The 230686-nt window shown below is 52.6% G+C and carries 206 protein-coding genes, 1 tRNA gene, 1 other RNA gene and 1 riboswitch (2 of these 209 cut by a window edge); of the genes, 111 read left to right on the plus strand and 97 right to left on the minus strand.

Annotated elements, in window-relative coordinates; genetic code table 11:
* The 4 genes in view from rfaL to rfaD are tightly spaced (at most 14 nt apart) and all read right to left on the minus strand, a layout consistent with a single transcriptional unit that may run on beyond the window.
* A protein-coding gene (gene rfaL / locus OGV52_RS09540) for an O-antigen ligase RfaL (RefSeq protein ID WP_287108474.1) crosses the window boundary here: on the minus strand, positions 1-172 show its beginning. It extends 1037 nt beyond the left edge of the window; only the first 172 of its 1209 coding nucleotides appear in the window; the start codon lies at positions 170-172; its stop codon lies off the left edge, out of view.
* Positions 173-186: 14 nt separating this feature from the next.
* Positions 187-1164, minus strand: coding sequence for a lipopolysaccharide heptosyltransferase RfaC (rfaC, locus tag OGV52_RS09545; RefSeq protein ID WP_287108421.1), 978 nt, complete (start codon positions 1162-1164; stop codon positions 187-189).
* A 3-nt stretch (positions 1165-1167) separates the two neighbouring features.
* Positions 1168-2214 (minus strand): ADP-heptose--LPS heptosyltransferase RfaF, encoded by a 1047-nt coding sequence (gene rfaF, locus OGV52_RS09550; RefSeq protein WP_046275755.1) that lies wholly within the window; start codon positions 2212-2214, stop codon positions 1168-1170.
* A 2-nt stretch (positions 2215-2216) separates the two neighbouring features.
* Complete coding sequence (gene rfaD / locus OGV52_RS09555) at positions 2217-3149, minus strand: ADP-glyceromanno-heptose 6-epimerase (protein ID WP_003827312.1); 933 nt, start codon at positions 3147-3149, stop codon at positions 2217-2219.
* Positions 3150-3427: 278 nt separating this feature from the next.
* Between rfaD and yibB the strand changes: the two genes are divergently transcribed.
* The 3 genes from yibB to tdh all read left to right on the plus strand — a co-directional run bounded on the left by yibB (position 3428) and on the right by tdh (position 6796).
* Positions 3428-4285, plus strand: a complete 858-nt coding sequence (yibB, locus tag OGV52_RS09560; RefSeq protein WP_287108422.1) for a protein YibB — start codon at positions 3428-3430, stop codon at positions 4283-4285.
* Positions 4286-4564: 279 nt separating this feature from the next.
* Entirely contained in the window at positions 4565-5761 is a 1197-nt protein-coding gene (gene kbl, locus OGV52_RS09565; protein ID WP_287108424.1) for a glycine C-acetyltransferase, read from the plus strand.
* Between the two features lie 9 nt (positions 5762-5770).
* Positions 5771-6796 (plus strand): L-threonine 3-dehydrogenase, encoded by a 1026-nt coding sequence (gene tdh / locus OGV52_RS09570; protein ID WP_016154972.1) that lies wholly within the window; start codon positions 5771-5773, stop codon positions 6794-6796.
* A gap of 67 nt (positions 6797-6863) precedes the next feature.
* Here tdh and rfaY read toward each other — a convergent pair whose 3' ends face one another.
* On the minus strand, positions 6864-7550 hold the full coding sequence (gene rfaY / locus OGV52_RS09575; RefSeq protein ID WP_016157747.1) for a lipopolysaccharide core heptose(II) kinase RfaY: 687 nt from the start codon (positions 7548-7550) through the stop codon (positions 6864-6866).
* A gap of 244 nt (positions 7551-7794) precedes the next feature.
* On the opposite strand from rfaY, the gene OGV52_RS09580 reads away from it, so the two are divergent.
* Positions 7795-8829 (plus strand): glycosyltransferase, encoded by a 1035-nt coding sequence (locus tag OGV52_RS09580; RefSeq protein ID WP_101700435.1) that lies wholly within the window; start codon positions 7795-7797, stop codon positions 8827-8829.
* Here the strand turns inward: OGV52_RS09580 and OGV52_RS09585 are convergent.
* Genes OGV52_RS09585 through gpmM form a run of 3 tightly spaced genes read right to left on the minus strand, consistent with a single transcriptional unit; the run spans position 8816 to position 12628 of the window.
* Complete coding sequence (locus OGV52_RS09585; RefSeq protein ID WP_016154969.1) at positions 8816-9787, minus strand: divergent polysaccharide deacetylase family protein; 972 nt, start codon at positions 9785-9787, stop codon at positions 8816-8818. The genes OGV52_RS09580 and OGV52_RS09585 overlap by 14 nt on opposite strands.
* 3 nt (positions 9788-9790) lie before the next feature.
* The gene (envC, locus tag OGV52_RS09590; protein WP_230330234.1) at positions 9791-11050 is read right to left on the minus strand and encodes a murein hydrolase activator EnvC; all 1260 of its coding nucleotides are present in this window, start codon (positions 11048-11050) and stop codon (positions 9791-9793) included.
* A gap of 33 nt (positions 11051-11083) precedes the next feature.
* Positions 11084-12628, minus strand: a complete 1545-nt coding sequence (gene gpmM, locus OGV52_RS09595; protein ID WP_047501311.1) for a 2,3-bisphosphoglycerate-independent phosphoglycerate mutase — start codon at positions 12626-12628, stop codon at positions 11084-11086.
* Between the two features lie 247 nt (positions 12629-12875).
* Between gpmM and OGV52_RS09600 the strand changes: the two genes are divergently transcribed.
* From OGV52_RS09600 to cysE, 5 genes are all read left to right on the plus strand, one after another.
* Positions 12876-13307 carry a rhodanese-like domain-containing protein gene (locus OGV52_RS09600; protein WP_005120473.1) on the plus strand — a complete coding sequence of 144 codons (432 nt, stop codon included), beginning with the start codon at positions 12876-12878 and terminating at the stop codon, positions 13305-13307.
* Positions 13308-13358: 51 nt separating this feature from the next.
* Complete coding sequence (grxC, locus tag OGV52_RS09605) at positions 13359-13610, plus strand: glutaredoxin 3 (protein WP_003024152.1); 252 nt, start codon at positions 13359-13361, stop codon at positions 13608-13610.
* Positions 13611-13656: 46 nt separating this feature from the next.
* Positions 13657-14124 (plus strand): protein-export chaperone SecB, encoded by a 468-nt coding sequence (secB, locus tag OGV52_RS09610; RefSeq protein ID WP_003024155.1) that lies wholly within the window; start codon positions 13657-13659, stop codon positions 14122-14124.
* On the plus strand, positions 14124-15143 hold the full coding sequence (gpsA, locus tag OGV52_RS09615; protein ID WP_016154966.1) for an NAD(P)H-dependent glycerol-3-phosphate dehydrogenase: 1020 nt from the start codon (positions 14124-14126) through the stop codon (positions 15141-15143). Before secB ends, gpsA begins: the two co-directional genes overlap by 1 nt.
* Positions 15144-15220: 77 nt before the next feature.
* On the plus strand, positions 15221-16042 hold the full coding sequence (gene cysE / locus OGV52_RS09620; protein ID WP_016154965.1) for a serine O-acetyltransferase: 822 nt from the start codon (positions 15221-15223) through the stop codon (positions 16040-16042).
* A 159-nt stretch (positions 16043-16201) separates the two neighbouring features.
* Here the strand turns inward: cysE and trmL are convergent, their stop codons facing one another.
* From trmL to OGV52_RS09650, 6 genes are all read right to left on the minus strand, one after another.
* Positions 16202-16675 carry a tRNA (uridine(34)/cytosine(34)/5-carboxymethylaminomethyluridine(34)-2'-O)-methyltransferase TrmL gene (trmL, locus tag OGV52_RS09625; protein ID WP_049042808.1) on the minus strand — a complete coding sequence of 158 codons (474 nt, stop codon included), beginning with the start codon at positions 16673-16675 and terminating at the stop codon, positions 16202-16204.
* 46 nt (positions 16676-16721) lie between these two features.
* The gene (locus OGV52_RS09630; protein WP_287108425.1) at positions 16722-18062 is read right to left on the minus strand and encodes an MFS transporter; all 1341 of its coding nucleotides are present in this window, start codon (positions 18060-18062) and stop codon (positions 16722-16724) included.
* A 195-nt stretch (positions 18063-18257) separates the two neighbouring features.
* Positions 18258-19448 carry an FMN-dependent L-lactate dehydrogenase LldD gene (gene lldD / locus OGV52_RS09635; protein WP_016154962.1) on the minus strand — a complete coding sequence of 397 codons (1191 nt, stop codon included), beginning with the start codon at positions 19446-19448 and terminating at the stop codon, positions 18258-18260.
* Positions 19445-20221 carry a transcriptional regulator LldR gene (gene lldR / locus OGV52_RS09640; RefSeq protein WP_003024170.1) on the minus strand — a complete coding sequence of 259 codons (777 nt, stop codon included), beginning with the start codon at positions 20219-20221 and terminating at the stop codon, positions 19445-19447. Before lldR ends, lldD begins: the two co-directional genes overlap by 4 nt.
* Positions 20218-21873 (minus strand): L-lactate permease, encoded by a 1656-nt coding sequence (gene lldP / locus OGV52_RS09645; protein WP_287108426.1) that lies wholly within the window; start codon positions 21871-21873, stop codon positions 20218-20220. Before lldP ends, lldR begins: the two co-directional genes overlap by 4 nt.
* 262 nt (positions 21874-22135) lie before the next feature.
* A complete protein-coding gene (locus OGV52_RS09650; protein ID WP_016154959.1) occupies positions 22136-22498 on the minus strand; it encodes a YibL family ribosome-associated protein in 363 nt (120 codons plus the stop codon).
* A gap of 292 nt (positions 22499-22790) precedes the next feature.
* Between OGV52_RS09650 and OGV52_RS09655 the strand changes: the two genes are divergently transcribed.
* Positions 22791-22997 carry a hypothetical protein gene (locus OGV52_RS09655; protein ID WP_016154958.1) on the plus strand — a complete coding sequence of 69 codons (207 nt, stop codon included), beginning with the start codon at positions 22791-22793 and terminating at the stop codon, positions 22995-22997.
* A 12-nt stretch (positions 22998-23009) separates the two neighbouring features.
* Here the strand turns inward: OGV52_RS09655 and mtlR are convergent, their stop codons facing one another.
* From mtlR to mtlA, 3 genes are all read right to left on the minus strand, one after another.
* Positions 23010-23600 (minus strand): mannitol operon repressor MtlR, encoded by a 591-nt coding sequence (gene mtlR / locus OGV52_RS09660; protein WP_005120486.1) that lies wholly within the window; start codon positions 23598-23600, stop codon positions 23010-23012.
* A complete protein-coding gene (gene mtlD, locus OGV52_RS09665) occupies positions 23597-24745 on the minus strand; it encodes a mannitol-1-phosphate 5-dehydrogenase (protein ID WP_016154957.1) in 1149 nt (382 codons plus the stop codon). Before mtlD ends, mtlR begins: the two co-directional genes overlap by 4 nt.
* A gap of 220 nt (positions 24746-24965) precedes the next feature.
* Positions 24966-26882: a PTS mannitol transporter subunit IICBA gene (gene mtlA / locus OGV52_RS09670; RefSeq protein ID WP_047501314.1), complete on the minus strand. Its 1917-nt coding sequence runs from the start codon at positions 26880-26882 to the stop codon at positions 24966-24968.
* 533 nt (positions 26883-27415) lie between these two features.
* On the opposite strand from mtlA, the gene OGV52_RS09675 reads away from it, so the two are divergent.
* The 9 genes from OGV52_RS09675 (at position 27416) to OGV52_RS09715 (ending at position 37548) form a co-directional block, all read left to right on the plus strand.
* Positions 27416-27778 carry a DUF3302 domain-containing protein gene (locus tag OGV52_RS09675; RefSeq protein WP_016154955.1) on the plus strand — a complete coding sequence of 121 codons (363 nt, stop codon included), beginning with the start codon at positions 27416-27418 and terminating at the stop codon, positions 27776-27778.
* 2 nt (positions 27779-27780) lie between these two features.
* Complete coding sequence (locus OGV52_RS09680) at positions 27781-28917, plus strand: HlyD family secretion protein (RefSeq protein ID WP_016157740.1); 1137 nt, start codon at positions 27781-27783, stop codon at positions 28915-28917.
* Between the two features lie 70 nt (positions 28918-28987).
* On the plus strand, positions 28988-29596 hold the full coding sequence (locus tag OGV52_RS09685) for a glutathione S-transferase (protein WP_200046814.1): 609 nt from the start codon (positions 28988-28990) through the stop codon (positions 29594-29596).
* A gap of 98 nt (positions 29597-29694) precedes the next feature.
* Positions 29695-31086: an L-seryl-tRNA(Sec) selenium transferase gene (gene selA, locus OGV52_RS09690; protein ID WP_016154951.1), complete on the plus strand. Its 1392-nt coding sequence runs from the start codon at positions 29695-29697 to the stop codon at positions 31084-31086.
* Entirely contained in the window at positions 31083-32927 is a 1845-nt protein-coding gene (gene selB, locus OGV52_RS09695) for a selenocysteine-specific translation elongation factor (protein ID WP_049282798.1), read from the plus strand. The genes selA and selB overlap by 4 nt, the downstream gene beginning before the upstream one ends.
* A 188-nt stretch (positions 32928-33115) precedes the next feature.
* Positions 33116-34267, plus strand: a complete 1152-nt coding sequence (yiaY, locus tag OGV52_RS09700; RefSeq protein ID WP_046275792.1) for an L-threonine dehydrogenase — start codon at positions 33116-33118, stop codon at positions 34265-34267.
* A gap of 92 nt (positions 34268-34359) precedes the next feature.
* Positions 34360-35898, plus strand: coding sequence for an aldehyde dehydrogenase AldB (aldB, locus tag OGV52_RS09705; protein ID WP_019078065.1), 1539 nt, complete (start codon positions 34360-34362; stop codon positions 35896-35898).
* Between the two features lie 184 nt (positions 35899-36082).
* The gene (locus OGV52_RS09710; RefSeq protein ID WP_016154947.1) at positions 36083-36406 is read left to right on the plus strand and encodes a DUF3302 domain-containing protein; all 324 of its coding nucleotides are present in this window, start codon (positions 36083-36085) and stop codon (positions 36404-36406) included.
* Between the two features lie 5 nt (positions 36407-36411).
* Entirely contained in the window at positions 36412-37548 is a 1137-nt protein-coding gene (locus OGV52_RS09715) for an HlyD family secretion protein (RefSeq protein ID WP_153689907.1), read from the plus strand.
* A 47-nt stretch (positions 37549-37595) separates the two neighbouring features.
* On the opposite strand, the gene OGV52_RS09720 is transcribed toward OGV52_RS09715, so the two are convergent.
* Positions 37596-38549 (minus strand): LysR family transcriptional regulator, encoded by a 954-nt coding sequence (locus OGV52_RS09720; protein WP_216403936.1) that lies wholly within the window; start codon positions 38547-38549, stop codon positions 37596-37598.
* Positions 38550-38670: 121 nt separating this feature from the next.
* Between OGV52_RS09720 and OGV52_RS09725 the strand changes: the two genes are divergently transcribed.
* Both OGV52_RS09725 and OGV52_RS09730 read left to right on the plus strand, forming a co-directional pair.
* Positions 38671-39411, plus strand: a complete 741-nt coding sequence (locus OGV52_RS09725; protein WP_259688698.1) for a MipA/OmpV family protein — start codon at positions 38671-38673, stop codon at positions 39409-39411.
* Positions 39412-39647: 236 nt separating this feature from the next.
* A complete protein-coding gene (locus OGV52_RS09730) occupies positions 39648-40121 on the plus strand; it encodes a 4Fe-4S dicluster domain-containing protein (RefSeq protein WP_153689910.1) in 474 nt (157 codons plus the stop codon).
* 36 nt (positions 40122-40157) lie between these two features.
* Here OGV52_RS09730 and avtA read toward each other — a convergent pair whose 3' ends face one another.
* Together avtA and malS are read right to left on the minus strand one after the other, a co-directional pair.
* The gene (gene avtA / locus OGV52_RS09735) at positions 40158-41408 is read right to left on the minus strand and encodes a valine--pyruvate transaminase (RefSeq protein WP_353622597.1); all 1251 of its coding nucleotides are present in this window, start codon (positions 41406-41408) and stop codon (positions 40158-40160) included.
* A gap of 176 nt (positions 41409-41584) precedes the next feature.
* Positions 41585-43615 (minus strand): alpha-amylase, encoded by a 2031-nt coding sequence (gene malS, locus OGV52_RS09740; RefSeq protein ID WP_287108433.1) that lies wholly within the window; start codon positions 43613-43615, stop codon positions 41585-41587.
* A 316-nt stretch (positions 43616-43931) separates the two neighbouring features.
* Here malS and OGV52_RS09745 point away from each other — a divergent pair, with 316 nt between their 5' ends.
* Entirely contained in the window at positions 43932-44756 is an 825-nt protein-coding gene (locus tag OGV52_RS09745; RefSeq protein ID WP_016154930.1) for a protein bax, read from the plus strand.
* Positions 44757-44798: 42 nt separating this feature from the next.
* On the opposite strand, the gene xylR is transcribed toward OGV52_RS09745, so the two are convergent.
* Positions 44799-45977, minus strand: a complete 1179-nt coding sequence (gene xylR / locus OGV52_RS09750; protein ID WP_047501327.1) for a D-xylose utilization transcriptional activator XylR — start codon at positions 45975-45977, stop codon at positions 44799-44801.
* Positions 45978-46338: 361 nt separating this feature from the next.
* Between xylR and xylA the strand changes: the two genes are divergently transcribed.
* The 4 genes from xylA to yiaA all read left to right on the plus strand — a co-directional run bounded on the left by xylA (position 46339) and on the right by yiaA (position 50160).
* Positions 46339-47661 carry a xylose isomerase gene (gene xylA, locus OGV52_RS09755; RefSeq protein ID WP_047501329.1) on the plus strand — a complete coding sequence of 441 codons (1323 nt, stop codon included), beginning with the start codon at positions 46339-46341 and terminating at the stop codon, positions 47659-47661.
* Positions 47662-47732: 71 nt separating this feature from the next.
* Positions 47733-49187 (plus strand): xylulokinase, encoded by a 1455-nt coding sequence (gene xylB / locus OGV52_RS09760; protein WP_016154924.1) that lies wholly within the window; start codon positions 47733-47735, stop codon positions 49185-49187.
* A gap of 166 nt (positions 49188-49353) precedes the next feature.
* Positions 49354-49722, plus strand: coding sequence for an inner membrane protein YiaB (gene yiaB / locus OGV52_RS09765; RefSeq protein WP_016154923.1), 369 nt, complete (start codon positions 49354-49356; stop codon positions 49720-49722).
* Positions 49723-50160, plus strand: coding sequence for an inner membrane protein YiaA (gene yiaA / locus OGV52_RS09770; RefSeq protein WP_016154922.1), 438 nt, complete (start codon positions 49723-49725; stop codon positions 50158-50160).
* 40 nt (positions 50161-50200) lie between these two features.
* Here yiaA and OGV52_RS09775 read toward each other — a convergent pair whose 3' ends face one another.
* Positions 50201-51196, minus strand: a complete 996-nt coding sequence (locus OGV52_RS09775) for an acyltransferase (RefSeq protein ID WP_235116995.1) — start codon at positions 51194-51196, stop codon at positions 50201-50203.
* 173 nt (positions 51197-51369) lie between these two features.
* Between OGV52_RS09775 and OGV52_RS09780 the strand changes: the two genes are divergently transcribed.
* The 3 genes from OGV52_RS09780 (at position 51370) to glyS (ending at position 54764) form a co-directional block, all read left to right on the plus strand.
* Entirely contained in the window at positions 51370-51678 is a 309-nt protein-coding gene (locus OGV52_RS09780; RefSeq protein ID WP_047501335.1) for a YsaB family lipoprotein, read from the plus strand.
* A gap of 95 nt (positions 51679-51773) precedes the next feature.
* Entirely contained in the window at positions 51774-52685 is a 912-nt protein-coding gene (gene glyQ, locus OGV52_RS09785; RefSeq protein ID WP_001168551.1) for a glycine--tRNA ligase subunit alpha, read from the plus strand.
* 9 nt (positions 52686-52694) lie between these two features.
* Positions 52695-54764 carry a glycine--tRNA ligase subunit beta gene (glyS, locus tag OGV52_RS09790; RefSeq protein ID WP_016157728.1) on the plus strand — a complete coding sequence of 690 codons (2070 nt, stop codon included), beginning with the start codon at positions 52695-52697 and terminating at the stop codon, positions 54762-54764.
* 63 nt (positions 54765-54827) lie between these two features.
* Here the strand turns inward: glyS and cueP are convergent, their stop codons facing one another.
* The 3 genes from cueP to OGV52_RS09805 all read right to left on the minus strand — a co-directional run bounded on the left by cueP (position 54828) and on the right by OGV52_RS09805 (position 56337).
* Positions 54828-55367, minus strand: a complete 540-nt coding sequence (cueP, locus tag OGV52_RS09795) for a copper-binding periplasmic metallochaperone CueP (RefSeq protein WP_049282790.1) — start codon at positions 55365-55367, stop codon at positions 54828-54830.
* 187 nt (positions 55368-55554) lie between these two features.
* Entirely contained in the window at positions 55555-55767 is a 213-nt protein-coding gene (gene cspE, locus OGV52_RS09800) for a transcription antiterminator/RNA stability regulator CspE (protein WP_000014594.1), read from the minus strand.
* A gap of 279 nt (positions 55768-56046) precedes the next feature.
* Complete coding sequence (locus tag OGV52_RS09805) at positions 56047-56337, minus strand: HTH-type transcriptional regulator (RefSeq protein WP_016157726.1); 291 nt, start codon at positions 56335-56337, stop codon at positions 56047-56049.
* Positions 56338-56717: 380 nt separating this feature from the next.
* On the opposite strand from OGV52_RS09805, the gene OGV52_RS09810 reads away from it, so the two are divergent.
* Positions 56718-57428 (plus strand): DUF3053 domain-containing protein, encoded by a 711-nt coding sequence (locus tag OGV52_RS09810; RefSeq protein WP_016154915.1) that lies wholly within the window; start codon positions 56718-56720, stop codon positions 57426-57428.
* A gap of 58 nt (positions 57429-57486) precedes the next feature.
* Here the strand turns inward: OGV52_RS09810 and ghrB are convergent, their stop codons facing one another.
* The 6 genes from ghrB to OGV52_RS09840 form a co-directional block, all read right to left on the minus strand.
* A complete protein-coding gene (ghrB, locus tag OGV52_RS09815; protein WP_016154914.1) occupies positions 57487-58461 on the minus strand; it encodes a glyoxylate/hydroxypyruvate reductase GhrB in 975 nt (324 codons plus the stop codon).
* A gap of 22 nt (positions 58462-58483) precedes the next feature.
* Positions 58484-59764, minus strand: coding sequence for an MFS transporter (locus OGV52_RS09820; RefSeq protein ID WP_003827389.1), 1281 nt, complete (start codon positions 59762-59764; stop codon positions 58484-58486).
* Between the two features lie 70 nt (positions 59765-59834).
* Positions 59835-60773, minus strand: a complete 939-nt coding sequence (locus OGV52_RS09825) for a sugar kinase (RefSeq protein ID WP_141875769.1) — start codon at positions 60771-60773, stop codon at positions 59835-59837.
* 3 nt (positions 60774-60776) lie between these two features.
* Positions 60777-61526: a sugar phosphate isomerase/epimerase family protein gene (locus OGV52_RS09830; protein ID WP_287108438.1), complete on the minus strand. Its 750-nt coding sequence runs from the start codon at positions 61524-61526 to the stop codon at positions 60777-60779.
* Positions 61527-61625: 99 nt separating this feature from the next.
* Complete coding sequence (locus OGV52_RS09835; protein ID WP_005133828.1) at positions 61626-62642, minus strand: LacI family DNA-binding transcriptional regulator; 1017 nt, start codon at positions 62640-62642, stop codon at positions 61626-61628.
* A 101-nt stretch (positions 62643-62743) separates the two neighbouring features.
* Complete coding sequence (locus tag OGV52_RS09840; protein WP_016157720.1) at positions 62744-63406, minus strand: OmpA family lipoprotein; 663 nt, start codon at positions 63404-63406, stop codon at positions 62744-62746.
* 159 nt (positions 63407-63565) lie between these two features.
* Here OGV52_RS09840 and OGV52_RS09845 point away from each other — a divergent pair, with 159 nt between their 5' ends.
* Positions 63566-65899 (plus strand): molybdopterin guanine dinucleotide-containing S/N-oxide reductase, encoded by a 2334-nt coding sequence (locus OGV52_RS09845; protein ID WP_287108439.1) that lies wholly within the window; start codon positions 63566-63568, stop codon positions 65897-65899.
* On the opposite strand, the gene OGV52_RS09850 is transcribed toward OGV52_RS09845, so the two are convergent.
* Together OGV52_RS09850 and tag are read right to left on the minus strand one after the other, a co-directional pair.
* Positions 65868-66308: an N-acetyltransferase gene (locus tag OGV52_RS09850; protein ID WP_016157718.1), complete on the minus strand. Its 441-nt coding sequence runs from the start codon at positions 66306-66308 to the stop codon at positions 65868-65870. The two genes, OGV52_RS09845 and OGV52_RS09850, sit on opposite strands and share 32 nt — an antisense overlap.
* The gene (gene tag / locus OGV52_RS09855; RefSeq protein ID WP_103766982.1) at positions 66298-66867 is read right to left on the minus strand and encodes a DNA-3-methyladenine glycosylase I; all 570 of its coding nucleotides are present in this window, start codon (positions 66865-66867) and stop codon (positions 66298-66300) included. Before tag ends, OGV52_RS09850 begins: the two co-directional genes overlap by 11 nt.
* A 159-nt stretch (positions 66868-67026) precedes the next feature.
* On the opposite strand from tag, the gene OGV52_RS09860 reads away from it, so the two are divergent.
* The 12 genes from OGV52_RS09860 to OGV52_RS09915 all read left to right on the plus strand — a co-directional run bounded on the left by OGV52_RS09860 (position 67027) and on the right by OGV52_RS09915 (position 79066).
* Complete coding sequence (locus OGV52_RS09860; RefSeq protein ID WP_016157717.1) at positions 67027-67728, plus strand: autotransporter outer membrane beta-barrel domain-containing protein; 702 nt, start codon at positions 67027-67029, stop codon at positions 67726-67728.
* A 251-nt stretch (positions 67729-67979) separates the two neighbouring features.
* Complete coding sequence (locus OGV52_RS09865; RefSeq protein ID WP_016154906.1) at positions 67980-69182, plus strand: L-lactate MFS transporter; 1203 nt, start codon at positions 67980-67982, stop codon at positions 69180-69182.
* A gap of 210 nt (positions 69183-69392) precedes the next feature.
* A complete protein-coding gene (gene eptB, locus OGV52_RS09870; RefSeq protein ID WP_016157716.1) occupies positions 69393-71087 on the plus strand; it encodes a kdo(2)-lipid A phosphoethanolamine 7''-transferase in 1695 nt (564 codons plus the stop codon).
* Between the two features lie 91 nt (positions 71088-71178).
* Positions 71179-71255 (plus strand) — tRNA-Pro (locus OGV52_RS09875).
* A 33-nt stretch (positions 71256-71288) separates the two neighbouring features.
* A non-coding RNA gene (locus OGV52_RS09880) (RtT sRNA) lies at positions 71289-71421 on the plus strand.
* A gap of 419 nt (positions 71422-71840) precedes the next feature.
* Positions 71841-72077: a hypothetical protein gene (locus tag OGV52_RS09885; protein ID WP_137398959.1), complete on the plus strand. Its 237-nt coding sequence runs from the start codon at positions 71841-71843 to the stop codon at positions 72075-72077.
* Positions 71992-73599, plus strand: a complete 1608-nt coding sequence (gene dppA, locus OGV52_RS09890) for a dipeptide ABC transporter periplasmic-binding protein DppA (protein ID WP_016154904.1) — start codon at positions 71992-71994, stop codon at positions 73597-73599. The genes OGV52_RS09885 and dppA overlap by 86 nt, the downstream gene beginning before the upstream one ends.
* Before the next feature lie 161 nt (positions 73600-73760).
* The gene (gene dppB / locus OGV52_RS09895) at positions 73761-74780 is read left to right on the plus strand and encodes a dipeptide ABC transporter permease DppB (protein WP_016154903.1); all 1020 of its coding nucleotides are present in this window, start codon (positions 73761-73763) and stop codon (positions 74778-74780) included.
* A gap of 9 nt (positions 74781-74789) precedes the next feature.
* Positions 74790-75692, plus strand: coding sequence for a dipeptide ABC transporter permease DppC (gene dppC, locus OGV52_RS09900; protein WP_016154902.1), 903 nt, complete (start codon positions 74790-74792; stop codon positions 75690-75692).
* Positions 75693-75702: 10 nt separating this feature from the next.
* Entirely contained in the window at positions 75703-76686 is a 984-nt protein-coding gene (gene dppD, locus OGV52_RS09905; RefSeq protein ID WP_016154901.1) for a dipeptide ABC transporter ATP-binding protein, read from the plus strand.
* Positions 76683-77687 (plus strand): dipeptide ABC transporter ATP-binding subunit DppF, encoded by a 1005-nt coding sequence (gene dppF / locus OGV52_RS09910; protein WP_003827418.1) that lies wholly within the window; start codon positions 76683-76685, stop codon positions 77685-77687. The genes dppD and dppF overlap by 4 nt, the downstream gene beginning before the upstream one ends.
* A gap of 176 nt (positions 77688-77863) precedes the next feature.
* The gene (locus OGV52_RS09915) at positions 77864-79066 is read left to right on the plus strand and encodes a sigma-54 interaction domain-containing protein (protein WP_016154900.1); all 1203 of its coding nucleotides are present in this window, start codon (positions 77864-77866) and stop codon (positions 79064-79066) included.
* A 33-nt stretch (positions 79067-79099) separates the two neighbouring features.
* Here OGV52_RS09915 and OGV52_RS09920 read toward each other — a convergent pair whose 3' ends face one another.
* A complete protein-coding gene (locus OGV52_RS09920) occupies positions 79100-80398 on the minus strand; it encodes an SLC5/6 family protein (protein ID WP_053388696.1) in 1299 nt (432 codons plus the stop codon).
* 117 nt (positions 80399-80515) lie between these two features.
* On the minus strand, positions 80516-81712 hold the full coding sequence (gene megL, locus OGV52_RS09925; protein ID WP_003023295.1) for a methionine gamma-lyase: 1197 nt from the start codon (positions 81710-81712) through the stop codon (positions 80516-80518).
* 425 nt (positions 81713-82137) lie between these two features.
* On the opposite strand from megL, the gene OGV52_RS09930 reads away from it, so the two are divergent.
* From OGV52_RS09930 to OGV52_RS09945, 4 genes are all read left to right on the plus strand, one after another.
* Complete coding sequence (locus tag OGV52_RS09930; protein WP_016154898.1) at positions 82138-82245, plus strand: type I toxin-antitoxin system toxin Ldr family protein; 108 nt, start codon at positions 82138-82140, stop codon at positions 82243-82245.
* A gap of 226 nt (positions 82246-82471) precedes the next feature.
* A complete protein-coding gene (gene hmsP / locus OGV52_RS09935; protein WP_287108440.1) occupies positions 82472-84478 on the plus strand; it encodes a biofilm formation regulator HmsP in 2007 nt (668 codons plus the stop codon).
* 157 nt (positions 84479-84635) lie between these two features.
* Entirely contained in the window at positions 84636-85922 is a 1287-nt protein-coding gene (dctA, locus tag OGV52_RS09940) for a C4-dicarboxylate transporter DctC (protein ID WP_003023301.1), read from the plus strand.
* Between the two features lie 222 nt (positions 85923-86144).
* On the plus strand, positions 86145-87638 hold the full coding sequence (locus tag OGV52_RS09945; protein WP_047358202.1) for a M16 family metallopeptidase: 1494 nt from the start codon (positions 86145-86147) through the stop codon (positions 87636-87638).
* A 64-nt stretch (positions 87639-87702) separates the two neighbouring features.
* Here OGV52_RS09945 and kdgK read toward each other — a convergent pair whose 3' ends face one another.
* Positions 87703-88632 carry a 2-dehydro-3-deoxygluconokinase gene (gene kdgK, locus OGV52_RS09950; protein ID WP_047358201.1) on the minus strand — a complete coding sequence of 310 codons (930 nt, stop codon included), beginning with the start codon at positions 88630-88632 and terminating at the stop codon, positions 87703-87705.
* Between the two features lie 230 nt (positions 88633-88862).
* Between kdgK and pdeH the strand changes: the two genes are divergently transcribed.
* Together pdeH and OGV52_RS09960 are read left to right on the plus strand one after the other, a co-directional pair.
* Entirely contained in the window at positions 88863-89630 is a 768-nt protein-coding gene (pdeH, locus tag OGV52_RS09955) for a cyclic-guanylate-specific phosphodiesterase (protein ID WP_047415877.1), read from the plus strand.
* A gap of 77 nt (positions 89631-89707) precedes the next feature.
* Entirely contained in the window at positions 89708-91768 is a 2061-nt protein-coding gene (locus tag OGV52_RS09960) for an AsmA family protein (protein WP_019078089.1), read from the plus strand.
* Positions 91769-91861: 93 nt separating this feature from the next.
* Here the strand turns inward: OGV52_RS09960 and OGV52_RS09965 are convergent, their stop codons facing one another.
* From OGV52_RS09965 to OGV52_RS09975, 3 genes are all read right to left on the minus strand, one after another.
* Entirely contained in the window at positions 91862-93184 is a 1323-nt protein-coding gene (locus OGV52_RS09965) for an MFS transporter (protein WP_003023312.1), read from the minus strand.
* Positions 93185-93478: 294 nt separating this feature from the next.
* Complete coding sequence (gene yhjD / locus OGV52_RS09970) at positions 93479-94507, minus strand: inner membrane protein YhjD (RefSeq protein ID WP_287108442.1); 1029 nt, start codon at positions 94505-94507, stop codon at positions 93479-93481.
* Positions 94508-94554: 47 nt separating this feature from the next.
* Positions 94555-95454, minus strand: coding sequence for a LysR family transcriptional regulator (locus tag OGV52_RS09975; protein WP_287108444.1), 900 nt, complete (start codon positions 95452-95454; stop codon positions 94555-94557).
* 119 nt (positions 95455-95573) lie between these two features.
* Between OGV52_RS09975 and OGV52_RS09980 the strand changes: the two genes are divergently transcribed.
* The gene (locus OGV52_RS09980; RefSeq protein ID WP_016157705.1) at positions 95574-96332 is read left to right on the plus strand and encodes an SDR family NAD(P)-dependent oxidoreductase; all 759 of its coding nucleotides are present in this window, start codon (positions 95574-95576) and stop codon (positions 96330-96332) included.
* Positions 96333-96879: 547 nt separating this feature from the next.
* Positions 96880-97482, plus strand: a complete 603-nt coding sequence (locus tag OGV52_RS09985; protein WP_047501367.1) for a helix-turn-helix transcriptional regulator — start codon at positions 96880-96882, stop codon at positions 97480-97482.
* A gap of 18 nt (positions 97483-97500) precedes the next feature.
* Here the strand turns inward: OGV52_RS09985 and OGV52_RS09990 are convergent, their stop codons facing one another.
* Positions 97501-97851: a glycoside hydrolase family protein gene (locus tag OGV52_RS09990; protein ID WP_181547138.1), complete on the minus strand. Its 351-nt coding sequence runs from the start codon at positions 97849-97851 to the stop codon at positions 97501-97503.
* Between the two features lie 71 nt (positions 97852-97922).
* Positions 97923-98477: a GNAT family N-acetyltransferase gene (locus OGV52_RS09995; protein ID WP_103766977.1), complete on the minus strand. Its 555-nt coding sequence runs from the start codon at positions 98475-98477 to the stop codon at positions 97923-97925.
* Positions 98478-98644: 167 nt separating this feature from the next.
* Here OGV52_RS09995 and OGV52_RS10000 point away from each other — a divergent pair, with 167 nt between their 5' ends.
* Positions 98645-100234 (plus strand): STY4199 family HEPN domain-containing protein, encoded by a 1590-nt coding sequence (locus tag OGV52_RS10000; protein ID WP_279263697.1) that lies wholly within the window; start codon positions 98645-98647, stop codon positions 100232-100234.
* 27 nt (positions 100235-100261) lie between these two features.
* On the opposite strand, the gene OGV52_RS10005 is transcribed toward OGV52_RS10000, so the two are convergent.
* Positions 100262-101911 (minus strand): alpha,alpha-trehalase, encoded by a 1650-nt coding sequence (locus OGV52_RS10005; RefSeq protein WP_029139724.1) that lies wholly within the window; start codon positions 101909-101911, stop codon positions 100262-100264.
* Between the two features lie 425 nt (positions 101912-102336).
* On the opposite strand from OGV52_RS10005, the gene OGV52_RS10010 reads away from it, so the two are divergent.
* Both OGV52_RS10010 and dinQ read left to right on the plus strand, forming a co-directional pair.
* Positions 102337-103731 carry a cytochrome-c peroxidase gene (locus OGV52_RS10010; RefSeq protein WP_016157700.1) on the plus strand — a complete coding sequence of 465 codons (1395 nt, stop codon included), beginning with the start codon at positions 102337-102339 and terminating at the stop codon, positions 103729-103731.
* Positions 103732-104112: 381 nt separating this feature from the next.
* Positions 104113-104196: a damage-inducible type I toxin DinQ gene (gene dinQ, locus OGV52_RS10015; RefSeq protein WP_003837776.1), complete on the plus strand. Its 84-nt coding sequence runs from the start codon at positions 104113-104115 to the stop codon at positions 104194-104196.
* A 66-nt stretch (positions 104197-104262) separates the two neighbouring features.
* On the opposite strand, the gene gorA is transcribed toward dinQ, so the two are convergent.
* Both gorA and OGV52_RS10025 read right to left on the minus strand, forming a co-directional pair.
* The gene (gene gorA, locus OGV52_RS10020) at positions 104263-105615 is read right to left on the minus strand and encodes a glutathione-disulfide reductase (RefSeq protein ID WP_046274489.1); all 1353 of its coding nucleotides are present in this window, start codon (positions 105613-105615) and stop codon (positions 104263-104265) included.
* 104 nt (positions 105616-105719) lie between these two features.
* A complete protein-coding gene (locus OGV52_RS10025) occupies positions 105720-106562 on the minus strand; it encodes a 23S rRNA (adenine(2030)-N(6))-methyltransferase RlmJ (RefSeq protein WP_287108446.1) in 843 nt (280 codons plus the stop codon).
* A 214-nt stretch (positions 106563-106776) separates the two neighbouring features.
* Here OGV52_RS10025 and prlC point away from each other — a divergent pair, with 214 nt between their 5' ends.
* Together prlC and rsmJ are read left to right on the plus strand one after the other, a co-directional pair.
* Positions 106777-108819 carry an oligopeptidase A gene (prlC, locus tag OGV52_RS10030; protein ID WP_287108447.1) on the plus strand — a complete coding sequence of 681 codons (2043 nt, stop codon included), beginning with the start codon at positions 106777-106779 and terminating at the stop codon, positions 108817-108819.
* Positions 108820-108827: 8 nt separating this feature from the next.
* The gene (rsmJ, locus tag OGV52_RS10035; protein ID WP_200080292.1) at positions 108828-109580 is read left to right on the plus strand and encodes a 16S rRNA (guanine(1516)-N(2))-methyltransferase RsmJ; all 753 of its coding nucleotides are present in this window, start codon (positions 108828-108830) and stop codon (positions 109578-109580) included.
* Positions 109581-109678: 98 nt separating this feature from the next.
* Here the strand turns inward: rsmJ and OGV52_RS10040 are convergent, their stop codons facing one another.
* The 7 genes from OGV52_RS10040 to OGV52_RS10070 form a co-directional block, all read right to left on the minus strand.
* Positions 109679-109966, minus strand: a complete 288-nt coding sequence (locus tag OGV52_RS10040) for an HPr family phosphocarrier protein (protein WP_029139725.1) — start codon at positions 109964-109966, stop codon at positions 109679-109681.
* 2 nt (positions 109967-109968) lie between these two features.
* Positions 109969-111141 (minus strand): mannitol dehydrogenase family protein, encoded by a 1173-nt coding sequence (locus OGV52_RS10045; RefSeq protein ID WP_019078100.1) that lies wholly within the window; start codon positions 111139-111141, stop codon positions 109969-109971.
* Positions 111142-111158: 17 nt separating this feature from the next.
* Entirely contained in the window at positions 111159-111857 is a 699-nt protein-coding gene (locus OGV52_RS10050; RefSeq protein ID WP_049283126.1) for a DeoR/GlpR family DNA-binding transcription regulator, read from the minus strand.
* Positions 111858-111896: 39 nt separating this feature from the next.
* Positions 111897-112325 (minus strand): PTS mannitol transporter subunit IIA, encoded by a 429-nt coding sequence (locus OGV52_RS10055; RefSeq protein ID WP_047501384.1) that lies wholly within the window; start codon positions 112323-112325, stop codon positions 111897-111899.
* Positions 112322-113770, minus strand: coding sequence for a PTS transporter subunit EIIC (locus OGV52_RS10060; RefSeq protein WP_016157692.1), 1449 nt, complete (start codon positions 113768-113770; stop codon positions 112322-112324). The genes OGV52_RS10055 and OGV52_RS10060 overlap by 4 nt, the downstream gene beginning before the upstream one ends.
* Before the next feature lie 30 nt (positions 113771-113800).
* Positions 113801-114610 (minus strand): sorbitol-6-phosphate dehydrogenase subunit, encoded by an 810-nt coding sequence (locus tag OGV52_RS10065; RefSeq protein ID WP_016157691.1) that lies wholly within the window; start codon positions 114608-114610, stop codon positions 113801-113803.
* Between the two features lie 451 nt (positions 114611-115061).
* Positions 115062-116261, minus strand: coding sequence for an NAD(P)/FAD-dependent oxidoreductase (locus OGV52_RS10070; protein WP_287108448.1), 1200 nt, complete (start codon positions 116259-116261; stop codon positions 115062-115064).
* 232 nt (positions 116262-116493) lie between these two features.
* Between OGV52_RS10070 and OGV52_RS10075 the strand changes: the two genes are divergently transcribed.
* A complete protein-coding gene (locus OGV52_RS10075) occupies positions 116494-116997 on the plus strand; it encodes an RrF2 family transcriptional regulator (RefSeq protein ID WP_016154877.1) in 504 nt (167 codons plus the stop codon).
* A 200-nt stretch (positions 116998-117197) separates the two neighbouring features.
* Here OGV52_RS10075 and dtpB read toward each other — a convergent pair whose 3' ends face one another.
* Both dtpB and uspA read right to left on the minus strand, forming a co-directional pair.
* Positions 117198-118670: a dipeptide/tripeptide permease DtpB gene (dtpB, locus tag OGV52_RS10080; RefSeq protein ID WP_016157689.1), complete on the minus strand. Its 1473-nt coding sequence runs from the start codon at positions 118668-118670 to the stop codon at positions 117198-117200.
* Positions 118671-118950: 280 nt separating this feature from the next.
* On the minus strand, positions 118951-119388 hold the full coding sequence (gene uspA / locus OGV52_RS10085) for a universal stress protein UspA (protein WP_003023368.1): 438 nt from the start codon (positions 119386-119388) through the stop codon (positions 118951-118953).
* A 393-nt stretch (positions 119389-119781) separates the two neighbouring features.
* Between uspA and uspB the strand changes: the two genes are divergently transcribed.
* On the plus strand, positions 119782-120117 hold the full coding sequence (gene uspB / locus OGV52_RS10090) for a universal stress protein UspB (protein WP_003023371.1): 336 nt from the start codon (positions 119782-119784) through the stop codon (positions 120115-120117).
* A 64-nt stretch (positions 120118-120181) separates the two neighbouring features.
* Here the strand turns inward: uspB and pitA are convergent, their stop codons facing one another.
* Positions 120182-121681, minus strand: a complete 1500-nt coding sequence (gene pitA / locus OGV52_RS10095) for an inorganic phosphate transporter PitA (RefSeq protein WP_016154875.1) — start codon at positions 121679-121681, stop codon at positions 120182-120184.
* A gap of 229 nt (positions 121682-121910) precedes the next feature.
* Between pitA and OGV52_RS10100 the strand changes: the two genes are divergently transcribed.
* A complete protein-coding gene (locus OGV52_RS10100) occupies positions 121911-123104 on the plus strand; it encodes a BaiN/RdsA family NAD(P)/FAD-dependent oxidoreductase (RefSeq protein WP_287108449.1) in 1194 nt (397 codons plus the stop codon).
* 38 nt (positions 123105-123142) lie between these two features.
* Here OGV52_RS10100 and OGV52_RS10105 read toward each other — a convergent pair whose 3' ends face one another.
* On the minus strand, positions 123143-124156 hold the full coding sequence (locus tag OGV52_RS10105) for a magnesium transporter (RefSeq protein ID WP_016154873.1): 1014 nt from the start codon (positions 124154-124156) through the stop codon (positions 123143-123145).
* Positions 124157-124211: 55 nt separating this feature from the next.
* Positions 124212-124395: riboswitch (M-box (ykoK) riboswitch) on the minus strand.
* Positions 124396-124806: 411 nt separating this feature from the next.
* Between OGV52_RS10105 and OGV52_RS10110 the strand changes: the two genes are divergently transcribed.
* Genes OGV52_RS10110 through OGV52_RS10120 form a run of 3 tightly spaced genes read left to right on the plus strand, consistent with a single transcriptional unit; the run spans position 124807 to position 129742 of the window.
* On the plus strand, positions 124807-125874 hold the full coding sequence (locus OGV52_RS10110) for an HlyD family secretion protein (protein WP_200108449.1): 1068 nt from the start codon (positions 124807-124809) through the stop codon (positions 125872-125874).
* Complete coding sequence (gene rbbA, locus OGV52_RS10115; RefSeq protein WP_287108450.1) at positions 125871-128618, plus strand: ribosome-associated ATPase/putative transporter RbbA; 2748 nt, start codon at positions 125871-125873, stop codon at positions 128616-128618. Before OGV52_RS10110 ends, rbbA begins: the two co-directional genes overlap by 4 nt.
* A complete protein-coding gene (locus tag OGV52_RS10120; protein WP_153689930.1) occupies positions 128618-129742 on the plus strand; it encodes an ABC transporter permease in 1125 nt (374 codons plus the stop codon). Before rbbA ends, OGV52_RS10120 begins: the two co-directional genes overlap by 1 nt.
* A gap of 79 nt (positions 129743-129821) precedes the next feature.
* On the opposite strand, the gene nikR is transcribed toward OGV52_RS10120, so the two are convergent.
* Together nikR and OGV52_RS10135 are read right to left on the minus strand one after the other, a co-directional pair.
* The gene (gene nikR / locus OGV52_RS10125) at positions 129822-130223 is read right to left on the minus strand and encodes a nickel-responsive transcriptional regulator NikR (RefSeq protein WP_200046833.1); all 402 of its coding nucleotides are present in this window, start codon (positions 130221-130223) and stop codon (positions 129822-129824) included.
* A gap of 91 nt (positions 130224-130314) precedes the next feature.
* The gene (locus OGV52_RS10135; RefSeq protein ID WP_047501400.1) at positions 130315-131175 is read right to left on the minus strand and encodes a LysR family transcriptional regulator; all 861 of its coding nucleotides are present in this window, start codon (positions 131173-131175) and stop codon (positions 130315-130317) included.
* 99 nt (positions 131176-131274) lie between these two features.
* Between OGV52_RS10135 and OGV52_RS10140 the strand changes: the two genes are divergently transcribed.
* Positions 131275-131781, plus strand: a complete 507-nt coding sequence (locus OGV52_RS10140; protein WP_019078109.1) for a phenolic acid decarboxylase — start codon at positions 131275-131277, stop codon at positions 131779-131781.
* On the opposite strand, the gene acpT is transcribed toward OGV52_RS10140, so the two are convergent.
* Together acpT and OGV52_RS10150 are read right to left on the minus strand one after the other, a co-directional pair.
* Positions 131773-132363: a 4'-phosphopantetheinyl transferase AcpT gene (gene acpT / locus OGV52_RS10145; protein WP_181220949.1), complete on the minus strand. Its 591-nt coding sequence runs from the start codon at positions 132361-132363 to the stop codon at positions 131773-131775. The genes OGV52_RS10140 and acpT overlap by 9 nt on opposite strands.
* 62 nt (positions 132364-132425) lie before the next feature.
* Entirely contained in the window at positions 132426-133475 is a 1050-nt protein-coding gene (locus OGV52_RS10150; RefSeq protein WP_259688782.1) for an AI-2E family transporter, read from the minus strand.
* A gap of 133 nt (positions 133476-133608) precedes the next feature.
* Here OGV52_RS10150 and OGV52_RS10155 point away from each other — a divergent pair, with 133 nt between their 5' ends.
* Positions 133609-134826: an MFS transporter gene (locus tag OGV52_RS10155; RefSeq protein WP_049283121.1), complete on the plus strand. Its 1218-nt coding sequence runs from the start codon at positions 133609-133611 to the stop codon at positions 134824-134826.
* Between the two features lie 3 nt (positions 134827-134829).
* Here the strand turns inward: OGV52_RS10155 and OGV52_RS10160 are convergent, their stop codons facing one another.
* Positions 134830-135387: a DcrB family lipoprotein gene (locus OGV52_RS10160; RefSeq protein WP_016154847.1), complete on the minus strand. Its 558-nt coding sequence runs from the start codon at positions 135385-135387 to the stop codon at positions 134830-134832.
* Between the two features lie 72 nt (positions 135388-135459).
* Complete coding sequence (locus OGV52_RS10165) at positions 135460-136125, minus strand: 7-cyano-7-deazaguanine/7-aminomethyl-7-deazaguanine transporter (RefSeq protein ID WP_019078120.1); 666 nt, start codon at positions 136123-136125, stop codon at positions 135460-135462.
* A 168-nt stretch (positions 136126-136293) separates the two neighbouring features.
* Between OGV52_RS10165 and tusA the strand changes: the two genes are divergently transcribed.
* A complete protein-coding gene (tusA, locus tag OGV52_RS10170) occupies positions 136294-136539 on the plus strand; it encodes a sulfurtransferase TusA (protein WP_003827551.1) in 246 nt (81 codons plus the stop codon).
* Positions 136540-136585: 46 nt separating this feature from the next.
* Here the strand turns inward: tusA and zntA are convergent, their stop codons facing one another.
* Together zntA and OGV52_RS10180 are read right to left on the minus strand one after the other, a co-directional pair.
* On the minus strand, positions 136586-138784 hold the full coding sequence (gene zntA, locus OGV52_RS10175; protein WP_287108451.1) for a Zn(II)/Cd(II)/Pb(II) translocating P-type ATPase ZntA: 2199 nt from the start codon (positions 138782-138784) through the stop codon (positions 136586-136588).
* A gap of 74 nt (positions 138785-138858) precedes the next feature.
* Positions 138859-139485, minus strand: coding sequence for a lysoplasmalogenase (locus OGV52_RS10180; protein ID WP_016154844.1), 627 nt, complete (start codon positions 139483-139485; stop codon positions 138859-138861).
* Between the two features lie 141 nt (positions 139486-139626).
* Between OGV52_RS10180 and OGV52_RS10185 the strand changes: the two genes are divergently transcribed.
* Complete coding sequence (locus OGV52_RS10185; RefSeq protein WP_016154843.1) at positions 139627-140001, plus strand: DUF2500 domain-containing protein; 375 nt, start codon at positions 139627-139629, stop codon at positions 139999-140001.
* A gap of 84 nt (positions 140002-140085) precedes the next feature.
* Here the strand turns inward: OGV52_RS10185 and OGV52_RS10190 are convergent, their stop codons facing one another.
* On the minus strand, positions 140086-140361 hold the full coding sequence (locus OGV52_RS10190; protein WP_016154842.1) for a DUF1145 family protein: 276 nt from the start codon (positions 140359-140361) through the stop codon (positions 140086-140088).
* Positions 140351-140947 (minus strand): 16S rRNA (guanine(966)-N(2))-methyltransferase, encoded by a 597-nt coding sequence (gene rsmD, locus OGV52_RS10195; RefSeq protein ID WP_016157666.1) that lies wholly within the window; start codon positions 140945-140947, stop codon positions 140351-140353. The genes OGV52_RS10190 and rsmD overlap by 11 nt, the downstream gene beginning before the upstream one ends.
* Positions 140948-141223: 276 nt before the next feature.
* Here rsmD and ftsY point away from each other — a divergent pair, with 276 nt between their 5' ends.
* From ftsY to rpoH, 4 genes are all read left to right on the plus strand, one after another.
* The gene (gene ftsY, locus OGV52_RS10200) at positions 141224-142750 is read left to right on the plus strand and encodes a signal recognition particle-docking protein FtsY (protein WP_200052011.1); all 1527 of its coding nucleotides are present in this window, start codon (positions 141224-141226) and stop codon (positions 142748-142750) included.
* Between the two features lie 2 nt (positions 142751-142752).
* Positions 142753-143421, plus strand: coding sequence for a cell division ATP-binding protein FtsE (gene ftsE / locus OGV52_RS10205; protein ID WP_003023420.1), 669 nt, complete (start codon positions 142753-142755; stop codon positions 143419-143421).
* Positions 143414-144472 (plus strand): permease-like cell division protein FtsX, encoded by a 1059-nt coding sequence (ftsX, locus tag OGV52_RS10210; protein ID WP_016154839.1) that lies wholly within the window; start codon positions 143414-143416, stop codon positions 144470-144472. The genes ftsE and ftsX overlap by 8 nt, the downstream gene beginning before the upstream one ends.
* 255 nt (positions 144473-144727) lie before the next feature.
* Positions 144728-145582, plus strand: coding sequence for an RNA polymerase sigma factor RpoH (rpoH, locus tag OGV52_RS10215; protein WP_005121585.1), 855 nt, complete (start codon positions 144728-144730; stop codon positions 145580-145582).
* 235 nt (positions 145583-145817) lie between these two features.
* Here the strand turns inward: rpoH and dapA are convergent, their stop codons facing one another.
* The 6 genes from dapA to OGV52_RS10245 are packed head-to-tail and all read right to left on the minus strand — an operon-like array spanning position 145818 to position 150132.
* Positions 145818-146708, minus strand: coding sequence for a 4-hydroxy-tetrahydrodipicolinate synthase (gene dapA, locus OGV52_RS10220; RefSeq protein WP_103928714.1), 891 nt, complete (start codon positions 146706-146708; stop codon positions 145818-145820).
* Complete coding sequence (locus tag OGV52_RS10225; RefSeq protein WP_141875787.1) at positions 146708-147628, minus strand: phosphoglycerate dehydrogenase; 921 nt, start codon at positions 147626-147628, stop codon at positions 146708-146710. Before OGV52_RS10225 ends, dapA begins: the two co-directional genes overlap by 1 nt.
* A 1-nt stretch (position 147629) precedes the next feature.
* Positions 147630-148484 carry a PTS system mannose/fructose/sorbose family transporter subunit IID gene (locus OGV52_RS10230; protein ID WP_141875788.1) on the minus strand — a complete coding sequence of 285 codons (855 nt, stop codon included), beginning with the start codon at positions 148482-148484 and terminating at the stop codon, positions 147630-147632.
* A complete protein-coding gene (locus OGV52_RS10235) occupies positions 148477-149223 on the minus strand; it encodes a PTS mannose/fructose/sorbose/N-acetylgalactosamine transporter subunit IIC (RefSeq protein WP_047501416.1) in 747 nt (248 codons plus the stop codon). Before OGV52_RS10235 ends, OGV52_RS10230 begins: the two co-directional genes overlap by 8 nt.
* A 15-nt stretch (positions 149224-149238) precedes the next feature.
* A complete protein-coding gene (locus OGV52_RS10240; RefSeq protein ID WP_049283116.1) occupies positions 149239-149724 on the minus strand; it encodes a PTS sugar transporter subunit IIB in 486 nt (161 codons plus the stop codon).
* A 6-nt stretch (positions 149725-149730) separates the two neighbouring features.
* Positions 149731-150132: a PTS sugar transporter subunit IIA gene (locus tag OGV52_RS10245; RefSeq protein WP_047501419.1), complete on the minus strand. Its 402-nt coding sequence runs from the start codon at positions 150130-150132 to the stop codon at positions 149731-149733.
* A gap of 529 nt (positions 150133-150661) precedes the next feature.
* Between OGV52_RS10245 and livJ the strand changes: the two genes are divergently transcribed.
* Positions 150662-151765, plus strand: coding sequence for a branched chain amino acid ABC transporter substrate-binding protein LivJ (gene livJ / locus OGV52_RS10250; RefSeq protein WP_101700395.1), 1104 nt, complete (start codon positions 150662-150664; stop codon positions 151763-151765).
* 157 nt (positions 151766-151922) lie between these two features.
* On the opposite strand, the gene panM is transcribed toward livJ, so the two are convergent.
* The gene (gene panM, locus OGV52_RS10255) at positions 151923-152306 is read right to left on the minus strand and encodes an aspartate 1-decarboxylase autocleavage activator PanM (RefSeq protein WP_287108476.1); all 384 of its coding nucleotides are present in this window, start codon (positions 152304-152306) and stop codon (positions 151923-151925) included.
* 424 nt (positions 152307-152730) lie between these two features.
* On the opposite strand from panM, the gene livK reads away from it, so the two are divergent.
* From livK to ugpQ, 11 genes are all read left to right on the plus strand, one after another.
* Entirely contained in the window at positions 152731-153840 is a 1110-nt protein-coding gene (gene livK, locus OGV52_RS10260; RefSeq protein ID WP_016154836.1) for a high-affinity branched-chain amino acid ABC transporter substrate-binding protein LivK, read from the plus strand.
* Between the two features lie 61 nt (positions 153841-153901).
* Complete coding sequence (gene livH / locus OGV52_RS10265) at positions 153902-154828, plus strand: high-affinity branched-chain amino acid ABC transporter permease LivH (protein WP_003023435.1); 927 nt, start codon at positions 153902-153904, stop codon at positions 154826-154828.
* Positions 154825-156102, plus strand: a complete 1278-nt coding sequence (gene livM / locus OGV52_RS10270) for a branched chain amino acid ABC transporter permease LivM (protein ID WP_016157662.1) — start codon at positions 154825-154827, stop codon at positions 156100-156102. Before livH ends, livM begins: the two co-directional genes overlap by 4 nt.
* A complete protein-coding gene (livG, locus tag OGV52_RS10275; protein ID WP_003023438.1) occupies positions 156099-156866 on the plus strand; it encodes a high-affinity branched-chain amino acid ABC transporter ATP-binding protein LivG in 768 nt (255 codons plus the stop codon). The genes livM and livG overlap by 4 nt, the downstream gene beginning before the upstream one ends.
* A 17-nt stretch (positions 156867-156883) precedes the next feature.
* Positions 156884-157597 carry a high-affinity branched-chain amino acid ABC transporter ATP-binding protein LivF gene (gene livF, locus OGV52_RS10280; RefSeq protein WP_085951092.1) on the plus strand — a complete coding sequence of 238 codons (714 nt, stop codon included), beginning with the start codon at positions 156884-156886 and terminating at the stop codon, positions 157595-157597.
* A 101-nt stretch (positions 157598-157698) separates the two neighbouring features.
* Positions 157699-157980, plus strand: coding sequence for a hypothetical protein (locus OGV52_RS10285; protein WP_200046839.1), 282 nt, complete (start codon positions 157699-157701; stop codon positions 157978-157980).
* 248 nt (positions 157981-158228) lie between these two features.
* On the plus strand, positions 158229-159545 hold the full coding sequence (gene ugpB, locus OGV52_RS10290) for a sn-glycerol-3-phosphate ABC transporter substrate-binding protein UgpB (protein WP_016154831.1): 1317 nt from the start codon (positions 158229-158231) through the stop codon (positions 159543-159545).
* Positions 159546-159657: 112 nt separating this feature from the next.
* A complete protein-coding gene (gene ugpA / locus OGV52_RS10295) occupies positions 159658-160545 on the plus strand; it encodes a sn-glycerol-3-phosphate ABC transporter permease UgpA (RefSeq protein WP_016154830.1) in 888 nt (295 codons plus the stop codon).
* The gene (ugpE, locus tag OGV52_RS10300; protein ID WP_003023450.1) at positions 160542-161387 is read left to right on the plus strand and encodes a sn-glycerol-3-phosphate ABC transporter permease UgpE; all 846 of its coding nucleotides are present in this window, start codon (positions 160542-160544) and stop codon (positions 161385-161387) included. Before ugpA ends, ugpE begins: the two co-directional genes overlap by 4 nt.
* Positions 161388-161389: 2 nt before the next feature.
* Positions 161390-162460, plus strand: a complete 1071-nt coding sequence (locus OGV52_RS10305) for a sn-glycerol-3-phosphate import ATP-binding protein UgpC (protein WP_016154829.1) — start codon at positions 161390-161392, stop codon at positions 162458-162460.
* Entirely contained in the window at positions 162457-163200 is a 744-nt protein-coding gene (ugpQ, locus tag OGV52_RS10310; RefSeq protein WP_200052013.1) for a glycerophosphodiester phosphodiesterase, read from the plus strand. Before OGV52_RS10305 ends, ugpQ begins: the two co-directional genes overlap by 4 nt.
* Here ugpQ and OGV52_RS10315 read toward each other — a convergent pair.
* A complete protein-coding gene (locus tag OGV52_RS10315) occupies positions 163197-163637 on the minus strand; it encodes a DUF2756 family protein (protein ID WP_200052014.1) in 441 nt (146 codons plus the stop codon). The two genes, ugpQ and OGV52_RS10315, sit on opposite strands and share 4 nt — an antisense overlap.
* A gap of 118 nt (positions 163638-163755) precedes the next feature.
* Between OGV52_RS10315 and ggt the strand changes: the two genes are divergently transcribed.
* The gene (ggt, locus tag OGV52_RS10320; protein WP_200052015.1) at positions 163756-165501 is read left to right on the plus strand and encodes a gamma-glutamyltransferase; all 1746 of its coding nucleotides are present in this window, start codon (positions 163756-163758) and stop codon (positions 165499-165501) included.
* A gap of 44 nt (positions 165502-165545) precedes the next feature.
* Here the strand turns inward: ggt and OGV52_RS10325 are convergent, their stop codons facing one another.
* From OGV52_RS10325 to yhhY, 6 genes are all read right to left on the minus strand, one after another.
* On the minus strand, positions 165546-166580 hold the full coding sequence (locus OGV52_RS10325) for a phosphotriesterase family protein (protein WP_200052016.1): 1035 nt from the start codon (positions 166578-166580) through the stop codon (positions 165546-165548).
* Positions 166577-167548 (minus strand): DMT family transporter, encoded by a 972-nt coding sequence (locus OGV52_RS10330; RefSeq protein ID WP_049283110.1) that lies wholly within the window; start codon positions 167546-167548, stop codon positions 166577-166579. Before OGV52_RS10330 ends, OGV52_RS10325 begins: the two co-directional genes overlap by 4 nt.
* 54 nt (positions 167549-167602) lie before the next feature.
* On the minus strand, positions 167603-168364 hold the full coding sequence (locus OGV52_RS10335) for a glutamine amidotransferase (RefSeq protein WP_216403575.1): 762 nt from the start codon (positions 168362-168364) through the stop codon (positions 167603-167605).
* Between the two features lie 15 nt (positions 168365-168379).
* Complete coding sequence (locus OGV52_RS10340) at positions 168380-169594, minus strand: PfkB family carbohydrate kinase (protein ID WP_049283108.1); 1215 nt, start codon at positions 169592-169594, stop codon at positions 168380-168382.
* A 324-nt stretch (positions 169595-169918) separates the two neighbouring features.
* Complete coding sequence (locus OGV52_RS10345) at positions 169919-170803, minus strand: hypothetical protein (RefSeq protein ID WP_287108457.1); 885 nt, start codon at positions 170801-170803, stop codon at positions 169919-169921.
* Between the two features lie 46 nt (positions 170804-170849).
* Positions 170850-171338: an N-acetyltransferase gene (gene yhhY, locus OGV52_RS10350; protein ID WP_019078130.1), complete on the minus strand. Its 489-nt coding sequence runs from the start codon at positions 171336-171338 to the stop codon at positions 170850-170852.
* Positions 171339-171794: 456 nt separating this feature from the next.
* Between yhhY and OGV52_RS10355 the strand changes: the two genes are divergently transcribed.
* The 5 genes from OGV52_RS10355 (at position 171795) to gntU (ending at position 176882) form a co-directional block, all read left to right on the plus strand.
* Positions 171795-172832 carry an oxidoreductase gene (locus OGV52_RS10355; RefSeq protein WP_046274517.1) on the plus strand — a complete coding sequence of 346 codons (1038 nt, stop codon included), beginning with the start codon at positions 171795-171797 and terminating at the stop codon, positions 172830-172832.
* Between the two features lie 123 nt (positions 172833-172955).
* A complete protein-coding gene (gene yhhW / locus OGV52_RS10360; RefSeq protein WP_016154822.1) occupies positions 172956-173651 on the plus strand; it encodes a quercetin 2,3-dioxygenase in 696 nt (231 codons plus the stop codon).
* A 223-nt stretch (positions 173652-173874) separates the two neighbouring features.
* Entirely contained in the window at positions 173875-174870 is a 996-nt protein-coding gene (gene gntR / locus OGV52_RS10365; protein WP_016154821.1) for a gluconate operon transcriptional repressor GntR, read from the plus strand.
* 141 nt (positions 174871-175011) lie between these two features.
* Positions 175012-175542: a gluconokinase gene (gntK, locus tag OGV52_RS10370; protein ID WP_003023475.1), complete on the plus strand. Its 531-nt coding sequence runs from the start codon at positions 175012-175014 to the stop codon at positions 175540-175542.
* Positions 175542-176882, plus strand: coding sequence for a gluconate transporter (gene gntU, locus OGV52_RS10375; RefSeq protein WP_103766948.1), 1341 nt, complete (start codon positions 175542-175544; stop codon positions 176880-176882). Before gntK ends, gntU begins: the two co-directional genes overlap by 1 nt.
* A gap of 242 nt (positions 176883-177124) precedes the next feature.
* Here the strand turns inward: gntU and yhgN are convergent, their stop codons facing one another.
* Positions 177125-177718 (minus strand): NAAT family transporter YhgN, encoded by a 594-nt coding sequence (gene yhgN / locus OGV52_RS10380; RefSeq protein WP_200052019.1) that lies wholly within the window; start codon positions 177716-177718, stop codon positions 177125-177127.
* Positions 177719-177909: 191 nt separating this feature from the next.
* On the opposite strand from yhgN, the gene asd reads away from it, so the two are divergent.
* The 6 genes from asd to glgP all read left to right on the plus strand — a co-directional run bounded on the left by asd (position 177910) and on the right by glgP (position 188749).
* Positions 177910-179016 (plus strand): aspartate-semialdehyde dehydrogenase, encoded by a 1107-nt coding sequence (asd, locus tag OGV52_RS10385; protein WP_016154818.1) that lies wholly within the window; start codon positions 177910-177912, stop codon positions 179014-179016.
* A gap of 364 nt (positions 179017-179380) precedes the next feature.
* Positions 179381-181564 (plus strand): 1,4-alpha-glucan branching enzyme, encoded by a 2184-nt coding sequence (gene glgB, locus OGV52_RS10390; protein ID WP_279265443.1) that lies wholly within the window; start codon positions 179381-179383, stop codon positions 181562-181564.
* Positions 181564-183540 carry a glycogen debranching protein GlgX gene (glgX, locus tag OGV52_RS10395; RefSeq protein WP_200052021.1) on the plus strand — a complete coding sequence of 659 codons (1977 nt, stop codon included), beginning with the start codon at positions 181564-181566 and terminating at the stop codon, positions 183538-183540. The genes glgB and glgX overlap by 1 nt, the downstream gene beginning before the upstream one ends.
* 13 nt (positions 183541-183553) lie before the next feature.
* On the plus strand, positions 183554-184849 hold the full coding sequence (gene glgC / locus OGV52_RS10400; protein WP_016154815.1) for a glucose-1-phosphate adenylyltransferase: 1296 nt from the start codon (positions 183554-183556) through the stop codon (positions 184847-184849).
* Positions 184849-186282 carry a glycogen synthase GlgA gene (glgA, locus tag OGV52_RS10405; RefSeq protein ID WP_016154814.1) on the plus strand — a complete coding sequence of 478 codons (1434 nt, stop codon included), beginning with the start codon at positions 184849-184851 and terminating at the stop codon, positions 186280-186282. Before glgC ends, glgA begins: the two co-directional genes overlap by 1 nt.
* 19 nt (positions 186283-186301) lie before the next feature.
* Positions 186302-188749 carry a glycogen phosphorylase gene (gene glgP / locus OGV52_RS10410; RefSeq protein ID WP_016154813.1) on the plus strand — a complete coding sequence of 816 codons (2448 nt, stop codon included), beginning with the start codon at positions 186302-186304 and terminating at the stop codon, positions 188747-188749.
* 104 nt (positions 188750-188853) lie between these two features.
* On the opposite strand, the gene glpD is transcribed toward glgP, so the two are convergent.
* A complete protein-coding gene (gene glpD, locus OGV52_RS10415; RefSeq protein ID WP_103766947.1) occupies positions 188854-190362 on the minus strand; it encodes a glycerol-3-phosphate dehydrogenase in 1509 nt (502 codons plus the stop codon).
* A 198-nt stretch (positions 190363-190560) separates the two neighbouring features.
* On the opposite strand from glpD, the gene glpE reads away from it, so the two are divergent.
* From glpE to OGV52_RS10430, 3 genes are all read left to right on the plus strand, one after another.
* The gene (glpE, locus tag OGV52_RS10420; protein WP_016157651.1) at positions 190561-190887 is read left to right on the plus strand and encodes a thiosulfate sulfurtransferase GlpE; all 327 of its coding nucleotides are present in this window, start codon (positions 190561-190563) and stop codon (positions 190885-190887) included.
* A 170-nt stretch (positions 190888-191057) separates the two neighbouring features.
* Complete coding sequence (gene glpG, locus OGV52_RS10425) at positions 191058-191888, plus strand: rhomboid family intramembrane serine protease GlpG (protein ID WP_049283103.1); 831 nt, start codon at positions 191058-191060, stop codon at positions 191886-191888.
* 15 nt (positions 191889-191903) lie between these two features.
* Positions 191904-192662: a DeoR/GlpR family transcriptional regulator gene (locus OGV52_RS10430; protein ID WP_003023499.1), complete on the plus strand. Its 759-nt coding sequence runs from the start codon at positions 191904-191906 to the stop codon at positions 192660-192662.
* 41 nt (positions 192663-192703) lie between these two features.
* Here the strand turns inward: OGV52_RS10430 and malT are convergent, their stop codons facing one another.
* Complete coding sequence (gene malT / locus OGV52_RS10435; protein ID WP_200014161.1) at positions 192704-195409, minus strand: HTH-type transcriptional regulator MalT; 2706 nt, start codon at positions 195407-195409, stop codon at positions 192704-192706.
* 629 nt (positions 195410-196038) lie between these two features.
* Here malT and malP point away from each other — a divergent pair.
* Both malP and malQ read left to right on the plus strand, forming a co-directional pair.
* Positions 196039-198432: a maltodextrin phosphorylase gene (gene malP, locus OGV52_RS10440; RefSeq protein WP_287108461.1), complete on the plus strand. Its 2394-nt coding sequence runs from the start codon at positions 196039-196041 to the stop codon at positions 198430-198432.
* A 9-nt stretch (positions 198433-198441) separates the two neighbouring features.
* Positions 198442-200529: a 4-alpha-glucanotransferase gene (malQ, locus tag OGV52_RS10445; RefSeq protein WP_047358171.1), complete on the plus strand. Its 2088-nt coding sequence runs from the start codon at positions 198442-198444 to the stop codon at positions 200527-200529.
* A gap of 80 nt (positions 200530-200609) precedes the next feature.
* Here the strand turns inward: malQ and gntT are convergent, their stop codons facing one another.
* The 3 genes from gntT to gntX form a co-directional block, all read right to left on the minus strand.
* The gene (gene gntT, locus OGV52_RS10450) at positions 200610-201926 is read right to left on the minus strand and encodes a gluconate transporter (RefSeq protein WP_003023507.1); all 1317 of its coding nucleotides are present in this window, start codon (positions 201924-201926) and stop codon (positions 200610-200612) included.
* Between the two features lie 379 nt (positions 201927-202305).
* On the minus strand, positions 202306-202881 hold the full coding sequence (gene nfuA, locus OGV52_RS10455; protein ID WP_003023509.1) for a Fe-S biogenesis protein NfuA: 576 nt from the start codon (positions 202879-202881) through the stop codon (positions 202306-202308).
* A 58-nt stretch (positions 202882-202939) separates the two neighbouring features.
* Positions 202940-203623, minus strand: a complete 684-nt coding sequence (gntX, locus tag OGV52_RS10460; RefSeq protein ID WP_016157647.1) for a DNA utilization protein GntX — start codon at positions 203621-203623, stop codon at positions 202940-202942.
* Positions 203624-203660: 37 nt separating this feature from the next.
* Between gntX and bioH the strand changes: the two genes are divergently transcribed.
* Entirely contained in the window at positions 203661-204431 is a 771-nt protein-coding gene (gene bioH, locus OGV52_RS10465) for a pimeloyl-ACP methyl ester esterase BioH (protein WP_016154806.1), read from the plus strand.
* Between the two features lie 44 nt (positions 204432-204475).
* Here bioH and OGV52_RS10470 read toward each other — a convergent pair whose 3' ends face one another.
* The 6 genes from OGV52_RS10470 to greB all read right to left on the minus strand — a co-directional run bounded on the left by OGV52_RS10470 (position 204476) and on the right by greB (position 211825).
* A complete protein-coding gene (locus OGV52_RS10470; RefSeq protein WP_287108464.1) occupies positions 204476-205438 on the minus strand; it encodes an Rpn family recombination-promoting nuclease/putative transposase in 963 nt (320 codons plus the stop codon).
* Positions 205439-205674: 236 nt separating this feature from the next.
* Positions 205675-205911 carry a [Fe-S]-dependent transcriptional repressor FeoC gene (gene feoC / locus OGV52_RS10475; protein WP_003023516.1) on the minus strand — a complete coding sequence of 79 codons (237 nt, stop codon included), beginning with the start codon at positions 205909-205911 and terminating at the stop codon, positions 205675-205677.
* 11 nt (positions 205912-205922) lie between these two features.
* The gene (gene feoB / locus OGV52_RS10480) at positions 205923-208241 is read right to left on the minus strand and encodes a Fe(2+) transporter permease subunit FeoB (RefSeq protein ID WP_016157644.1); all 2319 of its coding nucleotides are present in this window, start codon (positions 208239-208241) and stop codon (positions 205923-205925) included.
* Between the two features lie 18 nt (positions 208242-208259).
* The gene (gene feoA, locus OGV52_RS10485; protein WP_003023519.1) at positions 208260-208487 is read right to left on the minus strand and encodes a ferrous iron transporter A; all 228 of its coding nucleotides are present in this window, start codon (positions 208485-208487) and stop codon (positions 208260-208262) included.
* 432 nt (positions 208488-208919) lie between these two features.
* Positions 208920-211253 carry a Tex family protein gene (locus OGV52_RS10490; RefSeq protein ID WP_103766943.1) on the minus strand — a complete coding sequence of 778 codons (2334 nt, stop codon included), beginning with the start codon at positions 211251-211253 and terminating at the stop codon, positions 208920-208922.
* A gap of 98 nt (positions 211254-211351) precedes the next feature.
* Positions 211352-211825, minus strand: coding sequence for a transcription elongation factor GreB (gene greB, locus OGV52_RS10495; RefSeq protein ID WP_016154802.1), 474 nt, complete (start codon positions 211823-211825; stop codon positions 211352-211354).
* 225 nt (positions 211826-212050) lie between these two features.
* On the opposite strand from greB, the gene ompR reads away from it, so the two are divergent.
* A complete protein-coding gene (gene ompR / locus OGV52_RS10500; RefSeq protein ID WP_001157751.1) occupies positions 212051-212770 on the plus strand; it encodes an osmolarity response regulator transcription factor OmpR in 720 nt (239 codons plus the stop codon).
* Complete coding sequence (gene envZ / locus OGV52_RS10505) at positions 212767-214119, plus strand: two-component system sensor histidine kinase EnvZ (protein WP_006687412.1); 1353 nt, start codon at positions 212767-212769, stop codon at positions 214117-214119. Before ompR ends, envZ begins: the two co-directional genes overlap by 4 nt.
* Positions 214120-214193: 74 nt before the next feature.
* Here the strand turns inward: envZ and pckA are convergent, their stop codons facing one another.
* Positions 214194-215816: a phosphoenolpyruvate carboxykinase (ATP) gene (pckA, locus tag OGV52_RS10510; RefSeq protein WP_016154801.1), complete on the minus strand. Its 1623-nt coding sequence runs from the start codon at positions 215814-215816 to the stop codon at positions 214194-214196.
* Between the two features lie 378 nt (positions 215817-216194).
* Between pckA and OGV52_RS10515 the strand changes: the two genes are divergently transcribed.
* The gene (locus OGV52_RS10515; RefSeq protein WP_141875801.1) at positions 216195-217913 is read left to right on the plus strand and encodes a DUF4153 domain-containing protein; all 1719 of its coding nucleotides are present in this window, start codon (positions 216195-216197) and stop codon (positions 217911-217913) included.
* Between the two features lie 82 nt (positions 217914-217995).
* On the opposite strand, the gene hslO is transcribed toward OGV52_RS10515, so the two are convergent.
* From hslO to igaA, 4 genes are all read right to left on the minus strand, one after another.
* Positions 217996-218874: an Hsp33 family molecular chaperone HslO gene (hslO, locus tag OGV52_RS10520; protein WP_287108465.1), complete on the minus strand. Its 879-nt coding sequence runs from the start codon at positions 218872-218874 to the stop codon at positions 217996-217998.
* A 24-nt stretch (positions 218875-218898) separates the two neighbouring features.
* The gene (gene hslR / locus OGV52_RS10525) at positions 218899-219300 is read right to left on the minus strand and encodes a ribosome-associated heat shock protein Hsp15 (protein WP_016157639.1); all 402 of its coding nucleotides are present in this window, start codon (positions 219298-219300) and stop codon (positions 218899-218901) included.
* 10 nt (positions 219301-219310) lie between these two features.
* On the minus strand, positions 219311-219979 hold the full coding sequence (gene yrfG / locus OGV52_RS10530) for a GMP/IMP nucleotidase (RefSeq protein ID WP_016157638.1): 669 nt from the start codon (positions 219977-219979) through the stop codon (positions 219311-219313).
* A gap of 62 nt (positions 219980-220041) precedes the next feature.
* Positions 220042-222177, minus strand: a complete 2136-nt coding sequence (gene igaA, locus OGV52_RS10535) for an intracellular growth attenuator protein IgaA (RefSeq protein WP_019078148.1) — start codon at positions 222175-222177, stop codon at positions 220042-220044.
* 322 nt (positions 222178-222499) lie between these two features.
* Between igaA and nudE the strand changes: the two genes are divergently transcribed.
* Positions 222500-223060, plus strand: coding sequence for an ADP compounds hydrolase NudE (nudE, locus tag OGV52_RS10540; RefSeq protein ID WP_016157636.1), 561 nt, complete (start codon positions 222500-222502; stop codon positions 223058-223060).
* A gap of 58 nt (positions 223061-223118) precedes the next feature.
* Here nudE and mrcA read toward each other — a convergent pair whose 3' ends face one another.
* Positions 223119-225671, minus strand: a complete 2553-nt coding sequence (gene mrcA / locus OGV52_RS10545) for a peptidoglycan glycosyltransferase/peptidoglycan DD-transpeptidase MrcA (protein ID WP_287108466.1) — start codon at positions 225669-225671, stop codon at positions 223119-223121.
* 120 nt (positions 225672-225791) lie between these two features.
* Here mrcA and OGV52_RS10550 point away from each other — a divergent pair, with 120 nt between their 5' ends.
* The 7 genes from OGV52_RS10550 to aroB form a co-directional block, all read left to right on the plus strand.
* Entirely contained in the window at positions 225792-226571 is a 780-nt protein-coding gene (locus OGV52_RS10550; RefSeq protein WP_103766939.1) for a type IV pilus biogenesis protein PilM, read from the plus strand.
* Positions 226571-227110 carry a PilN domain-containing protein gene (locus OGV52_RS10555; RefSeq protein ID WP_200046860.1) on the plus strand — a complete coding sequence of 180 codons (540 nt, stop codon included), beginning with the start codon at positions 226571-226573 and terminating at the stop codon, positions 227108-227110. Before OGV52_RS10550 ends, OGV52_RS10555 begins: the two co-directional genes overlap by 1 nt.
* Positions 227094-227549: a HofO family protein gene (locus OGV52_RS10560; RefSeq protein ID WP_259688802.1), complete on the plus strand. Its 456-nt coding sequence runs from the start codon at positions 227094-227096 to the stop codon at positions 227547-227549. Before OGV52_RS10555 ends, OGV52_RS10560 begins: the two co-directional genes overlap by 17 nt.
* Positions 227539-227952 carry a HofP DNA utilization family protein gene (locus OGV52_RS10565; RefSeq protein WP_016154790.1) on the plus strand — a complete coding sequence of 138 codons (414 nt, stop codon included), beginning with the start codon at positions 227539-227541 and terminating at the stop codon, positions 227950-227952. Before OGV52_RS10560 ends, OGV52_RS10565 begins: the two co-directional genes overlap by 11 nt.
* Entirely contained in the window at positions 227855-229102 is a 1248-nt protein-coding gene (gene hofQ, locus OGV52_RS10570; protein ID WP_287108468.1) for a DNA uptake porin HofQ, read from the plus strand. Before OGV52_RS10565 ends, hofQ begins: the two co-directional genes overlap by 98 nt.
* A gap of 404 nt (positions 229103-229506) precedes the next feature.
* Positions 229507-230028, plus strand: coding sequence for a shikimate kinase AroK (gene aroK, locus OGV52_RS10575; protein WP_003023552.1), 522 nt, complete (start codon positions 229507-229509; stop codon positions 230026-230028).
* Between the two features lie 57 nt (positions 230029-230085).
* On the plus strand, positions 230086-230686 hold the 5' portion of the coding sequence (gene aroB, locus OGV52_RS10580; RefSeq protein ID WP_287108469.1) for a 3-dehydroquinate synthase. 488 nt of this gene lie beyond the right edge of the window; 601 of the gene's 1089 nt are visible here — the first part of the coding sequence; its start codon is at positions 230086-230088; its stop codon lies beyond the right edge, outside the window.

Genomic DNA, 230686 nt, shown 5'->3' on the forward strand with positions numbered 1-230686 from the left:
GATTCTTACATAAATAAACTATCGTTGTGATAGTCATCAGGATGACAATCAAATGTTTATAACGAGTAATACCACCTAAGAAATAGGTGGCGACAAACAGAAATATAAGTCCTCTATTCCAGTTTATCTTCCAGTTTTTTTTCTCATCTAAAAAAAACTTTGTTAAAGCCATCATTTCTCCGACACTTACAGACAATTATTAAAAAAATTGCAATTAATTGATTCTAATACGGTCGAAGAACGCAAGTCTGAAAGGTTTTCACTTTCTGAGCGACATGCCACTTGATTCTTCCCATACCCACCAATCAATCCTGGGTCCGTTGGACCGTACAACGTAATATTTGGGCGATCCAGCGCAGCGGTTAAATGACTCAGGCCTGTATCAACCGACACCACAAATTTTGCCCCCGCCAGTACGCGAGCGACCTCTCCCAAAGTCATCCGTGGAAGAACATCAACATAAGAAAAACCATTTGCCAGCCTACGGGCTCGTGCTTCTTCGTGAGGAGCACCCCATGGCAGTTTAATACGTATGCCAGCGTTATTTAACAGGCCAATTAGCTCCCGCCAGTTGGCTTCTGGCCAGTGCTTATCATCACGCGTTGTGGCATGCAGAAATACGGCATACTGGTCCGCATCAGCATTACTTTCTTTCAGAAAATGCTGAGCGATAGCGTAATCACCCTGCGACTGGGGCCTGGAATATCCCAGACTTTTGGCGAACAATTCACGCGTACGTTCTACCGCGTGCTGCTGTTTGGCAATGTGATGTTTGCGATTATAAAACAGGCTCGCCAATGGTTCGCGCGCCGTGCTCCAGTCCATACCATGCTTGATGCCACGTGCCAGACGCGTAACCAACGCCGCGCTTTTTACCAGACCCTGCGCATCAATTATCGCGTCATACTGATGTAAACGCACCGCATCGCGAAAGGCTTTACGCTCGGCTTTAATCGGCGCTGAAAACCAGGCTTTACGCCAGCGGCGGATCGCCACTGGAATAATCCGGTCAACGGCTGCATGCCAGGATGGGATCTGCGCGAAGCCTTCTTCCACTACCCAATCAAATTGAATATCCGGCATGACCTGCTGCGCATCGGTTAATGCCGGTAACGTATGCAGTACATCGCCCATAGACGATGTTTTAACGATCAGTACCCGCATCCGTCAGGCTTCCTCTTGTAACAACAGGTCGTTAAGTTCTTCCAGCACGCGCTGGGGTGTGATGTCAATCAGGCTCTGATGATAGCCTTCTGCTGCATCTCCCTTGCGTACTTTGTGATAGCCCGTAATCAAGCGAATTACGCGCGCCTTGTGTGAAAGCGGCGGAGTAAAATCCGGGCTGCTGGGGCCATACAACGCTACCAGAGGTCGATTCAACGCTGCGGCAACGTGCATTAATCCAGAGTCGTTGGTGACCACCGCTTTGCAGGCGGCGAGCAGAATGACGGCCTGCTCCAGCTGTGTTTCGCCTGCCAGATTACGGCACCAGGGCTGCTGATCAACGCTCAGCGTCGCCAGGATCTCATTTCCGGCTTCATGGTCTTTTGCAGAGCCAAAAAGCACAATCTGATGGCCTTCATCGATCAGCTGCTTCGCCAGATCTGCGTAGTGGTAATGTGGCCAGCGTTTCGCTGGACCAAATTCCGCTCCAGGGCAAAAGCCGATGATGGGGCGTTCGGCAGAAAGGGAAAACTGGCGACAGGTCAGGGACTTTTCACCTTCGCTTACCTGCAACTGCGGCCATAGCAGAGGCTGCGGCAAATCTTTAGCTGACAGCATTACGCCTTTATCATAGGCCAGGGCTACATAGCGTTCGACCATCAGCGGCCAGGCATCTTTATCCAGCACGCGCGCATCGTTTAGCAGGCCGTAGCGCATTTCACCACGCCAACCGGTACGATGGGGAATGCCAGCAAAGAACGGTACCAGCGCGGATTTAAACGAGTTAGGCAGCACATAGGCGCGGTCATAGCGTTTTTCACGCAGGCTATGACCGAGTTTACGCCGCTCACCGATCTCCAGCGCGCCGTGTCCAAGCGGCATGGCGATAGCTTCGTTAACTTCAGGCATGCGCGATAATAACGGACGGCACCATGCAGGTGCCATCACGTCGATTATCGCCTGGGGATAGCGCGCCTTAAGCGTGCGATAGAGACTTTGCGACATCATCATGTCGCCCACCCAGGACGGGCCTACCACCAAAATTTTCATACTTACGCGTCGCGGTTCAGCCAGGCCATATATTCCGTTACACCTTCAGCAACGGTTTTAAAAGGCTTGTCATAGCCCGCAGCGCGCAGATTAGTCAGATCGGCTTGGGTAAACGCCTGGTAGCGACCTTTCAGTTTTTCCGGGAATGGGATGTACTCAATGCTGCCTTTTTTGTGGTACGCAAGCGTTGCATCGGCAACGGCCTGGAAAGATTCCGCACGACCGGTACCAAGGTTAAAGATGCCGGAAACCCCGTTTTCCAGGAACCACAGGTTCACCGCAGCCACATCGCCTACGTAAACGAAATCACGCTTGAAGTTTTCACTGCCTTCGAACAGTTTTGGTGTTTCGCCATTGTTGAGCTGGGTGTTGAGGTGGAAAGCGACGCTTGCCATGCTGCCTTTATGGCCTTCACGCGGTCCGTAGACGTTGAAATAGCGGAAGCCAACAATCTGAGAATTGGCTTCTGGCAGGATCTGACGAACGTACTCGTCGAACAGGAATTTTGAGTAGCCGTAAACGTTCAGCGGTTTCTCATATTCACGGGATTCGATGAAATCAGAAGTGCGACCGCCGTAGGTGGCGGCAGAGGACGCATACAGGAACGGAATTTCACGCTCCAGGCAATAGTGCAGCAGCTCTTTGGAGTATTGATAGTTGTTGTCCATCATATACTTGCCGTCCCACTCGGTAGTGGAGGAGCATGCGCCTTCGTGGAAAATCGCTTCGATATCGCCGAAATCTTCTCCGGCCATAATCTGGATCAGGAAGTCTTCCTTGTCCATGTAGTCAGCAATATTCAGATCCACCAGGTTAACAAACTTGGTGCCATCTTTCAGGTTGTCCACCACCAGGATGTCGGTGATGCCTTTATCATTCAATGACTTGACGATGTTGCTGCCGATAAAGCCCGCGCCGCCGGTAACGATGATCATAAATGTAACCTTCGAATTTTGGAGTCAGAGACAATCTCAGACACTAATGTCTGTAATCATACCATCACATCGACATCCCTTCAGCCTCTTAAGTAAGATGGTGGGTCGGTAGAAGGCCTATAAACACCAGTATAAGAATGCTTATTTAATGGTTATTAAGTCTATTAAATTAATCTTAAATGTACTTAGTTTTTTTATATCCATCTATGTATATTATATGTACAAAAACAAAAACTATGTGATATAATATTTTTTTTATTAATGGTTTGAAAATGGTTATGAAATCGTCTACCACTATTGTGACAGCATATTTTGATATCGGTAGGGGGGAGTGGACTGTTAATAAAGGCTTCCGTGAAAAACTTTCCCGATCTTCTGATGTCTATTTTGACTACTTCAAACGGTTAGCCGCTTTAGAAAATGATATGGTTATTTTTACCTCGTCTGAGTTTGAAGACAGAGTTGCGGAAATACGCAAAGGTAAGCCCACAAAAATTATAACCATAGATTTAGGTAAAAAATTTAAGCATATTAATAATAAAATAAGACAAATCCAGCAGGATGATACCTTTAAGAATAAATTAGAGACTCGACAGCTAGGTAACCCTGAGTACTGGTCTCCAGAATATGTGTTGATCAATAATTTAAAAGCATATTTTGTAGTGAAGGCCATAAATGCAGGGTTAGTTAATACTCCGATGGTTGCTTGGGTAGACTTCGGATATTGCCGTAAACCGCAGGTTACTCGCGGATTAAAAGTATGGGACTTCCCTTTTGACCGTAATAAAATGCATCTCTTCACGATTAAAAAGGGTCTGGTTATATCATCCAGAAAACAGGTTTTTGATTTTATGATCGGAAATCATACCTATATTATCGGCGGCGCTATTGTTGGTTCACCAGAGAAATGGAAAGAGTTTTACTCATTAGTCACTGAGTGTCAAAAAGAGACTCTCAGAAATAATATTGTTGATGATGATCAGGGTATTTTTGTCATGTGTTATTACAAGCGCCCTGATCTATTAATGCTTAATTACCTTGGTCGTAGCAAATGGTTCGATCTGTTCCGTGTTTATCGGCGAACCGCTTTAGGTGCAAAACTCCAGGCATTGCGAATTTTTCTCACTCGAAAGTAGTGGCTTGAATGAGATTGAAGGGTTACCTAACCAGATAGAATGCTGCAAAGGCATTCTTCTGCTATTGCTGTTGTTTTTTTATGATTTTTTATAAAATCCATCCAATTCAATTGGTTGCGATTCAGTGCGTCCAATGAATCCATACGACGGCATCACTGATTAGCCATGTGGGTATACGTGATTTATGCTTCATTTTGAAGAAGTGATGATGCGTCATCTCGTATCAGCGTATAGCTTTGGGTAATATGTGCTGAAATTTGCCCAGTCTGGAGAATTGAAATGCGTGGGGATTTTTACAAACAGTTAACGAACGATCTCGAAACCGCACGTGCGGAAGGATTGTTTAAAGAAGAGCGCATTATTACGTCTGCCCAGCAGGCGGATATCACCGTGGCGGACGGAAGCCACGTTATTAACTTTTGTGCGAACAACTATCTGGGGCTGGCTAACCACCCGGAACTGATTGCAGCTGCAAAAGCAGGTATGGATTCTCACGGATTTGGTATGGCTTCGGTCCGCTTTATTTGCGGTACCCAGGACAGCCATAAGCAACTGGAGCAAAAACTGGCGGCATTCCTCGGTATGGAAGATGCCATCCTTTACTCTTCCTGCTTTGACGCCAACGGCGGCCTGTTTGAAACGCTGCTGGGCGCAGAAGATGCGATTATCTCAGATGCGCTCAACCACGCTTCTATCATTGACGGTGTTCGCTTGTGTAAAGCAAAGCGTTTCCGTTACGCCAACAACGACATGGTCGAACTGGAAGCTCGTTTGAAAGAAGCGCGTGAAGCGGGAGCCCGTCATATCCTGATCGCCACCGATGGCGTGTTCTCTATGGATGGTGTGATAGCTAACCTGAAAGGCGTTTGTGACCTGGCGGATAAATACGACGCGCTGGTCATGGTTGATGATTCCCATGCTGTCGGCTTTGTCGGCGAAAATGGTCGTGGCTCACATGAATACTGTGACGTGATGGGGCGTGTGGACATCATCACTGGTACGCTGGGTAAAGCGCTCGGCGGCGCATCTGGCGGTTATACCGCAGCGCGCAAAGAGGTTGTTGAGTGGCTGCGTCAGCGTTCCCGTCCGTATCTGTTCTCCAACTCATTGGCTCCTGCAATTGTTTCTGCCTCCATTAAAGTGCTGGAGATGGTCGAAGCAGGCAGCGAGCTGCGCGATCGCCTGTGGGCGAACGCACGTCAGTTCCGCGAGCAAATGTCTGCCGCAGGCTTTACGTTAGCGGGAGCGGATCACGCAATTATCCCGGTCATGTTGGGGGATGCGGTAGTGGCGCAAGAGTTCGCCCGCAAGCTGCAAAAAGAGGGGATTTACGTTACTGGATTCTTCTATCCGGTGGTTCCAAAAGGTCAGGCGCGTATTCGTACCCAGATGTCTGCGGCGCATACCCCTGAGCAGATTACGCGTGCTGTTGAGGCGTTCACACGCATTGGTAAACAACTGGGCGTTATTGCCTGAGGATGTGAAATGAAAGCGTTATCCAAACTGAAAGCGGAAGAGGGCATTTGGATGACCGACGTTCCTGAACCGGAAGTCGGCCATAACGATTTGCTGATTAAAATCCGTAAAACAGCCATCTGCGGGACTGACGTTCACATTTATAACTGGGATGAATGGTCGCAAAAAACCATCCCGGTACCGATGGTCGTTGGACATGAATATGTCGGCGAAGTTGTTGGCATCGGCCAAGAAGTTAAAGGCTTTAAAATCGGCGATCGCGTTTCAGGCGAAGGTCATATCACCTGCGGGCATTGCCGTAACTGCCGCGGTGGACGTACTCACCTGTGCCGCAATACGACCGGTGTTGGCGTAAACCGTCCTGGCTGCTTTGCAGAGTACCTGGTGATCCCGGCATTTAACGCGTTTAAAATTCCGGACAACATCTCTGACGACCTGGCGTCTATCTTCGATCCGTTCGGTAATGCGGTGCATACGGCGCTGTCGTTCGATCTGGTTGGGGAAGATGTGCTGGTTTCCGGCGCGGGTCCAATCGGTATTATGGCGGCAGCGGTTGCCAGGCACGTTGGCGCACGCCACGTGGTGATTACCGATGTTAATGAGTATCGCCTTGAACTGGCGCGTAAAATGGGCATCACTCGCGCGGTCAACGTGTCGAAAGAGAGTCTGACCGACGTGATGGCTGAACTGGGCATGACCGAAGGGTTTGATGTCGGTCTGGAGATGTCCGGCGCGCCGCCAGCGTTTCGCGCCATGCTGGACACCATGAACCACGGTGGCCGTATTGCTATGCTGGGTATTCCACCATCAGACATGTCCATCGACTGGACTAAAGTTATCTTTAAAGGATTGTTTATTAAAGGTATCTACGGTCGTGAGATGTTTGAGACCTGGTACAAGATGGCCGCATTGATTCAGTCTGGTCTGGATTTGTCGCCGATCATCACCCATCGATTCTCCATTGATGAATTCCAGCAGGGCTTTGACGCGATGCGTTCGGGCCAGTCAGGGAAAGTGATCCTGAGCTGGGATTGAATGCTCGACTTGTATTAAATGCTACCAACGGCCAGATTCTTTATTCTGGCCGTATAAAGAATAAATACTATTTGCCACGAAGCTTTCTGGATAAAGATCTTATCGCTTCTTTGAGCCAGATGAGCTTATAGATTAATCCTTTTCCTTTGATGTTAATATGATATTTTCGCTGCAAAGCTAAAATATCATTAGCCTGGCAAATCTTCATATTTCCCTTACAGGATAAGTCAATTATTCTTAATTCACCGCCTGGCGTACGAATGAAATTTCCAGGATGGATATCATTAGATGCCAACCCGGCTTTGTGAAGGCGCAGAACGCACTGCTTCACTTCATCGGCATTCTTATGGTTAATTTCTTTTAAAGGAGTGCCTTCAACATATTCATGAATAATATAAACATCATGACACTGACGAAGGCGTACTTTTTCAGCGGCATAGTAGAGATCCGCTGTACAGGCGCGCATTTCCGGGGAGAGTGTGTCCAGCTTCTTGATGAGCCTGGAATAAAAGGGGCCGGAGATAAAATTCTGCATTTTTTTCTCAAATCGAGGATCAACTTCACGGTCGTTTTTGATGATAAATTTTTGTGAGTTGTACTCGACCAGTTCTACACTGCGCATGGCGTTACCACTGCTCAACGGTTTGCCACTGATTTCTTTGTTTATATACTTATTCATCAGTGACTTAAGGTCTGTTTTGGTCTCTTTGCAATAGACCGTATAACCTTTTTCATGTGTCTTACTGATGGCCATCACTTTCCTCAATATCAGTGTACATCGCGCGTTAATTTACAGGGGTATAGTATACAGGTTGTGTCCCTCAATATGTAGACGATCTGAGCTATCACAGGCCGCTGAACTCAGGCGCCGCATGGCATTTTCCCATACTGGTTGCTTTCGCTGCGCCGCTTCTGAAAATTAAATGTTCTAACCTTAATAATTCCTTAATGAAACTGTAGTAAAAGTCATCAGTGTACTGACAAACTTGGGTTATCTGATGAGAAACCGCACAAATATGTTGAGTGTTATTATTCCGTTGTATAACGCGGGTGATAGTTTTCGGGGTTGCATGGAATCTTTGATCGCACAGACATGGGCTGCGATAGAGATCATTATTGTGGATGACGGTTCAACGGATAACTCTGTTGATATTGCAAGACATTATGCTGATAACTATTCCCATGTCCGGTTGTTACATCAGGCTAACGCCGGGGCATCTGTCGCGCGTAATCGTGGTCTGGCAGTGGCCAAAGGGGATTATGTTGCATTTGTCGATGCCGATGACCTGGTTTATCCCAATATGTATGAAACCCTGATGACCATGGCGCTTCAGGATGACCTCGATCTGGCACAGTGCAATTCTGATTGGTGCATTTTCGAAACGGGGGACACCTGGCAATCAATACCGACGGACCGTCTGCGGTCTACGGGTGTATTGACCGGCCCCGACTGGTTACGTATGGCATTGGCTTCACGCCGTTGGACGCATGTGGTCTGGATGGGGGTTTATCGCAGAGATGTTATCGAGAAAAACAAGATAGCGTTTATTCCAGGGTTGCATCATCAGGATATTGTATGGACGACGGAGTTTATGTTTAACGCCAAACGTGTGCGATATACCGAGCAATCATTGTATAAATACTTCTTACACGATCAATCAGTTAGCCGTCTTAAAAGACAAGGCTTAAAAAATCTCAATTACCAACGCCACTATATTAAAATTACACGGTTATTGGATAAGTTGAATCGTGAATATGCGGGTCGAATTACTATTTATCCGGAATTTCATCAGCAAATAACCTATGAAGCATTACGCGTTTGCCACGCAGTACGCAAAGAGCCGGATGTCCATATTCGTCAACGCATGATTGCAGAGATTTTTGTCTCTGGTATGTATAAACGCATGATTACTAACGTACGCAGCGCCAAAGTTTTGTACCAGGCGCTGCTATGGTCATTCCGTCTCTGGAAATGGCGCGATAAAACATCCTCGCCTTCTCGTATTGCCCGTAAAACGCTTAATTTACGTTAGCGTTCATAGCGCTGGGTGAGGATGTATTCCCCCAGCCCTGCCATTGCAGGCGCATATACTGCACCAGCGTGCTTTGGGTGATGCTTTCACCGAGCACGCTGAAGAAGCGGCTGGCGTAAACCGGCTCTAACGGCTGCTTCGGTTTGCATAATCTCACCCCGCGGAAAGGATTACGTGGCGCATCAGGTTTACCATTCTTCGGCGGTGTAAGGTTTGGTCTGGAGGTATCTACCTGTGGTTCATTGAGCAGGCTGCTTGGGCGAACCAGCGTAATGTCCGCAGGCAGGTTATAAAGCATTTGCTGCAGGACGCGAACCGTCGAAGGGTGAGGATGCCCAATGGCAATTGCTGAACCGTTGCGGCGCGCAAGCTCAACGGCACGATTAAACTGACGGCGAATATCGGCTTCGTTTTGCGTGTCATCCAGGAATACTTTGCGTTTGATAACCTTCACGCCGGTTCCTGATGCTGCGCGCATTGCCTGACTGTTGCCGATGGTCATACTGTCCAGGAAGTAGAGATCGTAGCGTTCCAGCGCCTGCATCACCTTCTGCATGCCGAACAGGCTGGAGGTCATCGCGCTGCCCATATGGTTGTTCAGCCCGACCGCATTCGGTACTTTGCTTACCGCGTCGCGAATAATCCGCTCAATCTCTTCGCTGCTCATTTCCGGGCGCAAAGTATCTTTCTCTAACGGCTGTTTGCTCAGCGGCGCCATCGGCAGATGGATTAACACTTCATGCCCGCTGTTATGCGCTTTAATCGCCATTTCACGCGCGTGTGGGGCATTAGGCAGAACGGCAACGGAGAGGGTGGAAGGCATCGCCAGAACCTGATTTTCGGTGTGTGGACGATAGCCGAAATCATCAATAACGATGGCAAGTTTGCCAGCAAAAACAGGTGTTGCGAAGGCCAGCACGCTGGCGAGAGAGAATAATAGACGACGAAATTGAGGCAAAACTTATCTTCCCAACCACGGCTGTGGATTGACCGCCTGACCCTGGCGACGAATTTCGAAATAGAGTGCCGGCCTGCCCTGTCCGCCGCTGCTACCCACAAGTGCAATAGGCTGCCCGGCGCGAACCTGCGTACCGACGCTGACCAGCGCGCTCTGGTTATAACCGTACAGGCTCATATCGCCTTTACCGTGCTCAACGACGACCACCAGACCGTAGCCCTGCAACCAGTCCGCCAGAATGACGCGACCATCGGCAATGGCTTTAACTTCGGTGCCTTCGGATGCGCCAATAACCATCCCCTTCCAACGTAGCTCACCTTGCAACTGTTCGCCATAACGATGTAGCGTTGGACCACGAACGGGCCAGAATGCCTGGCCGCGTGGGGAACCTAAACCGCCGGTACGGGACATCAGTGATTTTTCGCTTTCGGTTGGCTTGTAGGTTGAGCCTTTCCGTGACGCATCCTTCTGTTTGTCACGTACGGCCTGCGCCTCGCGAGCTTCACGTTCCGCGCGTGCTTTGGCTGCGGCTTCGGCGCGAGCAATGCTGTTGCGCAGGCGTGATTCGTTGGCGCGCATTTCGCCCAGTTGCTGCTGACCCTGCTGAATCGATGACTCCAGACCCGAGAGCGTCTTCTTGCGTTCATTACGCGCCTGCTCCAGCTTAGCCTGCTGAGCGCGCTGTTCGTACAGCAACGTCTGCTGTTCGCTCTGCTTATCTTCCAGCTCGGCTTTTTGCGAGTCGACTTCTTCGCGGGTTTGTTTCAACTGCGCGATGGTTTCCTGCCGCGCCTGGTTCAGATAGCCGAAATAGGCCTGCAGGCGTTGCCCGCGCTGGCTCTCTTCCCCGCTCAGAATGAGCTGAATACCGGTGTGTTCGCCCTGGCGAAACGCTGCGTCAAGTTGGGCTGCCAGGCTACGCTCTTGCGCAGCTCGCTGTTTTTCCAGCTTCGCGAGGGCGGCATTCATCTCTGTAATTTGCGCATTCAGCTGCGCCAGCGAGTTTTGCGTTTCGCGTAGTTGCCTGGCGGCAACGGCGATGGCCTGTTCCTGAGCTTTAAGTTGAGCGAGGAGAGTGGAGCGTTGTTGTTGTTGTTGGCGTACCGCGCGTTCTTTTGCCGCGATATCAGCCTGAATAGATTTGAGCTGATCGCGCTCGTCCGCGTGGGCGGAAAAGGCGCACAGCAATACGCCAGCGCTAAGCGCGCTGGCGTAGAACAAGGGCCTGACTGAAAGCTTTTGCAGTTTCACGGCCCAAGTGATGGTATTAATCGCCTTTCCCCTCATGGGGAGGGATTATTCCACGATGAACAGCGGCTTACCAGTCATCTCTTGCGGGATTTCCATACCCATCAGCGTCAGCATCGTCGGGGCGATATCAGAAAGTTTGCCGCCTTCAACTGCTTTGACGTTTTTACCACCGACATAAATCAGCGGAACGGGCAGGTTGGTGTGTGCTGTATGCGCCTGACCGGTGGACGGATCGCGCATTTGCTCTGCGTTACCGTGGTCCGCGGTGATCAGCAGTTGGCCGCCAACGGATTCAACCGCTTTAGTCACCTGCTCAACGCAGTGATCCAGCGCTTCAACCGCTTTAACCGCAGCTTCCATCACCCCGGTGTGACCAACCATGTCGCCGTTCGGGTAGTTACAAATGATGGTGTCGTATTTTCCGCTCTGAATCGCAGCAACCAGCTTCTCGGTCAGCTCAGCAGAGCTCATTTCCGGCTGCAGATCGTAGGTCGCGACTTTCGGCGAATTGATCAGGATGCGATCTTCGCCTTTGAACGGCTCTTCTACGCCGCCGTTAAAGAAGAAAGTCACGTGGGCATATTTTTCAGTTTCGGAAATACGCAGCTGCGTTTTGTCATTCTTCGCCATCCACTCGCCAAGGGTGTTGGCCAGAGACGCTGGTGGGTAAGCAACAGCAGTTTTGATATCGGCTGCGTATTCGGTCAGCATCACAAAGTTGAGGTTAACGACTTTCTTACGGGTGAAGCCGTCGAAGTCAGCGTTAACAAACGCACGGGTGATTTCACGCGCACGGTCAGCACGGAAGTTCATGAAAATCAGCGTATCGCCGTCTTCCATGGCGGCTTCAGCCTGGCCTTCAGCACGGATCACGGTCGCTTTCACGAATTCGTCGTTTTCGTCGCGGGCATAAGCAGCCTGCAGGCCTTCAACAGCCGTAGCGAACTGGAACTCGCCTTTTGCCAGCGTCATCAGGTCATAAGCCTGTTCAACGCGATCCCAACGGTTGTCGCGGTCCATGGCGTAGTAACGACCGATGATGGACGCTACGCGGCCTTTGCCCAGCGCGGCAAATTTCTCTTCGAATTTCTGCAGCGAATGTTCAGCGCTGCGCGGCGGGGTATCACGGCCATCAAGGAAAGCGTGCAGATAGATTTTCTCAGCACCGCGTTCAGCTGCCATTTCTACCATCGCCATGATGTGATCTTCGTGGCTGTGAACGCCGCCAGCAGAGAGCAGGCCCATGATGTGAACCGCTTTGCCGCTATTTTTTGCCTGGTCGACCGCATCGGTCAGCACTGGGTTAGCGAAGAAAGTCCGTTCTTTAATTTCAACATCCAGACGGGTCAGGTCCTGATACACGATGCGGCCCGCGCCCAGGTTGACGTGACCCACTTCGGAGTTGCCCATCTGGCGATCGGGCAGGCCGACTTCCAGGCCAGAGGCATCAATCAGGGTATGCGGACGTTTTGCCCACAGAGCATCCATTACCGGGGTTTTGGCATTAAAGATGGCGTTATCCTGGCTGTCTTCACGATAGCCATAGCCATCCAGAATCACCAGTACCATAGGTTTTTTAGAAACCGACATTGCGACAACCTCACACTCAATAGACAAAAATAATTGCGTAATTTTACTACAGCTGAATCGATAAAATAGCCCCAGAAGATCAAATAATCGACCAGAGCGTGTCGCAGAGGGCGCGGATTTACGTTTTTTTTTCCGTAGCGCCCCGCAAAAATGCAATCCAATGCACGCTCTGGCTGTATTTGCGCCAACGCGCAGGTATACTCCTTTCCTGGTTTTTTAATCACTAAGTCGGGAGTTGTTACCCCCCATGCAAGAAATTATGCAATTTGTTAGTCGCCACCCTGTATTGAGTATCGCCTGGATTGCGTTACTGGCGGCTGTATTATTTACCACGTTTAAGAGCCTGACTTCGAAAGTGAAGGTAATTACGCGCGGAGAAGCCACTCGTCTTATCAACAAAGAAGATGCGGTGATTGTGGATTTACGTCAGCGCGACGACTTCCGCAAAGGCCATATCGCGGGCTCCACTAACCTGCTGCCGAGCGAAATCAAAGCCAACAATTTTGGCGAGCTGGAAAAACACAAAAACAAACCTGTTATTGTGGTTGATGGCTCTGGTATGCAGTGCCAGGATTCAGCAACTGCGCTGATTAAAGCCGGTTTTGAGCAGGTATCTGTACTGAAAGACGGCGTAGCGGGCTGGAGTGGCGAGAATCTGCCACTGGTTCGCGGCAAGTAATTTACCCGTCTTCTTTCATGCCGCAGGGTAAAAGAACACTGGAGATAAGTCATGGCCAATATTGAGATCTATACCAAAGCGACCTGCCCGTTTTGCCATCGCGCAAAGGCGCTGTTGAACAGCAAGGGTGTGAGTTTCCAGGAACTTCCGATTGACGGCGATGCCGTGAAGCGTGAAGAGATGATCAAGCGCAGTGGCCGTACAACGGTTCCGCAGATTTTTATTGATGCACAGCACATTGGTGGTTGTGACGACTTGTATGCGTTGGATGCACGTGGTGGACTGGATCCACTGCTGCGTTAAGGCGTACCGAAGTATTTAAAGGACAACACTAAAGGGTTTTCTCAACATGTCAGAACAAAATAACACTGAAATGGCTTTCCAGATCCAACGTATTTATACCAAGGATGTGTCTTTCGAAGCGCCAAATGCACCACATGTTTTCCAGAAAGATTGGCAGCCAGAGGTTAAACTGGATCTTGATACCGCATCTACCCAACTGGCAGATGATGTGTATGAAGTAGTGCTGCGTGTCACCGTAACGGCTTCTCTGGGTGAAGAAACTGCGTTCCTGTGTGAAGTTCAGCAGGGCGGTATTTTCTCCATCAGTGGTATTGAAGGGACTCAGATGGCGCATTGCCTTGGTGCATACTGCCCGAACATTCTGTTCCCGTATGCCCGCGAATGCATCACCAGCCTGGTTTCACGCGGTACATTCCCGCAACTGAACCTTGCGCCGGTCAACTTTGATGCGCTGTTCATGAACTATTTACAGCAGCAGGCTGGCGAAGGTACTGAAGAACATCAGGATGCCTGATGAACCAAAGTAATGCTTCAATGACTGTGATTGGTGCCGGCTCGTACGGCACCGCTCTTGCCATCACCCTGGCAAGAAATGGCCATCAGGTTGTCCTGTGGGGCCATGATCCGAAACATATCGCGACCCTCGAGCACGATCGCTGCAACGTCGCGTTCCTCCCTGATGTGCCTTTTCCCGAAACGCTGCGCCTGGAAAGTGATTTAGCCACTGCGCTGGCCGCCAGTCGTAATATTCTGGTGGTGGTGCCGAGCCACGTCTTTGGCGAAGTGCTGCGCAACATCAAACCGCTGATGCGTCCTGACGCTCGTCTGGTCTGGGCGACAAAGGGTCTGGAAGCGGAAACAGGACGCCTGCTGCAGGACGTCGCGCGTGAAGCGCTGGGGAATTCTATTCCACTGGCGGTTATCTCCGGTCCGACGTTCGCCAAAGAGCTGGCGGCGGGCATGCCGACGGCGATTTCTCTGGCCTCGACGGACGACACCTTTGCTGACGATCTCCAGCAGTTGCTGCACTGTGGCAAGAGCTTCCGCGTTTACAGCAATCCGGATTTCATTGGCGTGCAGCTTGGCGGCGCGGTGAAAAACGTCATTGCGATTGGCGCGGGGATGTCTGACGGCATCGGTTTCGGCGCGAATGCGCGAACCGCATTGATCACCCGTGGACTGACCGAAATGTCTCGCCTTGGCGCGGCGTTGGGTGCCGATCCTGCCACCTTTATGGGGATGGCGGGTTTAGGCGATCTGGTGCTGACCTGTACCGACAACCAGTCGCGTAACCGTCGTTTTGGCATGATGCTCGGCCAGGGGATGGACGTGCAGGGGGCGCAGGACAAGATTGGTCAGGTGGTTGAAGGCTACCGCAATACGAAAGAAGTTCGTGAATTGGCGCACCGTTTTGGTGTTGAGATGCCAATAACCGAGGAAATTTATCAAGTATTGTATTGCGGAAAAAACGCGCGCGAGGCAGCATTGACGTTATTAGGCCGTGCACGCAGGGACGAGCTGAGTCGCCACTAGCTGTAAGGAACCGTTGAATATAACGACCCGACCCGCGAAGAACGGGTCGGTCGTTTTGCTACCTTCTGGAGTACGCAATGCCGTGTGAAGAACTGGATATCGTCTGGAAAAACATTAAAGCGGAAGCCCGGGCACTGGCGGAATGTGAGCCAATGCTGGCCAGTTTTTATCACGCAACGCTGCTCAAGCATGAAAACCTCGGTAGTGCGCTGAGCTATATGCTGGCGAATAAACTCGCTTCCCCGATCATGCCCGCCATTGCCATTCGCGAAGTCGTGGAAGAGGCCTACGCGGCCGATCCTGAAATGATTGCCTCAGCGGCCTGTGATATTCAGGCGGTACGCACGCGTGATCCGGCTGTCGATAAATATTCCACCCCACTTCTGTATCTGAAGGGCTTTCATGCGCTTCAGGCCTACCGTATCGGTCACTGGCTGTGGCATCAGGGACGTCAGGCGCTGGCGATCTTCCTGCAAAATCAGGTGTCCGTTAGCTTCCAGGTAGACATTCACCCGGCGGCAAAAATTGGCCGTGGGATTATGCTCGATCACGCCACAGGTATTGTGGTCGGTGAAACTGCCGTGATTGAAAACGACGTCTCTATTTTGCAATCCGTCACGCTGGGCGGGACCGGTAAAGCCGGCGGTGACCGCCATCCGAAAATTCGTGAAGGCGTGATGATTGGCGCGGGAGCAAAAATTCTCGGTAACATTGAAGTCGGGCGCGGCGCGAAGATTGGCGCAGGTTCCGTCGTTTTACAGCCGGTACCCCCGCATACCACTGCAGCAGGCGTTCCGGCTCGCATCGTCGGTAAGCCTGACAGCGATAAGCCGTCCATGGATATGGATCAGCATTTCAACGGGATACATCATACTTTTGAGTATGGAGATGGTATCTGATTTCGAGCTATCTTACTTGGCAGATTGAACCTGGGCTGCGTGTACGCTCCGGTGACTGCGCGCAGTCCGTGTTCAATCTGTCTGCGCCGATAACGCTCGAAATGAATTCCATCAAATTAATGTAGGTCGGATCAGGCGCTAGCCGCCATCCAACAATCATCAGCTACGCAGTACCGCGCCCGGATACCCTAGCTGGCGCCAGGCCTCATACACCACCACTGACACCGCATTTGACAGGTTCATGCTGCGACTGTCTGGCATCATCGGAATACGAATTTTTTGTTCGGCCGGCAGCGCGTCAAGGATGCTGGCTGGCAGACCGCGTGTTTCCGGACCAAACATCAGATAATCCCCGTCCTGATAGCATACCGCGCTATGCGCTGGCGTACCTTTGGTGGTCAGAGCAAACAGGCGCTGCGGATGTTCTGCGGCGACGAAGGCGGCGTAATCAGAGTGGCGCAGCACGGCGGTAAATTCATGGTAATCCAGCCCCGCGCGACGCAGGCGCTTGTCGTCCCAGGTAAAGCCCATTGGCTCTATAATATGCAGACGAAAGCCGGTGTTGGCGCAAAGACGGATAATATTGCCGGTATTTGGCGGGATTTCTGGTTCGAATAAAACGATGTTAAGCATACTGCCCCCTTGATAACGTGGGGCAGAATAGCAGAAAGAGCGGGTACTATGCGACGGTCAGCGTCTGCGGTTTATAGCGTTGCAGCTTGTAAATTGTCGCGGCAGCAGCGACCAGGGCCGGAAGGCTGAGGAACATTAAGATACTGTCTGCCTGCCATTGCAGGGAAAGCAGTTGGGCGCTCATCATCGTACCGGCTACGCCGCCGAAGCGGCCCACGCCCTGCATCCAGGCAATGCCCGTCGCACGGCAGTGGGTTGGATAAAACGTGGCGGCCAGCGTCTGCAGCCCGGACTGCGCGCCGTTCATGGTAATCCCCATCAGGAAGATCAGTGCGCCGAACAAGATGATGTGGTTATGTTCAAACCCGAGAGCGAGGGCAAACAGCATCGTCAGAATAAAGCCAAGTGACACCACTTTATGGGCTTCCCAGCGGTCCATTAACCAACCGGCCAGCAGGATCCCCGCCGTACCGCCAAAGGTAAACAGCGATGTCAGCCAGGCGGATTCGGCCAGCGGATAGCCCATTCCCAGCATCAGCGTTGGCATCCAGCTCAGCAGCACGTAATAGATAACCAGCCCCATAAAGTAGGTCATCCAGAGCATCAGCGTACCCGGCAGCCAGGGCATACTAAATAACTGTGCCACGCTGCTTTTTTTGACCGTGATACGGTCTTCATCCAGATAAAACTGGGTAACCTGTTCCAGACTTCCCGACATAAAGCGTTGAGCAATGCGTTTAATCTGTGCAACCCCTTTACCGCGGTGAACCAGATACTTAACCGACTCTGGCAGGAACAGCACCAACAGTGCGGTGAGGACCAGCGGGGCGATCGCACCAGCAAGCAGAACACTGTGCCAGCCGTAGTTGGGGATCAGCCAGGAGGAGATCACGCCGCCGCCCGCCGCCCCTAACGGAAAGCCACAGTACATGGTGTTAATCGCCATTGAACGACAGCGTTTCGGGGCGAATTCTGACACCAGGGTGATGGCATTGGGCATTGCCGCGCCAAGCCCAAGACCGGTGAGAAAGCGCCAAAACGTGAGCATATTCAGCGTCTGGGCATAGGCGGTTCCCAGACTGGCGAGGCCAAAGAACAGACAGGAAAAGACCAGGACGCGCTTACGACCCATACGATCAGAAATCGGTCCGGCCAGCAGGGCACCAAATGAGAGGCCCAATAGCGCGGCGCTTAACACCGGTCCAAGATCTTGTTTCTTGATGCTCCAGTCGGCTGAAAGCGTGGGGGCAATATAGCCCATCGCCGCCGTATCGAAGCCGTCAATGGCTAAAACCAGAAAACCCAGGACAATAATGACCCAGTGGAAACGCGAAAAAGCACTGTCATCTATCGCCTGCTGGATATTCACTTTTCCGGAATAAGCCATGTCACCCTCGCCCGTTATGATGGTTGTTATATGTATAAAATGCTGTTGTATTAGCTTGTCTATACATTTGGCAGGTGGATAAAAAGTTGTCAAATATATTGGTTGTAAATGTTAACCAGTCGTTATTTTTGGATAAAAAATGGTCGGGCTGAAAACAGACCGACCATTCAGAAAATGGGGTTTACGGGGATGTTGTTACGCTGCGCTACCCTGGACCAGAGGTGCCAGCGCGGCAGGCAGGCTCTTACCCAGTTCCTGTACCAGCGAATCACGGCTGATTTCGCTAATCGACTTCGCACCGGTCAGGGTCATCGCCACCTTCATCTCTTTCTCGATCAGGTTCAGCAGATTAGCCACACCGGCCTGGCCGTGGGTCGCCAGCGCGTACAGATAAGCACGCCCCAGCAGCACGCTATCCGCGCCCAGCGCTATCATGCGTACAACGTCCAGACCATTGCGGATCCCGCTATCAGCCAGAATGGTGATATCGCCTTTCACCGCATCGGCAATGGCGGGCAGCGCACGAGCTGAAGACAGCACGCCATCTAACTGACGGCCACCGTGGTTAGAGACAACGATGCCATCTGCGCCAAAGCGTACGGCGTCGCGGGCATCTTCAGGATCGAGGATCCCTTTGATCACCATCGGACCATCCCAGAATTCGCGGATCCACTCGAGGTCTTTCCAGGAAATCGACGGATCGAAGTTATTCGCCAGCCAGCCGATGTAATCTTCAAGGCCAGTGGGTTTGCCCAGATAAGTCGAAATATTGCCTAAATCATGCGGGCGACCGTTCAGACCAACGTCCCATGCCCACTGTGGATGAGTGACTGCTTGCCAGTAGCGACGCAGTGCCGCATTTGGGCCGCTCATACCGGAATGGGCATCACGGTAGCGTGCGCCAGGCGTTGGCATATCGACGGTAAAGACCAGCGTGGAGCAACCCGCCGCTTTGGCGCGCTCCAGTGCGTTACGCATAAAACCGCGATCGCGCAGAACATACAGCTGGAACCACATTGGACGCTTGATGGTCGGGGCGACTTCTTCAATCGGACATACGGACACTGTGGAAAGCGTAAACGGAATGCCTTTGGCATCAGCGGCGGCGGCGGCCTGAACCTCGCCCCGGCGTGCGTACATGCCGCACAAGCCGACAGGCGCGAGGGCTACCGGCATGGAGAGTGTTTCGTTGAACAGCTTGGTTTCCAGGCTCAGGTCGGACATATTCTTCAGTACGCGCTGGCGCAGCGCCACCTCTGACAGGTCTGCCACGTTACGGCGCAAGGTGTGCTCGGCATACGCCCCGCCGTCAATATAGTGGAACAAGAAGGGGGGCAGGATGCGCTGGGCTGCGGCGCGATAGTCGCTGGCTGCTGAAATAATCATGTGTTGTTCTCCCTGCTATTCTCACCAGGATCACCGGGCAGGCGAGTAATACGCGCCTGCCGGGCCTGATCTTCATCAAATCGTTTAATTGTGGTGTGGACAAAACTGAGGTGCGCCATCATGGCCTTACGCGCCCCGTCGGCATCCCCGGCAACAATGGCGTCCAGCACGGCCTGATGCTGCGCCGTCAGTTGAGAAAATACGGGCGGTACCAGGTACATACGTTGGCGGCTCTGTTTTACCGAAGACTGCAGGACGTCGAAGAAACCGCGCATGGTCTGCAACAGCACCACGTTGTGTGAGGCTTCCGCAATGGCGAGATGAAAACGAACGTCAGCCTGCGAGGCGAGATCCGGATCTTCGCTTTGCGTGGCCTCGAAACAGAGCCTGATTTTCTCTTTATCCGCGGCGGTGGCCCGCATGGCAGCGTGCCAGGCGGTACTGGCTTCGATGGCGTGGCGGGCCTCCAGAATATCGAAACTGTAATCAGGATCGTCCGCCAGCAGGGTTTTCAGCGGCTGAACGATGTTTTGTTCAGACCAGGCCTCATGCTGCCAGCGGATAAACGTCCCGCCGCCACGACGGCTAATCAGTACGCCTTCACTGACCAGCTTTGCTAACGCCTCGCGCAGCGAGTTACGCGATACGCCGAGCTGTACGGCCAGTTGGCGCTCAGCGGGCAACTTCATGCCCGCCTCCAGCTGTTGTTCTTCAATCAGCGCCCGCACACGAGATGCGACTTCGTCTGACAGGCGTCTGGGCATCACTATCATGGAATCATCCAGGTTAAGACATAGGCCTGCAGCGTGGTAATCACACCCACCATGCAGGTGAAAATCAGGCTGTGTTTCACGGTAAAGCGGAACAGGTCAGACTCTTTCCCCACTAATCCCACTGCCGCACAGGCGATAGCGATAGATTGCGGCGAGATCATCTTGCCGGTCACGCCGCCAGTGGTATTTGCCGCCACCATCAGAACATCCGAAACGCCGATTTGCTGAGCAGCCGTAGCCTGCAGGGCGGCAAACAGTGCGTTTGATGAGGTGTCGGACCCGGTCAAAAATACCCCCAGCCAGCCGAGGAACGGTGAGAAGAAGGTAAACGCGCTGCCGGTGTGTGCCAGGGCCAACGCCAGGGTTGATGAAAGCCCGGAGTAGTTTGAGATAAACGCGAATGCCAGCACCATTCCGATGGAGTAAATAGGTAATGCCAGATCTTTCAGCGTGCTGCCAAAAGTCTGCAGCGCTGCGGACGGCTTCATCTTCAACCAGACGATAGACAGCAGGGCGGCAAACAAAATCGCGGTACCGGTTGCGGAGAACCAGTCAAATTTATATACCGCCGCGTAGGCTGTGGCTTCGTGTACGACCGGCGGCATACGGGCAACCAGCTTATCGAGGTACGGAACCGGAATATTGACCACCCAGTGGTACATCGCGCCGCCTGGCGCAAACAGCGCTTTAAACGGCGGTACGCTCCACAGCGTGACGGTGGCGGTCAGGAACAGGAACGGAGACCAGGCGCGGACCACCTGTCCAGCGGTATAGTGGGTGCGAGCCAGCGTCTGATCGACCTGTGAAGCGCCCATATCGCCAAAGCGGAAGATGCGTACCGGCTGCCAGCGTTTCAGGAACAGCGTCAGGCAGACCAGCGAAACCAGAGACGAGATAATGTCCGGCAGTTCCGGCCCGATAAAGTTAGAGCTGAGGTACTGCGCGATAGCAAACGAGCCGCCAGCGACCATCACCGCAGGCCAGGTCTCTTTTACGCCACGCCAGCCATCCATAATCGCCATAATCCAGAACAACACGATAATGGTCAGGAACGGTAACTGACGGCCCACCATCTGACCAATCTCGAAGCTATCCAGCCCGGTAACCTGACCGGCAACCAGAATCGGAATACCCATTGCGCCAAAAGCGACCGGAGCGGTGTTTACGATCAGACACAAACCTGCCGCGTACAGAGGATTAAAGCCCAGACCAACCAGCAGTGCGGCGGTAATCGCTACCGGAGCGCCAAATCCTGCCGCCCCTTCGAGGAATGCGCCAAAGGAGAAACCGACAATCAGCATTTGCAGACGTTGGTCCGGGGTAATCGAGAGTATTGAGGAGCGGATGATGTCGAACTGCCCGGTTTTCACCGAGATTTTATAGACGAATACCGCGGCGATAATGATCCAGGCAATTGGCCACAAACCATAGAAGAAGCCGTATACCACGGAAGCCAGAGCGTGATCGACCGGCATTTTGTAAAACAGCAGGGCGACCGTCAGAGCGATCACCACCGTCCATGACGCCGCAATATAGCCTTTCAGCTTGAGCTTAATCAGGGCGAAGAAAAAGAACAGGATAGGGAGCGATGCGATCAGACTGGAAAGCCAGATGTTACCGGCCGGGTCGTAGTTCTGTTGCCAGAGATTCATTGCAGGTCTCCTGGGGGCCGCCGACATAATGGAATGAGTCTGTGCTCATCTCCTGGTCACATTATGTGTAAAAGTGGCCCTGCCAATATTGTTGTGTAGGGGTAATGACAATGAATGGTTAATCAAATGTTATTTATTGGCAACGGTATTGTACGCACATTTTAATGAAATGTGAGGTGCTGGTAGGATCTGGCTGAAATTGGTAGGGCCAATTGCTAGGGGAAGGGAAGGACCGGGCAAGCGAATGTTGCCCGGTGGGAGATCAGAACTCGCTCTTCGCGAAGCCCGTCATCTCTTTCAGGCCCATTTCACGGCCAAGCTCGGTCATCGGGTGAACGACGATCAGGCCGCGCACGCTCTTCTTCAGCTTGCCCATGTCGGCCTGTTCTTTTTTGGTGATAGCACGACGGAAAGGAAGTTTCGCCAGCTTTTGCGCTTCTTTGCTCAGCTTCTGGCCGTGGACGTCACGCAGACGCGCGATCTCGGTTTCCAGCGTTTCTTTCTCTTGCTCCAGCTCGGCATATTTGTCGGCGGCTTCAACCAGGGACAGGTCTGCCTGCTGGTGGCGGATAGCGTCCAGACGATCGCTTAGGCGTTTAATTTCGTTTTTTTCGACTTCTTTCATAGGATAGCTTCTGATAAAAATAGGATGAATATCCTATAGTATGCGCGCAGAGCGGGATTATTCACAACTAATCGAAGATAAATAATCAAATGTTGCAAGTATTATTCAGCTAATGAAAATACTACTATTTTGATTAATAAGGAATTTTAAGTGATAAGGTCGGCCGTGGTGCTTTTTATTGACGGGTTCATAGTGAAGCACGTTTTCCTCAATATAATCGCCCAACCGATCCTAAACTTAAATGAGCAACCGCGCAGGCTGAGCGCGGTTAATACATGGAGGAGGGAAGATTATGGCGAAAATAGGTGAGAACGTTTCGGCCCTTATTGATAAGACGGTCGATTTTATGGCTTCAAGCCAGGCTTTTCGCGAATATCTGAATAAAACACCACCGCGCAACGTTGTCCCTACTGAAATACCGCAGGAGAATGCGCAGCTGTATCTGCAACGTCTGGCGTATTATCGGCAGCTGTATCGACCGCAGCAGGAAGAGAAGTAAGCCTGCAGGGTCTTATTTTTGAAAGGCTTTTTTTAAGCTGATTTTAGAAATCAGCTCGGTCAGGGAAAGTACCATCGTGGAGCGTACCATCTGCTGGTAGCGCTGAATCTGCATTGCGTGCAAACCTGAGTCTGAGGTATCAAACTGCGGTGGCGGCGGGAGTGCCGTCACGCAGTGGAGTTCGCCAAACGGGCCAAGAATTTCGTCGTCGGTGAACGCGTATTCATTACCGTCATGGTTTAACTCTTCCCGCAGCGCCATCAGAAGCTCCGCATCTTCATACTCCGGCCGGCTGAGTACGCCCAGACCGTAAATTAGCTTCAGACGAACGGAAAGATCGCCCAGCGGACCGTCGCCGTCGAGCAGGGGTTCTACGGCATATTTTACCGCATAGTCGTCTTTGCGAAATACCTGAAGCACAAGGATATTCACCGCTTCGGTGAGCAGTTCTACGGCGGTGATGAGGAAGCTGCGTACGGTTTTGCCAGCATTCAGACGCTCAAGCACACGATTTTCAAAGGCCTGCGTTTGTTCCATTATTGCCTGCATATCTGACAATCTGTCATTTGGGCGCAGGCTGACCTGCGCCACATTCTCTATCATTTGGTTGCGTTATATGCGTTAACCGCCTCCGCCACCACATCACTGTTGGCATCCAGACCGGAAACCTGTGCCAGCGCGGCCTGTGGACCTTTTTCGTCAATCAGCGCGGCCAGTTCCTGGGCCTGCGGATCTTCTTCACTGCGATAGTGCATCGCTGCAGCAATACCGGTGACCAGATTCGCGTGCGGCAGGCCATACTCCAGCGTGCCCAGCAGCGGTTTAATCAGACGATCGCCCGCGCTCAGTTTACGCAGCGGCTGACGACCCACGCGCTCAACGTCATCTTTCAGATACGGGTTTTCAAAGCGACCGAGGATTTTCTGAATGTATGCCGCATGTTTTGCTGCATCAAAGCCATAGCGTTTGATCAGTACCGCGCCGCTCTCTTCCATCGCACCTTTTACCACTGCACGGATTTTCTCGTCGAGAATCGCGTCACGGATGGTCTGATGACCGGTCAATTTTCCGAGGTACGCGGTTATAGCATGCCCGGTGTTCAGCGTGAAGAGTTTACGTTCGACAAATGCCATCAGGTTATCAGTTAATTCCATTCCCGGGATGTCAGGCAGTTCGCCTTTGAACTGTGTTTTGTCGACAATCCACTCACTGAAGGTTTCGACGGTGACTTCCAGCGGATCGTTGGTCGCAGAAGCCGAAGGGGGAACAATGCGGTCCACGGCGGAATCGACGAAGCCAACATGTTCTTCAACCCAGGATTTGTCTTCATCTGCCAGCGCGTTCATAACGTGGCCTTTCAACTGGGTGGTTCCGCGCACCATGTTTTCACAGGCGATAATATTCAGCGGAGTGGCGATGCCCTGCGCCTTGCGTTTAACCAGCCCTTTGGCGATGGCCGGAGCGATACGCTCAAGCACGACCGGACCGACGGCGGTAGTGACTAAATCTACGTGGGCAATCAGGTCGACAACATCATCGCCGATGCTGCTCACGGCGTTGACGCCGGAAACGGTATCAACCTGCTCGTTTTCACCCACCACATGAACCTGATAGCTATGACGGGCATTCAGGGCATCGAGCACGACCTGGTTTACATCCGCGAACGTCAGTTGTATCCCCGCGTCCGCCAGCAGTTTGCCGATAAAGCCACGACCGATATTACCTGCGCCAAAATGTAATGCTTTCATAGTATTAACCTTCATTAATGTTTTTACCCAAGAGGGCTGGGGTGAGGCGTTTCCCTCAACCTAACCCTCTCCACAAGGGAGAGGATATCGCCTTCATATTTCGAACTGCAGATGCGTTGGCTCTCCTCGCTCACCCCAGTCACGTACTTATGTACGCTCCTGGGGATTCGCTGCGTTGCCGCCTTTCTGCAGCTCGAACTATTTTGGAGATACTTAATGGTTAAGCTTTTTTACCTGCCAGCAGTTCCAGAACTTCATCCACGCTGGTGGTATGGGCCAGACGTTCGATCACGGATTCGTCATCCAGAGCGTTGGTCAGGCTGGTGATCACCTGGATATGTTCATTGTTACGTGCGGCGATACCAATGACCAGGCGGGCAATGTCGTCTTCTTCTTCACCGAAGCGCACGCCTTCCGGGTACTGGCAGAACACCACGCCGGTTTTCAGCACGCGGTCTTTGGCTTCAACCGTACCGTGCGGCACTGCGATGGACTCACCGAGGTAAGTCGGGGTCAGTTTTTCGCGGTCCAGCATCGCCTCGACGTATTCTGGCTCAACGTAGCCGCCTTTCACCAGTTGCTCACCGGCAAAGCGAATCGCTTCTTCTTTGTTAGTGGCTTTACGGCCGAGGAAGATATTCTCCGCACCCAGTTTGAACAGGTGGGTATCACCCTCTTCGAAGCTGTCTTTCAGGTGATCGCGGACTTTCTCTTCGTTCACGTTGTGGCGCTGTGCAGCAACCAGACGTTCGGTCAGGCTGGAGTACAGGGCGCTGTCGAGGAAGTTGGTCAGCGAAATGTGCTGCGCCTGAGGCACCTGGCGCATCGCACGTTCGGTCAGGTCACGGTGGGTAATGACCAGATCGACATCCGGCGGCAGATTGTTAATCGCGCTGTTGGTGACGGAAATCTGAGACAGACCGGCATCCTGCACTTTCTTGCGCAGTACGCCCGCACCCATGGCGCTGGAGCCCATACCCGCATCGCAGGCAACGATGATTTTACGCACATGGCTCAGGTCGTTAGTCACGTCGCCAGCCGCCAGCGGAGATGCACCTTTGGATTCCGCTTTCATGTCGTGCATACGACGAGTTGCGGCATCAATGTCATCATCTTCTTTCACTTTGCTGGTTTTCAGCAGAATGGCTGAGACGACAAAGGAGACAGCCATTGCGGCACAGATAGCAGCGATGTTCGCGAAGTAAGCCCCCTTCGGCGTCATTGCCAGCACGGCCAGGATAGAACCCGGAGAAGCCGGAGAAACCAGGCCGCCGTTCAGGATAGTCAGGGTAAATACGCCAGTCATACCGCCGAGGATAACGGCCAGGATCAGACGCGGGTTCATCAGCACGTACGGGAAGTAAATTTCGTGGATACCACCCAGGAAGTGGATGATAGCCGCGCCGCCTGCGGACTGCTTAGCACTGCCGCGACCGAAGAACATGTATGCCAGCAGAACGCCCATACCCGGACCCGGGTTAGCTTCAATCAGGAAGAAGATGGATTTGCCCATCTCATGGGACTGCTGAATACCCAGCGGTGAGAAAATACCGTGGTTGATGGCGTTGTTGAGGAACAGGATTTTCGCCGGTTCAACGAAGATAGACGCCAGCGGCAGCATGTCATGGACAACCATGAAGTTAACGCCTGCCGCCAGGATTTTGGACAGTGCTTCAACCAATGGGCCAATACCAAGGAATGCCAGAATGGCGAGGATCATCCCGATGATGCCTGCGGAGAAGTTATTCACCAGCATCTCAAAACCGGACTTGATCTTACCGTCTACCCAGTTGTCGAAATGTTTGATAGCCCAGCCGCCCAGCGGACCTGCGATCATCGCGCCGAGGAACATTGGCATATCGGCACCGACGATAACGCCCATGGTGGTGATAGCACCCACCACGCCGCCACGCTCGCCGCCAACCAGCTTGCCACCGGTATAACCGATCAGCAGCGGCAGCAGATAGGTGATCATTGGGCCGACAAGCTTCGCCAGCGTTTCGTTCGGCAACCACCCTGTCGGAATGAATAATGCGGTGATAATACCCCACGCGATAAACGCGCCGATATTTGGCATCACCATGTTACTGAGGAATCGACCAAAGCTTTGCACTTTGATCTTAATATCGGATGACATAAAAACACCCCTTCTTATGTTTGCTGTCGCGCAGGCTTAAAGCCCGAGGTTTGTTAATGTAGCGGCAGGAGGTAGCCGGACCCTGTAGATACTGCGAAATCTGGCACTGAATCGTTCAACTGTCCAGTCGACGGCTTTTTGTGTGACGTTTGTCACGTAAATATAGGGTGTGTGGCGTTAGTTAATGTGATTTTCATCACAAAATATCGGTACAAAAAAACATCACAGGTCAAGAGTTGGCTAAAAATGGGCGTTAAGTGTGAAGTTGTTCACGTTTTTGCTTTGGCTGTTTGTTGGGTATTTGTGATCTACTTCGCAATAAATATTTGTCTGGATTTCTCCTGGTGTGATCTGGAGCGGATTCTGTTTCATCACCTATTTCTTGCAACTACCCCGCAAGCCATCAACCTGCAAATTTATACCCTGGTGGTATGGCGGAAATGACTAACTGCAATTATGTTCAAATTACCAGCCATGACTCCTTTCGGCTGCCTGCAATTGAAAGCTCTGATTAGCGTGAATACGAGGCGGGTATGTTTCTAAACTATTTCGCGTTAGGTGTGCTGATCTTCGTTTTTCTGGTTCTGTTTTACGGAATCATCGCCATCCATGATATTCCCTATAACATGGCTAAGAAGCGCAACCATCCCCATGCCGATGCCATCCATACGGCGGGTTGGGTGAGCTTATTTACGCTGCATGTTATTTGGCCCTTCCTGTGGATCTGGGCCACGCTCTATCAGCCAGAACGAGGCTGGGGAATGCAGTCCCACATCACGCCGTCCGGGAAGGAACCTGACCCTGAAATTGCCGCGCTGGCCGCGCGCATCACCCAGTTGGAAAATAGACTGGATGGGGAGAAAAAAAACGATAACTCCACCTTTCCGGAGATTTGATCATGGACTTGTTGATTGTCCTGACCTATGTGGCATTCGCCTGGGCCATTTTTAAAATATTCCGTATTCCGGTAAATCAATGGACGCTTGCTACCGCCGCGTTAGGTGGGGTGTTTATTGTGGCGGGACTCATTTTATTAATGAACTATAACCACCCGTATACCTTTACGGCGCAAAAGGCGGTTATTTCAATTCCTGTTACCCCACAGGTCACCGGAATTGTTAGTGAAGTGACAGATAAAAATAATCAGCTGATTAAAAAAGGCGAGGTGTTATTTAAACTCGATCCCGTTCGTTATCAGGCGCGGGTCGACAGGCTGCAGGCCGACCTGGTGACCGCTACGCACAACATCGACAATATGAAAGCGCAGCTGTCTGAAGCCGTAGCCAATACCACCCGCGTTTCCGCTGAACGAGATCGCCTGTATAAAGATTATCAACGCTATTTGAAGGGTAGTCAGGCGAAGGTTAATCCATTCTCTGAAAGCGACATCGACAATGCCCGGCAAAACTACCTGGCGCAGGATGCGCTGGTCAAAGGCTCCGTTGCCGAACAGACGCAGATTCAGAGCCAGTTAGACAGTATGGTCAATGGAGAGCAATCTCAGGTTGCGTCTCTGCGCGCCCAGCTCGCTGAAGCCAAATACAATCTTGAGCAGACTATCGTACGTGCGCCCAGCAACGGTTATGTAACGCAGGTGCTTATCCGGCCCGGGACCTATGCCGCCGCGCTGCCTCTGCGCCCGGTGATGGTATTTATTCCGGAACAAAAACGGCAAATCGTGGCGCAATTCCGCCAGAATTCCTTGCTGCGTCTTAAACCGGGTGATGAAGCGGAAGTGGTCTTCAACGCGCTGCCAGGCCAGGTATTCTCCGGCAAGCTCACCAGCATTCTGCCGGTTGTTCCGGGCGGTTCTTATCAGGCGCAGGGAGCATTACAGTCCTTAACGGTGGTGCCGGGTACCGATGGCGTGCTGGCCACGATTGAGCTGGCTCCCAATGCCGATGTGGATGCGCTGCCGGACGGTATCTATGCCCAGGTGGCGGTCTATTCCGACCATTTCGCTCACGTTTCAGTGATGCGTAAAGTGCTGCTGCGCATGACCAGTTGGATGCATTACCTTTATTTGGATCATTGAGACCGTCATCACCTGCCATTTGCACTGACCTGAGCCATACTGATATTTTTGTTGGCAAAAAGGACCCGGCATGAAACTCATTGGCAGCTATACCAGCCCTTTTGTGCGTAAAATTTCTATTCTGTTACTGGAAAAGGGCATCACTTTCGAATTTGTGAATGAACTCCCCTATAACGCAGATAGCGGCGTGGCACGCTATAACCCGTTAGGAAAAGTGCCCGCATTGGTTACCGATGAGGGCGAGTACTGGTTTGACTCTCCGATCATCGCGGAATACATAGAACTGCTGGATATTGCGCCAGCGATGCTGCCGCGTGAACCAATGGCGGCGCTGAAGGTACGCCAGTTGGAAGCGCTGGCCGATGGCATTATGGATGCCGGTTTAGTCTCGGTACGCGAACAGGCTCGCCCCGTCGCACAGCAGTCAGAAACCGAACTGTTACGCCAGCGAGAAAAGATTACCCGTAGTCTGGATATGCTGGAAGGTTATCTGGCGGAGGGGACGCTGAAAACGGATACGGTTAACCTGGCAACCATTGCGATTGCCTGTGCCGTCGGTTATCTCAATTTCCGTCGGGTTGCGCCCGGCTGGTGTGTTGATCGCCCGCGTCTGGTCAAACTGGTGGAAACGCTCTTTCAACGCGAAAGTTTTGCCCGTACGGAACCGCCAAAGGCTTGATACACATTATACTCGCCTGAGCAAAGTCACGGTACAATCCTTCCTATATCGATATCCCTCTCCACGGTGGAGAGGGCCACCAACAGCCAGGCCCTTTCATGACAACCGACATGCGTTCACTCTACAGCCAGCTTCCTGCTATCGATCGTTTATTGCGCGATAGCGCCTTCCCAGCTTTACGTGAGTCTCACGGTCATACCCGGGTGGTTGACCTGCTGCGTCACATGCTCGACGAAGCCAGAGAAGCTATTCGCGACACGCACGCGCTCCCGGCATGGTGTGAGGACTGGGCGCAAGAGGCCTGCGCCCGGCTGGAACGAGAATCGCAAAGTGCGCTGCGTCCGGTGATTAACCTGACCGGAACGGTGCTGCATACCAATCTTGGGCGCGCATCGCAGGCCGAAGAAGCGATCGAGGCGGTGGTGCAGGCGATGCGCACGCCGGTGACGCTGGAATACAGCCTGGATGATGCCGGGCGTGGACATCGGGATCGGGCCCTGGCGGATTTACTCTGCCGTCTGACGGGGGCGGAAGACGCCTGTATCGTCAATAACAATGCGGCAGCGGTTTTGCTGATGCTGGCGGCCACGGCTAACGGCAAAGAGGTGGTCGTTTCACGCGGAGAACTGGTAGAAATTGGCGGCGCGTTTCGTATTCCGGACGTGATGTGTCAGGCCGGATGTATTCTGCGCGAAGTGGGTACCACTAACCGGACCCACACGAAAGATTATCGTCAGGCGGTAAATGAAAACACCGGTCTGCTGATGAAAGTGCATACCAGTAATTACAGCATCGAAGGCTTTACGAAGTCGGTGGATGAGGCAGAGCTGGCCACTATTGGCAAGGAGCTGGATGTTCCGGTAGTGGCGGATCTCGGCAGCGGCTCGCTGGTCGATCTCAGCCAGTATGGATTACCGCAGGAGCCGATGCCGCAACAGCTGATTGCCGCTGGCGTCAGCCTGGTGAGCTTCTCTGGCGATAAATTACTGGGAGGGCCGCAGGCAGGGATTATTGTCGGTAAAAAAGAGATGATCGCGCGCTTACAGAGCCATCCGCTGAAACGTGCATTACGGGCTGATAAAATGACGCTGGCTGCGCTGGAAGCGACGCTGCGGCTCTACCTGCACCCGGAAGCGCTGGCAGCGAAGTTGCCGACGTTACGCCAGCTCACCCGCTCGCAGGAGGCTGTCCACGCGCAGGCACAACAATTACAGGCACGGCTTGCTGATCATTACGGCGACGAATTCGCCCTGAACGTTATGCCTTGTTTATCGCAGATAGGCAGCGGTTCGCTACCTGTTGATAGGCTGCCCAGCGCGGCATTAACCTTTACGCCACATGACGGGCGCGGTAGCCGCCTCGAAGCACTGGCCGCCCGTTGGCGTGCGCTGCCTGTGCCGATCATTGGGCGAATTTATGATGGTCGCTTATGGCTGGATCTGCGCTGCCTTGAGGACGAGACCCGGTTTATGGAGATGATGCTGAAATGATTATTGCAACCGCCGGACACGTTGACCACGGAAAAACAACGTTATTACAGGCGATTACCGGCGTGAATGCCGACCGTTTGCCGGAAGAAAAAAAGCGCGGCATGACCATCGATCTCGGTTATGCCTACTGGCCGCAGCCGGACGGAAGGATTCTGGGATTTATCGATGTTCCCGGACACGAAAAGTTTTTGTCCAACATGCTGGCGGGTGTCGGCGGGATCGACCATGCGCTGCTGGTGGTGGCGTGTGATGACGGCGTGATGGCGCAAACGCGTGAGCATTTGCAAATTCTGCAACTGACGGGCAACCCGCAGATCACCGTGGCGCTCACGAAAGCCGATCGCGTGGATGACGATCGCATCAACGCGGTACGTACTGAGGTGCATACTGCGCTTGAAAACTATGGATTCGCCGATGCGGTTCTGTTCGTGACGGCGGCCAGTGAAGGTCGTGGAATCGAAGAACTGCGCGATCATTTACAGCAATTAACGTCGCGCGAGCATGCCCGCGATTGCAGCTTTCGCCTGGCGATTGACCGTGCCTTTACGGTCAAAGGCGCGGGTCTGGTGGTGACCGGGACGGCGCTTAGCGGAGAGGTGACTATTGGTGACACGCTGTGGCTCACGGGCGTCAACAAACCGATGCGCGTACGTAGCTTGCATGCGCAAAATCAGGCCACCGATCGCGCGCAGGCGGGGCAACGTATTGCGCTGAATATTGCTGGTGATGCACAAAAAGAAGAGCTTAACCGCGGCGACTGGCTGCTCTCCGATGCACCGCCAGAGGCGTTTACCCGCGTGATCGTCTCTTTAGAGCATGCCGCGCCGCTGATGCAGTGGCAACCGCTGCATATTCACCACGCGGCCAGCCACGTCACCGGGAGAATCTCGCTGCTTGAAGGGACGCTGGCGGAACTGGTGTTTGATACACCGCTCTGGCTCGCCGATAACGACCGTCTGGTGCTACGCGATATTTCGGCCCGCACGACACTGGCTGGCGCGCGTGTGGTAACGCTCAATCCGCCGCGTCGCGGGAAGCGTAAGCCGGAATATTTGCAGTGGCTGGCAGCGCTGGAGAAGGTACAGAGTGACGGCGAAGCTCTGGCGCTACATCTGACGCGCGGGGCGGTGAATATTCCTGACTTCGCCTGGGCGCGTCAGCTCAACGGCAACGGTATGCGTCCGTTGATTGAGCTGCATGGCTTTATTCAGGCGGGATACAGTCTGTTGAATGCTGCCGTTGCAGCGCGCTGGCAGCGGAAAGTCCTTGATACGCTGGCAACGTACCACGAGCAGCACCGTGATGAACCAGGACCTGGGCGAGAACGCCTGCGCCGTATGGCTTTGCCGATGGAAGACGAAGCGTTGGTCCTGCTGCTGATTGAAAAGATGCGTGAGAGCGGCGCCATCCATAGCCATCATGGCTGGCTGCATTTGCCGGATCATAAGGCCGGTTTCAACGAAGAGCAGCAGGCTATCTGGCAAAAAGCAGAACCGCTTTTTGGCGATGAGCCGTGGTGGGTGCGCGATTTGGCAAAACAGACGGGCACAGATGAGCAGATGATGCGTGTGGCGTTACGACAAGCAGCGCAGCAAGGCATCATCACCGCGATCGTCAAAGATCGCTATTACCGTAACGATCGGATTGTGGCCTTTGCCAATATGATCCGCGAACTGGATCAGGAGAAAGGATCGACCTGTGCTGCCGATTTCCGCGACAGGCTTAACGTTGGACGCAAATTGGCTATCCAGATTCTGGAATATTTTGACCGCATTGGTTTTACGCGTCGCCGGGGAAATGATCATTTATTACGCGATGCTTTGTTGTTTCCCGAAAAGTAATGAAACAATTAATTCAGGAATTAAATGAATTAATACAAAATAAATATTGATTGAAATAAGCACATTAGATTATGAACCTAATGTGCTTTTTAATTGTGGGTGTTATTAAAATAACAACCACGATCATATTTTGTTGGATATTTCACTCGTATGCTTCCTGACTCTTTAGAGTAATTAAGGATCGTACAATGGCTGCTTCAACATTTTTTATTCCTTCCGTGAATGTAATTGGCGCTGATTCATTAAAAGACGCAATGAATACAATGGCGGAATATGGTTTTCGTCGTACGCTGATTGTCACGGATGCCATGCTGACAAAATTAGGTATGGCTGGCGAGATTCAAAAAGCATTACAGGAACGTGATATTTTCAGTGTAATTTTCGACGGTACGCATCCTAATCCCACGACCAGTAACGTCGCTGCTGGCCTGCACATACTGAAAGAAAATGAATGTGATAGCGTTATTTCCCTCGGCGGCGGTTCTCCGCACGATTGTGCGAAGGGCATTGCGCTGGTGGCGGCTAACGGCGGCGATATTCGCGATTACGAAGGTGTGGACCGTTCTGCAAAACCACAGCTGCCGATGATCGCCATTAACACCACCGCGGGCACGGCATCTGAAATGACCCGTTTCTGCATCATTACCGATGAAGTACGCCACATTAAAATGGCGATTGTGGATAAGCACGTTACGCCGCTGCTGTCCGTTAATGACTCCTCGCTGATGGTCGGCATGCCGAAGTCCCTGACAGCGGCAACCGGTATGGATGCGCTGACCCACGCCATTGAAGCCTACGTGTCTATTGCTGCAACGCCGATTACCGATGCGTGCGCGTTGAAAGCGGTCACCATGATTGCGGAAAACCTGCCGGTCGCCGTTGCAGATGGCAGCAATGCTCAGGCGCGCGAAGCCATGGCTTACGCGCAGTTCCTCGCGGGCATGGCCTTTAACAACGCTTCTCTTGGTTATGTGCACGCAATGGCGCACCAGTTGGGCGGCTTCTACGATCTGCCGCACGGTGTATGTAACGCAGTGCTGCTGCCGCATGTGCAGGTCTTCAATAGCAAAGTGGCTGCCGCTCGCCTGCGTGATTGCGCTGCGGCAATGGGCGTGGACGTTGCTGGCTTGAGTGCAGAGCAAGGGGCGGAAGCCTGCATCGCGGCGATCCGCGAACTGGCGCAGAAAGTGAATATCCCGGCCGGTCTGCGTGAGTTGAACGTAAAGGAAGAGGATATTGCCGTACTGGCGACCAATGCCCTGAAAGATGCCTGCGGTTTCACTAACCCGATTCAGGCGACTCATGAAGAAATCATGGCGATTTATCGCGCTGCCATGTAATTCGTGATACCTGTCGTAAAGCAGTAAATGGCTGGCGAATAATTCGCCAGCCCCGTCTACCCTTGTAGTACCCCTACAGCAAGGAGACGGTCATGACCAATAACCCCCCTTCAACGCGTATTTATCCCGGCGAGTATGGTTACCCTCTGAAGTTAAAAGCCCGATACGATAACTTTATCGGCGGTGACTGGGTTGCCCCGGTGGACGGCGAGTATTACCAAAACCTGACGCCGGTAACCGGGCAATTATTGTGCGAAGTGGCCTCTTCCGGCAAAAAGGATATCGATCTGGCACTGGATGCCGCGCACAAAGTAAAAGACAAGTGGGCACAGACATCCGTGCAGGACAGGGCGGCGATACTGTTCAAAATCGCCGATCGTATGGAGCAAAACCTGGAACTGCTGGCGACGGCAGAAACCTGGGATAACGGTAAACCCATCCGCGAAACCAGCGCGGCAGATGTTCCGCTGGCGATTGACCATTTCCGCTATTTCGCTTCCTGTATTCGTGCGCAGGAAGGGGGTATAAGCGAGGTTGATAGCGAGACCGTGGCTTATCACTTCCATGAACCTCTTGGCGTGGTAGGGCAAATTATCCCGTGGAACTTCCCGCTGCTGATGGCCAGCTGGAAGATGGCGCCCGCGCTGGCGGCGGGTAACTGCGTCGTGCTTAAACCCGCGCGCCTCACGCCGCTGTCCGTGCTGTTGCTGATGGAAGTCATCGGCGATCTGCTCCCGCCAGGCGTGGTAAACGTGGTAAACGGTGCGGGTGGGGAAATCGGTGAGTATCTGGCGACGTCTAAACGCATTGCGAAAGTGGCGTTTACCGGCTCAACGGAAGTTGGGCAGCAGATCATGCAATACGCTACGCAGAACATTATTCCCGTCACGCTGGAGCTGGGTGGGAAATCGCCCAATATCTTCTTCGCTGATGTGATGGATGAAGAAGATGCGTTTTTTGACAAAGCGCTGGAAGGTTTCGCGCTGTTTGCCTTCAATCAGGGTGAAGTGTGTACCTGTCCGAGCCGTGCGTTAGTACAGGAATCTATTTACGAACGTTTTATGGAAAGAGCTATTCGCCGGGTGGAGAGTATTCGCAGCGGCAACCCGTTAGACAGCGTGACGCAAATGGGTGCGCAGGTCTCGCATGGTCAACTGGAAACCATTTTGAATTACATCGATATTGGTAAGAAAGAAGGGGCCGACGTTCTCACCGGTGGGCGGCGCAAGCAACTGGATGGTGACTTAAAAGAAGGTTATTACCTCGAACCAACCATTCTGTTTGGCAAGAACAACATGCGGGTTTTCCAGGAAGAGATCTTCGGGCCCGTGCTGGCCGTCACGACCTTTAAAACCATGGAAGAGGCGCTGGAAATCGCCAATGACACCCAATATGGGCTTGGCGCTGGTGTCTGGAGCCGTAATGGAAATCTGGCGTACAAGATGGGCCGTGGGATTCAGGCGGGGCGTGTTTGGACCAACTGTTACCATGCTTACCCGGCCCATGCGGCATTCGGTGGCTATAAGCAGTCAGGCATCGGGCGCGAGACGCATAAGATGATGCTCGAGCATTATCAGCAAACCAAATGTCTGCTGGTGAGCTACTCAGATAAACCGCTGGGACTATTTTAATTTCTCATCACTTATTGCCCGGTTTTGCGCCGGGCATATCTTTATTCTGCAGTTATATATAAACCCATATATCGTTATATAAATAAGACGATTGCATCCAATCTGGTCATTCCACTACTATTATCAACTCTATTGTGTAAATCAAATTGCAGCCGAATTTTCAATTTAAATCCCTGAGGCAAATATGTTCCTTAATTATTTTGCATTAGGAGTGCTTATTTTTGTATTCCTGGTCATTTTTTACGGGATTATTATTCTGCATGATATTCCCTATCTCATTGCAAAGAAACGTAACCATCCTCATGCTGACGCAATACATGTCGCGGGCTGGGTGAGTTTGTTTACCTTACATGTCATGTGGCCCTTTTTATGGATCTGGGCAACGCTTTATCGCCCGGAACGCGGGTGGGGCATGCAAAGCGCGGATTCTTCCCTGATCCAGTTGCAGGCCAGGGTTGCCGATCTGGAAAAGAAACTGGGTGAGGCGAAGACCTCTCCGGCGGAGTAATATCGATGGATTTATTGATCGTTCTGACCTATGTGGCGTGCGCATGGTCAATATTTAAGATTTTTAAAATTCCTGCCAATAAATGGACAGTACCCACTGCAGCATTGGGCGGTATATTCATTGTTTGCGGGCTTATATTACTGATGAATTATAACCATCCGTATACATTTAAGGCGCAAAAGGCGGTAATTTCTATTCCCGTAGTACCGCAGGTCACGGGGGTCGTGACGGAAGTGACGGATAAGAAGAATACGCTGATCAAAAAAGGTGAGGTGCTGTTTAAACTTAATCCGGGACGTTATCAGGCACGAGTGGATCGCCTGAAAGCTGATATTGTCACCGCACAACATAAAGAGCAGGTGCTGGTGGCGCAGTTAGACGAAATGCAAGCCAACACGCAGCGGGTAAAGGCTACCCGTGACAAGCTAGCTAAAGATTACCAGCGCTATGCGCAGGGGAGTCAGGCGAAGGTCAATCCTTTTTCTGAACGCGATATCGATGCGGCGCGGCAAAATTATCTGGCGCAGGAAGCAGCGGTGAAATCCTCCGTTGCGGAACAACAGCAAATCCAGAGTCAGTTAGACAGCCTGGTGCAGGGTGAGAATTCGCAAATTGCCAGCCTGAAAGCGCAGTTAGCCGAAGCGGAGTTCAACCTGGACCAGACAGTGGTTCGTGCGCCCAGCGATGGTTACGTTACGCAGGTGCTGATGCGACCGGGAACCTATGCCGCCGCGCTGCCTATGCGTCCGGTGATGGTGTTTATTCCGGATCAAAAACGGCAAATTATCGCCCAGTTCCGGCAAAACTCGTTGCTGCGATTGGAGCCAGGCGATGAAGCTGAAGTGGTGTTTAACGCCCTGCCGGGTAAGGTTTTCAGCGGCAAACTGGCTGCCATCAGTCCGGCCGTACCGGGGGGAACATACCAGTCGAATGGGGCGCTGCAATCCTTAAATTCTACGCCCGGATCGGAAGGGGTGATCGCCACGATTGAGCTGAATGATAATGTGGATGTGAACGCTCTGCCTGATGGGATTTATGCGCAGGTCGCGGTTTATTCTGATCACTTCACCCATGTGTCAGTGATGCGTAAGGTTCTGCTGCGTATGACCAGTTGGGTGCATTATCTGTATCTCGATCACTAGGCGCAGGCTATTTTGCTTACCATTTTGAACCTGGTCCCTAATTTCGCTTACTCAGGCTGCTGTTCCAGCGCCTGAGTAAGTTGCTGGCGGAGCTCTGCCAACATCTCATCAAGAATAAACTGTACCCGCCATGGCTGATATTCACGTTTGCGGAAAATCACCACCAAATCCAGCCACCATTCATGTTGTTCTGAGAAACATGGAACCAGCGACCCGGATTCAATATCTTTTTGGATACTCGCATTTGGCGCAAAAACAATGCCCAGATGGTTACGTGCCAGCGCCAGTGCAGACTGTGTATTGTCGCAGACATAATTTCCGGTCACCCGATAATCGTGCATCTCCTTGCCTCCGGCAGAAGTGAAACGCCAGATATTAGCCTCATCTATCATCATGGAATCAATCAGGATACAGGAATGTTTTTCCAGTTCATCAGGGCTACTAATAGGATGTGCTTTGATATACTCAGGGCTGGCAAAAGCCGTCACCGCATATTTAGTAATGAAACTGGCAACCAGAGATTCATCTTTAGGATGTGCATAGGTGATTAAAATATCACAATCTTCAGGAAAGTCGACACCTTCAAAAAATGCCTTTCGTTCCAGGTTACATGTTTTAAGTGAGAGACTAATTCCACCGATATCCTGAATTTTTGCGATCACATGTTGCGATAAATAAGCAATTATGCCCGTCGGTGCATATACGGTTACCCGGCCACGTTTTTCGTGCTTATAATCAGCAATGAAATTATTGAGCTGATCGTTTCTGTCCAACATGTCATTGATGTAAGGAAGCAGCGCTGTACCAAACGGTGTGAGGGTGAGCTGTCGAGTGGTGCGATCAAATACCTTTAGTCCAACTTTGGATTCAAAATCAGCAAGATACTTACTAACGTTGGCTTGTGCGATGCCGAGAACCGTAGCGGCATGACTGATGTTTTCACTGGCAGCAATTACCGAAATAATCTTCAGTTCCCGGTGTTTGAGTTGTAATTTGTTCATCGCCAAACCCAATATATATATGTTTGTATATATTACTATATAAATATGAATCTTGCACCGATGAAATTGTAAGCATTATTATGCACGCGTTTTGTATCTTATTTTAAAATGGAATGTGGGCATGTTAATTAAACGCAATATTGTGGCGCTATTCGCCTTTTCATTTATGGCGAGCGCAACTGCCGCAGAATTTTCTATTGGCGGCGGCGCTGTATATAACGAATCTCCTTATCGTGGATATAATGATAACGTTCACGCAGTACCGCTTGTCAGTTATGAAAGTGAATCATTTTATTTTAGGCAAACAACGTTAGGTTATATTCTTTCAAAAAATGAAAGTAATGAATTTAGCATTACTGCCTCGTACATGCCGCTTGAGTTTGATCCGGGTGATAACGACGATCAAGCGATGAAGCAACTGAACAAGCGTGACGCAACCGCGATGGCGGGTGCTGCATGGTATCACCATGAGAAATGGGGCAGCGTGAAAGTCTCCGCAGCAGCGGATGTGCTGGACAACAGCAACGGTTGGGTTGGGGAAATGTCTCTGTTTCGCCAAATGCCGATGGGCAAGCTGACGCTGACGCCGGCGATTGGCGTGCTCTACTATGACGAAAACTTCAACGAATATTACTACGGCATCTCTGGCAATGAATCCCGCCGTAGTGGGTTATCAAGCTACTCCCCTGGCGATAGCTGGACACCGTATGTTGGCCTGTACGCTAAATACGCATTGACCAGCAATCTGACGCTGCTGGCCAGCGCCAACTATAGTGCGCTGCCAGATGATATTAAAAATAGCCCGATGGTTGACCGTGATGACAGCTTTACCTTTATGTCCGGTCTGACCTGGCGTTTCTGATTCTCACCCGTTTGTCCTCAGGGAGGAGGGCAATCTTTTCAATGTGATAGACCGGATAAGACCCGAAGCATCGTCATCCGGCCATTTCCAATGAGCTGGGTTTTACTGTTCGCGATTAGGCGGATCGCCATAGTTGTTCAGGCACCTGACAATATTTAACCGTTTCCCCTGTCCGATCAAGGCGTCAGGGGCAACCTCTCTGGCACTCTGTGGTTTTCACGCAGACGGAGGGTGCAATGAACGAGTTTATTATGGCGGATGCGGCAAAATGTATTGGGTGTCGTACCTGTGAAGTTGCCTGCGTCGTCGCGCACCAGCAAAACCAGGACTGCGCGTCGGTCTCTTCCACTGCGTTTACCCCGCGCATCCGCGTGATCAAAGACGACGCCTTTACGACGGCAGTCGCCTGCCATCAATGCGAGGACGCTCCCTGTGCAAATGTCTGCCCGACGCACGCAATTCGTCGTGAACATGGGCATATCTTCGTTGAACAGACGCGTTGTATTGGCTGTAAAAGTTGTATGCTGGCCTGCCCGTTTGGGGCAATGAATATCGTCGCCCGCTCGTCACGGGTGCAGGCGATAAAGTGCGATTTATGCTGGCACCGTGATGCGGGACCCGCGTGTGTCGAAGCCTGTCCGACCAGCGCGTTGCAGTGTATAGATGCCGTCAGTATTCAGCGCCAGCGCCTGGGTTCACTACCACAGTAATGTGAGTCCCGACCTGTGGTTAGGTCGGGACTTGCGTTAGCCTTCCTGCCAGGCGCGTTCGATCTCTTCAGCCAGAATCTTCACTCCAGCTTCTATTTTCTCTGGTTCTGGCACGTAGTTCATCCGCATACACTGATGCGTATGCGGCCAGGGTTTATCCAGACCAGGGAAGAAGTAGTCACCAGGAACCATCAGCACGCCGCGCGCTTTCAGACGCTGATACAACAGTTCGGTGCTGATAGGCAAATCTTTGAACCATAACCACAGGAAAATCGCGCCCTCCGGTTTATGAATAATGCACCGATCTTCAGATAAATAGCGGCGAATGATCGCAATCGTCTCCTGAACGCGCTGATAATAAAACGGCTTGATCACCGTCTCGGACAGGCGCAGAAGGTCGTTGCGTTTAATCATTTCGCACATGATTGCCGGACCCATTCCGCCAGGCGCGAGACTGATAATGCCGTTCATGTTGGTGATGGCGGTGATGATTTTTTCATTCGCGATAATGATGCCGCAGCGGGAGCCTGGCAGACCCAGCTTGGAAAGGCTCATGCACAGCACAATGTTGGGGTTCCACAGCGGACGCGCTTCGCTAAAGATGATGCCGGGGAACGGTACGCCATAGGCGTTATCAATCACCAGCGGGATCCCATGCTGGTTGGCCAGCCGGTCCAGCTTCATCAGCTCTTCATCGGTGATCACGTTGCCTGTCGGGTTTGTCGGACGTGACACGCAGATCATGCCCGTCTCTTCACCGATGTGCAGGTGTTCAAAATCAACGTGATACTTAAACTGACCTTCTGGTAACAGTTCGATGTTTGGACGCGCGGAGACAAAAAGATCCTCTTCCAGCCCGGAATCGGCATAGCCAATGTATTCCGGAGCTAACGGGAACAACACTTTTTGCGTTGTTCCATCGGCGCGGCGTCCGGCGAACAGATTGAATAAGTAGAAAAATGCGCTCTGACTGCCATTTGTCAGTGCAATATTTTGTGGCTCGATATCCCAACCCTGCTTCTCACGTAGCAGTTTCGCCAGCTCAGTCAGCAGCTCGGTTTTACCTTGTGGACCATCGTAATTGCAAAGCGCATCAGTGGCTTTGCCGTTTTCCAGCATATCTGCCAGCAGAGACTGAAAGTAATTTTGCATCTCTGGAATTTGCGCCGGATTGCCGCCACCGAGCATGATGGCGCCTGGGGTGCGTAAACCGTCGTTAAGGTCCTCCATCAGGCGTGTGATGCCTGAATGGCGGGTAAATTTGTCGCCAAAAAGTGAGAATGTCATAGCAGGTGGTCTGTCGAACTGAGTAGTAAAGTGGCTAACCATAGCGCTACCCATGGCAGGGTGCAAATCAGGGGTATCAGGCCGGATTGAGATTTTGTGCTACTGATTTTTATTTGGCTGGTTTTTAATGTTGAGTAAGGCTTCCCGCTGCGTGCACAGCGAGAAGCCTGCCGAGATCAGGGCTGACCGGCCCACACCACCATCACCTTATCGTCGCCATGCTCACGAATAAATCCGTATCCCTGCTTCAGCGGCAGCGTGATTTGTTTACCGGCGCCAATGGCGGGATGTCTGGCCCTGAACTGACTGATTCGCTGCCAGTGTGCGACGCTGGCGGCAGATTTCCCGGTCACATCCTGCCAGTTCATCTCTGAGCGCGTACCCTGTAATGGGTCTGAGCCGGTTGGGCCAAAGGGGCGGGCCGACTCGTCGCCATAAAAGAGTTGAACCGCGCCAGGTGCCAGCAGCAATAGCTCGGCGGCGTTGTCTCCACCTTCGCGGAACAGACGTGTATCGTGCGAGGAGAGATAGCTCAGGACGTTGAAGTCCTGCAATTTATCCGCCATCTGCTGCCAGGTGGGGTCCATATTTGCCAGACAATCGACGGCCTTTGCCGCCTGCTCCTGGTAGTCGAAATTGATCATCGCATCGAAGCCGTGACGGTAATAGTCGCTTTGCATCACACCGTGACCCCAGGCCTCGCCAGTCATCCAGAAGGGGTTATCATCCAGCGCTTTTTCCGGATTGGCTTTCTTCCATTCGACCAGCGCCGCGCTGGCTTGTGTTTTTAGCTGCTGCCAGGCGGGAAGCTCGACGTGTTTAGCGGTGTCGACCCGAAAGCCGTCAATCCCATAATCACGCACCCACTGACTGAGCCAGTGCGTCAGATAATCCCGGGGCGTGTAACCGGCGATGGCTTTGGCGTGCGTATCCGGCTTGTGCTGATAAAAGTTTGGCAGCCCGGAAGGCGTGGTGGATTCGGTTTTCAGATCGGGCAGGAAGGCCAGCGACATCGTCAGGTCGTCAAAGCCAGGATTGTCGTAATCGCCAATATCGGTGCGGATCCAGTTTTTCCCCCACCATTTTTCCCAGCCAGCTTTATCGCTAAAGTTGATGTAATCATTGAAACTGTGCCAGCTTTGCCCGGCGGCTGGCTGCCAGTCCGTCCAGCGTTCCCCGAGCGTTTTTTTCAGTTCATCGCCCGATAGGTACAGTGCCCCAAACTGATACTCCTGCATATCCGCCAGCGTGGCGTAGCCGGTATGGTTCATCACCACATCAAACAAGACACGGATGCCGCGCTGGTGTGCGCCATCAACCAGCGCGCGCAGGTCCGCTTCGTTTCCCATATTGGCGTCAAGCGTGGTCCAGTCCTGGGTGTAGTAGCCGTGGTAAGCGTAGTGGGGGAAGTCCCCTTTGGCGCCACCTCCGACCCAGCCGTGGATTTGCTCAAACGGCGCGCTGATCCACAGGGCGTTGACGCCTAACTGTTGCAGGTAGTCGAGTTTGCTGGCGAGCCCGCGCAAATCGCCACCGTGGAACGTGCCAATTTCCTGCATGCCGTCGTTGCGACGCCCATAGCTGTGATCGTTACTCGGATCGCCATTCACAAAGCGGTCCGTCAGGACGAAATACACCGTGGCGTTATGCCAGTCGAAAGCGGCGGGGGCATCGGTTTCTGCCCGTTCCAGTAGCAACAGCCCGTTACTTGTTGCGGCGGGTTGTAGGGTAATCGACCCGTTTTTTACCGTTGCCGTTTGCTGGCTGTAGAAATCACGCACCACGGCACCTTCCGGGAAGGTCTGGCTCACGTCCAGCGTTAATGGTGAACCGTCCCATTTCGGGCATTGGCGAATCTGGGTGGTGACGGTGTCCTTAGCACTTTTTACCAACAGCATCAGCGTTGGCGTACCGGAGCGGGTATCGATTTCCAGCGTGTAATCGCCGTCTTTGAATAAACGCCACTGTGGCGGCGTGCCTTCACAAGGTTTTAGCGACAGCATCTGGTTGAGTTTTATCGCATCAGCAGGCTGCCAGCACTGTTGGTCAAAATTTAGGGTTAAAGGACGGGTACCCTTCGTCAACGCTGCATGGCTGACGAATTTTCCCGTACCTTCCGCTTCGAAGGTGGGAAGTCCTTGAGACGTCCATGATGAGGCGATGGCAATGCCGGGCATTAGCGCCAGCGCAACGGCGGCAAGTTTCATAGTGCTGTCCTTGATGCTGCGATTTTCGCCAGTTTGCCAGTGAAATCAGGCCGGAAACTCCTCCTTTGAGTTGATTCCGCCAGGAGGAGAAGGGAGGGTGAGCGATCGCGCGCAAAAAATGAACTGATTTTGCGATAACCTCCACATTTTCTTCGAATTAATGGCACCCAGAACCGTTAATACGTGACATAGTTTCAGAATTGGACTATTCCTGTGGGTGCTCTTGACGGCTATTTTTGATATGATTTGAGATTCATCTCTCATTTTTGTGAAAAATATAAGGTGTTGGAATGTATAAATCCGACCAGGAGACCTAATGATATTGACTCCCATTCGACGATATGGGGCAATGATTCTTATGTTACTCACCGTTGCATTTTCGGGTGAGGTGCTGGCAAAGACACACACGGCGACAACGAGTCACAAGCCCCAGATAACCAAGGCAAGTAATAAACAGGTTAGCAGTAAACAAGAGTATTCTCGCAATAGTGCAAAGAGTAGTTCACTTCCTGATTTGCGAAAATACCCTTCCGGAACACCAAGGAAAAAAGCGTTTCTCCGGACGGTTATGCCTTATATTACCAGTCAAAATGCTGCCATTACGGCGGACCGTAACTGGCTGATTTCAAAACAGTACCAGAACCGCTGGTCACCGACTGAGCGTACGCGTATGAAAGACATCGCGAAGCGCTACAAGGTGAACTGGTCTGGTAACACGCGTAAAATTCCGTGGAATACGCTGCTTGAACGTGTAGACATTATCCCGACCAGTATGGTGGCAACCATGGCTGCGGCAGAAAGCGGCTGGGGTACGTCGAAGCTGGCGCGTAGCAACAACAACCTGTTTGGCATGAAATGTGGCAAGGGTCGTTGTAACAATGCACCGGGTAAGGTGAAAGGCTACTCACAGTTTGAATCAGTGAAAGAGTCGGTGAATGCTTACGTCATTAATTTGAATACGCATCCGGCCTACTCTTCCTTCCGTAAGTCACGTGCGCAGTTGCGTAAAGCCGATCAGGAAGTCACCGCCACCGCGATGATCCATAAGCTGAAGGGTTATTCCACTAAGGGACAGAGTTATAACAACTATCTGTTCGCAATGTATCAGGACAACCAGCGTTTAATCGCCGCGCATATGTAATTTCGAGTGCCGGATGGCGACTTCGCCCTCCGGCTATCATCCTTATAGCAACACTTCACTGTTCACATCGCGATACTCTTTTGGCGTCGTGTCGTACTCTTTCTTAAATACCGAATAGAAATACTGCAGAGATGGGTAGCCGCACATCTGTGAAATTTCGTTGATTGAAAGCGTGGTAGAAATCAACAGGCTGCGCGCCTTTTCCAGCTTTTCGGCATGAATCACGGCGTGAATGGTCTCTCCGACCTCTTCTTTAAAGCGCTTCTCCAGATTCGAACGTGAAATCCCTACTGAGTCCAACACTTGTTCAACCTTAATGCCTTTACAGGCATGATTACGAATAAAGTGCATCGCCTGAATTACCGCTGGATCGGTCAAGGAGCGGTAATCGGTTGAACGACGTTCTACAACACGCACCGGTGGAACCAGAATGCGTTGCAGCGGCAGTTCTTCATTCGCCAGCATACGATGCAGGAGTTTTGCGGCCTGATATCCCATCTGTCTGGCTCCCTGAGCCACGGATGACAGCGCTACCCGTGACAGGTAACGGGTCAATTCTTCGTTGTCTATCCCTATCACGCACAGTTTTTCCGGTACGGGAATATGCAGGTGTTCACAGACTTGCAGGACGTGTCGTGCCCGCGCGTCGGTGACCGCGATAATGCCGGTTTGCGGCGGCAGAGTTTGCAGCCAGTCCGCCAGCCTATTTTGCGCGTGCTGCCAGTTCTCCGGTGCGGTTTCCAGCCCCTGATAGACGACGCCGCGGTACTTCTCTTTGGCAACCAACTGGCAAAACGCATATTCACGTTCTGCGGCCCAGCGTTTACCGCTTGAGGAAGGCAGGCCGTAAAACGCAAAGCGGTTAATCCCTTTCTCTTTCAGATGCAGGAAAGCGCTTTCTACCAGCGCGTGGTTGTCGGTGGCAATGTAATGTACTGATGGATAATCTTGCTGCAGATGGTAGGAACCCCCAACGCCGATGATCGGAACATCGACATCGACAAGTAATTGCGCAATATCATCATCGTCATAATCAGCAATAACGCCATCGCCCAACCAGTCTTTAATATTATCGATACGGGCGCGGAAATCTTCCTCAATGAATATATCCCACTCGGATTGCGATGCCTGTAAATATTCACCCACTCCTTCTACCACCTGGCGGTCATAGGCTTTATTGGCATTAAATAACAGAGTGATGCGGTGACGTTTATCAAACATAAGAACCTGTCCTGGAAAGGTTAACGTGGGCCTGTCGATACTAGCAAAACCGCAGGTACGACTGCTTGATGAAGCGTGACAAATTTCCTGATTGCCTGAGGCTACGCAAAATTTACATACTGCTAGCGGGATGACAATTGTCATTTTTTATCTGCGCATTACGGTTTTTTGTTTAATGGCTAACCTTCGATCGTGATCGCCTTTTTATTTCTTTTTTCAGCGCGTTTTTTTGGGAGCCAGCGCACGTTTGGGTATTCTCTTAATTGCGGTGTGAAATAACGTAATTGAGCAATAAATCAGGAAATTCCAGTATAGCCATATCGCAGTTTACTTGCCGTATTACCTGATTATGGAGCTTATTATGCCGGCTTATTTTGACCAACTCGATCGTGTACGTTTTGAAGGAACTCAGTCCACCAACCCGCTCGCATTTCGTCATTACAACCCAGACGAAATCGTGTTGGGCAAGCGCATGGAAGATCATCTGCGTTTTGCTGCCTGCTACTGGCATACCTTCTGCTGGAACGGTGCGGATATGTTCGGTATGGGTGCCTTCGATCGTCCGTGGCAGCAGCCCGGTGAAGCGCTGGAATTAGCGAAGCGCAAGGCGGACGTGGCGTTCGAGTTTTTCCACAAACTGAACGTGCCCTACTACTGCTTCCATGACGTGGATGTCTCGCCGGAAGGCGCGTCGCTGAAAGAGTACAAAAACAATTTTGCGCAGATGGTTGATGTACTGGCGGCAAAACAGGAGCAGAGCGGCGTGAAGCTGCTGTGGGGAACGGCAAACTGCTTCACCAACCCACGTTACGGCGCGGGCGCGGCCACGAACCCGGATCCAGAAGTGTTCAGCTGGGCCGCCACGCAGGTGGTTACGGCTATGGATGCCACGCATAAATTAGGCGGTGAAAACTACGTTCTGTGGGGCGGTCGTGAAGGCTATGAAACGCTGCTGAATACCGATCTGCGGCAGGAACGTGAGCAAATTGGTCGCTTCATGCAACTGGTCGTGGAACACAAACACAAAACCGGTTTCCAGGGCACTTTGCTTATCGAGCCGAAGCCGCAGGAACCGACCAAGCACCAGTACGATTACGATGCGGCGACCGTATACGGATTCCTCAAGCAGTTCGGTCTGGAAAAAGAGATCAAACTGAATATCGAAGCCAACCACGCCACGCTGGCGGGTCACTCGTTCCATCACGAAATCGCCACCGCTATCGCACTGGGTCTGTTTGGCTCTGTCGATGCCAACCGTGGGGACGCGCAACTGGGCTGGGATACTGACCAGTTCCCGAACAGCGTAGAAGAGAATGCGTTGGTGATGTACGAAATCCTGAAAGCCGGCGGCTTCACCACCGGTGGCCTGAACTTCGATGCCAAGGTTCGTCGTCAGAGTACCGATAAATACGATCTGTTCTATGGTCATATTGGTGCGATGGATACCATGGCGCTGTCGCTGAAAATTGCGGCGCGTATGATTGAAGACGGTGGTCTGGATCAGCGCGTGGCTAAACGTTATGCCGGTTGGAATGGTGAGCTGGGCCAGCAAATTCTGAAAGGGCAGATGACGCTGACGGAAATTGCGCAGTACGCTGAACAACACAACCTGGCGCCAGTGCACCAGAGCGGTCATCAGGAATTGCTGGAAAATCTGGTGAACCATTATTTGTTCGACAAATAACGGGTCTCTGAGCATGTCCGTAAGCCCGGTCAGCTCGCGCGACCGGGCCTTTCTTTAAGGAACGATGCCCTATGTATATCGGGATAGATCTTGGCACATCAGGCGTAAAGGCCATTCTGCTCAACGAGCAGGGCGATGTGGTCGCTTCGCAAACGGAGAAACTCACCGTCTCGCGTCCGCACCCGTTATGGTCAGAACAAGACCCTGAGCAGTGGTGGCTGGCAACGGATCGCGCTGTGAAAGCCCTGGGTCGGCAGCATTCACTTCGCGAGGTGAAAGCGTTGGGGATTGCCGGACAGATGCACGGCGCGACGCTACTGGATGAACAACAGAAGGTATTGCGCCCGGCTATCCTGTGGAACGATGGTCGCTGCGCCGAAGAGTGCGTCATGCTGGAGAGCCTGGTTCCGCAGTCTCGTGCCATCACCGGCAACCTGATGATGCCTGGCTTTACCGCGCCAAAGCTGCTGTGGGTACAGCGCCACGAACCGGAGATTTTTAGCCGGGTTGATAAAGTCCTGCTGCCGAAAGACTACCTGCGCCTGCGTATGACCGGCGATTTCGCCAGCGATATGTCTGATGCGGCTGGTACCCTGTGGCTGGATGTTGCGAAGCGTGACTGGAGTGATGTCATGCTGGAAGCCTGTAAGCTGACTCGTGCGCATATGCCTGCGCTCTATGAAGGCAGTGAGATTACCGGAACATTGTTGCCAGCAGTCGCCAGGGCCTGGGGAATGCAGGAGGTTGCGGTGGTCGCCGGAGGTGGGGATAACGCAGCGGGGGCGGTTGGCGTGGGCATGATGAATGCCGGTCAGGCGATGCTATCGCTGGGTACTTCCGGGGTCTATTTTGCGGTCAGCGACGGCTTTCTCAGCAAACCGGAAAGCGCGGTCCATAGCTTTTGCCATGCATTGCCTGAACGATGGCACCTGATGTCCGTGATGTTAAGTGCGGCATCCTGCCTGGACTGGGCGGCAAAATTAACCGGACTGGCGAGCGTTCCTGCGTTGATTGCCGCAGCGCAACAGGCGGATGAACACGCTGAGCCGGTCTGGTTTTTACCCTATCTGTCCGGTGAACGTACGCCGCACAACAACCCGCAGGCGAAGGGCGTATTTTTCGGTCTGACGCATCAGCATGGTCCGGCGGAGCTGGCACAGGCGGTGCTGGAAGGCGTTGGTTTTGCATTGGCTGAGGGTATGGACGTGGTACACGCCTGCGGCGTGCAGCCCTCCAGCATTACGCTGATTGGCGGCGGGGCGCGCAGCGAATACTGGCGTCAGATGCTGTCTGACATCAGCGGATTGCAGTTGGATTACCGTACCGGCGGCGATGTCGGCCCTGCTCTCGGTGCGGCGCGTCTGGCGCAAATTGCCATTAATCCGCAGCAGCCATTATCAGACCTTCTACCTCAGCTTACGCTGGAGCAGGCGCATTATCCTGATGTCGAGCGCCATGCCCTTTACCAACAGCGTCGGGAAACCTTCCGCCAAATCTATCAGCAATTACACCCGCTGATGTCCTGACCCTAAATCCCCTCTGGTAAACAGAGGGGATTTATCAAATATATATTTCAATCTAATTAATAATTAGCGCGCATGAATTTATTCTGAAAGTCCGGCGTAGTGACCTTTTCTGTGTTGTCTTTAGCGGGTTATTCATATTGTATCCATGATGGATAAGGAGGTCCCAATGAAGACGACAAGGCTGTTGCCATGGATATTATTCTTCTCTGGTGCATTTATTTACGTTATTGGCTTATGGCGGGCATGCCCGTTATTGAGTAGCAAAGGCTATTTTTTTGCCGTGCTGATGACGGGAATGTTTGTGACGTACGTTTATCAGCGTGCAGATAATCTCAATCAGAACGATGAACACTTCGCCTCTGTATGTCAGATGGTGGCGCTCATCACGGTAGGGGTGCTGTTGGTGGGCGTATTGAATGTCCCATTATCCCCCCTCGAAAAGGGGCTGTTCCCGGTGGCATTCATCGTATGTTTACTGGGGCAAGTTTTACTCATGCGTTCAGCAGAATATTTATCTAAAGGACAGGACCTCTAAATGGAAAACAGGACATCAACTTATTCACCGGCATTTAGTATTGTGTCATGGGTCGCGCTTCTCGGCGGCATTGTGGTTTATCTGCTGGGGTTGTGGAATGCCGATATGCAGTTGAACGAAAAGGGGTATTACTTTGCTGTTTTGGTGCTTGGTTTGTTTTCTGCTGCGTCGTATCAAAAGACGGTACGGGATAAATATGAGGGGATCCCGACAACGCCGATTTACTACATAACCTGTCTTGCCGCGTTTATTATTGCGGTTGCGTTGTTGGTTATCGGTTTGTGGAATGCCACGCTGCTGCTAAACGAGAAAGGGTTTTACGGCCTGGCCTTCTTTTTAAGCCTGTTTGGTACCGTTGCGGTGCAGAAAAATATCCGTGATAGTGGCTTTGAGCATCCAAAAGAAACGCTGGCAGTCGCAGACGATTTTACGGAGTGATCGTATGCCCTCGATGGTTACCGATCGAGGGCTTTTATTGTTAGCTCACCAGTCTGCGCGTATCGATGCGCTGCAACATTACAGACAACAGTAAACTTCCCGCCAGCGTGGCGCTAAAAATCCATAGCATATCCAGCGGCGGCCAGTTTTTGAGTTCTACACCGTTGGTGCGTAGCGCGTGAATGATCAGCGCATGAAAGCCATAAATGCCCAGGGAGTGGCGGGAAATAAGGCCCAGTACCGGCAGAGTGCGCGTACTGAGCGTATTTTTGACCAGCGTCAGGAGGGAGGCGGCACAAATAAACACCGCCGGGCCGCAATAGAGATACCAGGTATCGGCAAAATTGCCTCGCCAACGCAGTTCATGCAACGTGCCTCGAGAAATAATAAACACTGCGGTGATAAACAACGCCGCACAGAGCCAGGTAAGTGCGCGCTTGTGCGTATCCATCATACCAATCGCTCGGCCTAGCATACCGTACACGATGTAGTAGAACGTGTCGCCACTGATGTACAGGTTGATGGGAAGCCACTCAAAACCGCCAATTTTTTGTGAGACGGTATTGGGATTGGCAATCACCCCAATCACCACCATAAGCGCCAGCAGCATCTTGCCGCTGATATTTTTTACCTGTATCAGCGGGGAAACCAGGTAGATTACGGCGATCGCGAAGAAAAACCACAGGTGATAGAACACCGGCTTTTGCAGCAGGTTTTTCAGCGACAGCTCAGCGTTGATCGAGGTAAACAGCAGGATGTAGGCCAGCGCCACGCTGCTGTAAAACAGGATGCAGAGCGCAATGCGCATGAAATGGCGCGGTTTGGCGCTGCGCTCGCCAAAAAACAGATAGCCCGAAATCATAAAGAACAACGGGACGCTGACGCGAGAAGCTGAATTGAGCACATTGGCCAGATCCCAATTCAATGGGCTGACGCTTTGCGCATTGGTGATGTACCAGGTCGTGGTGTGGATCATCACAACCATGAGACAGGCTATCCCGCGCAGGTTATCAATCCAGAATATTTTGGGCTGCATCAGTTCCTCTGTATCCATTAAAAAAAGTCTGACCGAAATTTTGCGAGCGTAGCTCACTGGAAAAATCCGAGTTCTTACGCTAAAGCTTGAGATGGTCTGATGAGATTCTCAAAATAGCATCCGTTTCCAGACACTTAATAATAAGACTGACCAGCAAACCAGGCGGTAATAAAATGATGATGAAGTATTTCTTTTCCGCGATCGTTACCCTTTTACTGGTTGCGTGCGCCGACACCCAGTCGCCTGCACCCGCGCAGAAGGCGCAAAAGATCAAAGTCAGTGCAACACGTTCGCTGGATATGGAGTCACTGTGTAAAAATGAGGCGGCACAAATCTACAACACTGGTGTGCAGAAAATTGATATCTCCGGTCTGGAACAATTTCAGGGCAGCTATGAGATGCGTGGTTCTACCTTCCGTAAAGAGAGTTTTGTCTGCTCTTTTGATGCAGACGGGCAGTTTTTACACCTTTCCATGCGCTAAGTTCCCCCTTTTTCCCGTTTCGTACTGTATATCTTGCAGCCAGCGGGTATACTGACCGCTTCCTTTAAATCCACACGTATCCAGCACGAAATAATATGCAAAAGTTTGATACCAGGACCTTCCAGGGCTTGATCCTGACCTTACAGGATTACTGGGCTCGCCAGGGCTGCACCATCGTTCAACCATTGGACATGGAAGTCGGCGCGGGGACATCTCACCCAATGACCTGCCTGCGGGCGCTGGGGCCGGAACCGATGGCGACTGCTTATGTGCAGCCTTCTCGTCGTCCGACCGACGGCCGCTATGGCGAAAACCCGAACCGCTTACAGCACTACTATCAGTTCCAGGTAGTGATTAAGCCGTCTCCGGACAACATTCAGGAGCTGTACCTGGGTTCTCTGAAAGAGCTGGGTATGGACCCGACCATTCACGATATCCGTTTCGTAGAAGATAACTGGGAAAACCCAACGCTGGGTGCCTGGGGTCTGGGTTGGGAAGTGTGGCTGAACGGTATGGAAGTCACGCAGTTCACCTACTTCCAGCAGGTTGGTGGTCTGGAATGTAAACCAGTGACCGGGGAAATTACCTACGGTCTGGAACGTCTGGCCATGTACATTCAGGGCGTAGACAGCGTTTACGACCTGGTCTGGAGCGACGGCCCGCTGGGTAAAACCACTTACGGCGACGTGTTCCATCAGAACGAAGTGGAGCAATCCACCTACAACTTCGAATACGCCGACGTGGACTTCCTGTTCACCTGCTTCGAGCAGTACGAGAAAGAAGCGCAGCAGTTGCTGGCGCTGGAAAATCCGCTGCCGCTGCCTGCGTATGAACGTATTCTGAAAGCCGCCCATAGCTTCAACCTGCTGGATGCGCGTAAAGCCATCTCAGTCACCGAGCGTCAGCGCTATATCCTGCGTATTCGCACCCTGACCAAAGCAGTGGCAGAAGCTTACTACGCTTCCCGTGAAGCCCTTGGCTTCCCGATGTGCAACAAAGACAAATAAGAGGCGGCCATGTCTGAGAAAACTTTTCTGGTGGAAATCGGCACTGAAGAGCTGCCACCAAAAGCACTGCGCAGCCTGGCTGAGTCCTTTGCTGCGAACTTTACCGCGGAGCTGGATAATGCTGGCATCGCGCACGGCAACGTGGAGTGGTTCGCCGCGCCGCGTCGTCTGGCGTTGAAAGTCGCTGCCCTGGCTGAAGCACAACCCGACCGTGAAGTAGAAAAACGCGGCCCGGCTATCGCCCAGGCGTTTGACGCCGAAGGTAAACCGAGCAAAGCGGCCGAAGGTTGGGCGCGTGGCTGTGGCATCACGGTTGATCAGGCTGAGCGTCTGACCACCGACAAAGGCGAGTGGCTGCTGTATCGCGCGCATGTGAAAGGCGAAAGCGCTGAAGCGTTGCTGCCGAACATGATCGCCACCTCACTGGCGAAGCTGCCGATCCCGAAACTGATGCGCTGGGGCGCGTCTGACGTTCACTTCGTGCGTCCGGTTCACACCGTGACGTTGCTGCTGGGCGATAAAGTTATTCCGGCAACTATTCTGGGTATTCAGTCCGATCGTGTGATCCGCGGGCATCGCTTTATGGGCGAGCCGGAGTTCACCATCGATAATGCCGATCAGTACCCAGAAATTCTGCGTGAGCGCGGCAAAGTGATTGCGGATTACGCTGAGCGTAAAGCCAAAATCAAAGCCGATGCCGAAGACGCGGCGCGTAAAATTGGCGGCAACGCCGATCTGAGTGAAAGCCTGCTGGAAGAAGTCACCTCGCTGGTGGAATGGCCGGTCGTGCTGACCGCGAAGTTCGAAGAGAAATTCCTCGCTGTTCCGTCCGAAGCGCTGGTACACACCATGAAAGGTGACCAGAAGTACTTCCCGGTATACGCGAACGACGGCAAACTGCTGCCGAATTTTATCTTCGTTGCCAACATCGAATCCAAAGACCCGCAGCAAATCATCTCCGGTAACGAGAAGGTGGTTCGTCCGCGTCTGGCGGATGCCGAATTCTTCTTCAATACTGACCGTAAAAAACGTCTGGAAGACCATCTGCCGCGTCTGCAAACCGTGCTGTTCCAACAGCAACTGGGTACGCTGCGCGACAAGACTGACCGTATCCAGGCGCTGGCGGGCTGGATTGCTGGTCAGATTGGCGCTGACGTTAACCACGCAACGCGTGCTGGCCTGCTGTCCAAGTGTGACCTGATGACCAACATGGTCTTCGAGTTCACCGATACTCAGGGCGTGATGGGCATGCACTACGCGCGTCACGATGGTGAAGCGGAAGATGTCGCTGTGGCGCTGAACGAGCAGTATCAGCCGCGTTTTGCCGGTGATGACCTGCCGTCTAACCCGGTTGCCTGTGCCGTGGCGATTGCCGATAAGATGGACACCCTGGCGGGTATCTTCGGTATCGGTCAGCATCCAAAAGGCGACAAAGACCCGTTTGCGCTGCGTCGTGCCGCGCTGGGCGTACTGCGTATCATCGTTGAGAAGAACCTGAATCTGGATCTACAAACGTTGACCGAAGAAGCGGTTCGTCTGTATGGCGACAAGCTGACTAACGCCAACGTGGTGGATGATGTGATCGACTTTATGCTTGGTCGCTTCCGCGCCTGGTATCAGGATGAAGGTTACACCGTCGATACCATTCAGGCAGTACTGGCGCGTCGTCCGACTCGTCCGGCTGATTTCGACGCACGTATGAAGGCGGTTTCGCACTTCCGTACGCTGGAGGCCGCGTCCGCGCTGGCTGCAGCGAACAAGCGTGTATCGAACATCCTGGCGAAGTCTGAAGAGACGCTGAATGACCGCGTAAATTCGGCAACGCTGAAAGAGCCGGAAGAAATTGCGCTGGCGCTGCAGGTTGTGGTGCTGCGCGATAAGCTGGAGCCTGTCTTTGCAGCTGGTCGTTACCAGGAAGCGCTGGTTGAGTTGGCGGAACTGCGTGAACCGGTTGATGCGTTCTTCGAGAAAGTGATGGTCAACGTGGAAGATAAAGATCTGCGTATTAACCGTCTGTCTATGCTCGCAAAACTGCGCGAACTGTTCCTGCGCGTAGCGGATATTTCTCTGCTGCAGTAACGCTCCTGAGCTGACTTAGAAAAGCCGGATAAGCATTGTGCCATCCGGCTTTTTTGTATGTAGTTAGCGCAGCTGTAATTTTGTCAGACAGGTCTGGCTGTCTTCCATCGTCTTGATGGGATACTCCGCCGTTTTACCGTTGTAACTTACCGCGATTGTGCCTGCCATATTGCGCGGTAGCCATACCCCGACGAAGCCATTTCGACCACTCTTCATCACTTTTTGTACCACCACCTTACCCTTGTTATCCGTCACTTTGACATTGAATGCCTTCTCCGGCATTTCGCCCTGGCAGCCAGAAAGGCTGTGGTTGAAGCAAGGATGTGTTTGCCATTCATAAGGGGCAAATGACAGATAGAACTTGTCACCGAGCGGTAGGGTATAAATCTGATCGCCCGAAGAGAGCTTCAGTTCGGTACTGGTGATTGATGCTGAGTACGGCAGCGGGCGGTTCTGTGGCGACTGGTCAATGGTCTCGACGATTTGCTCGACGGATTTACCGCTGAGCCCGTGTTCCGCCAGAAAAGCAGCTTCCGGAGTTGCTGCGAACGCGCTACCGGTTGTGAGCAAACCTAAAACCAGCAGCAGTGAGGATTTCGACATAGCTTCAATTCCTTGTGAATATTGTGGAATACAGACTGGCTCACTATAAAGCTTGCCCTTAGGGAAAGGTCAAAGGGAGGACGGGTAAAGTAATGCAAAGAAGCGTTTGGGCGGGGAGTCTTGCGAAGTACAGATAAAAAAAATCCCCGCCGTTTGGCAGGGATTCAGAATTTTGAGCTTTTTAAGCTTACAGGCTGGTTACGTTGCCAGCTGCCGGGCCTTTAGCGCCGCTTTCGATGGTGAAGGAAACTTTCTGACCTTCGTCCAGAGATTTGTAGCCATCGTTCTGGATAGCAGAGAAGTGTACGAACACGTCTTTAGAGCCATCGTCAGGAGTGATGAAGCCGAAACCTTTGTCAGCGTTGAACCATTTTACGATACCAGTCATTTTACCGGACATAGTGTATTACCTTTTAAAAAATAAGTGTGCCTTTCGGCGATATGGCGTGCTTTACAGATTTTTTAACAGTAAAGGAAATGCTCACTACGAAGGGTATCAACGATAACTCTTGAAGGGACTTGCCTTACTAACTGCTGTAATGGTCTGTACGTCAAACCGTTGAGGGCATTAACTCATTTTACGCATGTGGATGCAACTACTATTTTCTTTTTTGTGGATAACCCCCTTAAGGGAACGGCCCTTTTACAGGACCGTTCATAAGTAAAATTAAAAAATAGTTCAATCCATCAGTTGCTTACTTAATCTTGGGTCTGCCTGAATCAGGCGCATTAACTTCAATTCGGTATTGGAAGGCTTTACGCGTTTAGACTCCCATTCATGAACCGTCGCGACCGTCACGCCCATCACCCGGGCAAAATCATCTGTTTTTAAACCTGTCCCTCGTCGTAGCTGTTCAAATTCGGTGAAAGGGTTGGTTTTTTGCGTCAGAGTAACCGTCTGCGATACATCTTTAAAAACAATCTGCTCCAGACTGCTCAGCAGTTCAAACATAGGATCTTTGTATTCCATTGAGAACTCCTACAAATCACACAGCGGGATCGTGAATTTCATCGAAGCTCATTAAGAGTAGTCGGAAAAAATGAAGCCGGATTTTAGGTTTGTGTGATGGATTCGTTTCAGCGGATCGGGGTCGACAATCTTTTGCAGGCTAACGAACTGATAAAGGTCGTGATCTGCGAACGATCGATCCCGATTGTAAAGATGACTAAAATATGACGTCGTGTGGTAAATGGCGCATTGTTTAGCAAAACGATGGGTGGCGGGAGCGGTTATTTTCCCCCACAAGATTACGCGGAAAGGGTATCTTGCGGGGCTGACCTGGACTATCCTTGTCAACGTCAGGCACGCGGGTGTCGTTGTGCGCATTTTTGGGTGAAAGGAGTATTAAAATGGCGACAGGTAAGTCCTGCTCTCGCTGGTTTGCGCCTGTTTTGGCGCTCTTAATGGTAGTTGGCCTGAGTGGGTGTTTTGATAAAGAAGGCGATCAACGCAAAGCGTTTATCGATTTTCTGCAGAATACTGCAATGCGTAGCGGAGAGCGTTTACCAACGCTGACCGCCGATCAGAAAAAACAGTTTGGCCCGTTTGTGTCCGATTACGCGATTCTGTATGGCTATTCGCAGCAGGTTAATCAGGCAATGGACTCCGGTCTGCGCCCGGTGGTTGATAGCGTAAATGCGATTCGTGTTCCTCAGGATTATGTGACTCAGCGTGAACCGCTGCGTCAGGCAAATGGTGCGTTGGGCGTATTAGGGCAACAGTTGCAGAATGCGAAACTGCAGGCAGATGCTGCGCATGGCGCGCTGAAGCAGGGCGAGGATCTGAAGCCGGTCTTTGACCAGGTCTACAATAAAGTCGTCACTGTACCTTCAGAGGCGCTACAGCCGCTGATCCCTGCCGCGCAAATCTTCACGCAGCAGTTAGTGCAGGTCGGTGATTTTGTGGCACAGCAGGATACGCAGGTGAGCTTTGTCGCTAACGGTATCCAGTTCCCAACTTCACAGCAGGCAAGTCAGTACAACACGCTGATTGGCCCGTTGGCCTCTCAGCATCAGGCATTTAATCAGGCCTGGACTGCTGCGGTGAATGCCGCTCAGTAATGAAGGCGCTGTAATACATAAAAGGCCGGGTAAGCGTAAGCGCTACCCGGCCTTTTGTTTATGGCGCGACCTGCGGGTTCACGCAATTCTTCTCAACGCGTCCTTGCAGCGCATCGATTAAGTTATCCACCGCACAGGCCGCCATGTTATAGCGCGTTTCATGCGTCGCTGAACCTATGTGCGGTACGGCTACCACGTTTGGCAACGCTAATAACGGTGAGTCTGCCGGTAATGGCTCCTGCTCAAACACATCCAGGCCTGCGGCATGAATTTCCCCGCTTTGCAGGGCGGCAATCAGCGCTTTTTCATCGACCACCGGCCCACGCCCGGCGTTAATGAAAATGGCGGAGGACTTCATTTTGGCAAACTGTTCTGTACTAAACAGATGATGCGTTTCTGCGGTTAACGGCAGGATCAGGCAGACAAAATCGGACTCCTGCAACAGCGTATCGAGGTCGCAGTAACGCGCGTTGAAGCGTTCTTCCGCCTCCTGGTGATGACGGCGCGCGTTATAAAGAATCGGCATGCTAAAACCAAAATGCGCGCGTTGCGCCAGCGCCAGACCAATACGGCCCATGCCGACAATCCCCAGCGTTTTGTGGTGTACATCCGTACCAAACCAGTCCGGCCCGATACTTTTGGTCCACTCGCCAATTTTCACCCGTTCAGCAACTTCTACCACGCGGCGAGCGGTGCTTAACACCAGCGCCATTACCGTATCGGCGACAGTTTCCGTCAGCACGGTTGGCGTGTGCATCAACAGCACCTTACGCGCGTTGAGGGCATCGACGTCGAAGTTGTCATAGCCTACGGAAATCGTGGATGTCGCACGAAGCCTGGGCATCCTCTCCAGCAGGGCGGTATTGACGGCTTCACTGGAACCCAGCAGACCTTCCGCGTTGGCAAAAGCCTCGGCGTGCTGTGCGACCGTTTCCGGGCGCAGGTTAGGCACATGAGTCACAGTAAAATGCTCTTCCAGGCGATGCAGTAAATCGTCAGGTAACGCTTTATAGAGAATAATGGACGGCTTCATGCGAATCTCCGTAAGTTAAAATTTAAGCGTGGCGTGCGCCAATAGGTAATTGCTGATTATTAGCAGGCTTAACAATTAAAGTTAGCCATACTGAGACAAAAAGCGCTACCCCCATAAAAATGTACGAGGCGGATGGGCTGCCGGTTGCGCCATTGAGGTAGCCGACAAACCATGAACCAAAGAATGAGCCTAGCGCGCCCATGCTGTTAATCAGCGCCATTGCACCCCCGGCGACGTTGCGCGGCAGCATTTCCGGGATGATGGCGAAGAAGGGGCCATATGGGGCGTACATTGCCGCACCCGCAATAACTAACAGCGTGTAAGAAATCCAGAAGTGGTCTGCACCCACGGCCCAGGAGCCGATAAAAGCGAAAGCGGCTATCAATAACAGCGGCCAGACAAACAGTTTACGGTTTTGCAGCTTATCGGAGGCCCAGGAGACAAGGATCATCGCCGCCGTCGCCGCCAGATAAGGTACGGATGACAGCCAGCCAACCTCTACCATGCCCAGATTTGCGCCGCCGTTGCGGATAATCGACGGTAGCCACAGGACAAAACCATAGACGCCAATACTCCAGGCGAAATACTGCATGCACAGCAGGATGACGTTACGTGAGCGGAAGGCCTCGCTATAGTTACGCACGGCTTTGATGCCTTGCTGCTCTTTTTCCAGTTGCGCCTGAAGGGCGGCTTTTTCAGATTCTGACAGCCAGCCGACCTGAGACGGTTTGTCTTTTACCAATACCCACCAGCAGAACGCCCAGATGATGGCCGGGAAGCCCTCGATGATAAACATTTCCCGCCAGCCCAGCGCCTGGATCAGATAACCGGAAACCACAGACATCCACAGGACGGTAACCGGGTTACCGAGGATCAGGAAAGTGTTAGCGCGCGAGCGCTCGGATTTCGTAAACCAGTTGCTGATATAAATCAGCATTGCGGGCATCACCGCGGCTTCAACGACGCCAAGAATAAAGCGGATGGCGGCAAGCATTGGAATATTGCTGACCATACCGGTTAACGACGCGCATGCGCCCCAGAGGATCAGACAGACAAAAATCAGTTTTCGTACGCTGCGCCGTTCTGCGTAAATCGCGCCAGGGATCTGAAAGAAGAAATAGCCGAGGAAAAACAGAGCGCCCAGCAGGGAAGAGATCCCTTTGGTAATGCCGAGGTCCTCGTTGATACCGGCGGCGGAGGCGAAGCTGAAGTTCGCACGGTCAAGGTACGCCAGGCTATACGTGATAAACACGATTGGCATAATGTACCACCAGCGTTTTGCTGCATTAGTTGAGCTATTCATAGACTGCCCTCTGGTTATGCTGATACGCCGCCTCTGTATGTAGGGTACAGAGACAGAGTTGGCCGGGAGTTTATTCCCCTAATTGTTCACGTGTGGGTAATCCTTCGCTGTCGCCCTGAACCTGAATGGCCAGTGCGCCGATTTTATTGCCGCGGGTCACCGCCTGATGCAGCGAACGGCCTTCCAGCAGGGCGCTGATAACGCCCACGGCAAAGCCATCGCCTGCGCCGACCGTATCGACCACGTTGTCGACTTTTACCGGTGCAACGCAACCTTGTTCACCGCTGGCTGTTTTGTACCAGGCGCCATCAGCCCCGGTTTTGATTATCACGGCCTTCACTCCGTGACGCAGATAAAAGTCGGCGATGGCTTCAGGCGTCTGTTGGCCGGTTAAAATCATCCCCTCTTTTAATCCAGGTAAAACCCAGTCAGCCTGGAATGCCAGCCGGTTCAGTTTTTCCACCATCTCGGCTTCGCTTTTCCACAGCACCGGACGCAAATTTGGGTCGAACGAGATGGTCTTCCCCTGGGCTTTCAGTGTGCGGGCGGTGTGCGCCAGTAGTTCATAGGCGCTGGCAGAAAGCGCTGCCGCCACGCCGCTCAGGTGCAAGTGGCGCGCGCTGGCGAAATAGTCCTCGTGATAATCCTCAACGCTGAGGTGGCTGGCGGCGGACCCTTTGCGGAAATACTCCACAATGGGATCGGTTCCATTTTCGACCTTAGATTTAAGCTGAAAGCCGGTAGCGTAACGCCCGTCCTGGGTAACTCCCTGCGCATCAATCCCTTCTTTTTCCAGCGACTTAACGATAAAACGACCAAAACTGTCATTGCCTACGCGGCTCACCCAGCCGACCTTCAGGCCCAGACGAGCAAGACCGGTCGCCACGTTGAGTTCAGCGCCTGCAACGCGCTTGATAAACTGTTCTACATCCGTCAGTTCGCCGGTTTGCGTGGCGACAAACATCGCCATCGCTTCACCAATAGTGACCGCATCCAGTGAATTTTTCATGTGTTACTCCTCGCGTAACTGCTCGACGTAGTGGCGGGTAACCGCCGTCAAATCCTGCCCTTCCAGGGGGAACTCAATACCGCGCGGAACATCGTTGGGCAGCGTTTTTAACAGCGCCAGCCAGCGTGAATCTGCTTCATCAGGCGGTACGGCACGGTAGCTATCGCGATGCGTAACTGCGGCTTTGACATGGATATATCCGACGGTTGGCGCCAGGTTCTGCGCGGCCTGTTCCGGGGAGTCGCCAACCCACAGCCAGTTGCCCATATCGAAAGTCAGAGATATCGGCAGGTTTTGCGTCTGACAGGCTTCATTAAAGCGTTGCATCGGCTGCAGGCGTCCGCAGGCGGTCTGATCGTTTTCCACAACCAGCTCCATGCCGCTGTTGTCCAGCCATTCACGTAAATCGTCGAACTGTTCGGTATGGGAAAAATGACCGAGAGAGACTTTTAACCACAGCGCCTGTAGGGCCTGCGCTTCTTCGAGGAGCTGCGGAAGTCGGGGATTCAGGTTCCCATCCTCAAGGAATAACGGTTCAGGCGCTGAATAACAGGCCAGCAGGCCGAAGAGTTCGATTGCAGAGGCCATTGTGGACAGCGTTTTCAGCTCGGCGTCGGTTAATAACTCGCGGCGGATTTCGACGCCGTCAGCACCGGCTTCGGCAATGATGGGCAACATTGCCGTTTGCCCGCCTGCTGCCCGCACCTGGTCGTAGCCGTAGGCGGCGGTAACCACCATAATTTTTCTTTTCATGGAAACTCCAGACTAGCATTCTTGTTATAACGCTAGATGGAACCGGTTCCAAAGAAAAGCTCATGATGTCGAATTTATGATCACCATCACGAAGGAAATTTAACGGGCGGTTGAGCCGCGCACGATCAGCTCGCCGGAGAATACCTGTTCCTGAATGGCAGCAGAGCCGCCATCAATTCGGCGTACAACCTGCTCAACGGCGGTGTAGCCAATCTGCCATGTGGGTTGTTTCAACGTGGTGATACCGACGCCCGCCAGCTCCGCCCATTCCAGTTCGTCAAAACCGAGCAGGCCGATATCGCTGCCCCAGTTAAGGCCAATGCGCTTCAGGGCGCGGGCAACCTGCAGCGTGAGAGCGCCGTTGGCAGAGATAACGGCTTTGCGCATCCCCCGATGCTGCTGGTGAAACTGGCGCAGCGTGTCATCCAGTTGCGTATTGTCCGTTAGCGGGACTTCGGCATTTTGCGCGATAACGCCGGGGTACTGTGCGAGCGTGGCGCGAAAAGCGCTCAGGCGTTCGCGGCGGGTATTCACCATGCCCAGCGGTTCGCTGAGGAACAGGATGGCTTCAAAACCTTGCTCGACCAGATGTTCAGTGGCAACCGTTGCCGCCTGGGTGTTATCCAGCCCGACCATATCACAGGCAAAATCGGGAATTTTACGGTCAATCAGAACCATCGGCAGCGCAGACTGTTGCAGGCGGTTCAGCCCCTCTTCGCGCATTCCAACGGCGTTGACCACAATCCCTTCGACCTGGTAGCTGCGCAGCAGGTCGAGATAATGCAGCTCCTGATCCACTTCGTTGTTGGTGTTACACACCAGCGGGGTAAAGCCCTTATCGCGACAGGCGGCTTCAATCCCGCTTAACACGTTGACGGAGTAGGGATTAGTAATATCGGCGATGATCAGACCAATCAGACGGGTACGACCGTGTTTCAGGCCTCTTGCCATCAGGCTGGGACGGTAGTCGAGATCGGCAATGGCTTGTTCAATGCGGGCCAGTAGCGCGTCGGAAAGCAGGTGCTTTTCACCGTTGAGGTAGCGTGAAATGCTGGTCTTGCCGGTTTTTGCGGCTTTCGCCACATCGCTGATGGTTGCCCGTGTTGATTTGCTCATCGCTGATTTCCCTAAATTTGGTGACAACACCTTAACGCGAAAATCAACGATGGCAAGTGCTTCATGCCGGATAAGACGCTGCCATTATCCGGCACAAAACGTTACTGGAGCGGGCTTAAGGTGATCTCTACGCGGCGGTTTTGCGCTTTACCTTCCGCCGTGCTGTTGCTGGCGATCGGATTTGCCGGGCCCATACCCTGAGTGCGGATACGGTTAGCGGCGACGCCTTGAGTGATTAAGGCGCTGGCCACGGAGTCCGCGCGCTGCTGCGACAGGCGCATATTCAGATCCTGACTGCCGGTGCTGTCGGTGAAGCCGAGCACGTTGACGGCGGTTTTATTGTACTCTTTCAGTACCATTGCCACGCCGGTCAGGGTGTTGGCACCCGCAGGTTTCAGGTTGCTGCTGTTGCTGTCGAAGGTGACGTTATTTGGCATATTCAGGATAATGTTATCGCCACTGCGCGTCACGCTGACGCCCGTCCCTTGCATTTTGTCGCGCAGTTTTGCTTCCTGCACGTCCATGTAATAGCCGACACCGCCGCCAACGGCCGCGCCAGCCGCCGCACCAATCAGCGCGCCTTTGCCGCGATCTTTCTTCGAAGAAGAGAGTGCGCCAATACCCGCGCCGACCAGAGAGCCAATACCCGCGCCAATGCCGGATTTACCCGCTTCGCGTTCGCCGGTGTAAGGGTTTGTTGTGCAGCCAGAAACCGCCAGGGCGCCGCTCACGATGGCAGCAATAACAAAAACACGTTTCTTCATCTTAATTCCTTAATGACTTTTTCTTCTTTGCCACAGCGACCGTGGCGGTTGATTATGACGTGTGAACATGAAGAAAATTCCAGGGAACACTCTGAAATTTGTAAGTAACATTGAACGGCATAATAAATAAGCCGTCACATCGCATTCAGGAGCGCCATCTTGGCTAATTCACCCGCACATTACTCGGTGCTAACCGCCGCCCACTGGGGACCTATTCTCGTCGAAACCGATGGCGAGACGGTTTTCTCCTCTCGCGGCGCGCTGCCCACCGCCCATCCCAACTCTTTGCAAACCGTGGTGCGCGACCAGGTACACAGTAAAACGCGGGTACGTTTTCCCATGGTGCGTAAAGGCTTTCTCGCCTCGCCGGAGGATCCGCAGGGGGTGCGCGGGCAAGATGAATTTGTTCGTGTCAGTTGGGACGACGCGCTGAATCTTATCCATACGCAGCATAAACGCATCCGTGACAGCTACGGGCCGGCCTCGATTTTTGCCGGTTCCTACGGCTGGCGTTCCAACGGCGTGTTACACAAAGCCGCAACCCTGTTACAGCGTTATATGGCGCTGGCGGGTGGTTATACCGGGCATCTGGGGGATTACTCGACGGGCGCTGCGCAGGCCATCATGCCGTACGTGGTGGGCGGTAACGAAGTTTACCAGCAGCAGACCAGTTGGCCGGTGGTGCTGGAGAATAGCGAAGTGGTGGTGTTATGGAGCGCCAATCCGCTGAATACCCTGAAAATTGCCTGGAACGCCTCCGACGAGCAGGGCCTCGCTTACTTTGAAGCACTGCGTGGCAGCGGGAAGCGGTTGATCTGTATCGATCCGATGCGATCGGAAAGCGTCGATTTCTTTGGCGAGAAGATGGAATGGATCGCTCCGCATATGGGGACCGACGTGGCGCTGATGCTGGGTATCGCGCATACGCTGGTGGAAAACGGCTGGCACGACGCGGACTTTCTTGCCCGTTGTACGACCGGATATGACCGTTTTGCCGACTATCTGCTGGGCAAATCTGACGATGTTGCAAAAACGGCAGAATGGGCTGCGGGAATTTGTGGTGTTCCGGCGGCGAAAATACGTGAACTTGCGGCGATATTTCACCAAAACACCACCATGCTGATGGCGGGGTGGGGTATGCAACGCCAGCAGTATGGCGAGCAGAAACACTGGATGATTGTCACGCTGGCTGCCATGCTCGGGCAAATCGGGACGCCTGGCGGCGGCTTTGGGCTGTCGTACCATTTTGCCAACGGCGGCAACCCAACGCGCCGTGCTGCGGTGCTGGCTTCAATGCAGGGCAGCGTTAAAAACGGCACCGACGCGGTAGATAAAATCCCGGTGGCGCGAATTGTTGAAGCGCTGGAGAACCCCGGTGGTTTTTATCAGCACAACGGTATGGACCGCCATTTCCCGGACATCCGTATGCTGTGGTGGGCAGGCGGCGCCAACTTCACCCATCATCAGGACACCAACCGCCTGATCCGCGCCTGGCAAAAACCGGAGCTGGTGGTTATCTCGGAGTGTTTCTGGACAGCCGCAGCGAAGCATGCCGATATCGTGCTACCGGCGACGACGTCTTTTGAGCGTAATGATTTGACCATGACCGGCGATTACAGCAACCAGCATCTGGTGCCGATGAAGCAGGTTGTATCGCCGCAGGATGAAGCGCGAAATGATTTTGATGTCTTTGCCGAGCTGAGTGAACGCTGGGAGAAGGGCGGGTATGAGCGATTTACCGAAGGCAAAAGCGAGCTGGAATGGCTGGAGACTTTTTACAACATTGCCGGGCAGCGTGGGGCTAGCCAGCAGGTGACGTTGCCGCCATTCACCGAGTTTTGGCAGCGGAATGCGCTGATCGAAATGCCAGAAAACGCCGACAGCGCGGAGTTTATCCGTTTCGCGGATTTTCGCCGCAACCCACAGGCGCATCCGCTGAAAACGGACAGCGGTAAAATTGAAATCTACTCCGCGAGGATTGCCGGTTACGGTTACGCGGACTGTGCGGGGCATCCGATGTGGCTGGAGCCGGATGAGTGGTTCGGTAACGCCGAGCCGGGCCAGTTACAGCTGCTTTCCGCCCATCCGGCGCACCGTTTGCACAGTCAGCTAAATTACAGCGCGTTGCGCGAACAATATGCGGTAGCGGATCGTGAGCCCGTCACGATTCATCCGCAGGATGCCAAAGCGCGCGGTATTGCGGATGGCGACACGGTCAGGGTGTGGAACCAGCGTGGGCACGTTCTGGCGGGAGCGGTCGTGACGACGGGAATTAAACCCGGTGTCATCTGTATTCATGAGGGCGCCTGGCCTGATTTGGATCTCGCCGCCAACGGTATTTGTAAAAATGGCGCCGTCAACGTGCTGACCAAAGATCTCCCCAGCTCGAAGCTGGGGAATGGCTGCGCGGGCAACACTGCGCTGGCGTGGCTCGAAAAATACAGCGGACCAACGTTGACGCTTACGGCGTTTGATCCGCCTGCCAACCCATAATCCACGTGGGATGGTGAGTCTCTTCCTGCCATGCGCCATCTTCAATGCGAAAACCCAGCGCATGGTAGAAGTTCACCGCTGATTGATTCTTCTGGTAGACCTCGAGGCTGAGTAACGAAAAGCGCTGCTGCACATGCTGCACCAGCGCTTTGCCGATCCCGCTTCTGATGGCGGCAGGCGCGACGAACAGCGCGCCGAGAAAACGGTCGTCAATGACGCTGGCAAAGCCTTTGAGCACCCCTTCTTCTTCCCATACCCAGGTTTGTGCGGCTGGCAGGTAAACATCCCGCACGATGGATTCACTTTCGCGCCAGTAGCGTTCTTCGATAAACGGATGGGCATGGATCGTGCTTTCCATCCACAGCGCCAGAATCGACGGTAGATCGTCAGCCTTTGATTCACGAATCATGTTGTTCTCCCGGGTAACAGATACAGCTGGTGACATGGTCGTTGACCAGGCCGCATGCCTGCATAAAGGAGTAACAGATGGTGGTGCCGACAAACTTAAATCCGCGTTTTTTTAACGCTTTAGACAGTGCATCTGACGCCGGTGTAGAGGTGGGGATATCACTCAGGTTGGCGGCGCGGGTCAGTTGCGGTTGGTTATCAACAAATGACCAGACGAACTCGCTAAACGATTCTCCGTTTTGCGCCATGGTCAGAAAGGCGCGAGCGTTGCCGATAATGGCCTGAATTTTTCCTCGATGGCGAATAATGCCGGCATCCAGTACCAGTCTTTCCACATCTTCTTCGGTCATGGCCGCCACTTTTTCCGGGTCAAAATAGTGGAAGGCGTGGCGATAATTTTCTCGTTTCTTTAGCACGGTGATCCATGATAAACCGGCCTGTTGGCCTTCCAGACAGATCATTTCGAACAGCTTGTTGCCATCTGTTTCGGGGACGCCCCATTCCTTGTCGTGGTAGGCAATGTAAAGTGGGTCCTGGCTGACCCATCCGCAACGCTGCATATTCTTCCTCGCTGTTTTTACTGGCGTAAAAATTTCATTCGGCCCGCCTTGACGCGCCAGCTAAAAAGACAATATTTAATACAGGGCCTGATGGGCCCGATATCCTTCACACAATGACAATAATATCGCCGAATTCGGCTCTTTTCTGGAGTCGCGTTGATGATTATAAGAAACAGTAGTGGTCGCCAAAGGTTAACTCTGGCGAGCGTCGTAGTTTGTGCGCTGTTCATCAATACAGCATATGGCTGGCAACAAGAATATATCGTTGATGCGATGTCAGGGCATACGGCTGAACGTTATACATGGGACAGCGATCACCAACCACGTTATAACGACATTCTGGAAGAACGTATTCGCTCCACTCAAAACGTGGCGGGTCCCGTGGTGAATCTGGCGGATGAAACGCCTATGGATGCGACCAGCGGCATGAGTATGGGCTGGAACTTTCCGCTTTCAAGGCAGGTGATGACCGGTCCGGTGGCCGCGCTGCATTATGACGGTTCGACCACGTCTACTTACAACGAATTTGGCGATAGCGTGACGTCGGTAACGCAGAACGATCCGCTGTGGCATGCCAGCGTCAGCACGTTAGGCTGGCGAGTCAATTCTCAGTTCGGTGATGTGCGACCGTGGGCGCAAATCAGCTATAACCAGCAGTTTGGCGAGAATATCTGGAAAGCGCAGTCGGGCCTCAGTCGCATGACGGCGGCGGGTCAAGACGGTAACTGGCTGGATGTTACCGTTGGCGCAGATATGCTGTTGAACCGGCACATGGCGGCTTACGCGGCGCTTTCGCAGGCGGAAAATAGCGCCAATAACAGCGACTATATGTACACCATGGGAGTGAGTGCCAAATTTTAACGCAAAAAATCATCAGCTAAACATCTCCGTTACATATTGAGAGCAGCAATCACACGCCCCTCAGCGATAGCGTGTACTAACTCTTACGATAAAATTCAGTAACCCGACTTTTTGTCTCGTCATTCATTCCGCATTCCAGGCATTTCATTCCGTCCTGGCGGCATTTCATGCCGTTTTCTCCTGGCCATAAAAGCGCTTCGGTATGGTTGTTGGCAGAGAATTTCCCATTTTGCTTATGCAGGAAGACTGCCATGAAAACTTCTGACTATCAGCGTACTCGCTGGCTAACACTGATCGGCACGATTATTACCCAATTTGCTTTAGGTTCTGTTTATACCTGGAGCCTGTTTAATGGCGCGCTCTCTTCTAAGCTCGATGCGCCGGTCAGTCAGGTGGCATTTTCTTTTGGCCTGCTGAGCCTCGGGCTGGCGATTTCCTCTTCCGTTGCCGGCAAGCTGCAGGAACGTTTTGGCGTGAAACGCGTCACCATGGCCTCCGGTATTTTACTCGGCGTCGGTTTCTTCTTAACCGCCCATTCCAACAGCCTGATTATGCTGTGGCTGAGCGCTGGTGTGCTGGTTGGTCTGGCGGATGGCGCAGGTTACCTGTTAACGCTTTCCAACTGCGTAAAATGGTTCCCTGAGCGTAAAGGGCTGATTTCCGCCTTTGCCATCGGTTCTTATGGCCTTGGCAGCCTCGGTTTTAAATTTATCGACAGCCAACTGCTGAGCACCGTGGGCCTGGAAAAAACCTTCATGATTTGGGGCGCGATCGTACTGGTGATGATCGTCTTTGGCTCCACGCTGATGAAAGATGCGCCGAATCAGGAAGTGAAAGCGAAGAATGGCGTGGTTGAGAACGACTACACCCTGGCGCAGTCCATGCGCAAACCGCAGTACTGGATGCTGGCAGTCATGTTCCTGACGGCGTGTATGAGCGGTCTGTACGTCATTGGCGTGGCGAAAGATATCGCACAAAGCCTGGCGCATATGGATGTGGCGACGGCGGCGAATGCGGTTACCGTCATTTCTATCGCGAACCTGTCGGGTCGTCTGGTGCTGGGGATTCTGTCCGATAAAATCTCCCGTATTCGCGTGATCACCATTGGTCAGGTCGTTTCGCTGGTCGGTATGGCTGCACTGTTGTTCGCGCCGCTGAATGACGTAACCTTCTTTATGGCAATTGCCTGTGTCGCATTTAACTTTGGCGGCACCATCACCGTATTCCCGTCACTGGTCAGCGAGTTCTTCGGTCTGAATAACCTGGCTAAAAACTACGGTGTTATTTACCTGGGCTTCGGTATCGGTAGCATTTGCGGTTCCATTATCGCCTCGCTGTTTGGCGGGTTCTATGTGACCTTCTGCGTTATCTTTGCGCTGTTAATCATTTCGCTGGCGCTTTCTACCACTATTCGTCAGCCACAACGTAGCGTCTATACCGAGGCGCACGCCTAAATCTATTAGTAGTATGATTAATACCTGGCGCATATATTTACAAAAATTTATGCGCCATTTTCATTCTCTATAAGCACTTTTGCTCCCTCCTGTGGTCTACTTACCCGCGCCCGTAGACATTTCACTTCTGCTGTTGTCGCATTTTTCCTCTGTCAGGTCTGATTGATCGCTGCTCAGGGTTTTTTATCCCGATTTCCAGGGTTTGTTTGCATGAGATACATTAAGTCGATGACGCAGCAGAAACTCAGTTTCTTGCTGGCAATCTATATCGGTTTGTTTATGAACTGTGCTGTATTTTTCCGTCGCTTTAGCGGATATGCGCACGATTTTACCGTCTGGAAAGGACTCTCCGCGGTTGTTGAATTGGCCGGCACTGTGCTGGTGACCTTCTTTTTACTACGCCTTCTCTCTTTGTTTGGCCGCCGCGCCTGGCGTGTCCTGGCAACCTGTTTGGTGCTGTGTTCTGCCGGCGCCAGTTATTATATGACCTTCCTGAACGTGGTAATTGGTTACGGTATTATCGCCTCCGTAATGACCACTGATATTGATTTATCGAAAGAAGTCGTCGGCTGGCATTTCATCGTGTGGCTGGTTTCGGTCAGTATTATTCCCTTGGTGCTGATTTGGAGTAACCGCTGCCGCTACACGTTGATGAGACAAATTCGTACGCCGGGCATGAGGTGGCGTAGCGTAGCGGTAGTTTTACTGGCCGGCCTGATGGTATGGGCGCCGATTCGCCTGCTGAGCATGCAACAGAGAAGCGTAGAGCGAGAAACAGGTATCGATTTACCCAGCTATGGCGGGGTTGTGGCGAACTCTTACTTGCCGTCAAACTGGCTCTCTGCGCTGGGTTTGTACGCCTGGGCACAGGTGGATGAATCCTCAGACAACAAATCGCTGATGAACCCGGCGAAGAAATTTACCTATGTTGAGCCCAAGAACCTCGACGACACCTATGTGGTCTTTATTATCGGCGAAACCACCCGCTGGGACCATATGGGGATTTTTGGCTATGAGCGAAATACCACGCCAAGGCTCGCCCAGGAGAAAAACCTGGCCGCGTTCCGTGGATATTCCTGTGACACGGCGACCAAACTTTCGCTGCGCTGTATGTTTGTGCGTGAAGGTGGGGCGGAAGAAAACCCGCAGCGTACCCTGAAAGAACAAAACGTCTTTTCCGTGCTCGGTCAGTTAGGGTTCAAGACAGACCTCTACGCGATGCAAAGCGAGATGTGGTTCTACAGCAATACCATGGCGGAGAACATCGCTTACCGAGAGCAGATTGGCGCAGAGCCGCGTAACCGTGGCAAGAACGTTGACGATATGCTGTTGATTACCGAAATGCAGCAGTCTCTGCAACCGACGGATGATGATGGCAAACGTCTGATTATTCTGCATACCAAAGGTTCGCATTTTAACTACACGCAGCGCTACACCCGCGAATATGCGCAGTGGAAGCCGGAGTGTGTCAATGTGGATAGCGGTTGCTCGAAAGCCGAGATGATTAACTCTTTTGATAACTCGGTAACCTATGTTGATCACTTTATTACCAAAGTGTTTGATCAACTGCGGGATAAGAAAGCGATAGTGTTCTACGCCGCCGATCACGGTGAGTCGATTAACGAGCGTGAGCATCTGCACGGTACGCCGCGTAAAATGGCTCCGCCAGAGCAGTTCCGCGTTCCAATGCTGGTGTGGATGTCAGACAAATATCTGGAAGACCCAGACCATGCGAAGGCGTTTGCACACCTGAAGCAAGAAGCGGATATGAAGGTGCCGCGTCGTCATGTGGAACTGTACGACACTATTTTGGGTTGCCTCGGTTATACCTCGCCAAATGGCGGTATTAACGAGAATAACAACTGGTGCCGTATCCCGGACGCGAAGAAGGTTACGGCTCAGTAATTGGGCTGCTGACTTTCTCGCCGATCAAATGGCATTTTGATACTAAGGGATTGACGGGGGCGCGGCTGAGCAGTAAGATGCGCCCCGCATTCGGTGATTGGCGCAGCCTGGTAGCGCACTTCGTTCGGGACGAAGGGGTCGGAGGTTCGAATCCTCTATCACCGACCAAATTCAAAACCCTGCTCAACGAGCAGGGTTTTTTGCATTTGAAACCCACGAGGATGAGAACCTCCGGGGGAAGAGGTTCGACTCGAGCGCAGCGAGAGAACGTTGCGTTAGCAACGGCCCGTAGGGCGAGCCACGTCAGTGGCGAGTAATCCTCTATCACCGACCAAAATTGACCTTCCTTTTATCTGCAAAAATTGTGCACCACTTCCCACTGACTGTTAACGATTCTGTGACATATTCCATTGCCTTTTTTTATATTTGCTTGAAACTTTTTTTGCGCTACTTATGGCTGAACCTGGCATTTTCCGCTGTGCGCTTTAGCGTTCATGGCATTAATCGCTCAGATATGCAGCATTAATTTAGAAAGTTTTAATAATTTGCATAAATGTTAATCACCAAATGTTGCGAAATATTAAGATGTTTATTCTGGCATAGTGCGCGTAGCACAAATTTCCCTGCTGAAAATGTCCTTCTGCACTTTTTTTAATCTTTGTTTGCGAATTCTCACCGTTGGTGTAAATCACGGTTACCTGTATTGACGTTTTCACATTCTGTTGACAGATTGTAGGGCATGAGGGGCATTTCATGGAGAATCCGCACTGCAACTCAGTCGCTTATGTGAACGGAATCCCTATCCTCTTAACGCCGACCCGGCCGGGTAAAAAACAAAAAAGGCCAGGCGGTGCAAACCCACTGCAAAGGGTAAAACAACAAACATCACATTTGGAGCAGAAGAATGAGTATTTCCTTGAAGAAGTCAGGGATGCTGAAGCTTGGTCTGAGCCTGGTGGCTATGACCTGCGCCGCAAGCGTACAGGCTAAAACTCTGGTTTATTGTTCAGAAGGATCTCCTGAAGGCTTTAACCCACAGCTTTTCACCTCTGGCACGACCTATGATGCCAGCTCCGTACCGATCTATAACCGCCTGGTCGAGTTCAAAACCGGTACAACTGAAGTGATCCCGGGCCTTGCTGAGAAGTGGGAAATCAGCGAAGACGGTAAAACCTATACCTTCCACCTGCGCCAGGGCGTGAAGTGGCAGGACAACAAAGATTTCAAACCGACGCGCGATTTAAACGCCGATGACGTGGTGTTCTCTTTCGATCGTCAGAAAAATGCCCAGAACCCGTACCACAAAGTCTCTGGCGGTAGCTATGAATACTTCGAAGGGATGGGCCTGCCAGATCTGATCTCCGAAGTGAAAAAAGTGGACGATAAAACCGTTCAGTTCGTGCTGACTCGCCCGGAAGCGCCTTTCCTGGCTGATCTGGCGATGGACTTCGCTTCTATTCTTTCCAAAGAATATGCAGACAACATGCTGAAAGCCGGTTCCCCGGAGAAAGTGGATCTGAACCCAATTGGGACCGGTCCGTTCCAGCTGCAGCAGTACCAGAAAGACTCCCGTATTCTGTATAAAGCATTCGAAGGTTACTGGGGCACCAAGCCACAGATTGACCGTCTGGTCTTCTCCATTACGCCTGACGCTTCCGTGCGTTACGCCAAACTGCAGAAGAACGAGTGCCAGGTGATGCCGTACCCGAACCCGGCAGATATCGCGCGCATGAAGCAGGATAAAAACATTAACCTGATGGAGCAGGCCGGTCTGAACGTTGGCTACCTTTCTTTCAATACCGAGAAGAAACCGTTTGATGACGTGAAAGTCCGTCAGGCGCTGACCTACGCGGTGAACAAAGAAGCCATCATTAAAGCGGTATATCAGGGCGCTGGCGTTGCCGCGAAAAACCTGATCCCACCGACCATGTGGGGCTATAACGACGACGTTAAAGACTACACCTACGATCCTGAAAAGGCTAAAGCGCTGCTGAAGGAAGCGGGTCAGGATAAAGGCTTCACCGTTGAGCTGTGGGCCATGCCGGTACAGCGTCCTTACAACCCGAACGCCCGCCGTATGGCGGAAATGGTTCAGGCTGACTGGGCGAAAATTGGCGTTCAGGCCAAGATTGTGACCTACGAGTGGGGTGAATATCTGAAACGCGCCAAAGCGGGTGAGCATCAGGCGGTGATGATGGGTTGGACCGGTGACAATGGGGATCCGGACAACTTCTTCGCCACCCTGTTCAGCTGTGCGGCAGCGAAAGACGGTTCCAACTACTCTCGCTGGTGCTACAAGCCGTTTGAAGATCTGATCCAGCCGGCGCGTGCGACCGACGATCACAACAAACGTATTGAACTGTACAAGCAAGCTCAGGTTGTTATGCACGATCAGGCCCCGGCTCTGATTGTTGCTCACTCCACCGTGTATGAACCAGTGCGTAAAGAAGTGAAAGGCTATGTGGTTGATCCATTAGGCAAACATCACTTCGAAAACGTCTCTGTCGAATAATTAAAAGCAAGCCAGGCAGTGCTACGGACCGTTAAGTCGGGTCACCGTAGCGCCACCTGACAGTAATGCTTTATCTCCCTCTCGCTGGAGGGGGAGATAAGATTTGTGAGCAATACAGATTCACGGTTCCAGGCCGTGCGTCATTAGAGAGAATCCGGGTTATGTTGCAGTTCATTCTCCGACGTTTGGGACTCGTCATCCCCACGTTTATCGGTATCACTCTTCTCACCTTTGCTTTCGTTCATATGATCCCCGGCGATCCGGTAATGATCATGGCGGGTGAGCGTGGAATTTCCCCTGAGCGTCATGCTCAACTGTTGGCTGAACTCGGTCTGGATAAACCGATGTGGCAGCAGTACCTCCATTATATCTGGGGGGTTATGCATGGTGATTTAGGTATCTCGCTGAAAAGCCGATTACCGGTGTGGGAAGAGTTCGTTCCTCGCTTTAAAGCAACGCTGGAACTTGGCGTCTGCGCGATGATTTTCGCCGTTGCGGTGGGTATTCCGGTGGGAGTACTTGCTGCCGTTAAGCGCGGCTCCATTTTCGATCACACTGCCGTTGGCCTGGCGCTGACCGGTTACTCCATGCCGATTTTCTGGTGGGGCATGATGCTGATCATGCTGGTTTCCGTGCAGTGGAACCTGACGCCGGTTTCCGGTCGGGTGAGCGACATGGTGTTCCTTGATGATTCCAATCCCCTGACCGGTTTTATGCTGATTGACACCGCCATTTGGGGTGAAGAGGGCAACTTTATCGATGCGCTGGCGCATATGATCCTGCCGGCAATGGTGCTTGGCACCATTCCTCTGGCGGTAATTGTGCGTATGACTCGTTCATCAATGCTGGAAGTACTGGGTGAAGATTACATTCGTACCGCACGCGCCAAAGGCCTGACCCGTATGCGCGTCATCATCATTCACGCTCTGCGTAACGCGATGCTGCCCGTTGTGACCGTTATCGGCCTGCAGGTCGGTACGTTATTGGCTGGGGCGATCCTGACCGAGACTATTTTCTCGTGGCCGGGACTGGGACGCTGGTTGATCGATGCGCTACAACGCCGTGATTATCCAGTGGTACAGGGCGGGGTACTGCTGGTCGCGACGATGATTATCCTCGTCAACCTGCTGGTAGACCTGCTGTACGGCGTGGTGAACCCGCGTATTCGGCATAGGAAGTAAGGGGCCATCATGTCACAGGTTACTGAAAATAAAGTTATTGCTGCACCGGTGCCCATGACCCCGCTGCAGGAGTTCTGGCACTATTTTAAACGCAACAAAGGTGCGGTTGTTGGGCTGGTGTACGTTGTCGTGATGATCCTGATTGCGGTCTTTGCCAACGTCCTCGCGCCGTACAACCCGGCAGAGCAGTTCCGCGATACGCTGCTGGCTCCTCCTGCGTGGCAGGAAGGCGGTACCATGGCGCATCTGTTTGGTACTGATGATGTGGGCCGCGATGTGTTGTCCCGCCTGATGTACGGTGCGCGTTTGTCTCTGTTGGTCGGCTGTCTGGTGGTGGTGCTCTCCCTGCTGATGGGCGTGATTCTCGGGCTGATTGCCGGTTACTTTGGCGGGATTGTCGATAACGTCATCATGCGTGTGGTCGATATCATGCTGGCACTGCCGAGCCTGTTACTGGCGCTGGTGCTGGTGGCGGTATTTGGGCCCTCGATTGGCAACGCCGCGCTGGCGCTGACGTTCGTGGCATTGCCGCACTATGTGCGTTTGACGCGCGCCGCCGTCCTGGTGGAGGTTAACCGCGACTACGTTACCGCATCCCGCGTGGCCGGAGCCGGTGCGATGCGCCAGATGTTCGTCAATATTCTTCCTAACTGCCTTGCGCCGCTGATTGTTCAGGCGTCGCTTGGTTTCTCTAACGCCATTCTCGATATGGCTGCCCTCGGCTTCCTGGGGATGGGCGCACAGCCGCCTACGCCGGAATGGGGCACCATGCTCTCTGACGTGTTGCAATTTGCCCAAAGCGCCTGGTGGGTCGTGACCTTCCCGGGGCTGGCAATCCTGCTGACGGTGCTGGCATTTAACCTGATGGGTGACGGTCTGCGTGACGCGCTCGATCCCAAACTGAAGCAGTAAGAGGTTCGAGATGGCGTTATTAAATGTAGATAAATTATCGGTGCACTTCGGCGATGTGGGGTCCGAATTCCGTGCCGTAGACCGCATTAGTTACAGCGTGAACCAGGGTGAAGTGGTTGGCATTGTAGGGGAATCCGGTTCTGGTAAGTCCGTCAGCTCGCTGGCGATCATGGGACTGATTGACTACCCAGGTCGCGTTATGGCCGAAAATCTGGAGTTTAATGGTCGTGACCTGAAGCGCATCTCTGAGAAAGAGCGTCGCCAGTTAGTGGGCGCGGAAGTGGCGATGATCTTCCAGGACCCGATGACCAGCCTTAACCCGTGCTACACCGTCGGCTACCAGATTATGGAAGCCATTAAGGTGCACCAGGGCGGCAACAAAAAAACGCGTATTCAGCGGGCGATTGACCTGCTGACGCTGGTGGGGATCCCCGATCCGGCCTCGCGTCTGGATGTCTATCCGCACCAGTTGTCTGGTGGGATGAGCCAGCGCGTGATGATCGCGATGGCGATTGCCTGTCGTCCAAAGCTGTTGATTGCCGACGAACCGACAACGGCGCTGGATGTGACCATTCAGGCGCAGATCATCGAGCTACTGCTGGAATTGCAGCAAAAAGAGAACATGGCGCTGGTCTTAATCACGCACGACCTGGCGCTGGTGGCTGAAGCGGCGCACAAGATCATTGTGATGTACGCCGGGCAGGTAGTGGAAGCCGGGGCCGCACAGGATATTTTCCGCGCGCCGCGTCATCCGTATACCCAGGCGTTGCTGCGCGCGTTGCCGGAGTTCGCACAGGATAAAGCGCGTCTGGCTTCGTTGCCGGGCGTGGTGCCAGGTAAATATGACCGCCCGACCGGTTGTTTACTGAACCCGCGCTGCCCCTATGCGACCGACAAATGCCGCGCTGAAGAACCTGAACTGAACCTGCTGGAAGGCGGGCGTCAGTCGAAATGCCACTACCCACTTGATGATGCCGGGAGGCCTGGGCTATGAGTACGCAAAAGGCCGCTTTGCCACAGCCACTGTTGCAGGCAATTGACCTGAAAAAACACTACCCGGTGAAGAAGGGGATGTTCGCCCCGGAACGCCTGGTGAAAGCGCTGGACGGCGTCTCCTTTACCCTGGAACGCGGCAAAACGCTGGCGGTGGTAGGCGAGTCGGGCTGTGGGAAATCCACCCTTGGTCGCCTGCTGACGATGATTGAAGTCCCGACCGGCGGCGAGCTGTATTACCAGGGGCAGGATCTGCTTAAGCACGACCCGCAGGCGCAGAAGCTGCGCCGGCAGAAAATCCAGATTGTGTTCCAGAACCCGTACGGTTCCCTGAACCCGCGCAAGAAAGTAGGGCAGATTCTGGAAGAGCCGCTGCTGATCAACTCCACGCTAAGCAAAGAGGAGCGTCGTGAAAAAGCGCTGGCGATGATGGCGAAAGTGGGGCTGAAAACCGAGCACTACGACCGCTATCCGCACATGTTCTCCGGCGGTCAGCGTCAGCGTATTGCCATCGCTCGCGGGCTGATGCTTGATCCAGACGTGGTGATTGCCGACGAACCTGTCTCGGCGCTGGACGTTTCTGTTCGTGCGCAGGTGCTGAACCTGATGATGGATTTGCAGCAGGAACTGGGGCTGTCATACGTCTTTATCTCGCACGACCTGTCGGTGGTAGAGCACATTGCCGATGAGGTGATGGTGATGTATTTAGGCCGTTGCGTGGAAAAAGGAACGAAGGATCAGATCTTCAATAATCCGCGTCATCCGTATACGCAGGCGCTGCTATCCGCGACGCCACGCCTGAACCCGGACGATCGCCGCGAGCGTATCAAGCTGACCGGTGAGCTGCCAAGCCCGCTGAATCCACCGCCGGGCTGTGCGTTCAATGCCCGCTGCCGTCGGCGTTTTGGTCCGTGTACCCAGCTTCAGCCGCAGCTGAAGGATTACGGTGGACAACTCGTGGCCTGTTTCGCTGTTGACCAGGATGAAAATCCACAGCAATAAACGTGGGTTATGACCTGATAACCGGAGCCTTGTGCTCCGGTTTTTTTATATTTTGTTTTTACGTCCACAATGTGAGTCCTCTGGCAGAACATTATTCCACAGCGTCTAAAATGTAGTCAGATTTCCTCTCGTCACAGAAATATCTATTTCGCAGTTGCTAACTGTCAGGAGCAAATGTGGTCACGATACGCTGGGATATTAAAACAATTGATCGTCTGTCGATGGTTGAGGATGTCCTGAAGGAATTTTCCTGCTGCGATATCAATATCATCTCCATGAAAGTCACGCCTGGACGGATCCTGATTAAATCCTGGTGCCGCCAGTTACAGGATATTTCCTGCGTGCAATCCTGTTTAGGCCGGCGCGCCGATATTATTAACGTCGCTTACCTGTGTGAAGAGATAAGCGAACTGTCAACGCCTGAGCCGGAACGCCCGCGCTATTTCTCTGACATTATTTGTAGCAGCCAGAGCATGCACTCGCTTATCGAAAAGGCGATAAAAATTGCCGACAGCAAATATACCGTTTTGATCCGCGGCGATACGGGTACTGGCAAAGAACTGCTGGCCCGGGCTATCCATAATTCCGGGCAGCGACGTTTTTATCCGTTTATTCCGGTCAACTGCTCTGCGCTACCTGAGTCGTTGATGGAGAGTGAATTCTTTGGCTATGAGAAAGGAGCTTTTAGCGGTGCAGATTGTAAAGGCAAAAAAGGGCTGTTTGAAATGGCCGATAAAGGCACCCTTTTTCTCGATGAATTTGGTGAAATGTCGCTGAGCTTACAGGCTAAATTACTGCGCGTACTTCAGGATGGCGGGATCCGTCGCGTTGGCGGGGCGCAAATTATTCCGGTCAATGTGCGCATTATTGTGGCAACCAACGCCAATCTGGAAGAGATGGTGGAACAACGTCTGCTGCGTGCCGATCTCTATTACCGCATCAATGTACTTTCACTGACCATTCCGCCCCTGCGGGAGCGCCCGCAGGATATCAGCCTATTGATTCGCCACTTTGTGCAGAAATATGCGAAGGAATTCCAGCGACGGATCATTCTGGATAAAGCCTGCTTTGATGCCCTGCATCATCACACCTGGCCGGGAAACGTTCGTGAACTGGAAAATACCATCATTCGCCTGATGCTGATGGCGGAATCTGATGTCATTACGCGGGAAGAATTAGGGATGGTGAATTTGCCTGCTGTTGAGCTGACGCCGACAGAGCGTCCTTTTAAAGAACAGGTTTTGTGTGCTGAACGCCAGCTTATTGAACAGATGGTGGAAGAGAATGTGTCGTCGCGGCATATCGCTAAAGCGCTGGGGGTGTCACATACCACGGTACTGAATAAAATTCGCAGCTATCAACTGGAGAGCGTGAGTTAAGCGCCGTCAGTGACTGACGGCGCTGTAAACGGATTAGTCAATCAGCTTCAATAATGGCGACAGGCACAGCAGGATCCCGTACAACAGGATTAGCCAGGTTTTCAGCCCGCGTAGTTTTTCCAGCTGCGTTACTTTATAGATCAGGAAAAACGGAATAATACACGACACAATCCCGTAAAGTGGGCTACCCAACTGGAAGAACACCAGTACCGATACACGAAATGACACCCAGATCACCAGGGTGATAACAATAAAGGTGCAAATACCCAGCGTAAGCACCAGGGGATTAATTTTCTCCACATCAATAATACGGCTCAGAACATTAAGGATAATACCCTTAATCGCCTCGTGGAACCCCAGATAAATACCAAAGAATGCGGTTAATACGGCGAAGATATTTAGCACCGTTGAGGTGATATGAATAATTTGCCCAGGAATGACTTGCGCTGCCAGCGCCAGTGCGGAAATATTTTGTTCGAAGGCTGAAACGGCCTCTTCATGACTAATAGAAAAGGTAAAAGAGAATGAGAAAAACAGAATGACCGCAATCAGCGTAATGTAACTGATGCGATGCGTGCGTATTGCCATGCGGGTGGCCAGAACCCGGTCCGCTACCCGCTTGCGGTAGGCGATGTTCATTGGGTTCAACACCTGAATAAACACCGCCGAGAAGAAGCAGAACGGGATGGTCAGCAGCACGTCGCGAAAGAAGACCGATGCTTCAGGGAATGCGCTGATATTAGAGAAGTTCCAGTGCGGAACCATCGCAAAACCAAACACGATGATGATCCCCACTTTAACTACCACCATCGGGCCGGAGATTTTAAACAGCAGCTTTTCTCCCCCGGAAGCAATGGCCACCAGCACGGCAAAAATGGCCACTTTATAGATTATCGATTGTGAAAGATCGGCATCGGTTAAGCCGAAGGTTTTGATATATGAGGCACTGTCAAAAACCACGGATAAGGAATAGATAAATATGCCGTGAATAATCATCAAAAAATAGATGACGCCAAGAAATACACCCCAGTTTTTTCCCAGGTAATGACTGATAATATCGGTATAGTCATTACAAGTTTCACTTTCTGATAATGTTTTTAAATAAATATCCTGCACAATATAGGTTGCTGGATAGGCAATAATAAAGGCGACGATAAATACCCAAATGCCTGTTAAGCCTATTTGTACTGGCATCAGTACCGTTCCGGCACCAATTGCCATACCGATACACAGTAATACCCAGCCAAAGTCGTATTTCGTAAACGGTATTTTCTTTGAGAATGGTACGGTGGTTGCTGTATTGTTGCTTAGTTGTAATGTGTCGTCCTGCATAGAACCCCCTGCCCAAAATACGCGCTCTCCCCGAAACAGGATTGCGCGTATTACCAGACTGTTGTGCCTTGATTCTCAACAACCTGAACCGATCGGCGTCGGTTCAGGTCATAATGGTCAGAATGTTGCCTTTCTGATGGCGTGTTCAAGGTCGTTAATAATATCTTCTGGATCTTCAAGACCCACAGAAAGACGGATAAGCCCGTCGGTAATACCTGCTTTAAGCCGTTCCTCTGGCGCAACGGGCGAATGTGTCATAGACGCTGGGTGCTGAATGAGGGTTTCGGTATCACCGAGACTGACCGCGAGGAGGCACAATTCTACAGAATTGATCATCCGTCTGCCAGCCTCGAGGCCGCCGGCTATTTCGAAGCTGATAATTCCTCCTGGCAGGCTCATCTGTCGCTGGCCCAGCTCATACTGCGGGTGTGAAGACAAGCCAGGATAATAAACGCGGGTAATGGATGGATGCCCCTCGAGGAAGCGGGCGATTTTCAATGCGTTTTCACAGTGGCGTTCCATACGAATCCCCAGTGTTTTAACGCCGCGTAGCGTCAACCACGCGTTGAAAGGACTCATGCAGCCGCCGGTGATATCTTTCAGACCAACAAACCGCGCCTGGTCAATAAACTCCTGCTTACCAACAATGATGCCGCCAATCACGTCTCCGTGACCGTTGATATATTTAGTGACGCTGTGCACCACAATATCCGCGCCTAACTGTAAAGGTTGCTGGCAGTACGGTGACATAAAGGTGTTATCCACCACCAGCAATGCGCCTTGTTGATGGGCGATACCGGCTACCGTTTCAATGTCGACCAGCGACAGCGTCGGGTTAGCGGGCGTTTCGATATACACTACTTTGGTTTCCGGGCGCATGGCGGCGCGGATTTCTTCAGGCTTTGCCGCATCGACGAAGCTGACGTTAATCCCAAACTTCGGCATGCTGTGCGACAAAAACGCGTGGGTGCAGCCGTAAATCGCGCTGGCGGAAACGATATGGTCGCCCTGCTGGCACAACGTCAGCAGCGTGGTGGTGATGGCAGAAATACCGGATGCGGTTGCCAGCCCGGCTTCACCTCTTTCCAGTACCGCCAGCTTTTTCTCCAGCGCATCGGTGGTGGGGTTACCCAAACGGGTGTAAATGTACCCGGACTCCTCGAGCGCAAAGCGGGCGGCACCTTGTTCGGCGCTGTCAAAAACAAACGTTGAAGTCTGGAAAATAGGCGTACTGAGCGCGCCAGTAGAAGGGTCGGGTTGTTGCCCCGCGTGAACGATCTGGGTGTTGAATCCGTAAGTACGACAGTCAGACATGATATCTCCTTTGATTCGGAACAGAACAGCTCACAGTCAAATAGCAATCGCTGTGCCAGAAAATGAATGTATATATATCAATGAGATATGTCTTTTTCTGTATTGATGAGCGGCAGGAATGTTGCCAACTGGCAAGAATCTTTCCAGCGTAATGGTGAGAAAACAGGTGAAATGCGAGGCGCTACGCAGAGCCGCGTATTGCGCAGTGATATGGCAAGTGGGCTACCGTAGAATCAGCGGCAAGCCGGTAATTCCCGGTGAGGCGCAATGTTGCGGGGGCTTGATCCCCGGCGGCATCGGTTGCTGGAAAGAGAAAACCCCCGCACGTTGTTCGGTATAAACCTGGCAACAAAACGGGGGCTAACTTGACTCCAGACAAGTTAAGAATAGCCGCGAACAGTTGCCATTGCAACACAGGCGGCTATATGACGCTCGCACAGTTAGGCGTGGCCTTCTGGCACGATTTAGCGGCTCCGATCATCGCTGGCATTATTGCCAGCCTGATTGTGAGCTGGCTGCGTAACAGGAAGTAATGCACCTTGCGGGCGTCTGTCTGCCGTGATGGCAACATGCGCCCGAACCAGGCCGCAGGGGGAAACCTTGCGGCCTTTTTCGGCTTAAATGCGGATAAATCTCGTCGCCAGGTGCCTATCCTGTCGGGATAATGCATGCTGGGAAGTTTTCAGATACCGCCTCTCTTAATACCGCTACGATCGGGTATACTCTGACGGCAGTTTCGTCTATCCGTGGAGAGTCAGTTTGCGTGTCAGTCGCTCGTTAACAATTAAGCAGATGGCAATGGTTGCGGCCGTTGTCATGGTGTTTGTGTTTATTTTTTGCACCGTTTTGTTGTTCCATCTGGTCCAGCAGAATCGCTACAACACGGCTACGCAACTGGAAAGTATCGCTCGCTCCGTCCGTGAGCCTCTGTCGGGCACGATCCTGAAAGGGGATATTCCCGAAGCAGAAGCTATTTTAAGAAGTATTCGACCTGCAGGCGTGGTCAGTCGCGCCGATGTGGTGCTTCCCAATCAGTTTCAGGCGCTGCGGATGAGCTTTATTCCTGAACGCCCGGTTCCGGTTACGGTGACTCGCCTGTTTGAACTTCCGGTACAAATTTCGCTGCCGGTCTATTCTCTTGAGCGTTCAGCGAATCCGCAACCGCTGGCGTATCTGGTGCTGCAGGCGGATTCGTACCGTATGTACAAGTTCGTGATGAGTACGCTCTCCACGTTAGTGACTATTTACTTACTTCTCTCGTTAATACTCACGGTAGCCATCTCATGGTGTATTAACAGATTGATTTTGCATCCATTACGTAAAATAGCGCGTGAGCTGAACGACATTCCCCAGCAGGATCTGATTGGCTATCAGCTGGCATTGCCGCGTCTGCATCAGGACGACGAGATTGGCCTGCTGGTGCGTAGCTATAACCTCAATCAGCAACTGATTCAGCGCCGCAGTGAAGAGCAAAGCGACCATTCAATGCGATTCCCGGTTTCTGAGCTGCCCAACAAGTCGTTTCTGATGGCGCTGCTGGAGCAGGCTGTGAATCGCCAGCAGACAACGGCGTTGATGATTGTCACCTGCGAAACCCTGCGTGATACCGCGGGTGTGTTATCCGAGACCCAGCGGGAAATCCTGCTGCTTACGCTGGTTGAAAAGCTGAAGTCAGTATTGGCCCCCAGAATGGTGCTTACTCAGGTGAGCGGCTATGACTTTGCCATCATCGCACATGGTGTGAAAGAACCCTGGCACGCTATTACGCTAGGTCAGCAAGTACTCACTATCGTTAACGAGCGATTACCGATTCAGGGCATTCAACTCCGTCCAACCTGTAACATTGGGGTGGCGATGTTTAATGGCGATTTGACCGCAGAACAGCTTTACCACCGCGCACTCTCAGCCGTGTTAACGTCGCGTCACAAGGGTAAAAACCGGATTCAGTTCTTTGACCCGTTGCAGATGGAAGAGGCGCAACAGCGTTTGACGGAAGAGAACGATATTCTTACCGCGCTGGATAACCATCAGTTTGCGCTCTGGATGCAGCCGCAGGTGGAGATGTCCAGCGGTAAGGTATTGAGCGCAGAAGCATTATTGCGAATGCAGCAGCCAGACGGAAGCTGGGAGTTGCCAGAAGGGTTAATCGACAGGATTGAGTCCTGTGGCCTGATGGTGACGGTCGGTTACTGGGTGCTGGAGGAGACATGCCGCCAGCTGTCAGCCTGGCAGGAACGCGGCCTGATGCTGCCGCTCTCGGTGAACCTGTCTGCGCTACAGCTGATGCATCCGAGTATGGTGTCGGATCTGCTGGAGTTGCTAAACCGCTATCGCATCAAGCCTGGGACGTTGATTCTGGAAGTGACCGAAAGCCGGCACATTGATGATCCTAATGCCGCTGTGGCTATTTTACGCCCGCTGCGCAACGCGGGCGTGCGTATCGCGCTGGACGATTTTGGTATGGGCTATGCGGGCCTGCGGCAGCTGCAGCACATGAAGTCGCTCCCGGTGGATGTACTCAAAATTGATAAGATGTTTGTTGATGGCGTCCCTGAAGATTGCAGCATGATCTCCGCCATCATTCAGTTGGCGCATAGCCTCAATTTGCAGATGATCGCTGAGGGCGTCGAAACCGAAGCGCAACGCGAATGGTTATCACAAGCGGGGGTAGAAGTGGCACAAGGGTTCCTGTTTGCCCGGCCGGTTCCGGCGAATATCTTCGAAGAACGTTATCTGACGCCGAAAAACGCTGATTACAAAAGTTAAAAAAGGTCTCGCTTGTGCGAGCCAGCTCAAAATTTTTAACATTTCTGTATCAATTATGATCCAGGCGCATTTCTGTCATGTTGTGTGGGTGTTACTTTAAGGCCGCAGGTTAAACAAAACCTTACAAGGCCTGTGGTTTTTACTTTAAGGACACCCTATGAAAACCTCTATATTCAAAAGCCTTTACTTTCAGGTCCTGACAGCAATTGCCATAGGTATTCTCCTTGGCCATTACTACCCTGAATTAGGCGCCCAAATGAAGCCACTTGGTGATGCTTTCGTGAAGCTCATCAAAATGGTCATCGCACCTGTCATCTTCTGTACTGTCGTGACCGGCATTGCAGGCATGGAAAGTATGAAAGCCGTAGGCCGCACCGGTGCGGTTGCACTGCTTTATTTTGAAATTGTCAGTACGATTGCGCTGATCATCGGCCTTATCATCGTCAACGTGGTGCAACCCGGTGCCGGTATGAACGTCGATCCGGCGACGCTGGATGCCAAAGCGGTTGCGATTTACGCCGAACAGGCAAAAGACCAGGGGATCGTAGGCTTCCTGATGGATATTATCCCGGGTAGCGTCATTGGCGCGTTCGCCAGTGGCAACATCCTGCAGGTATTGCTGTTTGCGGTTATGTTTGGTTTTGCGCTGCATCGTTTAGGTAGCAAAGGCCAGATGATTTTCAACGTGATTGAAAGCTTTTCGCAGGTTATTTTTGGCATCATCAACATGATCATGCGCCTGGCGCCGATCGGTGCTTTCGGTGCCATGGCCTTTACCATCGGTAAATATGGCGTCGGGACGCTGGTGCAGTTGGGTCAGTTGATCATCTGTTTCTACATCACCTGTATTCTGTTTGTGGTTGTGGTGTTGGGCTCGATTGCGCGCGCAACCGGCTTCAGCATTTTCAAATTCATCCGCTATATCCGTGAAGAACTGCTGATCGTTCTGGGCACCTCTTCTTCCGAGTCCGCGCTGCCGCGTATGCTCGATAAGATGGAAAAACTGGGCTGTCGCAAGTCGGTTGTCGGGTTGGTTATACCCACGGGCTACTCGTTTAACCTTGATGGGACATCAATCTATCTGACGATGGCGGCGGTGTTTATCGCTCAGGCCACCAACAGCCATATGGATATCTTCCATCAGATAACCCTGCTGGTGGTGCTCCTGCTCTCTTCAAAAGGTGCTGCGGGTGTGACCGGGAGTGGCTTCATTGTTCTGGCCGCGACTATCTCCGCTGTGGGCCATTTACCGGTTGCTGGTCTGGCGCTGATTCTCGGTATTGACCGCTTTATGTCTGAAGCCCGTGCGCTGACTAACCTGGTCGGTAACGGTGTGGCAACTGTTGTAGTAGCGAAATGGGTGAAAGAACTGGACCATAAAAAGCTGGATGATGTGCTGAATAATCGTGCGCCGGATGGCAAAACGCACGAAATATCCTCTTAATCTCTCCACTTATGCCCGTAGTCCCTTCCAGGACTGCGGGCGTTTGCGCATAATTAACCCCTGTGCCTGAAACCGCCGATTCGGCGGCGTCGGGATTTTTTCACTTCCTCCGTGACATTTTTATGTTCTTGCGGTCTAACACGAAGTGTTTTTAACGTCATATTCAGAGAGTCCTCTCGCGGACTGTCTTTTTATTTCCAGGATAGTTGATCAGGGGTTCACATGCAGGGCACAAAAATTCGACTTTTAGCGGGCGGCTTGCTGATGATGGCCACTGCCGGCTATGTGCAGGCAGATGCGCTCCAGCCTGACCCGGCGTGGCAACAGGGCACGCTGGCAAATGGTTTACAGTGGCAAGTCTTAGCCACTCCCCAGCGCCCCAGCGACCGTATTGAGGTTCGCCTGCTGGTCAATACCGGTTCACTCACCGAAAGTACACAACAGAGTGGTTTCAGCCATGCGATCCCGCGTATCGCGCTGACGCAAAGCGGTGGCCTCGATGCTACGCAAGCCCGTTCTCTGTGGCAGCAGGGGTTCGATCCCAGTCGTCCCATGCCGCCCGTTATCGTTTCCTATGATTCCACGCTGTATAACCTCAGTCTGCCTAACAGCCGCAACGATCTGCTGAAAGAGTCACTTTCTTATCTGGCGAATATTTCCGGTAATCTGAGCATCACCCCTGAATCGGTCAATCATGCGCTGAGTAGCGAAGATATGGTTGCAACCTGGCCGTCAGATACCAAAGAGGGATGGTGGCGCTATCGTCTGAAGGGATCGACGCTGCTGGGTCACGATCCTGCCGATCCGCTGAAAACGCCTGTTGATGCGACGAAAATCCAGTCCTTCTACCAGAAATGGTATACCCCGGATGCGATGACGCTGATTATCGTCGGTAACGTAGATGCGCGCAGCGTGGCCGATCAAATCAATAAAACCTTTGGCGAATTAAAAGGTAAACGTGAAACGCCTGCGCCGGTACCCACGCTCTCTCCGCTGCGTGCAGAGGCCGTAAGCATAATGACCGATGCGGTACGTCAGGATCGCCTGTCTATTATGTGGGATACGCCGTGGCAGCCGATCCGTGAATCTGCCGCGCTGTTACGTTACTGGCGCGCTGATTTAGCCCGTGAAGCGTTGTTCTGGCACATTCAGCAGGAGCTCACCAAAAACAATGCCAAAGACATTGGCCTTGGCTTTGACTGTCGGGTGCTGTTCCTGCGCGCGCAATGTGCCATTAACGTTGAATCACCGAACGGTAAGCTGAACGCGAACCTCAGCACGGTTGCGCGTGAGCTGGCCAAAGTGCGCGATAAGGGGCTGCCGGAAGAAGAGTTTAATGCGCTGGTGGCGCAAAAGAATCTGGAACTGCAGAAGCTGTTTGCCACCTATGGTCGCACCGATACCGATATTTTGATCAGCCAGCGTTTGCGCTCGCTGCAAAACCAGGTCGTGGATATTGCGCCTGAACAGTATCAGCGTTTACGTCAGAGCTTCCTGAACAACCTGAGTGTTGAGATGCTGAATCAGGACCTGCGTCAGCAACTGTCGCAAGATATGGCGTTAATTCTGTTGCAGCCGAAGGGTGAGCCTGAATTCAATATGAAGGATCTGCAGGCGACGTGGGATAGCATTATGGCGCCGGTTACCGCCGCGGCAACGTCGGTAGAAACGGATGAATCACATTCTGAAGTGACGGACATCCCGCCGGTGCAATAAGGGAATCGTGACCTGCAGGCCGGACGCGACGTTAACGTCTAATCCGGCCTGCCAGAACGCCAGATTACTGCGGCATGGCGTCGCGAGGAATAATCGCCCCGCGATGCTGAATAACGGTGCTTGCCGTCAGGTGGCCGCGTTTTGCGGCATCAGCGGCATCGCCACCGGTCAGACGTACCGCCAGATACCCGGCGCTGAAGGAGTCTCCCGCAGCGGTTGTATCGATAACCTTCTCTTTCGATAGTTTTACGGCCGGGACGTCGATGAGTTCTTCGCCTGCGATGGAAACCAGGCAAGAGTCTGCACCGCGTTTCACAACCACTTCCTGTACGCCAGCCGCGTGAGTACGGGCAATCACCTCGGCAACCGGTTTTTCACCCCACAGCGCGTCTTCATCATCCAGCGTCAGAAACGCGATATCGGTGCATTCCAGCATTTGCTGATACACCTGCTGGGTCTCTTCTTTACTGCTCCACAGACGTGGGCGGTAGTTATTGTCAAAAATGACCTTTCCACCGTTGGCGCGGCATTCTTGCAGCAGCGACAGCAGCTTGTCACGACTTGCCGGGCTTAAAATAGCCAGGCTGATTCCGCTCAGATACAGATAGTCAAATGTCGCCAGTTCTTCGCAAATAGCGGCGGACTGTTCGCTCTCAAGCCAGAATTTTGCGGCGGCTTCATTACGCCAGTAATAGAAGGTGCGCTCGCCGGTGCTATCGGTTTCAATGTAATAGAGGCCCGGCAGACGGTTTTCCATGCGTTGGGTTAATGAGGTATCCACATTTTCGCTCTGCCAGGATTCCAGCATTTGTTGGCTAAAACTGTCGGTACCCAGCGCAGTCACATAGTGTACGGAAAGTGCCGCAGCATCGACCTGACGGGCGATATAAACGGATGTATTCAACGTGTCGCCACCGAATCCGCGCTGAACGTCAGCGCCTTTCTGTGACAGCTCAATCATGCATTCGCCAATCACGGCAATCTTTCTGGACATAGTCGTAACCTGCTCTGAAAAAAATTAGCGTTAGTGTGCGCTGTGGGTGTTAAGTGGTCAACTATATTAAAACATCGTTCCATTATTTTTTTGAGCCAGCACGTATTCTGCGTCGTTTTTTGCCGCTTAGTTTCTATTTTGCGTAGGGCTGAACGTAAAGTTCTTCGCCTGAGCGCCGATAACCTTTGACGAGTCCGGTCAGTCACACTCTTATTTACAGGACATCTCAGATGATAAAGCAGGTTACCCAGCAGCTAATTACGCTCGATGCGAGTATTGAAAACTTGCAGGAGAGACGCTATTGGCTGCAGTGCGAGCGTGCTTACACCTACCAGCCGATTTATCAGACCAACGGGCGGCTGATGGCCGTTGAGCTGCTGACCGTCGTGAGCCATCCTGAAAACCCCTCCCAACGTATCGCGCCAGACCGCTATTTCGCCGAAGTGGCCGTACGACATCGTGTAGATGTGGTGAAAGAGCAGCTTGTACAGCTTGAACAAAAAGGGGCGTTTTTCAAAGCCAACGATCTGCTGGCATCCGTGAATGTCGACGGGCCAACGCTGATTGCAATGCGCCAGGATCCCGAAATCCTGAAAATCATCGAATGTTTGCCGTGGCTGCGCTTTGAACTGGTGGAACATATCCGCTTGCCGAAGGGGTCGTCGTTCGCCTCAATGTGCGAGTTTGGCCCGCTCTGGCTGGATGATTTTGGTACCGGAATGGCAAACTTCTCGGCTCTGAGCGAAGTGAGTTACGACTATATCAAAGTGGCGCGGGATCTGTTTGTCATGCTGCGCCAGACGCCGGAGGGCCGCAATCTCTTTACGCTGCTGTTACAGCTGATGAACCGCTATTGCCGCGGTGTGATTGTCGAAGGCGTTGAAACGCTGGAAGAGTGGCGTGATGTACAAAACTCACCGGCTTTCGCTGCGCAAGGCTATTTTCTCTCTCGTCCAGTGCCTCTGGATACCCTTGAAGACGTAATTCTGTCGCTTTGATAAGGATGTAGAGCGCCTCCTTTTCCTCTGCTGGACTATCTTTAGGACAGGCAAGGAAGAAAGTAAGGAGGTTAAACATGACGAGAACAGGCAAAATAACCACTTCAGTAATAGGGGTTTTCTTGTTGTTGATCGTCGTACTCATCATCGTGATTGCGACATTTGACTGGAACCGGCTCAAACCGACCATCAACCAGAAAGTCTCTACAGAACTCAACCGTCCCTTCGCCATACGGGGTGACCTGGGCGTGGTTTGGGAACGCCAAAAACAGGAAACCGGCTGGCGTAGCTGGGTTCCGTGGCCGCATGTTCATGCTGAGGATATCATCCTCGGCAACCCGCCGGACATTCCTGACGTCACCATGGTGCATCTCCCGCGCGTTGAAGCCACGCTCGCCCCACTGGCATTGCTGACAAAAACCGTCTGGCTCCCGTGGATCAAGCTGGTCAAACCCGATGCGCGGCTTATCCGCCTGTCGGAGAAAAACAATAACTGGACCTTTAACCTGGCAGGGGATGAAAACCGCGATCCCAATGCGCCGCCATCAGCCTGGTCCTTCCGGCTGGATAACATTCTGTTCGACCAAGGGCGCATCGCCATTAACGATAAGGTGACGAAGTCAGAGATTGAGATCCTGGTCGATCCGCTGGGTAAGCCGTTGCCCTTTAGCGAAGTGACTGGCGCAAAAAGTAAAGAGAGCAACGCCCACATTGAGGACTACGTGTTTGGTCTGAAAGCGCAAGGCCGATATAACGGCGAACCGCTAAGCGGTAGCGGGAAAATAGGCGGAATGCTGGCGCTGCGCGGTGAAGGAACTCCTTTCCCGATTCAGGCTGATTTCCGTTCGGGTAATACGCGTGTGGCGTTTATGGGTACGATAAACGATCCGATGAATATGGGCGGGGCGGATCTGCGGCTTAAATTCTCGGGAGATTCGCTAGGGGATTTGTACGATTTGACCGGCGTGCTGCTCCCGGATACGCCGCCGTTTGAAACCGACGGACATCTGGTCGCGAAAATTGACCCGGAAAAATCCTCTGTTTTTGATTACCGCGATTTTAATGGCCGAATTGGCGACAGTGATATTCACGGAACGCTGGCCTATACCACCGGCAAGCCGCGCCCAATGCTGAAAGGGGATGTTGAGTCACGCCAACTGAGGTTGGCTGATTTGGGGCCGCTGATCGGTGTGGATTCAGGCAAAGGGGCGGAGCGGGCCAAACAATCTGAACAGCGCAAAGGTGAGAAGAGCGTCCAGCCCGCGGACAAGGTCTTGCCGTATGACCGTTTTGAAACCGACAAATGGAACGTGATGGACGCTGACGTACGTTTCAAAGGACGGCGTATTGAGCACGGCAGCAGTCTGCCGATCAGCGATCTCTCCACCCATATCATCCTGAAAAATGCCGACCTGCGCCTGCAGCCGCTGAAATTTGGCCTCGCGGGAGGCAGCATTGTCTCCAGCATCCATCTGGAAGGAGATAAAAAGCCGATGCGGGGGCAGGCGGACATCCAGGCTCGCCGCCTGAAGCTAAAAGCGCTGATGCCGGATGTGGAGCTGATGCAGAAAACGCTCGGTGAAATGAACGGTGACGCCAGGTTTAGCGGGAGCGGAAACTCGGTAGCGGCACTGCTTGGTAACAGCAATGGCAACCTGAAGCTGCTGATGAACGACGGTTTGATCAGCCGGAATCTGATGGAAATTGTTGGCTTGAATCTGGGCAACTATCTTGTTGGACAGATATTTGGTGATGACGAGGTACGGGTAAACTGCGCGGCGGCGAATCTGGATATTGTTAACGGCGTAGCCCGCCCGCAGATTTTTGCCTTCGACACGGAAAACGCGGTCATTAATGTCACTGGTACGGCGAGTTTTGCGTCGGAGCAACTGGATTTAACCATCGATCCGGAGAGCAAAGGCATTCGTATTATTACCCTGCGTTCGCCGCTGTATGTTCGCGGCACCTTTAAGAATCCGCAGGCCGGCGTGAAGGCCGGGCCGCTGATTGCGCGCGGTGCGGTTGCTGCCGCGCTGGCAACGTTGGTGACGCCCGCGGCGGCCTTGCTGGCGCTGATTTCACCTTCTGAAGGGGACGCTAATCAATGCCGGACCATTTTGTCGCAAATGAAGAAGTGATTTTTGCCGTTGTCGGATGGCGCTAACGCTTCACTTCTGCGGCCTACATTTCATGCTCAACGTAGGCCGCAGACGGTGGTTACAGCCAAAAAATCACAATGACTGATGGCGGGTTTCGTGGGTTAACAGCAGCGCAATCAGCGTTAACGCCGCCATTGATGCCAGATACGTACCGACCGCCGCCAGGCCGTAATTCGCCTGCAGCCATGCGGCAATGTAAGGGGCAACGGAAGCACCAAGAATCGACGAAACGTTGTACGAGAACGACGCCCCCGTGTAGCGCACTTCGGTCGGGAACAGCTCCGGCAGTAGCGCGCCCATCGGACCAAATGTCAAACCCATCAGGCTCAAACCAAGCAACAGGAAGGCGAACACCAGCACCGGATTGCCAGAGCCGAGCAGCGGTTTAAAGGCAAACAGCGCAAACAGAATAATAAGCGTGGTGATGATGAGCATGCTCTTGCGACGACCAAACGCATCGGCCAGCAGGCCCGCCACCGGCACCATGACGCCAAAGCCAATAACCGCCATCATCAGCATCCACAACACTTCATTACGCGGCAGGCCAAGCCCTACAGGCGCCGCGGCGGTGCTGAACGTCATGGAATAGACGGTCATGATATAGAACAGCGTATAGGTCGCCAGCATGATGAACGTGCCGAGGATCGTCACGCGGACATGTTTTGTCAGCAGGGTACCCAGCGGGATTTTCACCTGTTTTTTCGCCGCAGCCACTTTGGCAAAGACCGGGGATTCATGCAGCGAAACGCGAACGTACAGACCGATAATCACCAGCACCGCAGAGAAGATGAACGGTACGCGCCAGCCCCAGCTCATAAACTGCTCGTCGGTCAGCAGCCAGGAGAGCAGCAGGAAAGTGCCGTTGGCGAAGAAGAAGCCGATAGGTGCGCCCAACTGCGGGAATGATCCGTACAGCGCGCGTTTACGCGGCGGTGCGTTTTCCGTCGCCAGTAACGCCGCGCCGCCCCATTCACCGCCCAGTCCTAAACCCTGACCAAAACGCGCCAGCGCCAGCAGCAGCGGGGCGAAAATACCGATAGTTTCATAGCCCGGCAGCAGGCCAATGACAACCGTCGAGATCCCCATAGTGAGCAGTGAGGCAACCAGCGTGACTTTACGCCCTACGCGATCGCCAAAATGCCCGAACACAGCAGAACCGATAGGCCGTGCCACAAAGGCGATAGCAAAGGTGGCAAGGGACTGCAGCGTTGCCGCGGTCGGATCCCCCTGCGGGAAGAAGATATGGGGGAACACGATCACCGCGGCGGTGGCGTAGATATAGAAGTCGAAGAACTCAATGGCAGTGCCAATGAGTGAGGCGACGACGACTTTATTGCGCGAGTTGACCGGGGTGTGTTCCTGTTCGTTGTCGAGCGTTGTGGCTGTTGCTTGCATAATATTTTCTTATTTTTGGTCGAACGAAAGGTCATATTACGCACAGCAAAAGAGACATTTCAATCTGTAACAAACCTTGCGATCGGTCAAAAATAGAGCAAAAAGGGGATAATTTTTAGGCTGGAGATTTCACTTCCATGAAATGCTTCACATAATTTAAAACTTGGATGATAAAACTGGTTTTTGGTTAAACAAAAGTTACGGGCTGGATTTTAATTCTGATAATGCGCAGGATTTCGACGTAAGCATTGGGTTGGCCGGATAAGCGCAGCGTTATCCGGCAGTTAACAAAGATTAGCGGTGGGTTTTCCCCGGCATACGCGGGTCGTCTTTGTATTCTGCTGTGGCAATCCAGGCAGCGCAAAACAGAGTCAGACGGGCGAAGAAGTAGAAGAACGCCATCAGGCCAAGTACGGAACCAAACGCCGCGCCTGACGGCGATTGCACCAGTGATGGCAGCGTGTACGTCATGATCATTTTGATGACTTCAAACCCCAGTGCCGCGATAAACGTGCCGCGAATGAGCGCTTTTTTGCGCGGTCGGTGACGCGGTAGCCGCCAGAAAATCCAGAAGAACAGCAAGTAGTTGGCGAAAATAGAGATGGTCAGGCCGATCAGCCGCCAGGCGGGCTTCAGCCATTCGATGCCGTCGAGATACAGCGCAGAAATAATCATCTGCTGGGCGGAACCGGCGATGGAGGTAATGGACAGCGTAACAATCAGCGCAATCAGTAAGCCAATCAATGAGACAAAATCACGCAGATATTTGACCCAAATTTTTTCCTGATCCTGTGGGGTCCGCTCCCAGACATCCCGCGACTGGGCACGAATAGCTTCGCGCAGGTTTCCCATCCAGTTAATTCCGGAATAGAGCGCGATGGCAAGACCCACCAGACCGACGGTGGTGCGTTGCTGAACGGCGGTATTGATGGTGTTTTTCAGCGTGGAGGCGAGCGTCGGATCGCTGACGTTGAGCAGGATTTTGCTGAAGATATCCTGTAACAGCGTAGGGTGCGAAGCGAGAATAAAACCCGCGGCGGCAAACGACACCATCAGGATAGGGATCATCGACAGAAACGAGAAGTAGGTAATGGCGGCGCCAAACTGATTTCCCATACGATCGTTAAATCTCTCCGCGGCGCGAATCAGATGGGCAATCATGGGCTGGCGTTGAATTTTATCGGCGAAGGTCAGGGCGGTTTTCAGCGCCTGGTTGGTCTTACCGTTGGTTTCTGCATTTTTATGCTCCAGGGTCTCAATTTTTGGGATTGGTGCGTGCTCAAGTTCCTGAATGGGGCGTTTAATCTCTTTTTCCTGCGTCATCAGGGCAGTAATCCTTGTTCTGTTCATTCTCAGGACAGTATAGCTTGTCAGTCCACATAGTCTTTCATCACGCCGGTCAGCCATTCCATAAACAGATGTACGCGGCGGGAGAGGTTACGGCGATGCGGATAGAGCAATGAAACCGGTAATGGTTCGGCGCGATATTGCGGCAATACTTCAATCAGCGTACCGGCGCGCAGGGCATCACGCACGCCCACGCGCGGTACCTGAATAATGCCCAGACCGGCAAGACATGCCGCATGATACGTTTCGGTACTGTTCACCGTCAGCATGCCGCCGGTTTTAACCCATTTAGCACCGTTGTCTGTCGCCACTTCAAAGCCTTGCGCACGCGTTCCCAAATTGACTGAGTAGTGCACCACCGCATGCGAGGCTAAATCCTCCAGGCTTTCCGGATAACCAAAGCGGGCGAGGTATTGCGGGCTGGCGCAGTTAATCTGCGTGAGTTTCCCCAGCGGGCGCGCAATCAGCCCTGAATCTTTCAGCGTCCCCACGCGTACCACACAGTCGAAGCCTTCGCGGATCAAGTCTACCAGGCGGTCGCTGCTGCTAAGTTCGAGCTCAAGCCCCGGATACTGATGCAAGAAGGCCGGTAAGCGGGGCATCACCAGATTTCTCGCCACACCAACCGGCATATCGACGCGCAGCTTGCCGCTGATGCTGGCCGGGTCATGATGGAATAGCCCATCCAGTTCATCGATATTGCTCAACAAATCTTTCGCTCGTTCGTAATAGATCATGCCGTCTTGCGTGAGCTGAACGCGGCGGGTTGTGCGGTGCAACAACTGTGTGCCCAGATGATTTTCCAGGGCCTGGATCTGGCGCGATACGCTACCTTTAGGAAGTCCGAGGGTGTCTGCCGCGCGCGAAAAGCTCTCCAGTTCTGCGACGCGGATGAACAACTGCATTGCGTGAATTTTATCCATTCTCATGCCCTATTGTTGTTCTAAATGAAACAGTAATGCGCAGTAAGCGGTATTTATTGTTTTTCTACCACCTAATAAGCTTTGTCTCAATCTTCACAACACCTGAAATGAGGTTTCTTATGACGCAACGTATCGCATTGGTGACCGGCGGCGGCCGTGGACTCGGTAAAAACGCGGCGCTAAAGCTGGCGAGTAAAGGCATTGGTGTCATCCTGACGTGGAACAGCAATGAAAAAGAAGCGCAGCAAGTTGTGGATGAAATTCGCCAATCTGGCGGTAAAGCTGCAGCATTACCGTTGAACGTCGGAAATATTTCCACTTTCCCTCAGTTTGTCAAACAGGTGCAGGAAACCCTACAAACGCACTGGCAAAGCGACACCTTTGATTATTTATTGAACAATGCCGGAGTTGGCATTAACGCGCCTTATCCGGCGTTCACTGAGGCGCAATTTGACCAGCTTTTGGACATCCATTTTAAAGGACCTTTTTTCCTGACACAGAACCTGCTGGCGCTGATCAACAACGGCGGACGCATTCTTAATGTCTCGACCGGATTGTCGCGCTTTGCGCTACCGGGTTACAGCGCTTACGCTGCCATGAAAGGGGCGATGGAGGTGTTAACCCGTTACCAGGCGAAGGAGCTGGGAGAGCGCGGCATTACGGCGAATATTATTGCACCTGGGGCAATCGAGACGGATTTTAGCGGCGGAAACGTGCGGGATAATGCGCAATTGAATGCCTACATTGCATCGCAGACGGCGCTGGGGCGTGTTGGGTTACCGGACGATATTGGCGACGCCATTGCTGCGTTGCTCAGCGATGAGCTGGCCTGGATGACGGCACAGCGTATCGAAGTCTCTGGCGGGATGTTCCTGTAATCGACAGCCTCTTACTTAACTTTTTGAGCAATAGAAAACTGGCGCGCCATCAGAAGTCAAAATATAGCTGGTGGCGTTTGCCGGTATTATTTGGAATCTGATACCGCGATCGCGGTGCTGAAAGAGATCGGGGATAAACGTTCTGAAGAGTTCATTCTTCTTCGGGAGTGGATTTGTTGCATCAGAAACCATGATCACCTTCCCATTCTCATGCCCGAATGATCATTTAATGCGATATTTTGTTTTGTAACATATTTGTCTGTTATCGTGAGTTCCTTATTTTTAGCTAAGAATATAAACTCCGGATTATTAATATTAGTAATCCAGGTTTGAACATCAAACATTAAGGAATTTCTGAATATTTGACCCCGATTTTGATCCTTTGTGTGATTCTTTGGTTTCAGCTGTAACTATTTATAACGTCTGCTTCTTTCTTCTCCGTCTATCGGTAAAATGGCCTCCGCCAAATGGTGACTTCATATTTTGCCCCTCGGATAATACCCTTCCGCGTGTTAAGGCTAATATCTTATTCAGACGGAGATAAATAATGCAGTTAATAATGTTTGACAGGCAGTCAATATTTATTCATGGAATGAATGTAATTTTGCAAGAGCGTATTCCAGGAGTGAATGTTCAGGGTGTCAGTCAGGCAGATGATCTTTGGCGGACGCTGGAAGACAATCCTGATGCACTGGTAATGCTGGATGGAGATTTTGACGCTGAGTTCTGCCGTAGCTTGCTGCAACAGATAGCAGCGCGCTTTGCGAAGGTAAAAGTGCTGGTAACCGCAACGGACTGCCGTAAAAAATGGCTACAGGAAGTCACGCAATTAAACGTGCTGGCCATTGTTCCGCGCGATTCTGATGCGGAAACCTTCACGCTGGCACTCAATAGCGTCGCGATAGGTATGATGTTTATCCCCAGAGATTGCATCACAGCGACCGAATGTGGCGGGCAAAATATCAGATTGCTCAGCGCGCGTCAGCGGGAGATTCTGACGATGCTGGCCGCCGGAGAATCTAATAAACAAATTGGTCGATTATTAAATATCAGCACTGGAACGGTAAAAGCCCATCTTGAATCGCTGTATCAGCGCCTGGAGGTAAAAAACCGTACGCAGGCGGCAATGATGCTAAACGACACCCTATAATGGGAAAATATTTCACAGTCAGACTGTTTCTGGCTGTGAAATAGCCCACGGCCAGAATTCAGCACTGCAAAACCGGCTAATCCCCACGCTGAGCATCCATGCAATTAACGCTTCCTGTTGAAACCGATCTTGTATTTGCGGCATTTCCTTATGGATGAATGCCTCGCAGATATTTATATCCGCGAGCAGCAATGTTTCGGCTTGCATCAGCATAATTGGGGCATCAAAGGATTCATCTGCGGTGATTTCGTGCCCGTAGCCAATGACCCAGATCCCCTTTTTGTCCTGATACTTTTCCAGCGACAGGCCCTGCCATTGCTTAATAAATGCGATACAGGCGGGCGTGAACTGCGTCGAATGTAGCGGCATAATAATCTCTGTACAAAAAGACCTATTTTAAGAAACACACCCCGTTACGCCAGCCGCCATCCAGCCATTTTTTACAGCAAAACGCCTGATGGCGCGGGCGGCTGATATTCCTGTTTTAACAGGCCGAAAATCCAGTCATCATGCCAGGTTTGATGTAGCCAGTAGCTTTCTCGCAGCGTGCCTTCGAGAATGAACCCGACTTTTTCCAGTAGACGCCGTGAGGCATCGTTTCCTGCGGTGACGCAGGCCGTCAGTCGGCGTAGTCCTCCGGCGGTAAACGCATACTCGCAAACGGCATGCAGGGATTCAGCGCCATAACCTTTGCCCTGCGCCTCGGGAGTGAGCAGAAAGCCGACCTCGGCACATTCATTTTTATCCTGAATATATCCGGTTACCCCAAGCGGTACGCCCGATGCCTTATCGCACAGGACCAGGCACAGCCAGTGTGGACTGCCGGGAGACCATTCAGGCAAGCGGGAGTCAAAGACTGTCCGTATCTCCTCTTCGGTACGCGAGTCAGCGACAAAGCGCATCACATCTGCGTTCTGCTGTAACGTTAAGAAAAACGCCCAGTCGTCATGTGTGAGCGGGCGGCAGATCAAACGCGAGGTTTTCAGTACAGGCACAGGCTTATCTCCAGAATAATTTTCAATGATTGTGTGGAAGTCACTGTAAAACATATTTATTTGCTATATGAATGTGTTTTAGTCTGTGGCGGCACAGCGCTGCATTTAAAAAAGATAACTACACACCATTGTGAGGCCGCACTTTTTGGGTCCTTTTAGGGAAGATAATGACCAATAGCGCGTTACAGGCGACATGTACACCATTCGAACATTGTTTGGGGATAATCCGGCAGGCCTCGGTAGAAATTTTGCTGATGCTTGGCGTGCGCGTCGCAGAGGGTAAAGATCCACGCTGGTTTCTCGAGCAGCTTGACCAGGCGCGATTGAATCTGGGAGGTTGGGGCGTTGTCGCCAGGCGGTTGCAGATGAATGACGCGCAATTGAGTCAGTTCACGTTGCGGCTACGCCATCTTCAGCAGAGCGTGCCGCAATATGAAAATGGCCAGGACGTCAGTGAAAACCAGCTGATTTCTGCGCTGCGCTTTGTCGCTTCTCTGGAACAGTTGCGCCAGCAACAGCCCCTCCTGAAGTATCCAACCGAGATTGAACGTGCAGAGCCGGATGCGCAGATGCGGGCGCAGCGTCAGCTTCGCGCAATAGAATTAACCCTCAAATCCCTGATTGCGCGGGTATGGCCGGATCAACATCCGCTCAACAGCTTCCTGAAACAGCACTTTGGCGGTGAACGTCTGCGTCGCTGGTTAAAGCTGGGAGAAAGTCGGGATGCGCTGGACGGCATGATGTTTAGCGAACTGGCGCTGATGGTTGTCGATAAGAAGTTATTCGTTCGGCATTTTAGCGAGATTTTTAACGACACCTCGGTGCTCATGTCGTTTGTTGAGCCACGTATCACGCTGAGGATGTTCCTGGATGACTGCCGCCTGGCCCGTAACTGCGTTATCGCGCAGCAGCCGCTAACCTCAGTACAACTGCTGTTGCTGGATTGCCAGTACCGACAGATTACTCACCCTGTGCAGCGGGCATTTGAAGAACGGCGTACGCGCATTAATCCTGCGTCGTATCTGGCGTCCGATGAGGCGACGGTTCGCCAGTTTTGGGAAAACGCAAAGCAAAAAGACGAGCAGGCAGGGGGCGATAAACAGGAAATCGCAGACAGTATCGATCCGCCGGAGAAGCGGGCCAGGCGCACGGCGGAAGAACGTGACCAGCTGATTTCCGGCATGTTGTGGGTAGCGGTCGGCGTGATGGTGCTGGTGATTTCGCTGGGCGCGTTCTGGTTATTCACTTCGCCAGCGCCACAAGCGTCTTCCGGGCTATCCGTTGAAATCGTGCAGGAGGAGCCACGGCGTGATGCCCCTGGTGCGCGGGAGTCGGTGACCCGAATGGGCATCACCTGGGATGCCTTTAACATGCGCGCGGCTATCGAGCGCAACGACACCCGTGTGACGTCACTTTTCCTGCAGGGCGGGATGGACTGGAAGCTGGCGTGGACGGAGCAGGCATTCTCGGCAGGCAATACCGAGGTGTTGAGGCTGCTGCTGCGTTACCCTTCGCAGATGAGTGAGAGTAAGCCATGTCGGCAGTTTATGACCACGGTCAGCCATGCGATGGCGAATGGGGCGTCGCTCACATCGCTGCATAAAAGCTATCTGCAAAGTTTTTGCTCGGTGCCGGCGGTTGTCGCGCGTCAGCAGTATGACCTTGAACAGGCCGAGCTACGCGTTCGCGCGCAGCCAAGCCCAGAGAACAAGAAATGGCAGAAAATTCACGCCGAACTGTACGATGCGATTAACTGACGGTCTGATAATTCAGACCGTCAGCTGCTAGGGTTCGCCATACAGACCGATGAGTCGGCGTACCACGCCATTGGTCCAGCCAAAGCCGTCCTGCAACGGATATTCTCCGCCGCCGCCTTCGCGCGGCGCGGCGTCGGCGATGTGGTATTTTTCGATAAGCTTGTGGTGTTCCTGATAAAAGAGATTCACCGTTTTCAACCAGTTACGGGCGATTTCATCCCCGAGATGGTCGTCGCCGTAAAGTTTGAAACCCTGGATCGCCATCCACTGCAGCGGCGCCCAGCCGTTGGGTTTATCCCATTGCTCGCCCGTTTCATGCTCCGTGGCTAAAATTCCTCCGGGGGTTAGCAGGCGACTGCGGACCGCATTGGCAAGTCGGTCGGCTTGTTCATGCGTTGCCATGCCGACATACAGCGGCACAATACTGGCGGCAGAGAACAGGGCCATTTGTTCGCGCCGCCAGTCGTAATCGCGATAGCAGCCGTTTTCATCGTCCCAGAGATAGCGATTCACCGCATCGCGGCGGTCATTGGCTTTCTGGCGAAACTGCGCTTCAGTGTCTTTGTCGCCTTTCAGTGCGGAAATATTGGCGATAGTGCTCTCCAGCTTGTAGAGGAACGCGTTCAGGTCAATAGGGATGAACTGAGTGGTGCGTATGCTGGCAAGACGGCCTGCATCGCGTAGCCAGCGCGAGGAGTAATCCCAGCCGGAGGCCGCGCCCGCGCGCAAATCCCGATACACTTCATTGGGTGGGCGACCCGAATGCTTGGCGGTTTCGACGTCTTCAAGCCACGACTCATCGCGCGGCGTATCACGATCGTCCCAATAGCGGTTGAGCAGGGAGCCGTCCGACATTCTGATCACGTGACGGTAGGCCTGGTTGAGTACCAGGGAATCTGCGCCATCCATCCAGAACGCGTACTCCATTTTTAGATGATCAAGGTAACGACGCGCGCCGCGTACGCCATCCTCTTCAAACAGTTCGACCATCAGCGCAAAGACCGGCGGCTGCGAGCGACTCAGGTAGTAAGTACGGTTACCGTTCGGGATGTGACCATAGTTTTCAATCATCCAGGCAAAGTTATCCGCCATACATTTCAGCAGATCTTCGCGACCGCTCTCCGCCAGACCCAGCATGGTGAAGTAGGAATCCCAGTAGTAGGTTTCACTAAAACGCCCGCCGGGCACAATATATGACTGCGGTAACGCCAGCAGCGAGGACCAGGGAATGTGATCCTGTGGTTCGCGCGTCAGCACCGGCCACAGTTGATCGATATGCTCTTTCAGCGAATTTGCCGGGTCAGAAACATATTCACTGGAGGGCGTTTCCGGGAGCCAGAAGTGGTTCTCGACGAAGCGTCGCAGATCAAAGTCGCGGTGGCGTTTAACCTTGCGATAGCGGATCAAAATATCCAGCGGATCCATTTTCGGCGCACAGTCGGGGAAGGTTTTGCTATCGGCAAACAGTTTCGACGACTGAACGTGTTCGAACAGCTCGAGGTAACGATCGGCGGGAGTTAACGCATCTGAGGCGGGTAACCCTTCAATCATCTCTGGTTCAGGCTCCGCCTCAATCATTTCATCCAGCTTTAACTCGCACGGATCCATTTCATAAAGCAGATCGATGTCGATCGTCATTTCTTCAGAAGGGGCGTGGGGTAGTTTCTGGTTGAGCATAATGCGAAAGACCTCCGATGGACGTTGAAAGATTAAGGCTATTGCCCGCTCGTCAATTAAGCGTAGACATTCGCTTCGGTATCTGGTGAGTAAAGCGTGCGGTCGATCACATTTTAGTGCTGCGCAATATCCAAAAAGTAAATCTATCCCAATGAAAATAATGCAGAATTCCGAATTCTGCACAACCTGAGGATATTCCATTTTCAGAACATTCGATTGCAACGAGGTGTGAACACAACCTGGTAACGTTTAACTCTATAATAGGCACAGGCTATTCTATCGATAGTTCTCCTCCATGTAATTGCTTGATACTTATCAAAATAGTAATCCCCTCATTTCCTATGATGGTCAGGTCTGACAAAGACTGTCTATTAATTATTCTAATTTTCTGGGTCACAATAACTCACAACGGTGAGGGTAAAATAATGAAAATCATTACCCGTCTTACCGTGATTGCCATAGCTGGCGTCGCGATTTGTTATTTTGGATTATCCGGTTATGTGTGGTATCACGATAATCAACGGAGTAAACAGGCTGATGTTCAGGCCTCTACGCTGGAAGAAAATAATAAAGTACTAGGGTTCTTACGTGAAAAAGGATGCGATTATTGTCACACTCCTTCGGCTGAATTACCTTTCTATTCTTCTTTTCCCGTCGCTAAGCAGTTGATGAATTACGATATTCAACTGGGATACAAATCATTCAATCTGGAGGCCGTTCGTGCGGCGCTGGTCGCGGATAAACCCGTTTCGCAAAGCGATCTGAATAAAATTGAGTGGGTGATGCAGTACGAGACCATGCCGCCGACGCGTTATACCGCACTGCACTGGGCTGGCAAAGTAAGCGATACGGAGCGAGCAGAGATCCTGGGCTGGATTGCGAAACAGCGTGAGCAGTACTACGCCAGTAACGATACTGCCACGCAGCATCGTAATGAACCTGTACAGCCGATACCGGAAAGCATCCCGACCGATGCCCGCAAAGTAGCGCTTGGTTTTACGCTTTACCATGACCCGCGTATTTCCGGCGACAGCACGATTTCTTGCGCGCACTGTCACGCCCTGAATGCGGGCGGCGTGGATGGCCGGAAAACGTCAATCGGTGTAGGCGGCGCGGTTGGCCCTATCAATGCGCCAACGGTATTTAACTCGGTCTTTAACGTTGAGCAATTCTGGGATGGCCGTGCGCCAACACTGCAGGCGCAGGCCGGTGGCCCACCGTTGAACCCTATCGAAATGGCGTCTAAATCCTGGGATGAAATTATCCAGAAACTGGACAAGGATCCGCAACTTAAGCAAGAGTTCATTGCCGTTTATCCGCAGGGATTCAGTGGGGATAATATTACCGATGCGATTGCTGAGTTTGAGAAAACGCTGATTACGCCAAATTCGCCGTTTGATAAATGGCTGCGTGGTGATGAAGCGGCCTTAACCGCTCAGCAAAAACATGGCTATCAGTTGTTTAAAGATAATAAGTGCGCGACCTGTCATGGCGGTATTATTTTAGGCGGACGTTCATTTGAGCCATTGGGGCTGAAAAAGGACTTTAATTTCGGCGAGGTCACTGCTGCAGATATTGGCCGCATGAACGTCACCAATGAATTACGTGACAAGCTGCGTCAGAAAGTCCCTGGATTGCGTAACGTTGCGCTGACTGCGCCTTATTTCCATCGCGGTGATGTGCCTACGCTCGACGGTGCGGTAAAACTGATGCTGCGTTATCAAGTGGGTAAAGAACTGCCGCAGGAAGATATCGACGATATCGTGGCATTCCTCGAAAGCCTTAATGGGGTATATACACCGTATATGCAGGGTAAATAATTTCTCTGTGGTCCAGATTCGGACGTAAAAAAACCGACTTCACGTCGGTTTTTTTACGCTTCAGCCCGAGTTGGTGGTTCTGGCCGAAGTGAGAGTTCCATCATCTAACGCTTCAATCGTATTACCTTACCGGTAGTATTGCAAGAATACGCTGGTTGTTTTGATTAAAACAACTGTATACTTATCCAGTTAGCTCTGAAGCATTTTCATTCCGGACGCGCGCTAAACGCTTTCTAAGTCCTGATCGGCTGTACGGGTGGTGCCGTTGGCCGATGCTCTGGCCGGAGTGAGAGTTCCATCATCTAACACTGGGACATGCGCCGTGACAGGCAATGGATGAGTAAGCGGATGCATTCTCACTCCATCTGATGGAGAAAACGGGTGATTGATAAAGCAATCATCGTTCTGGGAGCGTTAATCGCGTTGCTGGAGCTGATCCGCTATCTGCTGCAACTGCTGAACTGATAGCGGAAACGTAACTAAGGGCAAAGAGCTAACCCCTCTTTGCCCTTTAACATTCCTGAAGCGCGATTAACGCATGGTCACGAACTCTTCAGATGCCGTTGGGTGAATGGCAACGGTGTTATCAAAGTCTTTCTTGGTTGCGCCCATTTTCAGAGCGACCGCGAAGCCTTGCAGCATTTCATCCATCCCAAAACCAATGCCATGAATACCGACAATCTTCTCTTCCGGACCGACGCAAACCAGCTTCATGCGGCACGGCTGACGGTGGGTGGTGACAGCGGTATACATCGCGGTAAACGATGATTTATACACTTTCACCTGATCATCGCCGTGCTGTTCGCGAGCCTGCTGCTCGGTCAGGCCCACGGTACCAATAGGCGGATGGCTGAAGACCACGGTCGGGATGTTGCTGTAGTCCAGATGCTCGTCCGGCTTGTTGTTAAACAGACGCTCGGACAGACGGCGGCCCGCGGCAACGGCAACCGGCGTCAGCTCAACGGCCCCGGTGTTATCGCCGACGGCATAAATACCCGGCACGCTGGTGTTCTGGAATTTATCAACGACGATGTAGCCTTTTTCGTTGGTTTTCACGCCAGTAACCGCCAGGTTGAAGTTGTCGGTGGCAGGTTCACGACCGATCGCCCAAATCAGGCAATCTACCGTTTCGCTACGACCATCTTCCAGTTGCAGGGTCAGGCTGCCATCAGCGTTTTTAACGACCGCTTTTGGTATCGCGTGAGTATGCAGAGTCGGGCCTTCGGCGTTCATCACCTCAACCAGCGTGTCGACGATCATTGGGTCGAAGCTGCGCAGCGGCGCGTGTTTACGCACGAACAGATGCGTTTGTGCACCCAGACCGTTAATTACGCCCGCCAGTTCAACGGCGATGTAGCCTGCACCAACAACGGCCACGCGTTTTGGCAGCGCGGGCAGCTCAAAGAAACCGTCGGAGTCGATACCGTATTCCACACCCGGAATGCTTGGATGGCTCGGGCGACCACCGGTAGCAATCAAAATATGATCGGCAGTAATGGTTTCACCGTTCACTTCAATGGTTTTGGCATCCACAAAGCGGGCAAAGCCTTTAATCACATCGACATTATTTTTGCCCAGCACGTTGTCGTACGAGGTATGAATGCGATCAATATAAGCGGTACGCGTGGCGATCAGTTTATCCCAATCGAACTTATTGATGGTGGTGTCGAAACCGTAATCCGGCCCGTACATGTGGATTGCTTCGCGGACCTGTGCGGCATGCCACATCACTTTTTTCGGTACGCAGCCAACGTTAACGCAGGTGCCGCCTAGCTCTTTGGCTTCAATCAGCGCGCATTTCTGGCCGTACATTGCTGCACGGTTAATGGAGGCAATACCGCCGCTGCCGCCGCCAATAGCGATGTAATCATAGTGCTTGGTCATGACCGCTCCTTCATGTTCATTGTAGGGCGGAGAAGCGTTACGCCATCCGCCAAAATATTCGCGATTGTATACCTGAAATTAAAAGGTTCCACCGATGACTGCGATTACTCCGGCACGATCCAGCTTACCGACGTATGACCGGTTCCTGCCGGAACCAGTTTGCTGTGCAACCACGGCAGGACACTGTTCATCTGCTGTTCCAGCTTCCACGGCGGGTTTATTACAATCATGCCGGACGCCGTCATGCCGCGCTGATCGCTGTCCGGGCGCACCGCCAGCTCAATCTGGAGAATTTTGCGGATACCGGTATCTTCCAGGTCGTGGATCATGCGTTTGATTTGCTGGCGCAGAACTACCGGATACCACAGCGCATAGGTGCCGGTTGCGAAACGCTTATAGCCTTCGTTAATACCGGTCACCACCGCCTGGTAGTCGCTTTTGATTTCGTAGGGGGGATCGATAAGGATCAGCCCGCGACGGGAAACCGGCGGTAATTTTGCTTTTAGCTGCTGATAACCATCGGCTTTGGCCACGCGTGCGCGCTCATCTTTCTGGAATTCGCCGCGCAGCAAAGGAAAGTCGCTCGGGTGCAGTTCCGTTAATTGCAGGCTGTCCTGTTCTCGCAGCAGCTGGCGAGCAATTAACGGAGAGCCGGGGTAGTAGCGCAACTGGCCGCTACGGTTGAAGTGCTTCACCACGCCAATGTAGGGTTCCAGTTCGGAAGGCAAATCGTCCTGCTGCCAGATACGGGCGATCCCTTCCAGATATTCACCGGTACGTTCGGCATGCTCACTGCTCAGCTGATAACGGCCTGCGCCAGCATGGGTATCCAGATAGAGAAACGGTTTTTCTTTCTCTTTAAGCGATTCGATGATCAGGCTCTGGACGGTGTGTTTAAGGACGTCGGCGTGGTTGCCAGCGTGATAACTGTGGCGATAACTCAGCATGGGTAAACGTGTTCCAGGTTATAAACGTAGGCCCGAAAACAGCGCAATATCGGGCGAAAATAAAGCGTATCGCCACAGTATACAGAAAAGTCGTCACTGCCGCGAAAGCGCAACGCCTGGCATTGAAATCCTCTACACTTAACCCCATTGTACAAATTAATATGCACAGCGCCGGATACGCGCTTCATTCACTCTTTTCAACAGGACCGCGCTAATGACCAATCCATTGCTGACCCCCTTCGAACTGCCGCCGTTTTCTAAAATTCAGCTTGAGCACGTCGTGCCTGCCGTGACTAAGGCGCTGAACAATTGCCGCGAAAACGTTGAGCGAGTGGTTGCGCAGGGCGCGCCGTACACCTGGGAAAATCTTTGCCAGCCGTTGGCGGAAGTTGACGATGTGCTGGGGCGTATTTTCTCTCCGGTTAGCCACCTGAACTCGGTGAAAAACAGCCCGGAATTGCGCGAAGCCTACGAACAAACGCTGCCGCTGCTGTCTGAATACAGCACCTGGGTTGGACAACATGAAGGTCTGTACAAAGCGTACCGCGACCTGCGTGACGGCGATCATTACGCCACCCTGAACACCGCACAGAAAAAAGCGGTCGATAACGCGCTGCGCGATTTTGAGCTTTCTGGTATTGGTCTGCCGAAGGAAAAACAGCTGCGCTATGGTGAGATTGCCACCCGCCTGTCTGAGCTGGGCAATCTCTACAGCAATAACGTCCTCGATGCCACGATGGGCTGGACTAAGCTGGTGACTGATGAAGCGGAACTCTCCGGCATGCCGGAAAGCGCGCTGGCGGCTGCAAAAGCCCAGGCTGATGCTAAACAGCAGGAAGGCTACCTGTTAACGCTGGATATCCCAAGCTACCTGCCGGTGATGACCTACTGTGATAACCAGGGGCTGCGTGAGGAGATGTATCGCGCTTACTCCACTCGCGCGTCTGACCAGGGGCCAAACGCTGGTAAATGGGACAACAGCCCGATAATGGAAGAGATCCTCGCGCTGCGCCACGAGCTGGCACAGCTGCTGGGCTTTGAAAGCTACGCTTTTAAATCTCTGTCCACCAAAATGGCGGAAAACCCGCAGCAGGTACTCGACTTCCTTACCGACCTGGCGAAACGTGCCCGTCCTCAGGGTGAGAAAGAGCTGGCTCAACTGCGCGCCTTCGCGAAAGCAGAATTTGGTGTCGATGAGCTGCAGCCGTGGGATATCGCTTACTACAGCGAGAAACAAAAACAGCACCTCTATAGCATCAGCGACGAGCAGCTGCGTCCATACTTCCCGGAAAACAAAGCCGTTAACGGCCTGTTTGAAGTGGTTAAACGTATTTACGGCATTACCGCTAAAGAGCGCACTGATGTTGACGTCTGGCACCCGGAAGTACGTTTCTTCGAACTGTATGACGAAAACAACGAACTGCGCGGCAGTTTCTATCTTGACCTGTATGCCCGTGAACATAAACGTGGCGGGGCGTGGATGGACGACTGCGTCGGCCAGATGCGTAAAGCCGACGGTACGCTGCAAAAGCCTGTTGCCTACCTGACCTGTAACTTTAACCGCCCGGTGAACGGCAAACCCGCGCTGTTTACCCACGATGAAGTGATCACCCTGTTCCACGAGTTCGGCCACGGTCTGCACCATATGCTGACCCGTATCGAAACCGCCGGTGTTTCAGGTATCAACGGCGTGCCGTGGGATGCGGTCGAACTGCCGAGCCAGTTTATGGAGAACTGGTGCTGGGAGCCCGAAGCGCTGGCATTTATCTCTGGTCACTTTGAGACCGGTGAGCCGCTGCCCAAGGAGCTGCTGGATAAAATGCTGGCGGCGAAAAACTATCAGGCGGCGCTGTTTATTCTGCGTCAACTAGAGTTTGGCCTGTTTGATTTCCGTCTGCACGCGGAGTTTAACCCACAGCAAGGGGCGAAAATCCTCGAAACGCTGGCGGAAATTAAAAAGCAGGTCGCCGTGGTGCCGGGCCCAACGTGGGGCCGCTTCCCGCATGCCTTCAGCCACATTTTTGCTGGTGGCTATGCGGCGGGTTACTACAGCTACCTGTGGGCCGACGTGCTGGCGGCGGATGCATTCTCTCGCTTTGAAGATGAAGGGATTTTCAACCGTCAAACCGGACAATCGTTCCTCGATAACATTCTCACCCGTGGTGGTTCTGAAGAGCCGATGGAACTGTTCAAGCGCTTCCGTGGCCGTGAGCCGCAACTGGATGCAATGCTGGAGCATTACGGGATTAAAGGCTGATTATTCACGTGAAAATCTGCTTAGTAGATGAAACAGGCGCCGGAGACGGCGCCTTATCTGTTCTTGCCGTCCGCTGGGATCTTACGCACGATGAAGATAACCTGATGGCGCTGGTGATGACACCCGAACATCTGGAACTGCGTAAACGTGATGAGCCCAAACTCGGCGGTATCTTCGTGGATTTCGTTGGCGGTGCGATGGCCCATCGGCGCAAATTTGGCGGTGGTCGCGGCGAAGCGGTGGCGAAGGCGGTTGGCATTAAAGGCGATTACCTGCCGGATGTGGTTGATGCGACTGCAGGGCTGGGGCGCGATGCGTTTGTGCTGGCCTCAGTAGGCTGCCGCGTGCGAATGCTGGAACGTAACCCGGTCGTGGCGGCTCTGTTGGATGATGGCCTGGCGCGAGGGTATGCTGACCCGGAAATCGGTCCGTGGCTGCAGGAACGTTTACAACTGATCCACGCCTCAAGCCTGACGGCGTTAACCGATATCACCCCGCGTCCGCAGGTGGTGTACCTCGACCCGATGTTTCCGCATAAGCAGAAAAGCGCGCTGGTAAAAAAAGAGATGCGCGTGTTTCAGTCGTTGGTGGGACCGGACCTGGATGCGGATGGGCTGCTGGAGCCTGCGCGTCAGCTAGCCACTAAACGTGTGGTAGTGAAGCGCCCGGATTACGCACCGCCGCTGGCGGATATCGCCACGCCGAACGCGGTAGTTACGAAAGGGCATCGGTTTGATATTTACGCGGGGACTCCTGAATAGCCTTTCCACTTAACTCGATCATGGGTGGTGGTCATCATAATGCTCCCAAATCTTCGGATGTTGGCGCTTATTTAAAAATAAGCGCCAATGATATTAGCTTATTCACCTAAACCATTTTCGATTTCGGCGCTAAGTTTTTGTAATGCAATTTGGGCATCTTCACCCAGGAATACGATATTGACTTCATGGCCTTTTTTTATACCCAGGGACATGAGAGCCATTAGACTCTTTGCATTTACGTATTTATCACTTCTTGCAAGATTTGCGATCTTAACTTCACATTTAAAGGGTTTTAATGTCGCAACCAGGTTTGCTCCTGGACGAGCATGTAGACCATGCTCATTTTTTATGATGAAACGAGCATTGCAATTGGCATCAGGCATCATAATTAACACTGTGTCGTTGGAATTAAATTTTCAGCATCCAGCGCTAAATATTGCTGTGCAACATTAAGCGTCACAGGGTGATTTTTAGGTAAGCCAATGATTTCGGCAGCGGTAGTCAGCAATCCCATTCGTTGCATTTTCTGTTGCAGTTTGACAGAGGCTTGATCGTCTTCGGCATAATAAGCAAGGCCGCAAGCGATCGCTTTTGTGAGGGGGGTGTAATCGAGGTCGTGTTTAAGACAAAGTTGCACTACACCCATTAAGCGATCCTGATAAGCCAATTTCCGAATAGGATCATAGGCGACACGATGAATCGAATCCGGGAGTTCGTTTTTAGCTTTAGGTAAGTACTCCAGATCTTTTAATGCTTCACGCGTGATTTGTGGGTATTCGGTCATTACCGCAGTAATTGTGACATCGTGTACCGCATTGGCCAAATCTGAAACCTGAGGATCGGCTGAGGCATCAGGAATGGTTTTGTAACCTTTCAGATGTCCATACCAGGCGGTAGTAGCGTGAGGGCCATTAATGGTAAATACTTTGATGTCTTTGAGCATTTCCAGATGTTCGCGTGGCTCTAGCCATTCCACACCACTGATGTCGTTATAAAGAGGAGTTTGAATGATCAAAGAGGCAACGGCGGTGCTGTCTATCTGGGTTGCGTAGTGCGTTTTGGCATCGGTGGAGCGTCTGACAATTGAGTCGCGGATCGCTACGTGGGTGTCGAACCATTGACGCGCTTCAGCAGATGGGATTGCGTCACGGTACCAGCCTTCAATATCTTTAATAATATGATTTTTATTTGTCAGGCAAATTAATGACATTTTTTTGTTTGGGTCAATATGATATTGATGCTCAAAACATTTGCCAAGATACTGAGCGGATTCTGCAAAATCCTCTGGATAAAGTGGACACATAATGACAGAAGACTCAAGAAAGTCATTCATGACAGAATAGTTGTCATCGGTCAAAAAAGCATTAAAGTTGGTGATTTCGTGTAAAATGATGTCATCAGTACGAAAAACCTGAACGGTATATTTGTTTTCACGGTTCAGTTCATCAATAACTCTTTGGTCTTTATCCAGAAATGTTATATCCCAGCCAGCATTGTCAAACGTTTCGCCCACAAAGCCTTTACCAAGGCGGCCAGCGCCTATAATTAATACGCGTTTCATTATAACTCCTCATATTATTAGATATCCTTGCTCGTGAATATATGATTTATATCCTTGAGTGAGGACACCACGAAATTAGATCTGGTCTCAAGTTTTTCTTCGGTTACAAGAATGGCAACTTCATTTGAGACTTCAGCCATTTTTTGTTTGGTATAACACTCATCCAGATCGGGAATAGTTACACCGACTTCACTGTCAACATGCGCAACACCCATAAAGTATATATCCGGGCGAATAGCATTTAATTCACGAATAGTTTCAGCACCAATTAAAACCAAAGAGTTTTTATAAAGCCTGCCCCCTAATCCTATAACCTCTACATTCTTGTAATCACTTAATAAATGCAGAATAGGGATGTTATTAGAAACAACAGTGCATTTTAAATCTTTGGGTATTAGCTTTATGAGTTCGTAGTTAGTTGTTCCTCCGTCAATTAAAATGACGCTATTTTCTTTAATTAAATGTACGGCTTTCTTTGCCAGCTTTACTTTCTCACTGGTGTTCAGATCCTGCCGGATATTAAACTCAGTGATGGCAGGCCCGACGCGTATTGCGCCACTATGAACACGATGAATTACTCCTTGATTCGCAAGCTCATTTAAGTCGCGTCTTATGGTGTCCTCAGAAACCTTAAGACGCTCACTTAATTTACTGACAACAATCTTTTTCTCTTTCTCAAGTATTTGAAGAATAATATCTTGTCTTGCCGCTTTCATCGTAATGACTCATTTTATTCAGAGAATAATGAGTATATCTTAGATGTTTAGCACTTGTAAAATATATTCTATGGAATTAGCGGTTCGTAATGCCTGAACATTCTTTTCTTCAATGCAAATTAAGGCGATTTTATTTAACAAGTCCATATGTTCGCCTTCTTTACCCGCGATACCTATGGTTATATAGGCAGTATTTCCATCACCAAAGTCTATACCGTCAGGAAACTGTACTAAAGAAATGCCTGACTTAATGATTTCGCAATCTGAACCATCCGTACCATGTGGTATTGCTAAACCATTGCCTAAATAAGTTGAAACAATCTCCTCTCTGAGTTTCATTCTCTGAACGTATTTATCTGTCACATAGCCATTCATTCTCAGAATATTTCCAGTAAGGGTTATAGCTTCAAATTTATCGTTGGCATGTGCATTAAGAATAATGTTCTCGGGGATAAAGATGTCACTCATGCTGGCACCTCTTCATGGTTTTCATGATTATGCGATTTTATAAACGCAACTGTTTCGTCATAATCACTCAACTTAATAAAGTTATTAACGGTCATAAACACAGTATCGGTGTTTTCACAGCTTAATTTTGCGCGCTCAAGGAGCCCAGATAAAGTAATTACCATATCGTAGTCTCTACCCACTCGGTTTGCTGAATCGTTAATAACCTTAATATAGCCGAGCCCTTCTTCTTGTAGTCGTTTACGTAGAACAGAAGCGCCCATTGCGCTAGAACCCATCCCGGAATCACATGCGACTAATATACGTTGCACCTTTTTTACGCTGGTATTGGATAAGCCCGGGACAAAATCAGCCACAGATTTAACCTGACGCCCGCCGACAGTCACTGGGCTTTCATCATCATCTTCTGAACCGGGGCTGATTTTAAGTATTAACCAGCCCAGCGCGCATGACACGATAAATCCTGCGCTGATGGACACCAGATTGGCAACGATGGCGCTTTTCGGCGTCATCATGGCGATAGCGATTAAACTGCCTGGAGATGCAACGCCGATCAACCCGCCTTCCATGATGACTTGTAAGAATAAGGAGACGGCAAGTCCTCCCATTGTGGCGAATACCAGTAATGGATTTGCCAGCACAAACGGAAAATAGACTTCACCGATCCCCGCTATACCTGCAATAAACATCGCCATCGGTGCTGTTTTCTTCGCGCGTCCACGTCCAAACAGGGCTATCGCCATTAATGTTCCGAGCAGTGGGCCATTATTGGTATCCACCAGGAACATGATTGATTTACCCAGTTCGGGAACCTGGGCGAAACCAATTGGTGCGAGAATGCCGTGGTTAACCACATTATTCAGGAACAGAACCTGAGCGGGCGCCATAAACACGGACAGTAAAGGGAGTAAATTATTGCTGGTACACCAGTTTACCCCTGACGTGATAATGACAATCAGCAGGCGGATAACCGGCCCAACGGTCATATAGGCGAAAATAGCGCATATCAGGCCAATAATTCCGAGACTGAAATTATTGACGAACATTTCAAATCCCGGCTTAATTTTGTCCTGCACTTTTTGGTCAAATTTCTTCAACAGCCAGGAAGAGAGTGGCCCCATGACCATCGCCCCACTGATCATCGTGATTTCGGACCCGACAATAACGCCCATTGTCGCGAATGCAGCAATGACCCCTCCACGTTGACCGTGGATGTTATATCCTGCGGTATAGCCAATCAGTAATGGAAAAAGGTAATTCAGGATTGGGCCAACCATTTCACCTAATTTTTCATTAGGGAACCAGCCATTAGGGATAAAGATGGCGGCCATTAACCCCCATCCCACAAACGCTCCCAGATTCGGCATAACCATGCCGCTCATAACTCCACCAAACTTTCTAATTTTTGCTAACGCAGGGCTATTGGCAATTCGACTGTTCCCCATGGTCGGCTCCATTCTTATATTGATGAGTGATTAATGATGCGATTTACCGCCGGTAATATTGATTACGGACCCGGTGATATAAGAAGAATGATCGGAAACCAGGAAAGAGATCAGGTCGGCAATCTCTTCAAGTTTCCCCGGACGACCAAGAGGAATAATGCCTTTATAGTCTTTATGAACATGATTTGGATCAGTTCCTCGTGTGTAAGCCAGCGCCCGGAAATTGGCTTCGCTGTTCATTGGCGTTGGTACATTGATGGCTGGCTCAACGCTAACAACGCGCACATTGTGGGGGCCCAACTCTTTCGCCCATGAAAATGTGAAGGCGTTAACGGCGGCTTTCGTTGCGGAATAGCAGCTCTGCCCGCGTGAACCCTGAACACCAGCTTCAGAAGTCATATTGATAATGACGCCTGATTCTTGTTCGACCATCTGGCGCCCAATGGACTGCGATACCAGAAAAACAGCTTTCTGGTTAACATTGACCATAAAGTCGAAATCATCTTCGCTCAGTTCATATTCTGGTTTTTCTTTAAATACATCGACTAACAGGCGTGGACGGCTGACACCAGCATTGTTGACTAAACCGTCTATATGACCAAACCTCTTTACCACTGAGGCCGTGAGCTGCTCAACTTCTGTTTTTTTGGTCACATCGCATTTGATAAAGATGATGTCGTCGAACTGGCTGAAGTTTTTATTGGGTGATAAATCGGCATAAACCACGGTTGCACCGTTGGCGTAGAGATTCTCAACCATTTTTTCACCCAGGCCCATACTGCCACCCGTCACGACCACGACTTTACCGGAAAGATCCAACCACTTTGTTGCTTGATCCATTTACGTTCTCCCATTTTTCACGATTGACTGACAGCAGCTGCCTGGGTATTTGACATTCGATGCCCGCAGCATATTGTTTACATGTTGATGCGGTTTTTTGCGTGTTTATAATCTATGCGCAGAAAAACGCATTGCCTACGAAGATCGTTGATTTTTGCGATGCTAATCACAGGATACATTTTAAATTCTTTTAATTCAGTTGGTTGCTTTGGTTTCTGGTGTTTTGCGTAAAGGATCGCATTTCTGGAGTGTACGATTGTTAATCGATTCATTAATGCGTTTATTTGCGCGTTTTCTTTTTTAATGCGTCTTTATGCGTGATTAAAATTGAGGGGAATAATTGATAAAGAAGCATGTATATAACTGATGGGGCATTGCTGGGGAGGTTGTATGGCACTGGCGACTTCCTGACAGAGTGATTGTCCGTCAGGAAGACTATGTTTACTGGAGGTTAGACAAACGGTGCGTATGGGTCAGCCATCTCAAATGCGACGGCTCTTTCCGCTTTCGGCGGATAAATCAGTTCACTGACAATCGATACTTTCAGTTTCTTCGCTTCTGCGCGAGTGAGTTTGACCTGCTGATCCCATCCTTCGGTATACACCGCGCCCCACGCGCCGAGATCCAGACAGGTGACGTACATCTCCTGACGGTACGGTGAAGGTTCTACACCTAGCAGGCTTGCAGCGGCGTTATTACCGGCAAATTTACCCAACAAAATAGCGTGCTGGCAGGTCATTAACGCATGGTTGCCTTTGTTATCGGTGGCGGCGTAGGCCACATCGCCAGTGGCGTAGATATCATCATGACCTAAGACCTGCAGATTGGCATTCACATGCAGGCGACTCTGTCGATCGCGCGGGGCGTTAATCTGTGCTGTCAGGCTATTGGCCTGCACGCCGACGGTCCAGATAACTGTTTGAGAGGCAATAACCTGCCCATCTTTCAGCGTTACGCCGCCAGCATACACGCTTTCTACTTCTGCATTTACCAACCATTCGATGCCCAGTTCAGCGGAGGCTTCGATTATCACGTCGCGTAATTCCTGGCTCCAGCGCCCGGCAGGCTGAGCACCGCGCTCAACTACGACCACTCTGGTCTTAGCATCGGCACCCAGAATCTCACGCAGACGACCAGGTAATTCCAGCGCCATCTCAATCCCGGTAAAGCCGCCGCCACAGACCACCACCGTATTGCGAGCCTCACTTTCCGGCTGTAATGCCAGGTCTGTAATGTGCTGCTCCAGTGCGGTGGCGCTCTCGAGCTGGTCGAGGTCAAACGCATGCTCGGCTGCACCGACAACGGCGTCGCGGTTAACGTGACTCCCGCTGGCGAGTACCAGGCGGTCGTATCGGCGCAGATGAATTTCTCCGTTGGCATCTTTCCAGCTCACCTCTTTAGAGTCCGGGATGATCTGCTCGACGTGACCTTGCAGGAAGTTGACGCCGGTAACGTCAAACAAGGGTTGCAGTGGGGCGACCAGGGTTTGTACGGCGCGTTCATAAAAGCGTGGGCGGACACGCAGCTCAGGCTGTGGTGCAATTACTGTAATATCAATGGCCTGCTGATGTTTATCCGCCAGTCGTGCGGCGCTTAATGCTGCCCACATACCGGCAAAGCCGGCGCCCACGATCAGAATTCGTTTACGCATTGGGGGGTTCTCTCTGGTGACTACGAATAATTTACTCGGATTTTATTTGTCGTAGTTAAGAATTGCAATGCGCTCAGGATCCTTTTTGTCCTGATGTCGTAGGGTGTTTGATTATCTATTTGATAAATATATGATTAAAGTTTTTATATAAATATGAGTTGTGCTGCTGTCTGGAATGAATGAGACGAAAAAGCTACAATTAACTCAGATTCATTTTGGCTGAGATAAGAGAATGGCATTTTACAGTTCCGGGGTTGAGTACGGCATTCATAGCCTGATGTGTATGGTCGACAGCAAGGGCGACGCGCGGGATATGAGCGTGCGGGAAATTGCCGAGCTGCAAAGCGTGCCGTACGACTACCTGGCGAAAATTTTCACCCGTTTGTCGAAAGCGGGCCTGGTGCGCAGCATTGAGGGAAAGGGCGGCGGTTTCCAGTTGGCTAAACCTGCTGAACACATTACGGTGCTGGACGTGGTGAATGCCATTGATGGCGATAAGCGCATCTTTGAGTGTCGTGAAATTCGCCAGCGGCTGGCGGTATTTGAGGAGCATCCGCCGGAGTGGGCCTGTGAAGGCATTTGTGGTGTGCGCTCGGTAATGGATATGGCTCAGCAGCGAATGGAAGAAGCGCTCGGTCAGCATACGATTCTGGATTTGGCGCGCAAAATGTACCGCAAAGCGCCGGACACTTTTGTGGTCGAAGTTCAGGAGTGGATTAACGCGCGCAAAGGGTAGCGATTGAAAATGCCCGGTGCTCATCCTCGGTGAGAAGCGCTTTCCGCTGGCGTGATAAGACCGAAGTCTTAATCAACGCAATATCGTTCATGGTCATGTCCATGCATGATGACCTGTTTGTATAAACTACGCTCTTACAATGCAGGACTTAAAAGGCAAAAAAAACCGCGATGTGACTCGCGGTTAATGTTAAAAAAAGCTTATTTACTGCTATCTGGCGTATTAATCATTCGGTTCAGCCAGGGCACCATAATCGCCATCACCACCGTGACAGCTAGGGTGACCAGGCCTATCTTACTGAAGACGTTGGTGTAGATCGGCAGAGTTTGCAGCGGGTCGGTGATGTTCTCCGGTACGGCAGTAAACGTGGCGACATACCCGCCCATCAGGAAGGCGGCGGCTTGCGTCAGGAACCACATCCCGAGAATAAAGCCCATCAGGTGCTGCGGCACGAGAGCGGCGACCATCGCCAGTCCCAGGGCACTAATCAGCAGTTCACCCAGGCTCTGGAACAGATATACCAGCACGATAAACCACGGCGATGTCAGCCCCTGCGCATCCGCAAACCACATCCCGGCAGCTGCGGCCGTCAGGAAGCCCAACGAGCACAGGAACATACCGAGCGTAAATTTCATCGGCATAGTCAGGTCTTTGCCTTTGTTTCCCAGACGGGTATAGATCGCGGCCAATACCGGACTTGCCAGCACCACCCAGAACGGGTTCAGCGCCTGGAAGCTCACTGGGTTAATGGCGAAACCGAGAATTTCATGGTGCACGTTATTGATAGCAAAGAAGTTCAGCGATGTCGGCATCTGCGCGTACAGCACGTAGAACACAACCGCTTCCAGCATCAGGATGAAGGCCACGAACATCTTGTTGCGCCCGGTTTTATCCAGTTTGAATGCCTGACGGAAGAAGATGATAGTCACGGCAATCGACAAGACGATCAGCACCAGGTTGGCAATCTGCACGTTGTGCATCAGCCAGGCGCAGACAAATACCATCACTACCGTACCGGCCAGCACGTACAGCAGATTACGGAAATTCAGCGGCTTATGGTCTGGCTCAGAACCGATATTTTTTACCATCCCACGGCAGGCAAAGTAGACCAGCAGCGCGACGATAAGCCCGGCTCCGCACAGGTTGTAGGTCACCGCGTAGCCAAACTTATCGGCAATCACCGGCGCCAGCGACAGCGACAGCAACGAACCGATGTTAATCGACATATAAAACAGGGTGAAAGCACCGTCCAGACGGGCGTCTTTTGGTGGATAGCATTTTGACAACAGGCTTGCCGGGTTGGCTTTAAACAGCCCGTTACCGACGGCAATGGTACCCAAAGCAATAAAGATCAGATCGGGCTTGAGCAGCGACATCCCGGTCATGAAGTAGCCGATTGCCAGCACAATGGCACCGAGAACCAGCGTGCGCTTGGTGCCTAACAGGTGGTCGCCGACGTAGCCGCCGATCGAGATCAGGCCGTAGACCAGCGCAGCAAAGGCACCAAAGGTGACAAATGCCTGTTCCTGTGAAAATCCTAGCTGCTTAACAAAGAATACCGCCAGGATGCCCTGAACGCCGTAATAGCCAAATCGTTCCCATAATTCTACAAAGAAGATCATGAAGAACGGACGAGGTTGCTGCAGCAAGCCCGTAGGTGCAGTTTTATTCATATTCCATCGCCTTTCAAAGCCATCCCGAAAAGTATGAACGCGTATGCTTAAACGCGCCGAAAAAGTCTTATTTTGTTATAGACTGCGGCTATTAGCCGCTAGAGTAGAGTATTATAGAGATGGTTTTCGATCCAATTAGTTGATCACACTAATTATGATTTGTTTGTTGGATTGATGTACTAATTGTGTCCGAATGATAAAAACAAAAACGCCCGCACAGGCGGGCGTTTACAGGCTTAACTACTTGCAGCAGGCCGGGCTATTTCCCGGCGGCAAGCATTTATGCTTCTTCGTCGTCACGCAGCGGAACAATCAACATGTCGACGTGGACGGTGTTGATCAGTTGGCGCGCGGAGGACATCAGTTTGCTCCAGAAATCCTGGTGGTGACCACAAACGACCAGGTCCATGTCGTATTTTTTGATGGCATCAACCAGAACCTGACCCAGGTCGCCGCTACCGCTCAGGGTTTCGGTGATAGGGTAGCCTGCGTTGGTGGACAGCTCGGTTAACGCGTGGTGGGTTTCTTCAGAAATGCGTTTCTGCATGTCGCCCAGATTCACGTCGATAAGGCCGGTGTACAGGTCGGAATAGTTTACGTCAACGTGGATAAGGGAAACTTTAGCATTGTAAGGCCGCGCCATAGAGACCGCTTTTTCAACCAGAACTTTGCTTTCCGGAGAAAGATCAACCGCGATAAGAATGTGTTTATAAGCCATAGTGTTACTCCTTCCATAAGTTGTCGATGACTAGCCTGCTGGCGTTTCTCTGCCGCCGCGTCATCCGCGTCCTGCGAACCTTGTGCGCGGGGCTAGCCCAGTCGTAAAAACGTACCATATAAGGACTATCCTTACATTATAGCGACCAGAATAATCCGTCAATCCGCCTTGCTTGCCAAGCAGTTAAACAAATTTTTTAGTTAATTGCATTGATAGCGATTAACCTTCTGGCAAAAAAATTAACTAATCTCCTACACTATCTAGAGGGGCGTTCGAATGCGTGATACTAATACGAACGGTTTCTTCAGTACTCTTCACTGAATGGTTTGGCAGGGTATCGGGGAGCGGTAGTCCCGGAAAGGAGTTCCGTGGGCGGGTCGCCGGGGAGGGGGTATGATAAGCACCATTGCATTGTTCTGGGCTTTATGTGTCGTTTGCATTGTTAATATGGCGCGCTATTTTTCTTCGCTACGCGCACTGCTAGTGGTACTTCGTGGTTGCGATCCATTGCTTTACCAGTATGTAGATGGAGGGGGCTTTTTTACCTCGCATGGGCAACCGAACAAGCAGATGCGTCTGGTGTGGTATATCTACGCTCAGCGTTACCGCGATCATCATGATGATGAATTTATTCGCCGCTGTGAGCGGGTTCGCGGTCAGTTCATTCTCACCAGCGCGCTATGCGGCCTGGTGCTAATCAGCATGGTTGCGCTGATTATCTGGCACTGATTCCAACGACAGATACAAAAAAAGCGGGCCAGTTTCCTGACCCGCTTTTTTACCGCGCATTCGCTTAGATAAGCTTCAGGGAGAGCCAGTACAGCCCGCCGGAAAGAAGAATTGCTGCTGGCAGGGTGAAGACCCAGGCCATCAGAATGCTGGTCACCGTTTTACGCTGCAAACCGCCGCCATCAACAACCATCGTTCCCGCAACGGAAGAGGAGAGAACGTGTGTGGTGGAAACGGGCATACCGGTGTAGCTGGCAAGACCGATAGAGACTGCGGCGGTCATCTGCGCCGACATCCCCTGGGCATAGGTCATGCCTTTTTTACCGATTTTCTCACCGATAGTGGTTGCCACGCGACGCCAGCCAATCATCGTACCAATACCCAGCGCCAGTGCGACGGCCATAATGATCCAGATAGGCGCGTACTCAATGGTGCTCAGCATGTCAGATTTCAGTTTCTTCAGCAGACGCTGATCGTCAGCGCTTACGCCAGGCAGCTTAACCACTTTATCGGTGGTATCAGAGATGCACAGCATAATACGGCGCAACTGACCACGCTGTTCGACGCTTAACTTGTCGTAGGTTTCCAGGTTCGCCAGCATACCTTTCGCACGTTCCAGCGCGTTGATGGTATTCGCCGGGTGGCAATGGAACTCGGTCGGTGTCGCTGGTGCCGCGTCCGTCGGGGACGGAATCAGCTGGTCTACGCCTGTGGCCTGTTTAAGCAGGTCAGGGCGCTGCTGGAAGAAGACTTCGACGTTATTGATTGCATCGCGGGTACGGGTAATTTCGTAACCGGAAGCATTCATATTCACCACGAAACCTGCTGGCGCTACGCCAATCAGCACTAGCATCACCAGACCAATGCCTTTCTGACCATCGTTCGCGCCGTGGGAGAACGCCACGCCGATAGCGGAGAGGATCAGTGCAATACGCGTCCAGAACGGCGGCTTTTTCTTTCCGTCTTTCTTTTCACGTTCTGCCGGCGTCAGGTGGATACGGGCACGTTTTTTCGTACCACTCCAGTAGCGGCGCAGAATGAAAATAAGACCACCTGCAACCACCAGACCGACAATGGGTGAGATGATAAGCGAGGCAAAAATACCGATAACTTTCGGGATGTTAAGTGCATCCACCACCGAGGTGCCGTTCATCAGCGCATTGGTTAAACCAATACCGATAATGGCGCCAATCAGCGTGTGGGAGCTGGATGCAGGCAGACCAAAGTACCAGGTACCCAGGTTCCAGATAATTGCCGCCAGCAACATGGAGAACACCATAGCGAGGCCATGTGACGATCCCATATTAAGCAGCAGATCCGTTGGTAACATATGCACGATGGCATACGCCACGCTGAGACCGCCCAGCAAAACACCAAAGAAGTTGAACACCGCAGCCATGACCACCGCCAATTGCGAACGCATTGCACGGGTATAGATCACAGTTGCGACAGCATTGGCTGTATCATGGAAGCCATTGATTGCTTCGTAGAACAGCACGAAAGCCAGAGCAAGCAATAGTAAAAGCCCGGTATGTAAATCCAGGCCAGCAAACAAATGTAGCATAGGACGTTACGCCATTTTGAGGACATGAACGCGGCGCATTATCAGTGACTTTGGCGGCGCGGGCAAAGTGAAATATAGAGTTTTTTTGATTTGTCTCCTGCTTTGTTTTACACCACTAAAGAATTATCCTATATATTTCAGATAAATACCCTTTATCGGTAGTTTGGTGCTGGTGCGACCACTGAGGAATCTTTACAATTCACTCCCGCTTTTTAGAGAGGATCGCAACGTGGAAAGGTTTGATACCGTTATTATAGGCGCTGGCGCAGCGGGTATGTTTTGTGCCGCGCAGGCAGGACAAGCAGGTAGTCGCGTACTGCTAATTGATAATGGTAAAAAGCCCGGGCGCAAGATTCTCATGTCTGGCGGGGGCCGCTGCAACTTTACCAACCTTTATGTCGAGCCGGCTGCGTATTTGAGCCAAAACCCGCATTTTTGCAAATCGGCGCTGGCGCGTTATACACAGTGGGATTTTATCGATCTGGTGGGTAAGCACGGTATTGCCTGGCATGAAAAAACGCTAGGCCAGCTTTTCTGCGATGATTCCGCCCAGCAAATAGTCGATATGCTGGTGGATGAGTGTGAAAAAGGTAACGTAACTATGCGGTTACGTAGCGAAATCCTGAGCGTTGAGCGAGATGGTGACAATTTTATCCTGGAATTGAATGGGATGAGTGTCGGCACGAAAAAGCTGGTTATTGCCTCCGGTGGTCTCTCTATGCCGGGTCTGGGCGCGACGCCGTTTGGTTATAAAATTGCGGAACAGTTCGGCCTGAACGTTTTGCCTACGCGCGCAGGTCTGGTGCCTTTCACCTTACATAAGCCGCTACTGGAGCAGCTTCAGGTGCTCTCTGGCGTATCCGTTTCTTCCGTTATCACCGCCGAGGACGGCACCGTATTTCGTGAAAACCTGCTCTTTACGCACCGCGGGCTTTCTGGTCCGGCCGTGCTGCAGATTTCCAGTTTTTGGCAGCCAGGTGAATTTGTCAGCATTAATTTGTTGCCGGATGTTGACCTCGCAAGCTTCCTCGATGACCAACGTAGCGCACACCCTAATCAAAGCTTAAAGAACACCCTGGCAATGCAGTTGCCAAAGCGTCTGGTGGAATGCTTACAGCAGTTAGGGCAAATCCCGGATGTCTCGCTGAAGCAGCTTAATGTGCGCGATCAGCAAACGCTGGTTGAGACGCTGACCGAGTGGCGGGTGCAGCCGAACGGTACGGAAGGGTATCGTACCGCTGAAGTCACGTTGGGCGGCGTCGATACCAACGAGCTGTCATCGCGCACGATGGAAGCTCGCAAAGTGCCGGGACTCTACTTTATCGGCGAAGTCATGGACGTCACCGGTTGGCTGGGTGGCTATAACTTCCAGTGGGCGTGGTCGAGCGCCTGGGCATGCGCGCAGGATTTGACACCTGCCTGACCGTGGTGCCCGACAACCTGGGCTGCCGGGCGTTATCATTAGTTCAGACCAAGAAAATACTGGGCGATTTTAAAGTAGATAATCAACCCAGTACCGTCGATAAGCGTGGCGATAAACGGGGCGGAAACCACGGCGGGATCAATGCCGATACGCTTGAGCACCATGGGGATCACTGATGACACCACGGCGCTCCACAACGTAATGCAAACCAGCGTCAGGCTGACGATTAGCGTGATTTCCACTCCGATACCCATCATCCACGCGCGCAAGCAGCCCGCCAGACCCAGCGTCAGGGCGATCAGCAGCGAAGTTGAAACTTCTTTGCGGATCACCCGACCCATATCGCGCAGCCGCACTTCTCCCAGCGCCATTGAACGTACCAGCGTTGAGGTGATCTGCGTACCGCTGTTGCCGCCAGTACCAATTAATAGTGGAATAAAAAAGGCCAGTGCAATAGCAGATTCCAGCGCCTCTTCAAAATGTTGAAGAACGCTGCTGGTATAGGCTTCTGCGACAAAAAGTAGCAGGAGCCAGACAGAACGTTTTTTCCACAATGTCCACGGGCTAATCTCCAGGTAGGGTTTTTCCAGCGGCAACGTTGCCCCCTGAAGCTGAACATCTTCGGTAACATCATCTTCCTGTAGATGAGCGATCTCTTTTTCCATCAGACAACCGACCAGCTCACCTTTCTCAACGACAGCCACCAGATCGAGTTCGCGTTCGGCTAACTCGGCAACGACCTGTGCCCGTTCATCATCTGGCTTTACATGAAATAAACAACTGTCCGTAAGATGGTTGATGTTCAACGATGTATCTTTTTCCTGCAATAAGCGCTTGATGGATAACACCCCGCGCAGCGCTTTTCCAGCTACAACAAAGACCTGGCCTGGAATATCATCCGTTGTGAGCTGGGAGACAAAGTATTCACGAGCGCCGTTCACGCTGAGATGATCCGGCAGGGTAATAAAATCGGTGCGCATATATTGCGCGATAGCATCGCCATTGAAATCCGGCATAGGATGATGGGCGGCGCAGAGTGGCATAGATGACATGGTGTAATTCCCTATAAAAATCTCTCATAGGGGCGAACAAGACAGGGTTAGCGCAGGCGGATCCCTACGTCCTGGTTTTAGCACTGAACAACGTATCTGCCCGATGGTGAAATCGTCAGAAGTTACCTTGGCAACACCTTGATTCGATGGATGCCTGTATTTCCCTGAGTGGCCTCTCTCGATACCAGCAGGGCGGTAACTTGTATTTGTACAGGAGCCTCGCCATAACGAGATCGGTAAATGAGCCACTATTATAGCGATGTCTAATTATTGATTATGTTTATAGTTGTGAATGTTTATCAATCGTTGATATACGAAATATTCCCTGTGCCAGAGCGCGATAGGGCTGAAGTGGAAACTACAACCGAATAGACATATTGAATCCAGGTGTTAGTATTCAATAGACAGCAGTTATGAGTATGCGTGTTTCATTTCCGGCCAGGAACGCTGATGATGACAACATTACTACCCGATTTCACAGCATTTTCGTCATTCACTTCCTGCGCGGCGCAGGTTGCCTTAACGCCTGTCCGCTCTCTGGCCATGGTTTCTTATTCCTTCTCATCCCGGATGGAATCTCCCGCTGAATAGCTATTCAGTGGGCTTTGTGACACGCATCGTTTGATAACAGGGATTACGGCGGGTCGAATATGGATAAGTTTAAGCTTCATGTGATGTGGTGGGGGGCGGGCATCCTGGTCGTGGTGGCCGCGATAGCATGGTGGATGCTCCGCCCTGCCGGAATACCGGAGGGGTTCGCAGCCAGCAACGGCAGAATTGAAGCCACCGAAGTGGATATTGCTACCAAGATTGCCGGGCGAATTGACACGATCCTTGTGTCGGAAGGGCAGTTCGTTCGTCAGGGCGAGGTGTTGGCGAAAATGGATACTCGCGTGCTGCAGGAGCAGCGGCTGGAAGCGATCGCGCAAATCAAAGAGGCCGAAAGCGCGGTGGCGGCGGCGCGAGCGCTGCTGGAACAGCGGCAAAGTGAAATGCGCGCCGCGCAGTCGGTAGTAAAACAGCGCGAGGCGGAGCTGCAGTCGGTTTCTAAACGCCACGTGCGTTCCCGTTCGCTATCCCAGCGTGGGGCCGTGTCTGAGCAACAACTGGATGACGATCGGGCTGCGGCAGAAAGCGCACGCGCCGCGCTGGAATCCGCAAAGGCGCAGGTCTCAGCGGCAAAAGCCGCAATTGAAGCCGCTCGCACCAGCATCATTCAGGCGCAAACCCGCGTAGAAGCCGCGCAGGCCACCGAACGTCGTATTGCGGCTGATATTGATGACAGTGAGCTGAAAGCCCCGCGCGATGGTCGCGTGCAGTACCGCGTTGCTGAACCGGGTGAGGTGCTTTCTGCGGGTGGGCGCGTCCTGAATATGGTCGATCTCAGCGATGTCTACATGACGTTCTTCTTGCCTACCGAACAGGCTGGCTTACTGAAGATTGGCGGCGAAGCGCGCCTGGTGCTGGATGCCGCACCGGATCTGCGTGTTCCGGCGACCATCAGCTTTGTGGCAAGCGTCGCGCAGTTCACACCGAAAACGGTCGAAACCAGCGATGAGCGGCTGAAGCTGATGTTCCGCGTTAAAGCGCGTATCCCGCCAGAGCTGTTGCAGCAGCATCTCGAGTACGTGAAAACCGGTCTGCCGGGCATGGCGTGGGTGCGTATCGATGAAAATCGAGCCTGGCCTGACGACCTGATGGTGAGGTTGCCGCAATGACGCATCTGGCGCTGGTTCCCGTTCCTCCCGTGGCGCACCTTGACGGCGTGAGTCAGCATTACGGGAAAACGGTAGCGCTGAACAATATCACGCTGGATATCCCCGCCCGCTGTATGGTGGGGCTGATTGGCCCGGATGGCGTCGGAAAATCAAGCCTGCTGTCGCTCATCTCCGGCGCGCGTGTCATTGAACACGGTAACGTGATGGTGCTGGGCGGCGATATGCGCGACCCGAAACATCGCCGGGATGTCTGCCCGCGCATTGCCTGGATGCCGCAGGGGCTGGGGAAAAACCTGTACCACACGCTGTCGGTGTATGAGAACGTCGATTTCTTTGCCCGGCTGTTTGGCCATGACAAAGCGGAGCGCGAAGCGCGGATTACCGAGCTGCTGAACAGCACCGGACTGGCGCCGTTTCGCGATCGTCCGGCCGGGAAACTCTCGGGTGGGATGAAGCAAAAGCTGGGGCTGTGCTGCGCGTTGATCCATGACCCGGAACTGTTAATTCTCGATGAACCTACCACCGGGGTCGACCCGCTGTCCCGCGCCCAGTTCTGGGATCTGATTAACAGCATTCGCCAGCGGCAGACCAACATGAGCGTGCTGGTTGCGACCGCCTACATGGAAGAAGCCGAGCGCTTTGACTGGCTGGTGGCGATGAACGCCGGGGAGGTGCTGGCCACCGGGAGCGCGCAGCAGCTACGCGAAAAAACCAACTCCGACACGCTGGAGCAGGCGTTTATCGCGCTGTTACCCGAAGCCCAGCGTCAGGCGCATAAGCCAGTGGTGATCCCGCCGTATCACGCTGAGCAGGAAGAGATTGCCATCGAGGCGAAAGATCTGACCATGCGCTTCGGCAAGTTCGTGGCCGTTGACCACGTTAACTTTCGTATTCCGCGCGGGGAAATCTTCGGTTTTCTCGGCTCCAACGGCTGCGGTAAATCCACCACCATGAAAATGCTCACCGGGCTGCTACCCGCAAGTGAAGGTGAGGCGTGGCTGTTTGGGCAAGCGGTTGACCCGAAGAATATCGATACCCGTCGCCGGGTAGGCTATATGTCGCAGGCGTTTTCGCTCTACAGCGAGCTGACCGTACGGCAAAACCTCGAGCTACACGCGCGGTTGTTCCATATCCCCGAAGCAGAAATCCCGGGGCGGGTACAAGAGATGAGTCAGCGCTTTTCGCTGACCGATGTCGAAGACGCGTTGCCCGGCGCGCTGCCGTTGGGGATCCGTCAACGCCTGTCGCTGGCGGTGGCGGTGATCCATCGCCCGGAGATGCTCATTCTCGATGAACCAACCTCCGGGGTCGATCCGGTGGCGAGAGACATGTTCTGGCAACTGATGGTCGATCTGTCGCGTCAGGATAAAGTGACCATTTTTATCTCCACCCATTTTATGAACGAAGCGGAGCGCTGCGACCGTATGTCGCTGATGCACGCCGGAAAAGTCCTGGCCAGCGGTACGCCGCAGGAGCTGGTGAAACAGCGTGGTGCCGCCAGTCTGGAAGAGGCGTTTATCTCTTGGTTACAGGAAGCGGCTGGTCCGGCGCCGGAGGCTCAGTTACCGCCAGCCAATGTCCCGGCAGTGCATGAAAACAGTCAGCCGCCGCACCAGGGATTTAGCCTGCGGCGCTTGTTCAGCTACAGCCGCCGCGAAGCGCTGGAGCTGCGACGTGACCCGGTACGTTCAACGCTGGCGCTGATGGGCACGGTGATCCTGATGCTGATCATGGGCTACGGCATCAGCATGGATGTGGAAAACCTGCGTTTTTCGGTGCTCGATCGTGACCAGACAGTCAGCAGCCAGGCGTGGACGCTGAATCTGGCGGGATCGCGCTATTTTATCGAGCAGCCGCCGCTCACCAGTTATGACGAGCTGGACAAACGGATGCGCTCGGGCGAAGTCGCGGTAGCCATAGAGATCCCGCCAAATTTTGGCCGCGATATCGCGCGTGGAACGCCGGTGAAGATTGGCGTCTGGGTCGATGGCGCAATGCCGAGCCGTGCGGAAACGGTCAGAGGCTACGTGCAGGCGATGCACCAGACCTGGCTGCAGGATGTGATGGCGCGTCAGCCAAATACCAGCGGGCAAAACGGACTGATGACCATTGAAACTCGCTATCGTTACAACCCGGATGTGAAAAGCCTGCCAGCGATTGTTCCGGCGGTGATCCCGCTGCTGTTGATGATGATCCCCTCCATGCTCAGCGCTCTGAGCGTGGTGCGTGAGAAAGAGCTGGGGTCGATTATCAACTTGTACGTGACGCCCACTACCCGCAGCGAGTTTTTACTCGGCAAACAGTTGCCTTACATCGTGCTGGGCATGCTGAACTTCCTGCTGCTGTGCGCGCTGTCGGTGTTTGTATTCGGCGTCCCGCATAAGGGGAGTTTTGTGACCCTGACGCTGGCCGCGCTGCTGTACGTCACCATTGCCACCGGGCTGGGATTGTTAATTTCCACGTTTATGAAAAGTCAGATCGCCGCCATTTTTGGTACGGCGATTATTACGCTGATCCCGGCGACGCAGTTTTCCGGGATGATCGACCCGGTCGCCTCGCTGGAAGGGCCGGGACGGTGGATTGGCGAAATTTACCCGACCAGCCATTTTCTGACCATCGCGCGCGGGACGTTCTCTAAAGCGCTGGATCTGACCGATCTCTGGCCGCTGTTTATTCCACTGGCGGTAGCCATTCCAGTGGTCATTGGTCTGAGCGTATTGCTGCTGAAAAAACAGGAGGGGTGATGCGCCGATTACGGAATATTTATAACCTCGGCATCAAAGAGTTACGCAGCCTGCTGGGTGACAAAGCGATGCTGACGCTGATCGTCTTCGCCTTCACGGTCTCGGTTTACTCTTCCGCGACCGTTCTGCCTGGGTCGCTGCACCTGGCGCCGATTGCCATTGCCGATATGGACCAGTCACAGTTGTCGAATCGCATTGTGAACAGTTTTTATCGTCCGTGGTTTTTACCGCCGGAGATGATTACCGCCGATGAGATGGATGCCGGGCTGGATGCCGGGCGCTATACCTTCGCTGTGAACATTCCGCCTGATTTTCAGCGCGATGTACTGGCCGGGCGGCAGCCGGATATTCAGGTTAACGTCGATGCCACGCGGATGAGCCAGGCCTTTACCGGCAACAGCTATATCCAGAATATCATCAGTGGCGAGGTGAACAGCTTTGTGTCGCGTTTCCGCGATAACAGCGAGCTGCCGGTGGCGCTGGAAATGCGTATGCGCTTTAACCCTAATCTGGAACCCGCCCGCTTTGGCGCGGTGATGGCGATTATCAACAACATCACCATGCTGGCGATTGTGCTTACCGGGTCGGCGCTGATTCGCGAGCGTGAACATGGGACCATTGAGCACCTGCTGGTGATGCCGGTGACGCCGTTTGAAATCATGATGGCAAAAATCTGGTCGATGGGGCTGGTGGTGCTGGTGGTTTCCGGTCTGTCGCTGATGCTGATGGTAAAAGGGGTGCTTGGCGTACCGATTGAAGGCTCGATACCGCTGTTTATGCTGGGAGTGGCGCTGAGCCTGTTCGCCACCACGTCAATCGGCATTTTTATGGGCACGCTGGCGCGCTCCATGCCACAACTGGGGCTACTGATGATTCTGGTACTACTGCCGTTACAGATGCTCTCCGGCGGCTCTACACCGCGTGAAAGCATGCCGCAGGCGGTGCAGGACATTATGCTGACGATGCCGACTACCCATTTTGTTAGCCTTGCGCAGGCGATTCTTTACCGCGGCGCAGGGTTTAACATTGTCTGGCCGCAGTTCCTGACGCTGCTGGCGATTGGCAGTACGTTCTTCCTGATAGCGCTGCTGCGTTTCAGAAAGACGATTGGCACGATGGCGTAAATATTATTGCCGGGTGGCGGCTGCGCCTTACCCGGCCTACAAACGGGAATGAATGTAGGCCGGGCAACATAACAGGCAATTACTCTTCTTTCGGCAGGCACTGCAGATGACCGTGGCGCACGCCGCGCTGGGAAATCACGTCATCGGCAAAATGCTGCACATCGCCCATGTCACCTTTTAGCACAGCGATTTCCAGACAGTCGTCATGGTTGATGTGCACGTGCAGCGTGGCGACTGATAAATCGTGGTGGTGATGTTGGGTGGAAACAATACGGCTCGCCAGGTCACGCTTCTCATGCTCATAAACATACGAGAGCACTGCGAATCCCTGAGTGCCGTGCTCCTGGGTAGTTTCCTGCGCCAGTGTGCCGCGCAGAATATCGCGGATCGCTTCGGAACGGTTGTTATAGCCACGGCGCTGGCTCAGGCTGTCGAGCGTTTCCAGTAAATCGTCATCGAGGGTAATGGTGACTCGTTGCATCTGCAATTAACCTTTCATGTGGCGCGTGGGCGCACAGGGAGTAAGGGGAATAGCGTATTTTGTAACACACGTCCGGCATCCGGGGAAAAGGTTAATGCTCTCGCAATAAACGCAGCAGAGTTCTTACCTGTTCATCCAGCGGCGCGAGCGTGTCTTTGACGATCAGATGCAGCGGGGTGGCACGGCGAGCGCCATGGCTTAACGGCAGCGGGCGTAATAGCCCCTGCTCAAGCTGCTGCTGAATTCGCTCCTCAGGCAACCAGCCGTAACCGACCTGATACATCACCGCCTCAATCGCGGCATCAATGGTCGAGAAGGTCCAGGCATCGCGCACCGCTTGCTGCGGGTTGTCGCGATCGGCAATGCGAATCAGCGGCCACGCGCGTAACGCGTCTTCATCCAGCGGCGCATCCAGCATGCAGAGCGGGTGATCGCGGTGGGCAACGGCCACGAAGTCAATATTCATCAGCCATTCGCCGCGTCCGGTGATATCCTGGCGTCGGGTCAGGACCATCACGTCCGCATCGGCATGCGCCGCCAGTCGATCGTCAGCATTCTCCAGCACTTCGGTCAAACGTACCTGCGTCTGCGGCCACGCTTGCTGAAACTGCTTGAGGATCGCGAACAGGCGTTTGCGTGGGAAGATGCTATCTACCATGAAATCCAGCCGCGTTCGCGTGCCGTTTTGCAATGTTGCTGCCCGGGTTTCCACCCATAAAAAGGCCTTCAGTAACGGTTTGACCTGGCCCAACAGTAGCTCTCCCGCAGGGGTTAATACCGCCCTGCGACCTTCCGGCGTCAGCAGCGTCACGCCAAGCCGCTCCTGCAGTAGCGCCAGATTGTAGCTCACCGAAGACTGGCTACGGTTGGTCTCTTCCGCAGCTTTCGCAAAGCTGCCCAGCTCCACGACTTTCTCCAGTAAGGCCCATTGCTCCAGCGTTGTCTTGTGCATAACTCATCTAAAAATTGAATGAATATGATGTAAACATAGCGTTATTCATCCAATTTTTGAAGCGGTAAGATCCTCGCATCAAGTAAGAGGAGAACGAATATGAGCACTTTTGATAAACATGATTTGAGCGGCTTTGTCGGCAAACATCTGGTCTATACCTACGATAATGGCTGGAATTACGAGATCTACGTGAAAAACGACACCACTCTGGATTACCGTATTCACAGCGGCATTGTGGGGAATCGTTGGGTGAAGGATCAGCGGGCGTACATTGTGCGGGTTGGCGAGAGTGTTTATAAAATTTCATGGACCGAACCGACCGGGACCGACGTCAGCCTGATCGTAAATCTGGGCGACAAACTCTTTCACGGCACCATCTTTTTCCCACGCTGGGTGATTAACAATCCACAAAAAACGGTCTGTTTCCAGAATGACCATATTCCGCTGATGATGTCATATCGCGATGCGGGTCCGGCATATCCAACTGAGGTGATTGACGAGTTTGCGACCATCACCTTCGTGCGTGACTGTGGGGCGAATAATGACAGCGTTATTGCCTGTGCGGCCAATGAATTGCCGGAAAACTTCCCGGAAAATTTACGCTAAGGCTTCCAGACGCTGCACGGCGTCGGCGGTCAGGGTAAACGGCGTGGGGGTACACACCGCCAGGCTCAGGGTATCGAGCTGGCACTGGCTGACCGAGAGTGAGGAGGTTAGCACGGTGCTGTCGACGCTGACAATTTGCCAGGCGCTGCCGCCACGCTGTTTCACGATAGCTTCTTTACGCGTCCAGATGCGCCAGAACGCCGCCAGCTGTTGCTCCGGGTGTTCGGCCTCAACTTCGGCATGTTCCCTGAGACTGAACACCGTATTTGCCAGCGTCTGCCAGTTATCGCGCGGGCGAACGACTTCAATATCACAGCCGACTTCCCCTTCGTCGCTGAGCAGCAGGGCAATATCATCACCGCTGTGGCTGAGATTGAACCACAGCGGTGTGTCGGCGGAAAAGGCCGGTTTTCCTTGCTCGCTGTAGACGATGTCCGGTAATGGCGAAAGAGTATGGGAAAGCAGCACGCGACCTGCCAGCCAGCGCGCACGACGAGCGCCTTGCGGGGCCTGCTCACGCAGTGCGGCAGGCAGTGCGCCAGCGCTTAAAACAGAAACTTTCCCAAGAACGATCCGGTACATATCAAGGCTAACCTTTAGTAATAATGGGGTTGTTTACCATTCTATACATGCTGTTTGCAAGTTTATCCAGGTAATCGGGTTTTGGGCCTGCCGGGTCCCAGCAAAATTGCCAGTTTGCTACCGCCAGTGGTGGTTTCCATCCAGATTTTACACACGCTGGTTAACGGCACGGAGAGCAGCATACCTACCGGACCAAGCAGCCATCCCCACACCAACAGAGAGAGAAAGACGATTAGCGTCGATAATCCCAGCCGGTGCCCCATCATGCGGGGCTCGAGGATGTTGCCAATTACCATATGCACCACCAGAAACAGCGCCCCAACCAGCACGCATTCGTAAACGCCGTTGAACAGCAGCGCCTGGATCATGGGTGGAACGGCGGAAATGACCGAGCCAATGTTGGGCACGTAGTTTAGCAGGAATGCCAGCACACCCCACATCAGAGCAAACTGAATCCCCATTAGCGCCAGTCCCAGCCAGACGATGGCACCGGTCCATAAGCTGAGCAACGTTTTCAGCGCCAGATAGTGAGAAACACCTTTCAGCGCCCGATGCAGCCCCGCAATATGGATTTGGGGGTTGTTCAGCGCAAAGCGCAGCTTATAGGGAACATGACGCACCTCAAACAACATAAAGACCACCGTCATCACCAGCAGAACGACGCTGGCCATGGCACCAGAAAGACTTGTCATCAGCGTGGTTGTGAAGGTCATCAGCTTGTCGGAGTCCATACGTTGCAGCATGCGCTCCGGGGACATATGCAGATTCAGAAAAGGCACCATCTCTTGCAGATACAGAACCTTGCGCGTCAGCTCCTTATTGTATTTTGGCAGCATGGCCATGAATTCAGTAATGGATGACGCCAGAACGCCGATTAACGCCGTAAGAACGATCAGCATCACCACCACGACTAACGTTATCGCGACCGGCCGACGTACACCCCGGCGAATAAACCAGATGACCAGCGGATTCAATACAATGGCAAAAAAAAGGGCCAGCAGAAGCTGTACGATGATATCCGCCGCGGCATGAATACCCGCGAGGATCACCACCAGAGCGGCCAGTTTGAGCAGAATGTGCAAACCCGTTTTATCGGGCTGGGTGGTTGTCATGTCGTCTTCCTGTTTGCGTTTTTGCATTAAGTGTAGCGGCTGACTTGCGACTGATATTCCTAAACTGACTACTGATTTCTGCCCGGCAACATGGTAGAAATGAAACACTGTTGTGAAAACGTGGTGATCCTCCATGCCCGAACCCGTCGCTGAACCGACGCTTAGCGGTTTACGCCTTAATCTGCGTATTGTCTCTGTGGTGATGTTTAACTTCGCCAGCTACCTGACCATTGGTCTGCCGCTCGCTGTATTGCCAGGCTATGTCCATGATGTGATGGGATTTAGTGCTTTTTGGGCAGGGCTGGTCATCAGCCTGCAATATTTCGCTACGCTGCTGAGCCGTCCACATGCCGGTCGCTATGCCGACCTGCTGGGGCCAAAGAAGATTGTGGTATTCGGACTGTGTGGCTGTTTTTTAAGTGGTCTGGGCTACTTCCTGGCGGGCTTCACGAATGGCTGGCCGTTGGCCAGCCTGCTGCTGTTATGCCTGGGGCGCGTGATTCTAGGGATCGGGCAAAGCTTTGCCGGGACTGGCTCTACGCTGTGGGGGGTTGGGGTCGTTGGTTCAATGCACATCGGACGGGTGATTTCGTGGAACGGCATCGTGACCTATGGCGCGATGGCGATAGGCGCTCCGCTGGGCGTTCTGTTTTATGCCTGGGGTGGCTTACAGGGATTGGCGATGACCGTGATGGGCGTGGCTCTGTTGGCAATACTGCTGGCGCTCCCTCGTCCGGCGGTAAAGGCCAGCAAAGGCAAACCGTTGCCGTTTCGCGCGGTGCTTGGGCGTGTCTGGTTGTACGGCATGGCGCTGGCCCTGGCCTCAGCCGGATTTGGCGTGATCGCCACTTTCATTACCCTGTTTTATGATGCCAAAGGCTGGGACGGCGCCGCTTTCGCGCTAACGCTTTTTAGCTGCACGTTTGTGGGGACCCGCCTGTTATTCCCAAATGGTATCAACCGGTTAGGTGGACTAAATGTGGCGATGATCTGCTTTAGCGTCGAGATTGTTGGGTTGCTGCTGGTCGGGATGGCTTCCATGCCGTGGATGGCGAAAAGCGGTGTCCTGCTGGCTGGTGCAGGGTTCTCGCTGGTGTTCCCGGCGCTGGGCGTGGTGGCGGTAAAAGCCGTCCCGCAGCAAAATCAGGGCGCTGCGCTGGCGACGTATACGGTGTTTATGGATTTATCACTGGGAGTTACGGGGCCGCTGGCCGGGCTGGTCATGACCTGGGCGGGCGTGCCGGTTATCTATCTGGCGGCGGCAGGGCTGGTGGCGGTGGCGTTATTGCTGACCTGGCGATTAAAAAAACGGCCTCAGGTGGTGTCACCGGAGGCCGAGTCATCGTCTTAACCGTTACTGGATAACCAGCGTGTTAATGATGTTTTCTGCGGTAGTCTGCGCTTTTTGCTGATCGTCAGCAGGCAGCGTGATTTGCAGAGTCAGCAGTTGGTTATCGACTTTACCCAACACCACGGAAGAGTAAGCGGTCTGGCCTTTGGCCGAGATGATGCTGTCTAACTGCTGCAGCGTGTGGCCTTTCAGCTCAATAGATTTATTGGTGACGACCTGCAACTGCGGGTCGCGGCTACGCTGCTGATCTTCCAGGCGTTTTGCCAGCACAGCCAGGTCTTCGTTGGTATTGTCGCCAACAATCACAATCACCGCTTTCTGGCCGGTTGCGTCAGAATAAACGTGCATATTGTTCGCCTGGGTGCCCAGTTTGCCGCTCTGATCGGTCATATCCGCTGGCAGGGAAAAACTGAGTTTACCGTCCAACAGGCTGACCGGTTGTCCGGTGGCGCTACTTTCTGCGGCAGCACCCTCTGCTGGCGCTTTTGTATCGCTATTATCACAGGCCGCAAGCCCCATAACCAGCAGGCCAATACCGACATATTTAACCAGATTGCGCATTGACTTCTTCCTTTCGATAAACGGCCATAACGGCTCATTCGTCCATCTTATCACAACTCGGAAAATGAACCTTTAACTCGTCTGCAATGCAGAGATTTCGGATTTATCTGCCAGCCTTTTCAGTAACATATTCAGCAGCACGCCGTACATCGGCAGGAAGAAAATAATGCTGATCAGCACTTTGAAGCAGTAGTCGACCAGCGCGATTTCCATCCAGTGCTCGGCCATAAAGGCATCCGGGCTGCGCCAGAAAGCGATAAAGAAGAAGGCTAACGTATCGCTGATGTTGCCAAACAGCGTGGAAGCCGTTGGCGCCAGCCACCAGCGACGGTTCTGACGCAGACGGTTAAAGACATGCACATCCAGAATTTGACCCAGCGCGTAAGCCATAAAGCTGGCGGCGGCGATACGGGCGACAAACAGATTAAAGTGCAGCAGTGCGCCGAATCCCTGCCACGATCCCATATAGAACAGTGATGAAACGACATAGGAGATCAGCAGCGCGGGGATCATTACCGCAAAGATGATACGTCGTGCCAACGGCGCGCCAAAAATACGCACGGTCAGATCGGTCGCGAGGAAAATAAACGGAAAGCTGAAAGCGCCCCATGTGGTATGGAAACCAAAAATGGAGATCGGTAGCTGCACCAGATAGTTGCTGGAGGTGATCACCAGCAGATGAAATAGCGATAGCCAAAACAACGCTTTTACGCGTTGAGATTGTGTAAACGGAGTCATTTTGTGACCTTTTTGTTGGATGGGGTGAGGGAACCCAATAAAAAACCGTCGCATGATACTGCTTTAAGAGCACATTGCAATGGTTGTTTTTCACGCAATCGTTAACCTGATTGGCTTACGTCACAACAGAGCGTAAAATAACGCCGTTTTTGAATGAACGAGACTACGATGAGCGATCTGTTTACCTCTCCCGACCATACTCTTGATGCCCAGGGGCTGCGCTGCCCGGAACCCGTAATGATGGTGCGTAAAACCGTGCGCGGCATGCAAGCGGGTGAAACGCTGCTGATTGTCGCCGACGATCCGGCGACAACCCGTGACATTCCCGGCTTCTGTACCTTTATGGAGCATGAGCTGGTAGCAAAAGAGACCGACTCTCTGCCGTACCGCTATCTGGTGCGCAAAGGCCAGTAATCTTAGCCGGATGGCGCTAATGCAACTGCCGTCCGGCACAGACGCATTATCCTTTACGTAGTAACCGCAGCGCGTTAGCGGTCACCAGTACCGTCGCCCCCGTATCTGCCAGCACCGCCAGCCACAGTCCGGTTATCCCGAGCAGCGTGGTGACGAGGAAAATCCCCTTCAGGCCTAGCGCAATCGCAATGTTCTGGCGAATATTGGCGTGGGTGGCGCGGGCTAACTGAATCATTTGCACCAGACCACGCAGGCGGTTGTGGGTCAGGGCGGCATCGGCGGTTTCCAGCGCGACATCGGTCCCGCTTCCCATCGCAATGCCAATGGTGGCTGCTTTCATTGCCGGAGCGTCGTTGATGCCGTCGCCGACCATCGCCAGCGGCGACTGTTGGTTAAGATGGGTAACGGCCTGTACTTTATCTTCCGGTAATAGACCCGCTTTGAATTCGAGACCCAATTCACTGGCAATAGCTGCTGCCGCTCGCGGGTTATCGCCCGTCAGAATCACCCCTTTCACGCCAATGTGATTAAGCTCGCTGATGGCGCTACGGGCGTCGTCGCGCAGCGTGTCCTGTAGGGCCAGCACGCCGAGAACGGCATCGTTACGCAGCACCAGTACCACCGTTTGACCCACGCTTTCCAGCTCGCTTATCTGCCCGGCAAAAGCATCGGCAGGCTGCTTACCGGCGGCGCAAATCAGCACGCGTTCGCCGTTGACCAGTGCTTCAATGCCAGAGCCAACCAGCGCCCGCTGATCTTTTGCGACAGGGATAGTCAGTTCGCGCGTTTGGGCTTCCCGAACAATCGCCTGCGCCAGCGGGTGCGTCGCGCCTTGCTCTACTGCTGCCGCCAGCGCCAGCAGTTCTGCCTCGCCAATACCGCTTGCCGGGTGAATCGCCGTGACGCGCGGTTTACCGACGGTCAGGGTGCCGGTTTTATCAAACGCGACCTGCGTTATCCTACCCAACTGCTCCAGCGCGGCCCCGCCTTTGATTAACGCGCCACGACGCGCCGCTGCGGCAAGGCCAGAGGTAATGGCGGCGGGTGTGGAAATCACCAGCGCACATGGACAGCCAATCAGCAGCAGCGTCAGCCCTTTATAAATCCACTCCTGCCAGGATGCGGCAAACAGCAGCGGTGGTACAAGGGTGACCAACAACGCAACCGCCATAATGGCTGGGGTGTAAATCCGGCTGAAACGGTCAATAAAGCGCTCAATGGGGGCGCGGCGTTCTTCCGCTTCTTCAATCAATTTCAGAATACGGTCAATGGCGCTGGCACCCGGTTCGGAGAGTACTTCCAGTGTTACCAGACGGTCCACGCTGGTGGCGCCCGCCGGGACTTTCTCGCCGGTGGCGCGCTCAACCGGTATCGATTCGCCGGTCAGGGCGCTTTCATCAAAGCTGGCAAACCCGGAGACCAGCTTGCCGTCGGCAGGTAAACGCCCACCCGCGGCAACCTCGATAACATCGCCTGGCTGGAGAGTATTGATAGCAACCTCTTCGCGCTCGCCGTTACGCAGGCGCGTGGCGGTTTCCGGCTTGAGCGCCATCAGTGCGCTGACCCCTTTACGGGCGCGGCTGGCGGCCCATCCTTCCAGGCGTTCGCCAATTAAAAACAGCAGTAGCACCATGGCGGCTTCTGCCGTCGCGCCGATAAACAGTGCGCCAATGGCGGCCACGCTCATCAACGTTTCAATGGCAAAGTAGCTGCCGGTTTTCATCAGACGCAGGGCCTGACGGGCAATGGGATACAGACCTACCAGCGTGGTGGCGATAAATGCTATCTGGCCAAAGGGGTGATTGAGCTGCTCCAGCCCCCAGCTAATCGCCATCATGATAATCAGCGAAATCAGCGGCAGGTTCTCTTTAAACCGCGACTCGGGGGCGGCGTCTGGCGCGTGCTCATCGCGCAGGGTATAGCCTGCCTTTTGCACTGCGCTTTCAACTTGCAGGCGGATATCAGAACCTGCGTCGACTACCAGTTTTTCGGTGGCGAACAGAACCTGGACCTGGTTGACGCCGTTGACCTGGCGGACCGCATTCTCCACTTTTCGGGCGCAGGCTGCACAGTCCATGCCTGCCACTTTCCAGGAGTAGCGGGTACCCATTACGGTACCGGATACGGGGGGTGGGGTGGAGCAACTTCCTTCGCAGCAGCAGTCGTCAGCCTTTTGTGGCGCAGGCACTAGCTTGAAAGAAGAAAATTGTGGGGCTTTTTTGCCACTGGAATCGGGTGTCGACATGGCATCCTCCGGTTGATAATCATTTCATATTAACCGGAGGATACACTCTGGAGTCGACTCCAGAGTCAAGCGTTTTAAAGATACAACGAACGAACAATCAGGAAATGTCCGGCGAAGTAGCAGGCGGCAGCAATTGCGTTATCGGCGCGAAAGCGGCGACGGTAATGGCTACCCAGCCAGACAATGTTGCCGATGAACAGGAGTGATGCGCCCATAAAGGCCGACAGCGCCGGAGCGGTCGGGCGGAAAAACCACAGCTCACCAGCCATCCAGACCATCATCAGCGTGATACCAATAAAGGTACAGATAGCGATGCGTAGCTCTTCAAGTCGCGTCCAGATCACGGCAATCAGCAACGCCCCCAGCACCACCAGCACCAACGGCAAAGGCCAGAAGAACGACAGCGTCATTTGGCTGGCGAAGTAAATGGTATACAGCAGATGCGACAGGAAGAATGCCCCCACGGCATACAAAAGGCGTTGGCGCGGTAACAGCGTCAGCGCATCGCCCAGCAGCGAGGCAAGCAGGCCAGCCAGCACCAGATAGCTGACAGCATTAAACATTGGCGCCTGCCAGGCCAGCAGCGCCAGCAGGAGTAACGTTAGGGGTTTAAAGACCCAGCGTTGCCAGGCGGGCCCACGATAGGAAGCATCCACGAACAACCATGCGGAAAGGCAGACAGCGATAAACGACCAAAGCATCTTAGTTCCTTGAATTCGTTATTTTTTCGTAAGCGGGGTGCTCACGGCTCTACTGTTCAGTGTAGAGGTCGACCCTGCCAGATGACAACACCATAACAGGCAATGTATGCTTATTTCCGCATTTTCTGATGGGTTAATAATATGAGCAAACCACCACTTTTCTTCATTGTTATCATTGTATTAATCGTTGTTGCTGCGTCGTTTCGCTTCGTTCAGCAGCGGCGTGAAAAAGCCGATAATGATACTGCGCCGTTAGTGCAAAAGCAGGTGGTGGTGAGTAACAAACGGGAAAAACCGCTTAACGATCGGCGATCCCGCCAGCAGGAAGTGAGCCCGGCAGGGACCAGCATGCGCTATGAAGTCAGTTTTAAGCCACAAAGTGGTGGCTTCGAGCAGACGTTTCGTCTGGATGCCCAGCAGTACCATGCGTTAACGGTCGGGGATAAGGGAACGCTGAGTTATAAAGGTTCGCGTTTTGTTGATTTTACAGTGAACGCTAAGGTTTCATCTGACTGATGCCGGATGGCGGCTTACGCTTTGTCCGGCCTGGAGATTTTGTCGCCCCGGCCTGCTAAGCGCCGCCGGGCGAAAAGATCACAGTTACTTCTTCAACTGATCTTTAATCTTCTTCTGCCAAACCAGTAACTCAAAGACGCCGAACAGAAAAATACGGATTTTCTCTCCGCGGGTCATCTGCGGGCCATCTTTAGGCATGGTGCTTTTTAACAGCGCCAGTTGCATGCCATGCATCAGCACCATAAAAATCAGTGCGACGTTAACGAAGATGTTAAGCGGGCGTGGAAAGGGTTGGAAAATATTGAGTAGTAAAAATGCCCAGACGCACAACATCAGCAGGCGTCCCAGGTTAATCAGCATCGTGTTCTCCTCGTGCTTCACGTTGGTAAAGGCGATAGGCGACCTGTCCGGCGACTTTTTCGCGGTACAGCGACCAGTTCACCGGAACCGGCGGCAAACCGTTTTCTACTTCGCTTTCAACGTAAATATACGCTTCATTTGCCAGCCAGCCATGAGTTTCCAGAAGAGTTAATGTTTCTTCCAGTAATCCTTTGCGAAACGGCGGGTCAACAAACACCACGTTATGCGGCGTACCCGTCTGGGCCAAAAATGTCAGGGTATTGGTGTTGACGACCCGGGCATGGGGAGCTTTCAGCGTGGCGAGATTGTTTTGTAGCTGCTGTGATACCGCGCGATCCATTTCCAGAAGCGTCGCATTTGCCGCATAGCGAGAGAGGGCTTCCAGCCCCAGCGCGCCGCTGCCGGCGAAGCAGTCCAGGCAGTGAGCATCGACCATTACCGGGGCCAGCCAGTTAAATAAGGTTTCGCGTACGCGGTCGGTGGTTGGGCGCAGACCGGGACTATCCGGAACCGGGAGTTTACGGCCACGCCATTGACCACCAATAATGCGGATCTGGCCGCTACCAGAGTGATTCGGTTTTTTCATTTCAATTATTGCTCAATCCGCTGCTGACGTGTCATTCCAGGCGGTGATGTGAGTTAAGTTAACCCGTCGCCTTTCAAGTTACCTCTTCGTTGGCTGCACTTTCTCACCCAAATCACTTACTAAAAGTAAGCTCATCGGGATTCGTGCGCTTGCCGCCTTGACGTAACTCGAAATTCATCGGGTATAAGTGATAGACTATTTCATCATTTTTTTAGCTGCTATGTACATAGCGTTGACGCTGTGCCATGAAGCAACAGCGGGGGAGTGTAGTCGCAAATGGCGAAAGAGAAAAAACGTGGCTTTTTTTCCTGGCTGGGCTTTGGTCAAAAAGAGCAGGCACCGGAAAACGAGACAGAATTAAAAAACGAAGAACAACAACCGGTTGCTGAAGAAACTACCGTCGTTGACGAACAGCCGCGCGCCGAGGAAACCCGTAGCGAGGCGGAAACGGAAGCTTTTGCAGCTGAAGTTGTTGAAGTGACTGAACAGGTTGCGGAAATCGAAAAACTGCAGCCGGAAGCAGAACCTGTTGCCGAACAATCGCAGCCGGAGATTGAGCTGGTTGCTGAACCCGCTGCTGAACCTGTTGTGGAAACGCCAGCGGCGACGGTTATCGAACGCGAAGAATTGCCGCTGCCGGAAGAGGTGAAAACCGAAGAGGTTTCTGCCGAAGAGTGGCAGGCCGAAGCGGAAACCGTGGAAATCGTTGAGGCGGTTGAAGAGGAAGCCGAAAACGAACCGCACCTGACTGATGAAGAGCTGGAAGCGCAGGCGCTGGCGGCTGAGGCAGCTGAAGAAGCCGTGATGGTGGTGCCGGTAGAAGAACCTGCCATAGAAGCACCGACAGAAGAAGAGGGAGTCCAGGAGCAGGAAAAACCAACGAAAGAAGGTTTCTTTGCGCGTCTGAAACGCAGCCTCCTGAAAACAAAAGAAAACCTTGGTTCCGGATTTATCAGTCTGTTCCGTGGTAAAAAGATCGACGATGATCTGTTTGAAGAGCTGGAAGAGCAACTGCTGATCGCCGACGTGGGCGTAGAAACGACCCGCAAGATTATTGCGAATCTGACGGAAGGTGCCAGCCGTAAGCAGCTCAAAGACGCGGAAGCGCTGTACGGCCTGCTGAAAGAAGAGATGGGCGAGATTCTGGCGAAGGTGGAAGAACCGCTGAATGTTGATGGCAAGACGCCGTTTGTTATCTTAATGGTTGGGGTCAACGGCGTGGGTAAAACCACCACTATCGGAAAGCTGGCGCGTCAGTTTGAGCAGCAGGGTAAATCGGTGATGCTGGCGGCGGGCGATACCTTCCGTGCGGCGGCGGTAGAGCAGCTGCAGGTCTGGGGTCAGCGTAACAACATCCCGGTGATTGCTCAGCATACCGGCGCAGATTCCGCGTCCGTCATCTTTGATGCCATCCAGGCGGCGAAGGCGCGTAATGTAGATGTGCTGATCGCTGATACCGCGGGGCGTTTGCAGAACAAATCGCACCTGATGGAAGAATTGAAAAAAATCGTTCGCGTCATGAAGAAGCTCGACGAAGATGCGCCGCATGAAGTTATGCTGACTATCGACGCCAGCACCGGGCAGAATGCGATAAGCCAGGCCAAACTGTTCCATGAAGCCGTGGGCTTAACCGGTATCACCCTGACTAAGCTGGACGGTACAGCGAAGGGCGGGGTCATCTTCTCGGTTGCCGATCAGTTTGGCATCCCTATCCGCTATATCGGTGTAGGCGAACGTATCGAGGATTTACGTCCGTTTAAAGCGGACGATTTTATAGAGGCACTTTTTGCCCGAGAGGATTAACAATGATTCGCTTTGAACATGTCAGCAAGGCCTATCTCGGTGGGAGACAAGCGCTGCAGGGAGTTACCTTCCATATGCAGCCTGGCGAGATGGCATTTCTGACCGGCCACTCCGGCGCGGGTAAAAGTACCCTGCTGAAGCTGATTTGTGGAATTGAACGGCCCAGCGCCGGGAAAATCTACTTCAGCGGGCATGACATCAGCCGTTTGAAAAACCGTGAAGTGCCGTTTCTGCGTCGTCAGATTGGCATGATTTTTCAGGATCACCACCTGTTGATGGACAGAACCGTGTTTGACAACGTGGCAATCCCGCTGATCATCGCGGGCGCCAGCGGGGACGATATTCGTCGTCGCGTGTCAGCGGCGCTGGATAAGGTCGGACTGTTGGACAAAGCGAAAAACTTCCCTATTCAGCTCTCCGGCGGTGAACAACAGCGCGTGGGCATCGCCCGTGCGGTGGTGAACAAACCGGCGGTATTGCTGGCGGATGAACCAACAGGGAACCTGGATGACGCGTTGTCGGAAGGGATCCTTCGCCTGTTTGAAGAGTTTAACCGCGTCGGGGTCACGGTATTAATGGCCACGCACGATATTGGCCTGATCTCCCGTCGCTCCTATCGCCAAATGGTTCTGAGCGATGGACATCTGCATGGAGGCCTGGCGCATGAATAGACGTGACGCTATCAATCAAATCAAACAGTTCGGTGGCCGACTGGATCGCTTCCGTAAATCGGGCGGCGCGCCGGGAGATGGCGGTCGTAACGCGCCAAAGCGGGCGAAAGCCGCGCCAAAGCCGAACTCGCGTAAAACCAATGTCTTTAACGAGCAGGTACGCTACGCGTTCCAGGGCGCGTTACAGGACCTGAAAAGCAAGCCGCTGGCGACGTTCCTGACGGTGATGGTTATTGCCATCTCCCTGACGCTGCCAAGCGTATGCTACATGGTTTATAAGAACGTCGACCATGCGGCAAGCCAGTATTATCCTTCTCCGCAGATCACCGTTTACCTGCAAAAAACGCTGGATGATGATGCAGCGGCGCGGGTGGTTGGTCAGTTGCAGGCCGAGCAGGGCGTGGAGAAAGTGAATTATCTTTCCCGCGATGACGCGCTGGGCGAATTCCGTAACTGGTCCGGCTTTGGCGGCGCGCTGGATATGCTGGAAGAGAACCCGCTACCGGCCGTGGCGGTAGTTATCCCGAAACTGGACTTCCAGGGCACGGAGTCGCTGAACACGCTGCGCGACCGTATCGCACAAATCAACGGTATTGATGAAGTGCGCATGGATGACAGCTGGTTTGCCCGTCTGGCGGCGCTGACGGGCCTTGTCGGACGCGTCTCCGCGATGATTGGCGTGCTGATGGTAGCGGCGGTCTTCCTCGTCATCGGTAACAGTGTGCGCCTGAGTATTTTTGCGCGTCGCGATACCATTAACGTGCAGAAACTGATTGGCGCGACGGATGGGTTTATCCTGCGTCCGTTCCTCTACGGCGGTGCGCTGCTCGGTTTTTCCGGCGCATTTCTTTCACTGATTTTGTCAGAAATTTTGGTGATGCGCCTGTCGTCAGCGGTTACTGAGGTGGCACAGGTTTTTGGAACTAAGTTTGATATCAACGGCTTATCATTCGACGAATGCCTGTTATTGCTGCTGGTGTGCTCGATGATTGGCTGGGTGGCAGCCTGGCTTGCCACGGTTCAACATTTACGCCACTTTACCCCCGATTAAAAAATCTCTGGTATAATCTTTCCCTGCACTGAGTAGTTCGCTCTGCAGGGAAAGAGTCCCTGTTATCTCTTCCCGGCGTATTCATTGTGATGTCACATTTTGTGCGTAATCTATACACATTACGACATGGAACTTGTGGATAAAATCACTGTCTGATAAAAGATTGAATGATATTCTCGTTGCTCATAAGCTCTGGCATGGTTGTTGCTATTGGTTTTAGCCAACGCGTCAGATGAAAAGATTGAGAGGATTTGAATGACCAAAGAAATGCAAAATTTAGCTTTAGCCCCTGTTGGTAACCTGGAATCTTACATCCGGGCTGCGAACGCGTGGCCGATGTTGTCGGCTGACGAGGAGCGGCTACTTGCTGAAAAGCTGCATTACCAGGGCGATCTGGAAGCAGCTAAAACGCTGATCCTGTCTCACCTGCGCTTTGTTGTTCATGTTGCTCGTAATTATGCGGGCTATGGCCTGCCGCAGGCGGATCTGATTCAGGAAGGTAATATTGGCCTGATGAAAGCCGTGCGCCGTTTCAACCCGGAAGTGGGTGTGCGCCTGGTTTCTTTCGCCGTGCACTGGATCAAAGCTGAGATCCACGAATACGTTCTGCGTAACTGGCGTATCGTAAAAGTCGCGACCACCAAAGCGCAGCGTAAGCTGTTCTTTAACCTGCGTAAAACCAAGCAGCGTCTGGGCTGGTTCAATCAGGACGAAGTTGAAATGGTTGCTCGTGAGCTGGGTGTTTCCAGCAAAGACGTGCGCGAAATGGAATCCCGTATGGCGGCGCAGGACATGACGTTTGACATGTCTTCAGACGACGAGTCTGACAGCCAGCCGATGGCGCCGGTTCTGTATCTGCAGGATAAATCATCTAACTTTGCCGACGGCATTGAAGAAGATAACTGGGAAGATCAGGCCGCGAATAAACTGACCCACGCAATGGAGGGTCTGGACGAGCGTAGCCAGGACATCATTCGCGCCCGTTGGCTGGACGAAGACAACAAGTCGACGTTGCAAGAACTGGCCGATCGCTACGGCGTCTCTGCTGAACGTGTTCGTCAGCTTGAAAAGAACGCCATGAAAAAACTGCGTGCGGCGATCGAAGCGTAATCACGCCGTTTAACGCATTGCCCCTATAACCCCTGGATGCCCATTCGGGGGTTTTTTATGTCTGATTGATACTCCAAACTGCTATCACGCTTTCCTCTGCCAGGTTTGCTTTTGCCTCTCTGGTGTTGTGGGGGAGCCGAAGTGATTGATGCCCCTGCGCCTGACAAGGTGACATGTTTGCCCGGTTTCTGGGCAAACATGTCACCTTAATGCAGCCGAATACTGTCGGTATAACTTATTGTGGCAGGAGATTATAGGCTGCCAGCATCTCTTTGATATCCTGAGTGATGATTTCATTGGGCATATGTATTGGTCTTCTGGTAATGCCTGCGGTGATCCCCATTAAGTTAAGAGCCTCTTTCATTACTGCAGGTGCGGTCATTTTCTTAATGTTCATACGCAGTGCATCGATCTTATTACGTTCTTCCTGTGCTTTATCCAACTGCCCCGCGATAAAGTAGTTATACAAATCCACTTCAATCTTCGGTAAAACATTTGATGTGGCTGCGACGCTGGCAACTGAACCTTCTTTAAATGCATCAAGCATCAGCGAATCTGAACCGTTCAATACTTTAAAATTTTTGTGTTTTGAAATCTCAAGGTACTGTTTTTGTACTTCAAATTTGCCACTGCTATCTTTGATTGCCACGATATTATCGATATCAGCCAGGCGATTCGCTGTTTCGTATTCAATACTTAGGCCCGTTTGCCCTGGGAGATTGTATAGAATAATAGGTGCTGCTGTGCTGGCCGCAATATCATAGTAATGTTTATATAAATCTTCCTGATTAGGCACCAGATAGTAGGGGGTTACAACTGAAATGTAATCTGCGCCAGCATCAACTAGTCGTTGAGTCAGAGCAATAGTTTGCTGTGTGCTACAGCAACCGGCACCGGCGCAAATAGTTACGTCATCACCCACTTCATCAACAACTGCTTTGGTGAGTTCTACTTTTTCATCATCTGATAACAGATGAAATTCACCATTGGTGCCACAAATAAATAATCCATGAACACCATTATTGACTAACCAGCGAGCCATCTTTCTTGCTGCCGGGATATCCATTTTTTCCGTTTCATCAAATGGTGTCACCATCGCAGTAATAATTCCCTTAAGTTCTTTCATTATCTTTTCTCCAGTTCGTTGGTAACATTTTTAATCGAGATTTGAATTGTGTTAAGATCTGCTTCCTGAGTAAACGAAGCCGCATGTGGCGTGATCGAGTAATTCATGAGTTGTTTTGTTTCTTCTTTTCGTTCTTTAAGTTCAATATCTTCACTAGCAAAAGAAATTTTATGAGTAATTAAAGCATTGTATAAACTATCTTCATCAATCAAACCGCCTCGTGCAGTATTTATTAATATTGCGGAAGGTTTCATTTTTTCGAATGCGTGCTGATCAATCATGTGCCTGGTGCTATCTAGTAAAGGCAAATGAAGCGAGATAACATCACTGAGCTGATACACCTCATCTAACTCTTTAAAGTTTATATACGGAAAAACCTGACTCTGATTGATATAAGGGTCGTATGCAATGATCTCCATACCCATAGCGTTAGCGATGTGGGCTACATGTTTGCCAATAGCACCAAGGCCAATCAGCCCTAATGTCTTTTTATGTAACTCAGTACCCACCAATCTTACATCATTACTGCATTTAGCCTGTTGTTCGATTTCAACATACTTTCTGGCACTGGATAGCATCATTAGAATAGCCATTTCTGCTACCGATACAGAATTGGCGTTGAGTGCTTTATGCACCACAATATTTCTGCTGTTCGCATACTCAACGTTTATATTATCTAAACCAACACCATATTTTGAGATTACTTTTAGTTTTTTCGCACAATCTATAACGTCTTGATCTAAAGGGTCGTTGCCTGTAATAATAGCATCGGCATCTTTAATTTTTACCATCAACTCTTCTTTACTAAAACGTCCGCCGCTCGTATTACATTCGACGATATAACCTGCTGCCTGTAATTCATCCAGATATTTTTGCCCCTTACTAAGAAAGGGCCTTGGCGTTATAAGTATTTTTTTCATATTACAATAAACCGAAGAATGAAAAAATAAGGCTTAAAGAGAGGATTGCTACCAGTATTCTTAGGAAATGCGGTCCACACTTCTGGATGTATATATAAATACCGAGAACCGCAACCAGGGGGAGTAAGTTAGGCACAATTTTGTCTAACATGTCCTGCAGGACAATAGTATTCCCCCCACCAGTAGTAATATGTAGCGGTGTCTTAATCTTTACATAAGTGGCAGAAAGCGCCCCCATCATCAACAGGCCGAACATACCTGCGCCTTCAATAATTTTATGGATACTGCCAGAGTGGAGTATCTCTAAAATTGACTCTTTCCCCTTTTTATAACCAATATTAAGTGCAAATCGGCTAGCGAAGAACATATAAACAACTTGATAGATCAATGGCAGTAATGCGGCTAATACGTACCCTTGCAATACAAAAGGAATACATACCCCAATAACAATAGGTCGCAATGTGCCAAAATCTAGCGTATCCCCGATACCTGAGACTGGACCCATTAGCCCCGTTTTTAAACTGGTCACTAATTGGGTTGTGGCTGTTCGCTGTTCTTCCGGTTCCTGGGATGCTTTTTCTTCTAGTGCGATAGTGATGCCGTTTACCACTGAGCCCCAGTTAGCTTGTGTGTTAAACATCGTCAAATGGCGCTGTAACGCTTTTGAAAGATCCCTCTTATTCGGGTATAGCTTAGCTAAAATCCCTGTCATTGAATTACAAAAGGCTAGAGCCTGTAACCGTTCAAAATTTAATGATGTTTCCGAGAAAGCATGCCATTTTAACCAGACAATCTGCACATCTCTATTCGTAATTGGTGTGCTTTCGGCTTCCTTTAAGTCGATATTATTAGCCATTTTGTGTTCCTTTCGCAGTTTTTGATTGCATGTATAAGAGAACAGCACATAAACCAAAAATGGATATCCCTATGGTGTTTAACCCTGAATATGTGACCAAGAAGAAACCAATGATGAATAACGGGATGTATTGTTTTTTCCCGATCACAATGATAGTGATAGCAAAACCTAATGCTGGAAGAATATTACCAGCGATAGCTAAGCCGTTGGTGGTCCAGGAGGGTAACAGTTTGACAAATGAGGAAATAGCATCTGGGCCATACAAACAGGCAACGAAAACAGGAACGAAGCGCATAGGGAAGGCCAACAGAATAGGATAGATAGTTGCTACCCGCTGAATCCCTTTGATATCTGCTTTTTCGGCATAGCGATCGGCCATATGAACAAATGTGGTATTAACCGTTTTACGAACGTTTTCGAGAACAACCCCTAATAAACCTATTGGGATTGCCAACGAAATCGCTATTTCAGGTTTTATCCCCGCAGTAAGAGCAATAGGTATAGCGATGCAGGAGGCCAATCCCTCATCTGCTGGCGGGTTCCCACCAGGAGCAATACTTCCTATATAGATCATCTGTAATGTCGCACCGACTGATAATGCAGTCGGCATATCATCAAAGATAATTCCCATAATGGGGGCAATAGATAACGGCATGCGCATGATTGAAAAGCCATACCATACCTTCGCTTGTGATATCCAATAAACTAAACCAATCAATATTGCTGTAGAAACGCCCATAAGTTCCTCTCCTTTTTAAGGTAACTTATTCTTTATTTTTTGCAGACTGGCTGGTTCTTCTTCTGGGATAGTCTGGAAATAAACTTTAATATTCCTGTCTTCTATGACTTGTAGTTTTTCTGCATCTTCTTTATTTATTGATATCTGATTAAAGACGATTTTTCTACCAGGGATGTTTTCTATGCCGCCTACTTGCAACTCTTCAAGTTCTAATCCGCCCTGAATAGTCTTTAATGCTGAATCAATAGATTTGAAAAGGATTAAAAGTTTGCCAGTATAAAAATTTTTCTCATTCCAGCGGGTTGTCGTTTCCTCAATGGATGTCATGATTACTTCGATGCCGCTGGGGGCCGCCATTTTATAAACTTCGGCTAAAAAAGGATCATTATATAATTCGTCATCAATAACTATTATTTTATCGGCGTTGCTCCTTTTCAGCCATTTGGTGATAACCTGTCCATGAATTAGGCGATAATCAATGCGGGCATGTACTATACTCATACTCTATTATCCTTTATTAAATTGATAACTTTGAACCATATCTTTACCGGCATCATGAATACATTGAACATATTCTTCGATGGTGATTTCTTTATCGGAGTCTTGTAACATATTCGCTTCAAGCAGCATGGCAAGGTTTACGCCGCTAATACAATGAATAGGGTATTCTCTGGAGAGAACCGTCGCTACATTTGATGGTGTTCCACCATATATATCGGTAAGAATAACGGTTTTAATATTGGGTCTGAGTATTTTCCTTGTTTGCTCCATTAACGTTTCTGGTGACATCCCGATGATCAGAGAAATAGCCGTTGTATTTTTCGTTTTGCCAACAATCATTTCACTACTGTTTAATAACTCTTTACCTGCGTCACCATGTGTTAATATGATGATATCATAGAGATTCAATGGTTATCTTCCTTATATATATAATCCATATGTTTGATTTATATTTTGTATGTAACAGATTCCGTTCTTGAGAGTGGTTTCTGTTCTTTGAATATATATTGTTTTATGGATTTTTTAACGTTACCAAGATCACATATTGAATGTATTGACTAATATGGCTATTTCTAGCGGATGCATATAACGCATAACAAAATAATATAATATTTGGTTTTTATAATTAATATTGTCATTTATATATATTAAACAATGTATCTTAATTAAGATTATATTTTATATCGATGATATAAGGTCATATTATGGAGATGAAATTGATATTTATAGTTTTGTCACCTATATGTTATGTCATCGCAAAAATTCACGTTTCAAATCCATAAAAATGGGGTATGTTTTAGCAGAGTATGCTGAAAATGCACGGTCAGCATGCCTAAATATCAATGTCTTATACTTGGTGTGACGCCAATATCAGAATAATGTGCTAAATAACAACATCACAACAAATGCAACAACCATAACAATGAGGAACCTCAGGATGAAAATGAAGGGTAAAGCGTTACTGGCAGGATGTATTGCACTCGCATTCAGCAACATGGCATTAGCAGAAGATATTAAAATTGCTGTTGTGGGGGCGATGTCTGGCCCGGTAGCGCAGTATGGCGATCAGGAATTTACCGGCGCAGAGCAGGCAATTGCGGATATCAATGCCAAGGGCGGCGTGAAAGGTGACAAACTGGTCATGGTGAAATATGACGATGCCTGTGACCCGAAACAAGCGGTAGCGGTTGCGAACAAAGTGGTCAACGACGGGATTAAATACGTAATCGGTCACCTGTGCTCTTCTTCCACTCAGCCTGCGTCAGACATCTATGAAGACGAAGGCATTCTGATGATCACCCCAGCGGCAACGGCGCCGGAGCTGACCGCGCGCGGCTATAGCCTGGTGATGCGTACCACGGGTCTGGATTCCGATCAGGGCCCAACGGCCGCCAAATATATCGTTGAAAAAGTGAAGCCGCAGCGCATCGCGATTATTCATGATAAGCAGCAGTACGGTGAAGGCCTGGCCCGCGCGGTGCAGGATGGCCTGAAAAAGGGTAACGCCAACGTGGTGTTCTTTGACGGGATCACCGCCGGGGAAAAAGATTTTTCTACGCTGGTAGCGCGTTTGAAGAAAGAGAACATCGATTTCGTTTACTACGGCGGTTACCACCCGGAAATGGGGCAAATCCTGCGCCAGGCACGCGCCGCGGGTCTGAAAACCCAGTTTATGGGGCCAGAAGGTGTAGCGAACGTGTCGCTGTCTAACATCGCCGGTGAATCAGCAGAAGGCTTACTGGTAACGAAACCGAAGAACTACGACCAGGTTCCAGCGAACAAACCCATCGTAGATGCTATCAAAGCCAAGAAACAGGATCCGAGTGGTGCATTCGTATGGACCACCTACGCCGCGCTGCAATCTTTGCAGGCCGGTCTGAACCAGTCTGACGATCCGGCTGAAATTGCCAAGTATCTGAAAGCAAACTCAGTGGAAACTGTGATGGGGCCGCTGTCATGGGATGCGAAGGGCGACCTGAAAGGCTTCGAATTCGGCGTGTTTGACTGGCATGCTAATGGTACGGCGACCGACGCCAAGTGATTTTCCCGGCGCCTTTCGTGCCGCAGGTGTGTTGGCTGCGTTATTCAACCCCGGTCACTTACTTATGTAAGCTCCGGGGATTTTATAACTTGCCGCCTGCCTGCAACACAAAATTCTTGGGAAAATACTCGTAATACAATTGGTTGGGGGCGGTTTTCTACCGTTTCTCCCAGCCATTCTCTTGGGCCGTAAATCCTAACACCTGCATAAATGCGGCCATCACGCTGCGGTCTTCAACGCCGACGTCGGCCATCCACCACGAACTCACGTCAGGGTTTTCCCGGATCACTTCTTCGATCAAATACTGCCCGACGCCGCGACGGCGGGTGATATCGCGCACGCGCAATGAATCCAGTGCGCCTTGTGTGCCGCTCAGGGTTACTCGCACGGCGCCTAACAGACGCTCGTTAAAGCGTGCGGCGTAGATCCGGTGCGTTTCATCTACGCTTAATGATGAGGCGGAATATTCCGGCCAGATTTTGCCCAGATCAATCAGGTCCTGGTCGCTAAAGATATCTAAACGAACGATGGTCAGCTTCATTAACAGCATGTCCAAATCACAAAAGATGGAATCAGTGTACCGAAATAATTCGCCCGGATGCTTTCTCTTTTTAATGCGATTAACCAGGTTAATAGTTTTGTAACAACGACAATGACAGATTGAAACAGTAGAGATTGAAAAACAGGCAGGATAATACCCTGGAATGCAGCATTTTATTCCGCTCTTTGTGCCGTTATTTTATGCTGACAAATGCACTTTTTTTTGTTTATCTATAGTGAAAAGCAGAATATTATCTTTTCTTAATCGACTGAAAAATAGAGATTTTAGCCGTAATTTGCTTAAAAAACTGCGCTAAACCATTAACGAGACTGGTAAAAATAGTACAGTTCAAAAAAAGCACAGTCTGCTTTTTAACCACATAAATACAAAATATATACATCATCACGAATGGGGATTCAGGAAAATGAAACGGAATGCGAAAACAATCATCGCAGGGGTGATAGCACTGGCAATGTCACACGCGGTCATGGCGGAGGATATCAAGGTCGCTGTTGTCGGGGCGATGTCAGGTCCGGTCGCGCAGTGGGGTGATATGGAATTTAATGGCGCACGTCAGGCCATTAAAGATATCAATGCCAAAGGCGGGGTCAAAGGCGACAAACTGGTTGCCGTCGAATATGACGATGCCTGCGATCCGAAACAGGCCGTTGCGGTAGCGAACAAAATCGTCAATGACGGCATTCAGTACGTTATTGGTCATCTGTGCTCATCTTCCACGCAGCCCGCATCAGATATCTATGAAGACGAAGGCATTCTGATGATTTCCCCGGGCGCGACCAACCCGGAACTTACCCAGCGCGGTTACGCACACATTATGCGTACAGCGGGCCTGGACTCCTCTCAGGGGCCGACCGCCGCGAAATACATTCTGGAGAAGGTGAAGCCGCAACGCATCGCCATCATTCACGATAAACAGCAATACGGTGAAGGCCTGGCGCGTTCAGTGCAGGAGAGCCTGAAAGCGGGCAAAGCCAATATCGTCTTCTTTGACGGGATCACTGCCGGGGAAAAAGATTTTTCTGCGCTGATCGCCCGCCTTAAAAAAGAAAATATCGATTTTGTTTATTACGGCGGCTACTACCCGGAAATGGGACAAATGCTGCGCCAGGCTCGCTCCGTCGGGCTGAATACCCAGTTTATGGGACCTGAGGGCGTGGGCAATGCGTCGCTGTCTAATATTGCCGGTGATGCCGCTGAAGGCATGCTGGTGACCATGCCAAAACGCTATGACCAGGATCCGGCGAATAAAGCTATCGTCGATGCGCTCAAAGCTGACAAGAAAGATCCAACCGGACCGTACGTGTGGATCACTTATGCAGCCGTCCAGTCATTGGCGACAGCAATGGATCGCAGCGGTAGCAAAGAGCCGTTGGAGCTGGTGAAAGATCTGAAAGCACACGGGGCTGACACCGTGATTGGGCCGCTGAAATGGGACGAAAAAGGCGATTTGAAGGGATTTGAGTTTGGTGTCTTCCAGTGGCACGCGGACGGATCATCGACCGTCGCGAAGTAATAGTTGAAGACGAGTTATCCCACCGCCCGTGCAAAACGGGCGGGTTAAGAAAGGTTACCTTATGTCCGAGCAGTTCCTCTATTTCTTGCAGCAGATGTTTAACGGCGTCACGCTGGGAAGCACCTACGCGCTGATCGCTATCGGTTACACGATGGTGTACGGCATTATCGGCATGATCAACTTCGCCCACGGCGAGGTGTATATGATCGGCAGCTATGTCTCCTTTATGATCATCGCTGCGCTAATGATGATGGGTATTGATTCCAGCTGGCTACTGGTCGCGGCGGGCTTTGTCGGCGCGATTGTGATTGCCAGCGCCTACGGCTGGAGCATTGAACGCGTAGCGTATCGGCCCGTGCGCAGCTCTAAGCGCCTGATCGCGCTGATTTCCGCTATCGGGATGTCCATCTTCTTGCAAAACTACGTCAGCCTGACGGAAGGTTCGCGCGATGTGGCGTTGCCCAGCCTGTTTAACGGCCAGTGGACCGTCGGCAGTAGCGAAAACTTCTCTGCTTCCATCACCACCATGCAGCTGGTTATCTGGATTGTAACCTTCCTGGCGATGCTGGCGCTGACGCTGTTTATCCGTTACTCCCGTATGGGCCGTGCCTGCCGTGCCTGCGCGGAAGACCTGAAAATGGCCAGCCTGCTCGGCATAAATACCGATCGCGTGATTGCACTGACCTTTGTGATTGGCGCGGCAATGGCGGCGGTAGCGGGCGTACTGCTCGGCCAGTTCTACGGCGTAATTAACCCCTATATCGGCTTTATGGCCGGGATGAAAGCCTTTACCGCGGCGGTACTGGGCGGCATCGGCAGCATTCCTGGGGCGATGATCGGCGGTCTGATTCTGGGGGTCGCGGAAGCGCTCTCCTCTGCTTATCTGAGTACCGAATACAAAGACGTGGTTTCATTCGCGCTGCTGATTCTGGTGCTGCTGGTGATGCCGACCGGTATTCTGGGTCGCCCGGAGGTAGAGAAAGTATGAAACCGATGCATTTTGCAATGGCGCTGCTCTCTGCCGCTATGTTCTTCATCCTGGCGGGCGTCTTTATGGGCGTCCAGTTGGAGCTTGACGGCACCAAACTGGTGGTGGATAGCGCCGCGGATATCCGCTGGCAGTGGGTGTTTATCGGCACTGGCGTGGTCTTTCTCTTCCAACTGTTGCGTCCAGCTTTCCAGAAGGGCCTGAAGAGCGTCTCCGGACCGAAGTTTATTCTGCCGGCGATTGATGGCTCCACCGTTAAACAGAAGCTGTTCCTGGTCGCGCTGCTGGTGATTGCCGTGGCGTGGCCGTTTATGGTGTCGCGCGGTACGGTTGATATTGCCACGCTGACGATGATTTATATCATCCTCGGCCTCGGCTTAAACGTGGTGGTAGGGCTTTCCGGTCTGCTGGTGCTGGGTTACGGCGGCTTCTATGCCATCGGTGCTTACACCTTCGCGCTGCTGAACCACTATTACGGACTCGGCTTCTGGACCTGTCTGCCGCTGGCGGGGCTGGTTTCCGCTGCTGCGGGCTTTATGCTCGGCTTCCCGGTACTGCGCCTGCGCGGTGACTATCTGGCGATTGTGACTTTAGGCTTCGGCGAAATCGTCCGTATCCTGCTGCTCAACAACACCGAAGTGACCGGTGGGCCGAACGGTATCAGCCAGATCCCCAAACCGACCTTTTTCGGTCTGGAGTTCAGCCGTACTGCCCGTGAAGGTGGCTGGGATACCTTCAGCAACTTCTTTAACGTGAAGTACGATCCCTCTGACCGCGTTATTTTCCTCTATCTGGTGGCGCTGCTGCTGGTGGTCTTCTCGCTGTTTGTCATCAACCGTCTGCTGCGTATGCCGTTGGGTCGTGCGTGGGAAGCGCTGCGCGAAGATGAAATTGCCTGTCGCTCGCTGGGCTTAAACCCTACGCGTATCAAGCTGACCGCTTTTACCATCAGCGCCGCGTTTGCCGGTTTTGCCGGTACGTTGTTTGCCGCGCGTCAGGGTTTTGTCAGCCCGGAATCCTTCACCTTTGCCGAGTCGGCCTTTGTGCTGGCGATTGTAGTACTGGGCGGAATGGGCTCACAGTTTGCAGTGATCCTCGCGGCCATCCTGCTGGTGGTGTCACGCGAGCTGATGCGTGATTTCAATGAATACAGCATGTTAATGCTGGGTGGTTTAATGGTACTGATGATGATCTGGCGTCCGCAAGGCTTGTTGCCGATGACCCGTCCGCAGTTGAAGCTGAAAAACGGGGAAGCAAAAGGAGAGCAGGCATGAGTCAGCCATTATTATCCGTCAACGGCCTGATGATGCGCTTCGGCGGTCTGCTGGCGGTAAACAACGTTGAACTGGAGCTGAGGCCACAGGAGATCGTCTCGTTAATCGGGCCAAACGGTGCGGGAAAAACCACGGTCTTTAACTGTCTGACCGGTTTTTATAAGCCGACGGGTGGGACGATTAAGCTGCGCGACCAGCATCTGGAAGGGCTGCCGGGTCAACAAATTGCGCGGATGGGTGTGGTGCGTACTTTCCAGCACGTGCGTCTGTTTCGCGAGATGACGGTGATTGAAAACCTGCTGGTGGCGCAACATCAGCAGCTGAAAACCGGCGTCTTCTCCGGCCTGTTGAAAACCCCGTCGTTCCGTCGCGCGCAGAGTGAAGCGTTGGATCGCGCCGCCACCTGGCTGGAGCGTATTGGTTTGCTGGAGCACGCCAACCGTCAGGCCAGTAACCTGGCCTACGGCGACCAGCGCCGTCTGGAGATTGCACGTTGCATGGTGACCCAGCCGGAAATCCTGATGCTCGACGAACCCGCCGCAGGCCTCAACCCGAAAGAGACCAAAGAGCTGGACGAGCTGATTGCTGAACTGCGTAACCATCACAACACCACTATTTTGTTGATTGAGCACGACATGAAGCTGGTGATGGGTATTTCCGACCGTATTTACGTGGTGAATCAGGGCACGCCGCTGGCGAACGGGACGCCGGAACAGATTCGTAACAACCCGGACGTGATCCGCGCCTATTTAGGTGAAGCATAATGGTGGTGACGCATAATATGGAAAAAGTCATGTTGTCCTTTGACAAAGTCAGCGCCCACTACGGCAAGATACAGGCGCTGCACGACGTCAGCTTGTATATCAATCAGGGTGAAATCGTGACGCTTATCGGCGCCAACGGCGCGGGAAAAACCACGCTGCTTGGTACGCTGTGCGGCGATCCGCGAGCGACAAGTGGGCGAATTGTCTTTGATGGTAAAGACATTACCGACTGGCAGACGGCGAAAATCATGCGCGAAGCGGTAGCGATTGTTCCGGAGGGGCGTCGCGTGTTTTCCCGCATGACGGTGGAAGAGAACCTGGCGATGGGCGGCTTCTTTGCCGAAAAGGACCAGTTTCAGGAACGCATCAAGTGGGTGTATGACCTGTTTCCCCGCCTGCATGAACGTCGAATTCAGCGTGCGGGCACGATGTCCGGCGGTGAACAGCAGATGCTGGCGATAGGCCGTGCGCTGATGAGTCAGCCGCGGCTGCTGCTGCTTGATGAGCCGTCGCTGGGTCTGGCGCCGATTATCATCCAGCAGATCTTCAACACCATCGAACAACTGCGCGAGCAGGGGATGACAATCTTCCTCGTCGAACAGAACGCTAACCAGGCGCTGAAGCTCGCCGATCGCGGCTACGTGCTGGAAAACGGTCATGTGGTGCTGGAAGACACCGGTGATGCGTTACTGGCTAACGAAGCAGTGCGCAGCGCGTATCTTGGCGGTTAACATTCTCTGAATGGACAAGGGGGCCTGATATGGCCCCTTTTTATTGCTCTATGTTATTATTGAGAATAGTTATCAATAATAAAAGTGAACATGGAGAAAGGATGATACGTTCCGGTAGCTGCATGATGATTGGCGGTTTGTTTTTGACGCTTTCATCAAATACCCTAGCCTTAACACCGCCAGCGTTCGACCCGCGCGACCCTTCAATCTGGGAAGAGAAACCGGACAACTCGTTAGCGCAGTCTAGCTCGCCCTGTGAAGTGTTCACCTCCTCTGTCTGCCCGGGCTGGGAAGATGAGAAATCGGATATTCAGCGCGAACGTGAGCGGCGGGAACAGCAGCGTTTACAGAATGAATATGAACGACGCTGGCGTAAAGATTAATGTTCCTTGCTGGCTGCAACAGATAACGTCATCCTGGCCGGGTAAGACATAGCGTTACCCGGCTTTGTTGTGCACCACCCCGCATTTTCCTGTCACTACGCTTTCACCGCCTTGCCATCTGTTTGTCGCCTTACTATCTTTTTTTTGTAATAAAAAAGTTATTTTTCTGTCATTCGAGCATGTCATGTTACCCCCGCGAGCATAAAACGCGTGATATCGCGCATCCGGCACAACAAGAGAGATAACCGATGATATCGTTACGACATACAGCTTTAGGACTGGCACTTAGCCTGGCGTTTGCAGGTCAGGCTCTGGCCGTCACCACTATCCCGTTCTGGCACTCAATGGAAGGTGAACTGGGTAAAGAAGTTGATTCACTGGCGCAACGTTTTAATGCCGCCAATCCCGACTACAAAATTGTTCCGCAGTACAAAGGCAACTACGAGCAGAGCCTGAGCGCAGGTATTGCGGCTTTCCGTACCGGAAACGCACCTGCGCTACTGCAGGTTTATGAAGTGGGCACGGCAACGATGATGGCCTCGAAAGCCATTAAACCGGTCTATGAAGTATTCAAAGAGGCTGGTATTAACTTCGATGAGTCTCAGTTCGTGCCGACGGTTTCCGGTTATTACACCGACTCTAAAAGCGGACACTTACTCTCCCAGCCGTTTAACAGCTCCACGCCGGTGCTGTACTACAACAAAGATGCCTTCAAAAAAGCCGGTTTAGACCCTGAGCAGCCGCCAAAAACCTGGCAGGATCTGGCGGAATACACCGCGAAGCTGAAAGCAGCAGGCATGAAGTGCGGCTACGCCAGCGGCTGGCAGGGATGGATTCAGATTGAAAACTTCAGCGCCTGGAATGGTCTGCCGGTAGCCACCAAAAACAACGGCTTTGACGGTACTGACGCGGTGCTGGAATTCAATAAACCGGAACAGGTGAAACATATCGCCCTGCTGGAAGAGTTGAACAAAAAAGGGGATTTCAGCTACTTCGGGCGTAAAGACGAGTCTACCGAGAAGTTCTATAACGGGGATTGTGCCATTACCACCGCCTCTTCCGGTTCTCTGGCTGACATCCGCCACTACGCCAAATTCAACTATGGCGTCGGCATGATGCCGTACGATGCCGATGTGAAGGGCGCGCCGCAGAACGCGATTATCGGGGGAGCCAGCCTGTGGGTGATGCAGGGTAAAGACAAAGCAACCTACGAAGGCGTGGCGCAGTTCCTCAACTTCCTGGCGAAGCCTGAAATTGCTGCCGAATGGCACCAGAAGACCGGCTACCTGCCCATTACCACCGCCGCGTACGACTTGACCCGCGAGCAGGGCTTCTATGATAAGAACCCTGGGGCTGATATCGCCACCCGCCAGATGCTGAACAAGCCACCGTTGCCGTTCACCAAAGGGCTGCGTCTGGGCAACATGCCGCAGATCCGCACCATCGTAGATGAAGAACTGGAAAGCGTCTGGACCGGGAAGAAAACCCCGCAGCAGGCGCTGGATGCTGCCGTTGAGCGTGGCAATCAGTTACTGCGCCGCTTTGAGCAATCGACTAAATCGTAATGTGAAATGCCGGGTGGCGGCTGCGACTCACCCGGCCTACAAATGCGTATAGTTTGTAGGCCGGATACGGTGTGTGCACCGCAATCTGGCACCTTCCAGGAAAAGAACCTACATGTCTTCATCCCGTCCGGTGTTCCGCTCGCGCTGGCTTCCCTATTTGCTGGTGGCCCCGCAGTTGGTTATCACCGTTATTTTCTTTATCTGGCCCGCCGGTGAAGCGCTGTGGTATTCACTACAATCCGTTGATCCGTTTGGTCTTTCTAGCCAGTTTGTCGGACTGGAAAACTTTATCGCGCTGTTTCATGACCCGTACTACCTTGATTCATTCTGGACCACCATTAAGTTCAGTACGTTAGTCACGGTAAGCGGTTTACTGGTGTCGTTATTTTTTGCGGCGCTGGTGAATTACGTGGTACGCGGTAGCCGTTTTTACCAGACGCTGATGCTGTTGCCTTACGCCGTTGCGCCCGCCGTCGCCGCCGTATTGTGGATCTTCCTGTTTAACCCAGGGCGCGGGCTGATTACCCATTTTCTCGGTGAGTTTGGCTATGACTGGAACCATGCGCAAAACAGCGGTCAGGCGATGTTTCTGGTGGTGTTTGCGTCGGTCTGGAAGCAGATTAGTTACAACTTCCTGTTCTTCTTTGCCGCACTACAGTCTATTCCGCGGTCGCTGATTGAAGCCGCCGCGATTGATGGTGCGGGACCGGTTCGCCGCTTCTTTAAGCTGGCGCTGCCGCTGATTGCACCGGTCAGCTTCTTTCTGCTGGTGGTGAATCTGGTTTATGCCTTCTTTGATACCTTCCCGGTGATCGATGCCGCCACGGCGGGTGGGCCGGTACAGGCGACCACTACGTTGATTTATAAGATCTATCGCGAAGGCTTTGTCGGGCTGGATCTCTCCGCCTCGGCCGCCCAATCGGTAGTGCTGATGTTCCTGGTCATTATTTTGACGGTGGTGCAGTTCCGCTATGTGGAAAGTAAGGTACGTTACCAATGATTGAGAATCGTCGTGGGCTGACAATATTCAGCCATGCCATGTTGATTATGGGGATCATGGTGATCCTGTTTCCGCTGTACGTCGCGTTTGTCGCGGCGACGCTGGATAACAAAGCAGTCTTTGAAACGCCGATGACGCTGGTTCCCGGCACACAGCTGCTGGAAAACATGAAATACATCTGGGTCAACGGCGTGGGCGTTAACAGCGCGCCGTTCTGGCTGATGATGCTCAACAGTTTCATCATGGCGTTCAGTATTACAGTAGGGAAAATCACCGTCTCTATGCTCTCCGCATTCGCCATCGTCTGGTTCCGCTTTCCACTGCGTAACCTGTTCTTCTGGATGATTTTTATCACGCTGATGCTGCCGGTCGAGGTGCGTATTTTCCCGACGGTGGAAGTGATCGCCAACCTGAAAATGCTCGACAGCTATGCGGGTCTGACGCTGCCGTTAATGGCATCGGCGACTGCGACGTTCCTGTTCCGGCAGTTTTTTATGACCCTGCCGGATGAACTGGTTGAGGCGGCGCGTATTGACGGCGCGTCACCGATGCGTTTTTTCCGCGATATTGTACTACCGCTGTCAAAAACCAATCTGGCGGCGCTGTTTGTGATCACCTTTATCTACGGCTGGAACCAGTATTTGTGGCCGTTGTTAATTATTACCGATGTCAATTTGGGCACTGCGGTGGCAGGTATCAAAGGCATGATTGCTACTGGTGAAGGCACCACGCAGTGGAATCAGGTAATGGCAGCCATGTTGCTGACGCTCATCCCTCCGGTAATCATCGTGTTAGCCATGCAGCGTGCCTTCGTACGTGGCCTGGTCGATAGTGAGAAATAAAAATGGCTGGTTTAAAACTACAGGCAGTAACCAAAAGCTGGGACGGCAAAACCCAGGTGATTAAACCGCTGACGCTGGATGTCGCGGACGGAGAATTTATCGTGATGGTTGGCCCATCCGGCTGCGGTAAGTCAACGCTGCTACGGATGGTGGCCGGGCTTGAACGGGTGAGCGGCGGCGATATCTGGATTGATAATAAACGCGTCACCGAAATGGAGCCTAAGGATCGCGGCATTGCGATGGTCTTTCAGAACTACGCGCTCTACCCACATATGAGCGTGGAAGAAAATATGGCCTGGGGGCTGAAAATCCGTGGGATGGGCAAGGAGCATATTGCCGAACGGGTGAAAGAGGCGGCGCGTATTCTCGAGCTGGGTGAACTGCTCAAGCGTCGTCCGCGCGAGCTTTCCGGCGGTCAGCGCCAGCGTGTGGCGATGGGGCGGGCGATTGTCCGTGACCCAGCGGTATTCCTGTTCGATGAGCCGCTGTCTAACCTCGATGCCAAGCTGCGCGTACAGATGCGTCTGGAGTTACAACATCTGCATCGCCGACTGAAAACCACCTCACTGTATGTGACGCACGATCAGGTTGAAGCGATGACCCTCGCCCAGCGGGTGATGGTGATGAACAAAGGCATTGCCGAGCAGATCGGCACGCCGGTTGAGGTATATGAAAAGCCTGCCAGCCGCTTTGTGGCGAGTTTTATCGGCAGCCCGGCGATGAATCTGCTGGACGGGCGCATCAGCGCCTCGGGCACCCATTTTGAGCTGGATGACGGCATGACGTTGCCCCTCGGCAGAAGCGCGAGGGAGTCTGGTGGGCGTAACATGACGTTGGGTATCCGCCCGGAGCATATTGCGCTAAGCTCGCAGGCCGAAGGCGGCGTGCCGTTGGTCGTCGACACGCTGGAAATGCTGGGAGCGGATAACCTGGCACACGGACGTTGGGGTGAGCAAAAGCTGGTGGTGCGACTGGCGCATCAGCATCGCCCGACGGCAGGCAGCACGCTGTGGCTGCATCTGCCAGAAAATCATCTGCATCTTTTTGATGGCGAAACAGGACAACGCGTATGAGTAACTGGCCTTACCCCCATATCGTCGCCCATCGCGGCGGCGGTAAGCTGGCACCGGAAAACACCCTGGCGGCGATCGACATGGGGGCGCGATACGGGCATACCATGATTGAGTTTGACGCTAAATTGTCGAAAGACGGTGAGATCTTCTTGCTGCATGACGACAACCTGGAACGCACCAGCAATGGTTGGGGTGTGGCAGGCGAGCTGAACTGGCAGGATTTATTGCGCGTGGACGCCGGCGGCTGGTTTAGCGGTGAGTTTAAAGGCGAACCGCTACCGCTGCTCTCGCAAGTGGCCGAGCGCTGCCGTCAGCACAGTATGATGGCGAATATTGAAATTAAACCCACCACCGGCACCGGAACGTTAACCGGCAAAGCCGTAGCGCTGGCCGCTCGGGAACTGTGGGCGGGAATGACACCACCGCTGTTGTCATCCTTTGAAATTGACGCGCTTGAAGCGGCGCAGCAGGCAGCGCCTGAACTGCCGAGAGGCTTACTGTTTGATGAGTGGCGCGAGGACTGGCGTGAGCTGACAACGCGGCTGGGCTGCGTCTCTATTCATCTTAATCACAAGCTGCTGGATGAAGCGCGCGTGGATGCGCTGCGCGACGCAGGGCTGCGTATTCTGGTGTATACCGTCAACCGACCCCAGCGCGCGGCGGAACTGCTGCGCTGGGGAGTGGACTGCATCTGTACCGATGCCATTGATACGATTGGTCCGGATTTCCAGCCCTGTTAAGGCCCAATTGTTTTTAACGGAACGTTAGGCTGCGGCGTGCTGGAGGGCTTCAGCATGTCGCCGTTCTTTTTCTCCGACAGCATATGTTGCTTATTCAGCGAGCTGTCCGGGTTACGGGTTCCACTTAACATCCCACCGTTGCTGTTGGGCAGCATTTGCTGCTGGCTGGAATTAAACTCGCCAGACTGAGACTGAAGGACGCGCTGGGAGTTGGAATTGATTTGGTTTTCCATATGCTGTTGTTGCATACGCGTCTGCGTTTGCAACTGCTGATTGAGCATCCCTTTCTGCTGAATCTGCTGCGATTGCATTTGGGTTTGCATACGCTGCTGGCTCGGGATCTGATAACCGGGTTGATTCGGGTTATTCATGGTGTTGATGGGCTGTGCAAAGCCTGCAAACGGCAACAACATGGCTAAAAGTAAGAGTCGTTTCATCGCTTTTCTCCTCTCGGGGATCTCTTAAGTTTACTCCTTTCTCGCCGTTACGATGATTATTTCAGAGTTATGCACCAGGCTTAGTGGGGGCTGACCCCCATACATCTGGAGAATAACGATGATAAAACCGACGTTTTTACGCCGGGTAGCCATTGCTGCTCTGCTCTCAGGAAGTTGTTTTAGCGTTGCTGCCGCTCCGGCTGCACCGCCGCCGGTATCATACGGTGTTGAGGAGGATGTGTTCCATCCCGTGCGCGCGCAGCAGGGGATGGTGGCCTCCGTGGATGCGCTTGCCACCCAAGTGGGGGTGGATATTCTTAAACAGGGTGGGAATGCCGTCGATGCCGCCGTGGCCGTTGGCTACGCGCTGGCGGTGACGCATCCCCAGGCGGGCAATCTGGGCGGTGGCGGTTTTATGCTGCTGCGTACCAAAGACGGTAACACCACGGCGATTGATTTTCGCGAAATGGCCCCTGCTGGCGCGACCCGCGACATGTTCCTTGATGAGCAGGGCAACGCCGATGCGAAAAAGTCGCTGACGTCGCATCTGGCATCCGGTACGCCGGGTACCGTCGCGGGTTTCTCGCTGGCGCTGGAGAAATACGGCACGATGCCGCTGAACAAAGTGGTACGTCCGGCGATGAAGCTAGCGGAAGAGGGCTTTGTGGTTAATGACGCACTGGCCGACGATCTGAAAACCTATGGCAGTGAAGTGCTCCCTAATCACGAGAACAGCAAAGCCATTTTCTGGAAAGACGGCGAGCCACTGAAAAAAGGCGATAAGCTGGTACAAAAGAACCTGGCGAAAAGTCTGGAAATGATTGCCGAAAGCGGCCCGGATGCGTTTTATAAAGGGGCTATTGCCGATCAGATCGCCGGGGAAATGCAGAAGAACGGCGGGCTGATGACCAAAGAGGACTTAGCCAGCTATAAAGCCATGGAGCGTACGCCGATTAGCGGTGACTATCGCGGGTATCAGGTCTTCTCCATGCCGCCGCCGTCCTCTGGCGGTATTCATATCGTGCAGATCCTCAATATTCTTGAAAACTTTGATATGAAGAAATACGGATTTGGCAGTGCCGACGCCATGCAGGTCATGGCTGAAGCGGAGAAATATGCCTACGCTGACCGCTCGGAGTATCTGGGCGATCCCGATTTTGTGAAAGTGCCGTGGCAGGCATTGACCAACAAAACCTATGCTAAAACGCTTGCCGATCAGATTGATATCAACAAGGCTAAACCTTCCAGCCAGATTAAACCTGGCAAGCTCGCCCCGTATGAAAGCAATCAGACCACTCACTTCTCGGTGGTGGATAAAGACGGCAATGCCGTGGCGGTGACCTATACCCTGAATACCACCTTCGGGACCGGTATTGTGGCGGGTAACACTGGCATTCTGCTCAATAATGAAATGGACGACTTCTCTGCCAAGCCGGGCGTACCGAACGTATACGGTCTGGTAGGCGGCGATGCCAACGCGGTCGGACCGAAGAAGCGTCCGCTGTCATCTATGTCGCCGACTATCGTGGTAAAAGATGGGAAAACCTGGCTGGTTACCGGCAGCCCAGGCGGGAGTCGAATTATCACTACTGTGCTGCAAATGGTGGTCAACAGCATTGATTTCGGGATGAACGTCGCCGAAGCGACCAACGCACCACGCTTCCATCATCAGTGGTTGCCGGACGAGCTTCGCATCGAGAAGGGCTTCAGCCCGGATACAATCAAACTGCTGGAGCAAAAAGGACAGAAAGTGGCGCTGAAAGAAGCGATGGGCAGCACGCAGAGCATTATGGTTGGACCGGATGGCGCACTGTATGGCGCGTCCGACCCGCGTTCCGTGGATGATTTAACGGCGGGTTACTGATTGTTGATTAATAGCCCGGCATCAGGCGCCGGGCTATATGTTAGTTACGCCGTGAGTAACCGCGCCGGATTATCAATACAGAGCTTGCGAAGAGTATCGTTATCTACGCCACGGGCAGCCAGATAGGCGAGGAAAACATTTGGGACAAATCCCCAACCATTCCCCCCATTTTTTGCCCACATCTGTTTGAGAAAAACATCATGGCTTAATACGATCTGGTCGGCGTAACCCAGTTCAATCAGATGTGCTACCGCATCTGCGGTGTCCTGAACACCTGGGGCGATACCTTCTTTGGGGAAAGTAATGTCCAGACCAATCATGTCAAATTCAAGCCATACGCCGCGGTCAAGCATTTTACGTTGATAGGCAACATCCTTTCCTGAAGGGTCTGAGTGCGCCAGCGAAACTTTTGCCGGAGAGACGTTCATCTCTTCAAGGACAATATCCAGTACCTCATCACCCAGCCGCAGCCACCCTGGCATATGGATATTCATTGCCGTATGGGGATTATTACGTTGTGCCAGAGACGCCGCGCGCAGGCTGTTGCGCTCAGCTTGGGTAAAAGCGGGTGATACGCCAATTTCACCGATCATACCGGCGCGAATATCCGTCTCGCCAATCCCCTGATTCAGTTCCTTATCAATAAGTGAGGCTAATAACTCGACAGGTTTGTGGATCCTGGCGCTTTCAAACTTTTCCAGATAAGGTCCTGATGAAGCAACGATATTCAAACCAGTTTTTAATGCCACTTCCCGCAATGAAGTGGCGTCCCGACCAATAGATTCAGAACCCGTCGCGTCGACAATCGTCCTGCCTCCCAGTGACATGAAGTTATTGATTTCAAAGATGACATCATCAATCTCTTTTCTGTCCATGTTATCGGCGCAGCAGTACGGGTCGTGTTTCAGTCCCCACTGCAGGTCAGCACTGACTTTCTTTCCCACCAACTGCTGTGAAAAAGCATACTGTGGCTCGTCAACAACGGATGACAAATCGTTAAACAGGTGCTCATGCGGTAGCGTTAGACCCATTTCTGAGTGTGCCACTTGGCCCGTTACGGTTTGCAGGAAGCCTTTCATCCTGACACCTCCATTTTTTTCGCCATTTTGGATGCTCTGTATTCGGGGATGGTGGTAACAATTGCACCTACTAACGCGAATAATGTACCGATGATGGTGACCAGATAGACCGTATTGCCTAATGATGGGATTAACTCATCAATCAACACCGATCCCAGTAACTGACCCGCGGTAGAGGCGACACCCAGCATTAATAGTCCTAAGCCTCTGACCAGAATCGCCATCAGCCCGATGGACAGCAGACCCAGCGGGCCACCGAGATACATCCACCACGTATCGGGTAACTGGACGGTGACATGCCCTAATGCGACACGTATCGCCAGCGCTGCACCCAGGACACAAAAGCCGACGATGAAGTTCCAGGTAATGGAAACCAGCATGGATCCCGTTGCCTCGGCGACTTTGGCATTCCCCGCAGGCTGCCAGCCAGCGAGTAATCCTGCCAAAAATGGAAGGATAGCCAGCAGGATAAACGAGGTTGAGTGCCACTGTGGCGACACGACAAAAATCGTGGCAATAACAGCGAACAATGCGCCAGTAACGCGCCATGGCGTGAAATATTTCTTCTCATCCACACCGACGCCAAAACGGTCGCACAGCAGGCCGGAAAGGAGCAGGGCGGAAATTAATGCAGTTTGAAAAGTGGCAACGCCTAACGCGCTGGCTGATGCGCCTTCAGAAAATACGACCATCGCCCCGCATAACCCAGCAAACCAATTCCACAAGGGGATTTTCCGCTTTTTAATCAGCGTAGGGATCGACGCGAATTGATGGCGTGTTTCTTTACGCGCAATAATAATAAAAAACATGACGACCAGACCGCTGGCGAAAGAGATTACTGCGCAAGCATTACCATCCTGCAACCAGTGTCCCAATTGCCCATTAACGGCAGACTGCATTGGGGAAAGCATACCGGCTAAGATGGTTGCAAGCATCAGTAAGGGGGTTGAGTACTTATTCTTGTTCATACATCAATCCTTATATTTTATAAAAGGAGTAACTTTCGTTACTCCATTGTTTTTTTATTTTCTGGCGATGAATTGAAGCGTGTTAACCCACAGGTCGGTATAAAACGGCCAGGACATGAATTGCTGAGTTCCCCAGTGCGGCGAACAGTCACTCATAAAACAGGCGGTTTTACCCTGTTGGTATTTACCGAACACTAATAGAGGGTCATTATTTATTGTTAATACGACATCAGCATCTTCTCTGGCGACAACCTGGTTATATCCAAGAAATATCGGGTAGTCTGAGAATCCGTCTACAACAGGATGTTCAGGCGAGACAGCCTCAGCGTAGATACCCTCTGGTTTTTCTACTCGGTCATCGCCGTCAAGCATAATAACTGGCAAGACCTCGGCAAGAATGGTGTTCTTGTAATTGGCCTTTGCCTCAATACCCATAAATGACAGATAGCCGCCAATCATAAGCAGACCACCACCATTTTTGACGTACTCTTTAATTGATTCCAGAGCATTTGGCTTTATTTTGAGCTGATAGAATGTCTCGTTTTGCAACAGGAATGTATTGCTGCCGATATCGCTAATGACAATGGCATCATAACGGTTTAGTTCATCAATGCTTTCTGGAAATGCGATTTGTACGGTGTGAGCAGGCATGTAATCAATTTCCACACCACCTTTCTTTAAGCATTCCAGTAACCATGTAGCGCCTTCTTCATATTTACTGGAGGTAAAGCTGTCATAACCTTTTGAATGAATCATGTGAATATGCCAGGATTCTCCAATAAAGAGCACCTTTAGTTTTTTCTGCGTATTGTTCATAGTCTGCTCCTTGATTTAGTGAGTTGAGATAGTTTGTTTGTAATGTGAACTCTGAATGCGATGTAGAACGGATTCGTTTTCTGGCATGTCAGAGGCATTGGGTGTTTCAACAGCAAGCGAGGCGAATGCGCTGGCGTAGCATAATGCGGATGCCAGTGATTTTCCTTTAGCAAGGCCAGATGCGAGTGCGCCATTGAAGGCGTCGCCAGCTCCTGCGGTATTTTTTACAACTGCCGGGAATGCCGGAGAATAGATGAATTGCGTTCCGTCATAAGCGAGAGATCCTTTGCTACCTAAAGTAATAATGGTATTTTTTACACCTTTCTGATGAATAATCTTCGCTGCACATTTGGCTGACTCAATGTCATTGACGGACATGTTTGCCAGGAGACCAGCTTCGGTTTCATTTGGCGTAATGTAATCGATGTCATCAATGATGGTATTGACCATTTCATTGTATGGCGCTGGATTGATAATTACCGGTATGTCATTTTTTTGTGCGAGACGAATTGTTTGCTGAAGCGCCTCGTAATTTGTCTCCAGTTGTACAAGAACAATATCTGAATGAATAATGGCTTCTTTTTGTATGGTGATTTCATCAGGTGAAATTGTCATATTAGCACCGGGATAGATAGCGATGACGTTATCCCCGGTATCTCCATTCACCATGATGGTAGCTGTACCAGTTTGTGTTTCTTTGGTCTGGTAGATTACACTTTTATGGATTTTTGATGAGTTTATAAAATTAATGGCGTAATCGCTAAAATGGTCTGACCCTACTTTAGTAATAAAATGCACATCAGAATCGGCATAGCTTGCCGCTAATGCTTGATTACATCCTTTACCGCCTGGCGAAAAAATAAATTTATCGGCAAGTAATGATTCTCCTGTCGAGGGTAGCCTCGGTAGGTAACTGATAATATCAACATTGAACGAGCCAATAACACATACATTATTTTTCATGGCAGAGAGACCTTTTTTTATTTTCTGCGCTGATTCATATTTTTCCAGCACATAAGCAATTTCGTTTTTTGCAACGTTATCAAGAGAATCAAGGGTAATAAATGCACCACCATGACAGCGAGTGAGATATCCCTGTCCAGCAAGTTCATTGAGATCTGAGCGAATGGTTTCTTTTGTTACCTTGAGACTTTTCGCCAGATTTGAAACTTTTACAACTCCCGAAATACTGATTTCTTTCAATATTCTATGATGGCGTTCAAATTTCATTTTTTACCTCACCGTGGTTAAGTTAGTCCCAGGAGAAGTATATTGTTGTGATTGTCACCATAAAGTGATGGCAGAAACCAAAAAAAAACAAAAATGTAATATTAATATTATTAACGTTACGAAAAATAGCGATGAAGATAAAAAGGTGAATAACCATATAATTCAGGTGGTTGTTAGGCCTGAACATGACGGCGGGGGAAACGATGGACTGCAATCAAAAACTCTATGCCAGGGCCGGATAGCGCTTCCGCTCCTGAATTTAACGGCGAGATATAACGGATAATGGCCTACAGCGTTCAGAACGATGTCGGCCTTATTGGTTGGTTATGGCGCATATCGCTGCAGCGATTCAGACCAGGGGAATATTTGGCTGCTTTTATCCTGCAGGTTTACGCGCTCTAAATCATAAAACCCGTGCGTTTTTGCCGAACGCATTTTGAGGATATATTTACTTTCGCTGATGTCGTGCTGTCTTGTACCGTCTTTATTCCACTCTCCGGCGATGTCCGTATATTGATAAACAAGGTCGGAATACACGTTGATTATCCTGTTGTCTTTGATCGCATAGAGCTCCAGCACTTCATAAAATGCGCCGCCGCCAGAATACGCCTCAGAGTATCCACCGCGCACCCCAAACGCCAGCGTATCGGGTGCGATCCGGTACGGTGCCAGATCCAGTTTTGTATAATAGGCCAGTGGTCTGACGGACTCATCATCGCTCTCTTTTTCGGCGGTTTTATTCCACTCAGAGAGTTGGTTTAATGGTTTTTCCGAGCGTGCAATCGGCGTTAGCTGTTGGTTCTGCCAGGAAAAAACGCCGAGATATAATTTATTGGCGTGCCCGTTGCTGTAGTTTTCCGGACAGTTGTTATCCGCGTATTTCTTTGCCTGCCCGGCGTCGGCCGGATTGTCGGCGAAACAGGCGACACCGATATATTTGCCGTCTTTGCCCCAGGCTTTGGCACCCGTGAGGATCAGGTTGTCAGGATCTTCATTCGGCGCAACCCAGGCAATCCACGCGTTCTCAGATAATCCCTGTGGAAGCTCGCCAAATCCTTTGGCAGGGGTTGCTCCCGCCATTTGCTCAGCAAAAATCTGTTTACCTTCCGGGTGTTGAATGGCGCTGGGCACGGAATCGAGATTTTGTACGGTAGTGGCGAAAGCAGGGGAGAGTGCTGCCAGCAACACCAGGAGAAGGTACTTTTTCACTCTTGCGTCCTTTCAATAAGAAGGGTGATAAGACTCGCCCTTAATTTTATTTCACGCGCGCCATAAAGTAGGCATCAACGTATTCACCGTTGCGCAGGCCGTATTTCTTACCTGTGCCTTCGATTTCAAAGCCGTATTTCTTATACACCGCCACGGCCGGCTCATTATCAACAAATACCGTTAGCTCAATACGCTCGACGCGCAGCCAGTTGTCGCACATGTCGATCATTGTGCGAATCAACGCGCTGGCAACGCCGCGATTGTGCCACCGTGCATCCACGCAGATACCAAAATCGGCCACATGGCTGCGGCGCGGACGTTGCGCGACCTCAATACAGAGATGCCCCACGACGATATCGTCAATGCAGGCAACCAGTTGTTTGACCCCGGCTTGCTCGGTTAGCCTCGCTTGCCACATCTCGAGGGAAGGATGAGGAACCTGTAGCGTGTTGTGGTACACCTCCGGCTGGGCGTGGATCTGACGAATTGCGTCGTAATCTTTCGGTTCAGCGTGGCGTATCACTATCTCACTCATTCCTTATCTCCAGCAGGGTTAATTGTGTATTTACACTCGCTGAGAAAGAAAATTCCGTCAACTGCATTTTTTTGCAAAAAGAAGTAGACAAGTGCGAATGAGAATGATTATTATTGCTCTGCGTTCAGGGGAACCCCTACGGAGAACCTGAAAGCACGACATTGCTCACATTGCTTCCAGTATTACTTTAGCCAGCTTTTGCTGGCTTTTTTTTTGAGGTTTTGTGTCTGCCTGGCTTACTTGCCATTTCGTCCCCGGGAAGTGCTCGTGCTCCTCACGTACATTTAGTACGCTCCGGGCCCTGCGCGCTTGCCGTGAACAAACTGCCTGCGACGCCGACGGCCGATCCTGTCGCCCTGTGGTGCAGTTCAAGCGCCATCCGGCAAATAATCCAACATTCAGTCTCCAGCCGCTTTGCGCTATGGTGTAGACAATCACCTTCGAAAGGATCGTCTCATGACCTTACACTGCGCATTTATTGGTTTTGGTAAAAGCACCACTCGCTACCATTTGCCGTACGTCCTCAACCGCAAAAATAGCTGGCATGTCGCGCACATTTTTCGCCGTCACGCCAAGCCGGAAGAGCAGGCGCCACAATATTCACATATTCACTTCACCAGTGACCTTGACGAGATCTTAAACGATCCGCAGGTGAAGCTGGTGATCGTCTGTACCCATGCTGACAGCCATTTTGAATACGCCAAACGCGCGCTGGAAGCGGGTAAAAACGTGTTGGTTGAGAAACCCTTCACGCCGACGCTTGCGCAAGCAAAAGCACTGTTCGAACTGGCGCAAAGCAAAGGCCTGACCGTTACGCCATATCAGAACCGTCGTTTTGATTCCTGCTTCCTCACCGCTAAAAAAGCGATTGAGAGCGGCAAGCTCGGCGAAATTGTTGAGGTTGAAAGCCATTTCGATTACTACCGCCCCGAGGCGGAAACCAAGCCGGGACTGCCGCAGGACGGCGCATTCTATGGTCTGGGCGTACACACCATGGATCAGATTATCTCGCTGTTCGGTCGTCCCGATTGCGTGGCCTATGACATCCGCAGCCTGCGCAACAAAGCGAATCCGGACGATACCTTTGAAGCACAGCTGTTCTACGGCTCTCTGAAAGCCATTGTTAAAACCAGTCACTTGGTGAAAATCGACTATCCGAAGTTTATCGTTCACGGTACCAAAGGCTCGTTTGTGAAGTACGGCATCGACCAGCAGGAAACCAGCCTGAAGGCCAATATCATGCCAGGTGAGCCAGGTTTCGCTGCTGACGATTCCATTGGGATGCTGGAGTACGTCAATGATGACGGCCTGACGGTAAAAGAAGAGGTGCAGCCGGAAGTGGGGGATTATGGTCGCGTCTATGATGCGCTTTACCAGACGCTGACAGCCGGTACGCCTAATTACGTCAAGGAATCTGAAGTTCTTACCAACCTGGAACTCCTCGAACGCGCCTTTGAACAGGCTTCTCCGGCGACGATAACTCTCGCCAAATAGCCTGCGCAGACTCCTCTGGGCTTGTTCATTTTTTTTGAACAGAGGAGTCAATTTTCACCCTCTATGATCCCCGGCGGATTGAGTCCACACTTACTCCATCGAAAACATCTGGGGGTGAACACAATGATCTACTTACGCAAAGCTAATGACCGTGGCCACGCTAATCATGGCTGGCTCGATTCCTGGCATACCTTCTCTTTTGCCAACTACTATGACCCAAATTTTATGGGGTTCTCGGCACTGCGCGTGATTAACGATGACGTGATCGACGCAGGTCAGGGCTTTGGTACTCATCCCCATAAAGACATGGAAATCCTGACTTACGTGCTGGAAGGCGCGGTGGAACATCAGGACAGCATGGGGAACAAAGAGCAGGTTCCGGCCGGTGAGTTCCAGATAATGAGCGCCGGGACGGGGATCCGTCACTCGGAGTACAACCCGAGCAATACTGAGAAGCTGCATCTGTATCAGATTTGGATCATGCCGCAGGAAAACGGTATTACCCCACGCTATGAGCAGCGCCGTTTTGATGCCGCTCAGGGTAAACAACTGGTGCTGTCGCCGGATGCCCGTGATGGCTCGCTGAAAGTGTACCAGGATATGGAGCTTTACCGTTGGGCACTGATCAAAGATGAGCAGTCGGTGCATCAGATTGCCGCTGAACGCCGCGTCTGGATCCAGGTAGTAAAAGGTAACGTGACAATTAACGGGACCAAAGCGACCACCAGCGATGGTCTGGCAATCTGGGATGAACAGGCCATTTCTATTCATGCCGACAGCGACAGCGAAGTGTTACTGTTTGACCTGCCGCCTGTATAAAAATACACGGCATCCTTCAAGCCGCATCTGTGTTGGCTTTCCTCGCTCACCCCGGTCGCGTACTTAATGTACGCTCCCGGGGATTTACTGCGTCGCCGCCTTGATGCAACTCGAATGATTTTGTGTATTTCTCACAATAAAAAACTCCTTTTTTTCTCTGCGAAGGTTCACGCACGTCCGTGGTAAACTGGGGGAATCTATCCCTTTTTAACGCTTCAGGACGATGAAAAAGAAAAGACCCGTACTTCAGGATGTAGCCGACCGCGTGGGCGTGACCAAAATGACGGTCAGCCGCTTTTTGCGTAACCCGGAGCAGGTCTCCGTGGCGCTGCGGGGCAAAATTGCCGCTGCACTTGATGAGCTGGGTTATATTCCCAATCGCGCTCCTGATATCCTTTCTAACGCCACCAGCCGCGCTATCGGCGTGCTGTTACCGTCTCTCACCAACCAGGTTTTTGCTGAAGTGCTTCGCGGCATTGAGGCTGTCACTGACGCTCATGGTTATCAAACCATGCTGGCGCACTACGGCTATAAGCCTGAGATGGAACAAGAGCGTCTGGAATCGATGCTGTCGTGGAATATTGATGGCCTGATCCTCACCGAACGTAGCCATACGCCCCGTACGCTGAAAATGATTGAGGTTGCCGGTATCCCGGTGGTTGAGCTGATGGACAGCCAGTCCCCGTGTCTTGATATTGCCGTGGGATTCGACAACTTCGAAGCCGCGCGTCAGATGACAGCCGCTATCATCGCCCGCGGGCACCGTCATGTTGCCTATCTTGGCGCACGCCTTGATGAACGTACTATCATCAAACAGAGAGGCTACGAGCAGGCAATGCGCGATGCCGACCTGGTGCCGTACAGCGTGATGGTGGAGCAGTCTTCTTCCTACTCCTCCGGTATTGAACTTATCCGTCAGGCGCGGCGTGAATACCCGCAGCTCGATGGTGTCTTTTGTACCAACGATGACCTGGCGGTAGGGGCGGCCTTCGAATGCCAGCGTTTAGGGCTGAGAATCCCTGATGACATGGCGATTGCCGGATTCCACGGTCACGACATCGGGCAGGTGATGGAGCCGCGTCTGGCGAGCGTGCTCACGCCGCGTGAACGCATGGGCAGCATTGGCGCAGAACGTCTGCTGGCGCGCATCCGCGGTGAGGCCGTCACACCTAAAATGTTAGATTTAGGTTTCACCTTGTCACCGGGCGGATCTATTTAAGCCAACAAGTTTGAAGTAGCTCACACTTATACACTTCGAGCACGAATGGATATTGCTTCTCTATTTATCTGGCTGGACAATGTTACCGATAACAGTTACCCGTAACAATTTCCTGATTCTTGTACCAGTGGGGGCAACGCTTTGAGCACGACTAATCATGATCACCACGTTTACGTTCTGATGGGCGTATCGGGCAGCGGTAAATCTGCTGTCGCCAGCGAAGTGGCGCATCAACTGCAGGCCGCGTTTCTTGATGGCGATTTTCTCCATCCGCGCAGCAACATCATGAAAATGGCTTCTGGTGAGCCACTCAACGATGACGACCGCAAACCGTGGTTACAGGCGTTGAATGACGCCGCCTTTGCGATGCAGCGTACCAACAAGGTTTCGCTGATCGTCTGTTCCGCCCTGAAAAAAGTCTATCGCGACCAGCTACGCGACGGTAACCCGAACCTCTCTTTCATCTATCTGAAAGGGGATTTTGACGTTATCGAAAGCCGCCTGAAAGCGCGTAAAGGCCACTTCTTCAAAACGCAGATGCTGGTGACCCAGTTTGAAGCGCTGGAAGAACCGGGTGCGAATGAAAACGATGTACTGGTGGTCGATATCGATCAACCACTGGACGGTGTGGTCGCCAGCACCATTGAGGTTATTAACCAGGGCAGTAAGTAGTGAGTACATTAACGCTTGTTTTAACAGCAGTAGGGTCCGTTTTATTACTGCTGTTTTTAGTGATGAAGGCGCGTATGCACGCCTTCGTTGCTTTGATGGTGGTATCCATTGGTGCAGGTCTCTTTTCCGGTATGCCGCTCGATAAAATCGCGGCGACCATGGAAAAAGGGATGGGAGGCACGCTCGGTTTCCTGGCGATTGTTGTGGCGCTGGGGGCGATGTTCGGCAAGATTTTGCATGAGACCGGAGCTGTCGATCAGATTGCCGTCAAAATGCTGAAATCCTTCGGTCACAGCCGCGCACATTATGCGATTGGCCTGGCCGGTCTGATTTGCGCGCTGCCGCTGTTCTTTGAGGTGGCGATTGTGCTGCTGATTAGCGTGGCATTCTCAATGGCGCGCCATACGGGGACAAACCTGGTTAAGCTTGTGATCCCGCTGTTTGCGGGCGTAGCGGCTGCTGCGGCATTTCTGCTGCCTGGGCCTGCGCCGATGCTGCTGGCCTCTCAGATGCACGCCGACTTTGGCTGGATGATCCTGATTGGCCTGTGTGCCGCGATTCCGGGCATGATTATCGCCGGGCCGCTGTGGGGGAGTTTCATCAGCCGTTACGTCGAGCTGCACGTACCGGAAGATATTTCCGAGCCGCATTTGGGCGAAGGCAAAATGCCATCCTTTGGCTTCAGCTTATCGCTTATCCTGCTGCCGCTGGTGCTGGTGGGACTGAAAACTATCGCCGCACGCTTTGTTCCGGTCGGTTCTACAACCTATGAATGGTTCGAGTTTATCGGTCACCCGTTTACCGCGATTCTGGTTGCCTGTCTGGTGGCAATTTACGGTCTGGCGGTACGCCAGGGCATGCCAAAAGACCGCGTGATGGAGATCTGTGGTCATGCGCTGCAGCCAGCGGGGATTATTCTGCTGGTGATTGGTGCGGGCGGTGTATTCAAACAGGTTCTGGTTGATTCTGGCGTCGGTCCGGCGCTGGGCGAAGCGTTAACCGGTATGGGTCTGCCGATTGCCATCACCTGCTTCGTGCTGGCGGCGGCGGTGCGTATCATTCAGGGTTCCGCGACTGTGGCCTGCTTAACGGCGGTCGGTCTGGTGATGCCGGTGATTGAGCAACTGAACTACTCCGGTGCCCAGATGGCGGCACTGTCTATCTGTATCGCGGGCGGCTCTATCGTGGTCAGCCACGTTAACGACGCTGGTTTCTGGTTGTTCGGTAAATTTACCGGTGCGACCGAAGCGCAAACGCTGAAGACCTGGACGATGATGGAAACCATTCTCGGCACGGTCGGTGCGATTGTCGGTATGATTGCCTTTCAGCTGTTGAGCTGATGGCATTGCCCGGTGGCGCTTGCGCTTACCGGGCCTGGAAACGAGCACACATCCACACCGTAGGCCGGGTAAGCGCAAGGATGCGCGGCGATTTTCCTGCCGGAGAGCCGGGATTGTTAAGGGGGGGCTGCGTAGCCCCCCCTTAACACGTTCACTGGTGACGAGATCTCAGAGAAGTAATGAGCATAACGTGAACGGAACTGTTCTCCGGGTAACATGCTATCTGAGCCAAAAAGGAGAGATTACCCCTTCATCCACATCCTTACGCCGTCGAGGAACATCTGGGTAGCCATCATCACCAGAATCAGCCCCATCAGGCGCTCCAGTGCGTTAACCCCTTTCTCGCCCAGCAGGCGTAAAAACAGCGAAGACTGCAACAGAATCACAAACGTACCGCTCCAGGCGATCAGCAGAGCAATCACCAGATGCCCCATCTGGTTCGGATACTGATGTGATAACAGCATTAATGAAGCCAGGATTGTTGGACCCGCTACCAGCGGGATCGCCAGTGGCACGATAAACGGCTCTTCGCCTGCCGGAAGCCCGGTGCTATTCCCGGTGGCGCTGGGGAAAATCATCTTAATGGCGATCAGGAACAAAATGATGCCCCCGGAGATCGAAACGGTTTCCGCGCGCAGGTTAAGAAATGCCAGTATTTTCTCGCCAGCAAACAGGAATATCAGCATCACCAACAGCGCAATAAACAGCTCGCGAATCATAATCGCGCGGCGGCGTTTTGGTTCGGTATGTTTCAATACGGACATGAAAATGGGCAGATTTCCGAGCGGATCCATAATAAGGATCAATAAAACTGCCGCTGAAATGATTTCATTCATAACTCAAATTCCCTGATAATTACTGCGGACTTTCTGCTTGCTTGCGCAGCGGGATAAGTCGCATTACTGATGGCTTCGCTATCATTGATTAATTTCACTTGCGACTTTGGCTGCTTTTTGTATGGTGAAGGATAGGCCAGTAGGATACTGGTTAGCATACACAGCACACATCTCTGCAGGAAAAAAACGCTATGAAAAATGTTGGTTTTATCGGCTGGCGCGGTATGGTCGGCTCTGTTCTCATGCAACGCATGGTTGAGGAGCGTGACTTCGACGCCATTCGCCCTGTTTTCTTTTCTACTTCCCAGCTCGGGCAGGCGGCACCGACATTCGGTGGAACCACGACCGGCACGCTTCAGGACGCTTTTGATCTGGATGCGCTGAAGGCGCTCGATATCATCGTGACCTGTCAGGGCGGCGATTATACCAACGAAATCTATCCAAAGCTTCGTGAAAGCGGTTGGCAGGGTTACTGGATTGACGCGGCCTCTTCGCTGCGTATGAAAGACGATGCCATCATCATTCTCGATCCGGTTAACCAGGATGTCATCACTGACGGCCTGAACAAAGGTATTAAGACCTTTGTCGGCGGTAACTGTACCGTTAGCCTGATGCTGATGTCCCTCGGTGGCCTGTTTGCCAATGACCTGGTTGACTGGGTTTCTGTGGCGACCTATCAGGCGGCCTCCGGCGGCGGCGCGCGCCATATGCGCGAACTGCTGTCCCAGATGGGTCATCTGTATGGCCATGTGGCCGATGAACTGGCAACCCCTTCCTCTGCTATTCTCGATATCGAACGTAAAGTGACGACCCTGTCCCGCAGCGGTGAACTGCCGGTTGATAACTTTGGCGTACCGTTGGCCGGTAGCCTGATTCCGTGGATCGACAAACAACTTGATAACGGTCAGAGCCGCGAAGAGTGGAAGGGACAGGCTGAAACCAACAAAATTCTTAACACCTCTTCCGTGATCCCGGTTGATGGTCTGTGCGTGCGCGTCGGTGCGCTGCGCTGCCACAGCCAGGCGTTCACCATTAAACTGAAAAAAGATGTGTCTATTCCGACCGTGGAAGAACTGCTGGCAGCGCACAATCCGTGGGCCAAAGTCGTGCCAAACGATCGGGATATCACCATGCGTGAGTTAACCCCGGCGGCCGTTACCGGTACGCTGACCACGCCAGTAGGCCGTCTGCGTAAGCTGAATATGGGACCGGAGTTCCTGTCAGCCTTTACCGTGGGCGACCAGTTGCTGTGGGGTGCTGCGGAGCCATTGCGCCGTATGCTGCGTCAGTTGGCGTAATGTGGGACTGCCTGATGACGCCACGTTTATCAGGCCTACAAACGACGCGAACCACCTGGCCGGATCAGTCAATACGGCTCTCCGGCAGAGTGATTGCGTGTTTTAACAATGGGTGCTGAGTCACCCATTTTTTTGCGTAATACAGGAGTAAGCGCAGATGTTTCATTTTTTACCAGGAGTAAGATAAAGCATTGGCTATTCTTTAAGGGTGACTTAGTACCGGAGGTATTAAGTTGTTGCCTGAAGGTGGGACGACGCAGAGAGGATGCACAATTGTGCTGCGCCGTTCAGGTCAAAAAAAGTGTCACTACCTGATGTCGAAGATCAGTTGGAAGGCGTGACACCATAAAACAGGATGACAACCATGTCCGTTCGTATCGATAGAGACGTGATTAATGCGCTAATTGCAGGCCATTTTGCGGATCCTTTTTCCGTACTCGGTATGCACCAAACTGACGCTGGACTTGAAGTCCGCGCCCTATTACCTGACGCCACCGAAGTGTGGGTGATCGAACCCAAAACCGGACGCAAAGTCGGCAAGCTGGACTGCCTCGACTCTCGCGGTTTTTTCTGTGCTGTACTTCCCCGCCGTAAAAATTTCTTTCGCTATCAGTTAGCTGTTGTCTGGCATGGACAGGAGAATCTGATTGATGACCCTTATCGTTTTGGCCCGCTGATCCAGGATATGGATGCCTGGCTGTTATCTGAAGGTACGCACCTGCGACCTTACGAAACGCTGGGCGCGCATGCGGATACCATGGATGGCGTAACCGGTACGCGCTTCTCCGTCTGGGCGCCTAACGCTCAACGCGTGTCAGTGGTTGGGCAGTTCAACTACTGGGATGGCCGTCGCCACCCGATGCGCCTGCGCAAAGAAAGCGGTATCTGGGAGCTGTTTATCCCCGGCGCGCAGCATGGTCAACTGTATAAATACGAGATGATCGATGCGAACGGTAAGCTGCGAATCAAAGCGGACCCTTACGCCTTCGAAGCGCAAATGCGCCCGGAAACCGCGTCGCTTATCTGCGGTCTGCCGGAAAAAGTGGTGCAAAGCGAGGAGCGAAAAAAAGCCAACCAGTTTGATGCGCCGATCTCTATCTATGAAGTGCACCTGGGCTCATGGCGTCGTCATACCGATAACAACTTCTGGCTGAGCTACCGCGAACTGGCGGATCAACTGGTGCCTTACGTCAAGTGGATGGGCTTTACCCATCTCGAACTGTTGCCGATTAATGAGCATCCGTTCGACGGTAGCTGGGGCTACCAACCTACTGGTATGTATGCGCCGACCCGTCGTTTCGGGACGCGTGATGATTTCCGCTATTTTGTGAATGCCGCGCATCAGGCCGGACTGAACGTCATTCTCGACTGGGTGCCGGGCCATTTCCCGTCGGACGACTTTGGTCTGGCAGAGTTTGATGGCACCAATCTGTATGAGCATAGCGACCCGCGCGAAGGGTATCACCAGGACTGGAACACGCTGATCTACAACTACGGTCGCCGTGAAGTCAGTAACTATCTGGTGGGCAATGCCCTGTACTGGATTGAACGTTTTGGTATCGATGCGCTGCGCGTAGATGCCGTGGCGTCGATGATTTATCGCGACTACAGCCGTAAAGAAGGGGAGTGGGTCCCGAACGAATTTGGCGGTCGTGAAAACCTCGAAGCCATTGAGTTTTTACGCAATACCAACCGTATTCTTGGCGAGCAGGTGCCGGGGGCCGTGAGCATGGCGGAAGAGTCCACCGACTTTGCCGGCGTTTCAAGGCCACAGGATATGGGCGGTTTAGGATTCTGGTATAAGTGGAACCTCGGCTGGATGCACGACACGCTGGACTACATGAAGTTGGATCCGGTTCATCGTCAGTTCCATCACGATAAGCTGACCTTCGGCATGCTGTACAACTACACCGAAAACTTTGTCCTGCCGCTGTCGCACGATGAAGTGGTACACGGTAAAAAATCAATTCTCGATCGCATGCCGGGGGACGCATGGCAGAAGTTTGCCAACCTGCGCGCCTACTACGGCTGGATGTGGGCCTTCCCAGGCAAGAAACTGCTGTTTATGGGCAACGAGTTTGCTCAGGGGCGTGAGTGGAATCACGACGCTAGCCTCGACTGGCATTTGCTGGAAGGCGGCGATAACTGGCACCACGGCGTACAACGTTTGGTGCGCGATCTGAACCTTACCTATCGTCATCACAAAGCGCTGCACGAGCTTGATTTTGACGCCTATGGCTTCGAGTGGCTGGTGGTGGATGACAAAGAACGTTCGGTGCTGGCTTTCGTTCGTCGTGACAAAGTCGGTAATGAAATCATCGTTATCAGCAACTTTACGCCAGTGCCTCGCCACGGCTATCGCTTCGGTATCAATCAGCCGGGCAAATGGCGCGAGATCCTCAATACCGACTCGATGCATTATCACGGTAGCAATACCGGTAACGGCGGCGCGGTGCACAGCGATGAAATCGCCAGTCATGGTCGTCAGCACTCACTGAACCTGACGTTGCCACCGCTGGCAACGATCTGGCTGGTGCGGGAGGGATAATGACGCAACTGGCAACCGGCAACGCCACCCCCCATGGTGCAACGTATGACGGCCATGGCGTCAATTTCACCCTCTTTTCGGCCCACGCTGAACGCGTTGAATTATGCGTATTCGATGAGCAAGGCTGCGAACTCCGCTACGACCTGCCGGGGCGTAGCGGCGATGTCTGGCACGGCTATCTGGCCAACGCCCGTCCCGGTCTACGCTATGGCTATCGCGTACATGGTCCGTGGCAACCGCAGCAGGGCCACCGGTTTAATCCGGCGAAACTGCTGCTTGACCCTTGCGCGCGTCGGGTGGATGGCGAGTTAAAAGATAACCCACTGCTGCACGGTGGGCTGAATGAACCGGATCATCATGATAATGCCGCCATCGCGCTGAAGGGCGTGGTGGTGTCCGACCATTATGACTGGGAGGATGATGCCCCGCCGCGCACGCCGTGGGGCAATACCGTAATTTACGAAGCGCATGTCAAAGGGCTGACGTATTTGCATCCTGACCTGCCGGAAGAAATTCGCGGGACCTACAAAGCGCTGGGTCATCCGGTGATGATCGACTATTTCAAGCGCCTCGGCATTACCGCACTGGAGCTGTTACCGGTGGCGCATTTCGCCAGCGAACCGCGGCTTCAGCGACTGGGCCTGTCAAACTACTGGGGCTACAACCCGGTGGCGATGTATGCGCTGCATCCGGCCTATGCCAGCTCGCCGGAGAGTGCGCTTGATGAGTTTCGCGACGCGGTAAAAGCGCTGCATAAAGCGGGTATTGAGGTCATTCTCGACATCGTTTTGAACCACAGCGCCGAGCTGGATCTCGAAGGACCTGTCTTCTCGCTGCGCGGAATTGATAACCGTAGCTATTATTGGATCAGAGATGATGGCGATTACTACAACTGGACCGGTTGTGGGAACACCATCAATCTGAGCCATCCTGGCGTTGTGGAATACGCATGCGAGTGCCTGCGCTACTGGGTTGAAACCTGCCATGTGGATGGTTTTCGTTTTGATTTGGCTTCCGTCATGGGGCGTACGCCTGAGTTTCGTCAGGATGCTCCGCTGTTTACCGCGATCCAAAACTGTCCGCTGCTTTCACGCGCCAAGCTGATTGCGGAACCGTGGGATATTGGTGAAGGCGGGTATCAGGTGGGGAATTTCCCCCCGCCGTTTGCCGAGTGGAACGACCATTTCCGCGATGCGACGCGACGTTTTTGGCTCCAGCGTAATCTTTCGTTGGGCGAGTTTGCCGGACGTTTTGCCGCATCCAGCGACGTGTTTAAACGCCCGGGCCGCAATCCCAGCGCCACGGTCAATCTGGTGACCGCGCATGACGGTTTTACGCTACGCGACTGCGTTTGCTTCACAAATAAGCACAATGAAGCGAATGGTGAGGAAAATCGCGACGGCACTAGCAATAACTACAGCGACAATCATGGTAAAGAAGGATTAGGTGGCTCGCTGGACCTGATTGAGCGGCGGCGCGACAGCATTCATGCGCTGTTAACCACGCTGTTGCTCTCCCAGGGGACGCCGATGCTGCTGGCGGGTGATGAGCATGGCCATAGCCAGCACGGTAATAATAACGCTTACTGCCAGGATAACGCCTTAACCTGGCTGGACTGGCAGCAGGCAAACAGTGGGCTAACCACATTTACCGCCGCGTTGATTCATCTGCGTCGGCAAATACCTGCATTAACAGGCGATTGCTGGTGGGAAGAGGGCGATGGCAATGTTCGTTGGCTGAATAAGTACGCACAACCCTTAAGTGCGGATGAGTGGCATAACGGCCCGAGGCAGATGCAAATCCTGCTTTCAGATCGTTTCCTGATTGCAACAAACGCCACGCTTGAGGTGACAGATATCGTTTTACCTGAAGGGGAATGGCACGCCATTCCCCCATTTGCCGGAGAGGATAATCCGGTGCTTACGGCGGTCTGGCAGGGACCTGCGCACGGACTGTGTGTGTTCCAGAGAAGATAAAAAGGAGTTAGTCATGGTAAGTTTAGAGAAGAACGATCGTGTAATGTTGGCGCGCCAGCTGCCATTAAAATCTGTTGCCCTGATCCTGGCCGGTGGCCGCGGTACTCGCCTGAAAGATTTAACCAATAAGCGTGCCAAGCCTGCCGTGCACTTTGGCGGTAAGTTCCGCATTATCGATTTTGCCTTATCCAACTGTCTTAATTCCGGGATCCGCCGTATCGGCGTGATCACTCAGTACCAGTCACACACGCTGGTGCAGCATATTCAGCGCGGCTGGTCGTTCTTTAGTGAAGAGATGAACGAGTTCGTCGATCTGCTGCCTGCCCAGCAGAGGATGCAGGGTGAAAACTGGTATCGCGGTACGGCGGATGCGGTGACCCAAAACCTGGACATCATTCGACGCTATAAAGCGGAATATGTGGTGATCCTCGCGGGCGATCATATTTATAAGCAGGACTACTCACGCATGCTGATCGACCACGTTGAGAAAGGCGCGCGTTGCACAGTGGCCTGTATGCCTGTGCCTATTGAAGAGGCCAGCGCGTTTGGCGTAATGGACGTGGACGACACCGATAAAATTATCGAATTCGTTGAAAAACCTGCCAACCCGCCAGCGATGCCTAATGATCCGACTAAATCGCTTGCCAGTATGGGGATCTACATCTTCGACGCCGATTATCTGTATGAACTGCTGGCGGAAGATGACCTCGATGAAAAATCCAGTCACGATTTTGGCAAAGACATCATCCCGAAAATCACCGAAGCTGGCATGGCATATGCTCATCCATTCCCATTGTCCTGCGTACAGTCTGACCCGGAATCCGAGCCGTACTGGCGCGATGTGGGAACGCTGGAAGCCTACTGGAAAGCAAACCTCGATCTGGCTTCGGTGACGCCTGAACTGGATATGTACGACCAGGACTGGCCAATCCGTACGCATATGGAGTCACTGCCGCCGGCGAAATTTGTTCAGGACCGTTCCGGTAGCCACGGAATGACGCTGAACTCGCTGGTCTCCGGCGGCTGTATTATTTCTGGTTCGGTGGTAGTGCAGTCCGTTCTGTTCCCGCGAGTGCGGGTGAATTCATTCTGTAACATTGATTCGGCAGTGTTGTTACCTGAAGTGTGGGTGGGACGTTCGTGCCGCTTACGTCGTTGCATTATCGACCGCGCCTGCGTTATTCCTGAAGGCATGGTGATTGGTGAAAACGCGGAAGAAGATGCTCGTCGTTTCTACCGTTCAGAGGAAGGTATTGTACTGGTCACGCGTGAAATGCTGCGCAAACTGCAGATCAAACAGGAGCGATAATGCAGGTTTTACACGTTTGTTCAGAGATGTTCCCTTTGTTAAAAACCGGGGGACTGGCGGATGTTATTGGGGCGTTACCCGCAGCGCAAATCGCGGACGGTGTGGATGCCCGCGTGCTGCTCCCGGCGTTTCCTGATATCCGTCGCGGCATTCCCGATGCGCAGGTAGTGACGCGTCGCGATACCTTCGCCGGACGTATTACGCTGTTGTTCGGGCATTTCAACGGTGTGGGCATTTACCTGATTGACGCGCCGCATCTCTATGACCGTCCCGGTAGCCCGTATCACGACACTAACCTGTTTGCATATACCGATAACGTGCTGCGTTTTGCGCTGCTGGGTTGGGTCGGCAGTGAAATGGCCTGTGGCTTTGACCCATTCTGGCGCCCGGATGTGGTGCATGCGCACGACTGGCATGCCGGTCTGGCCCCGGCGTATCTGGCGGCGCGCGGCCATCCGGCGAAATCGGTGTTCACCGTGCACAACCTGGCGTATCAAGGCATGTTTTATGCAAAGCATATGGATGACATCCAATTGCCATGGTCGTTCTTTAACGTGCACGGACTGGAGTTTAACGGGCAGATTTCTTTCCTGAAGGCCGGGTTGTACTACGCCGACCACATTACGGCGGTCAGTCCGACCTACGCGCGGGAAATTACCGAGCCGCAGTTTGCCTACGGCATGGAAGGTCTGTTGCAGCAGCGTCATCGTGAAGGACGTCTTTCCGGTGTGCTGAACGGCGTTGATGAAAAAATCTGGAGCCCGGAAACCGATCTGCTGCTGGCGTCGCGGTATACGCGTGAAACGCTGGAAGAGAAGGCGGAGAACAAACGCCAGCTACAGATCGCGATGGGACTTAAGGTTAACGACAAAGTGCCGTTATTTGCCGTAGTCAGCCGCCTGACCAGTCAGAAAGGGCTGGATCTGGTGCTGGAAGCGCTACCGGGGTTGTTAGAGCAGGGTGGACAACTGGCATTGCTCGGCGCGGGCGATCCGGTTTTACAGGAAGGTTTCCTCGCCGCGGCGGCGGAACATCCAGGACAGGTGGGCGTACAGATTGGCTATCACGAAGCCTTCTCGCACCGCATCATGGGTGGGGCCGACGTTATATTGGTCCCCAGCCGTTTTGAGCCGTGTGGCTTAACGCAGTTGTATGGACTGAAGTACGGCACGCTGCCGCTGGTGCGGCGCACCGGTGGGCTGGCTGATACGGTCTCTGACAGTTCGCTGGAAAACCTGGCGGATGGTATCGCCAGTGGGTTTGTATTTGAAGATAGTAATGCCTGGTCGCTGCTACGCGCGATTCGGCGTGCTTTCGTATTGTGGTCCCGGCCTTCGCTGTGGCGGTTTGTACAACGTCAGGCCATGACCATGGATTTTAGCTGGCAAGTCGCGGCGAAGTCATACCGTGAGCTTTACTATCGTTTGAAATAGATATCCAGGAATCACCTATATGAATGCTCCATTTACTTATGCATCGCCCACACTCAGCGTAGAGGCACTTAAGCATTCTATCGCCTACAAGCTGATGTTCACGATTGGTAAAGACCCGGTCATTGCCAATAAACATGAGTGGCTGAACGCCACGTTGTTCGCGGTGCGCGATCGTCTCGTGGAGCGCTGGCTGCGTTCTAACCGTGCGCAATTATCCCAGGAAACTCGACAGGTTTATTATCTGTCAATGGAGTTTCTGATTGGCCGCACACTTTCCAATGCACTGTTATCGTTGGGTATTTATGACGATGTCAAAAATGCGCTGGAAGGTATGGGGTTGGATCTTGAAGATCTGATCGATGAAGAAAACGACCCTGGTCTTGGCAACGGTGGCCTCGGGCGCCTGGCGGCCTGCTTCCTGGACTCACTGGCAACGTTGGGTCTGCCGGGACGCGGCTACGGTATTCGTTATGACTACGGCATGTTCAAACAGAACATTGTTGATGGCCGACAGAAAGAGTCACCGGACTACTGGCTGGAATACGGTAACCCGTGGGAATTCAAACGCCACAATACGCGCTACAAAGTGCGCTTTGGCGGGCGTATTCAGCAGGAAGGTAAGAAAACGCGCTGGATAGAAACTGAAGAGATCCTCGCGGTAGCCTACGACCAAATTATTCCCGGTTATGACACAGACGCCACCAATACGCTTCGCTTGTGGAATGCCCAGGCCAGTAGCGAAATCAACCTCGGTAAATTTAACCAGGGCGACTACTTTGCGGCGGTGGAAGATAAAAACCACTCCGAGAACGTCTCCCGTGTGCTGTATCCGGATGACTCCACCTATTCCGGACGCGAGCTGCGTTTGCGCCAGGAGTATTTTCTGGTCTCCTCCACGGTGCAGGACATCCTGAACCGTCATTATCAACTGCACAAAACCTACGACAACCTGGCAGATAAGATCGCCATTCACCTCAACGACACCCATCCGGTACTGTCGATTCCTGAGCTGATGCGTCTGCTGATCGATGAGCACAAATTCAGTTGGGATAATGCGTTTGAGGTCTGCTGCCAGGTCTTCTCGTATACCAACCACACCTTGATGAGCGAAGCGCTGGAGACCTGGCCTGTCGATATGCTGGGCAAAATTCTGCCGCGCCATCTGCAAATCATCTTTGAGATTAACGACTACTTCCTGAAGACGTTGCAGGAACAGTATCCGAACGATACCAGTCTGCTGGGACGGACGTCGATTATCGATGAATCCAATGGCCGCCGGGTGCGTATGGCATGGCTCGCAGTGGTGGTGAGCCACAAGGTTAACGGCGTTTCTGAGCTGCACTCCAACCTGATGGTGCAGTCGCTGTTTGCTGACTTTGCGAAGATTTTCCCGACTCGCTTCTGTAACGTCACCAATGGCGTGACGCCACGCCGCTGGCTGGCACTGGCTAACCCATCGCTCTCTGAGGTGCTGGATGAGAACATTGGCCGCACCTGGCGAACCGATCTCAGCCAGCTAAGCGAGCTTGAACAGCACTGCGATTACCCGCTGGTAAATCAGGCGGTGCGCCGTGCGAAGCTGGAGAATAAAAAGCGTCTGGCAACGCTCATTGCCCAGCAGCTTAACGTGGTGGTGAACCCGAAATCGCTGTTTGATGTGCAGATCAAGCGTATTCACGAATACAAACGCCAGTTGATGAACGTGCTGCATGTGATCACCCGCTACAACCGCATTAAGGCCGATCCTGATGCCGAGTGGGTGCCGCGCGTGAATATCTTCGCCGGTAAAGCGGCTTCGGCCTATTACATGGCGAAGCACATCATTCACCTGATCAACGACGTCGCGAAAGTGATCAACAACGATCCGCAAATTGGTGACAAGCTGAAAGTGGTGTTTATTCCTAACTACAGCGTCAGCCTGGCGCAAGTGATTATTCCTGCTGCCGACCTGTCTGAGCAGATTTCGCTGGCCGGGACCGAAGCCTCTGGTACCAGTAATATGAAGTTTGCCCTCAACGGCGCGCTGACCATTGGGACGCTGGACGGTGCCAACGTCGAGATGCTGGAGCATGTGGGCGCAGAAAATATCTTTATCTTTGGTAATACGGCGGAAGAGGTCGAAGCCTTACGCAGCCAGGGCTACAAGCCGCGTGAGTATTACGAGAAAGACGAAGAGCTGCACCAGGTGCTGACGCAGATTGGCAGCGGTGTATTCAGTCCTGAGGAGCCGGGGCGCTATCGTGACCTGGTTGACTCGCTGATAAACTTTGGCGACCACTATCAGGTTCTGGCGGATTATCGCAGCTACGTTGATTGCCAGGATAAGGTTGACGAACTGTATCGCCACCCGGAAGAGTGGACCACCAAGTCGATGATTAATATCGCCAACATGGGCTACTTCTCGTCGGACAGGACGATCAAAGAGTACGCCGAAAACATCTGGCATATCGACTCGGTGCGGTTGTAACAAGGGCAGGACGACCTGTAGGCCGGATAAGGCGTTAACCGCCATCCGGTAAAAGGCCCGGTAGCGCTGACGCTTACCGGGCCTACAGTTTTATATCGAGTATCTTAAGACGCCAGCGACAGCTGCTGTTTCTCAATGTACTCCACCAGCCACTGGGTCATGCGCGACTGCTGTTCAGCGTTCAGCCACATACCTTCTTTCGTGCGACGCCACAGCGCATCTTCCGCACGGCGCACCCATTCGTGATCGACCAGATATTTCAGCTCGGCCTCATAGAACTCATGGCCGAAGTCTTCACCTAACTCGGCAAGCGAGGTGGCTTCCCCGATAATCCATTCGGTGTTACTGCCGTAGGTGCGCGAATAATGGCGCGCCAGCGACTCGGTCAGGAACGGGTAGCGACGGCGCAGTTTGGCCGCGTAATCTTCACGATCGCCGCCGATGTCACCGCCTGGCAGAATGCACTCTTTTGTCCACGCCGGACCGATTCCCTGATAGTACGATGCCAGTTTTTCCATCGCGTGTTCTGCCAGCTTACGATAGGTCGTCAGCTTACCGCCAAAGACCGACAGCAGCGGCGCTTTGCCGTTTTCATCGTGGATATCCAGCGTGTAATCACGGGTGATAGCCTGCGGCGAGTCGGACTCGTCATCGCACAGCGGACGTACGCCCGAGTAGGTCCAGACGATATCGTCACGGCCCAGTTGTTTCTTAAAGTGCGCGTTGTAGACCTTCAGCAGGTAATTGATTTCACTCTCATCAATTTTTACCGCTTTCGGGTCGCCTTTGTATTCGACGTCAGTCGTCCCGATGATCGAGAATTCGTCCATCCATGGGATGACAAACACAATACGTTTATCTTCGTTTTGCAGAATATAAGCTTGCTTCTGGGTATGGACGCGCGGCACGACGATGTGGCTGCCTTTAATCAGACGAATACCGTACGGCGATGGCAGATGCATGCCGTCGTCGAAGAACTCTTTCACCCATGGGCCGGTGGCATTGACCAGACCACGCGCCTGCCAGATGTGCTTTTTACCGGTATCGATATCTTCAGCTTCAACAATCCACAAACCGTTTTCACGGCGAGCGGAGGTAGCGCGAGTGCGGGTTAACACCTCTCCGCCTTTGCGTACGACCATTTGGGCGTTTGCCAAAACCAGTCGCGCATCGTCTACCCAGCAGTCAGAATATTCGAAACCGCGCACAATCTCAGATTTCATTACGGAATCTGCGCCAAAACGCAAACCGGTCGAACTCGGCAAACTGGTGCGTTTGCCCAGATGATCGTACATAAACAGACCAATGCGGATCATCCACGCTGGACGCAGGTGCGGGCGATGGGGCAGACGAAAGCGCATCGGGAAGGCGATATGCGGTGCCATTTTCAACAACACCTCACGTTCGGCCAGCGCTTCGCTCACCAGGCGAAATTCGTAGTGTTCCAGGTAGCGCAGGCCACCGTGGATGAGTTTGGAGCTAGCGGAAGAGGTGGCGCAGGCTAAATCCTGCGCTTCCAGCATCAGCACGGATAAACCGCGTCCAGCGGCATCTGCCGCGATACCGGCACCGTTGATGCCTCCACCTATCACAATCAGATCTTTGGTTTCCATGCTGGCCTCTCGCACTTTCGTTATAGCTCATTAATGTTCGTTATCGAGCATAATAGCAAAGAATCGCGCCATTGGTAACATCGGATAAACAATTTACAGTGATACATATAACATTATGGCGTTTAACTGCCGTCGGGACGTACACTAAGAAGTAACATGTCTGAAAAGCGTCACCTGCAATATAAAGAAGAGAGAGCAATGGATCAGTTTGAATGTATTAATGTCGAAGAAGCGCATCAGAAGCTGCACCAGGGGACCGCGGTGTTAGTGGATATCCGCGACCCGCAAAGCTATGCGATGGGTCACGCCCCACAGGCGTTTCATCTGACGAACGACACGCTGGGGTCATTTATGCGCGAGCATGATTTCGACACCGCCGTGTTAGTAATGTGTTATCACGGCAACAGCAGTAAAGGCGCGGCGCAATATCTTCTTCAGCAGGGCTATGACGCGGTTTACAGTGTTGACGGCGGCTTCGACGCCTGGCATCGACATTTTCCGGCAGAAGTGGCATACGGTTCGTAAGACTATACCCAAATTAATTCGAGTTGCATCGCGACGGCGACGCAGCGAATCTCCGGGAGCGTACGAACAGTATGTGACCGGAGTGAGTGAGGAAAGCCAACAAAGATGCAGCTCGAAGTAAGAAGGGTATATATACTGTCCTCTTTTGTGTGGAATAAGCGACAGCAACCATGTTGATGATTACCTCTTTTGCTAACCCCCGCGTGGCGCAGGCATTTGTTGATTATATGGCGACACAGGGCGTTATCCTGACGATTCAACAACATCAGCAAACGGATGTCTGGCTGGCGGATGAGTCCCAGGCTGAGCGCGTGCATGCTGAGCTGGCGCGGTTTCTGGAGAATCCAGGCGATCCGCGTTACCTCGCGGCAAGCTGGCAGTCGGGTCATACCGACAGCGGTCTGCGCTATCAGCGTTATCCGTTCCTGGCCACATTGCGCGAACGCGCAGGCCCGGTAACCTGGGTGGTGATGGCCGTGTGTGTATTGGTGTTTATCGCGATGAACACGCTGGGCGACCAGACCGTGATGCTCTGGCTGGCATGGCCGTTTGACCCTTCGCTGAAATTTGAATTCTGGCGTTATTTCACCCACGCTTTTATGCACTTCTCGCTGATGCATATTCTGTTCAACCTGCTGTGGTGGTGGTATCTCGGCGGTGCGGTAGAAAAGCGTCTGGGCAGCGGAAAACTGATTGTAATTACCGTGATCAGCGCCCTGCTAAGCGGCTATGTTCAGCAGAAATTTAGCGGTCCGTGGTTTGGTGGGCTGTCTGGTGTGGTATATGCGCTGATGGGTTATGTGTGGTTGCGCGGCGAGCGCGATCCACAAAGCGGTATTTTCCTGCAGCGTGGTTTGATTATCTTTGCTTTGATCTGGATTGTTGCCGGCTGGTTTGATGTGTTCGGCATGTCGATGGCGAACGGCGCACATATCGCCGGGCTGGCCGTGGGTCTGGCAATGGCGTTTGCCGATACTATGAATGTACGAAAACGAACGTAATTTCAGGGAACAATAATGAAGCAAACACAACGACATGACGCGATCATCGAGCTGGTAAAGAAACAGGGATACGTCAGTACTGAGGAACTGGTGGAGCATTTCTCCGTCAGCCCGCAGACGATTCGCCGCGATCTTAACGATCTGGCCGATCAGAACATGATTTTGCGCCATCACGGTGGCGCGGCGCTGCCCTCCAGCTCGGTCAACACCCCGTGGCATGACCGTAAAGCGACACAGACGGCGGAAAAAGAGCGCATTGCCCGCAAAGTTGCCACGCAGATCCCGAACGGTTCTACGTTGTTCATTGATATCGGCACCACGCCGGAAGCGGTGGCTCACGCGCTGCTCAATCACAGCAATTTACGCATTGTGACCAACAACCTCAATGTGGCGAATACGCTGATGGCGAAAGAGGATTTTCGCATCATACTCGCCGGTGGCGAACTGCGTAGCCGCGACGGCGGTATTATGGGCGAAGCGACCCTCGACTTTATTTCTCAGTTCCGCCTGGACTTCGGCATCTTAGGGATTAGCGGTATCGATAGCGATGGCTCCCTGCTGGAGTTTGATTATCACGAAGTTCGCACCAAGCGCGCGATTATTGAGAATTCACGGCATGTGATGCTGGTGGTGGATCACTCGAAGTTTGGGCGTAACGCGATGGTGAATATGGGCAGTATCAGCATGGTGGATGCGGTGTATACCGACACGCTGCCGCCAGCTGGCGTGATGCAGGTTATTGCGGACCATCATATTCAGTTAGAGCTGTGCTAAGTTAATTCCAGGCCTGATAAGCGTAGCGTATCAGGCATTAACTAAACCCCATACCCCATCATTTTCAGCAGTTTCTGCGCATGTTGCACCGCATCCTGGCGGTGTGCGACGCCGAGCTTTTGATACAAATTGCGGATGTGCGTCTTGATGGTCGTTGCCGCGACGGCCAATTCTCCGGCGATCTGCTCGTTGCTGTAGCCCGAATAAATCAGTCCCAGAACTTGCCATTCGCGCTGGGTCAGCGGGCTGGTGCGGATAAGCTCCGGTACTTCCGGGTGAGTAAGCAGACGCTCAACGAACCCTTCATCGAAGTGGGCGAATTTATGGCGGTGATGCTGGTTAATCTCACGCAAAATACGCTGGGCGCGGTGCTGATCGAGTTCCGGTAAGGTATTGAGCTGAATCAGCTGACGCAGTTGCTGCGCCATGGCCTCACCTTCAATGACAAAGTGACTGATAAATCCGGTGCGGTTCGCCAGCTGCAGCGCGTCGAGTAACACACGCTGTGCGTCATTTTTGCGTCCTGCCTGCCAGTAGAGCTGATTAAGCAGCAGCAGGTTACGGTTCAGATCGCTCATCAGGCGCAGATTGCGCGCATTTTCATTCAACTCTTCCAGCACAATCTCAGCCGGTTCAAACTCGCCCAGCAGGATCTGCGCGCGGGCGATGTTGCGCCACTGGCTTTGCAGGAAGTGGTTATTGGCGAATTCCGGTTTCGGCGTGTGGCGCAGCCAGTTGGCGGCCGAGTTTTTGTCGCCCACCATTTGCCAGTAAATCACCCGTACCTTATCGGCGTTCGAGATCCAGTCAGTGTGATAGTGACCGTTACCCAGCAGGTTTTCCAGGCGGTTGAGCAGGCTACGCGCATTGTCCAGATCCCCCCGGGCCAGCGAACATTGAATCAGCAGCGCCAGGCACTGTAGCTGTTGCTGCGGCTGGAATGTGGAAAGCAGTTCAATACCCGCGCGGGCAGACGCTTCCGATTCGTCCAGGCGCGCCCATGCCCACAGTAGCTGCGCGCGAATACGCACCAGGAACTCGTGCATCGGCAACTGTTCCAGATGCTGCTCTTTGATCAGCTGAAACGCTTTTTCCTGAGTCTCCCAGGCGGCCTGTAAAAAGCCCTGGGCAAACAAAATTTCGCTTTGCTGGATTAAACTCCACAGCGCGTAATGCCAGACGTCATGATGGCGCGCCATTTGCTCGGTTTGCTGCATCAACGCCAGAGAACGCGTGAGATCGCCCTTACAGTGCAGGACTTCACCGTGTACCGAGGTGGCGACGATGCGGCTATAGAACCAGGCGATGGGTAACTCATCCAGCGCCAGCTTTGCCAGGCGCTCGGCTTCGTCAGGATTTCCGTCGTTAATCGCGACCTGCGCACGCAGGGCGTTAAATTCGGCGTGCAGCGTCGGTTCCATGTCGCCTTTCATTTCCTGCTCAGCGCGTGCCAGCAGGGTATTAACCTCGCCGTAGCGGTGCTGGCTTTGCATCAGCCAGGCTTGCAGCAGAACCAGACGCGGATTTTCCAGCAGACTTTCCCACGGCAGGGCTTTCAGCGACTCTTCCAGTAATGTCAGTTCGCTGTGGTTAAACAGTCCCCACGCATGGTTAAGCAGGATATCGCGTAGCATATGGGCGTCGCCTGCCGCCAGCGCGTGGTGGATAGCTTCGCTGGGGAAACCTTGCGCCATCCAGCTTTCAGCGGCGGCGCGGTGTATTTCGGGCAGTTCGCTTGCCAGTTCCCACTGACAGCGCTGGCGTAAAAAGCTGCCAAACAGCGGGTGATAGCTGAACCACTCACCGACGTCATCCATCCGCTGCAAGAATAATCCCTGGCGTTCAATCTCCTCCAGCCGCATCTGGCCGTTTTCTTCCCCGGTGACCCGGACGATCAGTGCGTCGTTCATTGAGCGCAGAATGGCGCTTTTCAGCAGGAAATGACGAGTGCCGAGGTCGACGCTGTCCAGCACTTCATCAACCAGATAATCGGACAGATGGCTGGCGTTGATCCCGGCGAGGCGGCGTGCGGACTGGTGCGCAGAATGGTTGTTCTGGCGGGCGGAGAGGGCAATCAGCTGTAACGCCGTGGCCCAGCCAGCAACGTCATCGCACATCCGGCTGCTTTCTGCCGCTTCGATAGGCGAGGACAAACGTCTATCGAAAAATTGTTTGGCTTCCTGGTGGTTAAACGCCAGCTGTTGGCTGCCTATCTCCAGCAACTGATCGCGTACTCGCAGGTTGGCAATACCCAACTGCGGCAGGTTGCGCGACAGCACGACCAGCGTGAGGTTCTCAGGCTGATGACGCAGGAAGAAACGCATCGCTTCGTGAATTGCCGGATTAGAGATGAGATGATAATCATCCACTACCAGGTAGAGCGGGCGATGCCACTCGGCCAGTTCAATAAATAGCTGCGCAAACAGTGACGTCAGGCTGGCGTATTGGCGCTTTTGCACCATCGCTTCGCTGGTGGTGCAGTGTCCACCGGTTGCCTGCTGGATAGCGGCGATCAGATAGCTGGCAAAGCGCTCTTGTTGATTATCGCCTTCATCCAGAGAGTACCAGCCTAAGTCGTTCTTCCCCGCTGCCCATTGTGAAACCAACGTCGTTTTTCCATAACCAGCAGGACTTGTTATCAGGGCAAGCCTGAAATTGTTCGCGCCGGAAAGTTTAGCCAACAGGCGCTCACGAACCACCGTATGGTCGAGTCGAACCGGACGACTTAATTTAGACGGAATCAACATAAGTTAGTCACTTCACTGTGTGAAAATGGGGAAAAATGATTTTTTTTGCGCTTCGTAATTAATAGATATAAGGTCGGCCAGATTAGTGTTTTATGCAAGCTAAGCGGACTTTTTGTGTGTCTGATTTTGCACTATGTCACAAATCTAAACATCTATTACATTAATTGCTTTAAAGAGTCACAACAGGCGTGGCGACTGGATCCGTCGGTATTTTGGCTGAGCCGAAAAATACCTCCTATTTTATAAGGTTACTCAGTTGCTTAATGTAAAGAGCCGAATTTTGTGGCCGACTTAAAAGTTTTATGTGAATTATCTTATCCACCTTGGATATTTCAGGTTAGAAACTATTTCTCTGTTTACAGATTGTTTCCCATCGTCACCCCTCTATTTGATATTGTCGATTTATCTCTTGTTATTAATGCGCCGTCCGTTGGGCATTACAGGGGCGTTATGCCGGGCTTACGCGAATTTACGGGCGATAACACCCTCTTTAAGTGGCAGCGATCACACTTTTATGCTCATCCCCGCTCCTCCTCCCTGCCTAATCCGTGCCAGGATGAGGAAGGTCAACAACGAGCCTGGCAAACTAGCGATAACGTTGTTTTATTACCTAAGGATCTGGAACCCCTATGTCACAGCCTACTTTCAACAAAGATCAATTTCAGGCTGCCCTGACGCGTCAGTGGCAGCGCTTCGGTTTACTGTCGGCTCAAGAAATGACGTCGCGCCAGTGGTGGCAGGCAGTGAGTGGGGCGTTGGCTGAGTTACTCAGCGCCCAGCCTGTGGCGAAGCCGGCAAAAAATCAGCGCCATGTTAACTACATCTCGATGGAGTTTTTGATTGGCCGTCTGACTGGCAACAACTTACTCAATCTCGGCTGGTATCAGGCGGTGAGCGATGAGCTGAAAGCGCATGACGTCAACCTGACCGACCTGCTGGAAGAAGAGATCGACCCGGCGCTGGGTAACGGTGGATTGGGGCGCCTGGCGGCCTGCTTCCTTGATTCGATGGCGACAGTCGGTCAATCGGCGACGGGCTATGGTCTCAACTACCAGTACGGCCTGTTCCGTCAGTCATTTGCCGATGGGCAGCAGATGGAAGCCCCGGATGACTGGCATCGCGGCAGCTATCCGTGGTTCCGTCACAACGAAGCACTGGATGTGCAAGTAGGGATTGGCGGCAAGGTCACCAAAGAAGGGCACTGGGAGCCGGGGTTTATTATCACCGGCCAGGCCTGGGATCTACCGGTTCTCGGCTACCGTAACGGCGTGGCGCAACCGCTGCGTCTGTGGCAGGCCAGCCACGCGCATCCGTTTAACCTGACCAAATTTAATGACGGCGATTTCCTGCGCGCAGAGCAGCAGGGCATCGACGCTGAAAAACTCACCAAAGTGCTGTACCCGAACGACAACCACACCGCGGGTAAAAAGCTGCGCCTGATGCAGCAATACTTCCAGTGCGCTTGCTCCGTAGCTGACATTCTGCGCCGCCATCATCTGGCAGGGCGTAAACTGCATGAGCTGGCTGATTTTGAGGTGATTCAGCTCAACGATACTCACCCGACCATCGCCATCCCTGAGCTACTGCGTGTGCTGATTGATGAGCACCAGATGAGCTGGGACGATGCGTGGGCTATTACCAGCAAGACCTTTGCTTATACCAACCACACTTTGATGCCAGAGGCGCTGGAGTGCTGGGACGAGAAGCTGGTGAAAGCACTACTGCCGCGCCATATGCAAATCATCAAAGAGATTAACGACCGCTTTAAGAAGCTGGTCGATAAAACCTGGCCGGGTGACGCTGAAGTTTGGGCGAAGCTGGCGGTGGTGCACAACAAACAGGTGCGTATGGCCAACATGTGCGTGGTCAGCGGCTTTGCGGTTAACGGCGTGGCGGCGCTGCACTCCGATTTGGTGGTGAAGGATCTGTTCCCGGAATATCATCAGCTCTGGCCGAACAAATTCCATAACGTCACTAACGGGATTACTCCGCGTCGCTGGATTAAGCAGTGCAACCCGGCACTTGCCGCGCTGCTGGATAAATCGCTGAAAAAAGAGTGGGCCAACGACCTCGATCAGTTGATTAACCTGGAAAAATACGCCGACGACGCGAAGTTTCGTCAGCAGTATCGTGACATCAAGCTGGCGAACAAAGCGTGTCTGGTGAAGTTTATTAAAGCGCGTACCGGTATTGAGATAACGACTAACGCTCTCTTTGATATTCAGATTAAACGCCTGCATGAGTACAAGCGTCAGCATCTCAACCTGCTGCATATTCTGGCGTTGTACAAAGACATTCGAGAGAACCCACAGGCCGATCGCGTGCCGCGCGTATTCCTGTTTGGCGCGAAAGCCGCTCCGGGTTACTACCTGGCGAAAAATATCATCTTCGCCATTAACAAGGTCGCAGAAACCATCAATAACGACCCGCAAGTGGGCGACAAGCTGAAGGTCGTATTCCTGCCGGATTATTGTGTCTCGGCGGCGGAAATGTTGATCCCAGCGGCGGATATCTCTGAGCAAATCTCCACCGCAGGGAAAGAGGCTTCCGGCACCGGTAACATGAAGCTGGCGCTGAACGGTGCGTTAACCGTCGGTACGCTGGATGGCGCAAACGTCGAAATCGCCGAGAAGGTAGGTGATGAGAATATCTTTATCTTTGGTCATACCGTGGAAGAGGTGAAGGCGCTCAAGGCCAAAGGTTACGACCCGGTGAAATGGCGTAAGAAAGATAAAGTGCTGGATGCTGTTCTGAAAGAGCTGGAAAGCGGGAAGTACAGCGATGGCGATAAACATGCCTTCGACCAGATGCTGCACAGTATCGGCAAGCAGGGCGGTGACCCGTATCTGGTAATGGCGGACTTCGCGGCCTACGTTGAAGCCCAGAAGCAGGTTGACGTGTTGTATCGTGACCAGGAAGCCTGGACCCGGGCGGCGATTCTGAATACCGCGCGTTGCGGCATGTTCAGTTCGGATCGCTCCATCCGCGATTATCAGACTCGTATCTGGCAGGCGAAACGTTAAGGAATCGCGATGGAAAGCAAACGTCTGGATAATGCCGCGTTGGCGGCGGGGATCAGCCCCAATTACATTAATGCCCACGGTAAACCGCAGTCTATTGGCGTCGAAACCAAGCGGCGTTTGCTTGACGCTATGCATCGCTCCACCGCCACCGCTCAGGTGGCGGTGACCCCGGTGCCGAATGTCATGGTTTATACCGCTGGTAAGAAAATGCCGCTGGCAGTTGAGGGACGCGGAGAGTTTACCTGGCTGCTGACCACCGAAGAGGGCGTGCAGCACAAAGGACATGCCGTCGGCGGTAAATCGTTCAACCTTCCGGCGAAGCTGCCGGAAGGGTATCACACGCTTACCCTCACCCAAGGGGAGTTGCGTACCCATTGCCGCATCATCGTCGCGCCGAAACGCTGCTATGAGCCGCAGGCTCTATTAGCCGGGCAGAAGCTGTGGGGCGCATGCGTTCAGCTCTATACCCTGCGTTCAGAAAAAAACTGGGGGATTGGCGACTTTGGCGATCTCCGTGCCATGCTGGTGGAGGTGGCGCAACGCGGCGGCGCTTTTATTGGCCTGAATCCGATTCACGCGCTGTATCCGGCGAACCCGGAGAGTGCCAGTCCGTACAGCCCGTCGTCACGCCGCTGGTTGAACGTTATTTATATTGATGTGAACGCAGTAGACGATTTTCGCCTGAGTAAAGAGGCGCAGGCCTGGTGGCAGAAACCCGCGACTCAGCAAGCTCTGCAACGCGCGCGTGATACCGAGTGGGTTGATTATTCTGCCGTTACCGCATTGAAGATGACAGCGCTGCGTATGGCGTGGAAAAGCTTCTCTGCACGTGACGATGAGCAGATGGCGGCATTTCGCCAGTTTGTGACTCAGGAAGGGGATAGCCTGTACTGGCAGGCGGCCTTTGACGCGCTGCATGCGCATCAGGTGAAAGAGGACGCACTGCGCTGGGGCTGGCCGGTGTGGCCGCAAGCTTTCCAGTCGGTGGATTCGCCAGAGGTAAAACGCTTTTGCGAAGAGCATCGTGATGAAGTGGATTTCTACCTGTGGTTGCAGTGGCTGGCGTATACCCAGTTTGCTGATTGCTGGAAAACCAGCCAGGGCTTTGCGATGCCGATTGGATTATATCGCGATCTGGCTGTCGGCGTGGCCGAAGGCGGGGCGGAAACCTGGTGCGACCGCGAGTTGTATTGCCTGAAAGCCTCGGTTGGCGCACCGCCGGATATTCTCGGTCCGCTCGGGCAAAACTGGGGATTGCCGCCGATGGATCCGCATATCATCACGGCACGCGCTTACGAACCGTTTATCGAACTGCTGCGTGCCAATATGCAGAACTGCGGTGCGTTGCGTATCGACCATGTTATGTCGATGCTGCGTCTGTGGTGGATCCCTTACGGTGAAACTGCCGATCACGGCGCCTACGTGCATTATCCGGTCGACGATCTGCTTTCAATTCTGGCGCTGGAAAGTAAACGTCATCACTGCATGGTAATTGGTGAAGATCTGGGGACTGTGCCGGTAGAGATCGTCAGCAAGCTGCGTGACAGCGGCGTGTACTCCTACAAAGTGCTTTATTTTGAGAATGACCATGAGAAAAACTTCCGCGCGCCGAAAGCGTACCCGGAACAATCAATGGCAGTCGCGGCGACGCATGACCTTCCTACGCTTAAAGGTTATTGGGATAGCGGCGATCTGACGCTGGGTAAGGCGCTGGGTCTGTACCCGGATGAAGTCGTGCTGCGTGGGTTGTATCAGGACAGAGAACTGGCGAAACAGGGGCTGCTGGACGCGCTGCACAAATACGGGTGCCTGCCAAAACGTGCTGGTCACAAGGCGTCACTGATGTCGATGACGCCGATTCTTAATCGCGGCATGCAACGCTACATCGCTGACAGCAACAGTGCGCTGTTGGGCCTGCAACCGGAAGACTGGCTGGATATGGCTGAGCCCGTCAATATTCCGGGGACCAGCGACCAGTACAAAAACTGGCGGCGTAAGCTCACCGCCACGCTGGAGCAGATGTTTGCCGATGACGGTGTGAACAAGCTGATTAAGGATTTAGATAAGCGCCGAAAAGCGGCCGCGAAGAAGAAGTAAAAAAGCCGGGGATTTCCCCGGCTTTTTTAGGGTGATAGCAGGTAGGCCGGGTAAGCGAAGCGCCACCCGGCACAGTTTTATCAGACCACCATACCCAGCAGCAGACACCCTACCAGACCGCAGACGGAGATAATGGTTTCCAGCATTGACCATGACTTGATGGTTTCACCGATGGTCAAGTTGAAGTACTCCTTGAACAACCAGAAGCCTGGATCGTTCACGTGGGAGAAAATGACGGAACCGGAACCAACCGCAATAACCATTAGCTCAGGGCTTACGCCGGTCGTTGCAATCAGCGGTGCCACAATCCCACCAGCGGTGATCGCTGCAACGGTTGCGGAGCCCAGTGCGATACGCAGTACCGCAGCGATAGACCATGCCATCAGCAGCGGAGAAACGTTTGAACCGTGCATCATTGACGCGATGTACTTGTCCACGCCGCTATCCACCAGGACCTGTTTGAAGGCACCGCCACCACCGATGATCAACAGCATCATCGCGATGATTTTGATGGAGGACACCAGCGTGTCGTTGATCTGATCCATCGAACGTCCACGGTTCAGACCAAAAGTGAACATCGCAATCAGCACCGCGATAAGCGTTGCCATAACCGGGTCACCCAGGAATTCTGCCACCGTCAGGAAAGCGTGGCCTTTTGGCAGAATCATCTCCGCCACGGCGCGCATCGCCATCAGGATAACCGGTACCAGGGAGGTCCAGACGCTGACGCCAAAGCCAGGCATCTCTTCTTCGGTAAACGTTTTCGCGCTGTACAGACCTTCCGGGATTGGCTTATCGATGCCTTTCAGGAAGCGAGCGTACACCGGACCGGCGAGAATAACGGTCGGGATTGCCAGAATCGTACCAAACAGCAGGGTTTTACCCATATCTGCGTGGAAAATGGTGGCAATAGCGGTCGGACCTGGGTGCGGCGGCAGGAAGCCATGAGTTACGGACAGCGCTGCAGCCATCGGCACGCCAACATACAGCAGCGGGATGTTGGCAGCAGCGGCGATGGTGAACACCAGCGGCAGCATCAGCACGAAGCCGACTTCGTAGAACAGGGCAAAACCGACGGTGAAGCCGGTTAATACCACCGCCCATTGAATATGTTTTTTGCCGAATTTAGCAATCAGGGTGGTTGCGATGCGCTGTGCGCCGCCGCAGTCCGCCAGCATTTTGCCCAGCATGGCGCCAAAACCCATAATCAGGGCGAGGCTGCCAAGGGTTCCGCCGACGCCGGCTTTAATCGAACCGATGACTTTATCCAGTGGCATCCCTTGCATCAATCCGACAGCAAGCGCCACCAGGACGAGAGCGATGAAACCGTTCATTTTGAAACGGATCATCAGGAGGAGTAACAAGATTACACCGATAGCAACGATGACTAATGGCATGATTTACCTGGCCTTTACTTTGTTATGGGTAACGTCAGTGTTTAGATGACAAATTCCGATTGTCCCGACCGGGAACAGAGCATTCTCAGCACCAATGCTGGTTGCCTTCAAAACTAATCAGTTTAGCTGGCTGTTATGTGTGTGTTAGGTGCTGATGAGAATGATACGGGTAACATACGGCGCTTGAAAATCACCTGGGCAGGCAAAATTTAAATTATGAGAGGCTGGTCAAATTATGAGGGGGATTGTTGCAGGAAATATGCGGAGAAATGCAAGGTTGTAGGCCGGATAAAGCGATTACGCTGCCATCCGGCATCAATGCCCGATGGCGGCGCGGATGCGTCTTAACGGGCCTACGGAGATTCTACAGGTTGAGGCGTTAGTAGTAAGAGTGCTCGCCGCGCTGGTGTTCGGTTAAATCGCGAACGCCTTTCAGTTCAGGGAATTCAGCCAGCAGCTGCTTCTCGATACCTTCTTTCAGCGTTACATCCACCATTGAACAGCCGTTACATCCGCCGCCAAACTGCAGAATAGCGTAGCCTTCATCGGTGATTTCCATCAGGGAGACGCGGCCACCATGACCTGCCAGCTGTGGGTTGATCTGCGATTGCAGCATGTACTCCACGCGTTCCATCAGCGGCGCATCATCGGCAACTTTACGCATTTTGGCGTTTGGTGCTTTCAGGGTCAGCTGGGAGCCTAACTGGTCGGTAACGAAATCGATTTCTGCATCTTCCAGATACGGTGCGCTCAGTTCATCAACATATGCGGTCAGCAGGTCAAATTTAATGGCGGTGTCGGTTGCTTCCACGGCGTCCGGCGGACAATAAGAAACGCCGCATTCAGCGTTAGGCGTGCCGGGATTAATCACAAATACGCGGATTTGTGTCCCTTCTTCCTGATTTGCCAGCAGTTTGGCAAAGTGCGCTTGTGCAGCATCGGAAATATGGATCATAGTAATGGCCTAATAGTTGACTATTTTACTTGGTTATAATACGCCCATCATCGAGGCTCTACAAGGTTCGACACAGGCACCATACCTGGACAGTCGCCGCGCCGTTGCGTAAAAGCAGCTGCGCGATTTCCGCGACGGTACTTCCGGTAGTGACGACATCATCCACAATGACCATATGGAGTCCCTGCACTGGCAATTCAAGGCGAAAGGCGTTTTTCAGGTTACGTTTACGTAATCGGGCGCTGAGATGGTGCTGTGTGGCGGTTGCCCGAACCCGCGTGATGGCCCGGCTGTCCCAGTCGCAGTCTAGCCAGCGGGCCAGGGGACGACACAGTAAGTCGCTCTGATTAAACCCTCTGCGCCAGTGCCGGCGTTGCCAGAGCGGGACGCTGACGAGCCTGTCCGGCAGAGGAAGACCGCTGACGCGCCGGGCCTGTAATACCTCCAGCAACAACAAGCGTGAAAGAGCGGGGGCCATTTCGCCACGTCGGGAAAACTTGAGCTGGTGGATAAGCCCACTCAACGGCGGAGCATAGTCGCTGACGGTAACCAGTCGCTGCCACGGCGGTGGTTTTTGCAGACAGCGCCCGCAGGGAACGACGGTATGTGCGGCAGGGAGTCCACATTGAGGGCACCGGCTGACGTGCTGATGCGTTGCCCGTGTGCAGACTGAACAGATCCCCCAATGCCCTAACGTCAGGGGCATTCGGCATAGCCAGCACAATCCCGGTACTGTTAGCATAGAAGCATCCTTTCAGGCTAAAAGAGAACAATAACTGATGAATGACATCTGGTGGCAGACCCAGGGTTCGGGAAATTGCCATCTTGTGCTGCTGCACGGATGGGGACTGAATGCGCAAGTGTGGCATTGCATAAGCGAGGAACTGAGTTCGCATTTCACGCTGCATCTTGTCGACTTACCGGGATTTGGTCGCAGCCAGGGGTTCGGCGCAATGTCGCTGGAAGAGATGGCTGAGCGGGTAGTAAAACAGGCACCGGAGAAAGCCATCTGGCTTGGCTGGAGTCTGGGCGGGCTGGTCGCAAGCCAGGTGGCGTTAACCCATCCTGAACGTGTTCAGGCGCTGGTGACCGTGGCGTCTTCCCCTTGCTTTAGCGCGCGCGACGAGTGGCCGGGTATCAAGCCAGAAGTGCTGGCAGGTTTCCAGCAGCAGTTGAGCGAAGATTTCCAGCGTACGGTGGAACGTTTTCTGGCGTTGCAGACGATGGGCACGGACACCGCGCGTCAGGATGCGCGGGCACTGAAGAAAACAGTTCTGGCGTTACCCATGCCGAATGTCGAGGTGCTCAATGGCGGACTGGAGATCCTGAAAACGGTCGATCTGCGTGAGCCTCTGTGCGCTGTGGACATGCCTTTTCTGCGGTTGTACGGCTATCTCGATGGACTGGTTCCGCGCAAAGTGGTCCCAATGCTCGATGCCCTGTGGCCGCATAGCGAGTCGTTGATATTTGCTAAAGCGGCGCATGCACCGTTTATCTCGCATCCTGCAGAGTTCTGCGCAGCGCTGGTGGCGTTAAAAAAACGCCTATAAATCTGTTGTGTTGCCCGGTAGAGCCGCGCTTACCGGGCTTGAGATTAATGGCTGCGCGTAGCCAGATCCTCAGCGGTCAGTCCGGTAATTCTGAAGATGGTCAGCGGGTCGATACCATCAGCCTGCAGGGGTGATGCAATACGTAAAGCTTCCTCTCGTTTACCTTGTTGCAAGCCCGTTTGTAACCCTTCTTGTAATCCCTCTTGTAACCCTTTCATATGGCCTTCCTGAAGACCATTAAGATGCCCTTCTTGTCGTAATCTTTCGGCGATAGTCATCAACTTTTCCTTATGTTGGGGTAAACGTTCGGCGACCTCATGAAGAAACTCGGTAAAATGTGTGGTGTCCCCGACCTGCATTAGATAATTAAACAAGGCTTTCAACTGGCTGTCATTAGCGTGTCCTTTAATAATCAGGATGGCCAGTTTTTCTACCAGCCCCATCAAATCGCGTTTACGAATATGTTTTTGGATGAGTTCCAACAGCGCCATCCGGCGATGCTGCATGATCTCGTCATCGGGAACCACGGTGATATCGATCAGTGGAAACGCTGAGGTATAAAGTTGTCTGGCGGCCTTTGGGTCGTCAAATTCGTCCAGCCAGCAGAGTGAGTAGGGGTATGGGCTTGCCGCGCCATGATAAAAAAGCATGGGTATCACCAGCGGGAGTTTCTTGTGACCTGCAGCCAAATGACGATGCATGACCGCAATGGCATAACGCATCAGCCGAAATGCCATATGGGCATCGGCGGTGCTCTGATGCTCAATGATGGTGTAAATATAGCCATCGCCTTCGCGGGTTTTTAATGACCACAGCACATCGGAATAGTACGCGCGCAAATCGTCCTCAATAAAGCTGCCCGATTCCAGTTGTAGCGTTTTCAGATCGCACAGTTTTTGCAAAGAGGCTGGAAGATGGAGCCGAAGAAAGTCGCGTGCGGTAGCAGGGTGGTTTAAGAACGTTTTAAAAATCGCGTCATGCGGCGTAGCAGTCGTGTCAGTATTCATGGCGATCCGTCACCTGGGAAACAAGATGACGAGACTCTACTTCCCTGGTCGCCAGTAATCATTCACGAGTTGATAACGATGCGCGACAGGCTGGAGGATAGATCAGCTTTGCTGAAACAGAGACATCTTTGTGGAATCCATTACGCAAAAAGCCGGATATCAGCATAAACGCTTTATCCGGCCAGGACGTTTGCAGTCATTTTTAGACCGGAAGCGTAGCGCCATCCGGCATCGAACTAGCGCAAAGCCCACCACTCGCGCAGGCAGGCTTTACCTTCCGGGCAACTCTTGCAGCTTCCGGAAAGACACCCATCGGCATCTTCCTGAATCCGCACCGCTTTGCCCATCTTTTCTAACTGATTCAGCATGGCGTCAATCATGGGCTGCGGGGTGTGCAGCGTGTGGCTAATTTGAGTTGCCTCCATGCGTCCCCGCAAAGCCAATAAATCACGAACCTGAATAAGCGATGCCATTGTCGATAACCTTAGTGGCAGTCGCCAGTGGTGCTGGAACAGCAGGAGCTTGCCGTCCTGTTGGTCGCCAGCAGTGCGAGATCCACGCGACTGCGAGCTCGACGCAGCAGGCCCAGCAACACAATGTTAAACAGGATGACAGCTAAAATGCACACCAGGCTGTAGGTCGGGTGCTCTTTGTAGCTGACCGCCTGATAAAACAGCGTCGACAGAGAGTAGGCGATGTTCAGGCCCCACAGAATCGAGAAGCTCATCCAGCCACGGCTGGATTCACGTGCAATAGCGCCCATTACCGAAATACACGGCACATACAGCAGCACGAAAATCAGGTAGCTGTAAGCGGCGGCAGCGCTGCCAAATTTTTCGCCCATCACGCCCATTGCACCCGTAGCCATTTCACCGTCGCCTTTGCTGGCTTCAATAGGGTTAGCCAGTACGCTCAGGCTGAAGGTGTCTTTCAGGCTTTGCCAGGTCTCATCTACCGCGCCGAGCAGCTCGTCACCGAGGTGGAAATCTGCCGGGTTGAACTCTTCTTCCTGAATGTTTTCTGCGGTATAGAGCGTGTTCAGCGTACCGACAACCACTTCTTTCGCCATCGCGCCGGTGAACAGACCTACGGTTGCCTGCCAGTTATCTTCGTGAACGCCAATCGGCTTGAAGACCGGCGTGATTACGCGGCTGACGGAGGCCAGAGCAGAGTCGTTGATGTTGTCGACGATTTTTCCGCTCAGCGAGAAACTGTTAAACGCGCTGAGGAAAATGCTGACGATGATGATGACTTTACCCGCACGCAGAACGAAGCCTTTCAGGCGTTGCCAGGTCTGAATAATCAGACTCTTAATGTGCGGCACGTGGTACACCGGTAGCTCCATCACGAACGGCGTTGCTTCGCCACGCATGATGGTGTGTTTGAGCATCAGACCGGTCAATACCGCCATAACGATGCCCAGTACGTACAGTGAGAAGACCGCCAGCGCACCGTTCTGACCAAAGAACGCTGCGGCAAAGACGGCGAAAATCGCCAGACGAGCGCCACAGGACATAAACGGCGCCATCATGATGGTCATCAGACGTTCACGCGGGGCGTCCAGCGTACGTGCGCCCATCACTGACGGTACGTTACAGCCAAAGCCGACGATCAGCGGGACAAACGATTTGCCCGGCAGTCCCAGCGCCTGCATCAGACGGTCCATTACAAACGCGGCGCGCGCCATGTAACCGGAGTCTTCAAGGAAGGAGAGGAACAGGTACATCATGCCGATTTGCGGTACCAGTGGCAGCACGGTGTTAATCCCGCCGCCAAGACCTTGCGCCAAAAAGATAGTGAGCCAGTCCGGGAAGTGCAGCGTGTAGCCAATCCACTGAATACCATGGATAAAGAGCGCTACGGAGCCGACGTCAAACAACGGTTGCAGCGCGCCGCCAATGTTGATGGCGAGCAGGAACATCAGGTACATCACGAACAGGAAAATCGGCAGCCCGAGGAAGCGGTTGAGGACGATTTTATCTACTGCGGTGGTGAAGCGGCTCGGCTCTGCCGTCAGGGTGTTGCTGACGGTATCGCAGATAGCGGCAATGCACTGATAGCGCGCATCGGCGATATGCAGTGCCGGATCGTCCATTGTCTCGCTCAGACGTGCAATGGCGGCATCAAGGTTTTGCGCGGCATCACCCGCGTAGGCCCGGCTGTAGATATCGCCTTCCAGCATCTGCAGGCCCAGCCAGCGGCGCTGTTTTAACGGCATATCTTTGGCCATCGCATCGGCGAGGGAATCCGCTTCCTGCAGCAGCGGCTGGGCATAATGAACCAGCTCGACGGTGTCGTTTTCTTTGTAGCGATCGATCGCCAGCTTCAGCGCTTCAATGCCGCGGGCGCGGGTGGATACCAGCGGAACCACCGGGCAGCCAAGGCGAGCGGAGAGGGCATCGATATCGATACGGATTTGCTGCTTCTCGGCAATATCTAGCATATTCAACGCGACGATGCAGGGGATGCCCAGCTCAAGCAGTTGCAACGTCAGGTAGAGGTTGCGTTCAAGGTTTGAAGCATCGACCACGTTGATCAAGAGATCCGCGTCGCCGCTTAAAATATAGTGACAGGCGATCTGCTCATCGAGAGAGGTCTGGGATGAGATTGTCGTCAGAGAATAGGTGCCGGGTAAATCAACCAGCGTGACCTGGTGGTCCGTCGTTGCGAAATGACCTTCTTTACGCTCAACGGTAACGCCAGCCCAGTTGCCTACACGCTGGCGTGCGCCGGTAAGCTGGTTGAATAAAGTAGTCTTGCCGGAATTAGGATTGCCAATTAAACCAATGGTTAGTTTTTTCATTTTTATAGACTCACTGTATTAACAGGAAACCGCTTCCACTTCTAATAACGCCAGATCTTTCTTACGCAATACCAGACTTACGCGACGCGTTTCGATATGGATAGGATCGCCGAGTGGGGCGACGCGCACCACGTTGAAAGAGGAGCCGGGTAGCATGCCAAGTGACAACAGTTTCTGACGATAAGCCGGGCTGATTTCACGGGCAAAACCGGTAATTTTCCACGCACTGTCAGGAGTGAATTGCATAGGGACCTACTTATATCTCGCTAACTGGATGATTACCTCATGGGGCGGCAAGGCGGCATGAGGCCAGATGATTAGCCAACGTAAGGAAAGAGTAAATAATCAACAGATCAATGATAATGAGAATGGTTTCTATCATCAATAGAATAAATGTGACGGAATGTACAATTGGATAATAATTTGCGCCAATTTTGATATTCCTCAATATTTATTCTGGTTGGGAACGAATGATTCACGGAAATAATTAGTGAGGATCTTAATGTTTAATTAAGGTTTCATCTGTTAATGAAGTGATAAATATATGGCGGTAAAAAGCGGGAAATAGACTAAATATGCCGGATGGCAACGCTCACGCGTGTTATCCAGCTTACAAATTAATTGCGACAAGTCAGCCGGATAAGGAGGTTACACCCCCCATCCGGCACAAAAGTCACGCTAGCGTTTTTTACCCATTGCCGCCGCCAGCGCATCCATCATGGCGCTGTTGCCCGCAGGCTGTGCGTCACGACCACGAGGTTTCGCGGCTTTTGGCGCCGGGCGATTGCTCTGAGTGCGATCGTTATTCCCGCCGCCGCGACGCGCATTGGTTTCACCCGGCTGCTCTTCCAGACGCATGGTCAGTGCGATACGCTTACGTTGCAGGTCAACTTCCAGCACTTTCACCTTCACAATGTCGCCCGCTTTCACCACGGTGTGTGGATCTTCGACGAACTTATTCGACAATGAAGAGATATGCACCAGACCATCCTGATGAACGCCAATATCAACAAACGCGCCGAAGTTCGTGACGTTAGTGACTGCCCCTTCCAGAATCATTCCCGGCAGCAGATCGTTCATGGTTTCTACGCCATCAGCAAACTGCGCGGTTTTAAATTCAGGACGCGGGTCGCGGCCCGGTTTTTCCAGCTCTTTGATGATGTCGGTGACGGTCGGCACCCCGAAGCGTTCGTCGGTAAAATCGGCTGCTTTCAGATTGCGTAGTTCGTTGCTGTTGCCCATCAGGTCACGCAGCGATTGCTCGGTTGCGGCCAGAATGCGTTCCACAATCGGATAAGCTTCCGGGTGAACGGTAGAAGCATCCAGTGGGTTATCGCCATGGTTGATACGCAGGAAGCCCGCGCACTGTTCAAAGGCTTTTGGCCCCAGGCGGCTAACTTTTAGCAGTTGCTGACGGTTCTGAAACTGACCGTTCTCATCGCGCCAGGCGACGATGTTTTGCGCCATCATGCGCGTCAGGCCAGCAACGCGGGTCAGCAGCGGCACGGAAGCGGTATTCAGATCGACGCCGACGGCATTCACGCAGTCTTCCACCACCGCATCCAGCTTGCGCGCCAGCTGCGTCTGGCTTACATCGTGCTGATACTGGCCCACGCCGATAGATTTCGGATCGATTTTCACCAGCTCCGCCAGCGGATCCTGCAAACGACGGGCGATAGACACCGCGCCACGCAGCGAAACATCGAGATCCGGGAACTCCAGCGCCGCCAGCTCGGAAGCAGAGTAAACCGATGCCCCGGCTTCGCTGACAATCACTTTCTGCGCGGTCACTTTCGGGAACTGCTTCTGGACGTCGAGGAAGAAACGCTCGGTTTCGCGCGACGCCGTACCGTTACCAATCGCGACCAGCTCAACGTTGTATTTTTCACATAACGCCGCCACGGCAACGGCGGCTTTGGCTGCCTGGCCGGTATGCGGATAAATAGTGTCGGTCGCGACCAGCTTGCCGGTACCATCAACCACTGCCACTTTTACACCGGTACGCAGACCCGGATCGAGACCCATTGTGGCGCGCAGCCCGGCCGGGGCGGCCATCAGCAGGTCATGCAGGTTACGGGCAAAGACGTTGATCGCTTCATCTTCCGCACGTTCACGCACGGTACCCATCAGCTCAGTTTCAAGGTGCATCAGCACTTTGATGCGCCACGTCCAGCTAACAACGCCTTTACGCCAGCTGTCAGCGGGGGCGTTGTTCAGGCGCAGTCCCAGGTGATCCTGGATAATCTGCTCGCCGTGGCTCTCTTTTGGCGGCTCATCGAATTGCGGATCGGCATTTAGTGAAAGCTGCAACACGCCTTCGTTACGACCACGGAACATGGCCAGCGCACGGTGGGATGGAACGGTAGAAATAGGTTCGTGGTGATCGAAGTAGTCGCGGAACTTAGCGCCTTCCTCTTCTTTGCCACTAACCACGGCGGCAACCAGATGGGCGTTTTTCCACAAATAATCACGCACTTTTGCCAGCAGCGCAGCGTCTTCGGCGAAGCGCTCCATCAGAATGTAGCGTGCGCCATCGAGGGCGGCTTTGGTATCGGCCACGCCGTTTTCAGCGTTGAGATATTTTGCGGCTTCGGTTTCCGGGTCATGGGACGGTTCGTTCCACAGCAGATCTGCCAGCGGCTCCAGTCCGGCCTCAATGGCTATCTGCCCACGGGTGCGGCGCTTAGGTTTGTACGGCAGATAGAGATCTTCGAGTTCGGTCTTACTTAACGTGCCGTTGATCGCGTTCGCCAGATCGTCGGTCAGTTTGCCTTGCTCGCCGATAGATTTCAGGATTGCCTGACGGCGGTCTTCCAGTTCACGCAGATATCCCAGACGGGTCTCCAGATTACGCAGTTGCGTATCGTCCAGACCGCCGGTGATTTCCTTACGATAACGTGCGATAAACGGCACGGTGTTCCCTTCGTCAAGCAGGCGAACGGCAGCTTCTACCTGTTCAGCACGAGCCTGAATTTCACCTGCGATAATGCGGCAGAAAGAATCATTCATCATGGATAGCTTCGTCTATAGGATAAAAAATCAGGGGATAGTTATACGGATTGACTGGCAAAAATGCCAGTCATCTACCGGGGCTTCGGATTGTTCCGGTCTCACTTAACGTATTCAATTTCGTTCACGTACCAACTGGCTTCACCACCAGGGGTGTTGACTATCGCGAGATCGCCGACCTCTTTTTTCAGCAGCGCCCGCGCCATCGGTGAGTCGATAGAAATGTAATCTTTACGACCGAAGATCTCATCGTAGCCGACAATACGGAATTTACGGATGTCGCCATCGTCATTTTCAATCTCGACCCACGCGCCAAAGAAGACTTTGCCCTCTTGCTGCGGGGAGTAATCGACGATTTTCAAATTCTCCATGCACTTGGTCAAATAACGGACACGGCGGTCGATCTCACGCAGACGCTTTTTATTATACTGGTAGTCGGCATTTTCGCTGCGGTCACCCAGACTTGCGGCCCAGGTAACCTTTTTGGTGACTTCCGGGCGCTCTTCACGCCAGAGGTAATTCAGCTCTTGTTTGAGTTTTTCATACCCTTCACGGGTTATCAGGGGCGTTTTCATCTTATTGTTTTACCTTCGACTCTGTGATGATGCGCACAATTAGTATTACGCGAGCATATCAACAGAATAAATAATGTATTGCGAGAAACATTGTATACTTAAGCTGCTGTTTAATATGCTTTGTAACAATTTAGCCTGGAATTCATACCAGAATTCGCTGGTGACTCACGTTAGCTTTCTTAAGAATATACACTTAATTGTTGCGAACCTTTGGGAGTAATAACAATGCAAGAGAACTATAAGATTCTGGTGGTCGATGACGACATGCGCTTGCGTGCGCTTCTGGAGCGTTATCTGACCGAGCAGGGCTTCCAGGTTCGAAGCGTCGCTAACGCTGAGCAGATGGATCGTCTGCTGACCCGTGAGTCCTTTCACCTGATGGTGCTGGATTTAATGCTGCCGGGAGAAGATGGCCTGTCTATTTGCCGTCGCCTGCGCAGTCAAAGCAACCCGATGCCGATCATTATGGTCACGGCGAAGGGTGAAGAAGTCGATCGTATCGTTGGACTGGAAATTGGCGCTGACGATTACATTCCGAAACCGTTTAACCCGCGAGAACTGCTGGCGCGTATTCGCGCTGTACTGCGTCGTCAGGCGAACGAACTGCCGGGCGCGCCTTCTCAGGAAGAAGCGGTCATTGCTTTTGGTAAGTTTAAACTGAACCTCGGTACGCGTGAAATGTTCCGTGAAGATGAGCCAATGCCGCTCACCAGTGGGGAATTTGCGGTACTGAAAGCGCTGGTAAGCCACCCGCGCGAGCCGCTGTCCCGCGACAAGCTGATGAACCTGGCCCGTGGTCGTGAATATTCGGCGATGGAGCGTTCTATCGACGTCCAGATTTCTCGTCTGCGCCGTATGGTGGAAGAGGACCCGGCGCATCCGCGCTACATTCAGACCGTGTGGGGTCTCGGCTACGTCTTTGTTCCGGACGGTTCTAAAGCATGAGGCGAATGCGCTTCTCGCCACGAAGTTCGTTTGCCCGCACGTTATTGCTCATCGTCACCTTGCTGTTTGCCAGCCTGGTGACCACTTACCTGGTAGTGCTGAACTTCGCGATACTGCCGAGCCTCCAGCAGTTTAATAAGGTCCTGGCCTACGAAGTTCGTATGCTGATGACCGATAAACTGCAGCTGGAGGACGGTACGCAACTGGTGGTGCCGCCCGCATTCCGCCGGGAAATTTATCGTGAGCTGGGTATTTCCCTCTATTCCAACGAGGCCGCTGAAGAAGCTGGACTGCGTTGGGCGCAACACTATGAATTCTTAAGCCATCAGATGGCGCAGCAACTGGGCGGTCCGACGGAAGTCCGCGTTGAGGTGAACAAAAGCTCGCCGGTCGTATGGCTGAAAACCTGGCTGTCGCCCAATATCTGGGTACGCGTGCCGCTGACGGAGATCCATCAGGGCGATTTCTCACCGCTGTTCCGCTATACGCTGGCGATTATGCTGTTGGCTATCGGTGGCGCGTGGCTGTTTATCCGTATCCAGAACCGACCGCTGGTGGATCTTGAACATGCGGCGCTGCAGGTGGGGAAAGGTATCATTCCGCCGCCGCTGCGTGAGTATGGCGCTTCAGAGGTGCGCTCCGTTACCCGAGCCTTTAACCATATGGCCGCGGGGGTGAAGCAGCTGGCTGATGACCGTACGCTGTTAATGGCGGGCGTGAGCCACGATTTACGTACTCCGCTGACGCGTATTCGTCTGGCGACCGAAATGATGGGCGAAGAGGATGGTTATCTCGCGGAGTCCATCAATAAGGACATCGAAGAGTGTAATGCCATTATCGAGCAGTTCATCGATTATCTGCGTACCGGTCAGGAGATGCCGATGGAGATGGCGGATCTGAACTCGGTATTAGGCGAAGTGGTCGCAGCGGAAAGCGGCTATGAACGTGAAATCGAAACTGCGCTGCTGCCGGGCAGCATTCAGGTGAAAATGCACCCGCTGTCGATCAAGCGTGCGGTTGCCAATATGGTGGTTAACGCCGCCCGTTACGGCAACGGCTGGATTAAGGTCAGCAGCGGTACGGAAACGCATCGCGCCTGGTTCCAGGTAGAAGATGATGGTCCGGGCATCAAGCCGGAGCAGCGTAAACACCTGTTCCAGCCATTTGTCCGCGGCGACAGCGCGCGTAGTACCAGCGGCACGGGCCTGGGTCTGGCGATTGTGCAGCGTATTATCGATAACCATAACGGTATGCTGGAAATTGGCACCAGTGAACGAGGAGGGTTGTCGATCCGCGCCTGGCTTCCGGTTCCCTTCACTCGCGCGCAGGGCACCACGAAAGACGCATAAGAAAGGGAGGCGAAATGCCTCCCTTTTTGTTGCTGTAGGCCGGATAAGGCGAAACCGCCATCCGGCACTCTTCGTTACAGCTTCGGTCCGGCGCTCACCAGCGCTTCACCCGCAGGGGTATCGGTGTATTTCTCGAAGTTCTCGATAAACAGTTTCGCCAGTGCGTTGGCTTTTTCCTGCCACTGCTCCGGAGAAGCATAGGTATTACGCGGATCGAGAATGCGGGTATCTACGCCCGGCAGCTCGGTTGGGATAGCCAGGTCAAACATCGGCAGACGGAACGTTTCTGCGTCATCCAGCGAACCGTTCAGGATAGCGTCGATAATCGCGCGGGTATCTTTGATAGAGATACGCTTGCCGGTACCGTTCCAGCCGGTGTTAACCAGATATGCCTGCGCACCTGCCGCCTGCATACGTTTCACCAGTACTTCTGCGTACTGCGTTGGGTGCAGTGACAGGAATGCTGCGCCAAAGCAGGCTGAGAAGGTTGGGGTCGGTTCGGTGACGCCACGTTCGGTACCGGCCAGTTTGGCGGTGAAGCCAGACAGGAAGTGGTACTGGGTTTGGTCTGCCGTCAGGCGAGAGACCGGTGGCAGCACGCCAAACGCGTCGGCGGTCAGGAAGATCACTTTGGTGGCGTGACCCGCTTTTGACACCGGCTTAACGATGTTATCGATGTGATAAATCGGGTAGGACACGCGGGTGTTTTCGGTTTTGGAACCGTCGTCGAAGTCGATGGAACCATCTGCGCGCACGGTGACGTTTTCCAGCAGCGCGTCACGACGGATTGCGTTGTAGATTTCCGGCTCGGCATCTTTAGACAGTTTGATGGTCTTCGCGTAGCAACCGCCTTCAAAGTTAAACACGCCGTCGTCATCCCAGCCGTGTTCGTCATCGCCAATCAGGCGGCGTTTCGGATCGGTGGACAGCGTTGTTTTACCTGTACCGGACAGGCCAAAGAAGACTGCCACATCACCTTTTTCCCCGACGTTTGCCGAGCAGTGCATGGAGGCAATGCCTTTCAGCGGCAGCAGGTAGTTCATTACGGAGAACATACCTTTCTTCATTTCGCCGCCGTACCAGGTGCCACCAATCAACTGGATACGCTCAGTCAGGTTGAAAGCCACGAAGTTTTCGGAGTTCAGACCCTGCTCTTTCCACTGCGGGTTAGTGCATTTAGCGCCGTTCATCACGATGAAATCAGGTTTGAAATCAACCAGCTCTTCGTCGCTTGGGCGGATGAACATGTTTTTAACAAAATGCGCCTGCCAGGCTACTTCGGTAATGAAGCGTACGGAAAGGCGGGTATCGGCGTTAGCGCCGCAGAATGCATCAATGATAAACAGACGCTTGCCGGAAAGCTGCTGGGTGACTAATCCTTTCAGATGCTGCCAGGTTTCCGGGGAGAGCGGTTTGTTGTCGTTCTTACCTTTACCTTTGTCGGACCACCAGAGCGTGTCGCGCGTGGTGTCGTCACGGACAATATACTTATCCTTTGGCGAACGTCCGGTAAAGATACCGGTATCAACGGCAACGGCGCCCAGGTTTGTTAACACGCCACGCTCATAACCTTCCAGGTTTGGATCAAGTTCCTCCTGGAAAAGCGTGTCGTAGTCTGGATTGTAAACGATATCCTGAACGTCATTGATACCATAAGCCTTGAGATCTTGCGGGGTTAAACTGTTGTTCACACGCATTTCACTGCTCCTTAGCCAATATGTATTACCTGGAATAGTAAGGTTTTTTAGGGATTGCTAACCGCGACAAGGCTCATAGATTTACGCATCCGGGAAAATCACGGATAACCGAATGCGCTGCGACTCCTGTCACAAAGAGGCGGATATTATGGCAGGAAACCCTTTTTTGTTGTGGAAAATGTTCTTAAAACGTTAATAGAGAGTGTTTTTGGCGGGAAACTTGTGAGTGTAATCGCATTCACGTAAGAAAATAACGTAACTCATACATAAACAATATCGATTCACTTCCCGCCGCAGTGGTCCGGGATCGGCCTATCAATGCTCAAAATTGTGAAGTTGATGCGATAATTACCTTTTCTCTTCATTCTGGGTGACGACATGGATAGTGTTGAACTTTCACGTACTACTCGCTGGGGCATGATATCTATCGGCCTGTTACAGGGGATATTGTGCTACCTGCTGATGACATATCTGGTGCCGCATAATGACGGCTGGCTGTTCTATGGCATGCCCGCGACAATTGCTCTCTCCTCGGCGCTTTTACTCACCGTTGTCTCTTTCAAACAACGTGCGCTGTGGTACTGGATGGCGCTGATCTTTGTTGTCGTGCTGGCGATGAGCGTCTGGCTAAAGTGGCAAGTCGAGGGCAGCGATAAGTGGCGGCAAAATGATATTTTTATGTTGTACGGCTGGCGCTTACTACTGATGGCGATGCTGGCATTGCCATGGATTCAGTACTCGCTCCACGCATCCCGCCAGCAGGCCCGTTATGCGCAGTTTTATACGAGTTTGTGGCTTAATGCGCTGACGTTACTGATTGTCTTTGTCGCCAACGGTCTGTTCTGGATGGTGCTCCTGCTATGGAGCGAGATGTTTAAGCTCGTTGGTATTACCTTCTTCGACACGCTTTTCTTTGATACCGACTGGTTTGGCTACGTGGCCTTTGGCCTGGTTACCGCACTGGCGGTGGTACTGACCCGCACGCAGTCGCGTCTGGTTGCGGCGGTCCAAAAGTTACTGACTTTGATCGCCACCGGTCTGTTACCCCTGGTCGCGCTGCTGGCGCTGATGTTTGTACTGACCTTGCCCTTCACCGGCCTGGAGGCTATCTCGCAGCGGGTATCTGCGGCTGGGTTGATGTCAACGCTGGCGCTGCTCCTGCTGCTGTTGATGGCTATCGTTCGCGAGCCGCAGAAAGAGGCGCTTCCCTATCCGGTCGCGTTACGCTACCTGATCAAATGCGCCCTGGTTGTCGCGCCCATCTATATGCTGATTGCCGGTTGGTCACTGTGGGTGCGAATTCAACAGTACGGTTGGACGCCCGAGCGCTTATATGGCGTGCTGGTGGTCTGCGTGCTGCTGCTCTGGTCGTTTGGCTATCTGGCGAGTATTTTACGCCGTGGGCGCAATCCGCTTGAGCTTCAGGGGAAGGTGATTCTTAGCGTTTCGTTGCTGGCGTTGGGGCTGTTGATTTTGCTGTCGTCGCCGGTTATTGATGCCTGGCGCATCAGCGTCAACAGCCATATGGGGCGGTATCACAGCGGGAAAATTAAGCCGGATCAGGTCAGCCTGTATATGTTGAGTAATAGCGGAAAACCGGGACGTGCGGCGTTGGAGGCATTACAAAAAGATGCGGCGTTTAACCAAGACAGTAAGCGCCGGCGCGACTTAAATTCTCTGCTGCAAGGACGTCGCGATCCCATTCAGAACCTGACTACCACTCAACTAGCGCCGAAAGTGATGATTGCTCCAGGTAGCAGGCAACCCGATGAGACCTTCTGGGCGTTTGTCAAAGGGCAGAGCTACCGCATTACATCCTGCGTTGAGCAGGATGCATGCGTCCTGGTCGATCAGGACCTCAATGCTGATGGTAAGCCTGAGCAGGTGCTGTATGCTTTTGGCGATGGTGAGAGTCTGGTCTTTGCCAGGAAAGAGGATAAATGGGAACTCATCGCATCAGGTCAGCTACCTGCAGGATTCAATAAGGATAAACTGCTGCAGGCGGTGGCGAATCATCAACTGGATTCAGCCCCCAGAGTTTGGCGTGATATCACCATTGATGGCACCCGATTGCCGATGAATTATTACAACGAGTGAGCGTGTTGCGGATAGCGTTTTGATGGATGGCGGTGCGAACGCCTATCCGGTCGATGATAGTGGGCCGGATAGGCAGTGGTGATTAATGTACCTGCGGGTCCGCCGGGGAAGCGTTGCTGCGGATCTCAGCAATGTCCATGGCGTTAAACAGATAGTGGTTCCCGCAGTAATCGCAGTGCATATCGATCTCGCCTTCTTCCGCCAGAATGCTGTCCACTTCTTCGTCCGGCAGCGTTTTCAGTGCGCCAGCGCAGCGTTCGCGTGAACAGGTGCATTTGAACTCAACGTCCTGCGGATCGTAGAGAGTAACCTCTTCTTCGTGGTACAAGCGCCACAGCACTTCGTTGGCCGGGAGCGTTAACAGCTCTTCAGTTTTGATGGTTTCGGTCAGGGCTGCCAGGTGATCGAAATCATCTGCCTGCGCGTTTTGCGCCGGCATTACCTGCAGAAGCATCCCGCCAGCAGCGGGTTTGCCATCGACGTCGCCAGTACGGATAAACAGACGTGTCGGCAGCTGTTCAGAACGCATGAAGTAATCTTCCAGACAGGCGGCCAGCGTGTCGCCTTCCAGACCAACCACGCCCTGATAGCGCTCGCCTTCTTCTGGGGTAATGGTGATCACCAGGTAGCCGTTGCCTACCAGCGTTTTAAGATCAGCGCCTTCAGGGATATCGCCCTGCATACGGGCCACGCCGCGCATCTGCTGATTGTTGTTGCCGTTAATGACGGCCAGGCTCAGCGGACCATCGCCCTGCAGCTGTACGGTGATATCACCGGCAAACTTCAGCGTGGCGGTGAGCAGGCTGGTGGCGACCAGCAGTTCAGCCAGTACGTTCTTGACCGGCTGCGGGTAAGTATGATTTTCGAGGATCTGTTGCAGGGTTTCCGAAACGGTCACCAGCTCGCCGCGCACGGCAAAGTTTTCAAACAGATAACGATGTAATTGGTCATGTTGCGGCATAATCATCTCTCTTGCAGGTGACAGTCACTCGCTGTCGCCATGTTTAAATCGTAACAGGTCGCGGCGCTCTTTCTTGTCCGGTCGCCTGTCCGGGTGCGGCATGGTTAACGCGTTAAGTTTACGCGCCAGCGCCACTTTTTCGCGTTTTTCTACGCTTTCCGCGGTTTCTTCATACAGCGTAACGGCTTCCGTGGCCGGGCGACGCTGCTCGGTAATAGCCTTGATAATGACCGTTCGCTCGTCATTTCCCTGGCGCAGGGTGAGGGTGGCGTTCAGCTCGACAATCTTGCTCGGTTTGCTGCGCTGGCCGTTGTAATGCACCTTACCGCCTTCAACCATTTCGCGGGCTAGCGCACGCGTTTTGTAAAAGCGTGCAGCCCACAGCCATTTATCCAGCCTGACTTCAGCAGAGGGCTTTTCTTTCATGGCGTCTCCTTCACATCAGTGAGGGGATCAGTCGGCGGTAGTCATTCAGTGACGGATGGCGTGCGTACTGTTTTTCCGCGATGCCTGAGTCGGGATTGGTCACGCCGAGGCAGTAACGAATACCGTACAGAGCAGCGGCGTCGAGAATGGGTTCGCTGTCGTCAATAAACAGCGTCTTCTCTGCACTCATTCCCGTTTCTTCAGCCACAGCGTGCCATAACCGCTGATCCTCTTTGGGATAACCAAATGTGTGGGTGGAAAGTAATAAATCAAGGTGTGAGGCCAGACCGGTATGCTCCAACTTCACCGCCAGGTTATGGGGATGCGCGTTGGTGAGCAAAATACGGCGCTTGCCGCTGGCTTTTAAGGCATCAAGAAACGGTACGGTATCTTCACGCAAAACGGCGCGCGGTCCCTGTTCCGTTGTCATGGCGCAAATATCAAGATCCAGGCATTCGCTCCAGTAATCCAGGCAGTACCAGTTTAGCGTATGCTGCACGGCATGATACTGCTGACGAATATAGTCCTGGGCTTCCTGGGGAGAGATACCCTGTTTCGCGCCATAGGTTTCCGGCACCAGTTTTTGCCAGAAATAGTTATCGAATGCCAGGTCGAGCAGCGTGCCGTCCATATCTAACAACACGGTATCGACATCCTGCCAGGCAATATTGATCTGCATGGAAACTCCCCAGAAGAAAACATGATGCGCGACAGGGTAGCATATCCTGTCGCGCGAGCGTGTTATCGAATCAGGCTTTCCGGGTTGTCAATCAGCGTTGGATTCAGGCAACTTTCGTAGTAGCTCTGAATTTCCGTGATGCGGGAGCGGTGACGCTGGTAGCGTCTGAAAGCCTGTATGCTGTTGTAGACAGCGCACCCGAGCATGGAGAACATCAGCAGCGTTGTGCCAAGGTAACGCCATAATCCTGAACGATCCGGGATACGGTGCAGGCCAATGTGCTGGGTGCCATTGGCGTCGGTCGAAATATTGGTGACGATCCCCTCCGCGCGAAACGGCGTCTGCATCAGCATCTGCGCCAGACGCTGGAAGGCGTTCCACTGTTCCTGTGGGGGATAGTCATATAGCGAGGTTGTCGGCCACGGCTGATCGACCAGATCGCTGCCTTCGTCGCTGATAATCAGGAAACCGCCAGGGGCTGGGCTATTCAGCGTCTGGGCCGCTCGCGCAGTCTCGCGTGAAATAAACGGCGCCGTAGAGGTATTCACCAGATTATCCAACGACTCCGCGCTTACCGGACGCAGCAGCACGTTCACACCATCCAGTTTGCCTGCGTTCGCCCGTTTCACCAGCGCCGTCCAGTCTTTACTGTTACCAAGGTTAACCAGCGCATTTTTTAAACGTACACATTCATCTTTGGCCGCGCACAGATCGGCCGTTTTCAGGACAATCTCGCCAAAATCGTCCAGTAACACCATTCCGGACTTTTGGATTGCCGAGCGTAACGATGCGCTGACGCGAGAGTCATCATCCGCTTTGGGGTGCAGTTGTCGGTTCACCGCCTGCGTGAGCGCGGTGGCTTTATTCACCAGATCGGACTCAGGTAGCGGTAATGCGCGCGCGTCATTCCAGATAATTTGCGTGCAATCGAAAGGCATAAACGGCGCGGAAGGCTGCGCATTCCAGCTCCCTTGGGTATGAATGTTACACATACCCGTACCGCTCAGATGCAGCGTGTCACCCACGCGAACGCCCGCGTTTTCAAGCTGTTTAACGCTGGTGGCTTCGATAGTTTGTGCGCCCTTCATCCAGGAAAGCGTAAGCTTTATCGGCATATCCAGCGGGATCCAAAACAGCAGCATCAGCAGCACCAGCAACGAGCCGCCCGCGATGACGGCGTTGCGCAGCCAGTGCTGTAACGGGAAGTTTTTGACTTCGTCATGCAGCGATAAAAAACGTCCCTGGCGTACAACGTGGCGATCGAGATAAATATCAATATCCGTTTGCTGGCCAAGATCTTGTGCGATGTAAGGCTGCCAGTGCGGTGGATAAATCAGATCAATAATACCTAGCGAGATATTATTAATTTGCTCCTGGTCGTTTTCGCCAAACAGCCCCCAGCGACGCGGCGTACCGCGCAGACAATGAATTTCCCGCAGGGCGGTTTTAGACGGTGGGGCAAACAGCCCCCACAGACCCGCAGCCAGCAGCAGCACCGCGCCACCAACTGTCCACGGAACAAACGTATCCGGGATTATCAAACAGAAAAAGAACAGCAGGAACGATGCGGCAATCAGTAATGCCTCGCGCAATCCCGACGGGCGGCTGAGCGCATATTCTTCATGGGTTTCCTGGCGAATATTCAGCAGTTCAATCTGCTCGCTTTCTTCACCGCGAATGGACGCCTGGGTAGAAGCGGTGTGCTGTAACGCATAGCCACGCGCTTCCTGCATATATTCCTGCAGCGTATGGCCGTTCAGGGAGATAACCAGCGGTATCGTATTGGTGTGGATTAGCTCAACGCTGTTTTCGTCATTGATGTATTGTTCCCAGAAAGGGGGAAGATGTACCTCAACGGAATCAAGATAGTAACGCCATTTGTTAGGATCGTCGGTAGTAATGCCGTAACGTGTAATCGCGTGCGTAAGTACGATGACGCTATTACTTTGGGCATTCAGCGTTAATGACACCGGCGCGGAGCTGGCGCCCGTTGGACCAGGTACCTGCTGAATTTGACTAAGGCTTTCGAGATAGTTTTCGACTGCACTGCGCTCTTCAGGCGTGAGTTTACGCTTCGAGGCGTCTGAGAAGACGTTGCTCAAGGGTAAATTTTTCCGTCTGGATTTCGTTCTGAGTAGCCATCCTGCAAGCAATGAGCAGGCCAGCAAAGCAGCTAAAAAAATCAGAATGGTGCTCATGCTTTCCCCATCTTACTTAGTCTGTCAGGCGTGGTCAGTCGCACCCTGTTCAATATTCGTGATTCTGTGGTTGGCTATCGGCAAGTGTGGAGTCGAACTTGAGCATCTTTAAGTACAGCCCAGTAAATGCGAATCATAGCAAAATCACTAAAAATGGAATATCAGCAAATTCCTGGAGTTATTTCAACCTATTGACTTTTAATTTGAAATAGGGATTAACTTTTAGTACGTTACATAAATGTAAATAAACGGCAATTCACATTGCCGAAACCGTGCGGTATATCGCACAATAACCCCAGATTTCACAGCAAAGATCCTCACAATGAGCAAATCATTACAGAAACCCACGATTTTGAAAGTGGAAACCGTCGCCCAATCCCGGCTGTTTAAAGTCGAAAGCGTGGACCTTGAGTTCAGCAATGGCGTACGCCGCGTTTATGAACGTATGCGCCCGTCCACGCGTGAAGCGGTAATGATTGTGCCGATTGTGGACGACCACCTGATCCTCATCCGCGAATACGCCGTCGGGACCGAATCTTACGAACTGGGTTTTTCCAAGGGGTTAATCGATCCTGGCGAAAGCGTGTATGAAGCGGCGAATCGGGAGCTGAAAGAAGAGGTGGGGTTTGGCGCAAAAGATCTGACGTTTTTAAAGAAACTCAGCATGGCGCCGTCCTATTTCTCCAGCAAAATGAACATCGTGGTGGCGGAGGACTTATATCCTGAATCGCTGGAAGGTGATGAGCCTGAACCATTACCGCAGGTGCGCTGGCCGCTGGCGCATATGATGGACCTGCTGGAAGATCCTGATTTTCACGAAGCGCGTAATGTGAGTGCGCTGTTCCTCGTGCGCGAATGGCTGAAAGGACAAGGGCGGCTTTAATTTCTCTTCACGAATAATAAAAAAGGCGCCGAAGCGCCTTTTTTTGAACGGTCAGGGATCAGAACAGTTCGTGTGTCTCACCATTATCGATAATGGTCGTCCCCACCTCATGCACCGCCTGTTGCGTCGGCTGAGTGCCTTCAATGAAGTATTCTGCGCGGCTGTTGCCACCGCTTGCCAGTTGACCGGTGCTGCGATCGATATTGACCGTCACGATACCCGGCGGCGGCGTCAGCGGCTGCTCAGGCACGCCTTCCAGCACGGACTTCATATAGGCATCCCAGGCAGGCTGTGCGCTCTTTGCGCCGCCTTCGTAGCCGGAGATCTGGTCTTTGATCGCCCCAGAAGCCGTCGTGTGTCCGAGATTGCGGCGATGGTCATCAAACCCGATCCATACCGACGTCACCACGCCTGGCCCGTAGCCGGAGAACCATGCATCTTTAGAGCTGTTGGTGGTCCCGGTTTTCCCGCCGATATCATGGCGCTGTAAATCGCGACCTGCACGCCAACCGGTTCCCATCCAGCCCGGCTCACCAAAGATATTGGTATTCAGGGCGCTTTTAATCAGGAAGGCCAGCGGCGTGTTGATCACGTGTGGAGCGTACTCCTGCGTTCCGCTTTGCGCGACCAGCGCCTGGTTTGCCTGCTCAAGCTGAGGCATAGGCACGGAGGCATTCTGCTGTTCCTGCGAGACGGCGACATCTTCGACGTTACTGTTTTCCAGCACGTTAGATTTCTGGGTATCACCATAAATCACCGGAATATCGCATTCCGGACAGGCAATTTTCGGCTTCGCCTCGAAGATAACGCCGCCCATATCGCTTTCGATTTTACTGATGAAATACGGATCGACCAGGAAGCCGCCGTTAGACATCACTGCATAACCGCGCGCCACCTGCAACGGCGTGAACGAGGCAGAACCCAGTGCCAGCGACTCGGTGTGCACAATGTTCTGTGCCGGGAAGCCGAAACGTTGCAGATACTCTGCCGCGTAATCCACGCCCATCGCGCGCATGGCGCGTACCATCACCACGTTTTTCGACTGACCCAGCCCCTGACGTAAGCGGATAGGACCGGCGTATTGCGGTGGTGAGTTCTTCGGCTGCCAGTCGGAACCCGCTCCGGCATCCCAACGGGAGATTGGCACGTCGTTGAGCATGCTCGCCAGCGTCAGACCTTTATCCATCGCGGCGGTATACAGGAATGGTTTGATGTTGGAACCCACCTGGCGTAACGCCTGGGTTGCACGGTTAAACTTGCTCTGGTTGAAGTCAAAACCACCGACCAGCGCCAGCACCGCGCCGTTTTGCGGATTGATGGAGACCAGTGCGGAGTTGACGTCCGGTACTTGCGCCAGCCACCAGGCATCGCCAACCTGGCGTACCCAGATTTGCTGCCCGGTTTGCACCACATCAGTCACTTTGCGCGGCGTCGGGCCTTGCTGGGTATCCGAGCGGTAAGGACGCGCCCAGCGCATGCCATCCATCCGTAATGACACTGACGTACCATCCGCCAGCGCGGCAATGGCTTCCTGCGGATTGGCGCTGGTAACAACCGCCGGTAGCAGGGGACCATAAGTCGGTAGCGCTTTCAGCGTATCGGTGATTTTCTTGCTTTCCCAACTGCTTTCGCCCACTTTCCACAGCACGTTCGACGGGCCGCGGTAACCGTGGCGCATGTCGTAATCCATTACGTTGTTACGTACTGCCTGCTGAGCAGCCTGCTGTACTTTGCGCGTAATGGTGGTGGTGATGCGATACCCGTCCTCATAGGCTTTCTCGCCATAACGGTTATACATCTCCTGGCGCACCATCTCAGAGAGATACGGCGCGGAGAAGGCGATTTCCGGCGCGTGGTAGTTGGCGTCAATGGCTTCGCCGCGCGCCTGATCGTACTGGGCCTGCGTGATGTAGTTTTCGCTCAACATACGCGACAGTACGACGTTACGTCGCGCGGTTGCCCTTTCCATCGAATAGAGGGGGTTGAAGGTTGACGGCGCTTTTGGCAGACCGGCAATCACCGCAATTTCACTTAAGCTGAGCTGATCAACCGTCTTACCGAAATAGACCTGCGCGGCAGCACCTACGCCATAAGCGCGATACCCCAGGTAAATCTTGTTCAGATACAGTTCGAGGATCTCATCTTTACTCAGCAGTTGTTCAATGCGGATCGCCAGGAACACTTCTTTGATCTTACGCATCAGCGTACGTTCCGGGCTCAGGAAGAAGTTTCTCGCCAACTGTTGGGTAATGGTGCTGGCCCCTTGCGATGCATGGCCGGAGAATAGCGCGACGCTGGCAGCACGGAAGATCCCCACCGGGTCTACCCCGTGGTGCTCATAAAAACGACTGTCTTCGGTAGCGATAAAGGCTTTAACCATTACCGGCGGCATCTGATCCAGGGTGACCGGGATTCGACGTTTCTCGCCATATTGCGCGATAAGCTCGCCATCAGCGCTGTAAACCTGCATCGGGATCTGTAAACGCACATCTTTGAGCGTCGCGACGTCAGGTAATTGCGGCTCAATATAGCGATAGAGGCCATAAATCGAGCCTGCTCCCAGCAGGATGCAACATACTGCAAGGATTAATAAATACTTTACGAACTTCACTGGAGATTTCCCATTTAGTGGCATTTGGGCAGTTTATAAACAAACGCGCGGTAGTATAAAGGCAAGCCAGACGCATTGATATACCCGTTAAAGCAACGGGTGATAAGGAGATCATCAGCAATGGCTTTCAATATCTGGAAAATTGGTCTGCATATTCAGCAACATGAAGCGCTGGCTGTCGCCGTAGTTCACGACGCATCCGGTTGGTTTCTCCAGCGCTGGTGGCGTATACCGCTGACGCCTCAGGTTATCGTCGATGGCCACATTCGCGAGCCTGAACAGCTTGTCGCAGCGCTACTGCCGTGGAGCCGGGAGCTTCCTCGCCGACACCATATTCATCTCTCTTTTCCTGCCAACAGGACGTTACAAAAAAAGTATCCTCGTCCGGAAATGATGCTGCGCGAGCCGGAGCAAGCCGCATGGTTATCCGGTTCGATGGCGCGTGAGCTGGATATGGCGCCGGATGCGCTGCATTTTGATTATAGCGAAGACACGTTAAGCCCGGCGTTTAACGTCACTGCCGCGCAAAGCAAAGAGGTTTCAGCGCTTCTGACGCTTATCCAAACGTTGAAGGTTCAGGTTACGGCGATTACGCCGGATGCCAGCGCGTTACAGCGATTTATACCTTACCTGCCAGAACATCATCAGTGTCTGGTATGGCGTGATGACACCCAGTGGCTATGGGCGACCCGTTCGGCATGGGGGCGTAAATCAACGGGCGATATTGGCTGTATCGACGAGCTTGCCGCGACATTATCGCTTTCCACGACAGCCATTGCGCTATGCGATCCCAGCGGCTTCGATCCTTTAAGCGTGGTGTCTGTACGCCAGCCGCCAATTCCAACGCAAAGCCATCGCTTCACCATTGCACTGGGACTCGCTATGGGAGGCACATGTTGATGATAGCGACCATCAATCTTCTGCCCTGGCGCCAGACGCGACGTCGCGCCTGCCTACGCTTCTGGAGTGTTTTATTTGGCGCTTCGCTACTGCTTAGTAGCGGCGTGTTGTTGCGCTATTACAGCGTTTTGAGCGTAGAAAATCAGGTCGAATTGTTGTTAGCGGATGCCGAAAAGACGCGGGCCGAGGCTTTAATGGCGCTAAAGCCGCGTGTGCAGCAGCGCCAGCAACGATGGCAACAGGTTCAAGCGCGGAACAAACAGCGTGAGCAGACCCGAAGCTGGCAGCGGGTTTTGCAAGGGCTGGCGGAATTACTGCCAGAGCAGGCGTGGTTAACAAAAATAACCTGGCAGCAGGATACGCTGGAACTGACGGGAAACACGCTGAGCTTTGCCGCGCTGAAGGTACTGGAAGCGCAATTACGCCAACTGCCGCTATTTAAATTGGGTAGCCCTGGCGAAACGCAGCAGGATGCGCAGGGACGCTGGCAATTCCACTATCGACTGATGCGGAGTGGTGCGCATGAAAACGCTTTGTGATAGCTGGTTAGCGCAGTCGCCGCGCTTTCGGCTCATCTGCTACTGCGGCTGGATGCTGGGACTGCTCATCGTCGTCATGTTATACCTCAGCTCCACCGCGCAGAAACGGGTTATGCAACAAGAGGCGCTAAACCAGCAACGAGCGGCCACTCAGGCACAATGGCGAAATTTATATCTGCTGGCGGCATCGCCAGAAGAGCTTGAAGAGACGCTGATTCCGTTCTCCCCACTGCTGTTTCAGACTCCTCTTGCACATCTTATCCACTGGCAACCCTCCGCACAGGGCGGAGAAATGACGCTGAAGCCAGGCTGGGATGTCATCCCGCCGATGTTTGACCAATTAGCGGAGCAAGGGATGAACGTCAGCCGGTTTTCTCTTTACGCAGAAGGTGCGGAGCTGCTGTTAACACTACAACTGGAGCGCCTGAATGATGGTTGAACGCTGGCTGTTGGCGTGCGTAAGCGTACTGATACTCACCGGTATGCGTAATCCCTTCCTGCCGCCGGAGGACCGTTGCCAAATTGCTGAGCTGTCGGCATGGCGCTATCAGGGAATATTGAGCCAGGGCGCGCGACCCATTGGCATTGTTCAGGATAGCCAGAAAAAATGGCAGCGGGTTGAGCGAAATGATGTCCTGAAAAACGGTTGGACGGTTACGCAGATAACGGCCCAGAGCGTAACCCTCGACACAGGGAAAAACTGCGAGCCGTCGCAGTGGCAGTGGCAACGACAAGGAGCGATAAATGAAGCGATGGATGGCATGGATAGTACTCGTACTGGTGGTCGGGATTCAGAGCGTACTGGCGGCGAAATCACAAAACGTGACGCTGGTGGTCGATGATGTGCCGGTTGTGCAGGTATTGCAGGCGCTGGCCGAACAGGAAAAGAAAAACCTGGTAGTTTCACCGGATGTCAGCGGTGTGCTGTCACTGCATTTGACGGATGTGTCCTGGAAGCAGGCATTGCAAACGGTGGTGAAAAGCGCCGGGCTGGTATTACGCCAGGAAGGCAACATTCTGCATGTGCATTCTGTTCAATGGCAGAGTGAAAATGCGGCTCGTCAGGACAATGAGCAGGCACGGCTTCAGGCCAGCCTGCCGTTGGAACATCGCAGTATCATTTTGCAATATGCTGATGCCTCCGAGCTGGCAAAAGCCGGAGAAAAGCTGCTCAGCGCTAAAGGAAGCATGACGGTGGATAAACGCACCAACCGCTTACTGCTGCGTGATAATAGCGTTGCGCTTAACGCACTGGAAACGTGGGTGGCGCAAATGGATCTGCCGGTTGCACAAGTCGAACTGGCGGCGCATATCGTGACGATTAATGAAAAAAGCTTGCGTGAGCTGGGGGTGAAGTGGTCGCTGGCTGACGCACAGCAATCGGGGGCTGTGGGGAACGTCACAACGCTTGCCAGCGATCTTTCTGTATCCACAGCCACATCCCGTGTGGGATTTAACATTGGCCGTATTAACGGTCGTTTACTCGAGCTGGAGCTGTCTGCGCTGGAGCAAAAACAGCAGTTGGACATCATCGCCAGTCCACGCTTACTGGCTTCTCACCTGCAACCTGCCAGTATTAAGCAGGGTAGTGAGATCCCTTATCAGGTCTCCAGCGGTGAAAGCGGCGCGACATCCGTCGAGTTCAAGGAAGCTGTATTAGGGATGGAAGTCACGCCCACCGTATTGCAGAAAGGACGAATCAGACTGAAACTGCATATCAGCCAGAATGTTCCCGGGCAGGTGCTACAGCAGGCGGATGGCGAAGTTCTGGCTATTGATAAGCAGGAGATTGAAACTCAGGTCGAGGTAAAAAGCGGCGAGACGATTGCGCTGGGCGGGATTTTTTCACATAAGAATAAATCCGCAGCCGACAGCGTGCCGCTGTTAGGCGACATCCCCTGGCTTGGCTCTCTCTTTCGCCATGATGGTAAAGAAGACGAACGGCGTGAATTAGTAGTTTTTATTACGCCCAGACTGGTTTCAACGCAATAACTTATGCATGAAAAGCCGTTGTTTTTGCACTGAACACGTTTCAGAGATTTGACGTGCGGGTGTATTTAGCATACAAGGAGTACCGATTTGAGTGTCGGTACTTTTCTTTACTTATGCGGCAGTAAATACGCTTTGCCTTTCTGGTGGTGTGTCATAGGCTTATTTGGTGTCATTTGGCTGCGCGATACGTCGCCAGGTCTGATGTTTGCAGGGTAGCATGCCTGCCACGACCAGAAATGCGTAAGGTTTGGTGATTTATTCAGTTGCCAAACCCGCTTGAGTATTGAGATAATTTTCAGTCTGACTCTCGCAATATCTTATGAGGTTTCAGTTCATGTCCTGCTGCGCTGAGTGTCTGCGAAGCGGGTTTATCATTAACGAATAGTCTTAGTAGTACCGAAAAAATGGCAGAGAAACGCAATATCTTTCTGGTTGGGCCTATGGGTGCCGGAAAAAGCACTATTGGGCGCCAGTTAGCTCAACAACTCAATATGGAATTTTACGATTCTGATCAAGAGATTGAGAAACGAACCGGAGCTGATGTGGGCTGGGTCTTCGATGTAGAAGGTGAAGACGGCTTCCGTGATCGCGAAGAAAAAGTCATCAACGAGTTGACGGAAAAACAGGGTATTGTGCTGGCAACTGGCGGTGGCTCTGTTAAATCACGTGAAACACGTAACCGTCTTTCCGCGCGTGGCGTCGTGGTCTATCTTGAAACGACAATTGAAAAACAACTTGCGCGAACTCAACGTGACAAGAAACGCCCGCTGCTGCAGGTAGAATCGCCGCCTCGTGAAGTTCTGGAAGCGTTGGCTGACGAACGCAATCCTCTGTATGAAGAGATTGCTGACGTGACCATTCGCACCGACGATCAGAGCGCAAAAGTCGTAGCAAACCAGATTATTCATATGTTGGAAAGCAACTAATTCTGGCTGAATACACACTCGTCTGCGGGTACAAGTAACTAAGGTGGATGTCGCGTAATGGAGAGGATCACAGTCACTCTCGGGGAACGTAGTTACCCTATCACCATCGCGGCTGGTTTGTTTAATGAGCCAGCTTCATTCTTACCGCTGAAATCGGGCGATCAGGTTATGTTGGTGACCAACGAAACCCTGGCTCCCCTTTATCTCGATAAGGTTCGCGGCGTACTTGAACAGGCGGGTGTTAACGTTGATAGCGTTATCCTTCCCGATGGCGAGCAGTATAAAAGCCTGACGGTTCTGGATACGGTTTTCACTGCGTTACTGCAAAAACCGCACGGTCGTGATACCACGTTAGTCGCACTTGGCGGCGGCGTGATAGGCGATCTGACCGGTTTTGCGGCAGCCAGCTATCAGCGTGGTGTTCGTTTTATTCAAGTCCCGACAACCCTGTTGTCGCAGGTCGACTCCTCCGTTGGCGGCAAAACCGCCGTAAACCATCCCCTCGGTAAAAACATGATTGGCGCGTTTTACCAACCGGCGTCCGTGGTGGTGGATCTCGATTGCCTGAAAACGCTTCCTGCGCGTGAGCTGGCATCGGGGCTGGCGGAAGTGATCAAATACGGCATCATCCTTGACGGTGAATTTTTCAGTTGGCTGG

The sequence above is a fragment of the Citrobacter sp. Cb041 genome, assembly GCF_030336655.1.
In the GTDB taxonomy this organism is placed as follows: Bacteria; Pseudomonadota; Gammaproteobacteria; order Enterobacterales; family Enterobacteriaceae; genus Citrobacter; species Citrobacter braakii.

Bases quoted from the DNA above. Each gene is read 5' to 3' on its own strand.
- rfaC (WP_287108421.1), bottom strand. From the start codon at position 1,164: ATGCGGGTACTGATCGTTAAAACATCGTCTATGGGCGATGTACTGCAT.
- rfaF (WP_046275755.1), bottom strand. From the start codon at position 2,214: ATGAAAATTTTGGTGGTAGGCCCGTCCTGGGTGGGCGACATGATGATG.
- rfaD (WP_003827312.1), bottom strand. From the start codon at position 3,149: ATGATCATCGTTACCGGCGGCGCGGGCTTTATCGGCAGCAACATCGTC.
- yibB (WP_287108422.1), top strand. From the start codon at position 3,428: ATGAAATCGTCTACCACTATTGTGACAGCATATTTTGATATCGGTAGG.
- kbl (WP_287108424.1), top strand. From the start codon at position 4,565: ATGCGTGGGGATTTTTACAAACAGTTAACGAACGATCTCGAAACCGCA.
- tdh (WP_016154972.1), top strand. From the start codon at position 5,771: ATGAAAGCGTTATCCAAACTGAAAGCGGAAGAGGGCATTTGGATGACC.
- rfaY (WP_016157747.1), bottom strand. From the start codon at position 7,550: ATGGCCATCAGTAAGACACATGAAAAAGGTTATACGGTCTATTGCAAA.
- OGV52_RS09580 (WP_101700435.1), top strand. From the start codon at position 7,795: ATGAGAAACCGCACAAATATGTTGAGTGTTATTATTCCGTTGTATAAC.
- gpmM (WP_047501311.1), bottom strand. From the start codon at position 12,628: ATGTCGGTTTCTAAAAAACCTATGGTACTGGTGATTCTGGATGGCTAT.
- OGV52_RS09600 (WP_005120473.1), top strand. From the start codon at position 12,876: ATGCAAGAAATTATGCAATTTGTTAGTCGCCACCCTGTATTGAGTATC.
- grxC (WP_003024152.1), top strand. From the start codon at position 13,359: ATGGCCAATATTGAGATCTATACCAAAGCGACCTGCCCGTTTTGCCAT.
- secB (WP_003024155.1), top strand. From the start codon at position 13,657: ATGTCAGAACAAAATAACACTGAAATGGCTTTCCAGATCCAACGTATT.
- gpsA (WP_016154966.1), top strand. From the start codon at position 14,124: ATGAACCAAAGTAATGCTTCAATGACTGTGATTGGTGCCGGCTCGTAC.
- cysE (WP_016154965.1), top strand. From the start codon at position 15,221: ATGCCGTGTGAAGAACTGGATATCGTCTGGAAAAACATTAAAGCGGAA.
- trmL (WP_049042808.1), bottom strand. From the start codon at position 16,675: ATGCTTAACATCGTTTTATTCGAACCAGAAATCCCGCCAAATACCGGC.
- OGV52_RS09630 (WP_287108425.1), bottom strand. From the start codon at position 18,062: ATGGCTTATTCCGGAAAAGTGAATATCCAGCAGGCGATAGATGACAGT.
- lldD (WP_016154962.1), bottom strand. From the start codon at position 19,448: ATGATTATTTCAGCAGCCAGCGACTATCGCGCCGCAGCCCAGCGCATC.
- lldR (WP_003024170.1), bottom strand. From the start codon at position 20,221: ATGATAGTGATGCCCAGACGCCTGTCAGACGAAGTCGCATCTCGTGTG.
- lldP (WP_287108426.1), bottom strand. From the start codon at position 21,873: ATGAATCTCTGGCAACAGAACTACGACCCGGCCGGTAACATCTGGCTT.
- OGV52_RS09650 (WP_016154959.1), bottom strand. From the start codon at position 22,498: ATGAAAGAAGTCGAAAAAAACGAAATTAAACGCCTAAGCGATCGTCTG.
- OGV52_RS09655 (WP_016154958.1), top strand. From the start codon at position 22,791: ATGGCGAAAATAGGTGAGAACGTTTCGGCCCTTATTGATAAGACGGTC.
- mtlR (WP_005120486.1), bottom strand. From the start codon at position 23,600: ATGATAGAGAATGTGGCGCAGGTCAGCCTGCGCCCAAATGACAGATTG.
- mtlD (WP_016154957.1), bottom strand. From the start codon at position 24,745: ATGAAAGCATTACATTTTGGCGCAGGTAATATCGGTCGTGGCTTTATC.
- mtlA (WP_047501314.1), bottom strand. From the start codon at position 26,882: ATGTCATCCGATATTAAGATCAAAGTGCAAAGCTTTGGTCGATTCCTC.
- OGV52_RS09675 (WP_016154955.1), top strand. From the start codon at position 27,416: ATGTTTCTAAACTATTTCGCGTTAGGTGTGCTGATCTTCGTTTTTCTG.
- OGV52_RS09680 (WP_016157740.1), top strand. From the start codon at position 27,781: ATGGACTTGTTGATTGTCCTGACCTATGTGGCATTCGCCTGGGCCATT.
- OGV52_RS09685 (WP_200046814.1), top strand. From the start codon at position 28,988: ATGAAACTCATTGGCAGCTATACCAGCCCTTTTGTGCGTAAAATTTCT.
- selA (WP_016154951.1), top strand. From the start codon at position 29,695: ATGACAACCGACATGCGTTCACTCTACAGCCAGCTTCCTGCTATCGAT.
- selB (WP_049282798.1), top strand. From the start codon at position 31,083: ATGATTATTGCAACCGCCGGACACGTTGACCACGGAAAAACAACGTTA.
- yiaY (WP_046275792.1), top strand. From the start codon at position 33,116: ATGGCTGCTTCAACATTTTTTATTCCTTCCGTGAATGTAATTGGCGCT.
- aldB (WP_019078065.1), top strand. From the start codon at position 34,360: ATGACCAATAACCCCCCTTCAACGCGTATTTATCCCGGCGAGTATGGT.
- OGV52_RS09710 (WP_016154947.1), top strand. From the start codon at position 36,083: ATGTTCCTTAATTATTTTGCATTAGGAGTGCTTATTTTTGTATTCCTG.
- OGV52_RS09715 (WP_153689907.1), top strand. From the start codon at position 36,412: ATGGATTTATTGATCGTTCTGACCTATGTGGCGTGCGCATGGTCAATA.
- OGV52_RS09720 (WP_216403936.1), bottom strand. From the start codon at position 38,549: ATGAACAAATTACAACTCAAACACCGGGAACTGAAGATTATTTCGGTA.
- OGV52_RS09725 (WP_259688698.1), top strand. From the start codon at position 38,671: ATGTTAATTAAACGCAATATTGTGGCGCTATTCGCCTTTTCATTTATG.
- OGV52_RS09730 (WP_153689910.1), top strand. From the start codon at position 39,648: ATGAACGAGTTTATTATGGCGGATGCGGCAAAATGTATTGGGTGTCGT.
- avtA (WP_353622597.1), bottom strand. From the start codon at position 41,408: ATGACATTCTCACTTTTTGGCGACAAATTTACCCGCCATTCAGGCATC.
- malS (WP_287108433.1), bottom strand. From the start codon at position 43,615: ATGAAACTTGCCGCCGTTGCGCTGGCGCTAATGCCCGGCATTGCCATC.
- OGV52_RS09745 (WP_016154930.1), top strand. From the start codon at position 43,932: ATGATATTGACTCCCATTCGACGATATGGGGCAATGATTCTTATGTTA.
- xylR (WP_047501327.1), bottom strand. From the start codon at position 45,977: ATGTTTGATAAACGTCACCGCATCACTCTGTTATTTAATGCCAATAAA.
- xylA (WP_047501329.1), top strand. From the start codon at position 46,339: ATGCCGGCTTATTTTGACCAACTCGATCGTGTACGTTTTGAAGGAACT.
- xylB (WP_016154924.1), top strand. From the start codon at position 47,733: ATGTATATCGGGATAGATCTTGGCACATCAGGCGTAAAGGCCATTCTG.
- yiaB (WP_016154923.1), top strand. From the start codon at position 49,354: ATGAAGACGACAAGGCTGTTGCCATGGATATTATTCTTCTCTGGTGCA.
- yiaA (WP_016154922.1), top strand. From the start codon at position 49,723: ATGGAAAACAGGACATCAACTTATTCACCGGCATTTAGTATTGTGTCA.
- OGV52_RS09775 (WP_235116995.1), bottom strand. From the start codon at position 51,196: ATGCAGCCCAAAATATTCTGGATTGATAACCTGCGCGGGATAGCCTGT.
- OGV52_RS09780 (WP_047501335.1), top strand. From the start codon at position 51,370: ATGATGATGAAGTATTTCTTTTCCGCGATCGTTACCCTTTTACTGGTT.
- glyQ (WP_001168551.1), top strand. From the start codon at position 51,774: ATGCAAAAGTTTGATACCAGGACCTTCCAGGGCTTGATCCTGACCTTA.
- glyS (WP_016157728.1), top strand. From the start codon at position 52,695: ATGTCTGAGAAAACTTTTCTGGTGGAAATCGGCACTGAAGAGCTGCCA.
- cueP (WP_049282790.1), bottom strand. From the start codon at position 55,367: ATGTCGAAATCCTCACTGCTGCTGGTTTTAGGTTTGCTCACAACCGGT.
- cspE (WP_000014594.1), bottom strand. From the start codon at position 55,767: ATGTCCGGTAAAATGACTGGTATCGTAAAATGGTTCAACGCTGACAAA.
- OGV52_RS09805 (WP_016157726.1), bottom strand. From the start codon at position 56,337: ATGGAATACAAAGATCCTATGTTTGAACTGCTGAGCAGTCTGGAGCAG.
- OGV52_RS09810 (WP_016154915.1), top strand. From the start codon at position 56,718: ATGGCGACAGGTAAGTCCTGCTCTCGCTGGTTTGCGCCTGTTTTGGCG.
- ghrB (WP_016154914.1), bottom strand. From the start codon at position 58,461: ATGAAGCCGTCCATTATTCTCTATAAAGCGTTACCTGACGATTTACTG.
- OGV52_RS09820 (WP_003827389.1), bottom strand. From the start codon at position 59,764: ATGAATAGCTCAACTAATGCAGCAAAACGCTGGTGGTACATTATGCCA.
- OGV52_RS09825 (WP_141875769.1), bottom strand. From the start codon at position 60,773: ATGAAAAATTCACTGGATGCGGTCACTATTGGTGAAGCGATGGCGATG.
- OGV52_RS09830 (WP_287108438.1), bottom strand. From the start codon at position 61,526: ATGAAAAGAAAAATTATGGTGGTTACCGCCGCCTACGGCTACGACCAG.
- OGV52_RS09835 (WP_005133828.1), bottom strand. From the start codon at position 62,642: ATGAGCAAATCAACACGGGCAACCATCAGCGATGTGGCGAAAGCCGCA.
- OGV52_RS09840 (WP_016157720.1), bottom strand. From the start codon at position 63,406: ATGAAGAAACGTGTTTTTGTTATTGCTGCCATCGTGAGCGGCGCCCTG.
- OGV52_RS09850 (WP_016157718.1), bottom strand. From the start codon at position 66,308: ATGATTCGTGAATCAAAGGCTGACGATCTACCGTCGATTCTGGCGCTG.
- tag (WP_103766982.1), bottom strand. From the start codon at position 66,867: ATGCAGCGTTGCGGATGGGTCAGCCAGGACCCACTTTACATTGCCTAC.
- OGV52_RS09860 (WP_016157717.1), top strand. From the start codon at position 67,027: ATGATTATAAGAAACAGTAGTGGTCGCCAAAGGTTAACTCTGGCGAGC.
- OGV52_RS09865 (WP_016154906.1), top strand. From the start codon at position 67,980: ATGAAAACTTCTGACTATCAGCGTACTCGCTGGCTAACACTGATCGGC.
- eptB (WP_016157716.1), top strand. From the start codon at position 69,393: ATGAGATACATTAAGTCGATGACGCAGCAGAAACTCAGTTTCTTGCTG.
- OGV52_RS09885 (WP_137398959.1), top strand. From the start codon at position 71,841: ATGGAGAATCCGCACTGCAACTCAGTCGCTTATGTGAACGGAATCCCT.
- dppA (WP_016154904.1), top strand. From the start codon at position 71,992: ATGAGTATTTCCTTGAAGAAGTCAGGGATGCTGAAGCTTGGTCTGAGC.
- dppB (WP_016154903.1), top strand. From the start codon at position 73,761: ATGTTGCAGTTCATTCTCCGACGTTTGGGACTCGTCATCCCCACGTTT.
- dppC (WP_016154902.1), top strand. From the start codon at position 74,790: ATGTCACAGGTTACTGAAAATAAAGTTATTGCTGCACCGGTGCCCATG.
- dppD (WP_016154901.1), top strand. From the start codon at position 75,703: ATGGCGTTATTAAATGTAGATAAATTATCGGTGCACTTCGGCGATGTG.
- dppF (WP_003827418.1), top strand. From the start codon at position 76,683: ATGAGTACGCAAAAGGCCGCTTTGCCACAGCCACTGTTGCAGGCAATT.
- OGV52_RS09920 (WP_053388696.1), bottom strand. From the start codon at position 80,398: ATGCAGGACGACACATTACAACTAAGCAACAATACAGCAACCACCGTA.
- megL (WP_003023295.1), bottom strand. From the start codon at position 81,712: ATGTCTGACTGTCGTACTTACGGATTCAACACCCAGATCGTTCACGCG.
- OGV52_RS09930 (WP_016154898.1), top strand. From the start codon at position 82,138: ATGACGCTCGCACAGTTAGGCGTGGCCTTCTGGCACGATTTAGCGGCT.
- dctA (WP_003023301.1), top strand. From the start codon at position 84,636: ATGAAAACCTCTATATTCAAAAGCCTTTACTTTCAGGTCCTGACAGCA.
- OGV52_RS09945 (WP_047358202.1), top strand. From the start codon at position 86,145: ATGCAGGGCACAAAAATTCGACTTTTAGCGGGCGGCTTGCTGATGATG.
- kdgK (WP_047358201.1), bottom strand. From the start codon at position 88,632: ATGTCCAGAAAGATTGCCGTGATTGGCGAATGCATGATTGAGCTGTCA.
- pdeH (WP_047415877.1), top strand. From the start codon at position 88,863: ATGATAAAGCAGGTTACCCAGCAGCTAATTACGCTCGATGCGAGTATT.
- OGV52_RS09960 (WP_019078089.1), top strand. From the start codon at position 89,708: ATGACGAGAACAGGCAAAATAACCACTTCAGTAATAGGGGTTTTCTTG.
- OGV52_RS09965 (WP_003023312.1), bottom strand. From the start codon at position 93,184: ATGCAAGCAACAGCCACAACGCTCGACAACGAACAGGAACACACCCCG.
- yhjD (WP_287108442.1), bottom strand. From the start codon at position 94,507: ATGACGCAGGAAAAAGAGATTAAACGCCCCATTCAGGAACTTGAGCAC.
- OGV52_RS09975 (WP_287108444.1), bottom strand. From the start codon at position 95,454: ATGGATAAAATTCACGCAATGCAGTTGTTCATCCGCGTCGCAGAACTG.
- OGV52_RS09980 (WP_016157705.1), top strand. From the start codon at position 95,574: ATGACGCAACGTATCGCATTGGTGACCGGCGGCGGCCGTGGACTCGGT.
- OGV52_RS09985 (WP_047501367.1), top strand. From the start codon at position 96,880: ATGCAGTTAATAATGTTTGACAGGCAGTCAATATTTATTCATGGAATG.
- OGV52_RS09990 (WP_181547138.1), bottom strand. From the start codon at position 97,851: ATGCCGCTACATTCGACGCAGTTCACGCCCGCCTGTATCGCATTTATT.
- OGV52_RS10000 (WP_279263697.1), top strand. From the start codon at position 98,645: ATGACCAATAGCGCGTTACAGGCGACATGTACACCATTCGAACATTGT.
- OGV52_RS10005 (WP_029139724.1), bottom strand. From the start codon at position 101,911: ATGCTCAACCAGAAACTACCCCACGCCCCTTCTGAAGAAATGACGATC.
- OGV52_RS10010 (WP_016157700.1), top strand. From the start codon at position 102,337: ATGAAAATCATTACCCGTCTTACCGTGATTGCCATAGCTGGCGTCGCG.
- gorA (WP_046274489.1), bottom strand. From the start codon at position 105,615: ATGACCAAGCACTATGATTACATCGCTATTGGCGGCGGCAGCGGCGGT.
- OGV52_RS10025 (WP_287108446.1), bottom strand. From the start codon at position 106,562: ATGCTGAGTTATCGCCACAGTTATCACGCTGGCAACCACGCCGACGTC.
- prlC (WP_287108447.1), top strand. From the start codon at position 106,777: ATGACCAATCCATTGCTGACCCCCTTCGAACTGCCGCCGTTTTCTAAA.
- OGV52_RS10040 (WP_029139725.1), bottom strand. From the start codon at position 109,966: ATGATGCCTGATGCCAATTGCAATGCTCGTTTCATCATAAAAAATGAG.
- OGV52_RS10045 (WP_019078100.1), bottom strand. From the start codon at position 111,141: ATGAAACGCGTATTAATTATAGGCGCTGGCCGCCTTGGTAAAGGCTTT.
- OGV52_RS10050 (WP_049283126.1), bottom strand. From the start codon at position 111,857: ATGAAAGCGGCAAGACAAGATATTATTCTTCAAATACTTGAGAAAGAG.
- OGV52_RS10055 (WP_047501384.1), bottom strand. From the start codon at position 112,325: ATGAGTGACATCTTTATCCCCGAGAACATTATTCTTAATGCACATGCC.
- OGV52_RS10060 (WP_016157692.1), bottom strand. From the start codon at position 113,770: ATGGGGAACAGTCGAATTGCCAATAGCCCTGCGTTAGCAAAAATTAGA.
- OGV52_RS10065 (WP_016157691.1), bottom strand. From the start codon at position 114,610: ATGGATCAAGCAACAAAGTGGTTGGATCTTTCCGGTAAAGTCGTGGTC.
- OGV52_RS10070 (WP_287108448.1), bottom strand. From the start codon at position 116,261: ATGCGTAAACGAATTCTGATCGTGGGCGCCGGCTTTGCCGGTATGTGG.
- OGV52_RS10075 (WP_016154877.1), top strand. From the start codon at position 116,494: ATGGCATTTTACAGTTCCGGGGTTGAGTACGGCATTCATAGCCTGATG.
- dtpB (WP_016157689.1), bottom strand. From the start codon at position 118,670: ATGAATAAAACTGCACCTACGGGCTTGCTGCAGCAACCTCGTCCGTTC.
- uspA (WP_003023368.1), bottom strand. From the start codon at position 119,388: ATGGCTTATAAACACATTCTTATCGCGGTTGATCTTTCTCCGGAAAGC.
- uspB (WP_003023371.1), top strand. From the start codon at position 119,782: ATGATAAGCACCATTGCATTGTTCTGGGCTTTATGTGTCGTTTGCATT.
- pitA (WP_016154875.1), bottom strand. From the start codon at position 121,681: ATGCTACATTTGTTTGCTGGCCTGGATTTACATACCGGGCTTTTACTA.
- OGV52_RS10105 (WP_016154873.1), bottom strand. From the start codon at position 124,156: ATGTCATCTATGCCACTCTGCGCCGCCCATCATCCTATGCCGGATTTC.
- OGV52_RS10110 (WP_200108449.1), top strand. From the start codon at position 124,807: ATGGATAAGTTTAAGCTTCATGTGATGTGGTGGGGGGCGGGCATCCTG.
- rbbA (WP_287108450.1), top strand. From the start codon at position 125,871: ATGACGCATCTGGCGCTGGTTCCCGTTCCTCCCGTGGCGCACCTTGAC.
- OGV52_RS10120 (WP_153689930.1), top strand. From the start codon at position 128,618: ATGCGCCGATTACGGAATATTTATAACCTCGGCATCAAAGAGTTACGC.
- nikR (WP_200046833.1), bottom strand. From the start codon at position 130,223: ATGCAACGAGTCACCATTACCCTCGATGACGATTTACTGGAAACGCTC.
- OGV52_RS10135 (WP_047501400.1), bottom strand. From the start codon at position 131,175: ATGCACAAGACAACGCTGGAGCAATGGGCCTTACTGGAGAAAGTCGTG.
- OGV52_RS10140 (WP_019078109.1), top strand. From the start codon at position 131,275: ATGAGCACTTTTGATAAACATGATTTGAGCGGCTTTGTCGGCAAACAT.
- acpT (WP_181220949.1), bottom strand. From the start codon at position 132,363: ATGTACCGGATCGTTCTTGGGAAAGTTTCTGTTTTAAGCGCTGGCGCA.
- OGV52_RS10150 (WP_259688782.1), bottom strand. From the start codon at position 133,475: ATGACAACCACCCAGCCCGATAAAACGGGTTTGCACATTCTGCTCAAA.
- OGV52_RS10155 (WP_049283121.1), top strand. From the start codon at position 133,609: ATGCCCGAACCCGTCGCTGAACCGACGCTTAGCGGTTTACGCCTTAAT.
- OGV52_RS10160 (WP_016154847.1), bottom strand. From the start codon at position 135,387: ATGCGCAATCTGGTTAAATATGTCGGTATTGGCCTGCTGGTTATGGGG.
- OGV52_RS10165 (WP_019078120.1), bottom strand. From the start codon at position 136,125: ATGACTCCGTTTACACAATCTCAACGCGTAAAAGCGTTGTTTTGGCTA.
- tusA (WP_003827551.1), top strand. From the start codon at position 136,294: ATGAGCGATCTGTTTACCTCTCCCGACCATACTCTTGATGCCCAGGGG.
- zntA (WP_287108451.1), bottom strand. From the start codon at position 138,784: ATGTCGACACCCGATTCCAGTGGCAAAAAAGCCCCACAATTTTCTTCT.
- OGV52_RS10180 (WP_016154844.1), bottom strand. From the start codon at position 139,485: ATGCTTTGGTCGTTTATCGCTGTCTGCCTTTCCGCATGGTTGTTCGTG.
- OGV52_RS10185 (WP_016154843.1), top strand. From the start codon at position 139,627: ATGAGCAAACCACCACTTTTCTTCATTGTTATCATTGTATTAATCGTT.
- OGV52_RS10190 (WP_016154842.1), bottom strand. From the start codon at position 140,361: ATGCTGATTAACCTGGGACGCCTGCTGATGTTGTGCGTCTGGGCATTT.
- rsmD (WP_016157666.1), bottom strand. From the start codon at position 140,947: ATGAAAAAACCGAATCACTCTGGTAGCGGCCAGATCCGCATTATTGGT.
- ftsY (WP_200052011.1), top strand. From the start codon at position 141,224: ATGGCGAAAGAGAAAAAACGTGGCTTTTTTTCCTGGCTGGGCTTTGGT.
- ftsE (WP_003023420.1), top strand. From the start codon at position 142,753: ATGATTCGCTTTGAACATGTCAGCAAGGCCTATCTCGGTGGGAGACAA.
- ftsX (WP_016154839.1), top strand. From the start codon at position 143,414: ATGAATAGACGTGACGCTATCAATCAAATCAAACAGTTCGGTGGCCGA.
- rpoH (WP_005121585.1), top strand. From the start codon at position 144,728: ATGACCAAAGAAATGCAAAATTTAGCTTTAGCCCCTGTTGGTAACCTG.
- dapA (WP_103928714.1), bottom strand. From the start codon at position 146,708: ATGAAAGAACTTAAGGGAATTATTACTGCGATGGTGACACCATTTGAT.
- OGV52_RS10225 (WP_141875787.1), bottom strand. From the start codon at position 147,628: ATGAAAAAAATACTTATAACGCCAAGGCCCTTTCTTAGTAAGGGGCAA.
- OGV52_RS10230 (WP_141875788.1), bottom strand. From the start codon at position 148,484: ATGGCTAATAATATCGACTTAAAGGAAGCCGAAAGCACACCAATTACG.
- OGV52_RS10235 (WP_047501416.1), bottom strand. From the start codon at position 149,223: ATGGGCGTTTCTACAGCAATATTGATTGGTTTAGTTTATTGGATATCA.
- OGV52_RS10240 (WP_049283116.1), bottom strand. From the start codon at position 149,724: ATGAGTATAGTACATGCCCGCATTGATTATCGCCTAATTCATGGACAG.
- livJ (WP_101700395.1), top strand. From the start codon at position 150,662: ATGAAAATGAAGGGTAAAGCGTTACTGGCAGGATGTATTGCACTCGCA.
- panM (WP_287108476.1), bottom strand. From the start codon at position 152,306: ATGAAGCTGACCATCGTTCGTTTAGATATCTTTAGCGACCAGGACCTG.
- livK (WP_016154836.1), top strand. From the start codon at position 152,731: ATGAAACGGAATGCGAAAACAATCATCGCAGGGGTGATAGCACTGGCA.
- livH (WP_003023435.1), top strand. From the start codon at position 153,902: ATGTCCGAGCAGTTCCTCTATTTCTTGCAGCAGATGTTTAACGGCGTC.
- livM (WP_016157662.1), top strand. From the start codon at position 154,825: ATGAAACCGATGCATTTTGCAATGGCGCTGCTCTCTGCCGCTATGTTC.
- livG (WP_003023438.1), top strand. From the start codon at position 156,099: ATGAGTCAGCCATTATTATCCGTCAACGGCCTGATGATGCGCTTCGGC.
- livF (WP_085951092.1), top strand. From the start codon at position 156,884: ATGGAAAAAGTCATGTTGTCCTTTGACAAAGTCAGCGCCCACTACGGC.
- OGV52_RS10285 (WP_200046839.1), top strand. From the start codon at position 157,699: ATGATACGTTCCGGTAGCTGCATGATGATTGGCGGTTTGTTTTTGACG.
- ugpB (WP_016154831.1), top strand. From the start codon at position 158,229: ATGATATCGTTACGACATACAGCTTTAGGACTGGCACTTAGCCTGGCG.
- ugpA (WP_016154830.1), top strand. From the start codon at position 159,658: ATGTCTTCATCCCGTCCGGTGTTCCGCTCGCGCTGGCTTCCCTATTTG.
- ugpE (WP_003023450.1), top strand. From the start codon at position 160,542: ATGATTGAGAATCGTCGTGGGCTGACAATATTCAGCCATGCCATGTTG.
- OGV52_RS10305 (WP_016154829.1), top strand. From the start codon at position 161,390: ATGGCTGGTTTAAAACTACAGGCAGTAACCAAAAGCTGGGACGGCAAA.
- ugpQ (WP_200052013.1), top strand. From the start codon at position 162,457: ATGAGTAACTGGCCTTACCCCCATATCGTCGCCCATCGCGGCGGCGGT.
- OGV52_RS10315 (WP_200052014.1), bottom strand. From the start codon at position 163,637: ATGAAACGACTCTTACTTTTAGCCATGTTGTTGCCGTTTGCAGGCTTT.
- ggt (WP_200052015.1), top strand. From the start codon at position 163,756: ATGATAAAACCGACGTTTTTACGCCGGGTAGCCATTGCTGCTCTGCTC.
- OGV52_RS10325 (WP_200052016.1), bottom strand. From the start codon at position 166,580: ATGAAAGGCTTCCTGCAAACCGTAACGGGCCAAGTGGCACACTCAGAA.
- OGV52_RS10330 (WP_049283110.1), bottom strand. From the start codon at position 167,548: ATGAACAAGAATAAGTACTCAACCCCCTTACTGATGCTTGCAACCATC.
- OGV52_RS10335 (WP_216403575.1), bottom strand. From the start codon at position 168,364: ATGAACAATACGCAGAAAAAACTAAAGGTGCTCTTTATTGGAGAATCC.
- OGV52_RS10340 (WP_049283108.1), bottom strand. From the start codon at position 169,594: ATGAAATTTGAACGCCATCATAGAATATTGAAAGAAATCAGTATTTCG.
- yhhY (WP_019078130.1), bottom strand. From the start codon at position 171,338: ATGAGTGAGATAGTGATACGCCACGCTGAACCGAAAGATTACGACGCA.
- OGV52_RS10355 (WP_046274517.1), top strand. From the start codon at position 171,795: ATGACCTTACACTGCGCATTTATTGGTTTTGGTAAAAGCACCACTCGC.
- yhhW (WP_016154822.1), top strand. From the start codon at position 172,956: ATGATCTACTTACGCAAAGCTAATGACCGTGGCCACGCTAATCATGGC.
- gntR (WP_016154821.1), top strand. From the start codon at position 173,875: ATGAAAAAGAAAAGACCCGTACTTCAGGATGTAGCCGACCGCGTGGGC.
- yhgN (WP_200052019.1), bottom strand. From the start codon at position 177,718: ATGAATGAAATCATTTCAGCGGCAGTTTTATTGATCCTTATTATGGAT.
- asd (WP_016154818.1), top strand. From the start codon at position 177,910: ATGAAAAATGTTGGTTTTATCGGCTGGCGCGGTATGGTCGGCTCTGTT.
- glgB (WP_279265443.1), top strand. From the start codon at position 179,381: ATGTCCGTTCGTATCGATAGAGACGTGATTAATGCGCTAATTGCAGGC.
- glgX (WP_200052021.1), top strand. From the start codon at position 181,564: ATGACGCAACTGGCAACCGGCAACGCCACCCCCCATGGTGCAACGTAT.
- glgC (WP_016154815.1), top strand. From the start codon at position 183,554: ATGGTAAGTTTAGAGAAGAACGATCGTGTAATGTTGGCGCGCCAGCTG.
- glgA (WP_016154814.1), top strand. From the start codon at position 184,849: ATGCAGGTTTTACACGTTTGTTCAGAGATGTTCCCTTTGTTAAAAACC.
- glgP (WP_016154813.1), top strand. From the start codon at position 186,302: ATGAATGCTCCATTTACTTATGCATCGCCCACACTCAGCGTAGAGGCA.
- glpD (WP_103766947.1), bottom strand. From the start codon at position 190,362: ATGGAAACCAAAGATCTGATTGTGATAGGTGGAGGCATCAACGGTGCC.
- glpE (WP_016157651.1), top strand. From the start codon at position 190,561: ATGGATCAGTTTGAATGTATTAATGTCGAAGAAGCGCATCAGAAGCTG.
- glpG (WP_049283103.1), top strand. From the start codon at position 191,058: ATGTTGATGATTACCTCTTTTGCTAACCCCCGCGTGGCGCAGGCATTT.
- OGV52_RS10430 (WP_003023499.1), top strand. From the start codon at position 191,904: ATGAAGCAAACACAACGACATGACGCGATCATCGAGCTGGTAAAGAAA.
- malT (WP_200014161.1), bottom strand. From the start codon at position 195,409: ATGTTGATTCCGTCTAAATTAAGTCGTCCGGTTCGACTCGACCATACG.
- malP (WP_287108461.1), top strand. From the start codon at position 196,039: ATGTCACAGCCTACTTTCAACAAAGATCAATTTCAGGCTGCCCTGACG.
- malQ (WP_047358171.1), top strand. From the start codon at position 198,442: ATGGAAAGCAAACGTCTGGATAATGCCGCGTTGGCGGCGGGGATCAGC.
- gntT (WP_003023507.1), bottom strand. From the start codon at position 201,926: ATGCCATTAGTCATCGTTGCTATCGGTGTAATCTTGTTACTCCTCCTG.
- nfuA (WP_003023509.1), bottom strand. From the start codon at position 202,881: ATGATCCATATTTCCGATGCTGCACAAGCGCACTTTGCCAAACTGCTG.
- gntX (WP_016157647.1), bottom strand. From the start codon at position 203,623: ATGCTAACAGTACCGGGATTGTGCTGGCTATGCCGAATGCCCCTGACG.
- bioH (WP_016154806.1), top strand. From the start codon at position 203,661: ATGAATGACATCTGGTGGCAGACCCAGGGTTCGGGAAATTGCCATCTT.
- OGV52_RS10470 (WP_287108464.1), bottom strand. From the start codon at position 205,438: ATGAATACTGACACGACTGCTACGCCGCATGACGCGATTTTTAAAACG.
- feoC (WP_003023516.1), bottom strand. From the start codon at position 205,911: ATGGCATCGCTTATTCAGGTTCGTGATTTATTGGCTTTGCGGGGACGC.
- feoB (WP_016157644.1), bottom strand. From the start codon at position 208,241: ATGAAAAAACTAACCATTGGTTTAATTGGCAATCCTAATTCCGGCAAG.
- feoA (WP_003023519.1), bottom strand. From the start codon at position 208,487: ATGCAATTCACTCCTGACAGTGCGTGGAAAATTACCGGTTTTGCCCGT.
- OGV52_RS10490 (WP_103766943.1), bottom strand. From the start codon at position 211,253: ATGATGAATGATTCTTTCTGCCGCATTATCGCAGGTGAAATTCAGGCT.
- greB (WP_016154802.1), bottom strand. From the start codon at position 211,825: ATGAAAACGCCCCTGATAACCCGTGAAGGGTATGAAAAACTCAAACAA.
- ompR (WP_001157751.1), top strand. From the start codon at position 212,051: ATGCAAGAGAACTATAAGATTCTGGTGGTCGATGACGACATGCGCTTG.
- envZ (WP_006687412.1), top strand. From the start codon at position 212,767: ATGAGGCGAATGCGCTTCTCGCCACGAAGTTCGTTTGCCCGCACGTTA.
- pckA (WP_016154801.1), bottom strand. From the start codon at position 215,816: ATGCGTGTGAACAACAGTTTAACCCCGCAAGATCTCAAGGCTTATGGT.
- OGV52_RS10515 (WP_141875801.1), top strand. From the start codon at position 216,195: ATGGATAGTGTTGAACTTTCACGTACTACTCGCTGGGGCATGATATCT.
- hslO (WP_287108465.1), bottom strand. From the start codon at position 218,874: ATGCCGCAACATGACCAATTACATCGTTATCTGTTTGAAAACTTTGCC.
- hslR (WP_016157639.1), bottom strand. From the start codon at position 219,300: ATGAAAGAAAAGCCCTCTGCTGAAGTCAGGCTGGATAAATGGCTGTGG.
- yrfG (WP_016157638.1), bottom strand. From the start codon at position 219,979: ATGCAGATCAATATTGCCTGGCAGGATGTCGATACCGTGTTGTTAGAT.
- igaA (WP_019078148.1), bottom strand. From the start codon at position 222,177: ATGAGCACCATTCTGATTTTTTTAGCTGCTTTGCTGGCCTGCTCATTG.
- nudE (WP_016157636.1), top strand. From the start codon at position 222,500: ATGAGCAAATCATTACAGAAACCCACGATTTTGAAAGTGGAAACCGTC.
- OGV52_RS10550 (WP_103766939.1), top strand. From the start codon at position 225,792: ATGGCTTTCAATATCTGGAAAATTGGTCTGCATATTCAGCAACATGAA.
- OGV52_RS10555 (WP_200046860.1), top strand. From the start codon at position 226,571: ATGATAGCGACCATCAATCTTCTGCCCTGGCGCCAGACGCGACGTCGC.
- OGV52_RS10560 (WP_259688802.1), top strand. From the start codon at position 227,094: ATGAAAACGCTTTGTGATAGCTGGTTAGCGCAGTCGCCGCGCTTTCGG.
- OGV52_RS10565 (WP_016154790.1), top strand. From the start codon at position 227,539: ATGATGGTTGAACGCTGGCTGTTGGCGTGCGTAAGCGTACTGATACTC.
- hofQ (WP_287108468.1), top strand. From the start codon at position 227,855: ATGAAGCGATGGATGGCATGGATAGTACTCGTACTGGTGGTCGGGATT.
- aroK (WP_003023552.1), top strand. From the start codon at position 229,507: ATGGCAGAGAAACGCAATATCTTTCTGGTTGGGCCTATGGGTGCCGGA.